210 protein-coding genes, 1 pseudogene and 1 riboswitch (2 of these 212 running past the window's edge) are annotated in these 221035 nt (G+C 67.6%); of the genes and pseudogenes, 97 read left to right on the plus strand and 114 right to left on the minus strand.

The genetic code is table 11. From position 1 onward, the window contains the following. The 12 genes from ACM0M4_RS04285 to ACM0M4_RS04340 form a co-directional block, all read left to right on the plus strand. A protein-coding gene (locus ACM0M4_RS04285; RefSeq protein ID WP_031636313.1) for a hypothetical protein crosses the window boundary here: on the plus strand, positions 1-231 show its final stretch. The gene continues 726 nt to the left of window position 1, outside the view; the window shows 231 of its 957 coding nt (coding positions 727-957); its start codon lies beyond the left edge, outside the window; its stop codon occupies positions 229-231. A gap of 2 nt (positions 232-233) precedes the next feature. Next, the gene (locus tag ACM0M4_RS04290) at positions 234-1157 is read left to right on the plus strand and encodes a hypothetical protein (protein WP_044059366.1); all 924 of its coding nucleotides are present in this window, start codon (positions 234-236) and stop codon (positions 1155-1157) included. 2 nt (positions 1158-1159) lie between these two features. After that, on the plus strand, positions 1160-2866 hold the full coding sequence (locus ACM0M4_RS04295) for a hypothetical protein (protein WP_015975405.1): 1707 nt from the start codon (positions 1160-1162) through the stop codon (positions 2864-2866). Then, entirely contained in the window at positions 2853-3671 is an 819-nt protein-coding gene (locus ACM0M4_RS04300) for a phage BR0599 family protein (RefSeq protein WP_003156591.1), read from the plus strand. Before ACM0M4_RS04295 ends, ACM0M4_RS04300 begins: the two co-directional genes overlap by 14 nt. A 9-nt stretch (positions 3672-3680) precedes the next feature. Continuing rightward, positions 3681-3911, plus strand: a complete 231-nt coding sequence (locus ACM0M4_RS04305) for a hypothetical protein (protein WP_003094285.1) — start codon at positions 3681-3683, stop codon at positions 3909-3911. Then, entirely contained in the window at positions 3908-4138 is a 231-nt protein-coding gene (locus tag ACM0M4_RS04310) for a hypothetical protein (protein WP_078452072.1), read from the plus strand. The genes ACM0M4_RS04305 and ACM0M4_RS04310 overlap by 4 nt, the downstream gene beginning before the upstream one ends. Continuing rightward, positions 4125-6335 (plus strand): bacteriophage protein, encoded by a 2211-nt coding sequence (locus ACM0M4_RS04315; protein ID WP_033961512.1) that lies wholly within the window; start codon positions 4125-4127, stop codon positions 6333-6335. Before ACM0M4_RS04310 ends, ACM0M4_RS04315 begins: the two co-directional genes overlap by 14 nt. After that, entirely contained in the window at positions 6332-7480 is a 1149-nt protein-coding gene (locus ACM0M4_RS04320) for a DUF2793 domain-containing protein (protein ID WP_221345497.1), read from the plus strand. The genes ACM0M4_RS04315 and ACM0M4_RS04320 overlap by 4 nt, the downstream gene beginning before the upstream one ends. Further along, a complete protein-coding gene (locus ACM0M4_RS04325; protein WP_023465148.1) occupies positions 7477-7767 on the plus strand; it encodes a hypothetical protein in 291 nt (96 codons plus the stop codon). Before ACM0M4_RS04320 ends, ACM0M4_RS04325 begins: the two co-directional genes overlap by 4 nt. Positions 7768-7845: 78 nt before the next feature. After that, a complete protein-coding gene (locus ACM0M4_RS04330; protein ID WP_010791890.1) occupies positions 7846-8070 on the plus strand; it encodes a DUF7364 domain-containing protein in 225 nt (74 codons plus the stop codon). Positions 8071-8120: 50 nt separating this feature from the next. After that, positions 8121-9089 (plus strand): GlxA family transcriptional regulator, encoded by a 969-nt coding sequence (locus tag ACM0M4_RS04335; RefSeq protein WP_221345498.1) that lies wholly within the window; start codon positions 8121-8123, stop codon positions 9087-9089. A gap of 25 nt (positions 9090-9114) precedes the next feature. Beyond that, positions 9115-9582: a VOC family protein gene (locus tag ACM0M4_RS04340; protein ID WP_003118992.1), complete on the plus strand. Its 468-nt coding sequence runs from the start codon at positions 9115-9117 to the stop codon at positions 9580-9582. 3 nt (positions 9583-9585) lie between these two features. Here the strand turns inward: ACM0M4_RS04340 and ACM0M4_RS04345 are convergent, their stop codons facing one another. Both ACM0M4_RS04345 and ACM0M4_RS04350 read right to left on the minus strand, forming a co-directional pair. Further along, a complete protein-coding gene (locus ACM0M4_RS04345; protein WP_003101360.1) occupies positions 9586-10224 on the minus strand; it encodes an FMN-binding negative transcriptional regulator in 639 nt (212 codons plus the stop codon). 27 nt (positions 10225-10251) lie between these two features. Continuing rightward, positions 10252-10971: a B3/B4 domain-containing protein gene (locus ACM0M4_RS04350; protein WP_016562283.1), complete on the minus strand. Its 720-nt coding sequence runs from the start codon at positions 10969-10971 to the stop codon at positions 10252-10254. A 300-nt stretch (positions 10972-11271) separates the two neighbouring features. Here ACM0M4_RS04350 and ACM0M4_RS04355 point away from each other — a divergent pair, with 300 nt between their 5' ends. Continuing rightward, on the plus strand, positions 11272-12915 hold the full coding sequence (locus tag ACM0M4_RS04355; RefSeq protein ID WP_283903186.1) for an acetolactate synthase large subunit: 1644 nt from the start codon (positions 11272-11274) through the stop codon (positions 12913-12915). Positions 12916-12957: 42 nt separating this feature from the next. Here ACM0M4_RS04355 and ACM0M4_RS04360 read toward each other — a convergent pair whose 3' ends face one another. The 3 genes from ACM0M4_RS04360 to ACM0M4_RS04370 all read right to left on the minus strand — a co-directional run bounded on the left by ACM0M4_RS04360 (position 12958) and on the right by ACM0M4_RS04370 (position 15734). Then, on the minus strand, positions 12958-14253 hold the full coding sequence (locus tag ACM0M4_RS04360; RefSeq protein ID WP_003101355.1) for an OprD family porin: 1296 nt from the start codon (positions 14251-14253) through the stop codon (positions 12958-12960). A gap of 236 nt (positions 14254-14489) precedes the next feature. Then, positions 14490-15233, minus strand: a complete 744-nt coding sequence (gene eftM, locus ACM0M4_RS04365) for a class I SAM-dependent methyltransferase EftM (protein ID WP_003101353.1) — start codon at positions 15231-15233, stop codon at positions 14490-14492. A 99-nt stretch (positions 15234-15332) separates the two neighbouring features. Next, positions 15333-15734, minus strand: coding sequence for a GFA family protein (locus tag ACM0M4_RS04370; protein WP_003101352.1), 402 nt, complete (start codon positions 15732-15734; stop codon positions 15333-15335). 142 nt (positions 15735-15876) lie between these two features. Between ACM0M4_RS04370 and ACM0M4_RS04375 the strand changes: the two genes are divergently transcribed. Further along, positions 15877-16158, plus strand: coding sequence for a peptidylprolyl isomerase (locus ACM0M4_RS04375; protein ID WP_003101349.1), 282 nt, complete (start codon positions 15877-15879; stop codon positions 16156-16158). A 218-nt stretch (positions 16159-16376) separates the two neighbouring features. Here ACM0M4_RS04375 and piv read toward each other — a convergent pair whose 3' ends face one another. Further along, complete coding sequence (gene piv, locus ACM0M4_RS04380) at positions 16377-17765, minus strand: protease IV (RefSeq protein WP_003101348.1); 1389 nt, start codon at positions 17763-17765, stop codon at positions 16377-16379. Between the two features lie 534 nt (positions 17766-18299). Then, a complete protein-coding gene (locus ACM0M4_RS04385; RefSeq protein WP_003101343.1) occupies positions 18300-19223 on the minus strand; it encodes a LysR family transcriptional regulator in 924 nt (307 codons plus the stop codon). Between the two features lie 140 nt (positions 19224-19363). Between ACM0M4_RS04385 and ACM0M4_RS04390 the strand changes: the two genes are divergently transcribed. Further along, on the plus strand, positions 19364-19762 hold the full coding sequence (locus ACM0M4_RS04390; protein WP_033941621.1) for a RidA family protein: 399 nt from the start codon (positions 19364-19366) through the stop codon (positions 19760-19762). Positions 19763-19793: 31 nt separating this feature from the next. Here the strand turns inward: ACM0M4_RS04390 and xth are convergent, their stop codons facing one another. The 3 genes from xth to ACM0M4_RS04405 all read right to left on the minus strand — a co-directional run bounded on the left by xth (position 19794) and on the right by ACM0M4_RS04405 (position 22248). After that, on the minus strand, positions 19794-20594 hold the full coding sequence (gene xth, locus ACM0M4_RS04395; protein WP_003101332.1) for an exodeoxyribonuclease III: 801 nt from the start codon (positions 20592-20594) through the stop codon (positions 19794-19796). Between the two features lie 22 nt (positions 20595-20616). Next, a complete protein-coding gene (locus tag ACM0M4_RS04400; protein ID WP_054375915.1) occupies positions 20617-21180 on the minus strand; it encodes a type 1 glutamine amidotransferase in 564 nt (187 codons plus the stop codon). Positions 21181-21315: 135 nt separating this feature from the next. Beyond that, positions 21316-22248, minus strand: a complete 933-nt coding sequence (locus tag ACM0M4_RS04405; RefSeq protein ID WP_079387836.1) for an NAD(P)/FAD-dependent oxidoreductase — start codon at positions 22246-22248, stop codon at positions 21316-21318. An 83-nt stretch (positions 22249-22331) separates the two neighbouring features. Between ACM0M4_RS04405 and ACM0M4_RS04410 the strand changes: the two genes are divergently transcribed. Then, positions 22332-22760, plus strand: a complete 429-nt coding sequence (locus tag ACM0M4_RS04410) for an Rrf2 family transcriptional regulator (protein WP_115288961.1) — start codon at positions 22332-22334, stop codon at positions 22758-22760. Positions 22761-22824: 64 nt separating this feature from the next. Here ACM0M4_RS04410 and ACM0M4_RS04415 read toward each other — a convergent pair whose 3' ends face one another. Then, a complete protein-coding gene (locus ACM0M4_RS04415) occupies positions 22825-25233 on the minus strand; it encodes a TonB-dependent siderophore receptor (protein WP_012613556.1) in 2409 nt (802 codons plus the stop codon). A 342-nt stretch (positions 25234-25575) separates the two neighbouring features. Here ACM0M4_RS04415 and dkgB point away from each other — a divergent pair, with 342 nt between their 5' ends. After that, on the plus strand, positions 25576-26394 hold the full coding sequence (dkgB, locus tag ACM0M4_RS04420; protein ID WP_003101322.1) for a 2,5-didehydrogluconate reductase DkgB: 819 nt from the start codon (positions 25576-25578) through the stop codon (positions 26392-26394). A 66-nt stretch (positions 26395-26460) separates the two neighbouring features. Here dkgB and ACM0M4_RS04425 read toward each other — a convergent pair whose 3' ends face one another. Beyond that, complete coding sequence (locus tag ACM0M4_RS04425; protein WP_003101319.1) at positions 26461-26919, minus strand: GNAT family N-acetyltransferase; 459 nt, start codon at positions 26917-26919, stop codon at positions 26461-26463. A 131-nt stretch (positions 26920-27050) separates the two neighbouring features. On the opposite strand from ACM0M4_RS04425, the gene ACM0M4_RS04430 reads away from it, so the two are divergent. Then, complete coding sequence (locus ACM0M4_RS04430; protein WP_003101316.1) at positions 27051-28541, plus strand: PLP-dependent aminotransferase family protein; 1491 nt, start codon at positions 27051-27053, stop codon at positions 28539-28541. Positions 28542-28556: 15 nt separating this feature from the next. On the opposite strand, the gene ACM0M4_RS04435 is transcribed toward ACM0M4_RS04430, so the two are convergent. Further along, the gene (locus ACM0M4_RS04435; RefSeq protein ID WP_003093540.1) at positions 28557-28883 is read right to left on the minus strand and encodes a gamma-glutamylcyclotransferase family protein; all 327 of its coding nucleotides are present in this window, start codon (positions 28881-28883) and stop codon (positions 28557-28559) included. A 61-nt stretch (positions 28884-28944) separates the two neighbouring features. Then, complete coding sequence (locus tag ACM0M4_RS04440; RefSeq protein WP_003101313.1) at positions 28945-30654, minus strand: amidase; 1710 nt, start codon at positions 30652-30654, stop codon at positions 28945-28947. Between the two features lie 304 nt (positions 30655-30958). Between ACM0M4_RS04440 and ACM0M4_RS04445 the strand changes: the two genes are divergently transcribed. Then, entirely contained in the window at positions 30959-31675 is a 717-nt protein-coding gene (locus ACM0M4_RS04445) for an SDR family oxidoreductase (protein WP_003101310.1), read from the plus strand. A 9-nt stretch (positions 31676-31684) separates the two neighbouring features. Here the strand turns inward: ACM0M4_RS04445 and ACM0M4_RS04450 are convergent, their stop codons facing one another. Genes ACM0M4_RS04450 through fepB form a run of 3 tightly spaced genes read right to left on the minus strand, consistent with a single transcriptional unit; the run spans position 31685 to position 34671 of the window. Continuing rightward, the gene (locus ACM0M4_RS04450) at positions 31685-32716 is read right to left on the minus strand and encodes a FecCD family ABC transporter permease (RefSeq protein ID WP_003119001.1); all 1032 of its coding nucleotides are present in this window, start codon (positions 32714-32716) and stop codon (positions 31685-31687) included. Then, positions 32713-33735, minus strand: coding sequence for a FecCD family ABC transporter permease (locus tag ACM0M4_RS04455; RefSeq protein WP_003118181.1), 1023 nt, complete (start codon positions 33733-33735; stop codon positions 32713-32715). The genes ACM0M4_RS04450 and ACM0M4_RS04455 overlap by 4 nt, the downstream gene beginning before the upstream one ends. A 30-nt stretch (positions 33736-33765) precedes the next feature. After that, a complete protein-coding gene (fepB, locus tag ACM0M4_RS04460) occupies positions 33766-34671 on the minus strand; it encodes a Fe2+-enterobactin ABC transporter substrate-binding protein (RefSeq protein ID WP_054375914.1) in 906 nt (301 codons plus the stop codon). 126 nt (positions 34672-34797) lie between these two features. Between fepB and ACM0M4_RS04465 the strand changes: the two genes are divergently transcribed. Further along, positions 34798-35595 (plus strand): ABC transporter ATP-binding protein, encoded by a 798-nt coding sequence (locus ACM0M4_RS04465; RefSeq protein ID WP_003093530.1) that lies wholly within the window; start codon positions 34798-34800, stop codon positions 35593-35595. Positions 35596-35601: 6 nt separating this feature from the next. Here ACM0M4_RS04465 and ACM0M4_RS04470 read toward each other — a convergent pair whose 3' ends face one another. Then, positions 35602-36390 carry an IclR family transcriptional regulator gene (locus ACM0M4_RS04470; RefSeq protein ID WP_003119004.1) on the minus strand — a complete coding sequence of 263 codons (789 nt, stop codon included), beginning with the start codon at positions 36388-36390 and terminating at the stop codon, positions 35602-35604. Positions 36391-36645: 255 nt separating this feature from the next. Here ACM0M4_RS04470 and ACM0M4_RS04475 point away from each other — a divergent pair, with 255 nt between their 5' ends. The 3 genes from ACM0M4_RS04475 (at position 36646) to ACM0M4_RS04485 (ending at position 41210) form a co-directional block, all read left to right on the plus strand. Then, complete coding sequence (locus tag ACM0M4_RS04475; protein ID WP_003118182.1) at positions 36646-38730, plus strand: TonB-dependent receptor; 2085 nt, start codon at positions 36646-36648, stop codon at positions 38728-38730. Positions 38731-38797: 67 nt separating this feature from the next. Next, positions 38798-40105: an NtaA/DmoA family FMN-dependent monooxygenase gene (locus tag ACM0M4_RS04480; protein WP_003118183.1), complete on the plus strand. Its 1308-nt coding sequence runs from the start codon at positions 38798-38800 to the stop codon at positions 40103-40105. Between the two features lie 436 nt (positions 40106-40541). Further along, entirely contained in the window at positions 40542-41210 is a 669-nt protein-coding gene (locus ACM0M4_RS04485; protein ID WP_003104779.1) for a TIGR04211 family SH3 domain-containing protein, read from the plus strand. 83 nt (positions 41211-41293) lie between these two features. On the opposite strand, the gene ACM0M4_RS04490 is transcribed toward ACM0M4_RS04485, so the two are convergent. From ACM0M4_RS04490 to ACM0M4_RS04515, 6 genes are read right to left on the minus strand one after another with little or no spacing between them, the layout of a single operon-like run. Then, positions 41294-42355, minus strand: coding sequence for a 2,3-butanediol dehydrogenase (locus ACM0M4_RS04490; protein ID WP_003104781.1), 1062 nt, complete (start codon positions 42353-42355; stop codon positions 41294-41296). Positions 42356-42398: 43 nt separating this feature from the next. Continuing rightward, positions 42399-43511: an acetoin dehydrogenase dihydrolipoyllysine-residue acetyltransferase subunit gene (locus ACM0M4_RS04495; protein WP_003093511.1), complete on the minus strand. Its 1113-nt coding sequence runs from the start codon at positions 43509-43511 to the stop codon at positions 42399-42401. Beyond that, the gene (locus tag ACM0M4_RS04500; RefSeq protein WP_003104786.1) at positions 43508-44527 is read right to left on the minus strand and encodes an alpha-ketoacid dehydrogenase subunit beta; all 1020 of its coding nucleotides are present in this window, start codon (positions 44525-44527) and stop codon (positions 43508-43510) included. Before ACM0M4_RS04500 ends, ACM0M4_RS04495 begins: the two co-directional genes overlap by 4 nt. A 32-nt stretch (positions 44528-44559) precedes the next feature. Beyond that, on the minus strand, positions 44560-45534 hold the full coding sequence (locus tag ACM0M4_RS04505) for a thiamine pyrophosphate-dependent dehydrogenase E1 component subunit alpha (protein WP_003093507.1): 975 nt from the start codon (positions 45532-45534) through the stop codon (positions 44560-44562). A 22-nt stretch (positions 45535-45556) separates the two neighbouring features. Further along, positions 45557-46597 carry an ATP-NAD kinase family protein gene (locus ACM0M4_RS04510; RefSeq protein WP_031756875.1) on the minus strand — a complete coding sequence of 347 codons (1041 nt, stop codon included), beginning with the start codon at positions 46595-46597 and terminating at the stop codon, positions 45557-45559. Then, a complete protein-coding gene (locus ACM0M4_RS04515) occupies positions 46594-47394 on the minus strand; it encodes an SDR family NAD(P)-dependent oxidoreductase (RefSeq protein WP_003104791.1) in 801 nt (266 codons plus the stop codon). The genes ACM0M4_RS04510 and ACM0M4_RS04515 overlap by 4 nt, the downstream gene beginning before the upstream one ends. A 331-nt stretch (positions 47395-47725) precedes the next feature. Between ACM0M4_RS04515 and ACM0M4_RS04520 the strand changes: the two genes are divergently transcribed. After that, a complete protein-coding gene (locus ACM0M4_RS04520; RefSeq protein WP_115288964.1) occupies positions 47726-49603 on the plus strand; it encodes a sigma-54-dependent Fis family transcriptional regulator in 1878 nt (625 codons plus the stop codon). A gap of 204 nt (positions 49604-49807) precedes the next feature. Continuing rightward, positions 49808-50419: a LysE family translocator gene (locus tag ACM0M4_RS04525; protein ID WP_003104796.1), complete on the plus strand. Its 612-nt coding sequence runs from the start codon at positions 49808-49810 to the stop codon at positions 50417-50419. On the opposite strand, the gene ACM0M4_RS04530 is transcribed toward ACM0M4_RS04525, so the two are convergent. From ACM0M4_RS04530 to ACM0M4_RS04560, 7 genes are all read right to left on the minus strand, one after another. Then, positions 50406-51296, minus strand: a complete 891-nt coding sequence (locus ACM0M4_RS04530) for a LysR family transcriptional regulator (protein WP_003093500.1) — start codon at positions 51294-51296, stop codon at positions 50406-50408. The genes ACM0M4_RS04525 and ACM0M4_RS04530 overlap by 14 nt on opposite strands. Before the next feature lie 95 nt (positions 51297-51391). Beyond that, positions 51392-52807, minus strand: a complete 1416-nt coding sequence (locus ACM0M4_RS04535; RefSeq protein ID WP_031756874.1) for a TolC family protein — start codon at positions 52805-52807, stop codon at positions 51392-51394. Next, entirely contained in the window at positions 52807-54966 is a 2160-nt protein-coding gene (locus ACM0M4_RS04540) for a peptidase domain-containing ABC transporter (RefSeq protein WP_023083974.1), read from the minus strand. The genes ACM0M4_RS04535 and ACM0M4_RS04540 overlap by 1 nt, the downstream gene beginning before the upstream one ends. Positions 54967-54975: 9 nt before the next feature. Continuing rightward, positions 54976-56232 carry an HlyD family secretion protein gene (locus ACM0M4_RS04545; protein WP_003093492.1) on the minus strand — a complete coding sequence of 419 codons (1257 nt, stop codon included), beginning with the start codon at positions 56230-56232 and terminating at the stop codon, positions 54976-54978. Between the two features lie 96 nt (positions 56233-56328). Continuing rightward, positions 56329-56628: a DUF5862 family protein gene (locus ACM0M4_RS04550; RefSeq protein WP_003093484.1), complete on the minus strand. Its 300-nt coding sequence runs from the start codon at positions 56626-56628 to the stop codon at positions 56329-56331. Between the two features lie 308 nt (positions 56629-56936). Continuing rightward, positions 56937-58730, minus strand: a complete 1794-nt coding sequence (locus ACM0M4_RS04555; protein ID WP_003113002.1) for a cholesterol oxidase substrate-binding domain-containing protein — start codon at positions 58728-58730, stop codon at positions 56937-56939. Positions 58731-58861: 131 nt separating this feature from the next. Beyond that, the gene (locus ACM0M4_RS04560) at positions 58862-59161 is read right to left on the minus strand and encodes a hypothetical protein (RefSeq protein WP_003093477.1); all 300 of its coding nucleotides are present in this window, start codon (positions 59159-59161) and stop codon (positions 58862-58864) included. A gap of 758 nt (positions 59162-59919) precedes the next feature. On the opposite strand from ACM0M4_RS04560, the gene tyrS reads away from it, so the two are divergent. After that, complete coding sequence (gene tyrS / locus ACM0M4_RS04565) at positions 59920-61158, plus strand: tyrosine--tRNA ligase (protein ID WP_009877078.1); 1239 nt, start codon at positions 59920-59922, stop codon at positions 61156-61158. Between the two features lie 28 nt (positions 61159-61186). On the opposite strand, the gene ACM0M4_RS04570 is transcribed toward tyrS, so the two are convergent. Continuing rightward, the gene (locus ACM0M4_RS04570) at positions 61187-62443 is read right to left on the minus strand and encodes an OprD family porin (protein ID WP_003105682.1); all 1257 of its coding nucleotides are present in this window, start codon (positions 62441-62443) and stop codon (positions 61187-61189) included. Between the two features lie 364 nt (positions 62444-62807). Between ACM0M4_RS04570 and ACM0M4_RS04575 the strand changes: the two genes are divergently transcribed. Both ACM0M4_RS04575 and hpaR read left to right on the plus strand, forming a co-directional pair. Next, on the plus strand, positions 62808-64016 hold the full coding sequence (locus ACM0M4_RS04575; protein WP_023085635.1) for a Bcr/CflA family multidrug efflux MFS transporter: 1209 nt from the start codon (positions 62808-62810) through the stop codon (positions 64014-64016). Positions 64017-64101: 85 nt separating this feature from the next. Next, positions 64102-64524 (plus strand): homoprotocatechuate degradation operon regulator HpaR, encoded by a 423-nt coding sequence (hpaR, locus tag ACM0M4_RS04580; protein WP_003093470.1) that lies wholly within the window; start codon positions 64102-64104, stop codon positions 64522-64524. A gap of 15 nt (positions 64525-64539) precedes the next feature. On the opposite strand, the gene ACM0M4_RS04585 is transcribed toward hpaR, so the two are convergent. The 4 genes from ACM0M4_RS04585 to ccoG all read right to left on the minus strand — a co-directional run bounded on the left by ACM0M4_RS04585 (position 64540) and on the right by ccoG (position 69791). After that, a complete protein-coding gene (locus ACM0M4_RS04585; RefSeq protein ID WP_003093468.1) occupies positions 64540-64782 on the minus strand; it encodes a hypothetical protein in 243 nt (80 codons plus the stop codon). Positions 64783-64865: 83 nt separating this feature from the next. Then, entirely contained in the window at positions 64866-66293 is a 1428-nt protein-coding gene (gene ccoN, locus ACM0M4_RS04590) for a cytochrome-c oxidase, cbb3-type subunit I (protein ID WP_003093467.1), read from the minus strand. 263 nt (positions 66294-66556) lie between these two features. Next, entirely contained in the window at positions 66557-67972 is a 1416-nt protein-coding gene (gene mapR / locus ACM0M4_RS04595) for a GntR family transcriptional regulator MpaR (RefSeq protein ID WP_003113004.1), read from the minus strand. Between the two features lie 97 nt (positions 67973-68069). Continuing rightward, the gene (ccoG, locus tag ACM0M4_RS04600; RefSeq protein ID WP_010895670.1) at positions 68070-69791 is read right to left on the minus strand and encodes a cytochrome c oxidase accessory protein CcoG; all 1722 of its coding nucleotides are present in this window, start codon (positions 69789-69791) and stop codon (positions 68070-68072) included. A 105-nt stretch (positions 69792-69896) separates the two neighbouring features. On the opposite strand from ccoG, the gene ACM0M4_RS04605 reads away from it, so the two are divergent. Beyond that, positions 69897-71570: a nitrite/sulfite reductase gene (locus tag ACM0M4_RS04605; RefSeq protein ID WP_003113006.1), complete on the plus strand. Its 1674-nt coding sequence runs from the start codon at positions 69897-69899 to the stop codon at positions 71568-71570. Continuing rightward, positions 71567-72055, plus strand: coding sequence for a DUF934 domain-containing protein (locus ACM0M4_RS04610; protein ID WP_003093457.1), 489 nt, complete (start codon positions 71567-71569; stop codon positions 72053-72055). The genes ACM0M4_RS04605 and ACM0M4_RS04610 overlap by 4 nt, the downstream gene beginning before the upstream one ends. Positions 72056-72136: 81 nt before the next feature. On the opposite strand, the gene hpaI is transcribed toward ACM0M4_RS04610, so the two are convergent. The 8 genes from hpaI to ACM0M4_RS04650 all read right to left on the minus strand — a co-directional run bounded on the left by hpaI (position 72137) and on the right by ACM0M4_RS04650 (position 79538). Continuing rightward, a complete protein-coding gene (gene hpaI / locus ACM0M4_RS04615; protein ID WP_003113007.1) occupies positions 72137-72943 on the minus strand; it encodes a 4-hydroxy-2-oxoheptanedioate aldolase in 807 nt (268 codons plus the stop codon). A gap of 12 nt (positions 72944-72955) precedes the next feature. Beyond that, on the minus strand, positions 72956-73759 hold the full coding sequence (hpaH, locus tag ACM0M4_RS04620) for a 2-oxo-hept-4-ene-1,7-dioate hydratase (protein ID WP_003101261.1): 804 nt from the start codon (positions 73757-73759) through the stop codon (positions 72956-72958). A gap of 17 nt (positions 73760-73776) precedes the next feature. Then, entirely contained in the window at positions 73777-75081 is a 1305-nt protein-coding gene (locus ACM0M4_RS04625) for an MFS transporter (RefSeq protein WP_003101263.1), read from the minus strand. A 92-nt stretch (positions 75082-75173) separates the two neighbouring features. Next, positions 75174-75566 (minus strand): 5-carboxymethyl-2-hydroxymuconate Delta-isomerase, encoded by a 393-nt coding sequence (locus ACM0M4_RS04630; protein ID WP_003093450.1) that lies wholly within the window; start codon positions 75564-75566, stop codon positions 75174-75176. A 10-nt stretch (positions 75567-75576) separates the two neighbouring features. Further along, positions 75577-76500 (minus strand): 3,4-dihydroxyphenylacetate 2,3-dioxygenase, encoded by a 924-nt coding sequence (hpaD, locus tag ACM0M4_RS04635; RefSeq protein WP_003093449.1) that lies wholly within the window; start codon positions 76498-76500, stop codon positions 75577-75579. 131 nt (positions 76501-76631) lie between these two features. Further along, a complete protein-coding gene (hpaE, locus tag ACM0M4_RS04640) occupies positions 76632-78092 on the minus strand; it encodes a 5-carboxymethyl-2-hydroxymuconate semialdehyde dehydrogenase (protein ID WP_003110130.1) in 1461 nt (486 codons plus the stop codon). After that, positions 78089-78868, minus strand: a complete 780-nt coding sequence (locus ACM0M4_RS04645) for a fumarylacetoacetate hydrolase family protein (RefSeq protein ID WP_016263086.1) — start codon at positions 78866-78868, stop codon at positions 78089-78091. The genes hpaE and ACM0M4_RS04645 overlap by 4 nt, the downstream gene beginning before the upstream one ends. 10 nt (positions 78869-78878) lie before the next feature. Then, on the minus strand, positions 78879-79538 hold the full coding sequence (locus tag ACM0M4_RS04650) for a fumarylacetoacetate hydrolase family protein (protein WP_003093446.1): 660 nt from the start codon (positions 79536-79538) through the stop codon (positions 78879-78881). Between the two features lie 219 nt (positions 79539-79757). On the opposite strand from ACM0M4_RS04650, the gene hpaA reads away from it, so the two are divergent. Both hpaA and ACM0M4_RS04660 read left to right on the plus strand, forming a co-directional pair. Next, positions 79758-80669 carry a 4-hydroxyphenylacetate catabolism regulatory protein HpaA gene (hpaA, locus tag ACM0M4_RS04655; RefSeq protein WP_023128581.1) on the plus strand — a complete coding sequence of 304 codons (912 nt, stop codon included), beginning with the start codon at positions 79758-79760 and terminating at the stop codon, positions 80667-80669. A gap of 51 nt (positions 80670-80720) precedes the next feature. Beyond that, the gene (locus ACM0M4_RS04660; protein ID WP_003113011.1) at positions 80721-81527 is read left to right on the plus strand and encodes an aminoglycoside O-phosphotransferase APH(3')-IIb; all 807 of its coding nucleotides are present in this window, start codon (positions 80721-80723) and stop codon (positions 81525-81527) included. A 110-nt stretch (positions 81528-81637) separates the two neighbouring features. Here ACM0M4_RS04660 and ACM0M4_RS04665 read toward each other — a convergent pair whose 3' ends face one another. The 4 genes from ACM0M4_RS04665 to ppnN form a co-directional block, all read right to left on the minus strand. Next, positions 81638-82207: a hypothetical protein gene (locus ACM0M4_RS04665; protein ID WP_054375912.1), complete on the minus strand. Its 570-nt coding sequence runs from the start codon at positions 82205-82207 to the stop codon at positions 81638-81640. 77 nt (positions 82208-82284) lie between these two features. Next, a complete protein-coding gene (bphP, locus tag ACM0M4_RS04670; protein ID WP_003121929.1) occupies positions 82285-84471 on the minus strand; it encodes a bacteriophytochrome BphP in 2187 nt (728 codons plus the stop codon). 27 nt (positions 84472-84498) lie between these two features. Then, on the minus strand, positions 84499-85086 hold the full coding sequence (locus tag ACM0M4_RS04675; RefSeq protein WP_003121930.1) for a biliverdin-producing heme oxygenase: 588 nt from the start codon (positions 85084-85086) through the stop codon (positions 84499-84501). Between the two features lie 117 nt (positions 85087-85203). Continuing rightward, complete coding sequence (gene ppnN / locus ACM0M4_RS04680; RefSeq protein WP_003093432.1) at positions 85204-86589, minus strand: nucleotide 5'-monophosphate nucleosidase PpnN; 1386 nt, start codon at positions 86587-86589, stop codon at positions 85204-85206. Positions 86590-87008: 419 nt separating this feature from the next. On the opposite strand from ppnN, the gene ACM0M4_RS04685 reads away from it, so the two are divergent. The 3 genes from ACM0M4_RS04685 (at position 87009) to ACM0M4_RS04695 (ending at position 93243) form a co-directional block, all read left to right on the plus strand. Further along, positions 87009-87518: a GNAT family N-acetyltransferase gene (locus ACM0M4_RS04685; RefSeq protein WP_003101282.1), complete on the plus strand. Its 510-nt coding sequence runs from the start codon at positions 87009-87011 to the stop codon at positions 87516-87518. 153 nt (positions 87519-87671) lie between these two features. Further along, positions 87672-88862 carry a sugar transporter gene (locus tag ACM0M4_RS04690; RefSeq protein WP_003119093.1) on the plus strand — a complete coding sequence of 397 codons (1191 nt, stop codon included), beginning with the start codon at positions 87672-87674 and terminating at the stop codon, positions 88860-88862. Positions 88863-88989: 127 nt separating this feature from the next. After that, positions 88990-93243, plus strand: coding sequence for a PAS domain-containing hybrid sensor histidine kinase/response regulator (locus ACM0M4_RS04695; RefSeq protein WP_004351703.1), 4254 nt, complete (start codon positions 88990-88992; stop codon positions 93241-93243). A gap of 163 nt (positions 93244-93406) precedes the next feature. Here ACM0M4_RS04695 and ACM0M4_RS04700 read toward each other — a convergent pair whose 3' ends face one another. Then, entirely contained in the window at positions 93407-93805 is a 399-nt protein-coding gene (locus ACM0M4_RS04700; protein ID WP_221345499.1) for a hypothetical protein, read from the minus strand. A 64-nt stretch (positions 93806-93869) separates the two neighbouring features. Next, positions 93870-95063 carry an extended-spectrum class C beta-lactamase PDC-3 gene (locus tag ACM0M4_RS04705; RefSeq protein WP_003121934.1) on the minus strand — a complete coding sequence of 398 codons (1194 nt, stop codon included), beginning with the start codon at positions 95061-95063 and terminating at the stop codon, positions 93870-93872. Between the two features lie 148 nt (positions 95064-95211). On the opposite strand from ACM0M4_RS04705, the gene ampR reads away from it, so the two are divergent. Next, on the plus strand, positions 95212-96102 hold the full coding sequence (ampR, locus tag ACM0M4_RS04710; protein WP_003132323.1) for a LysR family transcriptional regulator AmpR: 891 nt from the start codon (positions 95212-95214) through the stop codon (positions 96100-96102). A gap of 16 nt (positions 96103-96118) precedes the next feature. On the opposite strand, the gene ACM0M4_RS04715 is transcribed toward ampR, so the two are convergent. Further along, a complete protein-coding gene (locus ACM0M4_RS04715) occupies positions 96119-96340 on the minus strand; it encodes a hypothetical protein (protein WP_003093418.1) in 222 nt (73 codons plus the stop codon). A 320-nt stretch (positions 96341-96660) separates the two neighbouring features. Beyond that, the gene (locus ACM0M4_RS04720; RefSeq protein WP_003121935.1) at positions 96661-97905 is read right to left on the minus strand and encodes a cyclic di-GMP phosphodiesterase; all 1245 of its coding nucleotides are present in this window, start codon (positions 97903-97905) and stop codon (positions 96661-96663) included. 323 nt (positions 97906-98228) lie between these two features. Here ACM0M4_RS04720 and ACM0M4_RS04725 point away from each other — a divergent pair, with 323 nt between their 5' ends. The 3 genes from ACM0M4_RS04725 (at position 98229) to ACM0M4_RS04735 (ending at position 100349) form a co-directional block, all read left to right on the plus strand. Then, on the plus strand, positions 98229-98696 hold the full coding sequence (locus tag ACM0M4_RS04725; protein WP_003121936.1) for an HvfA family oxazolone/thioamide-modified RiPP metallophore: 468 nt from the start codon (positions 98229-98231) through the stop codon (positions 98694-98696). 74 nt (positions 98697-98770) lie between these two features. Beyond that, entirely contained in the window at positions 98771-99601 is an 831-nt protein-coding gene (locus ACM0M4_RS04730; RefSeq protein WP_003118206.1) for an HvfB family MNIO-type RiPP peptide maturase, read from the plus strand. Further along, a complete protein-coding gene (locus tag ACM0M4_RS04735; protein WP_003118207.1) occupies positions 99594-100349 on the plus strand; it encodes an HvfC family RiPP maturation protein in 756 nt (251 codons plus the stop codon). The genes ACM0M4_RS04730 and ACM0M4_RS04735 overlap by 8 nt, the downstream gene beginning before the upstream one ends. A 145-nt stretch (positions 100350-100494) precedes the next feature. Here ACM0M4_RS04735 and ACM0M4_RS04740 read toward each other — a convergent pair whose 3' ends face one another. The 4 genes from ACM0M4_RS04740 to bfmR all read right to left on the minus strand — a co-directional run bounded on the left by ACM0M4_RS04740 (position 100495) and on the right by bfmR (position 103836). After that, a complete protein-coding gene (locus tag ACM0M4_RS04740; protein ID WP_003113020.1) occupies positions 100495-101004 on the minus strand; it encodes an HvfX family Cu-binding RiPP maturation protein in 510 nt (169 codons plus the stop codon). Between the two features lie 31 nt (positions 101005-101035). After that, positions 101036-101665, minus strand: a complete 630-nt coding sequence (locus ACM0M4_RS04745) for a ferric reductase-like transmembrane domain-containing protein (RefSeq protein ID WP_003113021.1) — start codon at positions 101663-101665, stop codon at positions 101036-101038. Between the two features lie 129 nt (positions 101666-101794). After that, entirely contained in the window at positions 101795-103099 is a 1305-nt protein-coding gene (locus tag ACM0M4_RS04750; RefSeq protein ID WP_003113022.1) for a sensor histidine kinase, read from the minus strand. Further along, positions 103096-103836 carry a two-component system response regulator BfmR gene (bfmR, locus tag ACM0M4_RS04755; protein ID WP_003113023.1) on the minus strand — a complete coding sequence of 247 codons (741 nt, stop codon included), beginning with the start codon at positions 103834-103836 and terminating at the stop codon, positions 103096-103098. Before bfmR ends, ACM0M4_RS04750 begins: the two co-directional genes overlap by 4 nt. A gap of 356 nt (positions 103837-104192) precedes the next feature. On the opposite strand from bfmR, the gene ACM0M4_RS04760 reads away from it, so the two are divergent. After that, entirely contained in the window at positions 104193-104453 is a 261-nt protein-coding gene (locus ACM0M4_RS04760) for a DUF2790 domain-containing protein (protein ID WP_003113024.1), read from the plus strand. On the opposite strand, the gene ACM0M4_RS04765 is transcribed toward ACM0M4_RS04760, so the two are convergent. The 6 genes from ACM0M4_RS04765 to ACM0M4_RS04790 all read right to left on the minus strand — a co-directional run bounded on the left by ACM0M4_RS04765 (position 104454) and on the right by ACM0M4_RS04790 (position 111335). Beyond that, positions 104454-106133: a GMC family oxidoreductase gene (locus tag ACM0M4_RS04765; RefSeq protein WP_016562267.1), complete on the minus strand. Its 1680-nt coding sequence runs from the start codon at positions 106131-106133 to the stop codon at positions 104454-104456. It lies immediately after the preceding gene. A gap of 154 nt (positions 106134-106287) precedes the next feature. Further along, positions 106288-107592 carry a carbohydrate porin gene (locus ACM0M4_RS04770; protein WP_003093407.1) on the minus strand — a complete coding sequence of 435 codons (1305 nt, stop codon included), beginning with the start codon at positions 107590-107592 and terminating at the stop codon, positions 106288-106290. Between the two features lie 84 nt (positions 107593-107676). Next, positions 107677-108402 carry an SDR family NAD(P)-dependent oxidoreductase gene (locus ACM0M4_RS04775; RefSeq protein ID WP_003093405.1) on the minus strand — a complete coding sequence of 242 codons (726 nt, stop codon included), beginning with the start codon at positions 108400-108402 and terminating at the stop codon, positions 107677-107679. Between the two features lie 14 nt (positions 108403-108416). Continuing rightward, entirely contained in the window at positions 108417-109475 is a 1059-nt protein-coding gene (locus ACM0M4_RS04780) for a 2,3-butanediol dehydrogenase (protein WP_003118211.1), read from the minus strand. After that, positions 109472-110731, minus strand: coding sequence for an MFS transporter (locus ACM0M4_RS04785; RefSeq protein ID WP_003158816.1), 1260 nt, complete (start codon positions 110729-110731; stop codon positions 109472-109474). Before ACM0M4_RS04785 ends, ACM0M4_RS04780 begins: the two co-directional genes overlap by 4 nt. 70 nt (positions 110732-110801) lie before the next feature. Beyond that, the gene (locus ACM0M4_RS04790) at positions 110802-111335 is read right to left on the minus strand and encodes a 2,4'-dihydroxyacetophenone dioxygenase family protein (protein ID WP_003113028.1); all 534 of its coding nucleotides are present in this window, start codon (positions 111333-111335) and stop codon (positions 110802-110804) included. Between the two features lie 318 nt (positions 111336-111653). Here ACM0M4_RS04790 and ACM0M4_RS04795 point away from each other — a divergent pair, with 318 nt between their 5' ends. Further along, positions 111654-112613 carry a helix-turn-helix domain-containing protein gene (locus ACM0M4_RS04795; protein WP_003093398.1) on the plus strand — a complete coding sequence of 320 codons (960 nt, stop codon included), beginning with the start codon at positions 111654-111656 and terminating at the stop codon, positions 112611-112613. 47 nt (positions 112614-112660) lie between these two features. Next, positions 112661-113077, plus strand: coding sequence for a PaaI family thioesterase (locus ACM0M4_RS04800; protein WP_003104529.1), 417 nt, complete (start codon positions 112661-112663; stop codon positions 113075-113077). A 63-nt stretch (positions 113078-113140) separates the two neighbouring features. Here ACM0M4_RS04800 and hpaC read toward each other — a convergent pair whose 3' ends face one another. From hpaC to ACM0M4_RS04830, 6 genes are all read right to left on the minus strand, one after another. Then, positions 113141-113653 carry a 4-hydroxyphenylacetate 3-monooxygenase, reductase component gene (hpaC, locus tag ACM0M4_RS04805; protein ID WP_003104531.1) on the minus strand — a complete coding sequence of 171 codons (513 nt, stop codon included), beginning with the start codon at positions 113651-113653 and terminating at the stop codon, positions 113141-113143. Between the two features lie 29 nt (positions 113654-113682). Beyond that, a complete protein-coding gene (gene hpaB, locus ACM0M4_RS04810; protein ID WP_034086133.1) occupies positions 113683-115245 on the minus strand; it encodes a 4-hydroxyphenylacetate 3-monooxygenase, oxygenase component in 1563 nt (520 codons plus the stop codon). Positions 115246-115410: 165 nt separating this feature from the next. Continuing rightward, on the minus strand, positions 115411-115701 hold the full coding sequence (locus ACM0M4_RS04815; RefSeq protein WP_034045625.1) for a DUF2218 domain-containing protein: 291 nt from the start codon (positions 115699-115701) through the stop codon (positions 115411-115413). 212 nt (positions 115702-115913) lie between these two features. Then, positions 115914-116675 (minus strand): SDR family oxidoreductase, encoded by a 762-nt coding sequence (locus ACM0M4_RS04820; RefSeq protein WP_003104535.1) that lies wholly within the window; start codon positions 116673-116675, stop codon positions 115914-115916. After that, positions 116672-118057, minus strand: a complete 1386-nt coding sequence (locus tag ACM0M4_RS04825; RefSeq protein ID WP_029610141.1) for an aspartate aminotransferase family protein — start codon at positions 118055-118057, stop codon at positions 116672-116674. The genes ACM0M4_RS04820 and ACM0M4_RS04825 overlap by 4 nt, the downstream gene beginning before the upstream one ends. A gap of 8 nt (positions 118058-118065) precedes the next feature. Further along, complete coding sequence (locus ACM0M4_RS04830; protein WP_003113031.1) at positions 118066-118890, minus strand: molybdenum cofactor biosynthesis F family protein; 825 nt, start codon at positions 118888-118890, stop codon at positions 118066-118068. A gap of 471 nt (positions 118891-119361) precedes the next feature. Between ACM0M4_RS04830 and ACM0M4_RS04835 the strand changes: the two genes are divergently transcribed. The 7 genes from ACM0M4_RS04835 to ACM0M4_RS04865 all read left to right on the plus strand — a co-directional run bounded on the left by ACM0M4_RS04835 (position 119362) and on the right by ACM0M4_RS04865 (position 129979). Further along, entirely contained in the window at positions 119362-119931 is a 570-nt protein-coding gene (locus ACM0M4_RS04835; protein ID WP_003137599.1) for a fimbrial protein, read from the plus strand. A gap of 30 nt (positions 119932-119961) precedes the next feature. Further along, positions 119962-120708, plus strand: coding sequence for a molecular chaperone CupB2 (gene cupB2, locus ACM0M4_RS04840; protein WP_003093375.1), 747 nt, complete (start codon positions 119962-119964; stop codon positions 120706-120708). 387 nt (positions 120709-121095) lie between these two features. Continuing rightward, positions 121096-123564 carry a fimbrial biogenesis outer membrane usher protein CupB3 gene (cupB3, locus tag ACM0M4_RS04845; RefSeq protein ID WP_031633076.1) on the plus strand — a complete coding sequence of 823 codons (2469 nt, stop codon included), beginning with the start codon at positions 121096-121098 and terminating at the stop codon, positions 123562-123564. Continuing rightward, on the plus strand, positions 123561-124301 hold the full coding sequence (locus tag ACM0M4_RS04850; protein WP_012613602.1) for a fimbrial biogenesis chaperone: 741 nt from the start codon (positions 123561-123563) through the stop codon (positions 124299-124301). Before cupB3 ends, ACM0M4_RS04850 begins: the two co-directional genes overlap by 4 nt. A gap of 87 nt (positions 124302-124388) precedes the next feature. Further along, positions 124389-127445: a GLUG motif-containing protein gene (locus ACM0M4_RS04855; RefSeq protein ID WP_221345500.1), complete on the plus strand. Its 3057-nt coding sequence runs from the start codon at positions 124389-124391 to the stop codon at positions 127443-127445. Positions 127446-127544: 99 nt separating this feature from the next. Continuing rightward, positions 127545-128690 (plus strand): fimbrial protein, encoded by a 1146-nt coding sequence (locus ACM0M4_RS04860; RefSeq protein WP_031628849.1) that lies wholly within the window; start codon positions 127545-127547, stop codon positions 128688-128690. 644 nt (positions 128691-129334) lie between these two features. Next, positions 129335-129979 carry a response regulator transcription factor gene (locus tag ACM0M4_RS04865; protein WP_003118222.1) on the plus strand — a complete coding sequence of 215 codons (645 nt, stop codon included), beginning with the start codon at positions 129335-129337 and terminating at the stop codon, positions 129977-129979. Between the two features lie 14 nt (positions 129980-129993). On the opposite strand, the gene ACM0M4_RS04870 is transcribed toward ACM0M4_RS04865, so the two are convergent. The 4 genes from ACM0M4_RS04870 to ACM0M4_RS04885 form a co-directional block, all read right to left on the minus strand. Further along, on the minus strand, positions 129994-130683 hold the full coding sequence (locus ACM0M4_RS04870; protein WP_003113039.1) for an SDR family oxidoreductase: 690 nt from the start codon (positions 130681-130683) through the stop codon (positions 129994-129996). A gap of 72 nt (positions 130684-130755) precedes the next feature. Further along, on the minus strand, positions 130756-133731 hold the full coding sequence (locus ACM0M4_RS04875) for a non-ribosomal peptide synthetase (protein ID WP_012613605.1): 2976 nt from the start codon (positions 133729-133731) through the stop codon (positions 130756-130758). A 209-nt stretch (positions 133732-133940) separates the two neighbouring features. Continuing rightward, entirely contained in the window at positions 133941-134147 is a 207-nt protein-coding gene (locus ACM0M4_RS04880) for a helix-turn-helix transcriptional regulator (protein WP_003093358.1), read from the minus strand. Then, complete coding sequence (locus tag ACM0M4_RS04885; protein ID WP_003105252.1) at positions 134144-134518, minus strand: hypothetical protein; 375 nt, start codon at positions 134516-134518, stop codon at positions 134144-134146. Before ACM0M4_RS04885 ends, ACM0M4_RS04880 begins: the two co-directional genes overlap by 4 nt. Positions 134519-134650: 132 nt before the next feature. Here ACM0M4_RS04885 and ACM0M4_RS04890 point away from each other — a divergent pair. Beyond that, positions 134651-134947 (plus strand): annotated as a pseudogene (locus tag ACM0M4_RS04890) (hypothetical protein); the annotation flags it as partial. On the opposite strand, the gene ACM0M4_RS04895 reads toward ACM0M4_RS04890, so the two are convergent. Further along, entirely contained in the window at positions 134944-135612 is a 669-nt protein-coding gene (locus tag ACM0M4_RS04895; protein ID WP_003113042.1) for a helix-turn-helix transcriptional regulator, read from the minus strand. The pseudogene ACM0M4_RS04890 and the gene ACM0M4_RS04895 overlap by 4 nt on opposite strands. 228 nt (positions 135613-135840) lie before the next feature. On the opposite strand from ACM0M4_RS04895, the gene ACM0M4_RS04900 reads away from it, so the two are divergent. The 6 genes from ACM0M4_RS04900 to ACM0M4_RS04925 all read left to right on the plus strand — a co-directional run bounded on the left by ACM0M4_RS04900 (position 135841) and on the right by ACM0M4_RS04925 (position 142748). Continuing rightward, the gene (locus ACM0M4_RS04900) at positions 135841-137328 is read left to right on the plus strand and encodes an aldehyde dehydrogenase family protein (protein WP_009313342.1); all 1488 of its coding nucleotides are present in this window, start codon (positions 135841-135843) and stop codon (positions 137326-137328) included. 190 nt (positions 137329-137518) lie between these two features. Further along, on the plus strand, positions 137519-139009 hold the full coding sequence (locus tag ACM0M4_RS04905) for an APC family permease (RefSeq protein ID WP_054375907.1): 1491 nt from the start codon (positions 137519-137521) through the stop codon (positions 139007-139009). Next, on the plus strand, positions 138984-139562 hold the full coding sequence (locus ACM0M4_RS04910; protein WP_003105260.1) for a DUF3156 family protein: 579 nt from the start codon (positions 138984-138986) through the stop codon (positions 139560-139562). The genes ACM0M4_RS04905 and ACM0M4_RS04910 overlap by 26 nt, the downstream gene beginning before the upstream one ends. Positions 139563-139722: 160 nt before the next feature. Further along, positions 139723-140673: a transcriptional regulator FeaR gene (feaR, locus tag ACM0M4_RS04915; protein ID WP_003105262.1), complete on the plus strand. Its 951-nt coding sequence runs from the start codon at positions 139723-139725 to the stop codon at positions 140671-140673. A gap of 268 nt (positions 140674-140941) precedes the next feature. Continuing rightward, the gene (locus ACM0M4_RS04920) at positions 140942-141826 is read left to right on the plus strand and encodes a dTDP-4-dehydrorhamnose reductase (RefSeq protein WP_003113045.1); all 885 of its coding nucleotides are present in this window, start codon (positions 140942-140944) and stop codon (positions 141824-141826) included. After that, positions 141819-142748 carry an NAD-dependent epimerase/dehydratase family protein gene (locus ACM0M4_RS04925; protein ID WP_003093339.1) on the plus strand — a complete coding sequence of 310 codons (930 nt, stop codon included), beginning with the start codon at positions 141819-141821 and terminating at the stop codon, positions 142746-142748. Before ACM0M4_RS04920 ends, ACM0M4_RS04925 begins: the two co-directional genes overlap by 8 nt. Here the strand turns inward: ACM0M4_RS04925 and ACM0M4_RS04930 are convergent, their stop codons facing one another. The 6 genes from ACM0M4_RS04930 to ACM0M4_RS04955 all read right to left on the minus strand — a co-directional run bounded on the left by ACM0M4_RS04930 (position 142749) and on the right by ACM0M4_RS04955 (position 147204). Then, the gene (locus ACM0M4_RS04930; RefSeq protein ID WP_003093338.1) at positions 142749-143105 is read right to left on the minus strand and encodes a SirB2 family protein; all 357 of its coding nucleotides are present in this window, start codon (positions 143103-143105) and stop codon (positions 142749-142751) included. 83 nt (positions 143106-143188) lie between these two features. After that, positions 143189-143887, minus strand: coding sequence for an outer membrane protein OprG (gene oprG, locus ACM0M4_RS04935; RefSeq protein WP_003093337.1), 699 nt, complete (start codon positions 143885-143887; stop codon positions 143189-143191). A 147-nt stretch (positions 143888-144034) separates the two neighbouring features. Next, positions 144035-144553 carry a DUF3299 domain-containing protein gene (locus ACM0M4_RS04940; RefSeq protein WP_003105266.1) on the minus strand — a complete coding sequence of 173 codons (519 nt, stop codon included), beginning with the start codon at positions 144551-144553 and terminating at the stop codon, positions 144035-144037. A gap of 17 nt (positions 144554-144570) precedes the next feature. Next, the gene (locus ACM0M4_RS04945) at positions 144571-145836 is read right to left on the minus strand and encodes an ABC transporter permease (protein ID WP_003118230.1); all 1266 of its coding nucleotides are present in this window, start codon (positions 145834-145836) and stop codon (positions 144571-144573) included. A 2-nt stretch (positions 145837-145838) separates the two neighbouring features. Beyond that, positions 145839-146543 carry an ABC transporter ATP-binding protein gene (locus ACM0M4_RS04950; protein WP_003093325.1) on the minus strand — a complete coding sequence of 235 codons (705 nt, stop codon included), beginning with the start codon at positions 146541-146543 and terminating at the stop codon, positions 145839-145841. Between the two features lie 88 nt (positions 146544-146631). Then, the gene (locus tag ACM0M4_RS04955; protein WP_003105271.1) at positions 146632-147204 is read right to left on the minus strand and encodes a DUF2796 domain-containing protein; all 573 of its coding nucleotides are present in this window, start codon (positions 147202-147204) and stop codon (positions 146632-146634) included. Positions 147205-147336: 132 nt separating this feature from the next. On the opposite strand from ACM0M4_RS04955, the gene ACM0M4_RS04960 reads away from it, so the two are divergent. Next, positions 147337-147693 carry a hypothetical protein gene (locus tag ACM0M4_RS04960; protein ID WP_003105273.1) on the plus strand — a complete coding sequence of 119 codons (357 nt, stop codon included), beginning with the start codon at positions 147337-147339 and terminating at the stop codon, positions 147691-147693. Between the two features lie 24 nt (positions 147694-147717). Here the strand turns inward: ACM0M4_RS04960 and trxA are convergent, their stop codons facing one another. The 3 genes from trxA to ACM0M4_RS04975 all read right to left on the minus strand — a co-directional run bounded on the left by trxA (position 147718) and on the right by ACM0M4_RS04975 (position 149788). Continuing rightward, positions 147718-148587 (minus strand): thioredoxin, encoded by an 870-nt coding sequence (gene trxA, locus ACM0M4_RS04965; RefSeq protein WP_003105274.1) that lies wholly within the window; start codon positions 148585-148587, stop codon positions 147718-147720. Positions 148588-148658: 71 nt separating this feature from the next. After that, entirely contained in the window at positions 148659-149321 is a 663-nt protein-coding gene (locus ACM0M4_RS04970; protein WP_003113049.1) for a class I SAM-dependent methyltransferase, read from the minus strand. Continuing rightward, positions 149318-149788: a YbaY family lipoprotein gene (locus ACM0M4_RS04975; RefSeq protein WP_003113050.1), complete on the minus strand. Its 471-nt coding sequence runs from the start codon at positions 149786-149788 to the stop codon at positions 149318-149320. The genes ACM0M4_RS04970 and ACM0M4_RS04975 overlap by 4 nt, the downstream gene beginning before the upstream one ends. Positions 149789-149973: 185 nt before the next feature. Here ACM0M4_RS04975 and nrdR point away from each other — a divergent pair, with 185 nt between their 5' ends. From nrdR to ACM0M4_RS05040, 13 genes are all read left to right on the plus strand, one after another. Beyond that, on the plus strand, positions 149974-150438 hold the full coding sequence (gene nrdR, locus ACM0M4_RS04980; protein ID WP_003107181.1) for a transcriptional regulator NrdR: 465 nt from the start codon (positions 149974-149976) through the stop codon (positions 150436-150438). Continuing rightward, positions 150435-151556 carry a bifunctional diaminohydroxyphosphoribosylaminopyrimidine deaminase/5-amino-6-(5-phosphoribosylamino)uracil reductase RibD gene (gene ribD, locus ACM0M4_RS04985; RefSeq protein ID WP_115288967.1) on the plus strand — a complete coding sequence of 374 codons (1122 nt, stop codon included), beginning with the start codon at positions 150435-150437 and terminating at the stop codon, positions 151554-151556. Before nrdR ends, ribD begins: the two co-directional genes overlap by 4 nt. Positions 151557-151637: 81 nt before the next feature. Further along, a riboswitch (FMN riboswitch) is annotated at positions 151638-151800 on the plus strand. Positions 151801-151983: 183 nt separating this feature from the next. Beyond that, the gene (locus ACM0M4_RS04990) at positions 151984-152643 is read left to right on the plus strand and encodes a riboflavin synthase (protein ID WP_003093316.1); all 660 of its coding nucleotides are present in this window, start codon (positions 151984-151986) and stop codon (positions 152641-152643) included. A gap of 26 nt (positions 152644-152669) precedes the next feature. Next, positions 152670-153767, plus strand: coding sequence for a bifunctional 3,4-dihydroxy-2-butanone-4-phosphate synthase/GTP cyclohydrolase II (gene ribBA, locus ACM0M4_RS04995; protein WP_003093313.1), 1098 nt, complete (start codon positions 152670-152672; stop codon positions 153765-153767). A 117-nt stretch (positions 153768-153884) separates the two neighbouring features. Beyond that, positions 153885-154361, plus strand: coding sequence for a 6,7-dimethyl-8-ribityllumazine synthase (ribH, locus tag ACM0M4_RS05000; protein WP_003093311.1), 477 nt, complete (start codon positions 153885-153887; stop codon positions 154359-154361). After that, positions 154358-154837, plus strand: a complete 480-nt coding sequence (nusB, locus tag ACM0M4_RS05005; protein WP_003093308.1) for a transcription antitermination factor NusB — start codon at positions 154358-154360, stop codon at positions 154835-154837. The genes ribH and nusB overlap by 4 nt, the downstream gene beginning before the upstream one ends. Before the next feature lie 18 nt (positions 154838-154855). Beyond that, entirely contained in the window at positions 154856-155824 is a 969-nt protein-coding gene (gene thiL / locus ACM0M4_RS05010) for a thiamine-phosphate kinase (RefSeq protein WP_003113052.1), read from the plus strand. Beyond that, positions 155817-156332, plus strand: coding sequence for a phosphatidylglycerophosphatase A family protein (locus ACM0M4_RS05015; protein ID WP_003093304.1), 516 nt, complete (start codon positions 155817-155819; stop codon positions 156330-156332). The genes thiL and ACM0M4_RS05015 overlap by 8 nt, the downstream gene beginning before the upstream one ends. A gap of 8 nt (positions 156333-156340) precedes the next feature. Then, positions 156341-157087 (plus strand): substrate-binding periplasmic protein, encoded by a 747-nt coding sequence (locus tag ACM0M4_RS05020; RefSeq protein ID WP_003102821.1) that lies wholly within the window; start codon positions 156341-156343, stop codon positions 157085-157087. Between the two features lie 2 nt (positions 157088-157089). Beyond that, the gene (locus tag ACM0M4_RS05025) at positions 157090-157734 is read left to right on the plus strand and encodes a TIGR02281 family clan AA aspartic protease (RefSeq protein ID WP_003093301.1); all 645 of its coding nucleotides are present in this window, start codon (positions 157090-157092) and stop codon (positions 157732-157734) included. Positions 157735-157864: 130 nt separating this feature from the next. Then, complete coding sequence (gene ribA / locus ACM0M4_RS05030; protein ID WP_003110510.1) at positions 157865-158482, plus strand: GTP cyclohydrolase II; 618 nt, start codon at positions 157865-157867, stop codon at positions 158480-158482. Continuing rightward, positions 158479-158898, plus strand: coding sequence for a hypothetical protein (locus ACM0M4_RS05035; protein WP_003118238.1), 420 nt, complete (start codon positions 158479-158481; stop codon positions 158896-158898). The genes ribA and ACM0M4_RS05035 overlap by 4 nt, the downstream gene beginning before the upstream one ends. Next, positions 158898-159695 (plus strand): cobalamin-binding protein, encoded by a 798-nt coding sequence (locus ACM0M4_RS05040; RefSeq protein WP_004351643.1) that lies wholly within the window; start codon positions 158898-158900, stop codon positions 159693-159695. Before ACM0M4_RS05035 ends, ACM0M4_RS05040 begins: the two co-directional genes overlap by 1 nt. A 237-nt stretch (positions 159696-159932) precedes the next feature. Here ACM0M4_RS05040 and dxs read toward each other — a convergent pair whose 3' ends face one another. The 3 genes from dxs to ACM0M4_RS05055 form a co-directional block, all read right to left on the minus strand. Next, positions 159933-161816, minus strand: coding sequence for a 1-deoxy-D-xylulose-5-phosphate synthase (gene dxs, locus ACM0M4_RS05045; RefSeq protein WP_003102816.1), 1884 nt, complete (start codon positions 161814-161816; stop codon positions 159933-159935). Between the two features lie 108 nt (positions 161817-161924). Beyond that, the gene (locus ACM0M4_RS05050) at positions 161925-162812 is read right to left on the minus strand and encodes a polyprenyl synthetase family protein (RefSeq protein ID WP_003114915.1); all 888 of its coding nucleotides are present in this window, start codon (positions 162810-162812) and stop codon (positions 161925-161927) included. Continuing rightward, positions 162809-163051 (minus strand): exodeoxyribonuclease VII small subunit, encoded by a 243-nt coding sequence (locus ACM0M4_RS05055; RefSeq protein ID WP_003093283.1) that lies wholly within the window; start codon positions 163049-163051, stop codon positions 162809-162811. The genes ACM0M4_RS05050 and ACM0M4_RS05055 overlap by 4 nt, the downstream gene beginning before the upstream one ends. A 157-nt stretch (positions 163052-163208) precedes the next feature. Between ACM0M4_RS05055 and ACM0M4_RS05060 the strand changes: the two genes are divergently transcribed. Beyond that, positions 163209-164378, plus strand: a complete 1170-nt coding sequence (locus ACM0M4_RS05060) for a mandelate racemase/muconate lactonizing enzyme family protein (protein ID WP_003114914.1) — start codon at positions 163209-163211, stop codon at positions 164376-164378. 231 nt (positions 164379-164609) lie between these two features. Here ACM0M4_RS05060 and ACM0M4_RS05065 read toward each other — a convergent pair whose 3' ends face one another. The 8 genes from ACM0M4_RS05065 to mucE form a co-directional block, all read right to left on the minus strand. After that, on the minus strand, positions 164610-165617 hold the full coding sequence (locus ACM0M4_RS05065; RefSeq protein WP_003114913.1) for a DUF4340 domain-containing protein: 1008 nt from the start codon (positions 165615-165617) through the stop codon (positions 164610-164612). Between the two features lies 1 nt (position 165618). After that, entirely contained in the window at positions 165619-167421 is a 1803-nt protein-coding gene (locus ACM0M4_RS05070) for a GldG family protein (RefSeq protein WP_003114912.1), read from the minus strand. A gap of 9 nt (positions 167422-167430) precedes the next feature. Next, complete coding sequence (locus ACM0M4_RS05075; protein WP_003102804.1) at positions 167431-168165, minus strand: ABC transporter permease; 735 nt, start codon at positions 168163-168165, stop codon at positions 167431-167433. Next, positions 168162-169088: an ABC transporter ATP-binding protein gene (locus tag ACM0M4_RS05080; protein ID WP_003118243.1), complete on the minus strand. Its 927-nt coding sequence runs from the start codon at positions 169086-169088 to the stop codon at positions 168162-168164. Before ACM0M4_RS05080 ends, ACM0M4_RS05075 begins: the two co-directional genes overlap by 4 nt. Before the next feature lie 404 nt (positions 169089-169492). Beyond that, positions 169493-171793, minus strand: coding sequence for a CHASE2 domain-containing protein (locus ACM0M4_RS05085; RefSeq protein ID WP_003114910.1), 2301 nt, complete (start codon positions 171791-171793; stop codon positions 169493-169495). 18 nt (positions 171794-171811) lie between these two features. After that, positions 171812-172813, minus strand: coding sequence for a FecR family protein (locus tag ACM0M4_RS05090; RefSeq protein WP_003110517.1), 1002 nt, complete (start codon positions 172811-172813; stop codon positions 171812-171814). A 165-nt stretch (positions 172814-172978) separates the two neighbouring features. Then, positions 172979-173668, minus strand: coding sequence for an aquaporin Z (gene aqpZ / locus ACM0M4_RS05095; RefSeq protein ID WP_003102790.1), 690 nt, complete (start codon positions 173666-173668; stop codon positions 172979-172981). 346 nt (positions 173669-174014) lie between these two features. Beyond that, entirely contained in the window at positions 174015-174284 is a 270-nt protein-coding gene (mucE, locus tag ACM0M4_RS05100; RefSeq protein WP_003093256.1) for a mucoid induction factor MucE, read from the minus strand. Positions 174285-174478: 194 nt separating this feature from the next. Between mucE and ACM0M4_RS05105 the strand changes: the two genes are divergently transcribed. Next, positions 174479-175195: a response regulator transcription factor gene (locus tag ACM0M4_RS05105; RefSeq protein ID WP_003093250.1), complete on the plus strand. Its 717-nt coding sequence runs from the start codon at positions 174479-174481 to the stop codon at positions 175193-175195. A gap of 91 nt (positions 175196-175286) precedes the next feature. Here the strand turns inward: ACM0M4_RS05105 and ppa are convergent, their stop codons facing one another. From ppa to ACM0M4_RS05120, 3 genes are all read right to left on the minus strand, one after another. Beyond that, a complete protein-coding gene (ppa, locus tag ACM0M4_RS05110) occupies positions 175287-175814 on the minus strand; it encodes an inorganic diphosphatase (protein ID WP_003093248.1) in 528 nt (175 codons plus the stop codon). Positions 175815-175893: 79 nt separating this feature from the next. Further along, positions 175894-176724 carry a zinc-dependent peptidase gene (locus ACM0M4_RS05115; protein ID WP_003093244.1) on the minus strand — a complete coding sequence of 277 codons (831 nt, stop codon included), beginning with the start codon at positions 176722-176724 and terminating at the stop codon, positions 175894-175896. 2 nt (positions 176725-176726) lie between these two features. Continuing rightward, complete coding sequence (locus tag ACM0M4_RS05120) at positions 176727-177392, minus strand: DedA family protein (protein ID WP_003093241.1); 666 nt, start codon at positions 177390-177392, stop codon at positions 176727-176729. A 193-nt stretch (positions 177393-177585) separates the two neighbouring features. Between ACM0M4_RS05120 and ACM0M4_RS05125 the strand changes: the two genes are divergently transcribed. Further along, complete coding sequence (locus ACM0M4_RS05125) at positions 177586-179169, plus strand: protein kinase (RefSeq protein WP_034052820.1); 1584 nt, start codon at positions 177586-177588, stop codon at positions 179167-179169. On the opposite strand, the gene ACM0M4_RS05130 is transcribed toward ACM0M4_RS05125, so the two are convergent. The 6 genes from ACM0M4_RS05130 to exaC all read right to left on the minus strand — a co-directional run bounded on the left by ACM0M4_RS05130 (position 179062) and on the right by exaC (position 186092). Then, positions 179062-179955 carry a substrate-binding periplasmic protein gene (locus ACM0M4_RS05130; RefSeq protein ID WP_003102782.1) on the minus strand — a complete coding sequence of 298 codons (894 nt, stop codon included), beginning with the start codon at positions 179953-179955 and terminating at the stop codon, positions 179062-179064. The two genes, ACM0M4_RS05125 and ACM0M4_RS05130, sit on opposite strands and share 108 nt — an antisense overlap. Positions 179956-180004: 49 nt before the next feature. Further along, the gene (locus ACM0M4_RS05135; RefSeq protein WP_003093235.1) at positions 180005-180466 is read right to left on the minus strand and encodes a GNAT family N-acetyltransferase; all 462 of its coding nucleotides are present in this window, start codon (positions 180464-180466) and stop codon (positions 180005-180007) included. Positions 180467-180628: 162 nt separating this feature from the next. Beyond that, positions 180629-181450, minus strand: a complete 822-nt coding sequence (eutC, locus tag ACM0M4_RS05140; RefSeq protein ID WP_003114907.1) for an ethanolamine ammonia-lyase subunit EutC — start codon at positions 181448-181450, stop codon at positions 180629-180631. 10 nt (positions 181451-181460) lie between these two features. Then, positions 181461-182855 (minus strand): ethanolamine ammonia-lyase subunit EutB, encoded by a 1395-nt coding sequence (locus ACM0M4_RS05145; RefSeq protein ID WP_003093232.1) that lies wholly within the window; start codon positions 182853-182855, stop codon positions 181461-181463. A 58-nt stretch (positions 182856-182913) separates the two neighbouring features. After that, positions 182914-184362: an ethanolamine permease gene (gene eat, locus ACM0M4_RS05150; protein WP_003093230.1), complete on the minus strand. Its 1449-nt coding sequence runs from the start codon at positions 184360-184362 to the stop codon at positions 182914-182916. A 209-nt stretch (positions 184363-184571) separates the two neighbouring features. Continuing rightward, positions 184572-186092 carry an acetaldehyde dehydrogenase ExaC gene (gene exaC, locus ACM0M4_RS05155; RefSeq protein ID WP_003118247.1) on the minus strand — a complete coding sequence of 507 codons (1521 nt, stop codon included), beginning with the start codon at positions 186090-186092 and terminating at the stop codon, positions 184572-184574. A gap of 338 nt (positions 186093-186430) precedes the next feature. Between exaC and eatR the strand changes: the two genes are divergently transcribed. The 4 genes from eatR (at position 186431) to ACM0M4_RS05175 (ending at position 190790) form a co-directional block, all read left to right on the plus strand. Beyond that, positions 186431-188362 (plus strand): sigma-54-dependent transcriptional regulator EatR, encoded by a 1932-nt coding sequence (gene eatR, locus ACM0M4_RS05160; protein WP_003119186.1) that lies wholly within the window; start codon positions 186431-186433, stop codon positions 188360-188362. Between the two features lie 157 nt (positions 188363-188519). Beyond that, positions 188520-189875, plus strand: coding sequence for a UDP-N-acetylmuramate:L-alanyl-gamma-D-glutamyl-meso-diaminopimelate ligase (gene mpl / locus ACM0M4_RS05165; protein WP_003124067.1), 1356 nt, complete (start codon positions 188520-188522; stop codon positions 189873-189875). Positions 189876-189883: 8 nt separating this feature from the next. Further along, the gene (gene ubiX / locus ACM0M4_RS05170; protein ID WP_003093227.1) at positions 189884-190513 is read left to right on the plus strand and encodes a flavin prenyltransferase UbiX; all 630 of its coding nucleotides are present in this window, start codon (positions 189884-189886) and stop codon (positions 190511-190513) included. A 28-nt stretch (positions 190514-190541) separates the two neighbouring features. Next, positions 190542-190790, plus strand: a complete 249-nt coding sequence (locus tag ACM0M4_RS05175; RefSeq protein ID WP_044265406.1) for a YceK/YidQ family lipoprotein — start codon at positions 190542-190544, stop codon at positions 190788-190790. 19 nt (positions 190791-190809) lie between these two features. On the opposite strand, the gene ACM0M4_RS05180 is transcribed toward ACM0M4_RS05175, so the two are convergent. The 3 genes from ACM0M4_RS05180 to ACM0M4_RS05190 all read right to left on the minus strand — a co-directional run bounded on the left by ACM0M4_RS05180 (position 190810) and on the right by ACM0M4_RS05190 (position 193883). Next, complete coding sequence (locus ACM0M4_RS05180) at positions 190810-191451, minus strand: oxidoreductase (RefSeq protein WP_003100290.1); 642 nt, start codon at positions 191449-191451, stop codon at positions 190810-190812. Between the two features lie 46 nt (positions 191452-191497). Then, a complete protein-coding gene (locus ACM0M4_RS05185) occupies positions 191498-193237 on the minus strand; it encodes a C13 family peptidase (RefSeq protein ID WP_054375827.1) in 1740 nt (579 codons plus the stop codon). 190 nt (positions 193238-193427) lie between these two features. Then, complete coding sequence (locus ACM0M4_RS05190; RefSeq protein ID WP_003093220.1) at positions 193428-193883, minus strand: MaoC family dehydratase; 456 nt, start codon at positions 193881-193883, stop codon at positions 193428-193430. A gap of 193 nt (positions 193884-194076) precedes the next feature. Here ACM0M4_RS05190 and ACM0M4_RS05195 point away from each other — a divergent pair, with 193 nt between their 5' ends. The 3 genes from ACM0M4_RS05195 to ACM0M4_RS05205 are packed head-to-tail and all read left to right on the plus strand — an operon-like array spanning position 194077 to position 195762. Beyond that, the gene (locus ACM0M4_RS05195; RefSeq protein WP_003100294.1) at positions 194077-194439 is read left to right on the plus strand and encodes a CidA/LrgA family protein; all 363 of its coding nucleotides are present in this window, start codon (positions 194077-194079) and stop codon (positions 194437-194439) included. Further along, positions 194439-195149 carry an LrgB family protein gene (locus ACM0M4_RS05200; protein WP_003093214.1) on the plus strand — a complete coding sequence of 237 codons (711 nt, stop codon included), beginning with the start codon at positions 194439-194441 and terminating at the stop codon, positions 195147-195149. Before ACM0M4_RS05195 ends, ACM0M4_RS05200 begins: the two co-directional genes overlap by 1 nt. Before the next feature lie 19 nt (positions 195150-195168). Continuing rightward, positions 195169-195762 carry an LON peptidase substrate-binding domain-containing protein gene (locus ACM0M4_RS05205; protein WP_003093212.1) on the plus strand — a complete coding sequence of 198 codons (594 nt, stop codon included), beginning with the start codon at positions 195169-195171 and terminating at the stop codon, positions 195760-195762. A 10-nt stretch (positions 195763-195772) separates the two neighbouring features. Here ACM0M4_RS05205 and ACM0M4_RS05210 read toward each other — a convergent pair whose 3' ends face one another. Further along, the gene (locus tag ACM0M4_RS05210) at positions 195773-197086 is read right to left on the minus strand and encodes a bifunctional DedA family/phosphatase PAP2 family protein (RefSeq protein ID WP_003159335.1); all 1314 of its coding nucleotides are present in this window, start codon (positions 197084-197086) and stop codon (positions 195773-195775) included. Next, on the minus strand, positions 197083-197802 hold the full coding sequence (locus tag ACM0M4_RS05215) for a DNA-3-methyladenine glycosylase (RefSeq protein ID WP_003100299.1): 720 nt from the start codon (positions 197800-197802) through the stop codon (positions 197083-197085). The genes ACM0M4_RS05210 and ACM0M4_RS05215 overlap by 4 nt, the downstream gene beginning before the upstream one ends. 63 nt (positions 197803-197865) lie before the next feature. On the opposite strand from ACM0M4_RS05215, the gene ACM0M4_RS05220 reads away from it, so the two are divergent. Then, entirely contained in the window at positions 197866-198723 is an 858-nt protein-coding gene (locus ACM0M4_RS05220) for a class I SAM-dependent methyltransferase (RefSeq protein ID WP_003093206.1), read from the plus strand. A 7-nt stretch (positions 198724-198730) separates the two neighbouring features. On the opposite strand, the gene ACM0M4_RS05225 is transcribed toward ACM0M4_RS05220, so the two are convergent. Further along, positions 198731-199954 carry an alpha/beta fold hydrolase gene (locus ACM0M4_RS05225; protein ID WP_023115083.1) on the minus strand — a complete coding sequence of 408 codons (1224 nt, stop codon included), beginning with the start codon at positions 199952-199954 and terminating at the stop codon, positions 198731-198733. A gap of 297 nt (positions 199955-200251) precedes the next feature. On the opposite strand from ACM0M4_RS05225, the gene ACM0M4_RS05230 reads away from it, so the two are divergent. The 12 genes from ACM0M4_RS05230 (at position 200252) to lipA (ending at position 211370) form a co-directional block, all read left to right on the plus strand. Next, positions 200252-201517, plus strand: coding sequence for a glutamate-5-semialdehyde dehydrogenase (locus tag ACM0M4_RS05230; RefSeq protein ID WP_003100303.1), 1266 nt, complete (start codon positions 200252-200254; stop codon positions 201515-201517). Beyond that, on the plus strand, positions 201517-202161 hold the full coding sequence (gene nadD, locus ACM0M4_RS05235) for a nicotinate-nucleotide adenylyltransferase (protein WP_019681175.1): 645 nt from the start codon (positions 201517-201519) through the stop codon (positions 202159-202161). Before ACM0M4_RS05230 ends, nadD begins: the two co-directional genes overlap by 1 nt. 22 nt (positions 202162-202183) lie before the next feature. After that, complete coding sequence (gene rsfS / locus ACM0M4_RS05240; RefSeq protein WP_003100305.1) at positions 202184-202540, plus strand: ribosome silencing factor; 357 nt, start codon at positions 202184-202186, stop codon at positions 202538-202540. Positions 202541-202547: 7 nt separating this feature from the next. After that, positions 202548-203015, plus strand: coding sequence for a 23S rRNA (pseudouridine(1915)-N(3))-methyltransferase RlmH (gene rlmH, locus ACM0M4_RS05245; RefSeq protein ID WP_003093193.1), 468 nt, complete (start codon positions 202548-202550; stop codon positions 203013-203015). A gap of 12 nt (positions 203016-203027) precedes the next feature. Next, a complete protein-coding gene (gene mrdA / locus ACM0M4_RS05250) occupies positions 203028-204968 on the plus strand; it encodes a penicillin-binding protein 2 (protein ID WP_003093191.1) in 1941 nt (646 codons plus the stop codon). A gap of 31 nt (positions 204969-204999) precedes the next feature. Beyond that, a complete protein-coding gene (rodA, locus tag ACM0M4_RS05255; protein WP_003114090.1) occupies positions 205000-206103 on the plus strand; it encodes a rod shape-determining protein RodA in 1104 nt (367 codons plus the stop codon). Positions 206104-206111: 8 nt separating this feature from the next. After that, complete coding sequence (gene mltB / locus ACM0M4_RS05260) at positions 206112-207134, plus strand: lytic murein transglycosylase B (RefSeq protein ID WP_003119195.1); 1023 nt, start codon at positions 206112-206114, stop codon at positions 207132-207134. Next, positions 207131-208159 carry a septal ring lytic transglycosylase RlpA gene (gene rlpA, locus ACM0M4_RS05265; RefSeq protein ID WP_003100310.1) on the plus strand — a complete coding sequence of 343 codons (1029 nt, stop codon included), beginning with the start codon at positions 207131-207133 and terminating at the stop codon, positions 208157-208159. The genes mltB and rlpA overlap by 4 nt, the downstream gene beginning before the upstream one ends. A gap of 65 nt (positions 208160-208224) precedes the next feature. Next, complete coding sequence (locus ACM0M4_RS05270) at positions 208225-209385, plus strand: D-alanyl-D-alanine carboxypeptidase family protein (RefSeq protein WP_054375828.1); 1161 nt, start codon at positions 208225-208227, stop codon at positions 209383-209385. Between the two features lie 70 nt (positions 209386-209455). Continuing rightward, on the plus strand, positions 209456-209737 hold the full coding sequence (locus ACM0M4_RS05275) for a DUF493 domain-containing protein (RefSeq protein WP_003100311.1): 282 nt from the start codon (positions 209456-209458) through the stop codon (positions 209735-209737). Beyond that, a complete protein-coding gene (gene lipB, locus ACM0M4_RS05280; RefSeq protein WP_003093177.1) occupies positions 209737-210390 on the plus strand; it encodes a lipoyl(octanoyl) transferase LipB in 654 nt (217 codons plus the stop codon). Before ACM0M4_RS05275 ends, lipB begins: the two co-directional genes overlap by 1 nt. Continuing rightward, positions 210387-211370, plus strand: a complete 984-nt coding sequence (lipA, locus tag ACM0M4_RS05285) for a lipoyl synthase (RefSeq protein WP_003119196.1) — start codon at positions 210387-210389, stop codon at positions 211368-211370. Before lipB ends, lipA begins: the two co-directional genes overlap by 4 nt. A 145-nt stretch (positions 211371-211515) precedes the next feature. On the opposite strand, the gene ACM0M4_RS05290 is transcribed toward lipA, so the two are convergent. Next, complete coding sequence (locus tag ACM0M4_RS05290; RefSeq protein WP_003119197.1) at positions 211516-212409, minus strand: LysR family transcriptional regulator; 894 nt, start codon at positions 212407-212409, stop codon at positions 211516-211518. A 105-nt stretch (positions 212410-212514) separates the two neighbouring features. Between ACM0M4_RS05290 and ACM0M4_RS05295 the strand changes: the two genes are divergently transcribed. Continuing rightward, a complete protein-coding gene (locus tag ACM0M4_RS05295) occupies positions 212515-213405 on the plus strand; it encodes an alpha/beta fold hydrolase (RefSeq protein WP_003119198.1) in 891 nt (296 codons plus the stop codon). A 109-nt stretch (positions 213406-213514) separates the two neighbouring features. On the opposite strand, the gene ACM0M4_RS05300 is transcribed toward ACM0M4_RS05295, so the two are convergent. Further along, on the minus strand, positions 213515-214861 hold the full coding sequence (locus ACM0M4_RS05300) for a lytic murein transglycosylase (protein WP_003100318.1): 1347 nt from the start codon (positions 214859-214861) through the stop codon (positions 213515-213517). Positions 214862-214997: 136 nt separating this feature from the next. Here ACM0M4_RS05300 and ACM0M4_RS05305 point away from each other — a divergent pair, with 136 nt between their 5' ends. Further along, positions 214998-215207: a hypothetical protein gene (locus ACM0M4_RS05305; RefSeq protein WP_021205373.1), complete on the plus strand. Its 210-nt coding sequence runs from the start codon at positions 214998-215000 to the stop codon at positions 215205-215207. A 229-nt stretch (positions 215208-215436) separates the two neighbouring features. Here ACM0M4_RS05305 and arfA read toward each other — a convergent pair whose 3' ends face one another. From arfA to leuS, 4 genes are all read right to left on the minus strand, one after another. Then, a complete protein-coding gene (gene arfA / locus ACM0M4_RS05310) occupies positions 215437-215589 on the minus strand; it encodes an alternative ribosome-rescue factor A (protein WP_003093169.1) in 153 nt (50 codons plus the stop codon). 91 nt (positions 215590-215680) lie between these two features. Next, positions 215681-216718: a DNA polymerase III subunit delta gene (holA, locus tag ACM0M4_RS05315; RefSeq protein WP_003093168.1), complete on the minus strand. Its 1038-nt coding sequence runs from the start codon at positions 216716-216718 to the stop codon at positions 215681-215683. Between the two features lie 37 nt (positions 216719-216755). Then, complete coding sequence (gene lptE, locus ACM0M4_RS05320; RefSeq protein ID WP_003100322.1) at positions 216756-217379, minus strand: LPS assembly lipoprotein LptE; 624 nt, start codon at positions 217377-217379, stop codon at positions 216756-216758. A gap of 66 nt (positions 217380-217445) precedes the next feature. Continuing rightward, entirely contained in the window at positions 217446-220067 is a 2622-nt protein-coding gene (leuS, locus tag ACM0M4_RS05325) for a leucine--tRNA ligase (RefSeq protein ID WP_221345501.1), read from the minus strand. 170 nt (positions 220068-220237) lie between these two features. On the opposite strand from leuS, the gene ACM0M4_RS05330 reads away from it, so the two are divergent. Both ACM0M4_RS05330 and ACM0M4_RS05335 read left to right on the plus strand, forming a co-directional pair. Further along, on the plus strand, positions 220238-220669 hold the full coding sequence (locus ACM0M4_RS05330; protein WP_003114329.1) for a hypothetical protein: 432 nt from the start codon (positions 220238-220240) through the stop codon (positions 220667-220669). Positions 220670-220741: 72 nt separating this feature from the next. Then, positions 220742-221035, plus strand: the 5' portion of a protein-coding gene (locus tag ACM0M4_RS05335) for a YdcF family protein (RefSeq protein WP_003100328.1). 468 nt of this gene lie beyond the right edge of the window; 294 of the gene's 762 nt are visible here — the first part of the coding sequence; it begins with the start codon at positions 220742-220744; the stop codon falls past the right edge of the window.

Raw genomic sequence — 221035 nt, forward strand, 5'->3', positions numbered from 1 at the left:
GTCAATCAGCTGCGGGATTCGTTCGGGAAGTTCCCCCTCAAGGCGTTGAGCCTCGTGACCCGCGAAACTGAAGGCAGGAGGTACTTGGGCGACTTCGACGGCGCCTGGTACGTCCCGACGCTCAACTCCGGCGCCGAAGACGTCATCACCGAGAACGGAGTCGATCACGTTGTTTTCCAGACGGCGTGGCGGTCTGGCAATCCCTGGCTCTTTGCAATTAGGGCGGACTGAACATGGCCTACTTCACCGGAACAGCGAACAACCCGTCGGATCTGCTGGGCAAGCTCCGCACCCACGCTGAAACCCTCGGCTGGGTCACCGACCGCGCCTCGGCATCGGAATGGCTTTGTCACAACGCCGACGGCTACTGGTCATTCAACGCCGGTTCCAATCAATGGCAGCTCGCCGGCAATACGGGGTTCGATAACGGCCTGGCGTGGAACGCGCAGCCGGGCAGCTCGGTGCAGAACAACCCGTATTCGTCGAAAGAAGCAACCATAGCGCAGCTCAGCGCCGGGCCATTCACGCGCTATCACCTGTTCGCCACCGCTGCCTATCTGCACCTTCACGTCGAAATCGCTGCCGGTCAGTTCCGTCCAGTGATGATCGGCGCCCTGAACAAGCGTGGCGTCGCCTATACAGGCGGTCAGTATGTTTGCGGCTCGTTCATCTACAGCCCTGGCCAAGCGCTGACAAACAATTGGTCGTCGCACCCCTTCGATGGCTATCACATTCGGTACAGTGGCGGCGGCAGCGTGCTGCGGCTGGACAGCCTTGACGGCGGCCCTTCGCCGGAGTGGCTGCCGTTCGACTACACAACGAACGTCTCGCGACGCGTCGTTGGTCCGGGTCGCGGAAACTACAGCAGTCAGTATCACCCCGACGTTGGGCTGATCGACGCGAGCGCCAACGAGCTGAACAGCTCGACCAACGTTGTGCCGTGTGCAATTTATGCGTTCGGCGCTCAGCAGCGTTCGAGGTACATCGGCGAAGCGCCTGATTTCGGTCTGTGCCGGATGGACTTCCTCGCGCCTGGGGACTCGATCACGATCGGAACCGACACCTGGCGCGTCTTCCCTTTGCTGCAGCGCGGAACAGCAAACGATTTCGGCAACACCAGCGCGCTGGTCGGCTATGCATTCCGGGTGGTCGAGTAGAAATGGCGACCTTCCCCGGATTTCAAGTACCTCGGCCGGTCGAAGCGGTCGTTGCCGGCATCACCCCGAACATCTCCGCTCTGGGCTTGAACCAGGACATCACCCTGGGCTCGGCCAGCGCCTCGACCTTGGCTGGCAGCTATGCGGCACACCAGCCGGTTGACGTCATTCACTCGGCGTACTCGGCAGTTCACCAGTCCGACCTGGTCGAGAACTTCTACAACCGCATCTGGCTGATTCCTGGCCGATTGGATCTGGGGAACGTCGTGAGCGTGCAGGAACGTCCCGTCTCAGTTTGGAACGCCCACTTCACGCCCCGCACCCTGTCGCAGATCGATCGCGAGGACGCCGATGGCATCAGCCTGGCCGGCCAGCCGTCGCCGCCGTTGCCGTTCGCGGCGCTGCAGGAGCGCATCTGGACTGTGGCCGTGTCGACGGATGGACCGCCGGTAGTGGACGCGCGCATCGTCTGGCAACTGCAGGACGAACAGCCGTTGATCTTAGTCATTACCGGAAACCGGATCACCGCGTGGCCGTTTGCGCCGGACTGGGCTGATGGCGTGCAGGAGTCACTGGAGTGGTTGACCGAGCTGCTGACCAGCACGTCGGGAGTCGAGCAACGGCGATCGCTGCGCCTGTCACCCCGGCGTTCATTCGAAGCCGAGTTCTACGCAGAGGGGCGCGAGCGCGTGCTCCTCGACCTCAGCCTTGCAGGCTGGGGCGGGCGGATCTGGGCGCTGCCGGTGTGGCCGGACATCCAGCTGCTGGCAAGCGTCACCGCGGCCGGCGCACAAACGGTCGAGTGCGATACCCGCTGGCGGGATTTTCGTGCTGGGGGCCTTGCGCTGCTGCGCGGTGAGTCAGCGTTCGAATACGAGGTGGTCGAGATTCAGGATCTGACCGCGTCGGCGATTCAACTGGCGCGCCCGGTGCAGCGGCGCTGGCCGGCCGGCTCCCGCTTGTACCCCATTCGCACCGCCCAGTTGACGGAACAACCGGCGCTGACCCGTCTGACCGACACCCTCTACAGCGCGCAGGCGCGGTTCCTCGTGATGGACAGCAGCGATTGGCCGGAGGTCATGCCCTCGACAACATACCGGGGCTGGCCGGTGCTCGGGCAGCGGCCCGAGGAGTCCGAAGACTTGTCCCTGTCGTACCAGCGGCTGCTCGATGTCCTGGATAACGAAACCGGGCTGCCGCAATTTGCCGACCAGGCGGGGGTTGGCTTCCCGGTGCACGGCTTCCGTTGGCAGACCTCCGGCCGCGAGGAGCATGCGGCGCTGCGCAGCCTGCTGTACGCCCTGCGTGGCCGGCAGAAAGCGATCTGGATTCCGACCCATGCCGCCGACCTGGTGCTGGTCGACACAGTGGCTGCGACCAGCTCCGTCCTCGATGTCGAGCTGGTTGGGCTGGCGCGGTTCTTCAGGGCTGATGCTCCCGGCCGGCGCGATATCCGCATTGAGCTGTTCGGCGGGCAGGTCTTCCACCGCCGCATCCTCGACGTCAGCGAGCTGAACGTCGACGTCGAGCGCTTGGCGATCGACAGCGCGCTGGGCACCGTTGTCCGGCCGAGCGACGTCGCACGCATCTCATTCATGACACTTTGCCGGCAGGACAGCGACAGCGTGCAGATCACCCACGAAACCGACACCGACGGCATCAGCACAGCCAGCACGGTGTTCCGAGGAGTACGCGATGAGCTTCAGTGATCGCGAGCGGTCGGTCGCCGATGGCCAGGCGATTAGCTTGTACGACTTCCGCCTCGGCCCGATCCGCTGGACCTACACAACAGCGAATCGAGACATCGAGTTCAACAACATGACCTTTCGCGCGCGGCCGGTGAGCGACGATGGACGGCGCATGACCGGCCAGGCCAGTGCCGACATCATGACTGTTACTGGCCCGAGCGACCTGGAGGTTGCGCAGCTGTACCGTGGCGCTCGGCCGTCGAAGGCTCCAACACTGACCGTCTGGGACATCCACTGGAACGAGCCCCAGGGGCTTGTGGTGTGGATGGGCAGGATCGACGAGGTGAACTGGCCGGCCGACAGCCGGGTGCAGATCAAATGCCGGCTGCTCGGCACCGAACCACGCACATCGATCAGCCTCGCATGGGGACGTGAGTGCCCTTACACGGTGTTCGATAACAACTGCCGGGTAGACCGAGAACCGTACGGCGTACCGTTCACCGTCGAGTTGCGTGACGGCAACAGCGTGACAGGTGCAGGCAACGCGATTGGCGGATACCCCAACGCCTGGTTCCGCGGCGGCTACGTCGAATGGGACAGCGGTCAGGGAGTGATTGAGCAGCGCGGCATCGAGCAACACACGGGCAACCGCCTGGTCCTTGTGGGCGGCACCTCGCTGTTGGCTCCTGGTACTCGGGCTGTCGCGTTCCCCGGATGTGATCAGCTCATTCAGACCTGCAACGACAAGTTCGACAACACGCCGAACTGCGGTGCAGTGCCATTCCTTCCGGGCAAGTCGCCGTTCGACGGCGACCCTTGGTGGTAGGAGTCATCCATGTGGGTGCAAATCGCGATTCTGGTCGCGTCGTATCTGATCAGCAGCGCTACTTCTGCGAAAGCGCCGAAGCCGAAACCGGAGGCGCTGACTTCCGAAGATCTTCCGCAGACCGAGGACGGCACCGGCCACTACGTGATCTTCGGCGATGTGTGGATCGAGGACTGGATCGTCCTCGGGACCGGTCACGAGCGGATGCAGGCAGTCAAATCGAAGGGGTCGAAGAAGTGACGGATCTGATCATCACAACAGCGCATCTGCGCAGTGTACCGGGGCTGACCAGCCGGCCGGGTTACTGCGTATCCGGTGCGCGCGCCTGGTTCAATGCCCATGGCTTGGACTGGCACCGGTTCGTTGCCGAGGGAATGCCGGCATCGGTGCTTGAGGCTACCGGTGACGAGCTGGCCCTGCGCCTGGTCAGCCACGCACGTGCGGAGGCGAGCAATGGGCGGCCGTAGCAAAGCGCAAACTGTCGGCTTTCGCTACCTCATGGGTATTCTCATGGGTTTTGCCAGGGGGCCGTTGGATGAGCTGGTCGAGATCAAGGCAGGTGATCGCACTGCATGGAAAGGATCGGTCAAGAGCAACCAGACCATCCAGATCAATGCCGGCGAATTGTTCGGGGGAGACAAGGCCGAGGGCGGCATCGTTGGGCCGCTGGACGTCATGTTCGGCGCCCCGGACCAACCGGTGAATCCTCGACTGGCGGCGATGGTGGGCGGCCTGGTACCTGCGTTCCGCGGGGTCACCACTGCTTTCTTCGACGGGCAGCTCTGCGCGATGAACAAGTACCCGAAAGCCTGGATGAGCCGGTGGCGACGAGCGCTCAACGGATGGGACGGTGGAACCTGGTATCCCGAGAAAGCAGTGATCAGCCTGGCCGGCGACCAGGTGAAGGCGATGAACCCCGCTCACATCTTGTTCGAGTGCCAGACCAACCGCGACTGGGGCCGTGGCAAGGATCGCGGCCTGCTGGACCAGGCGTCATATCGCAAGGCCGCAGATACGTTGTTCGCCGAGGGCTTTGGTCTGTGCCTCAAGTTTCGCGTGGCAGACGAGTTGGACAACTTCGAGCAGACCGTCCTCGATCACATTGGCGCCACTCAGTTCCTTTCCCGCTCGACCGGACTCTGGACGCTGCGGCTGATCCGTGACGACTACGACGTCGCGACGCTGCCCGTATTCGATGAGGACAGCGGGCTGCTCGGGATCGACGAAGACAGCATCACATCGCTCGACGGCACGGCGAACCAGTTCGTTGTCGTCTGGCATGACCCCATCACAAACACCGACCGGCGTGCCCGTGCGAAGAATGCCGGCGCGATCCGCGCGGCCGGCGGCGTGATAACGACGACGAAGGAGTATCCGGGCCTACCGACCGGCGAGTTGGCCGGCAGGGTGGCGGCGCGCGACTGCAACGTGTCGACGTCGGCTATCCGCAAGCTCCAGGTGCGGCTCGATCGGCGCGCCTATGCGCTGAACCCTGGCGACGTGTTCTGCGTTCGCAGCCGGAAGCGCGGGATCGAACTGATCGTCCTACGCGCCGGAAAGATCGACTACGGCACCCTCACGAAGGGCACCATCGCAATCACCGCGCTGGAAGACGTGTTCGGACTGCCGGCAGCCGGGACGTCCGCAGTACAGCCGCCGAACTGGACCCCACCCGACCGCACCCCGCGGGTCATTGCGACCCGCCGGCTCATCGAGGCGCCGTACCGCGACCTCGCGGCGGCACTGAGCGATGCGGATCTGGCGCAGCTGCAGCCAGAGACAGGCATCCTCGCGGCGCTGGGCATGCGGCCGTCCGGCCTGCAGATGAACTACGCGCTGCTCAGCCGCGTGGGGTCTGCACCATTCGAAGAGCGGACGTCCGGCGACTTCTGCCCGGTCGCGACGATCTCAGCAGATATCGGCCGAGGCCTGACCAGCGTCAGCATCACGCTTGTCCAAGGGGTTGACCTTGACCTCGTCGAGGTGGGCTCAGCCGCGATGATCGATGACGAGATCTTCCGCGTCGACGCGATCAACGCCGCGGCCGGCACCGCGGTGCTCGCGCGGGGATGTGTCGATACGGTGCCAGCGCCGCATGATGCCGGCGCGTTGATCTGGTTCTATGAAGGCTGGGTGGCCGAGGACACGCGTGAGTACGTGACCGGCGAGACAGTGAACGTGAAGCTGCTGAGCCGTACCAGCTCGGCGACGCTCGCAGAGAACCTTGCGCCGGTCGACTCGCTGCGAATGAACCAGCGCCAGGCGCGACCCTATGCGCCTGGCCGCGTGCTTGTGTGCGGTGTTGCGTATCCGACGAAGACCTACGGTGTGCTGACCGTGTCTTGGGCGCACCGCAACCGGCTGCTGCAGGCCGACCAATTGGTGGACTCTTCTGCCAGCAGCATTTCGCTGGAAGCTGGCACGACCTACACGCTGAGCATCTACAGCGGTACCAGCCTGAAGAAGTCGTACACCGGCCTGACCGGCACGACCTGGACCTACCCGCTCGAGGACGACATGGCGCATGGGCTGCTGCCGGTGCTGCGCATCGTGCTGTTCAGCGTTCGCGACGGTCTGCAGAGCTGGCAGCAACACGACATCACAATCGAACGACACGGCCTTGGCTTCCGCCTCGGCGAGGAACTTGGAGGCGTAGCACAATGACTCTTTATATGGGACCGAATACCGGCCTGCTAATGAACGGGCTGCCCGGTGAAGGGCACTATGCCGAAGTGACGCGGATGTACCGGTGGGACGACTTTCTGCGGCAGCCTATCGCCAAGGGGCGCGTCGCCACATTACCGACCTCCGGCCTAGCAGAGGGCGACGTCTATATCGTCACCGGCTCGGGTGCCAGCCAGAACCGCCTTGCCAGATGGTGGGTGGTAGGCGCCACGGCTGGCACCTGGGAGTACCTCACTCCGAAGCTGGGCTGGCGGGTTCAGGTTGCGAACGAGGCCACGCCTGCTGGCCAGGTCAAGACGTATGAGTTCGGGGCCAGTGGCTGGACGGAACTGGTGGGCGGGATGGCCGACGCGCCGAGCGACGGAAAGGCATATGCCCGCGAAAGCGGCGCCTGGACGGAGCTGGGATCGGCAGCGAAATCGGCGCTCAACGTTCTGCCGTTCATGAACCTGATGCCCGACATGGGCCGCTTCGCGGGAACCGCAGCCAACCCTCTGGCTACGATGTTCACAACGTCATGGACTCCAAGCACCTTCATCAATGGCTGGAACGGCGCCACCCTCGCAGATGGGGGCAAGTTTGTGTTCGACAACAGCACGAACGGCGGGGCGGGGCCGGCGCTCAATGCGCGGGTGCAGGCGCTTCTCGCGGCAATGGGCCGGACGTGGACGTCAGTGTCCCGATACGGGGTCGAGTTCTTCATTACGGTGCTGACAGCGGGATCGCAGACAACTACCGGCTCGGCCGGCGCGGATGGGGTTACGCGGTATCTGTGCTGCTCCAACGGCAGTAAGACCGTTTTCAACGCGGGCGCGTGGGCGACGGTCGTCATGTGGTTGCGGGTCGAAAGCGGCTCGGCTCATATCTCGTCGGCGCCTTATACGACCCATCGCCTTTGGATCAATGGCGCTGTCGCTGCTCCTGGCGTGGTGCTGCCTGCGAACCAATGGGTGCATCTGCGGTTCTCGATGCAGTCATACAACGGCTATGACAACGCGTGTCCGTACATCTACGCATCCTCCGGGGCTCAGATCGCGTTTGCATGCCCGGCGTGGTTCGGTGGCCTCGTCGATCCGGGTATCCACGTTGCACCCATCCTGACAATCAACGGAGCAAGCGCATGACCATGAAACGAGTCCTACTGAAAGGCGAATTCTTCGCGGAATGGGATGGCACACTGGACGAGGCCGCTGCACTCGCTGGCGTCCCTGTCGGCGACTTGGCGTTCCACCCGGATGACGTGCTGGCCGAGGTCCAGGAGCTGCGCCGCCAGGCCTATCGCGCGGAGTCCGACCCGCTGCGCCTGGAGGCCGAGTTTGACGCCATCGCCGCTGGCACCGAGCCGGACCTGGCGGCATGGGTCGCAGCCGTCCAGGCGATCAAAGAGCGCTATCCGCTCCCCCAGTCCTAAGCGTTTTGATAATTGTGACCAACGTCGCCTTTTTGCTACGGTCCCTAGCTGATGTGCGGAGTAGATAGGGATGTTGGTATGGACGAGGTGCTTAGACGGAGGCTGCGGGCGGAGCTGCTGGAGGTGGGGTTTCTCAACCAGTGCTGCCTTGATCTGATGGAAGCGATGGAGGCCGAGTTCAGCCTCACCGAGGACCAGCGCGAATGCATCGAGCAGCTCGGCCGATTCCTGCGGGAGGGCATCGGCAAGCTGACCGCTCTGTCTGAGCGGGTAGCCGATGGCGATATCGTCGTGCTGTGCTGATCTTTTGAAATTCTTTTGCCGCTGGCGAAACGGTTAGGGCGCGTCATTTATTGCGCAAATCCGCGCCAAATTTCGCGCCGCGCTACAGCTTCCTGCTGCTCGAACACTTTTCCCTGCCGGCCTTCACCCAGGCGCTGGACACCCTGGTGACCGCCAACCTGATCCGCAGCGAGTCCTTCGCGGTGAGCAACTTCAGCCTGAGCGGCGAGCCGGTGACCAGCGACCTCGGGTTGCTGATCTGCCCGGACCTGGCGCTCGCCTCGGCGGCGTTGCAAGGACTCGACCTGCTGGTGGTCTGCGGCGGTTTACGCACGCCCCTGCGCTCGTCCGCCGCGCTGCGGGAAGCGTTGCAGGACGTGGCGTCGCGCGGCGTCGCCCTGGCCGGGCTGTGGAACGGTGCCTGGTTCCTCGGCGACGCCGGCCTGCTGGATGGCTACCGCTGCTGCATCCATCCCGAGCACCGCGCCGCCCTCGCCGAGATCGCCCGCAACAGCCAGGTGACCAGCGACAGCTATATGGTCGACCGCGACCGCCTGACCGCGGCCAGCCCCACCGGCGCCTTCAACCTGGCGCTGGAGTGGATCGCCCGGCGCCACGGGCGCGACCTGGTGGAGGCGGTGGTGGATATCCTCGCCTTCGAGGAGTCGCGCTACCGGCGGGTGCGCCCCGCCCTGCACGAGAAGATGAGCGAGCCGCTGCGCGAAGTGATCAACCTGATGGCGGCGAATATCGAGGAACCGCTCAGCCAGGAGCAGCTCGCCCACTACGTGGGGCGCTCGCGGCGGCAGATCGAGCGATTGTTCCAGCAGCAGCTCGGAACCACGCCGGTGCGCTACTACCTGGAGTTGCGGATCACCGAGTGCCGGCGCCTGCTGCAACATTCCGACCTGACCATGCTGGAGGTCCTGGTCGCCTGCGGCTTCGTCTCGCCCAGCCACTTCAGCAAGTGCTACACCGCCTTCTACGGCTACCCACCGTCGAAAGAAGTGCGCTACGGCAACGTCCGCTCGACGAAATGAGGGCGTTTCGCCGGACGCGGCCGGCATGCTAGAACGGACCTTTCGCCCTGGCCTGCGGAGGTCCTGCGCCATGTCCCAGCCTTTTCTCTGGCGTCGCGTCAACGACTCGTCCGGTTTCGCCGAGCCGCGGGTGTTCATCCGTGTCTACCTGGAACCGGGCAGCATCGATGCGGCCATCGCTTTCTACGAAGACCTGCAGGGCGTCGCCCACGACATGCGCTTCGACTTTCCCGAGAAACGCCTGACACTCGCCGCGGTCGGCGCCTTCCTCCTGCTGGAGGGCAGCGACGAGGCGCTGGCGCCGTTCCGCAGCACCACTGGCACCCTGCTGGTGGACGACATCGAGCCCTATCACCGGCGGTTGCTGGCTGCCGGCGCGCAGATCATCTTCGGGCCGGCGCGCGCGCCCACCGGCGCCTGCTTCAATGCGCTGCTGCCGGACGGCACGGTGGTCGAGTTCGTCCACCACCGGCCGCAGCCGGGCGAGGCCTGAACCTCAGCCGTCGCGCCGGGCGGCGCAATCGTCCATGGCCGCGCCGATCGCCTGTTCGCCGCGCGCCAGCAGCGCTGCGCTGGCGCCGCGGATATCGCGGGCTTCCTTGTTCTGGCTGAGCTTGAACTTGCCGACCAGGCGGGTGATCTCGATTTCGATGCCGACGATCAGCCGGAGCATCTCGTCGATGTAGTCGGCGGGGCCGTCGGTCATTTTCCAGGGCGTTTCCTGGGTCGCCTCGTGGGTGCGGGTCAGGCGCGCCACCAGTCCGCGCACATAGCGTTCGTCGTCGCGAATCCGCACCCGGCCGTGGGCGTGGACCACCCGGTAGTTCCAGGTCGGCACCTGGCGGTGGTGCTCCTGCTTGCTCGGGTACCACTGCGGCGAGATGTAGGCATCGCCGGCGCGGAACACCACCAGCACCTCGTCGCCGTCGCGCAGCTCGCTCCAAACCGGGTTGTTGCGCGCGACATGGGCTTCCAGGGTGCCTTGCGCGCCCTTCTCCGGGCTCAGCTCGAACGGCAGGTGGTTGGCGTCCAGGCCCGCTTCGCCGTGGCTGACCAGCAGGCCCAGCGGATAGTCCCGGATCAGCGCGTGCAGCGCCTGCGGGTCGGACTCTTCGAAATGCGAAGGCAGGTACATGTTCTGTTCTCCTCGGGGACTCGGCCCTTATACGCTGTCGGTGGGTTCCGTCGCCACGCACAGCAGGTGCGAGTCGGCGCGCATGCCGGGCATCATCAGGCGCAATTCGTCGAGCAGCAGGCCGCCCGCTTCGTGCAGGGCCGCCAGCGGCATTTCCGGCAGGCTCTCGAGGATGAACCACATGCGCTGGGCGCTGGCGTCCAGGCGGGTGCGCACGCCCTGGCGCCAGTTCCAGCGGCGGCAGGTGACGCCGAGGTCGTCGCGCCAGACCACCTCGCCGGGGTCGGGGGATTCGTCGACCGCCTCGCCGTTCTTCAGGGTGTCGAAGGTCTCGCTGCCGTCGGCGACCACCAGGCGCGGCGTGCCGGCATAGGCGGCGAGGTTCTCGCCGCCTACCGGAATGGCGAATTGCACGCTGATGGCGTTGTACAGGTCCACCACCGGGTCGATGCTCGGCAGCCCACCGTCGCGCAGCGCACGCTTGCGCAGGGCTTCGGCGGAGCAGGGGGTGCGCTGCGGCTTGGCGCCGAAGCGGCGGAACGCCTCGGCCCAGGCTGCCAGGTGCGCCTCGGCCCAGTCCGGTTCGCCACGCGCCAGCGCCTGGCAGGCGCGCTCTACGGCGCGGTCGGCGATTTCCGGACGAACGATCGGCGCCGCCTCGACGGTGAGGCTCAGGGCGCGGAAACCGGGGGCGAGGGCGGCCACCTCGGCGGCGATGACGGGGAGGATCGGGGCGTGCTCGGGCATGGTCGTCTTCAGGGTTCGGTGAGATGGAGGGGGCGGGGCATTCGGCTTGGCCGGCGCGTAAAGCGGTAGGTGGATTTTTACCATCCGGGCTCCGCCCTCACCATGAAATCAGCGAATGAATTATTAGCTGTGCTGATGATCGGGTGGTCGGGTTCAGCTGCGCTAATGGCGGGAGCGGCGTTCGCTTGCCGGCGAAGCCGGCGCCAGAGCCTTCCGCCGGCCGGGAGGGGCTGGACAGCGAGACGCGAGGGGCGCAGTGTTCGAGCGGTCAGAACCGCCACCACCCGAGGTAGAACGCAGATGGCCAAGGCAGCCGATGTGGTTGTGCAATGCCTGGAAAACGAGGGCGTGCAGTACGTCTTCGGAATTCCCGGCGAGGAGAATCTCGACCTGCTGGAGTCCCTGCGCAAGTCGCAGATCCGGCTGGTGCTCACCCGCCACGAACAATCGGCCGGCTTCATGGCCGCCACCTACGGGCGCCTCACCGGCAAGACCGGGGTCAGCCTGTCGACCCTCGGCCCGGGCGCCACCAACCTGGTCACCGCCGGCGCCTACGCCTACCTGGGCGGCATGCCGATGCTGATGATCACCGGGCAGAAGCCGATCAAGAAGTCCAAGCAGGGCCGCTTCCAGATCCTCGACGTGGTCGGCATGATGCAGCCGCTGACCAAGTACACCCACCAACTGGCCTCCGCCGACAACATTCCCTCGCGGGTCCGCGAGGCGTTCCGCCTGGCCGAGGAAGAGAAGCCCGGCGCGGTGCACCTGGAGCTGCCGGAGGACATCGCCGCCGAGCAGACCGACAGCCTGCCCATCCCGCCGAGCCTGAGCCGCCGGCCGCTGGCGGAATACAAGACGATCTGCGCCGCGGTGGAGAAGCTGCGCGCCGCGCGCAGCCCGATCCTGGTGATCGGCGCCGGGGCCAACCGCAAGATGACCGCCAAGGTCCTCAAGCAACTGATCGACAAGACCGGCATTCCCTTCGTCACCACCCAGATGGGCAAGGGCGTGGTCGACGAGCGTCACCCGCGCTTCCTCGGCAACGCAGCGCTATCCGCCGGCGACTTCGTGCATCGCGCGGTGGAGGCGGCCGACCTGATCGTCAACGTCGGCCACGACGTGATCGAGAAGCCGCCGTTCTTCATGGTTCGCGGCGGTACCGAGGTGATCCACGTGAACTTCCGTTCCGCCGAGGTGGACCCGGTGTATTTCCCGCAGATCGAAGTGGTGGGCGACATCGCCAACGCCATCTGGCAGATCGGCGAGGCGCTGGACGATACCGCGCACTGGGACTTCACCCGCCTGCTGGCGATCCGCGAGGCCAACGAGGCGCAGGTCGCCGAAGGCGCCGACGACCCGCGCTTCCCGCTCTATCCGCAGCGCCTGGTGGCCGACGTGCGCCGGGCGTTGCCGTCGCAGGGCATCGTCGCCCTGGACAACGGCATGTACAAGATCTGGTTCGCCCGCAACTACAAGGCACACATGCCCAACACCGTGCTGCTGGACAACGCCCTCGCCACCATGGGCGCCGGCCTGCCCTCGGCGATGGCCGCGCACCTGGTCTACCCGGACCGGCCGATCGTCGCGGTGTGCGGCGATGGCGGCTTCATGATGAACAGCCAGGAACTGGAAACCGCGGTGCGGCTGAAGATGAACCTGACGGTGATCATCCTGCGCGACAACGGCTACGGGATGATCCGCTGGAAGCAATCGAACATGGGCTTCGCCGACTTCGGGCTGGACTACGGCAACCCGGACTTCGTGCACTACGCCGAGGCCTACGGCGCCCACGGCCACCGGGTCGACAGTGCCGAGGGCTTCCTGCCGCTGCTGGAGCGCTGCCTGGGCACGCCTGGGGTGCATGTGATCGATTGCCCGGTGGATTACTCGGAGAACGACCGCATCCTCAACGTCGAGCTGCGCGAACGCGCCCTGGCGGTCTGAACCGCCGGAGCGTCGCGCCGGCGTGCGTTCCGGCGCGACGGCTCAGAACAGCGACAGGTTGTAGCTGGCGATCAGGCGCACCTCGTCCACGTCGCGCGCCGAGCGCTCGAAGTCGGTGCGGTAGGTGGCGTTGCGCAGGCGCAGGCTGAGGTCCTTGAAGCGGCCGCTCTGCACGATGTACTTCAGCTCGATGTCGCGCTCCCATTCCTTGCCCTCGTCGCCGTTGGCCAGGCGGATATGGTCGCCGTTGACGTAGCGGGTCATGAAGCTCAGGCCGGGCACGCCGACGCTGCGCAGGTCGAAGTCGTAGCGCAGTTGCCAGGAGCGTTCCTCGGGGTTGGCGAAGTCGTTCACCTGCAGGTAGTTGGCCAGGTACGGATTGCTGCCGTCGAGGTAGGGCATCGAGCTGGCGCCGTTCATCCGCTGCCAGCCGGCGCTGAGCGTGTGGCCGCCCTGGGCGTAGGCGAGCAGCAGGCTGAGGGCGCGGTTGTCGATCTTGCCGGCGCGGGCCGCGCCGGCGTCCTCGCTGTCGAACCAGCGCAGGTCGGCGCTCAGCTTGCCGGCGCCGACCTGCCGCTTGCCCACGGCACCGAGGTAGCGCTGGCGATAGACGTTGCGCAGGCCGCCCTGGGCGTATTGCAGCAGCAGGCCGTCGTTGACCTGGTAGTCGAGTTGGTAGGCGTCGAAGCGGTTGCCGGTGGTGTCGCAGGCGTAGCGTTTGTTCTTGCAGTGCAGGCGGATGTCCTGGGCGTCGCTGGAGTCCCGCGCGGTGTAGCGCTCCAGGCGGGTGGCGGAGAACCTGAGCCCGGCGATCTCCTCGCTGGTCAGCTGGGCGCCGTGGAACAGGGTCGGCAGCAGGCGTCCGTCGTTGTATTTCAGCAACGGCATGTCCGGCAGCATCGCCCCGTACCTGAACTGTGTCTGCGAGAAGCGCATCTTGCCGGCAACGCCGGCCTTGGCGTACTGGTCGACCGAGCGACGCGGATCGTGGCCGCTGGAAGGCAGCAGGCCGCTGTTGCTGTCCGCGGGGCTGGAGTCGAGCTTGATCCCGAGCATCGCCAGGGTATCCACGCCGAAGCCCAGCGCGCCCTCGGTATAGCCCGAGCGCAGGTCGAGGATGAAGCCCTGCGCGGCTTCCTCGCGCTTGGAGGCGCCCTGCGGGTTGGCCGAGCTGCCGTCGCGGAAGTCGCGGTTGAAGTAGACGGTGCGCGCTTCCAGGCGCGCGCTGCCGTCCTCGAGGAAGGCGGCAGGGGCCGGGGCGACGAATCCGCCGCACAGGGCGAGGGCGCCCAGGCCGCGAAGGGTGCGGGGCGAACGGGGGGAAAACGGGGAGGACATGCGGTGACTCTCGACAGCGGGGGTAAAAAAGCGCGCGAAGGTGTCACAGATGGCCGGCGGGGTCTTTGCGACCTTGGTCTAGCCGAGAAGGCGCGCACGGATCGTCGGCCAGGCAGGCCTCTAGCGGGTCGGACGCAGCGTGCCGAAAGCGACGAAGAATCCTCCGCAGCCCCCTGTGAAACGCTGCCCCGCCCGTGCCAGCCTGATCGTCACGTTTGCGCCAGGATATCCGGAGGCTAGCGCTTCACGCAGACGAACAGGGCATTCCCGGAGCTGCCGGCCCAGGGCGTGATCCGTTCGTAGTCGTGTTCGAAGACCTGCACCTCGAAATGCGTCTGCAACAGGTGCTGCAGCTCGGCGAAGCCGAGGGCGACCATGGGGTGTTCGTCCTCCCAGGTCTGGGTCGTTCCGTCCGTGGTTTTCTCGATACCGAGGCGCAGCGCCTGGCGCTCGCCCTCGCCGCTGTAGTACCAGCCGGAACCGAAGGTGAAGCGGCTGCCTCGATGCTCCACGGAATGGCGGACGAACGCGCGATTGTCGATCTGCCCCTTGTCCACCGTGTTGAAACAGAACACGCCGCCATCCGCCAGTGCGCCATGCACGCTGGCCAGGCATGCGCGCAAGCGCTCCAGCCCTGCGTTGTAGTGGATCGAATAGAGGAAACAGGTGATCAGGTCCAGCGGCTCGTCCACCTGGAAGCCGGCCATGTCCTGCCGGCTGAAGTGCGCTTCGGGACAGCGCTGTCGGGCGAGGTCGAGCATCGGCTGGTTGATGTCCAGGCCGGCGCTGCGATAGCCGAAATCGAGGAAGTGCCGCACGTGAGGGCCGGTACCGCAGGCCAGGTCCAGGTGCCGCCGGCCCTGGTTGCCGAACAACTGGTGCAGGCGACGCACGCAGTGGCTCTGCGCCTGGTAGTCGATGTCGGCGCACATCAGGTCGTAATAGTGGGACAGGTCGGTGTACAGCGCGGTGGCGGACATGGGCGGCAAGGACCGGCGGCGAAGGGCGCGGCATGGTACCCCAGGCCCGGGCCTTGCCGGCGAAAAAACAGGCACCGGCCGGCGGATCGCGGGCGGACTTCAGTCGAAACGCGGCCAGTCGTCGGCGATCCTGCACCAGCAGGCCATCGATGCGACCTGGACATGCTTCTGTTTCGCCGCCGGGAAGGGCGTGTCCAGGCTGCCGAGGGCGACCGATACCCAGTCGGCGAACTCGCCTTCGCTCCTCGACCAGAACAGCGGCGAGCCGCAGCGCGAGCAGAAGCGCCGGAGCACGGCGGGTGAGGAGCGGAACGCGGCGAGCAGGTCGGCGCCGCGGTCGATGTGCAGGTCCGCGACGGGGACGCTGCCATAGCTGGCGAATGCCGCGCCATGGGCCTTGCGACACTGGCCGCAGTGGCAGTGAGAGAGTGCGCGCGGGGGCGAGGACAGTCGGTAGTGCAGCGCGCCGCACAGGCAACTGCCGTGGAAGGTCTGGCTCATCGGAGGGCGTTCCCGGATTCGCAAAGGCGGCGAGTCAAGCAGCCCTCGCCACGCTTGTCGAGCGCCTCCTCCGGTCGCGGGCTGTCGGTGCGGGCGTCGATGTCTGCTAGGCTCTGCCGTTTCACCCTAGGAGTATTTCCCCATGGCCCGAGCCACTGCCCGCCACATCCTGGTTTCCAGCGAAGCCAAGTGCAACGAACTGAAGACCGCCATCGAAGGCGGTGCCGACTTCGCCGAAGTCGCCCGCGAGCATTCCTCCTGCCCCTCCGGCCGCGACGGCGGCAACCTGGGCTCGTTCGGCCCCGGCCAGATGGTCCGCGAGTTCGACCAGGTGGTCTTCAGTGCGCCGCTGAACGTGGTCCAGGGGCCGGTGAAGACCCAGTTCGGCTACCACCTGCTGGAAGTCACCAGCCGCCAGGACTGAACGTACGGCGGCGCATAACGCCCCTCTTCCACGCGCCGATCCAGGCGTGGGGCGAATAACCGCTGCGCGGGATAGACGGCGGATAACGCCGTTGGCGTTATGCGCCCTACCTGTCCCGGACGACGAAAGAAGCCGCACTTCCAGGTGCCAATCCGGACGTAGGGCGAATAACCGCTGCGCGGTTATCCGCCGGTGCGCGATCGATAGCCTGGCTGGCCTCAGGGCGCGAAGTAGCGGGAGATCTGCGAATAGACGCCGCTGAAATCGGAGAAGTAGTCATTGCGCTGTGAGGTGGGCGCGCCGCAGTACGAGGGGCCGCCGTACAGGCCACCGCGCAGCTGGTAGGAGCCGTCGCCGGCGACGGTCAGCAGGCCCGAGCCGGACGAGCCGCCTTCGACCACCGCCGACGGCCAGTCGACGCGGGTCAGGGCGGTATGCCCGTCGTAGGTGACGCCCACTGCCGATACGTTGCCCTGCGAGTACTTCTTGGCGTCGCCGCGCGGATGGTGGATGTCATGGCCGAGCGAGCCGTTGGCGATCGGCGTGGCGCTCCAGCCCTGGTAGAACACGCCGGCCGGCGGAGTGCGCTTGAGTTCCAGCAGCAGGGTGTCGCGCTTTGCGTCGCGGTGCAGGATATTCGCCCCGCCGGTCAGCACGGTGACGCTCTGGTTGATGGTCGAGGCGTCGCCGTAGCACTGGGTGGTGTTGTAGAACCAGATGGTCTGCAGCGTCGCGGCGGTGGCCTGGTCCTCGATGCAGTGCGCGGCCGACCAGAACAACTGGCGCTTGGGCGAGTTGCCGTTGTTCAGCAGGGTGCCGGTGCAGATGTAGCTGCCGCCGTCCGCCGAGCTGGTGAAGACCATCTTCGCCACCGCTGCGGTGGCGTTGTCGTAGGCCCGTGTGCCGCTCTGGGTCGCGCAGACCGCATCCACCTCGCAGCTGCCGCTGGCGCCGAAGCCGTCGCGGTAGCCGGCCTTGTACAGGGAGTCGGCGAAATACGATACCTGGGGTACCGACAGGCGCAGGTCGCCCGGTTGCAGGTTGGCCGGCAGCACCAGTTCGACGGTCAGGGTATCGCCCTCGATGACCGGGCTCCAGTAGGGACGGTTGACCGAGAGGTCCTTGCCGCTGGCCTCGAATATTTCCTTGCCGGCGCCGGCGAAGTGCAGCAGCACGTCGTCGGGCAGCGAGCCGCTGCGGGTTTCCAGGCGAATCGCGGCGCGCAGGCTGGCGGCACCCGCAGCGCTGATCGGGAAGCGCGCGGTGTGGCGCCCGTCCGGAGTGTCGATCCATTCGAGGGTTGTCAGGTCGATTTCCGGAGTCGCCGTTTTCAGGCCCACGCCCACTTGCAGCGGCGTACCCGGTTTCGGCGCCAGCGGCGCGGCGCGGGCCACGCGGCGGGCGGGGGGCGCGGCGAAGTGGATGCCGGCCGCCGAGATCGCCGCGTTGGGGTTGGCGAAGCGGGCGTGACCGGTGCTCGCCGGGGAGGCCTGGAGCACGGCGACGTCGCCAGCCATCTCGCTCGCACCGGGCGCCGCCAAGGCCTGGCTCGCGCCGGCAGCCAACGCCAGAACCAGGCATGCATTCAGGTACGTTCTCTTATGCATGAATCGACTCCTTCAGTTTTTTGGGAGGGCAACTTCCTCAATCGTTCGCGTGGCGAAAGATATGCAGGTGTGACGGAGTCGTTCAAATATTTTTTATATTCGTTTCTGCTAGCTATTAAATATGAAGAAGCGTTTGTGGATAGCAGAATAGATAGCTATTTCCTTCACTTGCCATTGATGTTGGATTGCTCTCTCTACCAACTAAAGTTTGGTCTGGAGTGGCTCTGCAGAGCCTTCGGTTTGCTTCAGAGAGGTGCAGGATGTAGTGCATGAGTGCTTTACTGGTGCAGCTGTCGATGTGATCGGGTTAACGAAATCCTGATTTTCAAGTTATCCGGTTTGACCACTGCCGAATATAAGGCTGGGTGAATCTTCCATTCACCGCTCGGAAACCGTTCCGATGTTGGCTTGGTTGAATTCCAGGATATCCGGCTTATGGTCGTATAAGTCATCTCTATAATCGCGGGGCATATATAGAGCCCTGGCCGCTTACCATTACTCCAGGGTTTTCCAGGATACGCCGCCGCCCTTGTTTCAGAGCGGCGGATGCAACGGCGGCGCATGCCGCGCGATCAGTTCGGCGACCCACTCGATGAACACCCGCAGCTTGCCGCTGACGTGGCGGTTCGGCGGGAACGCCAGGTACAGCGGCATCGGCTCCAGGCTCCAGTCCTCGAACAGCGGCAGCAGCTCGCCGCGGGCGAGGGGCTCGCGCGCCATGTAGTGCGGCAGCCAGAGGATGCCCAGGCCGGCCAGCCCGGCCGCCAGGTAGGCGTTGCCGTCGTCCACCGCCAGCACATGACGGCCCGCCACCCGCAGGCATTCCTCGCCCCTGCGCATGGCGTAGGGCAGGGCCTTGCCGGTGCGCGCCCAGAGGAAGCCGACGATACGCTGGTGGCTGTCCTCCAGTTCGCGCGGGTGGCTCGGCACGCCGGCGCGCTGCAAGTAGGCCGGTGCCGCGTAGACCCCCAGTTGCAGGTCGCCGACCCGCCGCGCCATCAGCGACTGGTCGCGCAGTTCGCCGCCGCGGATGACGCAATCGACGTTCTCGTCGATCAGGTCGACGAGCCGATCGCTCACGCCCAGGTCGATCTGGATCTCCGGATAGCGCGCATGGAACTCGGGCAACGCCGGGATCAGCAGCAGCCGCGCCAGCGGGCTCGGTACGTCGATCCGGAGACGCCCGCGGGGCGCCAGGGCGGCGCTGGAGAGGCTGGTCTCGGCATCGTCCAGTTCCGCCAGCAGACGTACCACCCGCTCGTAGTAGGCGGCGCCGTCGGCGGTCAGGTTGAGCTTGCGCGTGGTGCGGTTGAGCAGGCGTACCCGCAGCCGCGCTTCCAGTTGCTGGACCAACTGGGTGACGCTGGTGCGGCTCATGTGCAGCGTCTCCGCCGCCTTGGTGAAGCTGCCGGTATCCACCACACGGGCAAAGGCCTGCATCGCATCGAAACGGTCCATCGGGACTCCGGGTCGTCGGGGATTGTTTGGATTCTACAAACAGTCATGGCCAGGGTTGCGCGTTTATCCACGGCGCGCACGACCTTACCGTTCTTCCATCGACGATGACGGGGCCGGGAGCCCCAGGATGGAGGTATCGCATGACTGTACGCGACGTGGTTTTCCCCGCCGGCCGCCAGGCCCTCTACGAGCGCAACCGCTATTCCCCGGCGGTCCGCAGCGACGGCCTGCTGTTCGTCTCCGGCCAGGTCGGCAGCCGCGACGACGGCTCTCCCGAACCCGAGCTGGGGATCCAGGTCCGCCGCGCCTTCGACAATCTGAATGCGGTGCTCGCCGCGGCCGGTTGCGGGTTCGACGATGTGCTCGACGTCACCGTGTTCATGGTCGACGCCGAGGCCAACTTCGAGCGCATCTGGAAGATCGTCCCGGAGTACTGGGGCGAGGCGCCGTACCCCACGCTGACGGCGGTGGGGGTGAACTGGCTGTATGGCTTCAGCTTCGAGATCAAGGTGGTGGCGAGGTTGCCGGAGGGGCGGTGAGAGCCGATGCGCAGTGCCGGGGCCAGCTCGGCTAGCGCCGGGGCTCTGAGGGACGCCGCAGGCTTACCCAGGCCGGCGCGTGGTCGCTGGCGTGCTCCTCGCCGCGCACCCAGCGATCCACCCCGGCGTCTTCCAGGTGGTCCGCCAGGCTGGCGCTGAGCAGCAGGTGGTCGATGCGCAGCCCGGCGTCGCGTTGCCAGTGCTGGCGGAAGTAGTCCCAGAAGGTATAGAGGCGCCGGTCGGGGAAACGCTGGCGTAGCGCGTCCACCCAGCCCTGCCGCAGGAGGCGCTCGAAGCACTCGCGGGACTCCGGCTGGAGCAGGGCGTCCTTTTTCCAGGAGCGGGTGTCGTAGATATCGAAGTCGCTGGGCACCACGTTGAAGTCGCCGGCCAGCACCACCGGATGGCCGCTCTCCATCAGCTCGGCGGCGTGTCGGATGAGGTGCTCGAACCAGGCCAGCTTGTAGTCGAACTTCGGTCCCGGCTGGGGATTGCCATTGGGCAGGTACAGGCTGGCCACCAGCAGGCCGTCGACGGCCGCTTCGAGGTAGCGGCTGTGGGGATCGCTGGCGTTGCCCGGCAGGCCGCGGCGTACCTCCAGCGGCTGGCTGTCGCGGGCGAGGATGGCGACGCCGTTCCACGCCGACTGGCCCTGCCAGATCGCGCCGTATCCGGCCTTCTCCAGCGCCGCGGCGGGGAAGCGCGCGTCGGGCGTCTTCAGTTCCTGCAGGCAGACGATGTCCGGCGCTTCCCGCTCCAGCCAGGCCAGCAGCGCGGCCAGCCGGGTCTGGATGCCGTTGACGTTGAAGGTGGCGATCTTCAGGGTGTCCACCGGTCGCCTCCGCGAATGACGATCAGGCGGCCGCCTGCAGGGCTTCGCCGATGGCTTCGTTGAACGCCTGCAAGTCACCCGGGTTGCGCGAGGTGATCAGGGTCCAGCCGTTCGCCGGGCAGACTTTCACCCGCGTGTCGACCCAGTCCGCGCCGGCGTTGGTCAGGTCGATACGCACGCTGGAATAGGAGGTCAGGGTCTTGCCGCGGGCGACACCGGCGTCGATCAGCAGCCAGGGGCCGTGGCAGATGGCGGCGACCGTCTTGCCTGCGTCGCTGAATTCCCTGACCAGGCGCCGGGCCTCGCTGTCCTGGCGTAGGGTGTCGGCATTCACCGTGCCGCCGGGGACCAGCAGCAAGTCGTAGCCCTCGGCGCGCAGGCCTTGCAGCCTGGCGTCGGAATTGACGATCAGGTCCTTCTCGCTGTCGTGCACCCAGGTCTGCGCTTCGCCGCCCTCGATGGTCGCGTGGGTGACCGTGGCGCCCTGTTGCTTCAGGGTCTTCAGCGGTTCGAGCAGCTCGTCGCGCTCGATGCCGGTGTTGGCGGTGATGACCAGGACGTTCTTGCCTTGCAGCTTCGCGCTCATGGTTTTCTCCTCTGCTGGGGCGCCCGTGGCGGGCGCCGTGGCGTGACATGCAGGAGAGTGGAAAGCTGGAGCGCCGGGGAGTTCGAAAGATTTGCCGGGCGGTGGGCCGGATCCTTGGCCTGTCAGCCTCCGGCGTCAGCGGAACAGCAGCGAATGATGCGCCGCGCCACCGGTGCGCGCGCCGTCGCCCACCGCGATGGCGACGTTGCCGGCCACCAGCGCCGCGTCGCCGCAGGCGAAGACGCCGGGAACGCTGGTTTCGCGCATGCCGTCGGTCCTGATGAACGGCCCGCTCGGGCCGTCCTCGAACTCGCAGCCGAGCAACGCCGCCAGCGGGCTGGCCATGCGCGTACGCGGCTGGGTGAACAACCCCGCGAGCGTAATCGTGCGGCCACTGGCCAGGGTCACGTCGGCGCGCGCGCCGCCCAGCGCGACCACGGCTTCGCGCTCGATCGTCACGCCGCGCCGGTCCAGCCTGGACATTTGCTCGGCATCCGGTTCGAAGACGCCGTTGAGGAAAAAGGTGGTCGCTCCCCAGTCGGGCAACATCAGGGCGTGGTGGATGGCCAGCGGTGAGGCCGCCAGTACGCCAATCGGCCCGCCGTCCAGTTCGTAGCCGTGGCAATACGGGCAATGGAACACGTGCCGTCCCCAGCGCTCGGCAAGACCGGGGATCTCCGGCAGCTCGTCGGCGACCCCGCTGGCGAGGATCAGCCGGTGCGCGGTGAAGCGTTCTCCGTTGGCGGCCTTCACCACGAAACCGTCAGCCTCCTTCTTCGCCGCGACGGCGGCTTCGGACAGCCACTCGACGCTGGGATAGGCCAGCAACTGGGCGCGGGCGTCATCGACGATGGCCGCCGGGTCGCGGCCGTCCTGGCCGAGAAAGCCGTGGGAGGCCCGGGCGAAGCGGTTGCGCCGCAGTCCCGTGTCCATCACCAGCACCCTGCGCCGCGCCCGCGCCAGTTGCATGCCCGCGGAGATGCCGGCGTAGCTGCCGCCCACGATGATCACGTCGAAAGTCATGGCGTATCTCCCATTCGGATATTCACGCAACAACGTAAGTTTCATGATGGGCGCTTGTCAACGCTCTCGTAACTTTTTCTGTAGCGAGAGATACTCATGGCTTTTCCGTCTCCACGAGTCCGCCGTCCATGAGAAACGACACCCGCCTCTCGCGCATGCTCCATGTGCTGATCCATATGGCCCGCCACGAAGGGCCGGCGACTTCCGAAGCCATCGGGCAGATGCTCGGCACCAACCCGGTGGTGGTGCGGCGGACCATGGCGCTGCTGAAGAACGAAGGCTACGTGAGTTCGGAGAAGGGCCATCGCGGCGGTTGGCGGCTGGCCAAGCCGTTGGCGGACATCACCTTGCTGGATATCCACCAGGCGCTGGGAGCGTCCTCGATCTTCGCCATCGGCCTGTCTACCGATCATCCGGAATGCCTGGTCGAGCAGGCGGTCAACGAAGCGCTCGGCGAGGCGTTCGAGGCGGCGCAGGCGTTGCTCCTGGAGCGCCTGGGGAGCGTCACGCTGGAGCAGTTGGCGAGCGAGTTCGAGCGCCGCTATCGGTCCTGCTGAGGCGCCTGGAAGGGCCGTTCGGACACCGCCGCCGCGCCTGCGGAGGCACGCCGGCGGTCCGGGATCAGAGCGAGTACTTCACCGTGAACATCAGGTTGCGCGGCTCGCCGTAGTTGAGGTTGCCGAAGTCGATGCCGCTGTAATAGTACTTGTCGAACAGGTTGTTGAAGTTCAGCCGCGTGTCGATCCGTTCGTTGACCTTGTAGCCGAGCATGGCGTTGACCACGGTGTAGCCGCCCTGCTGGAAACCGGTGCTGCTGTCCTCGGTCTTGCTCTGGGTGGCCAGGTCGCCGCCGACGCGCCATTTGTGCAGTTCGCCGGGTAGCGTGTAGCTGGTGGCGAGCTTGAACAGGTGGCGTGGCTTGGCCGCGTCGAATGGCTTGCCCTCGTTGGCCTTGTTGCTGTCGTGCTTGTACTTGGCGTCGACGTAGGTATAGCCGGCCATCATCTGCCAGTCGTCGCTCAGCGCACCGCTCAGCTCCAGGTCGACGCCCTGGCTGCGGACCTTGCCCGAAGCGCGCGAGCAATAGCGCGAGGTGGGGCTGAAGGGGCATGGCGAGGGGCCGCCGACGTCCTCGGTGGCGCGGTTTTCCTGGTCGATCTGGAACAGCGCGATCTGCGAATTGAGCGCGCCGCCGAAGTGTTCGCCCTTCAGGCCGATCTCGTAGTTCTTGCCGGTGATCGGGTCGAGCAGGCCGCCGCCGGCGTCGAAGTTGCTCTGCGGCTTGAAGATGTCGGTATAGCTGGCGTAGACCGAGTAGGTCTGGTTCAGGTCGTAGATCACCCCGGCATAGCGGGTGACGTTGCGGGTGACCTTGTAGCTGTCGGTATCGGCGTCGGCCTTGTACCAGTCCAGGCGCCCGCCGAGGATCACTTTCAGCGGGTCGGCGAGGTTCAACCGGGTGGTGAGGTAGGCGCCTTTCTGTTCCTGGTCGAGCTTCATGCCCCACAGGCTGGTGTTCAGCCTCGGCTTGAGAGTCGAGCTCGGGTCCCACTGGGTCGGGTCCATCGGCCCGGTGAGGGTGCCGTCCTTGTTGAACAGGCTGCCCCAGCCGCCGTGGCCGTCGAAGCGTTCCTGGCGATAGCTGGCGCCGACCACCAGCTCGTGCTCGCGGCCGAGCAACTGGAAGGGACCGTTGGCATAGGCGTCATAGCTGTCGTGGTCGTCGGTGTAGCTGTAGTCGCCGGGGTTCTGGGTCATGCTGGCGCAGCCGGTGGTCGAGTAGTAGCAGTCGTTGTACAGCCCGAGCATGTTGATTCGCGCCCACAGCTTGTCGGCGGCCAGCTTCATCTGCCAACCGTTGGCGAAGCGGTGGGTCAGGTCGCTGAACAGGTGGGTGGTGTCGGTATCCCAGTAGGACCAGTCGGCGCCGTAATAGGACGAGCGCTTGAGGTCCAGGTGGCGGCCGCCCAGCGGGCTGGGCAGGCCTACCCAGTTGTCGTTGCGGTTGTCGTTCTGGTTCGAGGCGCCGATGGCGAAGGTGGTGTCCGGGCTCAGGTCGGCTTCGGCGATCCCGTAGAACACGCCGCGTTCGCTGCTGACGTGGTCCTGGAAGCTGTTGCCTTTCTGGTAGGCGACCACCGCGCGGCCGCGCAGGGTTCCTTCGCTGTTCAGCGGGCCGGAAACGTCGGCCTCGCTGCGATAGCGGTCCCAGGTGCCGACGCTGCCTTGCAGGGAGGCGCGGAAGTCCTGGGTCGGACGCTTGCGCACCATGTTGATCGCCGCCGCCGGGTTGCCTGCGCCCTGCATCAGTCCGGTGGCGCCGCGCACCACTTCGACGCGGTCGAACATGGCCAGGTCGGCGGCGGAAATGACGTCCTGGGTATAGGTGGAAATGCTCGTCGGCAGGCCGTCGTACATGATGTTGTCGACGTCGAAGCCGCGCGCCGCGTACTTCACCCGGGCCGGCCCGTACTGTTGCACGGTGAGGCCGGTGACGCCCTTCACCGCGTCGTTGAGGTCGCGCATGCCCTGGTCGTCCATGCGCTGGCGGGTGACCACGCTGACCGACTGAGGGGTCTCGCGGATCGACATCGCCAGCTTGGTCGAGGTGCGCATCGCCCGCGTGGTGTAGGAGCCGCTGTCTTCGGTGATGGCGGCGGTGGCCGGGTCCTGGGTGGCGACCACGCTGAGCGCGCCGAGGTCGACGCTGTCGCCGGGGGCGATGCCGGCACCTGTCGCCGCGGCCTCGACCCAGGCGTCGCCGCCCCGTACCTCCCCGCTCAGTCCGGAACCTGCGAGCAGACGCTGCAGTGCCTCGCTTGGCTCCAGCGTGCCGCGTAGGGCCGGTGCGCGCCGGTCGGCCACGGCCGCGCGGTCGAAACGGATGCGCAGGCCGCTGGCGCCCTGCAATTGCTCGAGGGATGCGGCCAGGGGCTGGGCGGGAAGGTCAAGGGCGATGGGAGCGGCCTGGGCGGCCAGGGAAAGCGAGGAGAGACCGAGCAATAACGCACTGGAAACGACGTGTTTCATCTGCAGTGTCCTGGATGGCGGCGCAGGCAGGCCGTTGGCGCGACCGGCTGCGTTTCTTGTTTATGTGGGAAACCGGCGTAGGAATTCGCGGCGGGGCAAGTGTATGTAAATGTAAAAATGGAGTAAATGATAGAGATTATCGTTATCAGCAGTATTCGCAGGAATCCGATGAACTGCGTCCTGCCAGCGGCTGACGGGGATTTCCGCTGGATACCTCCCGTGAAGGCCGTCTGGATTCGTGATTCCAGCGCAAATGAATTTGCTCGATTCTGGTCTTAATCGAAGAGATGTAAGCCGCCACACTGCGCTTCATTCGAGCCATCCCGCCCACGGAGCGCAGCCATGTCGTCCACCATCCACCCCCTCCCGTCCTTCGGTCTCGGCACCTTCCGCCTTACCGGCCAGGTCGTCGTCGACTCGGTGCGCAGCGCCCTCGAACTGGGCTATCGCGCCATCGATACCGCGCAGATCTACGGCAACGAGGCGGATATCGGCCGCGCGATCGCCGAGAGCGGCGTACCGCGTTCCGAGCTGTTCCTCACCACCAAGGTCTGGGTCGACAACTACGCCCGCGAAAAGCTGCTCGCCAGCCTGCGCGAGAGTCTGGAGAAACTGCGCACCGACCGGTTGGACCTGGTCCTGATCCATTGGCCGGCACCCGGCAACGGCGTCGAGCTGGCGGAGTACATGGCGGCGCTGGCGGAAGCCAAGTCCCTGGGCCTGACCCGGCGGATCGGCGTCTCCAACTTCAACATCGAACTGACCCGCCAGGCCATCGCCGCGGTCGGTGCGGGCGAGATATCCACCAACCAGATCGAACTCAGCCCTTACTTGCAGAACCGCGAGCTGACCGCCTACCTCGAGGAGCAGGGCATCGCGGTCACCTCGTACATGACCCTGGCCTACGGCAAGGTGCTGAAGGACCCGACGCTGGCCGGGATTGCCGCCAGGCACCGGGCCACGGTCGCCCAGGTGGCGCTGGCCTGGGCGATGCAACTGGGCTACGCGGTGATTCCGTCCTCGACCCGCCGCGAGAACCTCGCCAGCAACCTGCTGGCGCGCGACCTGCGCCTGGACGCCGAGGACATGGCGCGCATCGCCGGCCTCGAGCGTAACGGCCGCGAGGTCAGTCCGCAGGGCCTGGCGCCGGCCTGGGACTGAGAACCGCGTCGAAGGTCCGCCGCGGTGCATGAGCGGGGCGGCCGAGGCTCCGGTCGCGCGGCCGGTTCAGAGCTCGATGCGGTATTCGATCACACCCGGCTTGTCCGCTACCCAGTCGTACAGGCGCTGTGCCCTGTGGTTGCTTTCCTGGGTATGCCAGTAGAGCCGCGCGCAGCGACGTTCCTCGGCCTGCCGGCGGACGTACTCGATCAACTGCTTGCCGATCTGCTGGCCGCGCACGTCGGGCGAGACATAGAGGTCTTCCAGGTAGCAGACGTCCTGTGCCGCCCAGGTCGAGCGGTGGTAGAGGAAGTTGACGATGCCATGCAGGCGGCTACCGTCGCTGGCCACGGCGCAGTGCATCGGTTCGCCCTCGTCGAAGAAGCGCCGCCAGGTGGCCTCGGTGGCCTGTGCCGAGAGTTCGACTTCATAGAACGCCTGGTAGGCCTTCCAGTATTCGAGCCACTGCTCGAAGTCCTCGTGTGCCACGGGGCGTACCGATACCAGTGTGTGCAGGGATTGCATCCAGTGCTTCCTTCTTTGGCTTGATGGGGCGATCCGGCGGAGGCCGGGACCGAGGGTCTTGACCCGGCTGTTTTTATAGCCGCCTAATGGCTTGCCATACCCCACCAATTAGATAATCGAGGGCAGACCATTTGTTCAGGCAGTCACTGCTCGAGTCGGTCAAGGCGCGCCTCCTCCATCCACAGCTCCAGGCCCTGCCGCTGCATGCGCGAATCCAGCGCGCGATCCGCCAACTGATCCTCGACGGTGCGCTGGCGCCGGGCAATCCGTTGCCGGCCTCGCGGGCGCTGGCGCAGTCGTTGGGGGTATCCCGCGACACCGTCGAAGCGGCCTATTCGCACCTGCATGCCGAGGGTTTCATCGAGCGTCGGGTCGGCAGCGGCAGCGTGGTCGCCGCGGCTACCCGGCTGTCCCCCGGCCGGCGCGGCGCGGGCGCTCCACGACGGGGCGGCGGCGCGCCGCGACTGAGCCGGCGTGGCGAGGCGATGCAGGCTGGCGGCGGGGTTCGCGAGCAGCTCGTCCCGCGCCCCTTCGCTCCCGGCGTGCCGGAGACCCGCACCTTTCCCCTGGCGACCTGGGAGCGCCTGCAGCGCCAGGTCCTCAAGGAATACGGCGCGCGCGCCCTGACCCATGGCGACCCGCAGGGTGCCGAACCGCTGCGCCAGGCGATCGCCGACTACGTCAACCTGGAGCGTGGCGCACGGGCCACGGCCGACCGGGTACTGGTGCTGACCAGTTCGCAACAGGCGCTGGGTCTTTGCGCCAGCGTGCTGCTCGACGCCGGCGAGCGGATATTCGTCGAGGACCCGGCCTACTACGGCGCGCGCAAGGCCTTCGAGGCCGCAGGCCTGGAGTGCCTGCCGGTCCCGGTCGACGAACAGGGCCTGCGGCCCGAGCCGATCCTCGCCCAGCCGCAGGCGGCGCGGGCGCTGTGCCTGACCCCGTCGCACCATTACCCGACCGGCGTGACCCTGTCGCTGGAGCGCCGCCTGGCGCTGATCGAATGGGCGCAGCGGCAGCAGGCATGGATCATCGAGGACGACTACGACAGCGAGTTCCACTACGCCGGCCGGCCCACCGCCTGCGTGCAAGGCCTGGACGCCCACGAGCGGACGCTCTACATCGGCACGTTCACCAAGTCGCTGTTTCCCGGCCTGCGCATCGGCTACATGGTCCTGCCGCCGGCGCTGGTGGCGCCGATGACCGTCGCCCGCTCCCTGCAGGACGGGCACAACGCCTCGCTGGCGCAACTGACCCTGGCGCGCTTCATCGCCGGCGGCCATTTCGGCGCCTATGTGCGCGGCATGCGCAATCTCTACGGCGAGCGCCTGGGATTCCTCGCGGAGCGGGTGGGCAAGCGTCTGGGCGGCCTGGTCGAGCCGCGCGTGCCGGCCGGCGGGCTACAGATGCCCGGGCTGCTTTGCGCGGGAATCGACGAAACGCGCGCCATCGCGGCGGCATACCGCGCCGGTGTCGAGCTGGTCGGGCTCAGCGCCCTGCATCTCGCCGCGCCACCGCGAGCGGGTTTCCTGATGGGCTTCGCCGCCTACACCACGGACGAGCTGGAGGCGGCGGTCGGGGTCCTCGCGAAGACCCTGCGCGGTTTGCGTGCGAATCCCTAGGCCGCCGGCAAGCGCTCAGTCGCGCAGGGCGTAGACGTAGGCATCGACCTGGGCGCCGTCGGCCAGCGTTACCCGGGTCGCCACGCGCCGGTATTCGGTGCCTTCGAATTCATCCAGCGCGGGCCAGTGCTCGGCGAGGCGGTCGGAGACGAACACATGGCCGTGGATTTCCTCGCCGTCGGCGTCGATCGCCAGGCCCGGAAAGCCCATCCCGGCACCCCAGCCCTTTTCCAGCAGGCGACCGCGGAGGCTGGCCGCCTGCCATTGCCCGCCGATCTTCTGCATCAGGTGTTCGTTGGGACGGCCGGGGCCGAGGCTGCCGTAGACGAAGAGTCGCTGCATCGATAACTCCCTTGAACGGAAGAGCGTGGGCGCAAGACGCGAAGCCTTCCGTCCGCGCCTTTCACTTGCTTGCCAGCGGTGGAGTACGCGGCGGCACGATACGCCGCGAGCCGGTCGACTCGAAGGCCGCGGCGAAGCGCAGCAGCGCCGAGTCGTCGTAGGCGCGGCCGGCGAAGGTCAGGCCCACCGGCATGCCGATGTCGGCCATCACCCCCATCGGTACGGTGACCGTCGGCACGCCGAGGTGGCGGATGGCGAGGTTGCCGTTGGCGACCCAGACACCGTTGCTCCAGGCGATGTCGGCCGAGGCCGGGTTGACGTCGGCGTCCGCCGGGCCGACGTCGGCGACGGTGGGGAAGAGCACGGCGTCCAGGCGCAGGCGTCGCATCCACTCCTCGAGGTCGATCCGCCGGGTTTCCTCGAGGCCGCGCAGGCCATCGGGGAGGGTCGCGATCCGGTCCCAGGGCTTGATGCCGCGCTCGGCCATCCGCACGTATTCGTCCATGCCGGCGGCCAGGTCGCCCTCGCGGTTGGGCAGGGTGCCGGGGTCGTGGGGGAAGATCTGCGGGCCGTCGACATCCGCCAGGCGGTTCAGCTTCGGATCGCCATTGGCGCGCAGGAAGTCGTCGAAGCCCCAGGCCGAGAGTTCCCACAGCTCGTCGTGGAGGAATTCCTTCGACACCAGGCCGCGGTTGAACACGGTGGGCGCGCCGGGTCGGTCGCCCTCGCAGTTCGACACCAGCGGGAAGTCCACCTCGATCACTTCGGCGCCGGCGGCTTCCAGGGCCTTGCGCGCCTGTTCCCAGAGGGCGATGACCGAGGGCCGGGTATGGATGCGCTGGCCGGTCGGGCCGCCGATCCCGGGGGACTCGCTGGTGCCCGCATCGGGGTCGGCGTTGATGAACATGCGCGGCACGCCGAAGCGCTTGCCGGCCAGGGCCTCGGCGCCTGCGGCCAGGGCCGGGTAGCTCGCCGGGCGTACCTCGGAGGCCTTGGGGATCGGCACCCAGGGCTGCATGCGCCAGAGGTCGCCGCGGGTATCGGGATCGTCGGCGACCACTACGTCGAGGATTTCCAGCAGGTCGGCCATGCTCCGCGCATAGGGCACCACCACGTCCATGGTCGGCGTCAGCGGCCAGTTGCCGCGCACCGAGATCACCCCGCGCGAAGGGGTGTAGGCGCACAGGCCGTTGTTCGACGCCGGGCCGCGCCCGCTCGACCAGGTTTCCTCGGCCAGGCCGAAGGCGGCGAAGCTGGCCGCGGTGGCGGTGCCGGCGCCATTGGAGGACCCCGAGGCGAAGGGCGCGGTGAGGTAGGCGGCATTGTACGGGCTCTCCGCGCGGCCGTAGACGCCGCGCTGCATGCCGCCGTTGGCCATGGGCGGCATGTTGGTCTTGCCCAGGCAGATCGCCCCGGCGGCGCGCAGGCGCTCGACGGTGAAGGCATCGCGCTGGGCCACCAGGTCCTTGAACGCCGGGCTGCCGGAAGCCGCGGTGAGGCCCTTGACCAGGTAGCTGTCCTTGGCAGTGTAGGGAATGCCGTCCAGCGGACCGAGGGGCTCGCCACGCGCCCGGCGGGCGTCGGAGGCCTGCGCTTCGGCCAGCGCATCGGGATTGCGCACCACCACCGCGTTCAGCGCGGTGGGCGTGCCGGGTGCATCGTAGGCGTCGATCCGCGCCAGGTAGGCCTGGACCAGTTCGACCGCCGTGGTACGACCGGACTCGAGCGCGTCACGCAGCTCGGCGATGGAAACCTCGGTGACCTCGATCATGCTGTCACCGCCTGGCGAATGGAGACGGGGAGACCGTTAGCGACGCTCATCATCGTTCCTCTTGTTCTCTGCTTGCTGCGACGGGGGCCGCGAGGCGGCCGGGTCGATACAGGGGATGCAGTGTACATCCTGGCCGGCGCTCGCGGCTTCCCTGGCGGGGCGCGGCAACGGCCTCGCAGGTCCTGGCCAGTGTCTGGGGTTGCCGCCGAAGCGCGGCGTCGGAGAAAGTCCGCGGGCTGTCGCCGGCCGCCGGCGAGGCGTAAGGTGCGGCGTCGGGGGGACCATTTCACACAGGGGAATCGTCATGACGAATCATCGTACCGCGCTGGTCACCGGCGCCACCCGTGGCATCGGCCTGGCCCTGGCCAGGCGCTTGGCGGCCTCCGGCTGGAGTGTAGTGGGCATCGCCCGCCATGCGAGCGACGACTTTCCTGGACGTCTGCTGTGCTGCGACCTGGCCGATCCTGCGCAAACCGCCGAGACGCTGCGCGGATTGCTCTCGGAAAGCGCCGTGGATGCCTTGGTCAACAACGCCGGGATCGCCTTGCCGCAAAGCCTGGAGAACCTCGACCTGGCCGCTCTGCAACAGGTCTTCGACCTCAACGTGCGGGTCGCCGTGCAGCTTGCCCAGGCCTGCCTGCCGGGGCTCAAGCGTTCGCCGGCGGGCCGCATCGTCAACCTGTGCAGCCGGGCGATCCACGGCGCCCGCGAACGCACCGCCTACGCCGCGGCGAAGAGCGCGCTGGTCGGGGTGACTCGCACCTGGGCGCTGGAGCTGGCGCCGCTGGGCATCACGGTCAACGCGGTGGCGCCCGGGCCGATCGAGACCGAGCTGTTCCGCCAGACCCGCCCGGTCGGCGGCGAGGAGGAACGGCGGATTCTCTCGACCATCCCCATGCAGCGGCTCGGGCGGCCGGACGAAGTGGCCGCGCTGATCGAGTTCCTGCTCAGCGAGGGCGCTTCGTTCGTCACCGGCCAGGTGATCGGTGTCGACGGCGGCGGCAGCCTGGGCGGTCGTTGAGGCCGGGGCTCAGATCCGGCGGCTGCGCAGCAGTAGCCAGAGCAGGTAGAAACCGCCGAGCAGGCCGGTCATCAGGCCGATCGGCAGGTTGGCGACGTATGCCAGGCGCTGGCCGAGCAGGTCGGCGGCCAGCAGCAGGACCGCGCCCATCAATGCGCCGGACAGCAACGGCACCCCGGCCGAGCGGGTCAGGCGCCGGGCCAGTTGCGGGCCGGCCAGGGCGATGAAGGCGATGGGGCCGGCCGCGGCGGTGGCGATGGCGGTCATGCCGACGGCGACCAGGACCATCTGCAAGCGCACGCGCTCCACCGCCACGCCGAGCTGGGCGGCGCTGGCATCGCCCAGCTCCAGCACTTCCAGGCGACGACCGTGGTACAGCGCCAGCGGCACGCTGGCGAGCAGGCCCAGCGCTGCCGGGACGACGTGCGACCAGGTCCGGGTGTTCAGCGAGCCGGCCAGCCAGAGCTGGGCATACATCGCCTGGTCGAGGTTGCCGGTGACCAGCAGCAGGCTGTTCAGGCCCGACAGGCTGGCGCCGACACCGATGCCCACCAGCACCAGGCGGTAGCCGCCGGCGGTGGCGCCCCGGCGCGCCAGCAGCACCACCGCCAGCGCCGTGCAGAGGCCGGCGGCCAGCGCCGCCAGCGAGGTGGCCAGCGGGCCGGCATCGAACAGGATGATCTGCACGATGGCGCCGCTGGCGGCGCCGGTGGTGAAACCGATGACGTCGGGCGAGCCCAGCGGATTGCGCGAGATCGACTGGAAGATCGCCCCGGCCATGCCCAGCGCGGCGCCGACCAGGCAGGCGGTGAGCACCCGTGGCAGGCGCACGCGCTGGACGATGCGCTGGGCGGTGGGGTCCTGGCCCTGGCCGAGCAGGCTGGCGAACACCTCTGCCGGACCCAGCGCCAGGCTGCCGGTCCCCAGCAGCGCCGCCGCCAGCGCCAGTCCGACCCCCGCGAGGACCAGGCAGGCCAGCGCCGCCCGTGGCCGCCAACGCAGCGACAGGGAGCCCAGGCGCAGGGCGTGGAGACCGTTCACAGGCGGCTCAGGCGGAAGCGCCTGACCAGGACGATGAAGGCCGGTCCGCCGAGCAGCAAAGCGACGATTCCGGCGGCGATCTCCGCCGGCGCCGCCAGCAGCCGCCCGAGGATGTCGGCGCCGAGCAGCAGGCCGGCGGCGATCAGCGCCGAGAAAGGCAGGATCCAGCGCTGGTCCGGTCCGGCCAGCAGTCGCGCGAGGTGCGGGGCGACCAGGCCGACGAAGGCGATCGGCCCGGCCAGGGCGGTCGCCGCGCCGGCCAGCAGCATCACCGCCAGGCAGGCGAGCAGCCAGGTCAGGCGCAGGTCGACGCCGAGCGCCCGGCCGATCTCCTGGCCCAGGGCCAGGGCATTGAGCCTGGCGGCGAGGGCGAAGGCGGCGGCCAGCCCGGCGCCGATGGCCAGGCCCGGCCATCCGAGCAGGGCGAAGCCGCTGCCGGAAAGCGAGCCGGCGGCCCAGTGGCGGAAGCGGTCGAAGACTTCCGGCGGGGCGTTCAGCACGATGATCCCGGTCAGCGAGGCGAGCATCACTGACAAGCCGGCACCCGCCAGCACCAGGCGCACCGGGTTGGTGCCGGTCTCGCGGGCCTGGCCGAGAAGGAATACGGCGATGCCGGCCAGGCCGGCGCCGAGGAAGGCGCAACCGAGGTACTGGCCCATGCTCGCCAGGTCGAACAGCGCGACCCCGACGATCACCGCCAGCGCCGCGCCGGCGTTGATCCCCAGCAGGCCGGGTTCGGCCAGCGGATTGCGCGTCAGCGCTTGCATCAGCGCGCCGGCCACTCCCAGCGCCGCGCCGGCCAGCAGCGCCACCAGGGTGCGTGGCAGGCGCAGTTCGCGTACCACCAGGTGGCGATCATCGTGCGGATCGACGGCTTGCAGGGCGTCCAGTGTGACCGCCAGGGGCACCGGCCGCGAGCCCAGCGCCAGGCTGGCCAGGGCCGCCAGCGCGAGCAGCAGCGCGCCGGCGAGCAGGCCCCAGGCGCGCAGGCGCCGGCGGCGCATCGGGGACGCCTGCATGAGCGGACTTCCGGCGAACGGGCGCATGGCTCAGCGGAAATGGCGGGCGACGTTGTCGATCATCTGCCGTCCCGAGTAGTAGTCGATGCGGAAGGAACTGGGGCCCAGGGCGTACACGCGCTTTTCGCGGACCGCCGACAGGTTGGCCAGTACCGGGTCGGCGAGGAACGCCTGCACGTCGTCGTCGCTGGCGCCGAGCAGGAACACGCTGTCGCCGGCGATGGCGGCGGGCAGGTTTTCCCGCGAGATGAACTGGAAGTCCGAGGCGCGCGTCACCTTGCCCGCCAGCGCCTCCGGCAGTTCCGCCACCTGGAAGCCGAGGGCCTCGAGCAGGCGTGCCTGGGGGCTGGCCTGGCGGCCGATGGAATAGCTGCCGGCGATGTTGTAGCCGACCACGCTGACCGGGCCCTGCTGCGGCGCGATGGCCGCGGCGACTTCGGCGGTGTAGGCGTCGAAGCGCTGGATGGCGGCCTGCGCCTGGCGTTCCAGGCCGGTGTGCCGGCCCAGCTCGGTAGCCAGTTCCTGCCAGCTGTGTTTCGAGTAGTCGACCACCAGCGTCGGTACGCCCTGCGCCTCCAGCTCCGCACGGTATGGCGCGGCGCTGTCGGCGCCGGTGGCGGAGGCGACCAGCAGGTCCGGATCCTGGGCGATCACCGCTTCGATGTCGAAGCGCAGGTTGCGGTAGAGCACCTCGACGCCACGTTGGTCGGCGACCTTCGCCCATTGCGAGAAGAAGCCCTTGGCGTCGGTCAGGCGACTTGGCGTGGTGGCGGCGCTGGCCACCAGCGGTGCGTCCATCGCCAGCAGGATGCCGGTGACGCTCGGGGTGGTGGAGACGATCCGCGCCGGCTTCGGCTCCCCGGCCGCGGCGAGGGTGGCGAACAGGCTCAGGGCGAGGGCGAGTAACGGCAGGGCGGAGCGGCGGCGGGTCGGCATGAAGGCTGTTTTCGCTGTAGGGGACGCCGGGCGGACGGATTCATATGATAATGCTTCTCATACAGTCTATTCCATAATGTAGAATCGATTCCACATATTCGAGCCATTCTTATCCAGGAACCTCCCATGACCCATCGCCTGCACGCGGACGCCGTGACCTTGCGCCGCGACGCGCGGACCGTTTCGCGGAATCTCTCGCTGGCCATCCCCGAGGGTTCGTTCAGTGTGATCGTCGGGCCCAACGCCTGCGGCAAGTCGACCCTGCTGGCGGCATTGTCGCGCCTGTTGGCGCCGGCCGAGGGCCGGGTGGTGCTGGACGGCAGGGATATCCACAGCCTGCCGGGACGGGAAGTGGCGCGGCGTCTCGGCCTGCTGCCGCAGAGCGCGCTGGCGCCGGATGGCATCACGGTGGCCGAGCTGGTGGCGCGCGGGCGCTATCCGCACCAGTCGTTCCTGCGCCAGTGGTCGCCGGCGGATGAGCGCGCGGTAGCGGCGGCGTTACGCGCCACGCGGGTCGACGGCCTGGCCGAGCGACCGCTCGATGCGCTCTCCGGCGGCCAGCGGCAACGCGTGTGGATCGCCATGGTGCTGGCGCAGGAAACCCCGTTGCTGCTGCTCGACGAGCCAACCACCTACCTGGATATCGTCCACCAGATCGAATTGCTCGAACTGCTCGCCGAGCTGAATCGCCAGGGGCGCACCATCGTCGCCGTGCTGCACGACCTCAACCAGGCCTGCCGCTACGCCTCGCACCTGATCGCCATGCGTGACGGCGCGATCCTCGCCGAGGGCGCGCCGGCGCATATCTTCACCGAGCGTCTGGTGGAGGAGGTGTTCGGCTTGCGCTCGTTGATCATCGCCGACCCGGTCAGCGGCACGCCGCTGCTGGTGCCGCGCGGGATCGCCGCCGACGCGCCGGGCTGAGGTGGCTCAGCGCGGCGGCGGCCGCATGCCGGGGTGGAGTACCAGGCCACCGGTGGACTGGTTGACCTGCAGCGCCTCGTGGAACAGCGCGTCGCGGTCTTCCGCCGACTGCAACTGGCCGAGATCGGTCACCGTGGTCATGGCGCAGACGATCTCCTGCTGGGCGTCGAACACCGGCGCCGCCTGGCCGGTGACATTCGACAGCAGGTGGCTGGTCAGTTCGGCCCAGCAGCGCTCACGCACCTCGTCGAGCAGCGCGCGGCTCGGCGGGCTGCCGCGGAAGTGCGCCGGTTGCTGCTTGCGCGCGGCGTCGACCACGGCCTTCGGCAGGAAGGCCTGGAACACCAGGCCGCAAGCGGTATTGTCGATGGGCAGGATATCGCCCAGGGCCAGCGGGTTGATCGAGAAATAGGCGCTGCGGTACCAGCGCACCAGGGTCGGGCCGCGCTCGGTCCAGATCGCCACCCCGCCGCTGGCGGCATGCCGTTGGGCCAGGGCCTTCATGTGGCGGGCGGCGATATCCACCGCGTCGATCCGCTTCAGCGCGCCTATGCCGATGCTCAGCGCCGCCGGCCCGAGGTCGTAGAGACCGCTGAGCGGGTCCTGGCGGGCCAGGCCTTCCTTCACCAGGCTCTGCAGGTAGCGGTGCGCGGTGGAGCCGCCGGTGCCGGTGCGCCGGGCCACTTCGCCGAGGGCCAGCTCGCCTTCGGCGTTGGCCAGGGTCTTCAGGAAGCGCGCGGCGATGGACACCGACTGGATGGTGCCGGAGCGCTTTTCGCCCGGGGCGTCCGGCATCTCGTCCGCCGGGGGCTGCGAAGTATTCAACGGCTCGGTCTCCTCACCACGGTTGATCCATAGGCTTCGGTCCGCGCTGCGGTGGCGCGGGCGGCGCCCATGATACCGATTCCCCGGGGCGGTGGGGCGCCGCGGAAGGGACGGGTGTAGGAGATTTCATATTTCGCAATGAGGAATCTATTCCCCATTGAGGAATGTTCTGGTGGCGTGATAGCCTGAATGTAAAAGAGAGTCATTCCCATTTGGAGAAGATCCTTGAACGCCCGCACGCACCGCACGCTCAACCGGGGAATCGGCGTCGTCACGCTGTCCACCCTGCTCGCCTCGCCATCGGCACTGGCCCGGGAAAACCCGCCCGCCGAGGACGAACCCGCCGCCCTCGAGGCGCTGGTCGTGACCGGCGAGAAACGTGAACGCTCGCTGAAGGACACGGCGTCCTCGGTATCGCTCACCAGCGCCCGCGACATCGACCGCAAGCAGACCGGCAACGCCTCGGTCGCCGAGGTGATCAATGGCAGTCCCAACGTGGTCTACACCGACTCGGTGGGCGCGCCGATCATCCGCGGCCAGGACACCCAGGGCCCGAACAACGGGCAGAACGTGTTCTGGGGCGGCACAGTGCCGCGGGCGACGATCAACCTCGATGGCCACTACCTGAACTACAACGAGATGTTCTTCGGCGCGACCTCGGTCTGGGACGTCGACAGCATCGAGGTGTTCCGCGGCCCGCAGACCACCTCCCAGGGCGCCAACGCCATCGCCGGGGCGATCATCGTCAACACCAAGGACCCGACCTTCAGCCCCGAGGCTGCCTACCAGGCGGAGATCGGCAGCTACCATTCGCGGCGCAGCTCGATCGCAGTGTCCGGCCCGCTGGCGCAGGACTTCGCCGGGCGCCTGGCGGTGGACTACGCGGGCCGCGACACCTTCATCGACTACGACAACCCGAAGTTCCAGGACAGCGGCACCGACCAGGACTTCCGCGCCCTCAACGCGCGCGCCAAGCTGCTCTGGCTGCCCAGCGGAATTCCGGGCCTGGAGAGCAAGTTCACCTTCTCCCACAACGACAGCAACCGTCCGACCCAGGAAGCGGCGACCCGCCCGTTCGACAAGCTCGACCATCGCTCGACCACCATGCCCAGCTGGGAGCAGGACACCAACACCAGCATCCTCGACGTCGCCTATGACCTCGACAACGGCATCCGCCTGTTCAACCAGGCGCAGTACTCGCTGTCCTCGGTGCACCGCACCACCGGCGCGGGCGGCGAGGGCGACGCCGACATCCGCCAGAAGAACGCCTCCAACGAATCGCGGGTCAGCTTCGGCGAGCAGGAGGACCGGATCAGTGGCATGGGCGGGGTCTACTACGCCCGCACCCGCACCGACGAGACACTGCACCTGCGCGGGCTGTCGGCCTTCGACGACACGAAGAAGAACCTCGGTGTGTTCGGCGAGCTGAACTACCGCCTGAGCGACCGCTGGACCCTGACCACCGGCCTGCGCTACCAGGAGGATCGCATCGAGCGCAGCGGCAACTCGGTGCTGGCGCCGCGTCCGCTGGACTACCAGAAGACCTTCTCGGCCTTCCTGCCGAAAGTCTCCCTGGCCTTCGCCGCGACCCCGGACTGGACCGTCGGCGGCCTGGTCAGCCGCGGCTACAACCCCGGCGGCGTGTCGCTCAACCTGACCACCCGCAACTGGGCCTACTTCAAGGAAGAAACCATCTGGAACTACGAACTGTTCACCCGCGCCAGCCTGCTCGACGGCCGCCTGGTGCTGAACGGCAACCTGTTCTTCATGGATTTCAAGGACGCCCAGTACAACATCCCGGTGGTGGTTTCGCCGGGGGTGGCGCAGTCGTACACCATCAACGCCGAGAAGGCCCACGCCTACGGCATGGAGCTGGACCTCGACTATCGCCTGCGCGACGACCTGCGGCTGAAGGCCAGCGCCGGCGTGCTACGCACCCGGATCGACGAGATGTCCGGCAATACCGGCTACGAGCACAACGAGTTCGCCCGCTCGCCGGGCTATACCCTCAGCTTCGGACCGAGCTGGGACGTCACCGAGCGCCTCAACCTGAACGCCCAGGTGCGCTACCTGGACGGCTACTACTCGGACACCGCCAACACCAAGGCCTACTCGATCAAGGCCTACACCCTCACCGACGCCCGCGCCAGCTACCGCTTCAACGACCAGGTGCAGCTCTATGGCTACGTGAAGAACGTGTTCGACGACCGCTCGCCCACCTACATGCAGGAAAACCGGGGGATCGGCGGCATCGAGGCGAGCATGACGCAGCCGCGGACCCTCGGCATCGGCATCAAGGGCACCTTCTAGGCGCCCCGAGAAGCCGGCCCCGCGCAGGGCCGGCCCAGCCCCAGAGCCCATACAGGAGATTGGCACGATGAGTACCCCGAAACGCCTGCACATCGGCATGTCGCTGGCCCCCACCTGGCTCAGCGGCGATGCCTGGCGGCGCCCCGACAGCAATATCGAAGGCATCTTCGGCAGCGATTTCGCCGTCGACATCGCCAGGCGCTCCGAAGCCGCCCACCTCGACTTCGTGTTTCGCCCGGACGTCAGCAGCCTGCCACTGGACGTGCTGGAGACCGGCTCCGGCTTCGCCAGCCTGGATCCCACCGTACTGCTTGCCGCGGTCGCCCGCGAAACCTCGCGGATCGGCCTGGTGTCGACGGTCTCCACCACGTTCTATCCGCCCTACGTGGTGGCCCGGCAGCTGCAATCGCTGCACTGGATCAGCAACGGCCGCGCCGGCTGGAACATCGTCACCGCGCTGCAGGGCCACGAGAACTTCGGCCTGGACGCGATGCCCGATGCGGAGCAGCGCTACGCGCGCGCCGCCGAGTTCACCCGGCTGGTGCACGACCTGTGGGACAGCTTCCCCCGCGAGGCACTCCTGGTCGACCGCGAGAGCGGCCGCTACGCCGACGTTTCCCGGGTGCACCCGGTCGACCACGACGGCGAATTCCTCAAGGTCAAGGGACCGCTCAACCTGCCGGCCTTCGGCGAGGCGCGGATTCCCCTGGTGCAGGCCGGCGCCTCCGAGAGCGGGCGCGACTTCGCCGCCTCGGTGGCCGACCTGGTGTTCGCGCCGACCCCGGACAAGGAGGCTGCCCTGGAACTGCGCCGCGACCTTTCCCGCCGCGCCGAACGCCACGGTCGCTCGCCGCGCGACGTGCGCCTGCTGCCGGGCTTCAGCCTGTACCTGGCGGAGAGCCGCGAGGAGGCGCGGGAAATCTTCATGCAGACCCACGCGCGCCTGGACCGCACGCGCAAGTTCGCCACGATCAGGCAGATGCTCGGCCTCGACCTCAGCGACTGGCCGCTGGACCGGCCGATTTCCGCGGCCGACCTGCCGCCGCCGGTGGCCAACCCCGGCAGCCGCACCCACACTGACCTGCTGCGGCGCCTGATCGAGCGCGAGACGTTACGCCTGGACCAGTTGCTGCTGCGCCCCGAGGTGGTTTCCGCGGCGCACTGGCAGGTCATCGGTACGGTGGACGATGCCGTCGAGCAGATCGTCGACTGGGCCGCCGCCGGCGCCATGGACGGTTTCATCGCCGCGCCGGGAGGCTCGGTCGGCTCGCTGCGGCTGTTCCTCGAACAGGTGGTGCCGCGCCTGGTGGAGAAGGGGCTGTTCCGCGAGCGCTACAGCGCCACTACCTTCGCCGGGCACCTGGCAGAGGAATGATGGAAAGGGCCGGCGACGGCCGCGTCCTGGCGGCGATGGCGAGCGAGTGACCGCCTGCGGTTGGCCGCCTGACGGGCCCGCTGTATCGCAGCACGCCATCCGACCGGTGGGGCGTGGTACAGGCGAGGGAGCCTCTGCCTTGGCGTAGATACCGTCGTACCCCGGGGATCATCCGGACAGGTCGCAGCCTGGGCAGCGCTGGCCGTCGGCAGGCCTGGCATTCTGCTGTTACAACCATCCATCCATTCCTGCGGAAACGAGTGAACTCAATCGCCCCGAGCGCTGTCTGTCAGCCGTCGGCCCAACCGGGCCGGGCGCATGGCCCTTGGCCATGCGGTAGCCCCGCCCCGGTCGCGCGCTTGTCCATAACAATTCGACTGGCCGGCTTTTTCGCTCCCCTTTGCGGGTTTCGTTCTCTCGCCATGTGAAGATTGCCATGTCCCTATCCCGTCGCATCCCCGCCGCTCTTTCCCCGTTCCAGAACCGCGTCATCGGAGCCTGCCTGCTCGGCGGCCTGCTGGCGGCCGGCGCCCCGGCGCAGGCCGAGGAGGCGACCGGCAACGCGCGCTGGGTGAGCGACAGCCTGACCACTTTCGTGCGCAGCGGCCCCACCGATGGCTATCGCATCGTCGGCACCCTCACCTCCGGGCAGAAGGTCGAGCTGCTTGGCACCCAGGGCAACTACAGCCAGGTGCGCGGCGAGAACGGCAGCACCGTGTGGATTCCCAGCCGCGACTTGCAGGAGGTTCCCGGCCAGGCCGAGCGCCTGCCGCAACTGGAACAGAAGGTGGCCGCCCTGACCGCCGAGCTGGACGGCATCAACGACACCTGGAAGACCCGCGTGCAGGGCATGCAGGAAACCCTCGACACGCGCAAGAAGTTGATCGACGAATTGCAGGCGGCGCGCAGCAACCTGGACGCCGAGCTCGGCAAGGCCCGCTCCGACCTGCGTGCGGTGCAGGCGCAACTGGGCGACGAGAACAAGCAGGTGCTGATGCGCTACATGGTCTACGGCGGCAGCATCGCCGGCGCCGGCCTGTTCGCCGGGCTGATCCTGCCGTCGCTGCTGAGGGTGCGGCGCAAGCGCAACGACAAGTGGTTCTGAGCCTCCGCCCGCGTCTCTGCGTTTCGTAAAGCAAGCCCCGCCGGCCGCGGGGCTGTGTCGCAAGCGCGACAAGGGCTGAAGCGTCAGCCGCCCGGCGAGACGATGATCTTCACGTTGTGCTCCTTGTTGTTCACCAACTCTTCGAAACCGCGCTCGACGATTTCTTCCAGGCCGATGCGACCGGTCACCAGCGGTGCGATGTCGAGGCGGCCGTCGGCTATGAAGGCGATCACGTCGGCGAACTCGCCGTTGTAGGCGAGGGCCCCGAGCAACTGCTTCTCGGTGGAAACCAGCTCGAAGAAATTGAATTCACTGGGCTCCTCGAAGATTCCCACAAGCACGCATTTGCCGGCCTTGCGGATGGCATCGATGGCCAGCTTGGCGGTGTGCTTGTTGCCGATGCATTCGAAGCTGACGTCGGCGCCAAGCCCGCCGGTGAGGGCGCGGATTTCGCCTAGGGCGTCGCACCGCGAGGGGTCGAGCACCTGGCTGGCGCCGACCTCCAGGGCCTTGGCCTTGCGCGCCGAGGACATCTCCAGGGCGATCACCTGTGCCGCGCCGGCGGCGCGCGCGCACATGATGGTGCTCAGGCCGATGGTGCCGGCGCCGACCACTACCACGTTCTGCCCGAGCAGGCTGCCGGCCTTCTTCACCGCGTGCATGCCCACCGCCAGCGGCTCGATCAGCGCGCCGGCCTCGCTGGGAAATCCGGCCGGCAGGGCGTAGAGCAGGTTGGCCGGTACGTTGACGTATTCGGCGAAGGCGCCGTTGTTCATCAGCCCGGTGAAGGCCAGGTTCTCGCAGATGTTGTACAGCCCATGCCGGCAGTAGTAGCAGGTGCCGCAATGCTGGCAGGCGTCTGCGGCGACCGCCTGGCCGACGGCGAAGCCGGTCACGCCGTTGCCGAGGCGGACGATTTCGCCGCTGAACTCGTGGCCGAGGATGCATTGATCCTTGAGGCCGGTGAGCGGGTGCGGCGCCTCCACGGGGATGAATACCGGGCCGGCCAGGTATTCGTGCAGGTCGGAGCCGCAGATGCCGCACCAGTGCACGCGGATCTGCACCCAGCCGGGCGGCGGCTCGGCCGGGAGCGGCACGTCTTCCACGCGGATATCGTGGCGGCCGTGCCAGACGGCGGCGCGCATCGCCGCGTTGGCTTGCGGGGAACTGTTCATGTCGGTCGTCTCCTCAATGCTGGCGGAGGAAGTCGAGCAGCAGGCGGTTGACCTGCTCGGCGGCTTCCATCTGCACCATGTGCGCCTGTCCGGGAATGATCTCCACCTGGGCTGGCAGGCCCTCGGCATGCCGCGCCGGGATGATCGCGTCATCGCTGCCCCAGATCGCCAGGACCGGCTGGCGGCCCTCGCTCGCCACGGCACGCAGGTCGTTGCGCTGGCGACCGTCGGCGAACAGGTTGTCCAGCAACTGGCGCAGGGCCGCATCGACGCCTTCCAGGCGCTTGTAGCGGAGCATGTCCTCGAGCATCTGCCGGGTGACCAGCGCGGGGTCGGAGAACAACTGCACCAGTTGCGGCTTCAACGCGTTGCGGTTGGCCGCCTCGACGAAGCCGCGCAGGTAGTCGCCGTTGATCTCCTCGCCGAGGCCGGCGCTGCCGATCAGGCTCAGCGACAGCACCCGCTGCGGCGCCAGGCGCGCGCAGTTCAGCGCCACCGCTCCCCCCATGGAGTGACCGGCCAGGTGTACCTGTTCCAGGTCGAGGTGGTCGAGCAGGGCCAGCACGCTGCCGCTGAGTTCATCGAGGTCGCCGCGCACCAGGGCCTTGCCGGACTCGCCGTGGCCCGGCAGGTCTAGAGCGATCACCCGCCGCTCGGCGGCCAGCGCCTCGTGGTTGAACAACCAGTTGTTCAGGTCGCCACCGAAACCGTGGATCAGCAGTAGCGCCGGATCGCCCTCGCCGCGGTCGAAATAGCGCAGGAGGCGCCCGTCCAGCTCGACTTTCCGCGGTGCCGGTCCGCTATCCCCAGCGTCCTCGTCGGCGGGTACGAATTCGGCCTGGAAGCGTTGCACCAGTGCGTCGATCTCCTCGTCGCTCGCCTCGCCCTCGACCACCACGCCGAGCAGCGCGCCGACCGCCAGGGTCTCGTCCTCGCGCGCCACCTTGCGCCGCAGCACGCCCGAGAAGGGCGCCTCGACGCTGCTGGAGATCTTGTCGGTCTCCACGTCGAGCACCTCGTCGCCTTTCTCGATATGCGCGCCCTCTTCCTTGAGCCAGGCGTCCACCCGACCCTCGGTCATCGACAGGCCCCACTTGGGCATGGTCAGTGTATGGATCCGGCTCATGCCGCGTCCCTCCCTTCCAGGGCCTGGCGCACGGCTGCCTCGATCTTCGCCGCGTCGGGGATGTAGAGGTCTTCCAGGGCGTCGGAGAAAGGCACCGGCGTATGGGGCGCGGTGACCCGGCGGATCGGCGCGCGCAGCGCGGAGAAGGCCCGTTCGGCGACCAGCGCGGCGATGTCGGTGGCCATCGAGCAGCGTGGGTTGGCTTCGTCGACCACCACCAGGCGGCCGGTCTTTTCCACGCTTTCGAGAATGCTGTCCTCGTCCAGCGGGCTGGTGCTGCGCAGGTCCAGTACTTCGCAGGAGATGCCCTGGCGCGCCAGGCTGGCGGCGGCGTCCAGCGCCAGGTGGACCATGCGGCCGTAGGTCACCAGGGTGACGTCGTCGCCGTCGCGGAGGAAGTTCGCCTCGCCGAAGGGTACGCTGTACAGCTCCTCGGGTACCTCGCCCTGCATCGAATAGAGCAGCTTGTGCTCGCAGAAGATCACCGGGTCGTTGTCGCGGATCGCCTGGACCAGCAGGCCCTTGGCGTCGTAGGGCGACGACGGGCAGACCACCTTGAGGCCGGGGATGTGGGTCCATAGCGAAGTGAGCATCTGCGAATGCTGGGCGGCGGCGCGCAGGCCGGCGCCGACCATGGTACGGATCACCAGCGGGGTGACCGCCTTGCCGCCGAACATGTAGCGGAACTTGGCGGCCTGGTTGAGGATCTGGTCCAGGCAGCAACCGGCGAAGTCGACGAACATCAGTTCGCACACCGGGCGCATGCCGCGGGTGGCGGCGCCGACCGCGGCGCCGACATAGCCGATCTCTGACAACGGGGTATCCAGCACGCGGCCGGGGAACTGGTGGTAGAGGCCCTTGGTGACCCCCAGCACGCCGCCCCAGGCGTCGTCCTCGCCGGGCGCGCCGGCGCCGCCGGCATTGTCTTCGCCCATGATGAAGACGCTCGGGTCGCGGCGCATTTCCTGGGCCAGCGCCTCGTTGATGGCCTGCTGGTAGCTGATCTTTCTCGCCATGATGGTTCTCCTCGTTCTTGTTTTCGGGCGGCTCAGGGATAGGACACGTAGACGTCGCGCAGCAGGTCGTCCGGCTCCGGCTTGGGATCGTTCTTCGCGCGCTGCACGGCATCCTCGATGCGCGCCTCGACCTCGGCGTCGATGGCGTCCAGGTCGCTGGCGGAGAGCAGGCCGGCGTGGCAGGTGCGTTCGCGGAACTGCTTGAGGCAGTCGCGGGTTTCCCGGTAGTGCTTTACTTCGTCGGGATCGCGGTAGGTCTGTGCGTCGCCCTCGAAGTGTCCGTAGTAGCGGGTCAGCTTGACTTCGATCAGCGACGGCCCCTCGCCGGCGCGGGCGCGCTCGATGGCGGCGCCGGCAGCCTCGTGGACGGCGAAGAAGTCGAAGCCGTCGACGGTCACCCCGGGCATGCCGAAACCGGCGGCGCGGTCGGCGATGTGGTCGCAGGCCACCGACCAGTTGGCCGCGGTGGCCTCGGCATAGCCGTTGTTCTCGGCGACGAACAGGCACGGCAGGTTCCACACCGCGGCCAGGTTCATCGCCTCGAACACCGCGCCTTCGTTGGAGCCGCCATCGCCGAAGAAGGCCACCGCCACCGCATCGCTGCCTTTCAGCTTGGCCGCCAGCGCGGCGCCGGCGGCCAGCGGCGCGCCGGCGCCGACGATTCCGTTGGCGCCGAGCATGCCTTTCTCCAGGTCGGCGATATGCATGGAGCCGCCCTTGCCCTGGCAGACCCCGGTCTTCTTGCCATAGATTTCCGCCATCATGCCGTGCACGTCTACGCCCTTGGCGATGCAGTGGCCGTGGCCGCGATGGGTGGAGGCGATGCAGTCGTCGTCGCGCAGGTGCGCCATCACGCCGGCGGCGGAGGCTTCCTCGCCGGCGTAGAGGTGGACGAAGCCGGGTATCTCGCCCGTGGCGAACTCGACGTGCAGGCGTTCCTCGAAGGCGCGGATGGTGCGCATCACGCGGTAGGCATGGAGCAGTTGGTCGGTGCTCAGAGTGGACATCTTGTTGTTCTCCAGGTTGTCTTCACGGGGTCATCGGGGTTCGCTGGCCGGCCAGCAGGCGATGGCGGGCGGCGTAGGCGAGGGTGGCCGGCACATCGACGCTGAACGGGCCGGAAGGGTCGAGGGTGATGCTCGGGCGGTCGGTGACGCTGAACTCGATCTCGCGCTCTCCGTCCAGCGCCAGGGTCCCGCTGGACAGGCTCGGTGCGTGGGCCACGCCGGGTTGCAGGTAGCCGGCGGCAGAGACCCCGCAGCCCACCAGCAGGCCCGGCGCCAGCGGCACCAGCAGGCTCTCGCGGGCGTCCGGATGCAGGCGCATCCAGGCGCCGTGGGGCTCCTCGCGGCTCACCGGCGACCACAGTCCGCAAAGCGCCGAAAGGCCGATGGCGTGGGGTTCGGCGAAGCTGACGAAGACTTCGGCGAGGTCTTCGGCGCGACTGATGGCGCGGGCGCCGATGAACGGCTGCGGCGACACCGCGACGTCCACCAGCGCCCACTCGCAGAGCCCGCGGCGCGGCTCGCGCACCAGCAGGCGCTTGTTGCGTCGCAGGCCGATCTCCGGCGGCACCCGGTTGCTGGCGCAGAGGCCGCCGGCGAGCCCCGCGCCGGTGGCTTCGCGCAGCTCCGGGAAGGCGTTGTTGGTCCCGGTGGACAGCGCCAGCAGGGGGACGTCGCCGACCTCGGCGGCCACTGCCTTGTGCGTGCCGTCGCCGCCGAGCACGGCGATCAGCGCCACGCCGCGCTCGACCATGCGCCGCGCCGCCAGGCGGGTATCCTCGACGCTCTGGCGCAGCGGCATGTCGAGGAACTCCAGGAACGGCCAGTGGCCGTCGCGGGCCTGGCGGGTCTGGCTGGCCCGGAGCACGGCGGCGGCGATGCCGGTCATGTCCGGCGGCAGCAACGCATGGCGGATGCCGGTGGCGCCGAAGGCGGCGAGCAGGCGTTGCACCACCGATGCCTTGTCGGTGCTGGAGTGCAGCCCGGCATGGGCGGTGAGGCGACGCAGGTCGCGACCGGAGGCCGGGTTGGCGATGATGCCGACGATCGGCGAGGGCGGGGTCATAGCGAGAATCCGCCGTCGACGGCGATGGCCTGGCCGGTGACGTGCGGCGCGCAGGCCAGGTAGACGACGAGCTGGCCCATGTCTTCGACGGTCTGCGCCTCGCCCTGGGGCAGCAGGCTGGCCTGGTGGCGTTCCCAGGACTGCGCCTCGCTTTCGCCGGCCTGCCGCCAGCGGCCCGACAAGCCGTCCTCGCCGCGCCACATTCCGGTGCCGACGATTCCCGGGCAGAGCGCGTTGACCGTCACCCCGTCGCGCGCGACCTCCTTGGCCAGGGCATTGCTGAAACCGATCACGGCAAACTTCGAGGCACAGTAGTGGGCGAGGTCGGGGAGACCGACCTTGCCGGCGATCGATGACAGGTTGACGATCCGCCCCCAGCGCTGCGCCTGCATCAGCGGCAGTTCGGCCTGGCAGCAGAGGAACACGCCGCGGGCGTTGACGTTCATCACCCGGTCCCAGTCGGCGAGGCTGAGTTCGGCGACCTTGCGGATGCTGATCACCCCGGCATTGTTCACCGCCACGTCGAGCCGGCCGAACTCCGTGGCGACCCGCTCGACCATCGCCCGGACGCTGTCGCCGTCGCTGACGTCGACCCCAAGGGCCAGGCTGCGGCGACCGAGGCTGCGGATCGCGGCGGCGGTTTCCTCGGCGACCTGCGGATCGAGGTCGGCCACCGCCACGTCGGCGCCGGCGCGCGCCAGGGCGAGGGCGATGCCCCGGCCGATGCCGCGTCCGGCGCCGGTCACCAGCGCGACCCGGGAAGACAGGGAGAAATCGTCGGACGACGTAGCGTGCATGCTTCACCTCTGATTGTTCTTGTAGGTGTATGCGGCAGGGCGTTGGGAGGAGCGGACAGTCCGCCCTGCCGTCGCCGTGGCTGGAGCAAGGCCGATGCCAGGTTGCGGCGTGGCGGCCGGAAGTCCCGTCGTAGAGCGCCGGCATGGGAAGGCCGGCGACCGCCGGGGCGACGTCCGGCGAGACAACCCATGTCATCGCGCACGGGTTCCCGGCGAGACGCTGAGACGCTCCGTCTCAGTCGTCGGCTGTGGCGGCCCGGCGCTTGTCGAGGGTCGCCGATGGGCGCTTAATGGGCGGCACAACAACAAGATGCCGAGCAACGGAGGCCCCATGCTTTCCGCACACTCGAAGGACCATGTGGACTGTGTCAGCCGTGTCCTGAGGAACGCCGCGCGCCTGCCGCAGGCGCCGGTGCCGACGCCGATCCTCGACTCCTGGCGCCGCTCCATGGAGCAGCACCGTCTCGACCCGGGGTCCCTGCAAGGGCCGCGGATTCTCTCGCAGACCCTCCTCGACGAATGTCGCGAGCGTTCCGAACTGTTCCTGCGCATCGCCAGCGAAGAGGTGGCGCGACTGCATGGACGGGTGCGCGATGCCGACTACTGCGTACTGCTCACCGATGCCCAGGGGCGGACCATCGACTACCGTGTCGAGTCGACCATCCGCAACGACTGCCGCAAGGCCGGGCTGTACCTCGGCACCTGCTGGTCGGAAGGCGAGGAGGGTACCTGCGGGGTGGCCGCCGTACTCACCGACAGGACTGCGGTGACGGTGCACAAGCGCGATCACTTCCGCGCCGCCTTCATCGACCTGACCTGTTCCGCGGCGCCGGTCTTCGATCCGCAGGGCGAGTTGCTCGGTGTGCTCGACGTTTCCGCCGTGCAATCGCCGGACGACCGCCGTAGCCAGCATCTGATCCGGCAGATGGTGGCGCAGAGCGCGCGGGAGATCGAGAACGCCTTCTTCATGCACAGCGCCCAGGGCCATTGGGTGCTGCGCGCGCACCGTGCGCCGGGCTACGTCGACAGCCAGCCGGACTACCTGTTCGCCTGGGACGCCGATGGGCGCCTGCTGGCGTTGAACCCGGCGGCGCGGCACTACCTGCGGCAGCGCCTGGGGCAGGTGCCGAGCCACATCGGCGAGGTGTTCGACCTCGACGCCCTGCACGCCGCCGCCGACCAGGCGCCGTGCCTGCTGCGCGGCCAGGCCGGCGAGCTGCACGTGCGTCTCAGCGCGCCGCGGGCCAAGGCGCGGCGGCTGGAGCGCGAGGTGCCCGACGACGCTGCGCTCGACCCGCGCATCGCCGAAAGCCTGTGCCTGGCGGTGCGGGTCAAGGACCGCAACCTGCCGGTGCTGATCCAGGGCGAGACCGGCGCCGGCAAGGAGGTTTTCGCCCGCCAGTTGCACCAGGCCAGCGCCCGTCGCGACAAACCCTTCGTCGCGCTCAACTGCGCGGCGATTCCCGAAAGCCTGATCGAGAGCGAGCTGTTCGGCTACGTTGGCGGAGCCTTTACCGGCGCGGCGGCGAAAGGGATGCGCGGCCTGCTCCAGCAGGCCGATGGCGGTACCCTGTTCCTCGACGAGATCGGTGACATGCCGCTGGGCCTGCAGACCCGCCTGCTGCGCGTGCTGGCCGAGGGCGAGGTGGCGCCGCTGGGGGCTGCGCGCCGGCAGGCTGTGGATATCCAGGTGATCTGCGCCACCCACCGCGACCTGGCGGCGCTGGTGGCGGCCGGCGGCTTCCGCGAGGATCTCTACTTCCGCCTCGGCGGCGCCCGCTTCGAACTGCCGCCGCTACGCGAACGCAGCGACCGGCTGGCGCTGATCCGGCGCATCCTCGACGAGGAAACCGCGCACTGCGGCGTACGCATCGAACTCGGCGAGGCAGCCCTGGAATGCCTGCTCGGCTATCGCTGGCCGGGCAATGTCCGCCAGTTGCGGCATGTGTTGCGCTACGCCTGCGCGCTGTGCGGCGGCGCCACCCTGCAACTCGCCGACCTTCCGGCAGAGCTGCGTGGCGAAGGCCGGACACCGGCCAGTGCGTGCGAGAGCGGCGGCGGTCCGGAGCGCGACGCCCTGCTCGACGCCCTCGTGCGGCATCGCTGGAAACCCATGGCCGCGGCGCGGGAACTGGGTATCTCGCGAGCGACCCTGTATCGGCGGGTGCGCCGGCATGGCATCCGCATGCCGGGCCAGGCGGACGACTGAGGTGCGCCGGCGGCCGGCGCAGTCGTCAAGCGCGGAAAATCAAAACCAGCCTTGAGCCTTGCCCCGTTAATGCCGGTGGGCTTTCCCTGTAGCGTTCCGGGCAGCGGCGCAACCCGTTCGGTCGCGCCCCGCCAGGAGCCTACGGAGGAAACCCATGCCCGCCCCGCACCAGCCAGCCCGCAATCCGACCGGGGAGTTCGACCCATGCCGCTAGCCCTGCTGCTCGCCATGGGCGCGTTCTCCCTGAGCCTGTCGATTTCCCCCGGTCCGGTGAACCTGACCATCGTCGCTTCCGGCGCCAACCATGGTTTCCGCCGGACCCTGCCGTTCGTCACCGGCGCCACCCTCGGCTTCGTCCTGCTGCTGGCCTTCGTCGGCTTCTGGTTCGTCCGCGCGATCGAGGCCTACCCGCGCTTCTTCGACTACCTGGGGATGGCCGGCGCGGCGTTCATCGCTCATGTGGGCTACCGCATCGCCACCGCGGATCCACGCCTGGCCCTGGAGGAAAACGGGGTCCCCGGGTTCTTCCAGGGCGTGCTCCTGCAATGGCTCAATCCCAAGGCCTGGATCGCCTGCGCTTCCGGCGTGGCCTTGTTCGCCAGCCCGAGCACGCACGCGCCGCTGCTGGTCTTCATGGCCATCTACCTGGTGGTCTGCTACCTCTCGCTGGCCGCCTGGGCACTGCTCGGTGACCGCGTGGCGCTGCTGCTCGACAGCCCCCGGCGGGTGCGCCTGTTCAATCGGGCGATGGGCGGCACCCTGGTGCTGACCGCTGGCTACATGCTCTACCTGCAGCTCGCCGCTAGCCCGGATTGAAGGCCTCGTAGAGGCGATTGATGAGGGTATAGGCGATGCTGCTGGCGGGTACGTTGGGCGGCCACACCGCATACACCTTCAACGGCTCCAGGCGCCATTCCGGCAGCACCGCGCGCAACTCGCCGCGGCGGATCGGCTCGTCGCTCAGGTAGGTCGGCGGCGCGGCCAGGCCGACGCCGAGGCGGGCCAGGCGGCAGGAGGCTTCGACGCTGTCGACGCGCACCCGCGGGGTGTAGTCGACGCGTACCTCCTCGTCGTCCCGCGCATGACGGAATAGCCGGCTGTCGGGGCGCATGCCGAGCCCGATCCATTCCAGCCGCTGCAGGTCGCGCGGGTGTTCCAGCGGCGCGTGCCGGGCCAGGAATGCCGGTGCCGCCACTACCTGGCGCGGCAGCAGGAACAGGTGACGGGCCTTCAGCGAGCTGTCCGGCAGGTCGCCGATGCGGAAGGCGATGTCGATGCCGTCGCCGATGATGTCGTGGCGGCTGTCGTCGCAGGCGATGCCGAGGTCGAGGTCGGGATGCTCCTCGATGAAGGCTGCCAGGTGACGGGTGAAGTCGCCGTTGACGAACACCGCGGGCATCGAGATGCGCAGGCTGTTGCGGGTCGAGACGGCGCGCTGGCGGAACTCGATGAAGCCCTTCTCGTAGAGTTCCAGCATGGAGCGGGCGGTGTCCAGCAACTGCGTGCCGTCCTGGGTCAGCGACAGCTTGCGGCTGTTGCGGTAGAGCAGCGCACGGCCCAGGTTCCGTTCCAGCCTGGACAGGTGCAGGCTGGCGGTCGCGGCGCTCAGGCCCAGCGCCTCGGCGCCGCCGGAGACGGAGCCGGTCTCGGCGATCTTGGCGAATACGATCAGGTAGCGGATGTCGTCGATCATGCGGTCTCTCGTCGCGGGGGCTGGGTGCATCCTGCGCGATGGCGGCCAGCCGGACAAGCGCGAGAGGTAGAGAGCGGCGGCGCTTCCCGGGCTTTTCAGCGCAGGCTCCAGAAACCCAGGCGACCGAGGCTCGCCGCCAGTCGCAGACGCGACGTCTGCCAGTTGCCGAGGGCGCGGATGTGCTGGTCCTCGGCGCTGGCGTAGGCGGTCAGGGCGTTGAGCAGCTCGATCATGCTGCCGACCCCTGAGCGGTAGCGGCCCTGCACCACCTCCAGGCTTTGCCGCGACTGTTCGACCAGTTCGCGGGTGCGCGCCAGGCTGCGGGTCTCGACGCTGAGCGACTGGTAGTTGTTCCACACCTCCAGCGAAACCTGCTGCTCGGTGTCGGCCAGCTCCGCTTCGCTGGCTTCGCGGCGGGCCAGGGCGTTGCGGACCTGGTAGGTGCGTTCGAAGCCTTCGAACAACGGGATGTTCAGTTGCAGGCCGATGCTGCGGTCGCGTTCGCGGGTATCGCCGTTGAACGCCATCGCCTGGTCGCTATGGCTGCGTGCCAGGTTGGCGCTCAGCGCCAGGCTCGGCCGGCCGGCGGCGCGGCTTTCCTCCACCGAGGCGGCGGCGGCTTTCAGCCGCGCCTGGGCGGCGAGCAGCGCCGGATGCTCGCGGCGGGCTTCGGCGAGCATCTCGTCGATGGCCTTGACGAAGCCGGTGTCGGGTTGCGCCTCCAGCTCGCCGGAGAGGCGCAGCGGGGTATCCGGCGCCAGGCCCATGCGCAGGGCGATGACGCCGAGGGCGTTGCTCAGGGCGCCTTCGTCGCGGACCTGGGCGAGGCTCGCCTGGGACAGCGCGGTCTGCGCCTGCAGACGATCGGAAAGGGCGGCGGCGCCGGCCCGGTACTTGGCGTCGGCGGCTTCCAGGTTCTGCGCCGCCAGCTCCGCGACCTGCCGCGAGGCGGCCAGGCTGCGCTGGGCGGCGAGGGCGTCGTAGTAGGCCTGGGCGGCGAGGGCGAAGGTGTTCTGCAGGGTCGCGTCCTGGCTGGCGTTGGCCGCCAGCAGCAACTGCTGGGCGTTGCGCAGGGCGGCGCTGCGGCGGCCGAAGTCGAACAGCACCCAGCTCAATTGGAGGCTGGCGCCACGCCGGTGGCGATGGCCGTCGCCGGAGAGGTAGGGGGCATCGCGATAATCCATGTCGCTGTAGCCGCGACTGGCGTCGAGACGGCCGTCCAGGCGCGGCAGGTAGGCGGACTTGCCGATCCCGACCTGGGCCGCCTGGGCCTTGGCATTGGCCCAGGCGAGGCGGGTCTGTGGGTCGTGGCAGAGGATTCGCTCGATGGCTTCCTCCAGGCTCAGCTCGGTCGGTGGCGGCCCGCCGCGGCAGGGCAAACCGCTGCCGCCGAGGTCGTAGACCGCCTGGCCGGCGACCTGGCGGGCGGTGCCGAACACGTCCGGCTCGTAGGCGGCGGCGCCGGGAACCAGGCCGAGCAGGCCGCACAACAGGCCGGCGAGGGCACGCATCAGGCCTGCTCCCGCGCCGCGGCGGCCTGGCGTTCGGCCAGGCGCGCGGTGCTTTCGTCGAGGCTTACCTTGCCCTGGCCGAGGACTATCACGCGGTCCGCCGAGGCGATGGTCTCGGGCCGATGGGCGACCATGATGCGGGTGATGCGCAGCGCGCGAATGGCGGCGTTGACCCGCTGTTCGCAGTGTACGTCGAGGTGGCTGGTGGCTTCGTCGAGGAACAGGATGCGCGGCTTCTTGTACAGCGCCCGGGCCAGCATCACCCGTTGCTTCTGGCCGCCGGAGAGCACCGTGCCCATGTCGCCGACCAGGGTGTTGTAGCCCATCGGCATGGCCTGGATGTCATCGTGGATGGCAGCCATCTGCGCGCACTGCAGCAGCCAGGGCATGTCCGGTTGCGGGTCGAAGAAACTGATGTTGTCGCTGAGCGAACCGGCGAACAGCACGTCGTCCTGCAGCACCGTGCCGACCAGTTCGCGCAGGCCGTCCAGGCCCAGTTGCGCAAGGTCCAGGCCGGCCATGCGGATCTGTCCCTCCACTGGCGGGAGGATGCCCAGCAGGACGTTGAACAGGGTGCTCTTGCCGCAGCCCGAGGGGCCGACGATGGCCACCGACTCGCCGCCGGCGATGCGCAGGTCGAGGCCGTCGAGGACCCAGGGCTCCTGTTCCGCGTAGCGGTAGCGCAGGCCCTGGATCTCGATGCTCGCCTCGCGCTCGCGGAGGTTCTCCGGGAGGATGTCGCCGTGGCTGACCTCCGGGGCCTGGAGCACGATGTCGGCCAGGCGCTCGCCCTGCAACTGGAGCATGCGCAGCTCGAAGAACTTGTCGATCAGGCTGCCGACGCGGCTGTCGAACTGCGACTTGTAGGCGTTGAAGGCCATCAGGATGCCGACGCTGAACTGGCCGTCCATCACCATGGTCGCGCCGAGCCAGATCACCAGCAGGTTCTCCACGCCGAACAGCAGGCCGTTGAGCTGCTGGTAGAACAGTTGCAGCTTCTGCGTACGCAGGCCGGCGTTGATCTGTTCCACCAGCAGGCCGAGCCATACCGAGCGGCGCTCGTCCTGGCGCTGGAACAGCTTCAACGGGCGGATGCCGCGCACCGTCTCGAGGAAGTGGCTCTGCTGGCGCGCGGCGTGGACGATCTGCTCCTCGGTGGCGTTGCGCAACGGCCGGTACCAGATCCAGCGGCCGAGGGTGTAGAGGCTCATGGCGGCGATGGCGATGGCCGCCAGTGGCGGACTGTAGAGCAGCATCATGCCGAGGGTGGCGACGGTCATCAGGCCGTCCAGCACCGCCGAGAGGAAGGCCGCGGTGAGGGTCTGCTGGATGCTGTTCACCGCGCCGAAGCGCGACACCACGTCGCCCAGGTGGCGCTTCTCGAAATACTGCGCGGGCAGCCGCAGCAGGTGGCTGAAGACGTTGGCCTGCCACTGCACGCCGAGCAGGGTGCTCATGTGCATCATCACCCAGGCGCGCACCCCGCTGACCGCCTGCTGCATCAGCAGCAACAGGCCGAAGCCGATGGCCAGGGTGCTGAGCAGGTCACGGTCTTCGCTGACGATGACGTTGTCGATGGTCCATTGCAGGAAGAACGGACTGATCAGCGAGAACACTTCCAGCGCGCCGGCGAGCAGCAGCACCTGGGCCAGCGAGCGGTACAGCCCGGTGACCTTGCCGAGCATGCCCAGCAGCTTGATCCGCGGCGGCGCCTCCTGTTTCTCGAAGCCGCTCTCCGGCCAGAGTTCCAGGGCTACCCCGGTGAAGCTCCGCGAGACTTCCTCCAGGCCCAGCCGGCGCTGGCCGTGGGCGGGGTCGTGGAGCACCGCGCCGCGCCCGTCGACCGCCTTGAGCACGACGAAGTGGTTGAAGTTCCAGTGCAGCACGCAGGGCAGCTTGAGCTTGCCGAGGTCGCCGAGGTCGAGCTTCACCGCGCGGGTGCCCAGGCCGAGGCGGTGGGCGGTCTGGATCAGTTGCTTGAGGGAGATGCCCTTGAGCGATACGGAGAAGCGCCGGCGCAGTTCCATCAGGCCGGTGTGGTGGCCGTGGTAGCCGGCGATCATCGCCAGGCAGGCCAGGCCGCATTCGGTGGCTTCGGTCTGCAGCACCAGCGGCAGGCGGCGGCCCAGGCGCAGGGCGAGAGCGTCGAGAAAGGCCATGGGTCGTTCCTAGAGTTTGCCGGTCAGGCTGTAGAGCGGTTCCAGCACCCATTCGTAGAGGCGCCGGGTGTCCTGGAGGATGTCGGCGTCCAGCAGCATGCCGCTCTGCAGCGGACGCGGCTGGCCGTAGGCGGTCACCGCCTGGTCGTCGAGGGTTACCCGCAGCCGGTACAGCTGCTCGCCATCCTGGCCGAGCCCCGGTACGCCGCCGACCATGCTGGAAAGCTCGGCATAGGAGACGCTGGCGCGGGAGATCGACTGCACCTTGCCGTGGTACTGGCCGAACTTCTGGTACGGATAGGCCTGGTAGCGGATCAGCACCGCGTCGCCCGGCCGGATGAAACCGATGGACTTGCTCGGCGCGTAGAGTTCGGCCTGCAACGGGGTGTCGGCGGGAACGATGCTCAGCAGCGGACGCGAGCTGTCGACGGTCTGCCCGGCTTCGGCGAGCACGGCGGTGGCGATGCCGCTCTCCGGCGCGGTGACCAGCAAGGTGCGCTTGGCTTCGCTTTCGGCCAGGTCCTGCTCCACCGCGCTGAGCTGGCGGCGGGTTTCCGCGAGCTGGTTGGCCTGGCGCGCGGAAAGCCCGGCGAGTTCGTTGCGGCGCTCGGTCAACTGCTGCCGCAGCGACGTGCGTTCGCGCTCCAGGCCTTGCAGGGTCTGGCGCTGGCCGAGCAGCTCGGCCTGGCGCTGCTGCAACTGGTCCATGGAGATGTAGCCCTTGTCCATCAGCCCCTGGTAGCGCGCGGCGGCGTCGCTGGCCAGCGCCAGCAGGCGTTGCTGGCTGTCGGTCTGGGCGGCGAGGGTGGTGAGTTCGCGCTGCAGGCTGGCGACCTTGCTGGTCAGGCTGTCGCGCTCGTCGTCTTGCAGGCGGCGAAGCTTTTCCAGTTCGTCGCGCAGGGAGTCGCGGCGTTGTTCCAGGCGCCTGCTGATACCGGCCTGCACCGGGCCGGCATCGCTGCCGTAGCGTTCGCTGGAAAGCACCATCAGGCGCTCGCCGCGTCGTACCGCCTGGCCTTCCTGGACGAACTTGCGCAGCACGATGCCGGCCTGCGGCGCGTGCACCTTGACCTGGCCGCTGGCGGGCACCAATTGGCCGCTGACGGTGCTGCGCTTGGTGTAGCTGCCGAACAGGAAGAAGCCCACCACCAGCAGCGCCATCGCCGCGGCCAGCAGGGTGAGAAAAGTGAAGGAGACCGGGCGGATCAGCACGATCTCGCCCAGGCCGCCGGCATGCTGGGCGTCGAGGGCTTCCTGGCGAAACATGGTGGCTGGATCCTGGATTCGAATAATACTTGCATGACACTCCGACACCCTTGCGAAAGTTCAAACGCATGAAGTGCCGGAGTGCGACTTTTCTAATTAGATGGTGGTGCGGCCTACATCACCGGGACCGAAGTTTTCCCGGTATTGGCCCAAGTAACCGACAGCCGTCTCTGCATTGGTGAAGAGACCGACCGTGCCCCCGGCAATAGCACCCATGGCGGTTGGCACGATCAGGCCGACCAACTGGGAAAGAGCGCCGAAGCCGAAGCCGCCGGCACCGCCCCATTTCCCGCCGATTGCCATGCCCGTCGCGGCGCCGTCGACGGCGCCTACGATCATGCCGGAAAGAGTTCCACCCGAAACGCAGGTGACTTCAATGTCATTGAGTTCTTTCATTTCATATATCTCCTTTAGGCTTTCCGTGAGTCTGGAAAGCCATTCGATGGTACTAATCCGAAAGAGTGGGATGAACTGCCAGGATTAGCGGTTTTTCATGGGATCGATAATTCGTTTGACAATGAGTTTCAATATTCGGCGGATGAAGGTTTGCCACTCCGGGTAAACTTTGCGAATGATTAAGGCCGGTTCGTGCGACACCTCGATAAGACCTGTTGAACAAGTCAACGCCGTATCGAGGGCTCATTCATATCGGCTCCGGCCAACCGCTCTTCGTCCGAGTCAGTACGGCCTCGCATAGCGGCATTTCATGGCATCAGCCGGTCGAGCAGCGGCGAGCTGAACAGCCGATGCGGATCGGCTTCGTTCAACTGGCGCACCGCGCTGTCCCAATCGTTGTCTGCGACCAGGCCCTGGCGTAGCGACTGCGCCACCAACTGGTCGACCACCGTCGGCTCGTCCCAGGCGGCGGCGGGGCTGTAGCCCCAGCCCTTGCTCCACTCCACCCGCAGCGAGGCGTAGTCGCCGCTGAAGTGGTCGAACAGCCAGGCCTCGAACTCGTGGTAGAAGGCATTGGCCTGCGGGGTACCGGGCAGGCTGAGGATGTCCAGCCAGATCGCCGTGTCCCACTCCGGTTGGTCGGGGCGCGGACGGATCGCCGACAGGCTGGGCACCTGGGCGCCGGGAACGATCGACTCGCCGGGCTGGTCGAGCCCGCTGACGCGAATCTCCACCGGGCCGTTCATGGGGTAGTGGCCGTTGGCGCGGTAGGCGGCGACCATCGTCTGGTACTGCAGGTAGAACTCGTTGATCACCCGCTGCACGTCGCGACGCCGGGTCAGCACCGCGTAGCCGTTGGCGGTGACGCGCAGCGTGCTGGGCTTGATGTACAGCAGCAGGTCCTTGCTCCAGCCCCACAGGTCGTAGCCCAGGGTCAGCGCCATGCCGCCCACTACCAGGTCGTACTGCAGCTTGCCGAGCAGCGGGGTGAGTTCCGGGTGGCCGGTGTTGATCGCCGCCAGCAGGTCGGACAGCGCCTTGGGAATGTTGTCGGAGAAGGGGTAGTTGAACGGGCCGTTGACCGCGCGGGCTCCGAACGGGCAGCGCGGGGTCGGCGTCCAGACCTTCAGCCAGGGCTTGTCGGTGAAGGGGAACCAGATGGCCTCGGCGCGTCCGCTTTTCTGCAGGAAGCTGTCGAAGGTCCTTCCGCCGCTGCCGGCCGCGGCGAACATCTCGCTCGCCGGGATGTTCACGTAGCTCTGGCAGCGCATGCGCTTGTTGACCCCGGCCTGGAGGGTCGCCTCGACGATGAAGGCGCGTCCGAGGTGGACGAGGAACGGCGCGCAGGCCGGATCGTCGCGGCGGAAGGTCTTCAGCACGTATTGTCCGGCGGCGCCGTCCCAGACCACCGCGGTCAGCGCCACGATGCTGTTGCTCAGGGAGCCGTAGCTCTGCCCCGGCAGGCGGCTTTCGCCCTGCGCCGGGATGCCGGTGCCGTGGCCGTCGATGGCGAGCACCCCGCCGAGGGTCAGGTCACCCGGCGCCGGCGTGGCGACGAAGCCGAGCTTGACCCGCTCCAGTTGTTTCAGCAGGGCTTCCATGGTGACGCCGGTCTGCGCGCTGAACAGGCCGAACTCGCCCTGGGCGTCGATCCGTACGCGGGTCAGGTAACGGCTGGTTTCCACCAGCACGATGCGGCTCTCGCAGTTCTCGCCGCCTTTCAGCAGCAGCGGGGACCAGTTGTGACCCATGCCGCGCGGGCGCACCTTGAAGCCGTTCTGCCAGGCCCAGTTGACCACCGCGAGAACCTCTTCGTTGGTGCGCGGGGCGCAGCTCCAGAGGTCGTCGGCGGCGATTTCCCCCGACCAGTTGCGGAACGCCCGCCGATAAAGTTCGAGGCCGGCCGGAAAGCCTGCCGGCGCCGGACAACTGCTGGCGGCGGCTTCGGCGGGCTGGATGACGAAGGCCGGGGTCCAGCCGGCCACCAGGCCGACCGCGCCGAGCGTGGCACTCTTGCCGAGGAAGCTGCGGCGCGACAGGCCGCCGGATTCCTGGTCGGGATCGCCGACGAAGGCGTCGGCGTGCTGGATGAGGTCGTGCATGGCGGTTCTCCTGATCGGGGCGCTGGTCGCCCCTTCCCGGTTGCCGGGTCCTAGGTCGCCGCCGGGGGCGTCCGGGTCTCCGGCGACGGTGGAGGCCCGCTCCGCGACGGGAGCGGGCCGAGGTCCTGGGATCAGGTCCACTCGGTGTCGTAGTGGTAATCGATGCGGCTGGTGTCGCCGCCGAGCAGGCCGCCGACCGCGGCGACGCCCTTGAACACGCCGTAGCCGAGGGTGTCGGCCAGTTGATGGATGGGGGTCAGGCCGACGGCGTTGAACACCTTGCCGACCGAAGAGATGACCGACGTGTTGAGCAGGTCGTTGGACACCTTGACCACATCGACGATGGCATCGCCGACGAAGCTGAAGAGTCCGGCGCCCGATACTTGGTCGATTTCATCGAAGCTCAGTTCCTGAAGTGTGGCGAGTTGCATGGCGCTATTCCTTCATCAATCAAGTTTTGAGCGATAGCCGGCCCTCTCGCATAAACATCGGTTTGCGAAGATAGAGTGACTATCGGTTGCCAGCCGCTCTGGAAAAGTACTTTGCCGGCTGGTCGCTGAAAATTACTGATCTGCCGGCGAGAGTGTCAATCTGGGAAGTTGATAGGGTGAACCTGGAATATCCATGCTAGGCAAATGACGCCGATATTCTGTCAGTGGAATTGGTCGATGTTTTTTCGAATGCCGCGATAAGCATCTGGATATTGCTGATCCATTGATATTCGTGGGTACTGGGAAGCGGTTCGCTATTTTTACGAGATGATGCGCCAATCCAGAAAAGTATCGAATTATTGCTTTCGGAAAAAATTCAACTGCCTTGCTGATAGGTTTCTTCCGGTCGAGTTATTGAAGTCCATGTCCGGTCTTGCGTTGTTTTTCAAAGTAGAGAAACCGGCGTCATAAATTTGTGCGGATAACTGGCGGGCAAACTTTCCCAGGCTGCGCTTCTGTTGCGGGGAAGTGCTTCGGTTCGTGTCGAGGTGCTTTCCAGTCTTGACAGCCCGGCACAGGCGCGTAGAGTGCCGCGCATGAATCGTGCAGCCCTGACCTTCAAGCGCTATTACGCCTATCTGCTCCCTCATTGAGGCGGTAGATGCGTCGCTGCATTCCCGAACCGCCCGAGGCGGCGGTCCGGTGAACTCCCTCCCAACCTGTCTCCTCGGGCATCCACCGTGCCAAAGGAGATACCTGTGTCCGTCCCGACCCATCAGCAAGACCTGATCGCCCTGCTCGAAGAGCGTGGCTTCGTCCACCAGTGCACCGACCGCGACGGCCTCGCCGCGCACCTGGCCGCCGGTCCGGCAACCGCCTACCTGGGCTTCGACGCCACCGCCGACAGCCTGCACGTCGGCCACCTGCAGGGCCTGATGCTGATGCGCTGGCTACAGAAGGCCGGGCACCGCCCGTTGCTGCTGATCGGTGGCGCGACCACCCGGATCGGCGATCCGAGCTTCCGCGATTCGAGCCGGCCGATCCTCACCGAGGCGCAGATCCAGGCCAATATCGACGGCATCGCCCGGGTTTTCTCGCGCTACGTCGAACTGCACGACGACAGCCTGGTGAACAACGCCGAATGGCTGGACGGCGTCGGCTACCTGGAGTTCCTCGACCGGGTCGGCCGGCACTTCTCGATCAACCGCCTGCTGACCTTCGACGCCATCAGGCAGCGCCTGGACCGCGAGCATTCGCTGTCGTTCCTCGAGTTCGGCTACACCCTGCTGCAGGCCTACGATTTCGTCGAACTGTCGCGCCGGCGCGGCTGCACCCTGCAACTCGGCGGCGCCGACCAGTGGGCGAACATCATCAACGGCGTGGAGCTGTCGCGACGCCAGGGCGGCGCCCAGCTGTTCGGCCTGACCATGCCGCTGCTGGCCACCAGTGACGGGCGCAAGATGGGCAAGTCGGCGCAGGGTGCGGTATGGCTCAACGCCGAGCGCCTGGCGCCGTTCGACTTCTGGCAGTTCTGGCGCAACTGCGATGATCGCGACGTCGGTCGCTTCCTCGCCCTGTTCAGCGAACTGCCGATGGATGAGGTGCGCCGCCTGGGCGCCTTGCAGGGCGCCGAGCTGAACGAAGCGAAGGTGGTCCTGGCCAATGCCGCCACCGCCCTGGCGCACGGCGAGCACGCCGCGCGATCCGCCGCCGATGCCGCGCGCGGGGTGTTCGCCGACGGTACGCGGGACAGCGGCCTGCCGGTGATGAAGCTATCCCGCGCGCGCCTGGCGCAGGGACTGTCGCTGACCGACCTGCTGCTGGAACACGCGATCCAGCCCTCCCGCAGCGCGGTCCGCCGCCTCGCCGCCGGCGGCGGCCTGCGCCTGGACGGCACGCCGGTCAGCGATCCGGACGCGCCGCTGGCGGGTGAGGTCGACGGGCTGCGCCTGAGCCTGGGCAAGAAGCAGCATTTGCAACTGCGACTCGAGGATTGAGGTGCCTGCGGCCCCAAGGGGCCGCGCTTCACCAGAGCTTTAGCGTGTAATTGACGATGAAGCGGTTCTCGTCCAGGTCCGCACCGTAGCGGCTGCGGTAGGTGATGTTGCGCCATTTCAAGGCGACGCTCTTCAGCGGTCCGCTCTGGATCACGTAGGACAGGTCGGTGTTGCGCTCCCATTCGCTGTCGTCGGCACGGCCGGCGCCGCGGTCGATGTCGCGGCCCTGTACATAGCGGGTCATGAGGTTCAGGCCGGGCAGGCCGAGGCCGGCGAAGTCGTAGTCGTAGCGCAGTTGCCAGGATTTCTCCTGCGGTCGGGTGAAGGTCTGGTAGGCCATGAGGTTGGCCACGTAGGGCGTGGTGTAGCCGTTGAGCACCGGAAAGGCGTCGTTGCCGATCATCTTCTGGACACCGATGCCGAAGGCGTGGGCGCCGGCGCGCAGGGTGAGCATGGCGTTGAGGTTGCGATTGTCCACCGGCCCGGAGATCGCCGCGCCGTCTTCGCCGCTGTCGAAGTAGCGCAGGTCGCTGCGCAGCGACAGCCCTTCGCCCAGCGGCAGGGTGTGCAGCAGGCCGAGATAGTGCTGCCGGTAGATGTCCTTGAGCTGGCCGTAGTAATAGCTGGCGCTGAGCCGAGGGGTGAAGGCGTAGGTCGCGCCGGCGAGATTGAACTCGTCGCTGGCGTGGGCCTTGTCGCGGCCCATGATGTACATGTCGTCGCTGCCGGCCGACTCGCGAGTGCGCGACTTCCACAATTGCCCCGCGGTGAGGGTGAGACCCTCGATCTCGCTGGAGGTCAGCAGCGCGCCGTCGAAGGTCTGCGGCAACAGGCGCACGTCGTCGCGGAACGCCACCGGCAGTTGCGGCATGAGGATGCCGACCTGTAGCTGGGTCTGCGAATAGCGCAGCTTGGCGGTCAGGCCGAGGTGACTGTAGTCGTCCACCGGCTCCTTCGAATTCGCTCCGAACGGCAGCGTGCCATCGTTGCTACGCCCGCGTCCCGAGTCGAGCTTGACGCCGAGCAGCCCGGTAGCGTCCAGGCCGAAGCCGAGCGGGCCGCCGGTGAAACCGGATTGCAGGCGCAGGACGAAGCCCTGCGACCAGTTGCCGGCCTGCGATTGGGGCGCATCGTGCTGGCGGTAGTCGCGCAACTGGTAGAAGTTGCGGAGGTCGAGGTGGGCGCTGCTGTCCGCGAGGAATTCCGCTTGCGCGGCGAGGGGCAGGAGGCCGAGGCCAAGCGCATAGCTGCGCCAGGCGCACGGGCGGGGGCATGCCGTGATCATCGATTCTTCCCTTGGTTGTTGTTCTTGTAGGTATGGGTGACGCCGATTGCACGGTGAGTTTTAGCATATTGTTAACTTGTTAATGAAGTGTTGGCGATCCTCCCGGAAGCTTCGCTAGCCTCTGCCCCTTTCCATGCTCATCGAGCATTGACGGTAAGGCGCTGGAGAGCGAAGCCAGCCTGGAATCTTTCGCCTTCTGCGCATTTGGTTAATCTGTTAACGTTGTCGGCCCGCGAAAGGAGCCAGGCCCGCGCGCTGCCAGGGTGAACGAGGTCGCGGCGCGAGGATTTCCCGGACGGCGAACTTGCATCCGCGTGCACGGCGGTGTCGTCTGGACCGAAAGGCGAAGAAGAGGAGGGCGAGCGTGCCTGCGAGTGCATCGAAGATTCAGGTCGGAAGCGGCGAACGACGCCTGTTGCTGCTGTTGTCGGCGCTGGTGGCGTTCGGCCCGCTGTCGATCGACATGTACCTGCCGAGCCTGCCGGCGATCGCCGCCGATCTCGGCGCCAGCGATGCCCAGGTGCAGCGGAGCATCAGCGGCTTCCTGGTCGGCTTCTGCGTCGGCATGCTGTTCTACGGCCCCTTGTCCGACCGTTTCGGCCGGCGCCCGGTGCTGCTGGCCGGTATCGCCTTGTACCTGTTCAGCAGTCTGGCCTGCGCGCTGGCCGACAGCGCGGGGCAACTGGTCCTGCTGAGGGTGCTCCAGGCCCTCGGCGGCGGCGCCGCGTCGGTGCTGGCGCGGGCCATGGTGCGCGACCTCTATCCGTTGGGCGAGGCCGCCCGGATGCTGGCATTGATGCACATGGTGACCATGCTGGCACCGCTGGCCGCGCCGCTGCTCGGCGGCTACCTGATGCTCTGGGCCGGCTGGCGCGCGTTGTTCGTGGTCCTGGCGCTGTTCGCCGGGCTCTGCCTGCTGGCGGTCTGGCGGGTCGCCGAAAGCCACCCGCCGGAGCGCCGCGGCGGCAGCCTGGCCCAGGCCTTTCTCGCCTATGGGCGGCTGCTCGGCGACCGTCGCGCGCTGGGCTACGTGCTGTGCATGGGGCTGGCGTTCGCCGGGATGTTCGCCTACATCAGCGCCGCGCCCTTCGTGTTCATCGAGCATTTCGGCGTGCGCGCGGAGCGCTTCGGCTGGTTCTTCGGCCTGAACATCCTCGGCGTGATGCTCGCCACCTGGTGCAGCGCGCGCCTGGTGCGCCGCCACGGTCCGCGGCCGCTGCTGCGGGCCGGCAGCCTGCTGGCCTGCGTGTCCGGGCTGTTCCTCCTCGGCTATGCGGCGCTCGGCGAGCGGGGCGGGTTGTGGGCGCTGGTGCCCGGGCTGCTGTGCTTCGTCAGCGTCACCGGCCTGCTCGGCGCCAACTGCATCGCCAGCCTGCTGGCGTTGTATCCCGGACAGGCCGGGGCGGCTTCGGCGGTGGCGGTGTCCGGGCAGTTCGGCCTCGGCTGCCTGGCCAGCCTGGCGGTCGGCTGGCTGGCGCTGCCCGGCGTGCTGCCGATGGCGCTGGTGATGGCCGTCTGCGGCGTCGGCAGCCTGCTCGCGCTGGGCTTGGCCCTGCACGGCGGAAACCGTTGATTTCCTTCTGCATACCCGCATGCAGCCTGTGTTTTTTCCGCTACTCTTCTGCACTTTCGAAACCAGTCATCCAAGCTCGGACCCTATGTCAACGCCAAGACCCTCCCTGACCCTGACCCTGTTGCAGGCTCGCGAAGCCGCGATGAGTTTCTTCCGCCCCTCCCTCAACCAGCACGGCCTCACCGAGCAGCAGTGGCGGGTGATCCGCATCCTGCGCCAGCAGGGCGAGATGGAGAGCTACCAGTTGGCCAACCAGGCCTGCATCCTGCGCCCGAGCATGACCGGCGTGCTGGCGCGCCTGGAGCGCGACGGCATCGTCCGGCGCTGGAAGGCGCCCAAGGACCAGCGGCGGGTCTACGTGAACCTGACGGAAAAGGGCCAGCAGTGCTTCGTCTCCATGAGCGGCGACATGGAGAAGAACTACCAGCGCATCCAGGAGCGGTTCGGCGAGGAAAAGCTCGCGCAGTTGCTGGAACTGCTCAACGAGCTGAAGAAGATAAAGCCCTGAAGCGACTGGCCGGCGTCATGCCGGCCAATTCTTGTCCCAGTGCCGGCAGTCGCCCTGGCAGCGACCGGGACAGCCGCAGCCGGTGCGGCTCCTGCCGGTTTCCCGCTCGACCCGGCGGGCCACCTCCTCGTCGTCGGCGAACGGCAGCATGCTCGCCTGGTCCAGGGTCTTGGCGTGGCGCAGGCTCCAATGCACGCCGAAGAACAGCACGGCGACCGCCAGCAGCTCCAGCAGGATCTCGCTCCAGCTGAATTCCATGATGATTCTCCTCGTCGGCTGTCGAGCCTTGCCCGCAGCGTGGCGGGCGAGGCTCGGGAAGGGAAGGGACGCGCTGTCGCGGCTCAGGCCATGCGGGCCGCCGCGAGGATTCCTTCCGGGCGCGCCTGGCGTACCGTGCGCCAGGTGTTGTAGCTCATCAGCAGCATGCCGGTGAGGAAGAACCCGCCACCGACCAGGCGCACGATGAAGCCCGGATGGCTGGCCACCAGCGACTCGACGAAGGAGTAGGTCAGCGTGCCGTCCTCGTTGACCGCGCGCCACATCAGGCCCTGGGTAATGCCGTTGACCCACAGCGAGGCGATGTACAGCACGGTGCCGATGGTGGCCAGCCAGAAGTGCGCATTGATCAGGCCGACGCTGTGCATCTTCTCGACCCCGTAGACCTTGGGAATCAGGTGGTAGAGCGAGCCGATGGTGATCATCGCGACCCAGCCGAGGGCGCCGGCGTGGACGTGGCCGATGGTCCAGTCGGTGTAGTGGGAGAGGGCGTTGACGGTCTTGATCGCCATCATCGGGCCTTCGAAGGTGGACATGCCGTAGAACGCCAGGGACACCACCAGGAAGCGCAGTATCGGGTCGTCGCGCAGCTTATGCCAGGCGCCGGAGAGGGTCATCATGCCGTTGATCATGCCGCCCCAGCTCGGTGCCAGGAGGATCAGCGACATCACCATGCCCAGCGACTGCGCCCAGTCCGGCAGCGCGGTGTAGTGCAGGTGGTGCGGGCCGGCCCAGATGTACAGGGTGATCAGCGCCCAGAAGTGGACGATGGACAGCCGGTAGGAGTAGACCGGGCGCCCGGCTTGCTTGGGCACGAAGTAGTACATCATGCCGAGGAAGCCGGTGGTCAGGAAGAAGCCTACGGCGTTGTGCCCGTACCACCACTGGACCATGGCATCGGTGGCGCCGGAGTACATCGAGTAGGACTTGAACCAGCTCACCGGCAGCGACATGTGGTTGACGATGTGCAGCATCGCGGTGGTCAGGATGAACGAGCCGAAGAACCAGTTGCCGACATAGATGTGCTTGACCTTGCGCTTGATCAGGGTGCCGAAGAACACCACCGCGTAGGCGACCCAGACGATCGCCAGCCAGATCGCGCCGGTGAACTCGATCTCGGCGTATTCCTTGGTGGTGGTGTTGCCCAGCGGCAGGCTGACCAGCAGGATCACCGCCACCGCCTGCCAGCCCCAGAAGGTGAAGGCGGCCAGGGTGTCGGAGAACAGTCGCACCTGGCAGGTACGCTGCACCGTGTAGTAGCTGGTGGCGAACAGCGCGCAGCCGCCGAAGGCGAAGATCACCAGGTTGGTATGCAGCGGCCGCAGGCGGCCGAAGCTGGTCCAGGGCAGGTCGAAGTTCATCTGGGGCCAGACCAGTTGCGAGGCGATCAGTACGCCCAACCCCATGCCGATCACGCCCCATACCACGGTCATGATGGCGAACTGGCGAACCACCTTGTAGTTGTAGGCAGGTTCCGTCGTTGCTTTGTTCATCTGTACAGTCCCGAAAGAAATGAACAGCCGGCGACCGCCGTCGAGGGGGGAGACGGGGCGCCGGCCGGAGCCTGCAATCTAAGGGCTGGGGCGGGGGTAAAACAGCTTCAGGTCGATATGGAATTTGGGTATCAGATGGGGCGGGGGAAGGCGTTCGTGCAGGGCGGCGGCGCATACCGGGATGGGGGACGCGAGCCGATCATGGCGGATGACCGCGCGCGGTTATCCGCCCTACGCCGGGGTGGCTTTCCGTCTGCGGGGCGTCATCCCGCCAGCGACTGGGTGATCCGCCCGAGTGTCTCCATCGCCTTCTCCTGCCGCGCGCTCCACGGGTGCCCGTAGTTGAGCCGGGCGCAATGGGCGAAGCGGCGGGTGGCGGAGAAGATCGGCCCCGGGGCGAGGCTGATGCCCTGGGCCAGGGCCAGTTGGAACAGGCGCAGCGAGTCGACCGCCTCGGGCAACTCCAGCCAGAGGAAGTAGCCGCCGCTGGGACGGCTGACCCGGGTCTGCTCGGGGAAGTAACGCGCCACCGCCGCGAGCATGGCGTTCTGCTGGGTCTCCAGGGCGTAGCGCAGCTTGCGCAGGTGGCGGTCGTAGCCGCCGTGCTGGAGATAGTCGGCGATGGCCGCCTGGGCCGGGATCGACGCCGACAGGCTGGTCATCAGCTTCAGTCGCTCGATCTGCTCGGCGTAGCGTCCGCCGGCCACCCAGCCGACCCGGTAGCCCGGCGCCAGGCTCTTGGAGAAGGAACTGCAGTGCATCACCAGGCCTTCCTGGTCGTAGGCCTTGACCGGTTTCGGCGCCTGCTGGCCGAAGTACAGCTCGGCGTAGACGTCATCCTCGATCATCGGCACCTGGTGGCGCGCCAGCAGCTCGGCGAGGGCGCGTTTCTTCTCGTCGTCCATGCTCGCGCCCATCGGGTTCTGGAAGTTGCTCATGAACCAGCAGGCCTTGATCGGCAGGCGCTCCAGGCTGTCGGCGAGCACTTCCAGGTCGATGCCTTCGCGCGGATGCACGGGGATTTCCACCGCCTTCAGCTTCAACCGTTCCAGCACCTGCAGGGTGGCGTAGAACGCCGGCGCCTCGATGGCCACCAGGTCGCCGGGACGGGTGACCACCTGCAGGCAGAGGTTGAGTGCCTCCAGCGCGCCGTTGCTGATGACCAGTTCTTCCACCGGCAGCAGCAGGCCGCCGACCATGTAGCGCAGGGCGATCTGCCGGCGCAGGCCATGGTTGCCCGGCGTCATGTCGGCGACCACCGATTGCGGGTCCATGTCGCGCACCGCGTGGGCCATCGAGCGCGCCAGGCGCGGCAGGGGAAACAGTTGCGGACTGGGGAACGCCGAGCCGAAGGGTACGGTGTCCGGGTCCTTGATCGAACTGAGTACGGAGAACACCAACTCGCTGACGTCGACCTCGGTGGCGTCGGCCTGGCGCGGGCTGATCTCCGGTTCCGGCAGCGGCCGCTGCACGTGCTGGCAGACGAAGTAGCCGGAGCGTGCGCGGGCCATGATCAGCCCACGGCTTTCCAGCAGGTAGTAGGCCTGGAACACGGTGGAAGCGCTGACCCCGTAGGTACGGCTGGCGTGCCGTACCGAGGGCACCTTCTGCCCGGGGGCGAGGACGCCGGTGCGGATCAGCTCGGCAATCTCGTCGGCGAATTTCTCGTAGCGCTTCATCTTGTCCTGGCCGCTGTCCTGGCTGGCCGTGGGCACGGCCGCTGGCGCCCACTCTATGCGCGCCGGGACCGTGTTGTCATGCCTCATCGCGGCCTCCTCAGCGCGCCGGCGAAACGAAGGTGCTGGTGCTGCCGACCGCCAGGCTCGGGTCGTCGATGCCGCGCAGGCTGAACGCCAGCGGTTGCGAGCCGGCCCTGGCGCGTTCGGCGGTAGAGGCCACCGACACCGGGAAGTCGAGGATCTCGCCGGGCTTCAGGCTCAGGGTGTGCTCGCCCTGCAGGCGGAACTCCGGCGCGTCGTCGAGTTGCAGGCGATAGCGCTGCGGCTGCTGGGTCTTGTTGATGACCTTGAGGGTGTAGATGTTCTCGATCTGCCCGGCGGCGTTCTCGCGGAACAGCCCACGGTCGCGGGTCACGTCCAGCGAGGCCAGCGGGCGGGCATCCAGGGCGACGACGAAGGCGCCGATCATCGCCAGCATCACCGCCGCGTAGCCGACCAGGCGTGGACGCAGGAAGCGGGTCTGGCCACCTTCCAGGGCGCGTTCCGAGGTGTAGCGCACCAGGCCGCGTTCATAGCCCATCTTGTCCATGATCGAGTCGCAGGCGTCGACGCAGGCGGCGCAGCCGATGCAGGCGATCTGCAGGCCGTCGCGGATGTCGATGCCGGTGGGGCAGACCTGCACGCACTGCTGGCAGTCGATGCAGTCGCCGAGCCCCTGGGCGCGCGGATCGCTGCCTTTCTTGCGGGCGCCGCGGGACTCGCCGCGGGCGGCGTCGTAGGACACGATCAGGGTGTCCTTGTCGAACATCACGCTCTGGAAGCGCGAGTAGGGGCACATGTGGATGCACACCTGCTCGCGCAGCCAGCCGGCGTTGACATAGGTGGCGGCGGTGAAGAACAGCACCCAGAACAGGCTTTCCAGGTCCAGCTGGAAGCTGAACAGGTCGGCCACCAGCGGCCGCACCGGAGTGAAGTAGCCGATGAAGGTGATCGCCGTGACCAGGCTCACACCCAGCCACAGCGCGTGCTTGGCCGTTTTGCGCAAGAGCTTGGCGGCGCTCGCCGGACCCTGGTCGAGCTTGATCCGCGCATTGCGGTCGCCCTCGGTGACCTTTTCGCACCACATGAACACCCAGGTCCACACGCTCTGCGGGCAGGTATAGCCGCACCAGACGCGGCCGGCGAACACGGTGATGAAGAACAGGCCGAAGGCGGCGATGATCAGCAGCGCCGAGAGCAGGATGAAGTCCTGCGGCCAGAAGGTCGCGCCGAAAATGTAGAACTTGCGCTCGGGCAGGTCCCAGAGCACCGCCTGGCGGCCGTTCCAGTTCAGCCACAGGGTGCCGAAGAACAGCAGGAACAGCAGGCCGCCGCCGAGGCGGCGGAAGTTGCGGAACAGACCGGTGAAGCTGCGGGTGTAGATCGGGCCGTTCACCGCCGACGGCAGCTTGCCGGGCGCGGGCGGCTGTTTCGACGGAGCGGCCGGTACGGCGGGCTCGACCTGGATCGCGGGAATTCTTTCGCTCATTTTTCGTAGGCCCATCAGGCTGGAGAGGCGGTTGCGACTATAGGAACCGGCTGATGGGCGAAACAGCGGCAGATCGAGCGGGAAAAACCGTATCAGATGCCTCCGGAAAGCAGCGGCCCAGCATTGCCGCGGGTTACCGGGCGACCTCCGGCAGTACAGATATGCGCCCCGTGGCAACCGGTCGCAGGCGGCGCGAATTCGCCGTCGTCGGCCATCTGATGTGTTTTTTTCGGCGGAATCTGCCGCTGTTTCGCTGTCTGTACGCGGGCGATAGTGGGTGCCAGTGAACACCGGCCCATCCTGTCGCCAGAAACAGGGGCGCAGCCGGTTCCCGGTTTCTTCGCCACCCACCCTGCCCGTCATCGGTGGAGAAACCCTGTCGATGAGGGCTTTGCGATGTACCAGTACGATGAATACGACCAGGCGCTGGTGAGCGAGCGGGTGGCGCAGTTCCGCGACCAGATCGCCCGCCGCCTCGACGGCGAACTGAGCGAGGAGGAGTTCCTCCCGCTGCGCCTGCAGAACGGCCTGTACCTGCAGAAGCACGCCTACATGCTGCGCGTGGCGATTCCCTACGGCACCCTGTCGGCGCCGCAACTGCGCGCCTTGGCGCACGTCGCCCGGCACTACGACCGCGGCTACGGGCACTTCACCACGCGGCAGAACATCCAGTTCAACTGGATCGAACTGGAGCAGGTCGGCGATATCCTCGAACACCTCGCTGGCGCGCAGATGCACGCGATCCAGACCTCCGGCAACTGCGTGCGCAACATCACCACCGAAGCCTTCGCCGGGGTCGCCGCGGACGAATGGACCGACCCCCGGCCGCTGGCCGAGATCCTGCGCCAGTGGTCGACGGTGAACCCGGAGTTCCTGTTCCTCCCGCGCAAGTTCAAGATCGCCCTCAGTTCGGCGGTGGAAGACCGCGCCGCGGTGCAGATGCACGACATCGGCCTGTACCTTTACCGCCACCCCGACGCCGGCGAGTTGCGCCTGCGGGTCCTGGTCGGCGGCGGCCTGGGACGCACGCCGATGCTCGGCCAGGTGATCCGCGACGACCTGCCCTGGCAGCACCTGTTGTCCTACGTCGAGGCGATCCTGCGGGTCTACAACCGCTACGGCCGGCGCGACAACAAGTACAAGGCGCGGATCAAGATCCTGGTCAAGGCGCTGGGCATCGAGGCTTTCGCCCGCGAGGTGGAGGAAGAGTGGCAGCACCTGCGCGACGGCCCGGCGCAACTGACTGCCGAGGAGTGCCAGCGGGTCGCCGAGCGCTTCGTATTGCCGCGCTACCTGCCGCCGGCCGACGGCGAGCTGGCCTACGGCAGCGCCCGTGCGGCCGATCCGGCCTTCGCCCGCTGGGCCTCGCGCAACGTCCAGGCGCACAAGGTGCCGGGCTACGCCTCGGTGGTGCTGTCGACCAAGCCCGGCGCCAGCGCGCCGCCGGGCGACGTCACCGCGGAGCAGATGGAACGCGTCGCCGACTGGGCCGAGCGCTACGGTTTCGGCGAGATCCGCGTGGCCCACGAACAGAACCTGGTGCTCCCCGACGTGCGCCTGGAGAACCTCCACGCGCTGTGGCGCGAGGCCTGCGCAGCCGGCCTCGGCACGCCTAACCAGGGCCTGCTCAGCGACATCATCGCTTGTCCCGGCGGCGACTACTGCGCGCTGGCCAACGCCAAGTCGATCCCCATCGCCCAGGGCATCCAGCAGCGCTTCGAGGACCTCGACCACCTGCACGACATCGGCGAGCTGAGCCTGAACATCTCCGGCTGCATGAACGCCTGCGGCCACCACCACATCGGCAACATCGGCATCCTCGGCGTCGACAAGAGCGGCAGCGAGTGGTACCAGGTCACCCTCGGCGGCGCCCAGGGCAAGGACAGCGCGCTGGGCAAGGTGATCGGGCCATCGTTCAGCGCCGCCGAGGTGCCGGCGGTGATCGAACGGATCGTCGAAACCTTCACCGACCTGCGGGTCGGCCCGGAACGTTTCATCGACACCTTCAACCGGGTCGGCCTGGAGCCGTTCAAGGCCCGGGTCTACGCCAGGATGGAGGAACCGGCATGAACAACCTGATCCGTTTGCGCGATGGCGTCGCCGAGGTCTGCCGCGACGATCCCTGGCAACTCCTGCGCGAGTTGCCCGACGCGCTGCCGCCGGGGCCGTTGCTGCTGCCTCTGGCGGCCTGGCTGGAGCGCCGCGGCGAGGCCGGAGCCGCCGCGCCCTGGCTGGCGCCGGACGATGAGGTGGAGGCCTTGCTGCCGCACTTCGCCGAGCTGCCGCTGATCGCCGTCGACTTCCCCAGCTTCCGCGACGGTCGTGGCTACAGCCTGGCCTACCTGCTGCGCGTGCGCCTGGGGTGGAGCGGCGAGTTGCGCGCAGTGGGCGACGTGTTGCGCGACCAGCTCAGCCATATGCGCCAGTGCGGCTTCGATGCCTTCGCGGTGCGCGAGGACAAGAACGTCGAGGATGCGCTCAAGGGGCTGGCGGGCTTGAGCGTGCTCTACGGCCGCTCGGCGATCGAGCCGCGACCGTTGTTCCGCCGACGCTAGGCATACGCCCCCGGACCGACGCCGATACCTGCCGCAACGCCGACCTGGCCCCTCTCCCGCAGCGGGAGCGGGGCGCACCCCTCAGCCGTAGACCGAGGAACTGGCGGACGGCGCCGGCGCGCCGCCCTTGAAGCGCCCCGCCAGCTCGCGCAGCGAACGCATCAGCAGGCTGGTGTCCACGCCCACCGCGACGAACGCGCAGCCCAGCTCCAGGTAGCGCCGCGCCAGTGTCTCGTCGGCGGAGAGGATGCCGGCGGCCTTGCCGGCCGTGCGGATGCGGTGGATGGCGTCCTCTATGGCCGCCTGCACCTCGGGATGGCCTGGATTGCCGCGATGGCCCATGGCTGCGCTGAGGTCGGCCGGACCGATGAACACGCCGTCGACGCCCTCGACGGCGGCGATCGCGTCGAGGTTGGCCAGGCCCTCCAGGTTTTCCACCTGGACCAGCAGGCACATCTGCTCGTCGGCGTGGTTCAGGTACTCCGCCACGCTGTTCCAGCGCGAGGCCCGGGCCAGCGCACTGCCGACCCCGCGTACGCCCGCCGGCGGATAGCGCACGGCGCGCACCAGCCCTTCGGCCTGGGCGGCGCTGTCGACCATCGGTACCAGCAGGGTCTGCGCGCCGATGTCGAGCAATTGCTTGATCAGCGCAGTGTCGCCCTGCACCGGGCGGATCACCGGCTGGCCGGGGTAGGGCGCCAGCGCCTGCAACTGGCCGAGCAGGCTGCGCAGGTCGTTGGGCGCGTGCTCGCCGTCCAGCAGCAGCCAGTCGAAGCCGGCGTTGGCGGCCAGCTCCGCGCAGTAGGGATCGGCCAGGCCGAGCCACAGGCCGATCTGCGCCTCGCCGCTGCGCAGGCGTTGCTTGAAGCGATTGACGGGCAGGTCCATGGAAATGCCTCCTCAGACGAAACGGCAGGAGATGCTGCCGAGCAGGTCGTAGTCGACGTGGAAGGTGTCCCCCGGCGCGGCCGCCACCGGGCGGGTGAAGGAGCCGCCGAGGATCACCTGGCCGGCCTCCAGGCAGACGCCGTAGGGCGCCAGCTTGTTGGCCAGCCAGGCGACGCCCTTGGCCGGGTGGTTGAGCACCGCGGCGGAGACGCCAGACTCCTCGATCACGCCATTGCGGTAGAGGATCGCCGGTACCCGCCGCAGGTCGATATCGCCTGGCCGTACGGCCCGGCCGCCCATCACCACGCCGGCGTTGGCGGCGTTGTCGGAGATGGTGTCGAAGACCTTGCGCGTGACTTTCGTTTGCGGGTCGACCTGCTGGATGCGCGCATCGATGATCTCCAGCGCCGGGATCACCCACTCGGTGGCCTCGAGCACGTCGAACAGGGTGCAGCCCGGTCCCTTCAGCGGCTTGCCGAGGATGAACGCCAGCTCCACCTCGACCCGCGGCACGATGAAGCGCTGGAAGGGGATGTCGCTGCCCTCCTCGAAGAACATGTCGTCGAGCAAGGCGCCGTAGTCCGGCTCGCTGATATTCGACGAGACCTGCATGGCGCGCGAGGTCAGGCCGATCTTGTGGCCCTTGAGCACGCGCCCGTCGGCGATCTTGCGCTCGACCCAGGCGCGCTGGATGGCGTAGGCGTCCTCGATGGCGATGTCCGGGTAGTCGAGGGAGAACTGCCTTACCTGCTGGCGCGAGCGTTCGGCGGCGTCGAGGCGGTTGGCGGCTTCCTGGATCAGACGGGGATCGAGCATGGTCGGGGTCTCTCGGTTCAGCGTGGGTTGACCACGGCGGCGGGGGTCCGCAGGACCAGGCCGGCGCCGAGGGCGATGAGGATGGCCAGCAGGTACAGGGCCAGGCTGGCGCTCTGGGTGGTGTCGCGCATCCAGCCGATCAGGTAGGGCGCGAGGAAGGCGGCGATGCTGCCGAAGGAACTGATCAGGGCGATTCCGGCGGCCAGGGTGGCGCTGGAAAGGAAGGCCGGCGGCAGTTGCCAGAACATCGGCAGGGCGGCGCTGGCGCCCATCCCGGCGATCACCAGGCCGCCCATCACCAGCCAGGCGCTGGTCGGTGCCAGGGCCGCCAGGCTGAGCCCGGCGGCGGCCATCAGCAACGGAATGCCCAGGTGCCAGCGGCGCTCGCGCAGGCGGTCGGAGGAACGGCCGATGAAGATCATGAAGGCGCAGCCGGCGAGATAGGGCACCGCGCTGAGCATGCCGATGCGGCTGTCCTGGGCGATGCCGGCGCCGTGGATCAGGCTCGGCATCCAGAACGCGATGGTGTTCACCGCCAGCATCACCGCGAAATAGATCGCCACCAGCAGCCACACCTGCGGATTGCTGAAGATGCCGGAGAAGGAGGTGATGGTCTTGCGCTGCTCCTCGCCGGCCAGTTCCTCGCGCAGCAGGTGCTTCTGTTCGTCGCTGAGCCACGTCACCCGTTCGAAGCTTTCCGGCAGCGAGCACCAGACCACCACGCCGAGCAACACAACCGGCAGGCCTTCGATCAGGAACATCCACTGCCAGCCGCGCAGTCCGAGGGCGTCATGGAAGCCTTCTAGGATCCAGCCCGAAAGCGGTCCGCCGATCACCCCGGCCATGGGCACGGCGATGGCGAACAGGGCGGTGATCTGCCCGCGTCGGCGCGCCGGGAACCAACGGTTCAGGTAGACCAGGATACCGGGGAAGAAGCCGGCCTCGGCGACCCCCAGGAGAAAGCGCAGCAGGTAGAAGCCGCGCGCGGTCTCCACCAGCAGCATGGCGGTGGAGAGACAGCCCCAGACCAGCATCAGGCAGGCGATCCAGCGGCGCGGGCCGATCCGTTCCAGCATCAGGTTGCTGGGCAGGCCGAACAGCGCATAGGCGATGAAGAACAGCCCGGCGCCGAGACCGTAGACGGTGTCGCTGAAGTGCAGGTCGGCGCTCATCTGCAATTTGGCGAAACCGATGTTGATGCGGTCCAGATGGGCGAAGACGTAGCACACCAGCAGCAGCGGCATCAGCCGCCAGGTGACGCGGTCGTGGGTGCTGTCGCTGAGAGGCAGGGTGGTGCTGTTCAGGGTGCTGGCTGTGCTCATGATCTTGTACTTTTTGTGAGCGCCCGGACGTCCCGGCGACCTGTCGGTGGCCGGGAGGCGAGCTGGGTGAGTGCAGCGTTATGGCGGGCCGGTCAGTCCGCCGGGTTGTTCAGGAATTCATGCACGTTGTTGCGCTTGTAGTTCAGCTCCGCGTCCAGTTCGGTGAGTTCGAAGGACAGCGCCAGCAGGCGTCGCGCCTGGAGCTCGGCGAAGTGCGCGGTGATCACCTCGAAAAGTGCCTCGGCGACTTGCCGGCGAGTCTCCAGGTCGCGACCGGCGCCGACTTTCAGGGTCATGTGGACGAAGGCGTAGTCGTGCTTGCCGTCGGCCATGCGCCAGGTGTCCAGGCGCACGCCGCGGCTGCGGATGCCGCCGAGCGGGAAAACGCCGCTGGCGCCAAGGCAGGCATGGACCTTCTCGAACAGGCCGGGCAGGTCGGCTTCGGCTTCGATGTTGTCGGTGTATTCGGCGATGAAGTGCGGCATGGTGGCGTCCTCAGAGGCGGCTGGCGCAACTGGCGCCGGCCGGGTTGCCGGCTTGGGCGGCGGGAATCGCCGAGCCGTCCTGGGCGGTGACCGGGAATACCGCGTTGATCTGCCCGGTGCCGGAGGAGCCGAAGTAGGGCGTCACCACCTCCGCCTTGCCGTCGTAGGCCGACCAGCCGAGGGCGCCGAGGAGCATCGCGGTATCGTGCATGAAGCCTTCGCCATGGCCCTTGGAGGCGTACTCCGGGAGCATCCCGCAGAATTCCGCCCAGCGGCCTTCCTGCCACATCTGCACGACTTCATGGTCGAGGACCTCGAGGAACGGGCTCCAGATGCGGTCGGAGAAGTCCGGCGCCTGGCCGTTCTGGGCGAAGCGGTGGGACAGTGAGCCGCTGGCGAGGAACGCCACCGTGCCGTCGTAGTGCTCTTCCACCGCCTTGCGCATGGCCCAGCCCAGGCGCGCGCTGTCGTTCAGGTAATGCACGGTGCACAGGGCGGAGACCGAGACCACCTTGAAGTGGCGGTCCTGGTTCATGTAGCGCATCGGTACCAGGGTGCCGTACTCCGGGCCGAGGGTAGTGGCGTCGTGGGCCAGGGTCTCCACGCCGAGCGCGTTGCAGCCTTCGGCGAGGATGCGGCCCAGCTCCGGGTTGCCGGGGAAGCCGTACTCCATGTTGGCGATGAAGTGCGGCAGCTCGTTGCTGGTGTAGAGCCCCTCGAAGTGCGGCGCGCAGTTGATGTGGTAGCCGGCGTTGACCAGCCAATGGGTGTCGAACACCACGATGGTGTCGACCCCCAGTTCGCGGCAGCGCCGGCCGATCTCGCGGTGCCCGTCGATCGCCGGCTGGCGGCAGCCGTGGCGCGGGCCGGGCAGCTCGGATAGGTACAGCGAGGGTACGTGGGTGATCTTGGCAGCCAGAGCGACTTTGCCCATGACGATTCTCCTGGTGGCCCGTTGGGCCTGGCAGCGGGCGCGGCCGCTGGCGGCTGGCCCGGATTCTTCTGATTGTGTCTGCACGCCGGCGCTGCTGGCGGCCTCGGGCGGCCGCTCTGCACGAGCGCGCCCTACACGCCCCAGCGGGGGATGTGATGGCTGCCCATGGATATACACACGTTCTTGATCTCGGCGAATACCTCGAAGCTGTATTCCCCGCCTTCGCGTCCGGTGCCCGAGGCCTTCACCCCGCCGAACGGCTGGCGCAGGTCACGCACGTTCTGGCTGTTGATGAAGACCATCCCGGCCTCGATGCCGCGTGCCAGGCGATGGGCCTTGCCGATGTCCTGGGTCCAGATGTAGGAGGCCAGGCCGTATTCCACGTCGTTGGCCAGGCGCAGCGCCTCGGCTTCGTCCTTGAACGGGATCAGGCAGACCACCGGGCCGAAGATCTCCTCCTGGGCGATGCGCATGCGGTTGTCCACGTCGGCGAACACCGTGGGCTGGATGAACTGCCCCTTGCTCAGGTGCGCCGGCAGGCCGGCCGGACGCTCCAGGCCGCCGGCCACCAGGGTGGCGCCTTCCTCGAGGCCGATGCGGATGTAGCCGGTGACCTTGTCGTAGTGGGCCTGGGTGATCATCGAGCCGACCTGGGTCTTCGGGTCCTGCGGATCGCCGACGATCAGGCGCCTGGCGCGCGCGGCGAACTCGGCGACGAACTGCGGGTAGACGCTTTCCTGGACGAAGATGCGACTGCCGGCGGTGCAGCGCTCGCCGTTCAGCGAGAAGATGGTGAACAGCGCGGCGTCCAGCGCCCGCTCGAGGTCGGCGTCTTCGAAGACCAGCACCGGCGACTTGCCGCCCAGTTCCATCGAGTACTTCTTGATCCCGGCCGCCTCCATGATTCGTCGCCCCGTGGCGGTGCCGCCGGTGAAGGACACCGCGCGCACGTCGCGGTGGCGGACCAGCGCGTCACCGGCGCTGGCGCCGTAGCCCTGGACCACGTTGAACACCCCCGGCGGAATGCCCGCCTCGTGCACCAGGCGGCCCAGCTCGTTGGCGGTCAGCGGCGACAGCTCGGACATCTTCAGCACCGCCGTGTTGCCCAGCGCCAGGCACGGCGCGGTCTTCCAGGTGGCGGTCATGAACGGTACGTTCCACGGCGAGACCAGGCCACAGACGCCCACCGGCTGGTACAGGGTGTAGTTGAGCATCTGGTCGTCGACCGGATAGCTGTGCCCGTTCATCCGCGTGCAGACTTCGGCGAAGAACTCGAAGTTGTGCGAGGCGCGCGGGATCAGCACGTTCTTCGTCTGGTGGATCGGCAGGCCGGTGTCGAGGGTCTCAAGTTCCGCCAGGTGCGGCACGTTCCGGTCGATCAGCTCGCCGAGCCGGCGCATCAGGCGCGCGCGCTCCTTGGCCGGGGTATTGGCCCATTTCGGGAAGGCTTCCCGGGCCGCCGCCACCGCCGCGTCGATTTCCGCCGCGCCGCCGCTGGCGACCTCGCCGATCAGCTCGCCGGTGGCCGGGTTGTAGTTCTCGAAGACGTCCTTGCTTTCGACCTCGCGGCCATTGATCCAGTGTTTGATCATTCTGCGTGCTCCTGTGCGCGGGCGCGGAAGAATTCGGCCTCGCTGACGATTCGGTTGACCAGGCGACCGACGCCTTCCACCTCCACCACCACTTCGTCGCCGGGTACCACGTCGGACAGGCCTTCCGGGGTGCCGGTGGCGATCATGTCGCCCGGCTGCAGGGTCATGAAGCTGGAGAAGTATTCGATCAGGTAGGGGATGTCGAAGATCATGTCCGCGGTGCTGCCTTCCTGGCGCAGCTCGCCGTTGACCCAGGTGCGCAGGGTCAGCCGGTTCGGCTCGGGAACCTCGGCCGCGTCGACGATCCACGGCCCCACCGGGGTGGTGGCGTCGCGGTTCTTCACCCGCAGGTTGGGCCGGTAGTAGTTCTCCAGGTAGTCGCGGATCGCGTAGTCGTTGCACACCGTGTAGCCGGCCAGGTAGCCGAGGGCGTCCTCGCGGCGGACGTTGCGCGCCGGCTTGCCGATCACCGCTACCAGTTCGCACTCGTAGTGCATGTAGTCGACGTTGTCCGGACGCCAGCTGACCTGGCAGTGGCCGGTGTAGGTGCCCGGCGACTTGATGAACGCCAGCGGTTCGCTGGGCGCCTTGAACGACAGTTCGGCGGCATGGTCGGCGTAGTTCAGGCCGAGGGCGAACATGCTCCCGGTGGCCGGCGGCAGCCACTCCACCCGGTCCTCGGCGAGCAGGGTGCCGTCGGCCAGGCGGACGGCGTTGGCGTCTTCCACGGTGACCTGGTGAACCCGGCCCTGGTAGCGGATGCGTGCGTGTTTCATGGTCGGTTCCTCATTCCGCGACGATGCTGTTGGCGAGGCGGCCGAGGCCGTCGATCTCGACCTCGACGCGGTCGCCGGGATGCACGTCGACGCGCCCTTCGGGGGTGCCGGTGATCAGCACGTCGCCGGCGTGCAGGGTCATGAACTCGCTGATCTCGGCGATCAGCCGCGGGATGTCGCGCACCAGGTTGGCGGTGTTGTTGCGTTGGCGCAGTTCGCCGTTGACGTACAGCTTCAGCTCCAGCGCATGGGGATCGGCGATCTCTTGCGCCGGCACCAGTTGCGGACCGAACGGGCAGAAGCCGTCGCGGCACTTGGCTTTCACCGCCGGACGGTAGTAGCTGTCTTCCGGCAGGCTGAACTCGTTGACGATCACGTAGCCGGCGACATGCGCCATGGCCTCTTCCTCCTTCACCCGGCTGGCGTCGCGAGCGATCACCACGCCCAGCGCCGGGCCCGGTTGCAGGCGCTCGACGCCGCGCGGGAAGAGCACCGGGGCGTCGTGCTCGTTGCGGGTATTCGGTGTCTTGATGAACAACACCGGCTTCACTGGCGGCTTCTGGTAGGGCGGCTGCTGGAACTCCGGCAGGCGGCTGTCGAGCAGGCCCTTGTAGTTCAGCGCGACGCCGAACAGGGTGCCGGCGGCGACGTCATTCAGTGCGCGGCTCATTGTGGTGGTGTCTCCTGGCGCGATAAGCGAACGGCGAGGGGGCCGTCCTGGCGAAAACTCGTTAATGTGTTAACGTTATATTTAACATGTTAATGATCGTCAACCCCGGTTGCTGCGCCATTCGTCCCGGGGAGGTGGCAAGAGGCGCCGTCTGCGGTATACGGATGCCCGCGACGGCTTGCGTGCGCAGCCGGGAAGAACAACAAAGAGAAGATCGCCATGCCAGAGCGCCAGCCGATCCCCAACATCAACATCGGGCAGGTCTACGACCAGCGCTATGCCGACGCCGAGGTGCACTACGATGCGCTGGGCAACCTGGCCGGATTCTTCGGCCGTAACATGCCGGCGCACCGGCACGACCGTTTCTTCCAGGTGCACTACGTGAAGAACGGCGCGGTGCGGGTCTATCTCGACGAGCGCCAGTACCTGGAGTCGGGGCCGATGTTCTTCCTCACCCCGCCGACCGTGCCGCACGCCTTCGTCACCGAGGCGGACGCCGATGGCCATGTGCTGACCGTGCGCCAGCAACTGGTGTGGAGCCTCACCGAGGCCGAGCCGGGCCTGGCGCCCGGCCCGCAGGTGGCGCCGGCCTGTGTGGCGCTGGGCAACCTGGAGGGCGGCGCGGCCGAGGAGGCGGCGCGCCTGGCGCTGCTCTTCGAGCAGTTGCGCAGCGAGTCGATGGCCAGCCGTCCTGGCCGCCAGCAGACGCTGCTGGCGCTGACCCGCCTGGTCATGATCAGCCTGCTGCGTCTCTCGGCCAATTCGGTGGCTGCGCGGCTGATGCGCCACGAAGACCTGCAGATCTTCCAGCGCTTCAACGCGCTGATCGAGGAGCGCTATGCCGAGCACTGGCCGCTGTCGCTCTACGCCAGCCGGATCGGCGTCACCGAGGCGCGCCTCAACGACGTCTGCCGGCGCATCGCCGACCTGCCGTCGAAGCGCCTGGTGTACGAACGGCTTATGCAGGAGTCCAAGCGCCTGCTGCTGTTCACCGGCGGCTCGGTGAACGAGATCTGCTACCAGCTCGGCTTCAAGGACCCGGCCTACTTCAGTCGTTTCTTCGTGCGTTACGCAGGGCTTACCCCCAGCGCTTACCGCCAGCGACAGGCCGACGGGGAGTCCCGTCGCTGAGCGGGTGGGCGGGTATACTCGCGCTCCCACTCGAACAGGAAGCGTTTCTCCATGCATGATGCAGCCACCTCCATGCCGCCGCAGGCTCCCTCCACCTGGGCCGACTACCTTGCCGGCTACCGCTGGCGAGGGCAGGGCGAAGGATGTTCCGCGGCCACGGTCCACCGCCTGGAGGCTGCGCGGCGGCCGACCCTGTTCGTCAAGCAGGAAGTGCTGTCCGCACATGCCGAGCTGCCCGCCGAAATCGCCCGCCTGCGCTGGCTGCACGGGGCCGGCATCGATTGCCCGCAGGTGCTGAACGAAACCCAGAGCGACGGCCGGCAATGGCTGCTGATGAGCGCAGTGCCGGGGGACACGCTGTCCGCGCTGGCGCAGCGCGGCGAGCTGGAGCCCGAGCGCCTGGTGCGCCTGGTGGCCGCCGCCCTGCGCCGGCTGCACGATCTCGATCCGGCTGCCTGTCCCTTCGACCATCGCCTGGAACGGCGCCTGGACACCGTGCGCCAGCGGGTCGAGGCCGGGCTGGTGGACGAGGCGGACTTCGACGACGACCATCGCGGTCGCAGCGCCACGGAGCTGTACCGCCTGCTGCTCGACCGGCGTCCGGCGGTCGAAGACCTGGTGGTCGCCCATGGCGACGCCTGCCTGCCAAATCTGCTGGCGGAGGGGCGGCGCTTCAGCGGCTTCATCGATTGCGGCCGGCTCGGCGTCGCCGACCGGCACCAGGACCTGGCCTTGGCCGCGCGGGACATCGAGGCCGAACTCGGCGCGGCCTGGGCCGAGGCCTTCCTCGTCGAATACGGCGGCGATATCGACGGCGAACGGCTGGCGTACTTCAGGCTATTGGACGAGTTCTTCTAGAGTAGGGCCGGTTCGGATCCGGTGCGGATTCGGCCTGTCTTTGCACGGAAACGGGGTACGACGGCACCCGCCATCGCGTCTTTTCTTGACGGCTCCGTAGAGTCGCCGGTTCAGTTCAGCCGGTACTGCGCCAGTTCCTTCGCCGAAAGCACGCGCATCCGTTTGGGATCGGTGCTTTGCATGGCCTGTACCAAGGTGTTGGGGATATCCATTTCGCGGAAGTAGGCGGCGGAGTCGTAGCGCATGCCGTTGGCCGAGCGCGAGTGCAGCGAGTCGCCGTGGGCGTAGTAGGGACGGTGCAGGCCGACGTAGCCGCGTACGGTCTTGCGCTTGCCGGCCGCCAGCAGGTAGACGCAGGTGCCCTGGCAGACGCTGCTCGACGGCACCAGCGCGTCGAAGCCGGATTCGCGCAGCAGGCGGCCCATGCGGATCGCCTCCGGCACGCTGCCGCCGATGCTGTTCAGCAGGAGCAGCTTACGCGAGTAGGTTCCCGGATTGTTGCGCAAACCCTTGAGCAGCGTCTCGTAGTCGCCCGGCGCGATCTCCTCCGAGACGCGGACCGTCAGCACCCGCCCCATGCTCTTGTGTTGCAGCGAATGCACTTCGACCCTGGCCAGTGCGGGAGTCGCGCAGAACACGGCGAGGCAGGCGAGGACGGTCCGGAGGCGGAGGCGGGGCATGGAACGGGGCGATCCTGTCAGACGGCGATGGCTGCCGAAGATACCTGCAAGCGTTGCATTGTGCACGGTCCTCGTCGTCAGGACGAGGAGCCGGTCTCCGCCTGGCGCACCGGCAGGCGCAGGCAGAAGGTGATGACGTCGTCGCGGCAGTCCACGTCGATACGCCCCTGGTGGGCCTGGGCGATGGCCTGGGAGATGTACAGGCCGATACCGAGGCCGTTGCGGTTGCGCTGGTTGTCCGCCGACTCGCGCTTGAACGGTTCGAACAGGTTGGCCAGTTGCGCTTCGGAGAGGCCGCTGGTTTCGTTGAGCACGCTCAGGCACACCTCGTCGCCCTGGCGGGTCAGGGTGACCAGCACCGGCCGGCCGGGCAGGCCGTGATGACGGGCGTTGCTCAGCAGGTTGGCGGCGACCTGGGCGTAGCGGTCCGGGTCGACCACGGCACGAACCTGCGGGTCGATGGCGATCTCGATCACCAGGCCGGGATAGGCGACGTCGGTTTCGCAGACGATCTGCCGCACCAGTTGCGAGACGTCGGTGTCGACCGGGTTCACGGTGAGGCCGATGCCCGATTGCAGGCGGCTCATGTCGAGGATCTGGCTGACCAGCCGTTCCATGCGGCTGCTGGACGCGGAAATGTGTTGGCGCAGTTCGGTGGTGCGGGTGTCGCTGGACGACAGCAGGGCCGCCGCCATGGAGATCGACTGCAACGGGTTGCGCAGGTCGTGGCCGAGCACCGCGATCAGGCGCTGGCGCATGCGGTCGACCTCGGCCGCATGGTTGAGACACAGTTCCATCAGGTCCAGGCGCAGCTTTTCGGCGATCGCCAGGTCGGTTTCGCTCCAGGGCGTGGAGTGGCCGCGGACCACCTCCTCCCAGGCCTCGAACGAGCCGCGCGGGGTCAGCCGCGGACCGGACGGGCCGATGGTCAACAGCTTTTCCGGCTTGCCGCCCCAGCGGATGCGGTGCACTTCCTCGTGGCGGAACCAGAAGATCCAGCCCGATTCCTGGCGGTGGAAACGGATCGCCAGCACACCGCAGCAGTCGCCGCCGTCCGGAGAGTCCACGCTGGGCTGCGGCCAGTTGTCGGTGTGGTAGATGTCCCGTTCCGGGTCGCGCTGCAGGCGTTGCAGGACATTCCCGGCCTGGCGCTCGAAGTCGCCGCGGATGCTCAGGGTGCGGCCGCCGAGCATGACCAGGGCGCCGTCGCAGGGAATCAGTGCGGCGATGCCATCGTCCGGGTGGGCCAGTGCGCCGAACAGGTCGTCGGCGTCCCGCGCGCGGCGAGCCAGGGCCAGCCTGCGCTCGGTGGACACGCGCAGCAGTTCGGCGATACGCCCCTGCTCCAGGCGCTCGACGATGGCGCTGCAGACCTGGGAGAAGATCTGGAACGACATGCGCACCGGGTAGGGAATCAGCTTGGGCGACATGTGATGGCAGGAGAACAGTCCCCAGAGCTTGCCGCCGACCACGATGGAGATGCTCATCGAGGCGCGCACGCCCATGTTGGTCAGGTATTCGCAGTGGATCGGCGAAACGCTGCGCAGCACGCTGTAGCTGAGATCGAACGATTCGTTGGTCTCCGGGTTCAGCGCGGGAAACACGCGCATCGGCGTATAGGCCACGTCGGCGATCAGCCTGATCGGGTTCTGGATGTACAGGCGACGCGCCTGGGCCGGGATGTCCGAGGCCGGGTAGCGTTGCCCCAGGTAGCTTTCGAGGTCTTCGCGACGGCTCTCGGCGACCACCTCGCCGGAGTCGTCATGGCGGAAACGGTAGGCCATCACCCGGTCGTAGCCGGTCATCCGGCGCAGTTCGTCGGTGACGTTGCTGAGCAGGCTGGCGGTGTCGTTGTGCAACTGGACCTGGGCGATGATGCGCTGGGCGTTGAGGGTGAAGGAGGTGATCGACAGCGTGTCCGCGGTGCGGATCTCGAACTCCAGGTAGAACACTTCCTTGTAGCTGTGGCCGATCACGTCGAACAGGTGTTCGCCGATCCGCGTCTCGACGCTGTTCGACCATGGGCCGTTGCCGGTCAGTCCCTCTTCGAGCATGCGCAGGACCTCCGGCCCCACCTGCTCCTGCGTCAGGTAGGAACCCGGCGAGGCGACGAAACCCAGTAGCGCCTGGATGTTCTCGCTTGCCGCGAGGACCATGCCGTCCGCGCGCAGGGCGATCAGCGCCCCGTGCGGCTGGATCGCGCCAGGCACGTGGATGGGTTCGTCCTCGCAGTTCGCCAGGGTAACCGGGGTGATGCTCGTCATCTATCGTCCAGCCTGGTCTCCAGGCAGTCAGGCTTCGTCGAGAACCCATCGACGAAACGAAAGGAATGTAGCCTGTGCCGCATCCTGCGCAAGGCCGATGGCTTCGGGGCTGTCGATCTGCCGGGCGAGCTGTTCGAGAAACTCCTGCCAGCGCACCCCGGTTGCCTGGCCGTAGCCCTGCAACCACTGTAGCGGCAGACCGGGCAGGCGTGGAGCTAGTCGTTTGTAGAGATACGCGCCGCCCAGCGTCGCGCCTTCCATCACGTAGGCCACCCCGAAGACCTCCGCGGCCCGTGTCGCATTCGGCAGGTCGGCGCAGCGCGGTAGCGCCTCCACCTGCGCGCGGCTCATGCCGCCGGCCAGCAGGTCGCTTTCCAGCCAGGCGCTCTTGACCAGCCGCGCTTCGGCCCGCAGCGCCGCCGGCCAGCCGCTGCGGTTGTCGCGCAGCGCGCGCTCCAGGGGTTCGAGCCAGCCAAGGATGCGTCCGGCATGGTCGAGGTAGGCGCGGTCGTCGAGATCGTCGTCGCCCAACGGCGAACGGCGGTCCAGTTCTGCGTGCAGGTCACGGGTGGCGTCGCGGAGTGCGGCGAGGGCTGGCGATGGAGATGGGGACATGAGGTCAGGGCCAGCGATTCGAGGCATGAACGGAAAAGAGTAGCAGGAAGCCGTACGCCCGGCTCGGAATAAATGGGCATCCCCGCGCGCGGCGCAGGGATGCCGGAGCGGGCGCGCTCAGGCCGCCTCGGTCTGCACCACCCGGTAGCAGGGGACGTAGGCCGCGCCGCCGGGCAGCTTCATCCGGTGCTGCTTGACGAAGGCCTGCAGCAGGCGGTCCAGCGGCAGCATCACCGCCGGGTCGCCGTGGATCTCGTAGGGCCCGTATTGCTCGATCATGCGGATGCCGTTGTCCTTGACGTTGCCGGCGACGATCCCGGAAAACGCGCGGCGCAGGTTGGCCGCCAGTTCGTGGGGCGGCAGGCTGCGGCTGAGCTGGAGGCTGGCCATGTTCTCGTGGGTCGGCTCGAACGGGCGCTGGAAGCTTTCATCGATCTTCAGCATCCAGTTGAAGTGGAAGGCGTCGTTGCGCTCGCGGCGGAACTGCTTCACTTCCTTCAGGCCCTGGGCCATCTGCTTGGCCACCTCGGCCGGGTCGTCGATGACGATCCGGTAGTGGCGCTGCGCCGCATGGCCGAGGGTCGCCCCGACGAATTCATGGAGCTGCTGCAGGTAGGCTTCGGCGCTGCGGGGACCGGTGAGGATGACCGGGAAGGGCAGGTCCTGGTTGTCCGGGTGCATGAGGATGCCCAGCAGGTAGAGGAACTCCTCCGCGGTCCCGGCGCCGCCGGGGAAGATGATGACCCCGTGGCCGACGCGGACGAAGGCTTCCAGGCGCTTCTCGATGTCCGGCAGGATCACCAGTTCGTTGACGATCGGGTTCGGCGCCTCGGCGGCGATGATCCCCGGCTCGGTCAGGCCCAGGTAGCGGCCGCCGACGATGCGCTGCTTGGCGTGGCTGATGGTGGCGCCCTTCATCGGCCCCTTCATCACCCCCGGTCCGCAGCCGGTGCAGACATCCAGGCTGCGCAGGCCGAGTTCGTGGCCGACCCTCTTGGTGTACTTGTATTCCTCGCTGCTGATCGAGTGGCCGCCCCAGCACACGACGATCTTCGGCTCGACGCCGGGGCGCAGCGTACGGGCGTTGCGCAGCAGCTGGAAGACGTAGTCGGTGAGGCCCTGGGAACTGTCCAGGTCGACGTGCTGGCTGTCCAGCCCGCTCTGGGTATAGACGATGTCGCGCAGGGCGCTGAACAGCATCTCGCGAGTACTGGCGATCATCTCGCCATCGACGAAGGCGTCGGCCGGCGCGTTGATCAGCTCCAGGCGCACGCCGCGGTCCTGCTGGTGGATACGCACCTCGAAGTCCTTGTAGGCGTCGAGGATGGTCTTGGCGTTGTCGCTGTGGGCGCCGGTATTGAGGATCGCCAGGGCGCACTGGCGGAACAGTTGGTAGGTCTTGCCGTTGGCGGTTTCGCTCAGTTGTTGCACTTCGCGTTGGGAGAGGGTTTCCAGCGTGCCTTTCGGACTGACCGAGGCGTTGATCACAGGGCGATGAGACATGTGCGATTCCATGCAGGGGATGCGGCGGCGTAGAAGAGCCGCGGCATCCGGATAAGGGAGCGCCGGGCAGGTTGCGTGCCGGGGGAGAGGGCGATCAGCCGTCGGAGTGGGGCGACGAGGCAACCGTGCGCTGGGGCTTGGCTCCAGGGTCTTGGTTAAATGTAATAGCGAGAACCTGACTGATCTGACAAGGAAAATCTCGAATTTATCTGTCGCCGGCCTGGCACCGGGGAAATCCTGCCACTAGCCGTGGACGAAAAGATCCGGCATCGGCTGGGATAATCGACTCTTCTCCTGATATCGTTGCGTTTCCGCCGGATGCTCGGCCAGTCGAAGGGAGGAACGAAGCATGTCGTATGAACAGTCCAGCAGCGTACCTAGCGACTTTCTTTCCTCCTTTTTCCAAGAGCCTGTCATCCATGATCGAACTCAGAACCATCACCCGCGACGATTGGGAAACCTGCATTGACCTGAAGGTCGCCCGCCACCAGGCGCACTTCGTCGCTTCCAACCTCTATTCGCTGGCCCAGAGCCGCTTCCTGCCGGGGTTCCGCGCGGTCGGCATCCACCACGGCGGGCGCATGGTCGGCTTCGCCCTCTACGGCCCCGACGCCGACGACGGCCACTACTGGCTCTACCGCCTGATGATCGACCGCCGCTACCAGGGCAAGGGGCATGGCCGCGCCGCCCTGCAACGGATCATCGCCAGCGTGCGCCGGACGAGGCGGCGCAGCGATCGCCTGATGGTCGCCTACGCCGTCGACAACGATGTGGCCCGCCAGCTTTATCGGGATGCCGGCTTCGTCGAACAGGGCCTCGCGCCCTGGGGCGAGACGATGGCCTGCCTGATGCTGCCGGAGCCGTCCCATCGCTCCGGGAAGGTCGCCGGAGCGCCGGGCGGGCGTGCAGCGCACGGCGTCCCGGCGTAGAATCGCGGGATTCGGCAGTTCCCTCCAATACCTATAACGACCATCCAACGCACATCGCCGCCCCGGACCCTTGCGTCCGGGGCGTTTTCCGTCGTGCGTGGCGAGGGTCGCGGGACCTGCCCGTCCGCCCCCTGCTCCGGAACCGAACGCCCCATGGACAGCACCTCCGAAACCCGCAGCGGCAGCTGGCTGAGCGTGATCGCCCTGGCCCTGGCCGCCTTCATCTTCAACACCACGGAGTTCGTCCCGGTCGGCCTGCTCAGCGACATCGGCCACAGCTTCGAGATGCCCACCTCGCAGGTCGGCCTGATGTTGACCATCTATGCCTGGGTGGTGTCGCTGGCCTCGTTGCCGATGATGCTGCTGACCCGCAATATCGAGCGGCGCAAGCTGCTGGTCGGGGTATTCCTGCTGTTCATCGCCAGCCACGTGCTGTCCGGGCTGGCCTGGAGCTTCCAGGTGCTGATGCTCAGCCGGATCGGCATTGCCTTCGCCCACGCGGTGTTCTGGGCCATCACCGCTTCGCTGGCGGTGCGCGTGGCGCCGCCGGGACAGCAGGCCAAGGCGCTAGGGCTGCTGGCCACCGGCACCACCCTGGCGATGGTCCTGGGCATCCCGCTGGGGCGGGTGGTCGGCGAGGCCCTGGGCTGGCGTACCACCTTCATGGCCATCGCCGGACTCTCGGTGCTGACCCTGCTCTACCTGGCGCGCTCCCTGCCGCTGCTGCCAAGCCAGAACTCCGGTTCCCTGCGCAGCCTGCCGATGCTGTTCCGACGCCCGGCGCTGGTCTGCCTGTACGTGCTGACCGTGGTGGTGATCAGCGCCCAGTTCACCGCCTACAGCTACATCGAGCCCTTCGCCAAGCAGGTGGCGCGGATGAGCGGCGAGGCGACCACCCTGCTGCTGCTGTTGTTCGGCGGCGCCGGGATCTTCGGTTCGATCCTCTTCAGCCGCTACAGCGAGGCTTTCCCGCGAGGCTTCCTGCTGGCCGCGATCCTCGTCTTGGGCAGCAGCCTGGCGCTGCTGTTGCCGCTGTCCGCGCAGCCGACCTGGCTGATGGCGCTCAGCCTGCTCTGGGGCATGTCGATCATGTGCTTCGGCCTGGCCCAGCAGTCCCGCGTCCTGCGCCTCGCCTCGGACGCCACCGACGTGGCCATGGCGCTGTTCTCCGGCCTGTACAACGTCGGAATCGGCGCCGGCGCGCTGCTCGGCAGCGTGGTCAGCGAACGCATGGGCCTGGCCTCGATCGGCAACGTCGGCGCCGTGCTGGCGCTGGCCGGCCTGCTGCTCGCCCTGTTCGCCGCACTGCGCTACGCGGAGGCGCTGAAAAGCACGTCGTTGTGAGCGGTCATACCTGGGGTCGGATGATTCGGCGGAGGAATCCGCCCGCTTGATCTAGTCTTCTGGGACGAAAAGGCGCAGGGAGTGCGGGATTGCCCCGCGCCGGGCCGGCGCAGGGACGGAATATCGGGTGAACGTACAACAGAGCAAGTTCAGGCTGAGCCGCTGGGCGGGCGCGACACTGGCGCTCGGACTGCTGCTGTCCGGGCTGGGCGCCTGGGGGTTGGCGCTGGTCAACGAGCAACAGGCGCGGATGGCGCTGGAACGCGAGGCGGAACTGCTGGCCGAGGCGGTGACCCGCCGCGTGGAACTCTACCAGTATGGCTTGCGCGGGGTGCGCGGTGCCTTGCTGACGGCGGGCGAGGCGCACATCGACCGCGAACTGTTCCGCCGCTACAGCCTGACCCGCGACATCGACCGCGAGTTTCCCGGCGCCCGCGGCTTCGGCTTCATCCGCCGGGTGGCGGCCGCCGACGAGGCCGGGTTCCTGCGCCAGGCGCGGGCCGACGGCCAGCCGGAGTTCCGCATCCAGCAACTGACTCCGCACGATGGCGAGCGCTACGTCATCCAGTACATCGAGCCGGTGGCGCGCAACGGCCAGGCGTTGGGCCTGGACATCGCCTCGGAAGCCAATCGCCGGGAGGCCGCCCGCGCCGCCCTGGAGACCGGGCAGGTGCGCCTGACGGGGCCGATCACCCTGGTCCAGGCCAGCGGCTTGCGCCAGCAATCGTTCCTCATCCTGATGCCGATCTACCGCAGCGGCATCACTCCACCGCCGGGGCCCCAGCGCGAACTCGAAGGCTTCGGCTGGAGCTATGCGCCGCTGCTGACCGGCGAGGTGCTGGCCGGGTTGCCCATCGACAACGCGGCGATCCACCTCGAACTCAGCGACGTCACCGGCGACGGCGCTGCCGTGCCCTTCTTCGTCAACGGCGCCGCGGCGCCGGCTCAACGCCTGTTCGGCCACATGCTGCGGCGGGAGATCTACGGTCGGCACTGGCAGATGGCGTTCAGCGCACTGCCGCTGTTCGTCCAGCGCCTGCACCAGCCTTCGCCGCGCATCCTGTTCCTGGCCGGCAGCCTGGTCAGCCTGTTGCTGGCGGCGCTGGTCAACGCCAGCGCCCTCGGCCGCCTGCGCCGGCGTCGGGAGGCGGCGACCCAGGCGCGGCTGGCGGCGATCGTCGGCAATTCGGCGGACGGCATCATCGGCGTCGGCCTCGACGGCGTCATCAGCGACTGGAATCGCGGGGCCGAGGCGTTGTTCGGCTACCGCGAGGAGCAGGCGGTCGGGCGGCGGGTGGTGGACCTGCTGGTGCCGCCATCCAAGGAGAACGAGGAACTCGACATCCTCGCCCGCATCGCCCGTAAAGAACAGGTGGTCAGCTTCGATACCGTGCGCCGGCACCAGGATGGCCACCTGCTCGACGTGGCGGTGACCGTCTCGCCGATCCTCGGTCCGGACGGCGGCGTGGTCGGCGCCTCGAAGACCGTACGCGACATCTCCGCGAAGAAGGCCGCCGAGGCCCGCATCCGCGAACTCAATACCGGCCTGGAGCACCAGATCGCCGAGCGTACCGCCGAACTGCGTCGGTTGAACGTACTGCTCGGCAGCGTGCTGCAGGCGGCGTCCGAGGTGTCGATCATCACCCTCGACCGCGATGGCATCATCAGCGGCTTCAATCTCGGTGCCGAGCGGATGCTCGGCTACCGCGCCGACGAGGTGGTCGGCAAGGCCTCGCCGACCCTGCTGCACAGCGAGCGGGAGTTGCTCGCCCGCGGCCAGGAGCTGGGCGAGGAGGGTTTCCGCGTGCTGGTGGCGCGGGCCGAACAGGAGGGCGCCGAGACCCGCGAATGGACCTATCTGCGCAAGGACGGCTCGCCGCTCAGCGTGACGCTTTCGGTTACCGTCCTGCGCGACGAGGCTGGGGCGATCAACGGCTACCTGGGCATCGCCGTCGATGTCACCGAATGGCGCAACGCCGAGCGCGAGATGGCCGCGGCGCGCGACCAGTTGCAAATGGCCGCCGACGTGGCGCGCCTGGGCATCTGGCGCTGGAACCTGGCCGACGACAGCCTGCAGTGGAACGAGCGCATGTGCGAGCTGTATGGCCAGCCGCTGGCGTTGCGCGACGGCGGCCTGGTCTACGAGCATTGGCGCAGCCGCCTGCATCCGGAAGACCTCGAGCGCACCGAGGCCAGCCTGCGCGCGGCGGTGGAGGGGCGCGGCAACTACGATGTGATCTTCCGCGTGGTGCTGCCCGACGGCGGCATCCGCTTCATCCAGGCCGGCGCGCAGGTCGAGCGCGACGCCGACGGCAACCCGCTGCAGGTCACCGGGATCAATATCGATATCACCAGCGACCAGCAACTGCAGGCGCGCCTGCGCGAGGCCAAGGAGCAGGCGGACGCCGCCAGCGCGGCGAAGTCGTCGTTCCTGGCGAACATGAGCCACGAGATCCGCACGCCGATGAATGCCGTGCTGGGCATGCTGCAACTGGCCCGGCAGACCGATCTCAACGAACGCCAGCGCGACTACCTGGACAAGGCCAGCTCGGCGGCAACCTCGTTGCTCGGCCTGCTCAACGACATCCTCGACTACTCGAAGATCGAGGCCGGCAAACTGGTCCTGGAAATGCTTCCCTTCGAGCTGGAGCCGCTGATGCAGGACCTGGCCGTGGTGCTCTCCGGCAACCAGGGCGACAAGGACGTCGAGGTGATCTTCGACATCGATCCCGAGCTGCCCAGCGCGGTGGTCGGCGACCGCCTGCGCCTGCAGCAGATCCTCATCAACCTGGCCGGCAACGCACTGAAGTTCACCGCCCGCGGGCACGTCCTGGTGAGCTTGCGGCGGCTGGCGCACGACGCCCACCTGGTGCGCCTGCGGGTGCTGGTGGCGGACACCGGCATCGGCATCAGCGCGGAACAGCAGCAGCGCATCTTCGAAGGTTTCACCCAGGCCGAGGCGTCCACCTCGCGACGCTTCGGCGGCACCGGCCTCGGCCTGTTCATCTGCAAGCGCCTGGTCGACCTGATGGGCGGCGAGTTGCGGGTCGAGAGCGCGCCGGGCAGCGGTAGCCGGTTCTGGTTCGACCTGGACCTCGACGTCGCCCACGACCAACCGCTGCGTGCGGCCTGCCCCGGGGCCGGCGAACCGCTGCGGCTGCTGGTGGCGGACGACAACCTGGTGGCCGGCGAGCTGCTCGAACGCACGGTCGGCGCCCTCGGCTGGCGCGCCGACTGCGTCGGCAGCGGCAGCGAGGCGGTGGCACGGGTCCAGGCGGCGATGGCCGAAGGCCGTCGCTACGACGTGGTGCTGATGGATTGGCGCATGCCCGATCTCGACGGCCTCAGCGCGGCGCAACTGATCCGCCAGTTGCAGGGCGACCTGCCGCCGCCCATGGTGATCATGATCACCGCCTATGGCCGCGAGGTGCTGGCCGATGCGCGCGACCACAGCGCGCCGCCCTTCGTCGATTTTCTCACCAAGCCGGTCACGCCCAAGCAACTGGCCGACTCGGTGCTGCATGCCCTGCACGGTGAACAGGGCGCCCCGGCCAACCCGCCGCCGCGCCCGGTGGAGCGCACCCAGCGGTTGCGGGGCGTGCGTCTGCTGGTAGTGGAGGACAACGCGCTGAACCGCCAGGTCGCCGCCGAGCTGTTGAGCAGCGAGGGCGCCCGGGTGGCCCTCGCCGACGGTGGGCTGGCGGGCGTTCAGCAGGTGCTGGAGGCGAGCGTGCCGTTCGACGCGGTGCTGATGGACATGCAGATGCCGGATATCGATGGTCTCGAGGCGACCCGGCGAATCCGCGCCGACGGGCGCTTCGCCGGGCTGCCGATCCTGGCCATGACCGCCAACGCCTCGCTGGCCGACCGCGAAGCCTGCCTGGCGGCGGGCATGAACGACCATGTGGCGAAGCCGATCGACAAGGAGCGCCTGGTGCTTTGTCTGCTCGGTCATCTCGGCAGGAGCGGCGCCAGGGGCGCGCCGGCAACGGCAGCGGACGCGGGCGAACTGGTCGAGGCGCGGGGCGATATCGTCGGGCGTTTCGGCGGCAGCCTGGAGCTGATCGTCCAGGTGTTGCGGCGCTTCGTTCCGGACATGCAGGACCTCTTCGCCCAGCTCGAACGCCAGCTCGGCGAGGGCGATGTCCAGGGCAGCGCCGCGACCCTGCATACCATCAAGGGCAGCGCTTCCACCGTTGGCGCCAGCGCCCTGGCCGGCCGTGCCAGCGAGCTGGAGCAGGCCCTGCGCCGCGCCGATCCGCGGCGCGGCATGGAAATCCTCGCCGGCATCCGCCTCGACGAACTGCGCACCCTGTGCGATGCCTGCCTGCTCCGCCTGCAGGCGATGTTCGGCGACGTGCAGGCGGAGTCGGCGAGCTGAACCCCGGCGCGGTGGCCAGTCCCGCCAAGGATTCAGGCGGACCCGGGGCTCGCCTGCATCCGCTGCGGCCTGTAGGGCGAATAACGCCATGGGCGTTATCCGCCGATACTCCTGAAGCCCGCCCAGGTCTTGAGCGACATCCTCTTCCTGTCGTTCAGTGCCTTCAGGCGTCGCGCAGCAGGTCATGGGCGTTGAGCAGGGCGTAGGCGACTTCCGGGCGCTTCTCCAGGCCGCGGCGGATGGCGGCGGGAATCGCCTGGCGGGTCTTGCGGCAGAGCCCCGGCTGCTCCTCGAAGCGCATGCGGATGCCGCGCATGCTGCGCACCTCGCCGACGGCCGGGGCGATCCGCAGGCGGATGCCCAGTTGTTCCTCCATGCGCCGCAGCAGGTGTTCCAGGTCTTCCAGGATGCGCAGGGCTTCCAGGCGAGCGGCCAGGCGCTGCTCTTCCTGGCGGGTCAGGAGGAGGATGCGACGGTCCGCGCCGGGCGCCTCCAGGCGCTCGCGTTCGCAGACGCAGGCGCCGGGCGGGCAGGGCTGGCGGAGGGGCGGGGAAGCGCTCATGGCACCATCATAGCCAGGACCGGCGTCCCGCGCCGCTACGCTCCGTCGCCCTCGCGAGCGCGCTTCAGCGCTTCAGCGGCACCTTGCCCTGCTGCTCCAGGCCGCTGAGGATGGCGTAGGCGATCTTCACCCGCTCGGCATTGGGATAGTTGCGGTTGGCCAGGATCACCAGGCCCAGGTCGCGGCCCGGGACGAACGCCACGTAGGCGCCGAAGCCGTTGGTGGAGCCGGTCTTGTTCAGCAGGCGCTGGCCCTCCAGCGCCTGTGGCGCGGGCAGCCTGGCGATCCTGTGCGGTTGCAGCGCCATCGGCGTCGAGTTGCCGGCCTGCAGGCGCTTCAGGGAGATCGGCCAGTCGTAGGCTTCCCAGCCCAGGCCCTGGGTCATGTCGCCGACCTTGTAGTAACCGCGATGGGTGGCATCGAGCGCCTGCGCCCAGGGCCTGTCCAGGCGCTCCGGATGCAGGTTGGCATCGACGAAGCGCAGCAGGTCGGCCGCGCTGGTCTTCACCCCGTAGCCTTCGGCATCCAGCGGGCCGGGACCGACCCGTAGGGGGCGGTCGTCCTTGCCGTAGCCCTGGGCGTACTGCGCCAGCGCCGCCTCGGGCACGTCGAGGTGGGTCTGTTCGAGGCCCAGTGCCGGGAACACTTGCTGCTCCATGAGCCGTTCGAACGGCTGGCCCAGGCTGCGCGCGGCGAGATAGCCGAACAGGCCGATGCTCGGGTTGGAATAGAGGCGCTGGCTGCCCGGCGCGTAGGTCGGCTGCCACTGGCGGTAGTAGTCGCGGATCTGTGCCTGGTCCTTCTGCACCGAGTCGGGGAACTGCAGCGGCAAGCCGCCGGCGGTATAGGTCGCGAGGTCGAGCAGGCTGATGCCGTCGAAGCGGCTGCCCTGCAGTGCCGGCCAGTGCTGGCTGGCGCGGTCGTCGAGACGCATCTTGTCCTGGGCCAGGGCATAGCCGGCGAGGGTGGCGGTGAAGGTCTTGCTCACCGAGCCGATCTCGAACAGGGTCTCCGGCGTCACCCGGCGGCCGTCCTCTTTCGAGGCCAGCCCATAGCTGAAGTAATGCGGTTCTCCTTTCAGGCTGATGGCTACGGCCAGGCCCGGAATGTCATTGGCCTTCATCACCGGTTGTACGGCGGCGTCGACCAGTGCCTTCAGGCGATCCGCCGGGGCCTCGCCGGCAATGGCCGGGGTGGTGGCGAACAGCAGTGTGGAAGCGGCGATGCCGCACAGGCAGGGGAATCTGGTATCGCGCATGAGGATTGGTGTCCTTTGTCGTTGGCTGCATGAGAAACCGCCCCGGGAGCGCTCCTTGATCGGCGGGCGGGGAAAATCTAGGCTTGCGCAGGATTTGCGGCAAACGACGAATACTCGCGGCAGCCATTAGAAAAATTTGGAGCAGAGATTGGTTCGACCCCATTTGCCGCTGAACGCCCTGCGCGCCTTCGAAGCTTCGGCCCGGCACCTGAGCTTCACCCGCGCGGCCATCGAGCTGTGCGTGACCCAGGCGGCGGTCAGCCACCAGGTGAAGAGCCTCGAGGAGCGTCTCGGCGTGGCCCTGTTCAAGCGTCTGCCGCGCGGCCTCATGCTGACCCACGAGGGCGAGAGCCTGCTGCCGGTGCTGTGTGACTCCTTCGACCGCATCGCCGGCCTGCTGGAACGCTTCGAGGGTGGCCACTACCGGGACGTGCTCACCGTCGGCGCGGTCGGAACCTTCACGGTCGGCTGGCTGCTGCCGCGGCTGGAGGACTTCCAGGCGCGCCATCCCTTCATCGACCTGCGCCTGTCCACCCACAACAACCGCGTCGACATCGCCGCCGAGGGGCTCGACTACGCGATCCGCTTCGGCGGCGGCGCCTGGCACGGCACCGAGGCGCTGGCGTTGTTCGAGGCGCCGCTGACGGTGCTCTGCTGCCCGGAGGTCGCCGCCCAGTTGCACAGTCCCGCCGACCTGCTGCAGCACACCCTGCTGCGCTCCTACCGCGCCGACGAGTGGCCGCTGTGGTTCCAGGCGGCCGGACTGCCGGCGCACGCGCCACTGACCCGGAGCATCGTCTTCGACACCTCGCTGGCCATGCTCGAGGCGGCCCGCCAGGGTGTCGGCGTGGCCCTGGCGCCGGCGGCGATGTTTGCCCGGCAACTGGCCAGCGAGAGCATCCGGCGTCCGTTCGCCACCGAAGTGAGTACCGGCAGCTACTGGCTGACGCGCTTGCAGTCGCGGGGGGAGACCAGCGCGATGCTGGCGTTCAGGGAGTGGTTGCTGGAGAGGGCTGCCGTTGAGGCGCGGGGGAGATAACGGTTATGCAGGCGATTCAAGTGTCGATGAAGAAGTAATCACCTTCCTCGCGCCTTTCTTTATACGCTCGGGCTCTCCCAAGGTTGATACGGTTTGAGGCGTTAGGGTTGTGATTGGAATTGCTGACGGCGTGGTGGATATGGACCGGCTCGTCGGCGTTGCTGATCGCTCCGCTAAGCGTCACTCCCAGGCTGGCGGCATAGGCCCGGCGTGCCGCAACGATCTCGCTCTCGAGCATGCCTGCTTTCCCTGCTGCGGCAACGACGGCAAGTTCGCATAGGCGGCCAGCCTTCCTCGGGGAAACCCTCAGGTCGGCGCCTGCGGACCACAGGGCAAGCAGCGCTTTGGATGGAGCACAGCCATTTCTGCTGTGCTCTTCGATTGTCTCCAGGAGCGGACTCATATGGCCTCTTGAAAACTGTCGGCGGATTGCCAGCAGTATCGACGATGGTGCGCTTAAAGCAACGCGGAGCAGGCGGAGATTGCGGCGAAGCGGCGGATAACGCTTCGCGTTATGCGCCCTACGGGAGCGGTGCTCGGCTTGCCGGCGGAAGGCGTCTACGGATTTCCGGTTCCCGCGTCGAAATAAGAGCCCGTGGACTTGGCCAGTCCCGTCCACATCTCGTCGAGATTGCGGAAGTTCCAGGCTTCCGCCGGCTCGAAGCCGACGATTCGGTCGGTCTGTCCGGCCCTACCCAGGTCTAGCACCTGCTGCGGGATCGGCACCTTCGAGCGGGCCGAGAAGAATACCTTGACCCGTGGCGTCAGCAGCGAGCGGCCGTGTTGTTCGAGGACCACGCCGAGGCGCCCGCTTTCCAGCCTGACCAGCGCGCCGACCGGGTAGATGCCCACCGCCTTGACGAAGGCGCGGAACACCTGCGGGTCGAAGTGCCCGTTCCATTCGGCCATGCGTCGGATCGCCTCGGCGGCGTTCCAGCCCTTCTTGTAGGGACGGTCGGAGGTGATCGCGTCGTAGACGTCGCACACCGCGCCCATTCGCGCCAGCAGGCTGATCTGCTCCTGCGCCAGGCCGAAGGGGTAGCCGGTGCCGTCGATGCGCTCGTGGTGGTGCAGGCAGACATCCACCACCAGGGCGCTGACCTGGCGGCAATCGAGCAGCATCCGCGCGCCGTTCTGCGGATGCCGGCGAACCAGGCCGAACTCCTGGTCGGTGAGCTTGCCGGGCTTGTTCAGGATCGGATCGGGCACCGCCATCTTGCCGATGTCGTGCAGCAGTCCGGCCAGCCCCGCCTCGCGTACCAGCGGGTCGGGCAGTTCGAGCTGGCGGGCGAGGGCGATCATCAGCGCACAGACCGCCACCGAATGCATGTAGGTGTATTCATCCGAGGTCTTCAGCCGTACCAGGCTGAGTAGCGCGTTGGGATGGCGCAGCACCGAGGCGGAGATTTCGTCCACCAGCTCCGATGCATGCGCGGTATCGATGGCCTGGCCCATGCGCGCGTCGCGGAACATGCTGACCACGGCGGCCTTGGCACGGCTGCAGAGCAGGGCGGCGTGGCGGATTTCCTCCTCCAGGGCGACCCGCGCCGGCGAAGGGCCGGCCGGCATGGTGACCGGCAGGACCGCAGCGGCCGAGACCGCCGCTTCCTCCGGGAGGTCGAGGCCCTTGCTGGCATCGATCCAGACCTCCTTCACGGCGCTTTCGCGCAGGCGCTGCAGGTCGGCCTGGCTGTCGAGCAGGAAGCCACCTCTTTTCCAGAACGGGTGGTCCAGCCACGAGCCGCAAAGGCTCTGGACGAACATACCGAGGCGAAGCTGGGTTACCGGAATGCGTTTCAGCACGATGGGCTCGACCTCGAGACTGGGCCAGGTGGCTGTCTCCTAACGGTAGCCGAGATGGGCCGGCGGGAGTGAGAGATGCCCGGCACTTCGTCGGCATGCCCGCGCTCGATTGCGTATCGCTTTGTATCCATGCGCGGTTTCGATACCTCCGGCGTACAAATCCACGTGTCGGGCGATACACCCCCGATACATCTCCCAGGCGAAATGGCCACATCCGAACCGCGGCGCCCGGGACGACCCCAGAAGGTCCCGCCGCCCGGTTCGTACCGGCGCCCACCAGCGCCGCGCCTGCGGCCCGGCCGCGTTTACTGTGGAGAAGAAGCATGTCCGTTTTCGATTCGCGTCAAAAGACTTCCGCCAGCCTGCTCGGTGCCGTACTGGTGGGGGGAATGCTGCTCGGCGGTTCGGCGTTCGCCGTCGAGCCGCTGGGCCAGGGGCTGCAAGTGGCGGCGGCGAGCGCCGGCGAAGGCAAGTGCGGAGAAGGCAAGTGTGGTAGCGGCGGCTCCGCGAAGACCCCGGCCAAGGCCGGCGCCGAGGGCAAGTGCGGGGAGGGCAAGTGCGGCGACGCCTCCTTTGCCCGAACCGACACCGATCACGATGGCAAGGTCTCGCGCGCCGAGTTCCTCGCGGTGGCCAAGGACCGTGCCGGTGAGTTCGACAGCATCGATAGCGACCATGACGGCTTCATTTCCGAAGCCGAGGCCTACGAACACCTGCGCAAGACCTACGAGGCCAACGGCAAGCCGATGCCCGCCGGGCTGTTCAGCAAGCTGGAGCAAGGCCGGCACTGAGCCTTTCCACACCCTGGCGGCGCCCTCTCTTTCCCCTGGGAAAGCGGGGGCGTCGCCGTTTCCGGAGCTATCCCATGACCCTGATCGACAACGCCGCCGGCCTCGGCCTGAGGCGCGGCCTGCTTCCGCAACTGCTGGCGATGGCGCCCGGCGCGGTGGACTTCCTCGAATGCGCGCCGGACAACTGGATCGGCGTCGGCGGTGCCTTCGGTGCCGACCTGGAGCGCCTGGTGGAGCGCTTTCCACTGACCTGCCACGGTCTCTCGCTGTCCCTCGGCGGCTCCACACCGCTGGATGCCGCCTTCATCGAGCAGACCCGACGCTTCCTCGTCCGCCACCGGGTCGCGTTGTACAGCGAGCACCTCAGTTACTGTTCCGACGATGGCCATCTCTATGATCTGTTGCCGCTGCCGTTCACCGAGGCCGCGGTGCGTCACGTCGCGGCGCGCATCCGCGAGGCGCAGGAACGCCTGGAGCGGCGCATCGCGGTGGAGAACATTTCCTACTATGCAGCGCCGTACCGGGAGATGAGCGAGATCGAGTTCGTCAACGCGGTACTCGACGAGGCCGACTGCGACCTGTTGCTGGACGTCAACAACCTGTTCGTCAACGCCTGCAACCACGGCTACGACGCCCTCGACTTCCTCGCCCGGCTGCCGCCCGGGCGGGTCGCCGCCTACCATGTGGCGGGGCACTACGACGAGGCGCCGGACCTGAAGATCGACACCCATGGTGCCGCCGTGAAGCCCGGCGTCTGGGCCTTGCTCGGAGCCGCCTATCGTCGCTTCGGCGTGCGCCCGACCCTGCTCGAGCGGGACTTCAACTATCCGCCGCTGGGCGAACTGCTGCTGGAAGTGGAGCAGATCCGCCAATGGCAACGCGACGAGGGACGCCGTCATGGATGAGCGCCTGCGCCAACAGCAGTTCAGCCTCGCCCGGCACCTGCGCGACCCGCTTGGCAATGCGCCGCCGCCGGACATCGAAGAACGTCGCCTGCGGGTCTACCGCGAGCTGTTCTACAACGCCATCGAAGGCCTCCTTGCCAGCGGCTTCCCGCGCTTGCGCGGGCTGCTTGGCGAGCAGCAGTGGCATGGCCTGGTGCGCGAGTTCTATCGCGAGGAGAGAAGCCATACCCCCCTGTTCACCCGTATCGCCGGGGTCTTCGTCGACTACCTGCGGCAGCGGGGCGAGTATCGGCCGGCGTGGCAAGCCGAGTTGGCCCACTTCGAATGGAGCGAAACGCGCCTCTACCTGGCCGAGCCCGACGATCCGCCGTATCGGCGTGAAGGCGACCTGCTCGACGGGGTGCCGCTGCTGTCGAGCCTGGCGCTGCCGCTGGGCTATCGCTGGCCGGTGCATCGGCTCGAAGAGGACGTCGCGCTCGCCGAAGCGCCTGCGGAACCGACCCTGCTGTTGATGCACCGCGATTCCTCGCATCGCGTGCATACCGCGCGCCTGACTCCGCTGGCCTACCGCCTGCTGGAGTCGCTGGCGAGACGGCGCCTGAGCGGGCGCGAGCACCTGGCGGCGCTGGCGCTCGAGGCGCGGAGTGCGCCCGGAGCGCTCGACGCGGCGGGGCTGGAGTTGCTGGCAGCGTTGCGGACCCAGGGTGTCGTGCTCGGAACCCTGGAACGCGATTGGGCGGGCGGATGACGACGCAGCCCTTGTGGAGTCGATGCATCGGCGGATAGCGCCTTTGGCGCTATCCGCCCTACGTGGTGGGTGGGATGGTTCTGGCTTGCTGTGAAAAACCCCGGAGGCGATCGTGTTCCGGGGTTTTTCCGTGGCTGGCCGAATCCTAGCGGGACAGGCCCAGGCGCCGCCCGAGCCAGTGGTCCAGGCTCAGCTTCCCCGCTCCCGCCAACAGCAGCGGCAGCAGCGCCGCCAGGTAGATCGCCGGGAGCTTGAAATTGCCGAAGCCGTGGTCGGTGATCGAGTAGCCGCGGGCCAGTTCCGCCAGGCTCGACCACTCCGCTGGCCAGTGTACGGCGGCGGTCGCCACCAGGGTGACGACGATCAGCACCAGGGCGGTCAGGCGGGTACCGAGGCCGAGCAGGAGGAACAGCGCGCCGAGCAGTTCGGCCCACAGCGACAGTTCCCAGTTGAAGGCGGCGGGCAGGCGGTCGAAGGGAAAGGGGAAAGCCGACTGGATATCGCCGAACCAGTTCTCGCCGTTCCACTTTTCCCAACCGGACTCGAAGAACTCCCAGGCCAGGAACAGTCGCAGGGACAGGTCGGCGCTCCAGCCGCCGCAGCGGTCGAGCAGGGCGAAGGGTCGGCGCCAGGCGCGCAGGTCGGATGCTTGCATGATCGATGTCTCGTTGAGGGCGGTGGATGGGTCAGGCCGGCTGTACGTCGCGACGACGCAAGCGCACGGCGAGCTTGGCGGTGAGCTTGAGGACGATGGCGGAGAAGATCGTGGCGAACGCCAGTACGTACCAGCCGCCCATGGGGATGCGTTTGAAGAACGACAGGCAGAAGATGCCCGCCAGCACCCAGGTGCCGGTCGAGTGCAGGGCTTTCCAGGCGCGTGGGCCGAGCAGTCGGGCCGGGGTGCGGAAGGAGGTGAGGGTGAGCAGCAGGATGAACAGGTAGCCGATCGAGCCGGGGATGTTCGCCGCGACCGAGCGGCCGCTCCAGAATGTCTCGGGGAACAGCTTCCAGTAGGCCAGGATCAGCAAGGCGTGTACTGCGTGGGAGAAGGCAAAGGCCAGGCCCAGGTAGCGCCTTTCACGGAGCAGCGCGCGGGTCCCCGGGCCGGGCACCAGGGTCGCCAGCGAGGACGCGAGGAAAGCGGCGAGGAACAGCGCGAAGGAACTGCGCGCGGTGGCGCGGATGGCGCTGCGCAGGCCCTCCACCGGTTGCGCCTGGAGAGCCAGGACGAGGGCGGTCATGCACAGCACGGCGACGGCGAGGACGGCGAACAGTCGCCAGCCGTGCCAGGCGGATTGAGAGGTTGGGACGGTCATGGTGGGGCTCCTGGTTGCCGGGAGCGGCTCGGCGATGTGCCGCCGCTTCCCGTGGCCAGGAGTGTTGCAAGCGGGTTTATCCGCAGTGTGTCCGCCGAGGGCGGTTATGTATCGCTCTGTACGGGCGCCTCAGGGGTCCAGCTCGATGCGCGCGCAAAGCCCGCCGCCGGCGCGGTTGGCCAGGGTCAGGCGGCCGCCGAGGGCCAGGCTCAGCTGCTGCGCGATGGCCAGGCCGAGGCCGGTGCCACCGGTGTCGCGATTGCGCGAGTTTTCCACCCGGTAGAAGGGCTTGAGCACCTCGTCGAGTTCCTCGGCGGGAATCCCCGGGCCATTGTCCAGCACCTGGATTCGCGTGCCGCCATCGGTACGGCGTTCCACTTCCAGGCGCGCGGCGCCGGCGAACTTCAGCGCATTGTCGACCAGGTTCACCAGCACCCGGCGCAGGGCGTGCGGACGGGTGTCGATCACCGCGCCGGTACGGCCGTCGAGTTGTACCTGCTTGCCGCTGTCCTGGTAGTCGAAGACCAGGCTGTCGAGGAAGGCGTCGAGGTCCACCCGGCAACTGGTTTCGGTGCTGCCGTGCATGCTGCGGGCATAGGCCACGCCTTCGCGGACCAGGTGCTGCATCTCTTCGAGATCGTTCCACAGCTTGTCCCTGTCGCTGGAGGCGTCCATGAACTCGACGCGCAGCTTCATCCGCGTGATCGGCGTCTGCAGGTCGTGGGAAATCGCCGCGAGCAACTGCATGCGCTCCTTGAGGTAGTCGGCGATGCGCGCCTGCATGGCATTGAAGGCCGCCGCCGCATGCGCCACTTCGCGTGGGCCGGTTTCCGCGAGAGGCTGTGCCGGACGATTCGGATCGAGATGTTCCACGGCCTTCACCAGCCGGGTCAGCGGGCCGATGGCGGTGCGCACCGCGAGGCCGGTGCAGAGCAGCAGCAGGAGCAACTGCACCAGCAGTACCAGCGGCAGCCAGCCGGACAGCGGCACCGGGGCCGGCGTGACGTCGATGGTCAGCGGGCTGCCGTCGCGCAGGCGCAGGAGGACCTGGAAGTGCGGACGGCTGTCGGCCACCGTGCGCAGGGTCAGCGGGTATTGACCGTCGAGGGCGCGTTCGATGGAGTGCGCGGCAACCGGCGCGTCGGCCAGCGCCAGCGGCTGGCCGGGCTCGCCGGCGTCGAGGCGATAGCGGTAGGTGCGTCGTTCCAGGCGCGGCAGCCAGGCCTCGCGCTCGGCGGGCGTCAGGCGGTCGAGCATGGCTACCGAGATCGCCACGTCCTGTTCGAGGCTGTCGAGCATCATGTGCTTCGCGGTCTGGTAGCGCTCGTAGAACTGCGAGGCGAAGGACAGCCCGTAGGCCAGCACCAGCCCGGCGAAGAGGATCAGCGCCAGGCGCGCGGCGAGGCTGCGCGGGCGCGGCACGGCGAGCTTCATGGATGGGCCTCGACCAGTCGCACCGGCAGCGAGAACACATAGCCCTCGCTGCGCACGGTCTTGATGTACTCCGGTTCGCGGGCGTCGTCGCCGAGGCGTTGGCGCAGGCGGCTGACCAGCAGGTCGATGGAACGGTCGAAGATGTCCGCCTCGCGGCCCTGGGTCAGGTTGAGCAACTGGTCGCGACTGAGTACCCGTTGCGGATGATCGAGGAACACCCGCAGCAGGCGGTACTCGGCGCCGCTGAGGGCGACCACGGTGCCGGCGTCGTCGAGCAGGTGGCGGGCGCTGGTGTCCAGTTGCCACTGGCCGAAGCCGATCAGCCGGCTGCTCTCGCTCACGGTGAGGTTCGGCGGCAGCATCCGCGTACGCCGCAGCACGGCGTTGATCCGGGCAAGCAGTTCGCGGGCGGAGAAGGGCTTGGTCAGGTAGTCGTCGGCGCCCATCTCCAGGCCGATGATGCGGTCGGTCTCGTCGTTGCGCGCGGTGAGCATCAGCACCGGCGTGGCCTTGTGCTTGCCGACGCGCAGCTCGCGGCAGAGCAGCAGGCCGTCGTCGCCGGGCATCATGATGTCGAGGACGATCAGGTCCACCGTGTTGGCTTCGAGGAACGCGCGCATCTGCCGGCCATCGGCGACGATGGTGGTGCGCAGGCCGTTCTTCTTCAGGTAGTTGCCTACCAGCTCGCGAATCTCGCGGTCATCGTCGACGATCAGGATGTGATCGACATGCTCCATTGCCTGGCTCCCGTGGCGGTTGGTGTGCTTGCAAGCAGTGTATCCGCGCCCGCGGCGCTTGCCTGCCGGGGTTTGTATTGCACTGTATCCGGAGCCGGGGCGAATACCGGGGCGTGCAAAAAAGCCCGGTTGTCGCTGTCGCGAACGGGGGAGACGACGGATGGCGCCGGGCGCGATTCGTCCGGCGGGAGCGGGGCGGCGAATGTACGGCGATGTATCGGCCGGCAGCGGCGATACAGCGGCTGACGAATCGGGCATTCCAGCGACACATCCGGGACAACTCCGCGGCCTGGAATAGGCCTCGACGAAGGCATGTCGCCTTCCACCGACGCGGTCCTGCCGCCAGGAGATCCCCCATGACTCGCACCCTGCTCGCCACCACCCTGCTCGCCGCGCTTGCGCTTCCCGCGTTCGCCGCCCAGGCCGCCGCACCGGTACCGACCGAAAGCTACCGCTACGGCATGCCGCTGGATGTGCACAAGGTGGTGGCGACCCAGGAACAGGCGTCGACCACCTGCGAGATCGTCGATGCACGGATGGACTACCTAGACTCCGCCGGCAAGCTGCATTCGCTGGCCTACCGCAAGTACGCCAGCGCCTGCAGCCAGGGCGGCTAGTCAGGCGCCGGCCAGAGCCTGCACGGCCGGTTGTCGCGCGGGCGGTGCATGGGGCGCCGGCTTGCCGAGGATCAGGTCGGCGGCCTTCTCGCCGATCATGATCGCCGGGGCGTTGGTATTGCCGGTGATCAGCGTCGGCATGATCGACGCATCGGCCACCCGCAGGCCTTGCAGGCCGTGCACGCGCAACTGGTCGTCGACCACCGCGAGCTGGTCGTGGCCCATCTTGCAGGTGCCCACCGGATGGAACACGGTGCCCAGGTTGGCGCGGATCCAGGCCTCGATCTGGCCGCGGCTGGAAACCTGCGGGCCCGGTACCAGCTCGCCCTTGAGGTGACGGGCGAAGCTGCGGCTGGCGGCCAGTTTGCGGACCAGTTGGAAACCCCGGACCAGGGTATCGAGGTCGGCAGGGTGGCTGAGGAAGTTGGCTTCGATCAGCGGCCGGTCGTGCGGGTCCGGCGAGTTCAGGCGGACCCGCCCGCGGCTCTGCGGGTGCATCACCGCGACGTGCAGGCTGACCCCGTGGCCGAAGGGGACCAGGCGCTGCGGCTGGTTCTTCAGCGCGGGGGCGACGATCAGACCCAGCTCCAGGGTCTCTGCCTGCGGGTCGAGGCGGAGGAAGCCACCGGACTCGACGGTGTTCGAGGTCAGCGCCCCGCGCCGGCCGAACAGGTACTGCCAGGGCGAGCGCAGCAGCGGCAGCCAGCCCTTCGGCGAGAAGCCCAGGCCGTAGCCGAGCTTGGCCTCGGTGCGGTACATCAGCACGATGTCCTGGTGGTCCTGCAGGTTCTCGCCGACCCCAGGCAACTCATGGCGCTGGACGATGCCGTGGCGCGCCAGTTCCGCCGCCGGGCCGATGCCGGAGAGCAACAGGAGCTGCGGCGAGTTGATCGAGCCGGCGCTGAGGATCACTTCGCGGCGTGCCTGTAATTGCACGACCTCGCCAGCCTGGCTGATCTCCACGCCGGTGGCGCGGGTACCTTCCAGCAGCACGCGCAGGGTCAGCGCCGAGCTGAGCACGGTGAGGTTGGGCCGCGCCAGGGCCGGGTGCAGGAAGGCGCGCGCCGCGCTACAGCGTTCGCCGTTGACCTGGGTGACGTGGAACGGGCCGATGCCTTCCTGGCGCTCGCCGTTGAAGTCGGCGTTGTACGGCCAGCCCATTTCCTCGGCGGCCTGGAAGAACACCTGGTTGATCGGGCCCGGGCTGCGCTGCGCGGCGACGTTCAATTCGCCGCCGCGCCCGTGCCAGGGCGATTCGCCCGGCTCGAAATGTTCCGAGCGGCGAAAGTAGGGCAGCAGCTCGTCGTAGCTCCAGCCACGGTTGCCGAGGGATGCCCAGCGGTCGTAGTCGTGGCGGTCGCCGCGGATGTAGATCATCCCGTTGATCGCGCTGGAGCCGCCCCAGACCTTGCCGCGCGGGCAGGCGATCGGCTGGTTGGCGGTGCCGGGCTGGGCGGCGAAGCGATGCATCCAGTTCCACTTCGGGTTGGCGATCAGGCGGATGATCCCGGCCGGCGTGCGGATGTAGGCGGCGGGGAGCGGCGTGCGGTCGCTGGGGCCGGCCTCGACCAGACAGACCGAGACGGCGGGATCGGCGGAAAGACGGTTGGCCAGGACGCAACCGGCGGAGCCGGCGCCGACCACGATGTAGTCGAACGAACGGCGGGCAGTGGAAGTCATGTCGGCACCTTTCTGGGTGTGCTGCCGGGCCTCGCCCGGCGTTCTTTTTCGCCCCGCGCCCATGGGCGCGACGCTACTCCATTGGACGGGGAAGCGCGCCCGGCCGCTTGTCCCAGCCTGCCGGCGGGGTTGACCGAGGCTGCCAGGCGGCGCGCTAAAGCCCCAGCAGCGAGCCCATGTCGACCATCAGTTGCAGGCCGACGACGAAACCGTCTCCGCTCAGTTCGCGAGCGCCGGGGTTGTAGTAGTTGTCCGGGTTGAAGATGTACTGCACCGACGGCTCCAGCGCGATGTGCGGGGTCAGTGCGATGTGCGCATTGGTTTCCAGGGCGTACACGTCGCGCTGGCCGAGTTTCGCATCGCCGCCAGCGGCGATCCGCGCCTGGCGCTGGAACTCCAGCTGGTGATCGTTCAGGCGCAGGTAGCTGGCCTTGAGGTTGAGCTTGTCCCGCGTGCGGTCGAAGGGCGCATGGTAGGTCAGGCCCAGCTCGGCGAAATGACGGAACGGCTGCTTGTCGTCGGCCGATACCGACAGCGAGCCGAACAGCCCCAGCGCCCTCGGCGAATCGAGGCGGCCGCCGTCGGCGCGCCAGAACAGCTGCTGGAACTTGAAGAAGCCGCCGGCGCTGCCGTGGTCGCTGGCGCCGGTGAGCGGGTCGACCTGGTTGGCGGTGTTCAGGTAGGCGTTGAGTTCATAGTGCGAGCGGTAGGGATCGAGGCTTTCCTCGCGCTTGTCGCCGATCCCCAGCAGCAGGCTGGTGCCGCTGGCGTCGTCGGTGCCGAAATCGAGGCCATGGCGCTTCTTCAGGTAATCCACCGGGTTGGACTCGAAGGCCCCGGCGTGCAGGTACAGGGTCGGGGTCGCCCGGTACTTCAAGTAGCCGCCCCAGGCGCCGTAGGGCGGCGGCAGGATGCCGGTGGAGGCGTCGATGATCGGGTCGTTGCAGGTGACCACGGTCTCGCAGTTGTAGATCAGGAAATAGCGCCGCGCATTGGTCCGTCCGAGATGGCTGTCGAGGCGTCCGCCCAGCCACTGCTGCTGCCAGGTGAGCAGGCTCAGCTGGTTGGCGCCGATGTCGTTGTGCAGCGGCGCGCCGCCGAAGTAGCTGCCCACCGCGCCCTGCCAGCTCGGCCCGGTGGGCTGACCGGTGCCGCGGTCGAGGATGAACAGGGTTTCCTCGATGTGCAGCGAGGCGCCGTCCAGGCCGGCGAGGGTGGCGAGGTCGAGGTCGGCGCCGAGGAACAGGTCGCCGCTGTTGCCGAAGCTGTGCTGGCGCGGGCCGGTGTCGAGGTTCTTCAGCGACAGGCTCCAGAACTGCGCGTGGGTCTTCACGCCGTGGCGCTGGAGTCGTTCGCCGAACCCGGCCAGCGGGCCGCTGCGGCTGTCTTCGGCGGCCTGCGCGGAGAGACCGAGGAAACCGGCGCAGAGCAGCGCCGGCAAGGTGCGGAGGGTTTTCATGGCAAGGCACTCGTCTTGTTGTTGTTCTGTCGTGCGAATCGCTGTCCGCCCCAAGCGGACAGGTGCATCCGGAGCGAAGGCGGCTCAGGCGCAGAGATAGCCGCCGTCCACCGCCAGCACGGCGCCGGTGACGAAGCTGGCGCCTGGACCGCAGAGGAAGGCCGCGGCGCTGGCCACCTCGGGCGCCTCGCCCCAGCGCGCCAGCGGCGTGCGCTGCATGATCCGGCGGGTGGCCTCGACGTCGGCCTTGAGCCCGGCGCCCAGCGGCGTGTCGATCCAGCCGGGGGCGATGGCGTTGACCCGGATGCGCTCGGCGGCATACTCGCAGGCCAGGGAACGGGTGAGCTGGACGATGGCGCCCTTGCTGGCGCTGTAGGCCGGGCGGTCGGCGGAACCGAAGGTGCTGTACATCGAGGCGATGTTGAGGATGCTGCCGCCGCGCTGCGCCAGCAGCGGCCGGGCCAGTTGGCTGGCGAGCATGGCGGCGCTCAGGTTGAGGCGCAGCACCCGTTCGAAGGTAGCCAGGTCGTATTCCTCGCGGTCGCGGCTGATGCCGGCGTTGTTCACCAGCACATCCAGGCGCGGCAGCGCTTCGAACAGCCGTTGCAGGCGCTGGCTGTCGGTGATGTCCAGTTCTTCCCGGCGAATCCGCGGATGACGCGGTGCGTGCACGCCGTCGGCGTCCAGGCCGAGGGCGACGACTTCGGCGCCGAGTTCGGCGAACTGCATGGCGATGGCCGCGCCGATGCCGGAGCTGCCGCCAGTGACCAGCACCTGCTGGCCGGCGTAGATATCGTGTTGGAAAACCATCGGCGATCGTTCCTTCAGGCGTCGGCCAGGGCCGGGTTGGGATTGACCAGCACCTTGACCTGCGACTTGTCGCGCAGCAGGGCCTCGAAACCGTGCTCGACAGCCTGCTCCAGGGGCACGCTGCGGGTCACTGCGCGGGCCAGGTCGAGGCGGCCGTCGGCGAGCAGGGCGATCAGCTCCGGGTAGGCGTCGCGGTAGCCGACGCTGCCGAGCAGGCGCAGTTCGCGGTTGACCAGGTCGAAGGCGTCCAGCCGGACCTCGCCCATCAGGCTCACCAGCACCAGCTCGCCACCCTTGCGCAGGCTGGCCAGGGCGGCGTCGAGGCTGGCCTGGCTGCCGGCGGCCTCGAAGGCGCAGTCGAGCGCGCCGCCCTCGCGCAGGCGCGCCGCCGTGTCGCCGTCGCGGGCGTCGAGCGCCCGGCTGGCGCCGAACTCCCCGGCCAGGGCGAGGCGCTCGGGACTGACGTCGATCGCGACGATGTCCTCGATTCCGCGCAGGCGGGCGAGCATCACCAGCAGCAGGCCGATCGGGCCGAGCCCGAACACCGCGCAGCGCTGGCCCGGCGCCAGGCTGCTGCGGCGCAGCGCGTGCAGGGCCACGGCGGCCGGTTCGAGCACGGCGGCCTGGCGGAAGCCCACCGCGTCCGGCAGGCGGTGCAGCATGTAGGCCGGCACCCGCGCGCGCTCGGCGAAGCCGCCGTCGCCCATCAGGCCGATGAAGCCCATCGACTCGCAGAGGTTGTAGCGGCCTTCCCGGCAGTAGCGGCATTCGCCGCAGCGGTATTCCGGCTCCACCGCGACGCGGTCGCCGATGCGCAGTCCCTCCACGCCAGGGCCGAGCGCGGCGACCACGCCGCAGAACTCATGGCCGAGGGTCAGCGGCGCGCGGCAACCGGACAGCGGGTGCGCCTCGGCCTGGGGAATCGAGTGCGGGCCGCTCTGGTATTCGTGCAGGTCGCTGCCGCAGATGCCGCAGTAGGCGACTTCCAGTTCGACTTCGCCGGGCCGCGGCGCCTGGCGTTCCAGTTCGCTCAGGCGGAGGTCGCGGGCAGCGTGCCAGCGCAGTGCTTTCATGGTTGGTTTCCTTGCAGGACGGAGGTAGGCGCGCTGCGCTGGCGCGCCAGCACGGCGGGCGCGGTTTCGCGCAGGAACAGCGAGAGGAACGCGGCGAGCAGGGCGCCGCCGCAGGACATCCACATGACGATGGACAGGCCGAAGCGGTCGGCGGCGAAGCCGGCCACGGTCGGCGCGAGGAAACCGCCGACCAGTTCGCCGAGGCCCATGATCAGGCCGAGGGCGGTGGCGATGACGCCGCGCGAGACGGTCTCCGCCGGGATGGTCGCCATGAACAGGGTGAAGCAGCCGAGCCCGGTGTAGGTCAGCAGCAACAGCAGGCCGAGGCTGGTCGCGTTCGGCGCATAGAGCAGCGCCAGCGGGCAACACGCGGCGAGCAGGGAGAACGCCACCAGGGTCGGTCGACGGCCGATGCGATCGGATATCGCCGGTACGGCGAAGCCCCAGACCACCCAGGCGACGCCCAGGCAGCTCATCAGCCTGCCCATGGTCGCCGGGCTGAAGCCGCGGGCGTTGACCAGGAAGGTCGGGGTAAAGGAAATCAGCACGATGAACCAGGTGACGAATACGCAACTGATCAGGGTGCAGAGCAGGATGTTGCGGCTCTTCAGCAGTGCCAGGCGCTTGCCTTTCGCTTCTTCGGCGCGCGGCGCCGGGCGCTGCGCGCGGGGCGGGTCGGGACGCACATGGCGCCAGATCAACCAGGCGATCAGCAGGCCCGGCAGCAACGAGACGATGAAGGCGTGACGCCAGCCGAGGGTTTCGGCCAGGGCCACCAGCAGCGGCGGGCCGATCACCGCGCCGAGCAGGCCGGCCGCCGAGCCCTGTAGCAGACCCATGTTGAGGCCGCGGCGATGTGGCGAGGAGGCCTCGACCATCAGCGATTGCGAGAGCGGCAGGATCGGCCCCTCGGCCAGGCCCATGATGCCGCGGAACAGCAGCAGGCTGAGGAAGCCGCCGACCAGCCCGGACAGCGCCGAGCACAGCGAGAACAGGATCACCGCCACGATCAGCAGCGGCTTGCGCTGCCCGCGGCGGTCGGACCAGGCGCCGACCAGCGCGCCGGATACCGCCCAGGCCAGGGCCAGCACCGAGGAGAGCATGCCCAGGTGGCTGTTGCTCAGTTGCAGCTCCTGTTCCATGAAGGGAAACAGGAAGGACAGCGCCAGGCGGTCGAAGAAGACGAAGCCGAAGGTCAGGAACAGCACGCAGAGCAGGACGTTTTCGTAACTGGCGGAATTGTTGTTATGCGCCATGTCGGTCTCCAGGCCGGGCGGGCCGGCCGGCGGGGAGGCGCGCGTCCGCCAGGGCGGCGCGCGCCCGGGGTCAGCGGAACAGGGAGTCGATGTAGGCGGCGCCGACGCCGATCTTGTCGTAGTGCTCACGGCACATCGCGATGTAGTCGTGGACGTCGAAGATGCCGTCCGCGTTGCCCTTCTCGTCGAGCCAGACCAGCGGTCCCTTGACGATGAAGAATGCACGCATCGGCTGCTCGTGCTCGTAGGCCACCAGGGTGTGGCCCTCGCCGGGCGTCTCGTAGACGAAGTCGCCGGCGGTGGCGGTCCAGTCGTGCTCCAGGTAGCCCCACTTGCCGCTGATGGTGTAGGCGAACACCTCGTGCGGGTGGTAGTGGCGGTTGACCAGGCCGGCGCTCGTCGCCATCAGGATGTCGCACCAGCGGTTTTCGCTTGGCGAGATCCACAGCGGACGCGACTTCACGGTCTCGGTGAAGGGCACGTAGAGGCGCTCGTCCTCGGTCGGCGCGTTGCGCAGGTAGACCTCGGGCTTGGCGTCCGGCTTGAAGCAGTCGGGAATCGGTTGCAGGTCTTTCCAGAATTCACGGGTGGCGAGTTCGGGCATGGGGCGGCCTCTGTCGTTGTTATCGTCGAGCCGACTCTAGCCATGGGCGGGCCTCCGGGTTTGACCCTGGCGGCCAGGAAGCTTGCGCTTTTCGGACATGGCCTGGCGCGACCCGCGACGCGCCGCCAAGCTGGCCTGCCCAGCGTCGGAGCCGGCTGGAGGGCGATTGACGGAGGAAAGGATTCAGATGTTAATGACGGGGTGCCAGGCGCCTCGCCGACCGACCGCGACAGGTCGGCGGAGCGGCCCGGCGCCTGGCCCCGGAGGCCTCGCCTGAGGTCCGGGAGGTCCACGCAGCGTTCGACGAGAAGAATAAAAATGCCCGCACATGCCTTGCTCGAAACCCGGCGGGCCAGCACCCAGGACATTCCCCTGGAGCAGCGGCTGGCGTTCTGGGAGGACTACAACGCTTCCATCCTGGTTGGCCTGAAATGTTCGTCGTATTCCCAGGCCGGCTTCGCCGCGACCCAGGACAACCTCTGCCTCGAACGCCTGCGGCTGGCCCGCATCGGCGGCAACGAGCACGTGGTGGAGCGCGACCGCTCGATGATCCGCGCAGTGCCCAAGGAGTCGATCTTCGTCTCTCTGGTGCAGGGCAGCCAGTCGTTCTTCTACCAGGACAACGGCTGCAACCTCCTGCAACCGGGCGAGCTGGTTATCTACCGGACCGACAAGCCCTACCTGTTCGGTTTTTCCGGACCGATGCGGCAGTTCATCTTCGACATTCCCCAGGACGATTTCGCCGAGCGCTGCCTGCGCGACTTCAAGGGACCGCTGAAGATCGGCGCGGAAAGCCCGGTGCAGCGCCTGCTGGTGCGGACCCTCGGCGAGCGTACCCGGGATTTCCTCGACAGCCCCCATGGCGAGGATGCCGAGCGCTACCAGGAGGAAGCCTACGACCTGCTGGCGAGCATCATCAGCGACCATGCCGGCGAGCACCGTGCCAGCGCCCTGGGCGCGTCCTACCTGCTGGCGGCCAAGCAGTACATCCAGCAGCACCTCGACGAACCCGCCCTAAGCTGCGAGCGGGTGGCCGCCGCCACTGGCGTCTCCAGCCGGCACCTGGCGCGGCTGTTCGCCCAGGAAGGCAGCTCGCCCGGGCGCTACCTGCAGGAGCGGCGCCTGGAGCGGGCCCGCCAGTTGCTCGCTTCGCCCCAGGGCCGGCGCCTGGATGTCGCCGAGGTCGCCTATCGCCACGGCTTCTCCAGCCAGGCGCATTTCGCCCGGGCCTTCAAGGCGCGCTACGGGATGACGCCGAGCGAGGCGCGTGGCCGCTAGACCCGACTACCGTACCTTTCCTCCTCCTACTGCCAAGGACCCGTTCCGTGACCGACAAGAAAGAGCAGATCGCCCGTTTCATCCAGCGCGAATTTCCCCAGACCCGGGTCGTGGTCGAAGCCGTCGGCGAGCGTAGCGCCACGGTCTGGCAGGCGGTCGACGCCAGCGACCTGCGCCCCGGCGGCACGGTCTCCGGGCCGACCCTGATGGCCATCGCCGATGTCGCGCTGTACGTGGCGGTGCTGGGCGAGATCGGCATCGTCCCGCTGGCGGTGACCACCAGCCTGACCATCAACTTCCTGCGGCGTCCCGCGGCGGACCGCCGGGTGGTCGCCGAGTGCCGCCTGATGAAGGTCGGCAAGACCCTGGCGATGGGCGAGGTCTCGCTGTTCTCCGAAGGCGACGCGGAACCGGTCGCCCATGTGGTCGGCACTTACTCGATCCCGCCGGCGCACCGCCGCTGAGGGCCTGGCCGGGTTCTCGGCGGCGGCTTCGAAACGCTGGCGGAGGATTCCTGGAGGCGCCGTTCAGGCCGCCCGCCGGGGGCATTGCAGGCGATGGAAGCTGCGGCTGAAGTAGACCAGGCCGTCGCCCTGTTCGAGGACCTGGATGTCCTCCAGTTCCAGCAACAGCACCGAGTGGGTGCCGATCTCCTGGACCTCGGCGATGCGTCCCTGCAGGTTGGCCAGGGCGCCGTGCAGCACCGGCAACCCGGCGAGGCCCTCGCGCCAGTCGTGGAGGGCGAAGCGGCGTTCCATCGGGACCTCGGTCATGCCGGCGAAGTGGCGGGCCACCTCTTCGTGTTCGCCGCTGAGGACGTTCACGCAGAGTCGACCGTTGGCCTTGAACACCGTGTTCATCTCGCTGTTGCGGTTGATGCAGAGCATCAGCGTCGGCGGGCTGTCGGTGACCGAGCAGACCGCGGTGGCGGTGATCCCGCAGCGTCCGGCCGGGCCGTTGCTGGTGATCACGTTGACCGCCGCCGAAAGATGCGCCATGGCGTTGCGGAAGGCTTGCTGCCTGGGTTCGAGCTGGGACATGGGGATAACCTCCGGAGGCGACGCGGGCGTCATTGGCGGATGCGATCGAGCACGTTGATGTCGTCCGGGTTGTGCAGGTGCGGCACGGTCCAGCCGTTCTCGTCGTAGTCGCCCATGCACTGCTCGACCATGCCGAGCATGCCCTTCATCGCCCCGCTGCCGATCGCCTGGCGCAGGGCCTGCATGCGGATCTCGTCCTGGCTGCCGGCGTAGTTGATCTCGTACAGCTCGTGGCGGCCGCCGAACTCACTGCCGATGGCGTCCCAGAGCAGCTTGAGGATCTTGATCCGCTCCCGGTGGCCCATGCCGCCGGAGCCGCGGCAATAGGTGGAGAGGTACTTGTCGAGTTGCGGATTGTGCAGGTCGCGAACGCCGGAGGGCAGGTAGATCAGGCCGCTGGCGACCACCTGCTCGATGGTCTTCTTGATCTCCGGGTAGGTCTGCGGCGCCAGCACGCGGTAGGCCTGCAGGGCCTCGGCGCTGGGCAGGAAGGCGCCGCCGTGCCATTCGCTGGCGTTGCCGTACATGGCGTCGGTCAGCGACCAGAACAGGTTGCGCCAGGCCACCACTTCGCCGACCTGCGCCTGCACGCCGCGGAACTCCAGGGAGCCGGTGCATTGCAGGGCCTTGTAGAGGGCGCCGGTGATGAAGTCGAGCTTGACCGCCAGACGGGTGCAGCCCTGCATCGGGAACAGCCGGCCGAAGCCACCCTGGGGGAACCACTGCTTGCAGCGCTCGAAGTCGCGGTAGATCAGTACGTTCTCCCAGGGGATGAACACCTTGTCCATCACCAGGATCGCGTCGTTCTCGTCGAAACGGCTGGACAGCGGGTAGTCGAACGGCGATCCGGCGATACCCGCCACCAGTTCGTAGGAGGGGCGGCAGATCAGCTTCATGCCGGGGGTGTTCATCGGCGCGATGAACATCAGGGCGAAGTCGGTGTTGTCGCCGAGCAGTTGCGCCGAACCCTGGCCGACGAAGTTGTAGTGGGTCAGCGCGGAATTCGTGGCGACCACCTTGGCGCCGCTGACGACGATGCCGCCGTCGATTTCCTCGTCCACCGAGATGAACACGTCCTTGACCTGGTCCACCGGCTTGTCGCGGTCGATCGGCGGGTTGACGATGGCATGGTTGAGGTACAGGCAGGCTTCCTGGATGCGCTTGTACCAGGTTTTCGCGTTGTCCTCGAAACGCCCGTAGAAGCCCGGGTTGGCGCCGAGGGCGCTGCCGAAGGCGGCCTTGTAGTCCGGGGTGCGGCCCATCCAGCCGTAGGTCAGCCGCGACCACTCGGCGATGGCGTCGCGCTGCTGGCGCAGTTCGTCGGCGCTGCGCGCGTAGCGGAAGAACTTGTGGGTATAGCCGCCGTTGCCGGTATCGGTCTCCCAGCAGAGCTTTTCCTTGCTCTGCGGATCGTGCAGGGCGTCGTAGAGCCGGGCCATGGAGGCGGCCGCGTTGCGGAAGGCGGGGTGGCTGGTGACGTCCTTGACGCGGTCGCCGTAGATGTAGATCTCACGGTCGTCGCGCAGGCTGGCGAGGTACTCCTCGCCGGTGAACGGACGGGTGGCAGAGGCACGGAAATCTTCGGGTTTCATCATCGTCTCCAGTCATTGTTGTTATCTGCGCGAGAGCGCCTGGAGGGGATGATGGGACGGGGGCGGAGCGAGCTGAATGGCTTTTCCGGGGAATAAATTGCACTTTCCATGGCCCCGCGTGACGCCCGGCGCCCGGCCGCGAAGGGCGGCCGGGTGGCGGCGCGTTCAGCTTTCGGCGGGCTGCCAGGCAATCTCCAGGCTTTCGCTGTTGGCCATGCGTTGCAGGTGATCGGCGACCACGTTCTGCATGTGGGCGAGGCTGTCCTCGTCGGGGCTGTTGAGAATCATCAGGACATGGTCGGAGTGGGCGAGCAGCTCGCAGTTGGAGTCGCCGAAGTCGATGAAGCCGCGCTCGGGTGTGAGTTCGACTTCGAACTTGTGGCCCCAGTGCTTGCACAGGCGATTGACGTAGCGTGCCGCCGATTCGGTACGGACATGGGAGGTGGAGCGGAACATGAAGCGAATCCTCTCGGTTGGGGATTTCCGATACTAACCTGCTGAGAGTCATTCTTATTCATCCATTTTGCAGGGGCTTTCGATAATCGCCCGGCAAATGGTCGGCCCTTGTCCGTGGGACAGGGCGAGCGCCCTACCGGAGCCGGCGGAAGTGTTTGCCGGATACGTCGGAAAGCGCTCTCTCTGGAGGGAGAGGGCGAACGCCAGCGGCTTCAGGCCAGCCCGCCGTTTTCCGGCAGCAACGCGCCGCCATCCACAACCAGGGTCTGCCCGGTGATGTAGCTCGCCTCGTCGGAGGCGAGGAAGAGCATGGCGTGGGCGATGTCCAGCGGCTGGCCGACACGCCCGAGGGGGATGTGCGCGGCCAGCGCGGCGGCGTCGCCGAGGCTGCCCAGCGCCGGAGTCGCGACCAGGCCGGGCTCGACGCCGTTGACGGTGATGCCGTCGCCGGCCAGCTCCAGCGCGGCGGCGCGGATGAAACCGTTGACCCCGGCCTTGCTCGCCGCATAGTGCGAGAGCCCAGGGATCGCCGTGCGCGGGCCGGTCACCGAGGAGGTCACCAGGACGCGCCCGGCCACGCTGCGGCGCAGGGCGGGAAGGGCGGCCTGGGTCAGCCGGAAGCAGCTTTTCAGGTTCACCGCCAGGGTCCGTTCCAGGGTGCCTTCGTCCAGTTCCGCGAGGGCGCACTGGGGAAAGGCAGCGGCGTTGTGCAGGAGGATGTCCAACTGGCCGAAGCGCTCCAGGGTCGCGCTCACCGCTCGTCTCGCGGCGTCGTGCTCGCTCAGGTCGACGGCCAGCAGTTCGGCCGTGCCTCCGCCCAGGCGGATCGCCTCCAGGACGGCCTGGCCGCGGCTGGCGGTACGCGTCGCCAGCAGAACCCTGGCGCCTTCGGCGGCGAAGCATTCGGCGATGGCCCGGCCGATGCCCTGGCCGGCGCCGGTGACCAGTGCGACGCGGTTCTCCAAGCGCCTCACGATGGGCGCTCCAGCAGTTCGCCCAGGCAATCGCGGAGCAGGCGGTCGTGCAGTTCGACGTCCTCTGCGCGGGTCGCCGGGCAGGTCAGCGCCATGTTGTGGAATGGCGTCAAGAGCACGCCGCGGTTGAGCAGGTAGAGGTGCAGGCAGGCCTCGATCAGGCCGTTGCGTGCGTGGTGGGCCTCGCCGCCGTTGCGCGGGGCGTGGGTCATGAACAGGTACTCGACGCGCGCGCCGATGCGCGTCACGTGCCAGGGCAGGCGCAGTTCCTCGAGCGTCGCGCGGACGCCCGCCTCGAGCTGCGCGGCGAGCTGGAACATGTGCCGATAGGCGTCCTCCGTCATCACTTCGGCGAAGGTCGCGCGCATCGCCGCCAGTTGCAGCGCGTTGCCGGCCAGGGTGCCGCCAAAGCCGAAATGGTTGATCGCCTGCCCCGGTCGGAAGTGCGGCAGTACCGCCCAGATCCGCTCCGCCTGCGCCTGGCTGCATCCCCAGACGGCGCTGGGAATGCCGCCGGCGATGCATTTGCCGAGGACGAAGAAGTCCGGCTCGAGGCCATGCGCGCCGCTATAGCCGGCGGGACCGCAGGAGATCGTGTGGGTCTCGTCGATGATCAGCGCCACGTCGTGGCGGCGGGTCAGTTCGCGCAGGCCGGCGTGGAAGCCTTCGGCCGGCGGGACCATGCCGACGTTGGTCATGAAGGGTTCGGTGAGCACCGCGGCGACGTCGCCATGGGCGAGGGCGGCCTCCAGCGCGTCGAGGTCGTTGAACTCCACCAGGCGGGTGGTGGTGGCGTGGCGTACGCCATTGGGGTGAACGCCCGCGCGCGGAACCATGCGCCCGGCGGCGTCGAATTCCACCTGCGATTCGTCGACGCTGCCGTGGTAGTTGCAGTTGAACACCACCACCTTGTCGCGTCCGCTGAGCATCCGGCACAGGCGCAGGACGAAACGGTTGGCGTCGGTGGCCGAGGTGGTCACCTGCCAATAGGGCAGGCCGAAGCGCCGCGCCAGTTCGGCGCCGACCCACAGGCTGTCCTCGGTCGGCAGCATCAGGGTCGAGCCGCGCCACGCCTGGCGGGCGATGGCGTCGGCCACCGCCGGTTGGGCGTGGCCGAACATGGCGCCGCTATCGCCGAGGGCGAAGTCGACGTACTGCTGGCCATCGATGTCGGTGACGCGCGCGCCCTGGGCCTCCTTCACCAGCAGCGGGCAGTTGCCCGGCCACTGTTGCATCCAGTGCAGCGGTGCGCCGTATAGCCAGTGGCGGCGGTTTTCCCGGTAGGCCTGGGCGGAGCGCGGATGCAGTTCGTCGAAGCGTCGCAGCTCGCGCTTGAACAGCGTTTCGACGCGGGCCAGGTCGAGGCCGAAGGTGGTGTCCATGGGCGTCCTCACAGGTCGTGGCGGGTCTGGTTGAGCACCTGGGCCAGGGCGCCGACCGGGAAGTTCACCGGGGTGGCGAAGTCGTCGTCCTGGTAGCCGAAGATCTTGCCGTCGGTGCGCCCGGCTTCCAGGTCGATCAGCAGCACGCCGAGGGTCGGCACGATCTTCTCGCGCCAGACGAACAGGTACAGGCGTTCGGCCAGTCGGTAGCAGTGGCAGCGGTCGGTATCGGCCAGCCCTCGCTCGGCGCCGCGCAGGCATTGCCAGGTGTAGAAGGCGGGATTGAGGTAGATGTGTTCGTAGGCCTCGCTGGCGCTGTAGACGTAGCGGTTGCGCAGGCCGACCAACTCGTCGCTGGGGACGTGCGGGCAGGCGCCGGGCTGCCACGGGCGGTCGAGGCTGCCATGCAGGAACTCGGCCTCCACGCCGGTCAGTTCCCGGCCGGCCAGGGCCCGGGCGAACAGGCCCTGTTCGCAGGCCGCGCGGTCGGGCAGATGGCCGAGCACCGCGGTGAACGCCTGGTTGTCGAAGTCCAGCACCAGGCTGACCGAGACCGGCCGGCCGTTTTCCTGCTTGAGGAAATCCACCAGGTAAAGGTTTTCCCGCAGTGAACTGGCGCGGTAGTCCGACTCGCCGCTGGCACTGCCGTCGGCCAGGCGCCAGCGCAGGCGCTGCGAGTCGAAGGCATGTTCGATGACCCAGCCGTTGGCGAAGTGCAGGACCCGTTCGAGCCCGGCGAGATCGCCGCAGGCGGGAAGGACGTGGTTGTCCGGGGCGAAGCCGTCGGCCAGGGCGCCGACGGTGATCCATCCGGAATGCGAGTGGGCGGACATAGGGTTCTCCTCGTCGTGGGAAACCCATGCTGGCCTGTCTTCGAGTATCCCGATATCGACCGGATGGTTGATAGGTCGATATGCCACGGAAATAGCACGGAGCGGCGAAGGGAAAGTTATCGAAGGTGAAGTCTTAGATGAGTTTTCGTTTCTTCTTTTTTTGGTTTTTTAGTTAATGGGTTCCTGTTCTTCTATAAGCATTTTCTGAATTTATTCTTATGTGCTTATTGGCTGTTATCGGAAATGGACTACATATGTTTTCGTATGATTATTATTTTTAAATCCTGTCTTTCTTTCTAGTATTTGGGTCTGCGTTTATCAGGGCGCAATCTTCGGCTGTCGCGTAATGGTCGGAGGCGCTCTAGGCGGCCGTTCCGGTTGCGCGCAAAGGCTTGGCTACCTTGGCCGGTTCGTACTGCATCGGCTCTCCAGGGAGCAGCCAGGATGTTCCACAACTCCAAAGGAAATCAGATGAACAAGTTCAAACGTGCAATTCTTGCGCCCCTCGTTGCGTCGGGCACCCTTCTCGCGCTGATGTCCCCCGCGGCCCATGCGGTCGATGGGATCGTCAACTTCTCGGGCAACATCACTGACGTCGCGTGCGATATCAACGGCCAGGCGCCGGGTGCGGGCAACGTCACCAACGTCGACCTGGGTATCGTGGCGCCGACCCATTTCACCGCCGTCGGAACCAACTCCACTTTCCAGGAGTTCGATCTGGTCCTCTCCGGTGCCGGCTGCACCAATGACAAGAAGGTTTCCATCGCCTTCGATACGGTCACCAACGTCGACCGTATCAGCGGCAACCTGATGCTGATGGGGCCGTCGAAAGCCAAGGGCGTGCAGATCCAGATCTTCAACAATTCGGCGGCCAACACCACGAAGATCCCGCTGGGCTTGGTCGAGGCCGCCCCGCAGAAGGCAACCATCGACAAGAACACGGCGACCCTGAAGTACAAGGCCTCCTATGTGTCCACCGAGAAGACCGTGATCGCGGGTACCGGCCTGTCCCATATCCGCTACCTCCTGGCGTACGAGTAAGCGGCGGTCGACGGACGAAGAGGTGAGGCCATGGCGCCGCTAATGCATCGTTTTCATTCTTTCGTGGCGGCAAGCGCCGTGGCCATCGCCCTGTGCGCCGGAACGGCTCATGCCGGGCTGATCGCACAGGGCACTCGCGTCGTCTTTCCGGCCAGCGAGCGCGAGGTCACCTTGCGGGTCAGCAATACCTCCGGCACTCCCGTGCTGGCGCAAGCCTGGATCGACGATGGCCGGCAGGACGTTCCCCCCGAGGAACTGCAGGTTCCCTTCAGTGTCACGCCGGCCGTGACGCGAGTGGACCCCAATGGCGGCGCCGTATTGCGCATCGCCTACCTGAAGGCCCCGTTGCCGACGGATCGCGAATCGCTGTTCTGGCTGAATATCCTGGAAGTTCCGCCCAGGGACGAAGACGAAAACAATGCATTGCAGTTTTCCTTTCGTTCGCGCTTCAAACTCTTCTTTCGACCCAGCCAGTTGAAGAGTGTCGATTCGGCTGCCGGGAAACTTCAATGGAAGTTTCTGGAGTCAGGGGGAGCAGGAAAAAAGACCGTAGTACAGGTAAATAATCCGACGCCTTACTACGTTTCGTTCGCCAGCGTCGAATTGATTGTCGATGGCCGTGTCATGTCCGTGGGAAAGGGAATGGTCGCGCCATTCTCGACGAAGGAGTTCGACTGGCAGGGAAATCCGAAGAACATGGAAGCCGCTTCCGTCAGATACGAAGTCATCAACGATTACGGTGGCCGCAATACCCTCGATAGGGCACTCGGCAAATAACCCCTCCGTTTCCCCGCTTTTTACTTACGGCCCGACATATGAGTGGCGATTTTAAAATCGCTGCAGGGATTACATATGCCCAAAGTTTCTCTTCATAGGTGCTTGTCCGCTCCCGCTTACGGTGGGCAGGTCGCCCTGTTGCGAATGGCGATACAGGGAGGGATCGCCGTTCGTTCCCTGCGATTCGCCTGTCTGCTGGCACTGTTTCCTTCGCTGTCCTCCTGCCAGTCCTGGTCCTCCGTCGGCGCCGCCGGCGGAGCCGGGGCGAAAGCGAAGGAGGCCAGGGCGGGAGCACCGGCGAAACAGCCGCAGGCGCCCGCGGCGGCCGTTGCGTCACCGGCCGGTGGGTTGGACGCACCGTCGCGGCGGATCGTCTTCGACGCGCAGATGCTGGCCCTGGGGCCGGGCGGACGCTCGATCGATACGTCGCGTTTCGAGCGCGGCGACGTCATCGAGCCAGGCCGCTATCGCCTCGACCTGCTGCTCAACAGCCGGTGGCGTGGCGTCGAGGAAGTCGAGCTGCGCCGCCAGCCGGGGCGGGAAAGCGCGGTCTTCTGCTACGACCGGGGCCTGCTGGAGCGGGCGGGCATCGACCTGGAGAAGAGCGCGCGTGGCCAGGACCGTTCCTCGGCTCGCGATCCTCTGCCCGAAGGTTTGCACTGCGACCCGCTCGAGCGCTATGTGCCGGGGGCCCGGGTCAAGCTCGATATCGCCGAGCAGTCGGTCTATGTCTCGGTGCCCAGCTATTACCTGAGCCTGGATTCTTCGAAGACCTATGTCGATCCGGCGAGCTGGGACAGCGGCATTTCCGCCGCCTTGCTCAACTACAACAGCAATCTCCACGTCAGGGAAAACCACGGCAGGAGCGCCACCAGCGGCTATGCCGGGATGAACGCCGGCTTCAATTTCGGGCGGGCGCGCCTGCGCCACAACGGCACGGCCACCTGGTCGCGCCGCATGGGCAGCCATTACCAGCGTAGCGCAACCTATGTGCAGACCGACCTGCCGGCCTGGCGTGCGCAGTTATTGCTGGGAGAAAACTCCACCAGCAGCGAGTTCTTCGATGCGGTGTCCTTCCGTGGAGTGCAGCTTTCCAGCGATGACCGGATGCTGCCGGATTCGCTGCGCTACTACGCTCCGGTGGTCCGTGGGACCGCCAGTACCAATGCGCGGGTATCGGTCTACCAGCGCGGCTACCTCATCTACGAAACCACGGTGGCACCCGGGGCGTTCGCTCTCGACGAACTGCAGACCGCCAGCTATGGCGGGGACCTGGAAGTGCGGGTGACCGAAGCCAGCGGGGAAGTCCGCAGTTTCATCGTGCCGTTCGCCACCACCGTGCAACTGCTGCGCCCCGGAACCACGCGCTACAGCCTGACGGCCGGGCGGCTCAACGATCCCAGCCTGGAGCGTCGGCCGAACATGCTGCAGGGCGTCTACCAGCGCGGCCTGGGCAACGACGTCACCGCATACGCGGGCGGGGCCTTCACCGGCAGCTACATGTCCGGGTTGATGGGCGCGGCGCTGAACACGCCGGTGGGCGGATTCTCCGGTGACGTGACGCTGGCGCGTACCGAGGTTCCCGGCGACGACCGCCTTAGCGGCTCCAGCTACCGTCTCGCCTACAGCAAGAACCTGCCGAACACCGGCACCAACTTTTCGCTGCTCGCCTATCGTTACTCCACCGGTGGCTATCTCGGCCTGCGCGACGCGGCCTTCATGCAGGACCGGGTAGAGCGAGGCGAGCCGCTGGAGTCGTTCTCGCGCTTGCGCAACCGTCTCGACGCCAACATCAGCCAGCAACTGGGCAACGGCGGCAACCTGTACCTGAACGGCTCCTCGCAGCGCTACTGGAGCGGCGGCGGGCGGGCGGTCAACTTCTCCGTCGGCTACAGCAACCAGTGGCGCGACGTCAGTTACTCCATTTCCGCGCAACGCCTGCGCAGCCACTACGAAGGCTTTTCCAGCGGTGACAGGCGCGGCGAGACCAGCACGCTGTTCAGCCTGAACCTGTCCATTCCGCTGGGCGGCGCGGGACGCGGGTCGCCGACCCTGAGCAGCTACCTGACCCGCGACAGCAACAGCGGAACCCAGCTCACCAGCGGGGTTTCCGGCATGCTGGGCAAGCGTGGCGAGGCCTCCTACTCGCTGTCGGCCTCCCATGACCGCGACAGCCGGCAGACCTCGAAGAGCGCCAGCCTCGACTATCGACTGCCGCAGGTCGAACTCGGCTCCAGCCTCTCGCAGGGACCGGGCTATCGGCAGTTGTCGGTCAAGGCCGCGGGGGGCCTGGTCGCGCACAGCGGCGGGATCACCGCGGCACAAACCTTGGGCGAGACGATCGGCCTGGTCCACGCGCCAAACGCCAGGGGCGCGGCTGCCGGCTACTCGGGAAGCCGGATCGACCGCCACGGCTATGCGGTGATTCCCAACCTGCTGCCCTACCAGTTGAACAGCGTCGACCTCGACCCCAACGGCATGGCCGACGAGATCGAACTGAGGTCCAGTTCGCGCAACGTGGCGCCCACCGCCGGAGCGGTGGTGCGCCTCGACTATCCGACGCGGGTGGCAAGGCCCTTGCTGGTGGATAGCCGGATGCCCAGCGGCGAGCCCCTGCCGTTCGCCGCGGAAGTGCTCGATGCCCACAGCGGGCAGTCGGTGGGCGCCGTCGGCCAGGGCAGCCGCCTGGTGCTGCGGGTCGAGCAGGATCGCGGCTCGGTTCGGGTGCGCTGGGGCAACGAGCCGCAGCAGCAGTGCCTGGTCGACTATGCGCTGGGCCCGCGCGAGACGACGCCTCCCGTCCTGCAACTGGCATGTCGCCCGGCGTCGGCCGCCGACCGGGAGCGCACGCTGTGACCGGCGTCGGCCTGGGACGATGCGGCACGGCCTGGGTCCTGCTGGTGGCGCTGGTGGCCGATGCCTCCGCCTCGCTGTCCGTGATCGGGACCCGTTTCATCTATCCGGCGGGCGTTTCCGCGCTGACGATCCGCGTCGGTAACGTCGGGACGCGCCCGGCCCTGGTCCAGGCCTGGCTCGATCGCGGCGACGAGACGGCGGACCCGAGCGCTGTCACGGTGCCGTTCATCCTGTCGCCGCCGCTGTTGCGTATGGACCCGCAGGAGACCCAGGCGCTCCAGCTTCGCCATACCGGCGAGCCGCTGCCGGACGACCGGGAATCGCTGTTCTGGGTCAACCTGCTGGAGGTGCCGGGGCGGGAGGACGGCAGCGGCAACCTGCTGCTGGTGAGCTACCGCCTGCGGATGAAGCTCCTGTTCCGTCCGCAGGGTCTGGCCGGCGATCCGCGAGCCGCCGCGCGCCAGGTCGTCTGGCGTCTGCGTCCGGCGGTACGGCCGGGGCAGCGGGCGCTGCTGGAGGCGGACAACCGCAGTCCCTATCACGTTTCCCTGGTGCGCCTGGAGCTGGGCGAGGGCGACCTCGCCATGTCCCTCGGCAGCGTCACCCTGCCGCCTTTCGCCCTTACCCCGTTGAGTCTGCCGGCCGTGCCCGGCGAGGCGGCGCGGGTCCATTTCGATGCGGTGGGGGATGACGGCCAGATCGAGCGCGGCGACGCGCCGGCAGAGAGATACCCGTAGGAGTTCGGCAGGGCCCGGGGAGTTGGGCTCCTGCCGTAGCACGGCCCTGCGAATAGGTCGCGGGGTTTCACTGGAGGAAGGAAGCACATGAACAAATGCTATGCACTGGTCTGGAACGTATCCCAGGGCTGCTGGAACGTCGTCAGCGAAGGCAGTCGCAGGCGCGGCAAGCCCGCCGGCGCCAAGGTGGCGATCGCCTCCGCCCTGGCCCTGCTGGGCGCCACGGCCCTGGCTCCGGCCTATGCGCTGCCAAGCGGGGGAACGGTGGTCGGCGGGAGCGCGAACGGGGAGATACACCTGTCGGGCGGCAACAGCCTGTCGGTCAACCAGAAGGTCGACAAGCTCATCGCCAACTGGGATTCCTTCAGCGTTGCCGCCGGCGAGCGGGTGATCTTCAACCAGCCGAGCAGTAGCTCGATCGCCCTGAATCGGGTGATCGGCACCAAGGCCAGCGATATCCAGGGTCGGATCGATGCCAACGGCCAGGTCTTCCTGGTCAACCCCAACGGCGTGCTCTTCGGTCGCGGCGCCCAGGTCAATGTCGGCGGCCTGGTGGCTTCCACGCTGGACATCACGGATGCCGAGTTCAACGGCAACTCCTCCAGATACCGTTTCACGGGTCCCTCTACCAACGGTGTCCTCAACCACGGGGGCGCCATCACCGCGGCGGAAGGCGGCAGCATCGCCCTGCTGGGCGCGCAGGTCGACAACCGCGGGACGGTCCTGGCGCAGATGGGCGGTGTCGGGCTCGGCGCGGGCAGCGACCTGACGCTGAATTTCGACGGCAACAAGCTGCTCGACATCCGCGTCGACGCCGGGGTCGCCAATGCGCTGGCAAGCAACGGCGGCCTGCTCAAGGCCGACGGGGGGCGAGTCCTGATGGCGGCCAGGACCGCCAATGCGCTGCTCAACACGGTGGTGAACTCCCAGGGTGCCATCGAGGCCCGTTCGCTGCGCGGCAAGAACGGGCGGATCGTGCTCGATGGCGGCCCGGACGGCAAGGTCATGGTGGGAGGCGCCTTGTCCGCCAATGCGCTGAAAGGTCCGGGGCACGGCGGCACGGTCGAGGTCCGGAGGCAGGCGGTGGAAGTGGCCCTGGGCACCCAGGTGAACACGCTCGCCAGCAATGGCCTCAACGGCACCTGGAAGATTGCCGCCGACAAGATCGACGTGCGCCCGTCGGCGGTGTCGGATGGCGTCACCGTTCATGCCGACACCCTGTCGCGGAACCTGGCGAGCACCAATATCGAACTGGTTTCGACCAAGGGCGACCTGGACCTCGACGGCTCGGTGAGCTGGGCATCGGGCAACCGGCTGGGGCTGGGCTCCGCGGCCGACCTGACGCTGAATGGCAGGCTGAATGCCAGTGGCGCCAAGGCTGGGCTGGAGCTGAAGGCCGAAGGCGCTATCGATATCAATGACAAGATCGTTCTCGGCGGGGCTGGCAGCGCGCTGGCCATGGATGCCGGCGAAGGCCACCGGGTGAACGGCACGGCGTCGGTCTCCCTGGCCGGGGCCAACGCGACCTACGTCTCCGGTGGCTATTACTACACGGTGGTGCAGAACCTGGCGCAGTTGCAGGCGATCAACAAGAACCTGGACGGCCTGTACGTGCTCGGCGGCAATATCCTGGGCGGCAGCTATTACTGCACGGCGCTGCAATCCATCGGCGGGCCCGCCGGCGTCTTCAGCGGCACCCTGGACGGTCTCGGCAACAGCATCGGCAATCTCTCGATCAGCAACACCGGGCCGAATGTCGGGCTGTTCGCCCGCTCCTCGGGCACACTGAGCAACCTGAAGCTGAACAACCTGCGGGTATCCGATAACACCTACGGCTCCGGACCGTCTTCGCTCGGCGCCCTGGTCGGGATCAACAGCGGCCGCATCGCCAACGTCAGCGCCAGCGGGGTCTCGGTCGTCGGCAGCCGACTGCGCTCCAACGCACTGGGCGGCCTGGTCGGGCGCAATATCAGCGGGCAGATCGCGAACGCATCCGTCAGCGGCGGCGTCACCGGTTATGCGGCGAGCACGGCGGTCGGCGGTCTGGTGGGGGAGAACTTCACCACCGCCTGGGGGCCGGAGGCGGTCATCGAGAACGCCCACAGCAACGTCCATGTGGCTGCACAGTCCACCGAGCGCAACAGCCTGGGCGGCGTCGGCGGCCTGGTCGGACTGAATGCGAAGGCCACGATCAGGGCGTCCGGCAGCCAGGGGAAGGTCGAGACCTACCGGCCCGGCCTGAACGTCGGCGGCCTGGTCGGCTACAACATGTTCGGCCACGTCTCCGATAGTAGCGCCAGCGGCCAGGTGGAGGCCGGCGGCGCGGGGTATACCGGCGGGCTGGTCGGCCTGAGTTCCGGCGGCGAGATATTCCGCTCGCAGGCGAGCGGGTCGGTGTACAGCAAGGGCGGCCTGGCGACCGGAGGGTTGATCGGCAAGGCAGAAGGCAACGGCATGCTCGGAAACCTGAAAGCCAGCGGCAGCGTCATGGACCAGGGGGGCGCGGATCTGGGCGGGCTGGTCGGCAACAACAGCCAGGGTGCCATCGAGACCGCCGAGGCGACGGGCAAGGTCAGCGGCGGCAGCAACAGTCGCGTCGGCGGGCTGATTGGACACAACCTCGGCGGTTCCGTCGCCCATGCGATCTCGCGCGGCGACGTGAGCGGCGGCTTCAACAGCCTGGTGGGCGGGCTCGTCGGCCACAACGGCGGCGAACTGTTCAACGTGGATGCCAGCGGCAGGGTCAGCGCCGCTGCGAGTGCGTCGGTTGGCGGCCTGGTCGGCAGCAATGCCGGTTCGATCCTGTCGGCGCGCAGCAGCAGTACCGTCAGCGGCGGCGGGCGCAGCCGCATCGGCGGCCTGGTCGGCGAGAACCAGATCCAGGGACGCATCGTTTCGTCCATGTCGGAAGGCACCGTCAGTGGCGACTACTACGTCTCCATGGGCGGGCTGGCCGGCGTCAACCTGGGATCGATCAAGTACTCCGGCGTTAGCGGCAAGATCGACTTCAAGCCTCAGTCCCATTACGGCCAGATCTACGGTGCGCAGGTCGGCGAGAACCGTGGGGTCCTGGGCGGCAACTACGTGATCGGCGAGGCGGCGCTCCTGCCGCCTGCCGGTATCGACTACGGCAACATCTGGTAAGGCCGGCAGGGGAGGTCCCAGGCGGACCTCCCCTGCCGGCCGGGGCCGCTTTCGCCTGGAGTGCGGCCCTCTTCCGCAGGCGCAATCTTGGAGAGTTCCATGAGCATGAGGTTATTTCCTGGCCGCGTTTCCCTGCGCCGCCGGCCTGGCGCGCAGGCTCGGCAGGCGCTCGTTCTCGGTCTCTGCTGCCTGACCGGCGGCCAGGCCTGGGCCCTGAACGACATCGCCCTGAACTGCTCGTTCGGCAATGGCCAGGGCATGCCCTGGCGTGTGGTGAACGAGCTGACCAGCGGCACGGCGAAAGGCACGGTGCTGTTCGCCAGGCCGGTGAGCCTGTTCCTGAGCTACAAGCCCCAGGCTTCCCAGGAGGCGCATGAGCTGGTCCTCGGGGGGAACTGGTCCGGGGTGGGCTATCCGGGGCCCTACGGCACGGTGGCGTCCGACGTCAAAGGCATCGGCTATCGGATCTTGGTGGATGCCCAGGACGGCGTCAAGCGGGTGATTCCGGTCGACAACCAGCCCCATGCGCTGGACAAGCGAGTCACGAGCTTTTCCGGAAGCACGACCAGCGACTACCTACAGGAACTGGTCCTGACGGTCGACCCCGGCGAGTTGCCTGCCGGCGACCTGAAGGTAACCAGCGTATCCGGCAGCGCCACCCTGAATCTCTGGGCGGTGGACAGGCTGAAGGGCGAAGCGTCCATCGGCAGCGTCCTGGCGGTGCCTGCGGACAACTACCCCACCGGGGTTTGCCGAAAGCCCTATTCGCTGATCGGCCCGGCCTCCATCGCTATCGGCGGCGGTCCCCCGCCGCCGCCGATCCCGAAGAAATGCAAGGTCGAGGTGGGACGGGAAATCAACGTCAAACTGGGTAGCGTCGCGTTGAAGAATTTCCCGCGGGTCAACGACACCTCCACGGAGCGCTCCTTCGATATCTCTCTCAGCGAGTGTGCGGCGCTGGCCAAGCCGGAAATCGCTTTCCGCGACAAGTATGTCTCGGCGCAGCAAGCGGACCCGACGATCCTCAGCTTGAAGAGCGGCGGCGCGGCGGGGTTCGGCATCGTCGTGAAGAACGGCCTGGACCAGCAGCGGATACGTTTCGACGGCACGCCCTACCCGATGCGGCGTGTCGGCGACAGCGCCGACCTCCCGCTGAGTGCCGCCTACATCCGTATCGGCGCGGAGGGCGAATTGAAGGCCGGGGTCGCCGACGGCGCCGCCGAGTTCACGTTTACCTTCCCCTGAGCGGCGCCGCCGTTCTTTCCCCGGCGTTTCCCGCCCCGCCTCGGGAAGCGCCGTCGGCCGCTTTCGCGCCAGCCCTCGCGAAGGCTCGGCCCCTCACCTCCAGTGGTTGCAGATCGCCGAAGGCGCTCTGCATATCGCTCCGCTGCTCGTCCTGGGTCTCGTGCGCACATGCCATTCCCGCACGCGGAATACCGATATTGCGTATGGGCGAAGGCTTTCTGAGGGATATGCAAGTTTCCTCGGTAGGATTTCGCGCAAATAAAAGAACGCTATTTTCCAGGCGATAGTTTCAGCTTGTCACGGAACTCTTTTTTCAAATTTTTTGCTGCTCTGGCTTGTCCGTTTCGTATTTCATCGTTTTTCATAAGTGTCTACGTATACGTTTTTCGGGGACTGTTTCAAGTGTCTTTGTTGTTAGTTTGCGAGGCGAAAAAATAGTAGTTTTACTATATTAAATATCGTCGGTTTCACTAGAAAATACACATGTTCACTTTGAACCGGGGCAGTGGCGTCGGCGGATTCCGGACCGCGCTTTCCTCCTTGCCGGCCGAGCGGCGGCCGCCTGCCTGCGGCAGGCATGACCGAGACCACAGGTTTCCTGGTAACGCTTTCGCCTGCCGTGTACCGCTTAAGGAGACGCAAGGATGTCCCTACATCGCATTCGCGTAATGGTTGCGGATGATCATCCCGCCATTTCGCTGGGTATTTCCTACGAACTGAGTCAGTGCGGTTCTTTGGAGATGCTCGGTCAAGTTTCCAATTCTACCGAGTTGATCGGTCGGCTCAACGAAGGCGACTGCGATGTCGTTATCGTCGACTATACGATGCCGGGCGGGAAATATGGCGATGGACTGGCATTGTTGTCATTGCTGCGGCGACGTTATCCGCATCTGCAATTGGTTGTCTTTACCATGCTGAACAATCCGGGCCTTATCCGGGCCATTCTCAAGCAGGGTATCAATTGCATCCTCAGCAAGTCCGACTCGACCAGTCACCTGCTGGCGGCGGTGAGCGCGGCCTATTCGCGAAACCAGTATTTCTCGCCGTCGATCAGGGACATCTTCGTCAACCAGGTGCTTTCCTCGCACAACGAACGGCTGACGCCCCGGGAGGCGGAAATCGTCCGTCTGTTCGGCTCCGGACTGACCATCACCGAAATCGCCGAGCGCTCGCATCGCAGCGTGCAGACCATCAGTACGCAGAAGGTCAGTGCCATGAAGAAGCTCGGCATCAAGCGCGATGCCGACCTCATCAGGTATGCGGCCGAGGGCTATTGCCGGATGCCCTGACGGATCGGCCCGCTTCACCAGGGCAGCGGCTGGTTCCGATAATCGACGAAGCGACAGGCATTCACGCCCGCGGCATCCTCCACCGCCGCGACCAGTCCGGCGGCGCTTTCCTCGACGCTCAGCGGCGCGCTGTCGCCGCCCATTTCGGTACGCACCCAGCCGGGATGCAGGAGCAACAGGCTGAACGGCAACTCCTCGAACTCGCCCTCCCAACTGCGTACCAGGCTGTTCAGCGCCGCCTTGCTGGCGCCGTAGAGCGGCATCGTGGCCGACAGGCCCAGCGCCAGGCTGGCCATCTGCGAACTCATGAACGCCACCACGCCACCCCGGCTAACCCGTCCGGACAGTGCCCTGGCCAGGCGCAGCGGCGCGATGGCGTTGGTCAGGAATAGCTGGGCGGTCTGCTCGGCGTCGATTTCCGCCACATCCTGTTGCTGCGGGCCGTAGATGCCGGCGTTGACGATCAGGCGATCGATCCGCCGCTCGCCCAGCATCTCGCCAATGCGTTCGGCGCAATCGTGTTGGTTGAGGTCGCCGGTCACCGCTTGCAAGCGCTCCCCGGCCCGCTCCGCCAGTGCCTGTAGCCCGGGAGAGCCTTGCGGACGCCGGGCGACGGCGAATACCTGTGCGCCGCGTTGCAGGAAGGCATCCGCCAGTCCCAGGCCGATGCCGCGCGAGGCGCCGACGATCAGAACGTTGTGCATGAGGTTCTCCGGGCGATAAAGCGGACAGGATACCCAAGCGCGTCCCGCTGCGTAACCGCCGCGGCGACCTCGTTACCGCATGGCGCTGCCGCCCAGGCCGGCGAGGTACAGGTCGAGCAGGCGGTCGTCGAACTCCGGCTCGCGCACGGCGCTCCCGCGCAGGTGTTCCTCGACGTTGGTGCAGTCCCAGAGATAGGTGTCCTGGTACAACTCGACGGTGCTGCGGCCGGCGTACATGTTGTCGCGGAACATGCTCAGCAGGGGATAGAGCGGGGCGTCGCGATTGTCTTCCCAGAGACTTACCCAGTCGTCGAACGGCATCTGCCGAAGGGGACGCCCGGCGCGTCGCCCGAGACGGCCGAAGAACTCGTCCAGGGTCAGGCAGCGCGGAATGCTCGGCACCAGGTTGAATTTCTTGCCCAGCGCCGAAGGCTGGCGGGCGATGACGCTGATCGCCTCTACCATGTAGTCCACCGTGGTCAGGCCCTCGCGCAGCTCGCGCAGGAGCGGCACGGCCCGGTACTCCAGGCAGGTCCGCGCCAGCCGGCTCCACCACTGGTAGTCGGCGTAGGCGCCGGTACGGCTGTGGCAGGTGGCGTAGCCGAGGCGGAAGGTCATCAGCGGCAGGCCGCGTTCGGCGGCGAGGTCGGCGATCTTTTCCATCACCCATTTGCTGCGCACGTAGCCCATGTCGGTGACCACCGCCGGCAGGTTCTGGTCGATGTCGTCGTCCTCGCGCATCAGGCGCTTGCCGGTATGCAGGTGGCCCCAGCTGTACACCGAGATGCTCGACAGCAGCATCAGCGGCTTGCAGCGGCCGCTGGCGCAGAAGCGCAGGACCTGGCCGAGCCCCTCGACGTTGTCGCGCTTCATGTAGCTGTATGGCTGGATGAAGTTCACCGCGCTGGCGGAATGGAAGACCTGGTCGACGCTGCCGGCCAGCTCGCGATAGGTTTCCGCCGGTAGTCCGAAACCTGGTTCTGCGAGGTCGGCGGCGTAGGCCCTGACCCGTCGCCAGTCCGTCTCGGCGAGTTCGATGCGGTGCTGCCGGGCGGCCTGGCGCAGGCGTTCGAGGGCATGGGCGTCGTTTTGCGCACGGACCGGACAATGCAGGTCGGCCTCGCGGCTGGCCAGCAGCTCGGCGAGCAGGTGGGCGCCCATCAGCCCGCTGGCGCCGGTGAGCAGGATGTGCCGTGGCGCCAGCAATTGGGCGGTGTCCATGGGGCGGCTGAAATCCACGTCGGCGGGCAGGCGCACGTCCCGTTGCAGCTCCTGGGCCGGTTCGCTGTCCAGCGCCGGCGGCGCTTCGCCGGCGCGCCGCGCCAGGCTGGCCGCCAGTTGGCGCACGCTCGGGGTGCGGTAGATGTCGTGGATGTAGGCACGGTTGCCGAAGCGTCGGCTCAATTCGCGCACCAGGGCGGCGGCCAGCAGGGAATGGCCGCCGACCTCGAAGAAGCTGTCGTCCAGGCCGAAGTCGGTATGCCCCAGCACTTCCTGCCAGGACAGGGCCACTTGCAGTTCGCCGGGGGTGCCGAAGCGTTGCTCGTCGAGTCGTTCCTGGCATTGTTCGTCCAGGTGTCGACGCAGGGCCTGGCGGTCGATCTTGCCGTTGACCGTGGTCGGCAGGCTGTCCAGCGACAGGTAGCGGCTGGGCAGCATGTAGTCGGGCAGTTCCTGGCGCAGTGCGGTCTTGATGGCGGCGAGCACGGCCCTGGCATCGCCGTCCTGCTGGCGGGGGACCACGAAGGCGCTCAATTGCTGGCTACCGGAGCGTGGGTCGGCATGCGCCAGCACCACCGCGCCGTGGATAGCCGGCTGGCGCAACAGCGCGGCCTCGACGTCGCCGAGTTCGACGCGGTGGCCGCGGATCTTCACCTGGTCGTCCAGCCGACCGAGGAACTGCAGGCTGCCATCGGCCAACCAGCGGGCCTTGTCGCCGGTGCGGTAGAGCCGACGCCGCAGTGCCTGCGAGTAGTGGAAGCGCCTGGCGGTCATGTCCGGGTCGCGCAGGTATTCGCGCGCCAGGCAGACGCCCGCCAGGTTCAGTTCACCGGGTCGGTCGCCATGGCAAGGCCGGTCGTCGGCGTCGAGGATGAATGCCTCGCAGCCGTCGATGGGCGTGCCGATCGAGGCGGGTCGCCGATGTGCTTCGGCGTCGACGATGCGGCAGGTGGCGAAGACCGTGGCCTCGGTCGGGCCGTAGTAATCCACCACGGTATAGGGCAGCCCGCCGGTTGCGACCGGCGGCAGTTTTTCCCCGGCGCAGAACAGGTAGCGCAGCGCCAGCGACGGCGGGGCGGGCTGCTCCGCCAGCGCGGGCACCATCACGGTAGGCGCGAAGGCGTGGCTGATCCGCTGCTCGGCGAAGAATGCCAGCAGCGCCGCCGGGTCTGGGCGCACCTCGTCGGGCACCAGGTGGAGGCAGGCGCCTGCGCACAGGGTGGACCAGATTTCCCATTGGGAAACGTCGAAGCCGACGCCGGCCATCAGGGTGGTGCGGCTCCGTTGATCCATATTGAAGCGCCGGTTGTGCCAGCTCACGAGGTTGGCCAGGGAGCGACTCTCGATCACCACGCCCTTGGGTTCGCCGGTGGTGCCCGAGGTGAAGATCACATACAGCGCTTCGCTGCCGTCGAGCGCCGGTCTCGGCGCGGCACCCGCCGCACTCGTCGCGAGCGCCTGTGCGATGACCTCCACCGGTTGCCCCGGCAGGTCCTCGGCCTGGGTGGCGAGGGCCAAGGGGGCCTGGCACTGGCGGAGGATTTCCCGCTTGCGCCTGTCGGGTTGTCGACGGTCCACCGGTACGTAGGCCGCTGCGCACTTGGCGGCCGCCAGGATGGCGATGACCAGTTCGGCCGAGCGTTCGGCCAGCAGGGGCAGCAGCTCGCCCTGGGCGACGCCGCGCCTGGCCAGGTGGGCGGCCAGCCGGTCGCTGAGCCGGTCGAGTTCGCGGTAGCTGAACGAGCGCTCGCGATCGACGAGGGCGGGGCGTTCGGGATGGGTATCTGCGTGTTGCCTGAATAAGCCAAGAACAGAATCTTTCGACATGGCTGAGACTCCTGTCTTGCCGGTGGAAAAGACGTTATCCGTGGTTTTTCAGCGTATCGAGCGGGGACCAGGGGGAAGGCTGGCGATAGGCCTGGTCCAAGGCTAGCCCCGAGGGGAAATGCGGCAACTGCCATTTGGTACAGGGTAAGGGGGGCTTGCCGCCGGGGTCGCCAGGGGCGCCCCGGACGTTTTCGGAAGCGGGACCGGACTCAGTCCAACTGGCCTTCCCGGTCGTCGAAGATCGCTTCTATGGCCAGTCCGAACACCCGGGCGAGCTTGAACGCCAAGGGCAGGCTTGGATCGTAGCGGCCGGTTTCGATGGCGTTCACCGTCTGCCGCGATACCTCCAGCTTTCCGGCCAGCTCCGCCTGTGACCAACCGCGCTCCGCGCGCAACTCGCGAACGCGGTTCCTCATGCGTAGCGCCTCAGTCCCAGGACGCAGCCGATGACCCAGAACGCGCCCATCAGGGGCCAGACGAAGAACATCGAGAGTTTCGGAAAGCCGGTGGTTTCGAGGAAACCGTAGGTGAAGGTGAGCAGGGCGGTGCCGACGAAGGCCAGGGCGAGGGCTTCGAGATGGATGCGCCGGGCCATTTCGTCGAGGCGCCGCAGGTAACGGATCACCACCAGCGCCAGGGCGACCATCGGTGGCACCGGCAGCAGGGCGAGGAAGACCCGGCCGGCGCCCGGTTCCGTGCCCGCCAGCGACTGGCCGCTGATCAGAACGGCAGCGGCATAGCCGACCAGCGCGAGAAGCAGTTCGAGGAAGAAACGTTTGTGGGTCATGGTTGAATCGTCCGTGTAAAGGGTGCTTTACATTGGACGGGAGGCTGTTTTTTGTCAAGCAAGCTTTACATCTGCATGGACTTGCCTTGGCGGGTAGACTCGGGGATGGTAGCGGGCGGCCTCTGGGAGAATGGCGAAATGGCGCCGCCGCCGGAGGCACCGCACTGGAACCTGGGTTTCGCCCGCGCCCAACTGGAGGCCGCTGAGTTGCCGCCGGTGGCAGGCGGCGAAGGTTGGGAGGTGTTGCACTTCGCCGATGTCGGCGCCCTGGCCTGGTACCTGTTGAACCTGCCCTGGGTATTTCCCGGTTTTTCCTTCAGGCGCCACCGCAAGGGCCTGCGCGGCCTGCACGAGAGCGGCGAGCCGCTGGCGGTGCGGCAGTTCCTCTTCTGGCTGGAGGCGCGCAACCCCCAGGCCGCGCGCGGCTAGAGGAAGAGTCGCTTCACCAGCTCGGTGCGGCTGCGCGCACCGGTCTTGCGGAACAGGTTGAGCAGGTGGGTCTTCACCGTCGGCAGGCCGAGTCCGAGGCACTGCGCCAGGCATTTGTTGCTGACGCCGTCACGCAGCAGCAGGGCGATCTCCCGTTCCCTCGGTGTCAGGCCTTGCAGGCGCTCGGCGCTGGCCGTTGGCGTGGCGCATGCCTGCGCCGCCAGCTCCATCAGGCCATGCAGGGCGCGCAACTGTCGCAGCTCCTGGTCGGAGAAGGCCCCTAGGCGGGCGTCGCGCAGCAACGACAGGGCCGCGACCGGACGCTGATGCGCATGCGCCAGCACCTCGACCACGTCGCAGATCCCGTGGCGTCGCAGGAAGCCCTGGTACAGTGCGCTGTCCTCCGCGGGCTGGCGGGCGATGCCCTGGCGCAGCGGCACCACCGGCGAAGCGCTGGCCAGGCAGTGGCGCGGCTGCAGCGGATCGTAGTCGCGGTAGTGGCGCAGGTAGTCGCGGTGCATGCCGGCCGGCATCCGCAGGAGCTGGAAATCGTGTGCGCGGCAGTCCTCGTCGATGCGATAGAACACGCACAGGCTGGCCGGTACCACCTGGGTGAAGGCCTGCATGCAGCGCGGGCCGAGGTCGGGCGACAGGGTCGAAGGCATGGCGCGGGACTCCCGAGGGACGAGGCGGCGGGACGTCCACTGTCCCGCCTGCCGGGCAGAATGTCCATGCCCCGGCGCGCCGTCTTGTCTCTCTCTGCCTGGCTTGGCAGGCAGCGGCAAGAAACCCGGCAGGCTGGAGCAAGCGAGCGGGGGAGCGGCGGGTCCAGAGTATTCCCGGGTAGTAGGCGCATGCATGACGCAGCGCCGTCGCCAAGCCGAGGAGCACACATGAGTATTGCCATCGACCCGTCCGTCAGCGCCTTCTTGCGCAGTCCCCATGGCCTGCTGATCGACGGTGAGTCCGGGCCGGCGCGTTCCGGCGCCGACATGCCGCTGTACGACCCGGCGACCGGTGCCGAGCTGGCGCGCGTGGCCCGCGCCGGCGCCGAAGACGTCGATCGGGCGGTCGCCGCCGCGCGGCGTGCGTTCGAAGGCAACTGGGCAGGCCAGCGCCCGGCCGATCGCGAGCGCCTGCTGCTGCGACTGGCGGAACGGATCGAGGCGCATGGCGAGCAACTGGCGCAGTTGGAAACCCTGAACAACGGCAAGTCGATCAACCTGTCGCGGGCCCTGGAGGTCGGCGCCTCGGTGGAGTTCATCCGCTACATGGCCGGCTGGGCGACCAAGATCGAGGGTCGCAGCCTCGACCTGTCGATCGCCGCGGTCCCAGGCGCGCGCTACCGGGCCTACACGGTGCCGGAGCCGGTGGGCGTGGTCGGAGCCATCGTGCCGTGGAATTTCCCCCTGCTGATGGCGATCTGGAAGATCGTCCCGGCCCTGGCCTGCGGCTGCACCGTGGTCCTCAAGCCGGCCGACGAAACCCCGCTGACCGCCCTGCGCCTCGGCCAGTTGTGCCTGGAGGCGGGGATTCCGCCAGGAGTGGTGAACATCGTCACCGGCACGGGCGCCGAGGCCGGCGCGGCACTGGCGGCGCACCCGGGCATCGACAAGCTGGCGTTCACCGGCTCGACCCCGGTGGGCAAGCTGATCGGGCATGCGGCGGTGGAGAACATGACGCGTTTTTCCCTCGAACTCGGCGGCAAATCCCCGGTGATCATCCTCGATGACACCAGCCTGGACATGGCTGCCGCCGGTTCCGCCGGCGCGATCTTCTTCAACCAGGGGCAGGTCTGCACCGCTGGCTCGCGCCTCTATGTGCAGCGCAAGCGTTTCGACCAGGTGCTGGAGCGCCTGGCGGCCATCGCCGGCGACCTGAGCATCGGCCCCGGCCTGGATCCGACCACGCAGATCAACCCGCTGGTCTCGGCCAGGCAGCAGGAGCGGGTGCTGGGGATGATCGAAAGCGGGGTGGCCGAGGGCGCCAGCGTGGTCTGCGGCGGGGCGCGCCAGGGCGAGATGGGGTTCTACGTGCAGCCGACGATCCTTGCCGACGTCACCCCGGGGATGCAGGTGGTGCGCGAGGAAATCTTCGGGCCGGTGCTGGTGGCGACGCCCTTCGACGATCTCGACGAAGCGGTGCGTCTGGCCAACGACAGCATCTACGGGCTCGGTGCGAGCATCTGGTCCAACGACCTGCGCCAGGTCATGGACCTGGTGCCCAGGATCAAGGCCGGCACGGTATGGGTGAACGCCCACAACCTGCTCGACCCGTCGATGCCGTTCGGCGGCTTCAAGCAGTCCGGCATCGGTCGCGAGATGGGCCATGCGGCGATCGAGGCGTACACCGAGAACAAGTCGGTGTGCATCGCCTACTGATATCGATGAAATCGGGGTGAGCCGATTCGTTCGGCTCTTTCGCTGCCCTCCGCGGCAGCCTTTTGTTCGACACGCTTCGCCTGCCGGCGGAGCGTACGGGACGCCGGCGCGTCCCGCAGGGCGCCTGGCGCGCCCTGGCAGGGCCTGACGCAAGAACAACAACAGCAACGCTGCCGTCGAGGATACGTCGATGTCCAACTCCAGACTCACCCAGCACCTGCTCCACGGGCGGGTTGGTTTCCCCACCGCCCTGGCCAGTTCGGTCGGGTTGATCATGGCCAGCCCGGTGATCCTCACCGCCACCACCGGCTTCGGCCTTGGCGGCGGAACCTTCGCCGTGGCGATGCTGGTGGCGCTGCTGCTGATGCTGGCGCAGTCCACCACCTTCGCCGAGGCCGCCTGCCTGCTGCCGACCCGTGGCTCGGTCTACGACTACCTGTCGTGCGGCCTCGGGCGCTTCTTCGCGATCACCGGCACGCTGTCGGCCTACCTGATCGTCCATGTGTTCGCCGGCACCGCCGAAACCATGCTCAGCGGCACCATGGCGCTGGTCAACTTCGAGTCGCTGAATACCCTCACCGAGCCGGGCGGCGGCGCCTGGCTGGTGGGCGTCGGCATGGTGCTCTGCTTCGGCCTGCTGAATGCGCTGGGGATCACCGCCTTCGGTCGCGCCGAAGTGATCCTCACCTTCGGCATGTGGAGCACCCTGATGATCTTCGCCGTGGCCGGTCTGCTGCGCCTGCCCGCGGTGGAGTTGCAGGGCTGGTTCGGGGCCTCGATGGTCGGCGACGACCTGCCGACCCTGCTGTCGCTGGTGGGCATGGCGATGTTCATGTTCGTCGGTTGCGAATTCGTCACGCCGCTGGCGCCGGAGGTGCGCCACGCTTCGCGGACCCTGCCGCGGGCGATGGCCCTGGGGTTGGTCGGGGTGGCCTGCTGCATGTTCCTCTATGGCGCGGCGATGCGCCGGCAGGTGGAAAACCTCGACCTCGGCGGCGGCCTGCACCTGCTGGAGACGCCGATGGCGATCCCGCGATTCGCCGAGCAGGTGATGGGACCGTTCGGACGCATCTGGCTGGGCGTGGGCCTGCTGTTCGCCGGGGCCGCCACCATCAACACCCTGATGGCCGGCCTGCCGCGGATTCTCTACGGGATGGCGCTGGATGGCGCCTTGCCGAAGGCCTTCACCTACCTGCACCCGCGCTTCAAGACACCGTTGCTGTGCATCGCCGTGGCAGCGGCGATTCCCTGCCTGCACGCCTGGTGGCTGGGCGGCGACAGCGAAGGGATCATCCACCTGGTCCTGGCTGCGGTCTGCGCCTGGGGCACCGCCTACCTGCTGGTGACCCTCTCCGTGGTGCTGCTGCGCATCCGTCGCCCGGACCTGCCGCGCGCCTACCGCTCGCCGCTGTTCCCGTTGCCGCAGCTATTCTCCAGCGCCGGAATCCTGCTGGGGATGTTCTACATCACGCCGCCGGGGATGAACCCCGCCGACATCTACCTGCCGTTCGCCCTGATGCTCGGCCTGGCGGCCGCCTACGCCCTGTTCTGGACCCTGTGCGTACAGCGGGTGAATCCGTTCCGTCCGCTGGCGGTGGAAGAGGTGCTGGAGAAGGAATTCGCCGAAGAGGACCAGCAGCAGCGGGAGAGGGCGCATGTCCGCCTGGGCGCGCTGGTATGAGCGTCACTGGCGCGACTGGCGGCCAGCCGCCTATCGCCCCGGAGCCACCCTGGCCCTGGTGCGGCGCAACCTGGCTGCGTGCGACGGCGAGGCGCAGGACGGCAGGCTGTTGCTGCGTACGAAAGAGCTGAGCCTCGAGGTTCGCGAGCGGGTCCAGGCGCACCTGTTCATGCATATCGTCAGCACCGAGTTCAGCCTGTTCGTGGCGGCGCCCGGGGGGCCGCCGGCCAGCCTGGAGCTGCGTCACGCCGGTTGCTTGCGGCGTCGCGGCATCCTTTGCAAGGTACGCAGCGGGAGCGGGCTCGAGCCGTTGCGGGAGGCCTTGCAGGGGGGCGACCGGGTCTTGCTGGAGCAGCTCATGCCTCTGGACTTCCGGAGTTTGCGCCTCTGCCGCGACGACAGGGGCTGGACCGTGAGCCTGGAACACCTGGGGGCGTGCGAGGTGGTCAACCGCTTCCCCGCCTATCGCCGCTACATCCCTCTGGTCGCCGAGCAGCGCCTGGCCCTGCTGGGCGCCTTCGCCCAATTGCAGCGCCTGCTTTCTCCCGCCTGAACGGCCCTTGCCGGCTCTCCCGGATGCGTATCCGCCGGTCCATTTGCGCTAGCTTGTGGGTATATCGATAACATGTTAATCATATCGGCAGCGCTGCGTGGCTCGGTAATTGCCGCGCCATACAACAATAACGATGGCCGTTGCCGTCAGGAGGTGCCCGGTGCATACCCTGTCTTCCGCACACAACAGCTTCGAAGCCTGGAACCAGGCGTTGCGCCAGGTCTGCGGGCGCTTCGAGTCGCAGCCCGCGCTGAACCGGACGCTGTTCATCGGCGATATCTCGCGGCAGGACCTCGGCGGTCTGGAGTTGGCGCAGATCCGCACCAACGCAGGGCGCATCGCCCGCCAGGCCACCCATGCCGATCATGACGACGACCGCCACTGCTTCCTGGTCGTCCAGCGCAGCGGCCATGCGCAACTGCGCCAGGGTGGGGACAGCATAGAGCTGGCGCCAGGGGAAATGGCGCTGATGGACTCCGCGGGCGGCTGCGAGATCATTCCCCACGGACTCATCGAACACACCTCGTTCCATCTCTCCCGCGAAGAGGTATGCCGGCACCTGCCACCCAGCCAGCGGGCCTTCGGCAAACTCTCGCCGAACTGCGCCAGCGGTCGCCTGCTGAGCCTGCTGGTGCAGCAGGTGTGCGCCGGAGAACTGCAGCCGTGGGCGGTGGCGGACGAGGGCGGGGCGTTGCAGGAGGCGCTGATCGCCCTGCTCGGGCCGGCGCTACAGCACGCCGGCGAGGAATTGGAGGGACCGCTGGCCGGGCTCTATGGCTACAGTCTGCGCCGGCACGCGGAGCGTCTGATCGAGCAATCCCTGCAGGAGCCGCGCCTGAGTCCGGACATGCTCGCCGGCCGCCTGCGCATCTCGGTGCGCCAGTTGTACCGGTTGTTCGAGGAGCAGGGCGACAGCGTCTGCCGCTACATTCTCCGCCAGCGCCTCAGCCGCAGCGCCGCCGACCTCGGCAACCCACGGCTGCGCGGCGAATCGATCACCTCCATCGCCTTCAAGTGGGGTTTCAGCGACTCGGCGCATTTCAGCCGGGCGTTCAAGAAGCAGTTCGAGGTTTCGCCCAAGGACTATCGGGCCGGCGCGCTACCGGCCTGACGCCGCCGCGCGCTGCCATTCGTCCCGCCGATCCGCGCCGCAGGCGGAGCTGGCCCGGTGAATGCTTGACGCTTCACCGGAGGCACAGCAAGAATGCGGCGTGTCAGGTTGCATGAAAATAACGGCGGCGCTGTCCGGGGTACCTGCCGCGACAAGCAGCACCCGATGCCCGCACCTTTCATGTCGCCAGCGAGGCGCAGGATGTCATTGCCTTGGGGCGTGCGCCGCGTCGCTATTCACTATCAGATTTCGAGTGCCCCCCTACACCATGCGAATGCGCCTGATGCTTTTGGGCGGCGGTAATGCCCTTGGACAGGCGCTGATCCGCCTAGGGGCGGAGGAAGACATCGGTTTCCTCGCGCCCAGACCACCCGAGCAGGGCTGGGATGCCGCCAGCCTCACCACCCTGCTGGACGAAACGCGCCCCGACGCGGTGATCAACCTCGCCTTCTACCACGACTGGTTCCAGGCCGAGCAGGTCGAGGCGGAGCGCCTGGGCGCCCAGGAGCGCGCCGTCGAGCGCCTCGCGGAGCTCTGCCAGCACTACGAGATCCTGCTGGTCCAGCCGTCCAGCTACCGGGTCTTCGACGGCGCCCGCGCCACCGCCTACAGCGAGAAGGACGAGACCCTTCCGCTGGGCCTGCGTGGCCAGGCGCTCTGGCGCATGGAGCAGAGCGTGCGCGCGGCCTGCCCGCGACATGTGCTGATCCGCTTCGGCTGGCTGCTGGACGAAAGCCCGAACGGCTTGCTGGGACGTTTCCTCAGCCGCGCCGAACAACCGCAGCCGCTGTTCCTCGCCGACGACCGGCGCGGCAACCCGACGCCGGTGGACGACGCCGCGCGGGTGGTGCTCTCGGTGCTCAAGCAGCTCGACTGCCAGGCGCCGCTGTGGGGCACCTACCACTACGGCGGACTGGAAGCGACCACCACCCTGGCGCTGGGACAGGTGATCCTCAACGAGGCGCGTACCTATCGCTCCAACCTGATTCAGGAGCCTTCGGCGGAGGCCCATGCCGCGCGCCCGGACGCGCTCGACGAGCCGCAGCACGCGGTGATGGTCTGCAAGAAGATCCTCCACACCTTCGGCATCAAGCCGCGCGCCTGGCGCGCAGGTTTGCCGGCTCTATTGGACAGGTACTACAGGCATGTTTGAACGTCCCATCCTGATCACTGGCGGCGCCGGTTTCATCGGCTCCCACCTGACCGACGCGCTGCTGGCGCGCGGCTACCGCGTGCGTGTGCTGGACAACCTGTCCACCGGCAAGCGCGACAACCTGCCCCTGGACGACGAACGGGTAGAGCTGCTCGAAGGCGACGCCGCCGACGCGGCGACCCTGGCGGCCGCCCTGAAGGGCTGCGCGGCGGTCGCCCACCTGGCCGCGGTCGCCTCGGTACAGGCCTCGGTGGACGACCCGGTCGCCACCCACCAGAGCAATTTCATCGCCACCCTGAACCTCTGCGAAGCGATGCGCGAGCAGGGCGTGAAGCGCGTGGTGTTCGCTTCCAGCGCAGCGGTCTACGGGCAGAACGGCGAAGGCACGGCGATCGACGAAGACACCCCGAAGTCGCCGCTGACGCCCTACGCGTCGGACAAGCTGGCCAGCGAGTACTACCTCGATTTCTATCGCCGCCAGCATGGGCTGGAGCCGGCGATCTTCCGCTTCTTCAACGTCTACGGGCCGCGCCAGGACCCGTCCTCGCCCTATTCCGGGGTGATCAGCATATTCACCGAGCGCGCCCTGAAGGGGACGCCGATCACCGTGTTCGGCGACGGCGAGCAGACCCGCGACTTCATCTACGTCGCCGACCTGGTCGATTTCCTGGTCCAGGCGCTGGAGGCGACGGCGGTGGAACCCGGGGCGGTGAACGTCGGCCTGAATCGCAGCATCAGCCTGAAGCAGTTGCTGGCAGAGATCGGCCAGGTGCTCGGTGGCCTGCCGCCGGTGACCCACGCCGACGCGCGAGCCGGTGACATCAGGCATTCGCGGGCGAACAACGAGCGCCTGCTGCGGCGTTTCCGCTTCGACCAGCCGACGCCGATGGGCGTGGGCCTGGCGCGCCTGCTCGGCCGCTGATCACCACCAGGGCTTGTTCAGCGCCAGGTAGAAGATCCCGCCCAGCAGGGTGAGGCTGAGGACGCTGAGCAGGCCCTTGCCGGGGCCCCGCGCCATCCGCAGGGCGAACGCCGCGCAGACGATGTAGCCCAGCAACAGCCCCAGCTTCGCCAGCAGCCAGAGCGGCAGCGGCCAGGGCATCGCCAGGTGCACCAGGCCGAGCGCGCTGAGCAGCAGCAGGGTGTCCACCAGGTGCGGTCCCCAGCGGCGGATGCCGCTGGCCTTGCGCCCCGACCAGTTCCAGGCCAGGCGCCAGACGAACAGGGCGGCGCTGCTGAGGGCGAAGGTGATGTGCAGGGTCTTCAGCCAGAGGTACATGGGGTCCGTTTCCGCAGGATGAAAAAAGGCGCCCGAAGGCGCCTTTTTCCGTTGGGGGCGCAAGCCCCGCGACAGTCTACGACTCAGAACTTGTAGCCGAAACCGATCATGTAGACCCACGGATCGACGTCCACGTCGACCTTGGTCTTGTTCACGCCCAGGGCGCTCGGGCCGTTGATGCTGGCCTTGGTGTCGATGTCCATGTACCAGACGGCCATGTTGAACAGCGCGTGCTCGTTGAGCATGTAGTCGAAGCCCAGTTCGCCGGCCAGGCCCCAGGAGTCCTGCAGCTTCATGCTGCTGAAACCCTGCGCCTTGCGGTTGCTGGCGAGGTCTTCGTCGAAGAAGGTGGTGTAGTTCACGCCCAGGCCGCCGTAGGGCTGGAAGGCGCTGTTGGTACCGCCCATGGGGTAGTACTGGAGCAGCAGGGTCGGCGGCAGTTGCTTGATGTCGGCCAGCTTGCCGTCCAGGCCCGGGCCGAGGCCCTTGACGTCGACCTGGTGGTTGAACGGAGTGGCGGCGACCAGTTCCACGCCCCACTTGTCGGCGAACATGTAGGTGAAGGTCAGGCCGAGCTGGGTGTCGCTGTCGACAGTCGCCTTGGTACCGCGCTGCTTGGCGCCGTCCAGCTTGATGTCGGAACTGCTGTCGTCGGGATCGACGGTGGCGAAGCCGCCACGGATGATGAAGTCACCGGCCTTGTGTCCTTGAATATCCGCAGCGGCGAACGGGGAGGCGACGGTGAGGGCCAGCAGGGAAGCGGTAAGCCAGGACTTACGCATGATGAGCTCCATTCCTTGTATTAGAAAGTGTTGGTGCTGCTAATGGTCAGCCAGCTAACAGTTGCCTTCCTTGACACAGCTCAATCAATCCTAGGAGCAAATGTGACCGCCGCAACGTAAATGGCGCGGCGGATTGTCGCATGTCGTTCAGCCACCTTCGTATTCGTAGGGCGTCACCTTGCTCGCCTGCATGCGGTAGCCGGCCGCCGCCAGCTCGCTGCTGGCGTTCTCCACCTTGAAGGTGCCCTCGACCCAGAATGGCTGATACAACTCGTCCATCTGCACGCCCTTGGCGGTCTTCACGTAGACGATCTGGTTCGACGGCGGCGGCGGTACGTGGATGCAGGCGCCGTAGTAGGGGACCAGGAGGAACTCGGTGACCAGCCCGGCCTCGCTGATTTCCAGCGGCACGATGTAGCCCGGCAGCTTGGCCTCGATGCCGTCCAGTGCCTTCACCACCGGGGCGTTGGGGCTCTGCTGGCTGGCCGCCGGACCGGCTTCGCTGAGGGCGTTGGCGAGGTCGTGGATCGGCAGCGGCGCCGGGGCGGGCGGGGCGCCGGCCGGGATCAGTTGCGACCAGGTCAGTTCGCGCGGCGCGGCGCGCGCCACGGCACTGCCCAGGAGCAGGGCGAAAGCCAGCAGGAGGACGGTCAGGGAGCGCAGCATCGGGGAATATCTCCGGGTCATAGGCGGATCGACAGGCCATCGGCCAGGGACTGGCGGTAGGCGCGCCAGGCCGGCACGCAGCCGATCAGCACGGCGGCCGCCAGGATAGCCCCGAGCAGGCTCCACTCATAGTCGCTCGGCCAGGCCAGCGGCAGGTAGATGCCGTAGTTGGCCTGGACGTAGCCCTGGCTGGCGGCGATGCCGAGGTAGAGCAGGCCGAGGCCGAGGGCGACGCCGGCCAGCGCCAGGCTGAAGGCCTCGGCCAGCAGCAGGCCGAAGATGTGCCAGGGGCGCGCGCCCACCGAGCGCAGGATGGCCATCTCCCGGCGGCGCTCGTTGAGGCTGGTGAGGATCGCCGTGAGCATGCCGATCAGGCCGGTGAGGACGACGAACAGCGAGACCACGAACAGTGCCTTCTCGGCGGTGCCCATCAGGCCCCACAGTTCCTGCAGGGCGACACCGGGGAGGATCGCCATCAGCGGTTCGCCGGGATAGTCGTTGACCTCGCGTTGCAGGGCGAAGGTCGCCACCTTGCTCTTCAGGCCGACCAGGAACGCGGTGATCGCCTGTGGTTGCAGGTCCATGTGCCGCGCCTGCTCGGCACTGACGCGCCCGGCGCCCATCGCCGGCACCCCGTTGCGCCAGTCGACGTGCAGCGCCTCCATGCCGGCGAGGGATATGTGCAGGGTGCGGTCCACCGGGGTACCGGTGCGCTGGAGGATGCCGACCACGGTGAACGGCTTGTCGTCGTGCTTGACCAGGCTCACCGTGCTCACCCCATGGGCCAGCACGATCTTCTCGCCGAGCCTGTAGTGCAGGGCTTCGGCCACCTCGGCGCCGAGCACCACGTCGAACAGGTCCTGGCCGAAGGCGCGGCCCTCGGCCAGTTGCAGTTCCTGGCCGCGGCCGTAGCGGTAGTGCTCGAAATAGCCGGCATCGGTACCCATTACCCGGTAGCCGCGGTGCGAGTCGCCGAGGGAGATCGGGATCGCCCACTTCACCCGCGGGTTTTCGGCGAAGTGCCGGTAGCTGTCCCAGCGGATGTTGTTGGTCGCGTTGCCGATGCGGAATACCGAGTAGAGCAGCAGGTTCACCGAGCCGGAGCGCGCGCCGACGATCAGGTCGGTTCCGGAGATGGTACTGGCGAAGCTGGCCTTGGCCTCGGTGCGGACCCGCTCCACCGCCAGCAGCAGGCAGGCGGAGAGGGCGATGGCGAAGATCGTCAGCAGGGCGGTGAAGCGGCGGTTGGCCAGGCTGGCCAGTGCCAGTCGGAAGAGATACATGCTCAGAGTCCTGCCGGCCGGGCGGCGCGGTTGAGATCGGAAAGGGACAGGCTGCGGTCGAACAGCCCGGCCAGGCTCTGGTCGTGGCTGACGAACAGCAGGCTGGCGCCGGCCTCGCGGCATTCGGCGAAGAGCAACTGGAGAAACGCCTCGCGGCTGTCGGCGTCGAGCGCCGAGGTCGGCTCGTCGGCGATCACCAGCTCCGGCTGGCCGATCAGCGCGCGGGCGGCGGCGACCCGCTGCTGCTGGCCGATGGACAGGCTGTCGGCGCGGCGTTCGTGCAGTTCGCCGCCGAGGCCGAGCTGGCCGAGCAGATGGCTGGCGGCCTGCGCCGGGCTACCGTGGCGTTCGCGGGCGCGCTGACGGCGCAACGCGGAAAAGTGACAGGGCAGCTCGACGTTCTCGCGTACCGAGAGGAATGGCAGCAGGTTGAACTGCTGGAAGATGTAGCCGGTGTGGTCGACGCGGAAATGGTCGCGGCGCGCGGCGGACAGCTTTTCCAGGTCCTCGCCGAGCAGGCGGATGCTGCCGCGGCCGGGCTTCTGCACGCCGCCGAGGAGGCCGAGCAGGGTGGTCTTGCCGCTGCCGGAAGGCCCCTTGAGGAACAGGCTCTCGCCGCGTTCGAGATGGAAGCTGGGAATGTCCAGCAACTCCGCCTGGCCGGGCCAGGCGAAGCCGAGGTTGGTCAGGGTGATCAGTGCGCTCATGGGGGTAGGGGCGGAACGCTCCGCCGGAGCCTCGAGAATGGATGGAGGGGCGCCGCGCCGAATCCCTCGCGGCGCCTCCGGAACGATCCTACAGCTTCAGCTCGGCGCTGGCCGGAGCCAGGTCGGCGCCTTTCTGGCCGTCGGGACCGATCAGTTGTACCTGAATTTTCTGGGTGGCGGGGAAGCGCTTGAAGAACTCGGCGAGGGTCAGCAGCTTGAGCAGCTCGGGCTTCTCGCAACTGAGCTGGTAATGGGCGTGGATATCGGCATGACCGTGTTCGTGTTCGTGGCCTGCCTTCTCCTTGTGCGCGTGGGCCGGCGCCTTGTCGCCGAACAGCGGACTCCGCAGTTCCTGGCTGGCCACCGAGCAGCCGGCGGTGACCGGCAGGGCGAACAGCTCCAGCGGTTTTTCCAGCTGCGCGCGGGCCTTGGCCACGGCGGCCTTGTCCGCGTCGGTGCTGGCGGCGTGTTCGAAACCGACCAGGTTCATCGCCGGGCTGTCCAGCTCCAGTTCGAGGGTCTTGCCGTCCAGCGCCACGTTCAACTGGGCGACGCCGTGCTCGTGCTTGCCCAGGCTGCCGTGGGCGTGGTCATGGTCGTGGTCGTCATGGGCCTGGGCGGCGAACGGCAGCAAGACGAGGGCTAACAGCAGTGGGCGCATGAACGGGACTCCGGCAAGGAAGGAAAAGAGTTTGTTACGTTATAACGAATTTTTCCGCCTGCCTAGCCTGGCCGATTTGGCCCCTACGCGCCGACGTGGGAGCATGGCGCGATTCGCTTGTGGAGAAACGAGATGGTGCGGATTCGCGGAAGCATCGGCGACTGGCCGGTGGACCTGACCCTGGAACTGGACGCCGAGGATTGGCGCCAGCTGGCGCAACACGTGCCCCCGCCGCCGCTGGGCGAGCCGCAGGTCGCGGCGGCCAGGGCGCCGGCGCCGGCAGCGCCGGTGGATCGCCTATGGCAGACCGCCCAGGACCTGCTGCGCGGCAGCGGGCGGATCGAGGGGCCGCAGTTGCTGGCGGAGTTGGAGGGGTTCAGCGGCAATGCCGGCGCCGCCAAGCAACTGCTGGTGCGCCTGCGGCACGACGCCCGGGTCAAGGTCGAGGTGGTCGACGGCACCCAGGTGTTCGTCTGGCTGGAGGACTGAGCCCCGCGGACGGGGCTCGGCGACTCAGTAGAGCGCCTGGTACAGCTTGCGGCGGTAGGCGGTGACCAGCGGGTGGTCGTTGCCAAGCAGGTCGAAGACCTGCACCAGGGTCTTGCGCGGCAGGTCGTCCTGGTAGCCGCGGTTGCGCAGGAACAGCTTGAGCAGTCCGTCCAGGGCCGCCTCGTACTGCTGCCGGGCGAGCTGCTGGACGGCCAACTGGTAGGCTGCCTCGTCGTCGCCGGCATCGGCCGCCAGGCGGCTCTTCAGCTCTGCGCTGTCGGGCAGGTCGGCAGCCTGGCGCAGGAAGGTCAGCTGCGCGCGGGCGCCGGCCAGGGCCTGCTTGTGCTCGTCGCTCTTCACCGCGTCGAGGATGGCCTGCGCCTCTTCCAGTTCGCCGCGCTCGGCCAGGCAGCGGGCGTAGAGGATCAGCGCCGCGGCGTTCTCGTTGTTCTCCGCCAGCAGGGCTTTCAGGGTCGCTTCGGCGTCGCCGATGCGGCCTTCGGCGAACAGCGCCTGGGCCACTTCCAGCGGGTCTTCGTCGGGCAGCGCCGGTGCTTTCACATGGGGTTCGAGCAGGGCGCGGATCTGCGATTCGGGCTGGGCGCCGGCGAAACCGTCGACCGGCTGGCCATCCTTGAACAGGACCACGGTCGGCAGGCTGCGGATGCCGAAGCGCATCACGATGTCCTGCTCGACGTCGCAGTTGACCTTGGCCAGCAGCAATTCGCCCTGGTAGGACTCGGCGATCTGCGCCAGCAGTGGCATCAGCGCCTTGCACGGGGCGCACCAGTCGGCCCAGAAGTCCACCAGGACCGGCTTGTGGAACGAGTTCTCGATGACCAGCTGCTCGAAGTTGGCGCCGGTGACGTCGAAGATGTAGGGCGTATCGCTCATGTCGATTCTCGGAAACGCAAGGTGGTGACCACTATAAGTGGGGGCGCGCCGCGCGCAAACAAGCCCGTGCCTCAGGCTTGCCCGCGTTCGGCGTGATACAGGCTGACCAGGCGGAATTCGGCGGGCTCGGCGAGGTCCGGCCAGGTACAGGCTTCGAGCACGTCCAGGCGTCGGTACAGCGGATGACGGAAGTCACGGACCCGCGAGTCGGCGACCAGCGCCTGGCGGCCGCGGCTGAGGAACTGGTCGAGCAGCGGCAGGTTGGCGCGGTCGTAGAGCACGTCGGCCACCAGGATCAGGTCGAAGCGATCGTCCTCGGCGAAGAAGTCCGCCGAATAGCTCAGCTCCACTCCGTTCAGTTCGGCGTTCGCCCGGCTCGCTGCCAGCGCCAGGGGATCCAGGTCGCAAGCCACCACCTCGGCGGCGCCGGCGCGGGCCGCGGCGATCGCCGCCACCCCGGAGCCGCTGCCGAAGTCCAGCACGCGCTTGTCGCGGACCCACTGCGGGCGCGCCGCCAGCCAGCGCGCCAGGACCAGCCCGCTGGCCCAGCAGAAGCACCAGTACGGCGGCTCTTCGAGGATGCGGCGGGTTTCCTCCGGGCTGAACTGGCGGTCCATGTTCTGCGCGTCGATCAGCCACAGGCGCAGGTCGGTGCCGGGCAGCGCGGTGGCGCTGAGCCGGGCGTCGCCGAGCAGCTCGCCCAGCGCCTGGGTCAGGGCTTGCGGTGCCGTCACGGCGCGCGTACCAGGCGCAGTTCGCCGAGGGACTGGGTGGTCGGCTGGGCGATCCGCAACGGATGCAGGCGCCAGGCCAACTGGCCGGACTGGATCACCCGCGCGTGCAGTTCGACGCGCAGCGCGCCACCGGCCGGCGGGAAGGATTCGGGGTTGAACGGCAGGCGGAAGGGCATGAGTTCGCCGGTGGCCAGCACCGTCTCGCTGGCCAGCAGCCGCTGTGGACGGTCGCGCTCGTCGATCACCAGCAGTGCCATCTGCACCTCGCTGCCGCGTGGCAGGCTGCCCTGGATGCTGCTCAGCGTTCCGCTCAGCTCGCGCAGGTGGGCCGGTAGCACCGGCTCGACCATGGTCACGCTGCGCGAAGCTTGCGGCGTTGGCGCAGGCTTCGGCTTGTCGCTGGAACAAGCGGCGAGGAGAAGGACGGCCAGCAGGGCGATCGGGCGCAGGGTCATGGGCTGCTCCATAGCGGTGGAATCCGGGCGGCGCTTGTATAGCGCAAAGTGTGATTCTTGTCGCGCTTCGCGTAGGCCGCAACGTCCGATTCCTCTCGCCTTTCCCAGCGTGCCGGCGCCGGTCGATTCTGCGGGTGCTCGGTCGGGCGCGGATGCGCTACCATGCGGCTTCCTTCAGCTACGCCTGTATCAGCACCATGCATTGTCCCTTCTGCGGTGCCCATGACACCAAAGTGATTGACTCGCGACTGGTCGCCGAGGGCGATCAGGTGCGCCGGCGCCGCGAGTGCCTGGCCTGCGGCGAACGCTTCACCACCTTCGAGACCGCCGAGCTGGTCATGCCGCGCCTGATCAAGCAGGACGGCAGCCGCCAGCCGTTCGACGAGGACAAGCTGCGCGCCGGCATGCAGCGCGCCCTGGAGAAGCGTCCGGTCAGCGTCGAGCGGCTGGAAGCGGCCATCGGCCACATCAAGCACCAGTTGCGCGCCACCGGCGAGCGCGAGATCAAGTCGCGGGTGCTGGGCGAACTGGTGATGGCCGAGCTGCAGAAGCTCGACGAAGTCGCCTACATCCGTTTCGCCTCGGTCTACCGGCGCTTCCAGGACCTCAACGAATTCCGCGAGGAGATCGAACGCCTCGCCCGCGAGCCGGCCAAGGAATGAACGCCGCCGACCCGCTGTACATGGCCCGCGCCCTGGAACTGGCGCGCCAGGGGCTGTACTCCACCCATCCGAATCCGCGTGTCGGCTGCGTGCTGGTCAAGGACGGCCAGGTGGTCGGCGAGGGCTGGCACGTCCGCGCCGGCGAGCCGCACGCCGAGGTCCATGCCCTGCGCCAGGCCGGCGAGAATGCACGCGGCGCCACCGCCTACGTGACCCTCGAGCCCTGCAGCCACTTCGGCCGCACCCCGCCGTGCGCCGATGCGCTGGTGGGCGCCGGGGTGGCGCGGGTGGTCGCGGCGATGCAGGATCCCAACCCCGAGGTCGCCGGTCGCGGCCTGCTGCGTCTGATGCAGGCCGGCATCGCGGTGCAGAGCGGCGTCCTCGAAGCCGAGGCGCGGGAACTCAACATCGGTTTCATCAAGCGCATGGAACATGGCCTGCCGTTCGTCCGGGTCAAGCTGGCGATGAGCCTGGACGGGCGCACCGCCATGGCCAGCGGGGAAAGCCAGTGGATCACCGGGCCCTCCGCGCGTTCGGCGGTGCAGCGCTTGCGCGCTCGCTCCAGCGTGGTGTTGTCCGGCGCCGATACGCTGCTGGCGGACGATGCGCGGCTCAACGTACGCCCCTACGAACTGGGCCTGAACGCCGAGCTTACCGCGCTCGCCGCGGCTCGCCAGCCGTTGCGGGTGCTGGTCGACGGGCGCCTGCGGGTGCCGCTGGAGTCGGCGTTCTACCAGGCCGGTCCGGCGCTGGTGGCGACCTGCGCCGCCGCCTCGGCGCGCGAACGCTTCCAGGACGCCGGCCACGAACTGCTGGCGCTGCCCTCCGCCGAGGGCCACGTCGATTTGCACAAGCTGCTCCTGGAACTGGCGGCGCGCGGCGCCAACGAAGTGCTGGTGGAGGCCGGCCCGCGTCTGGCCGGCGCCTTCGCCCGGCTGGGGCTGGTGGATGAGTACCGGCTGTTCGTCGCGCCGAAGTTCCTCGGCTCCAGCGCCCGTCCTTTGCTCGACTGGCCGCTGGCGCGGATGGCCGATGCGGCGCAGTTGCGGATCGACGACATCCGCGCGGTGGGCGACGACTGGCTGGTCACCGCGCGGCCCCATCCGCGGGACGCCTGAACTTCGCTGCGCGGCGACGCGGCGGACGATGCACAAGCGGCGCAACTGTGGTAAAACGCCACACGGCCATCTCGGTGGCCGTAACGTTCTCAGGGCGGGGTGAAAGTCCCCACCGGCGGTAATGGCGCGCAAGGCGCCTAGCCCGCGAGCGCTTGCCGGACCGGCCACCGCCGGACGACAAGGTCAGCAGACCCGGTGCGATTCCGGGGCCGACGGTCATAGTCCGGATAAAGAGAGAACGGGATTGCCTGCCTGGGCGTACCCTGTGCGCCCGCAAGATCCCCTTCGATCCAAAAAGCCCTGTTTTTCACGAAACAGGAGTTCGTCATATGTCTTCATCTTGGAATACCCGCGCTATGGCACGCAGGCCGCTCGGCGTCGCGCCGGCCATGCTGCGCGCCTGTGCGGCGGAAAAACGGGAGGTCGCATGTTCACCGGCATAATCGAGTCGATCGGCAGCGTCCGCGCAATGACGCCCAAGGGCGGCGACCTGCGGGTCTACATCGCCACCGGCAAGCTCGACCTGGGCGACGTCAAGCTCGGCGACAGCATCGCGGTCAACGGCGTCTGCCTGACCGCGGTGGAACTGCCCGGCGATGGCTTCTGGGCCGACGTCAGCCGCGAGAGCCTGGCGCGCACCGCCTTCCAGCACCTGAAGGTGGGCAGCCGGGTGAACCTGGAAAAGGCCCTGACGCCGACCACCCGCCTCGGCGGACACCTGGTGAGCGGCCACGTCGACGGCGTCGGCGAGGTGCTCAAGCGCGAGGAGAACGCCCGCGCCATCCAGTTCACCGTGCGTGCCCCGCGCGAACTGGCCAGGTACATCGCGCACAAGGGCTCGATCACCGTCGACGGCACCAGCCTCACGGTGAACGCGGTGAACGGCGCGGAGTTCGAGCTGACCATCGTCCCGCATACGCTCAGCGAAACCATCATGGCCGAGTACCAGCCCGGACGCCGGGTCAACCTCGAGGTCGACCTGCTGGCCCGTTACCTGGAGCGCCTGCTGCTTGGCGACAAGGCCGCCGAGCCCAGCGCCTCCGGCATCAGCGAAGCGTTTCTCGCCGAGAACGGTTTTCTCAAGTAACCCACGAATTGCATAAGGGGGTGCCCATGGCACTCAACACGATCGACGAACTGATCGAAGACATCCGCCAAGGCAAGATGGTCATCCTGATGGATGACGAGGACCGCGAGAACGAAGGCGACCTGATCATGGCCGCCGAATGCGTCCGCACCGAAGACATCAACTTCATGGTCAAGCATGCCCGCGGCCTGGTCTGCATGCCGATGACCCGCGAGCGTTGCGAGCGCCTCGGCCTGCCGCTGATGGTGCAGCGCAACGGCTCCGGCTTCGGCACCAAGTTCACTGTCTCCATCGAGGCCGCCGAGGGCGTCACCACCGGCATCTCCGCCGCGGACCGCGCCCGCACCGTGCAGGCTGCGGCGGCGAAGAACGCCGTGGCCGCCGACATCGTCAGCCCCGGCCACATCTTCCCTCTGATGGCCCAGCCGGGCGGTACCCTGGCTCGCGCCGGGCACACCGAGGCGGCCTGCGACCTGGCGCGGATGGCCGGGTTCGAGCCGTCCGGGGTGATCTGCGAGGTGATGAACGACGACGGCAGCATGGCTCGCCGGCCCGAACTGGAGGCGTTCGCCGCCGAGCACGGGATCAAGATCGGCACCATCGCCGACCTGATCCACTACCGGCTGATCCACGAGCGCACCGTCGAGCGCATCGCCGAGCAGCCGCTCGACAGCGAACTGGGCCACTTCAACCTGATCACCTACCGCGACTCGGTGGAGGGCGACGTGCACCTGGCGCTGACCCTCGGCAAGGTCTGCGCGGAAGAGCCGACCCTGGTCCGCGTGCATAACATGGACCCGCTGCGCGACCTGCTGCAGGTCAACCAGCCGGGCCGCTGGAGCCTGCGCGCGGCGATGACCAAGGTCGCCGAGGCGGGCAGCGGCGTGGTGCTGCTGCTCGGTCACCAGATCGGCGGCGACGACCTGCTCGCCCATGTCCGCGAGATCGCTTCGGCGCCGGCTCCGGCGCCCAAGGCCACCACCACCTACAGCACCGTCGGTGCCGGTTCGCAGATCCTGCGCGACCTCGGCGTGCGCAAGATGCGCCTGCTGAGTGCGCCGATGCGCTTCAATGCGATATCCGGTTTCGACCTGGAAGTTGTAGAATACCTGCCCGCCGAATAAGGCCTGTCCCGCCCGCCGCGTGCAAGATCGCGGTGGGCGCTATGCTGGACGGACCTTTCGACCCTTTTCGCTCGGGGCGCAACGGCGTCCCGGCTCTTTAACAGATGAGACCTGCTCATGACCCTGAAGACCATCGAAGGTACCTTCATTGCCCCCAAAGGCCGCTACGCCCTGGTGGTCGGCCGCTTCAACAGCTTCGTCGTGGAAAGCCTGGTCAGCGGCGCCGTCGACGCCCTGGTCCGCCACGGCGTGGCTGAAAGCGAGATCACCATCATCCGCGCCCCGGGTGCCTTCGAGATCCCGCTGGTGACCCAGAAGGTCGCCCAGCAAGGCGGCTTCGACGCCATCATCGCCCTCGGCGCGGTGATCCGTGGCGGCACCCCGCACTTCGAATACGTGGCTGGCGAGTGCACCAAGGGCCTGGCCCAGGTGTCCCTGCAGTTCGGCATCCCGGTCGCCTTCGGCGTCCTCACCGTCGACTCCATCGAGCAGGCCATCGAGCGCTCCGGCACCAAGGCCGGCAACAAGGGCGCCGAAGCCGCGTTGTCGGCCCTGGAAATGGTCAGCCTGCTGGCGCAGTTGGAGGCCAAGTGAGCAATCAAGACAGCGGCAACCCGGCAGCCAAGCCGCCGAAAGGCAAGACCGCCGCTCGCCGCAAGGCCCGCAGCCTGGCCGTCCAGGCCCTGTACTCCTGGCAGATCGCCGGCCAGCCCCTGCACGAGATCGAGGCGCAGTTCCGCACCGACAACGACTTCTCCGAGGTCGACGGCGCCTACTTCCACGAGATCCTGCACGGCGTGCCGCGACAGAAGAGCGAGCTGGACTCCACCTTCGAGCCCTGCCTGGACCGCCCGCTGGCCGAGATCGACCCGGTCGAGCTGGCCATCCTGCGGCTGTCCACCTACGAACTGCGCAACCGCATCGACGTGCCCTACAAGGTAGTGATCAACGAGGGCATCGAGCTGGCCAAGACCTTCGGCGCCACCGACGGCCACAAGTTCGTCAACGGCGTGCTCGACAAGCTGGCGCCGCGCCTGCGCGCCGCCGAGCTGCGCGGCGGCAAGCGCTGATCCCGCGCCGGCGGCGTCATGGGTGAGTTCGAGCTGATCCGCCGCTTCTTCGCCGCGGCCGCCTGCGCGGCGCCGGCGGCGGACGTGGCCCTCGGCATCGGCGACGACTGCGCCCTGCTGGCGCCGCCAGCCGGCGAACAACTGGCGGTCTCCACCGATACCCTGGTGGAAGGCGTGCATTTTCCCGCCGGTTGCGACCCTTTCCTTCTTGCCCAGCGCGCCCTGGCGGTCTCCGCCAGCGACCTGGCGGCGATGGGCGCCGCGCCCCTGGCCTTCACCCTGGCCCTGACCTTGCCGCAGGCCGACGCCGAGTGGTTGCAGGGCTTCGCCCGCGGCCTCGACGCCATGGCCCGGCAGTGCGGCCTGGCGCTGGTCGGCGGCGACACCACGCGCGGCCCGCTGAGCATGACCCTGACCGTATTCGGCAGGGTGCCGGCCGGCCAGGCGCTGACCCGCGCCGGTGCGCGCCCGGGCGACCTGCTCTGCGTCGGGGGCCCGCTCGGCGAGGCTGGAGCGGCGCTGGAACTGGTGCTGGAGCGAAGATCGGCGCCCGCCGAGGTGGCCGAACCGCTGCTGGCGCGCTACTGGACGCCGGCCCCGCAATTCGGTCTGGGCCTCGCCCTGCGCGGCAAGGCCAGCGCCGCCCTGGACATCTCCGACGGGCTGCTCGCCGACTGCGGGCATATCGCCCGCGCTTCCGGCGTTGCCCTGTTGGTCGAATGCCAGCGCTTGCAGGCAAGCGCCGCGTTGAGCGGCCTGCTCGCCGGCGAGGAAGCCTTGCGCCAGCAACTGGCCGCCGGCGACGACTACGTGCTGGTTTTCACCCTGCCGCCTGAGTACCTTGGCGAGATTCGCGCCGCGTGGCCGGCCATGGCCGTCATCGGCCGGGTCGAGGCGGGACAGGGGGTGCACCTGCTCGACGCCGACGGAAAGGAACTCATACCGGCCGCGGCCGGTTACCAACATTTCGGAACCCAACGTGACTGAGCATCCTGATCAGGCGCCGGCGCAGCCGGTGCCGCCGTCGGTCTGGCGCAATCCCTGGCATTTCCTCGCCTTCGGCTTCGGCTCCGGCACCCTGCCCAAGGCGCCGGGCACCTGGGGGTCGCTGGTGGCCATCCCGTTCATCCCGCTGTGGCAGATGCTGCCGGACTGGGGCTACTGGCTGATGCTGGGAGTGACCATGCTGTTCGGCTTCTGGCTGTGCGGCAAGGTCGCCGACGACCTGCGCGTGCACGACCACGAAGGCATCGTCTGGGACGAGATGGTCGGCATGTGGATAACCCTCTGGCTGGTGCCGGAGGGCTGGTGGTGGCTGCTGATCGGCTTCGTCGTGTTCCGCATCGTGGATATTCTCAAGCCCTGGCCGATCAGTTGGGTGGACCGCAACGTGCACGGCGGCGTCGGGATCATGCTCGACGACGTCCTGGCCGGGGTATTCGCCTGGCTGGTCATGCAGGGTCTAGTCTGGGGATGGGTACACTGGCTGGTCTGAGGCCTCCCATGCGTCTGCTCGTCCTGTTCTGCTGCCTGTGGCTGCTGCCCGGCGTCGCTTCCGCCGCCCCCTCCGTGGGCGAGATCCGCGTGGTCAGCGAAACCTGGACGCGCTACACCCAGGAGGACGGTCGCGGGGTGGCCTGGGACCTGTTGCGGGCCGTCTACGAGCCGGCCGGGGTACGCCTGCGGATCGCCAACGAGCCCTATACCCGGGCGGTCGGCCTGGTCCTGCGCGGCGAGGCCGACGCCTGGGTCGGCGCCTACCGCGGGGAAATCGACGAAGCGCTTTATCCTCGCTGGCCCTATGACGTCGATCCGATCGCCGTGCTTTCCCTGAAAGACAATCCGCCGCCGCCACTGGAGGGCCTGAGCCGGTTCCGCCTGTCATGGATGCGTGGCTACGCCTTCGCCCGCTATTTCCCTACCCTGACCCCGCACAGCGAGTTGCAGCGCCGCACCTCGGCGCTGCCGATGCTGCTCAACCACCGGGTCGACTATTTCATCGATTCGCGTCCGGAACTCGAGGAAATGCTCGCAGGGGCCGGAGCGCTGGCGGCTGAGTACCGCATCACCGACGTCACTCGGTTGCCGCTGTATCTTGGCTTCTCCGATTCCCCCAGGGGCCGTGAGCTGCTGGCGCTGTTCGACCGGCGCATGCGGCAGTTGCATGCCAGCGGCGAGCTGGAGCGGATCTTCGCCCGCTGGAACTGGCCCTATGCGCCGTTGAAGGCAATCCTGCCACCCAAGGAGTGATCATGCTGCGGCTGTGCGTCGCCCTGTTTTCCAGCGTTCTCGCGTTGTCCTCGCTGGCCGCGCCCCAGGTGTTCGTGGTCGGCCTGTTCCCCGGCGCGGCGGTACTCAACGTCGATGGCCAGCGCAAGCTGGTCAGGGTCGGCCAGACCGGCCCGCAGGGCGTCCAGGTGGTCAGCGCCGACAGCCGCAAGGCGGTGCTGCGGATCGACGGCGTCGAGCGCACCTACGAACTGAGCCGCGAATACAACGAGGCAGGCTATTCGGCGCCGCAGCGGCAAAGCTTCAGCATCGCCCGCGGTACGGGCGGGCACTATTGGGTGGCTGGCTCGGTGAACGGGCAGAACATGCAGTTCCTGGTGGATACCGGCGCCACCAGCATCGCCATGAACGAGAACGAGGCGCGCCGCCTGGGTATCGATTACCGGGTGGACGGCAAGCCGATGGTCGCCTCCACTGCCAGCGGAACCTCGCGCGGCTGGCGGGTGACCCTGGACCGGGTGAAGATCGGCGGTATCGAGTTGCTGGGTGTCGAGGCGGCGGTGATCGAGGGTGGCTATCCGACCGAAGCCCTGCTCGGCATGAGTTTCCTCAACCGGGTGCGTTGGCGCGAGGAACAGGGAATGCTGCTTATCGAGGCCAAGCATTGAATGTCGCTCGCTCATAACCCGGGGTTCTATTCATCGTCCATCTCGATAGGTATTTGCGGCATTTCGAGCTGACCGGGCGCCGGACGCTGCTGGTACAATGGCGGACTTCCGTTTCCCTAGGAGTTCCCCGGTGTCCGTCGTGTTCGTCGCCGCCTCCAAACTGCCGACTCCCTTCGGCGAATTCACCATGCATGGTTTCCTCGACGAGGAGAGCGGCAAGGAACATGTAGCCCTGAGCATGGGCGACATCGCCGATGGCGCGCCGGTGCTTGGTCGCCTGCATTCCGAATGCCTGACCGGCGACGCGCTGTTCAGCCTGCGCTGCGATTGCGGTTTCCAGCTGGAAGGCGCGCTTGCCGCCATCGCCGAGGAGGGCCGCGGCGTGCTCCTCTACCTGCGCCAGGAAGGTCGCGGCATCGGCCTGCTGAACAAGATCCGTGCCTATGAATTGCAGGATGGCGGTGCCGACACCGTCGAGGCGAACCTGCAACTGGGTTTTGGCGCCGACCAGCGCGACTACGCCATGTGCCAGCCGATGCTCGCGCACCTGGGCGTCTCCTCCCTGCGCCTGATGACCAACAATCCGCGCAAGGTCAAGGCGCTGGAAAGCTACGCCATCACCGTGGCGGAGCGCGTGCCGCTGCAAAAGGGCCTGAACAAGCACAACAGGCGCTACCTGGCGACCAAGGCCGGCAAGCTCGGGCACATGCTCGGCAGCCTGCACCAGGGCGAGGCGGAAACCACGTGAGTCGCCAGCAAGCCCGCGGCGCGCTGGGACGTGCCTGGTGGTTGCAACTGGCGTTGGCGCTGTTGCCGCTGATCCTGGTCGAGTTCTTCCTCGGCGAACTGCAACCCCTTCCCCATGGCCTGGCGATGCCGCTGTTCATCGCCGCGCTGCTGTCGATGTTCGTCAACCTGCCGCTGTTCGGTGCCTACAAGCGTGGTCTCATCGCCACCCAGAAAGCGCTGGATACGGCGGAGGAAGCCGCCGCCTGGGCCCGTCTGGCGCAGGTGCGCCGCAAGGCCCTGTTCGGCGCCAGCCTGCCGGCCTGGATCGGCGTGCCGGGTGTGTTCGCCGGGCTCAACGGCGTTGCGCTGATCCTGCTCGGGGTCACCAGCCTGGTGCTGTTCTGGCTCTACCGTATTCCGCGTCAACTCGGTTGATGCGCTCGTTCTGGCTGCTCGCCTGCCTGCTCCTCAGCCTTTCCGCCGGGGCGGCGCAGCGGGTGGTCAGCCTGGCGCCTTCGCTGACCGACAGCGTCCTCGAACTCGGCGCAGCGCGCCGCCTGGTCGGCGTGCTGGATGGCGGCGAGCGTCCGGCGGCGATTGGCGACCTGCCTTCCGTCGGCCGCTACGGCCAGGTCAATCTCGAACGCCTGCTGGAACTGCAGCCCGACCTGATCCTGGTCTGGCCCGGCAGCGTGCCCGAGGCGCAGTTGCAGCGCCTGCGGGACTTCGGCATCGCCCTCTTCATCGCCGAACCGCACAGCCTCGACGAACTGGCCCTGCAACTGGCTGCGCTGGGCGAGGCATTGGGCGAGGCCGAGGCCGGCCAGCGGTTGTCGGCCAGGTTCCGCGAAGGCATGCGGCGCCTGGCCGAGCGCTACCGGCGGGACAAGCCGCTGAAAGTGTTCTACCAGGTCTGGGACCGGCCGCTGTACACCATTGGCGGACGCCAGGTGATCAGCGATGCGCTGCGCGTCTGCGGCGCCGAGAACCTATTCGGCGACCTGCCGCAGCCGGCGCCGCAGGTCAGCGTCGAGGCGGTTCTGGCGCGCGATCCGGCGGCCATCGTCGCCGGCAGTCACGCCCAGCTCGAACTCTGGCGGCAATGGCCGGCGCTGGCGGCGACGCGGCGCGGACAGCTGTACCGGATCGAAGACAAGAACCTCGAGCGGCCGAGCTTCGCCATGCTGGCGGCGACCGAGAAACTCTGCCGCTCGCTCGCCGGGGCGCGCTGAATGCTTGCCGGTATCGCGCGCTGTATCGGCGGATAGCGCCGGCGGCGTTGTTCGCCCTACGGCAATTGGGGGGTAGGGCGAATAACCGCAACGCGGTTATCGCTGCCAGTCGGCGGGGTATGTCGGTATGGTGGTGTATCGGCGGATAACGCCGGTGGCGTTATTCGCCCTACGGCAATTGGGGGGTAGGGCGAATAACCGCAACGCGGTTATCCGCCGTTGTCGCTGGGTTTGGCGCTATTGCCGGTCGAGACGCTGGCGTACCGCCTTTTCGATGCCCGCGGCATCCAGGCCGCATTCGGCGAGCATCTCGCTGGGCTTGGCGTGTTCGACGTAGTAGTCGGGCAGGCCCAGTTGCAGCAGCGGGACTTCGAGGCCCTCGCTGGCGAGGAACTCGCCGACCGCCGAGCCGGCGCCGCCCATCACGGCGTTTTCCTCGATGGTCACCAGCAGTTCGTGGCTGCCCGCCAATTCGCGTACCAGGGCTTCGTCGAGGGGTTTGACGAAACGCATGTCGACGACCGTGGCGTCGAGGCTTTCGGCGACCTTCATCGCCTCCGCCAACTGCACGCCGAAGACCAGCAGTGCGACCCTGCCGCCGCGCCGACGGACCACGCCCTTGCCGATCTCCACCGGTTGCAGGTCCGGATCGATCGGATGGTTGGGGCCGCTGCCGCGCGGATAGCGCACCGCGGCCGGGCCATCGAACAGGTAGCCGGTGGTGAGCAGCTTGCGCAGCTCGTCCTCGTCGCTGGGGGTCATCACCAGCATGCCGGGGATGCAGCGCAGGTAGGAGATGTCGAAGCTACCGGCGTGGGTCGGGCCGTCCTCGCCGACCAGGCCGGCGCGGTCGATGGCGAACAGCACGTCGAGGTGCTGCACGGCGACGTCATGGATCAACTGGTCGTAGGCGCGCTGGAGGAAGGTCGAGTAGATCGCTACCACCGGCTTCATGCCCTCGCAGGCCATGCCGGCGGCTAGGGTCACGGCATGCTGTTCGGCGATGGCGACGTCGAAGTAGCGTTCCGGGTAGCGTTCGCTGAAGGCCACCAGGTCGGAACCTTCCTTCATCGCCGGGGTGATGCCGAGCAGGCGCGCGTCCTGGGCGGCCATGTCGCACAGCCACTGGCCGAAGACGCTGGAATACTTGGGTCCGCCGGTCTTCTTCGGCGCACTGCCGGGAGCTTCCAGCTTGGTGATCGCGTGGTAGCCGATCGGATCCAGTTCGGCCGGGGCGAAGCCCTTGCCTTTCTTGGTCACCACATGGAGGAACTGCGGGCCCTTCATGTCGCGCATGTTGCGCAGGGTAGCCACCAGGGTCGGCAGGTCGTGGCCGTCGATCGGGCCTATGTAGTTCCAGCCGAGCTCCTCGAACAGGGTGCCGGGGACCAGCATGCCCTTGGCGTATTCCTCGGTGCGCCGGGCGATCTCCCAGGCCCCGGGCAGGCGCGAGAGCACCTTCTTGCTGCCCTCGCGCATGCTGCTATAGGTGCGGCTGGAGAGGATCTTCGCCAGGTAGTTGGAGAGCCCGCCGACGTTGTGCGAGATCGACATGTCGTTGTCGTTGAGGATCACCAGCATGTCGGCGTCGACTTCCGAGGCATGGTTGAGTGCCTCGAAGGCCATGCCGGCGGTCAGCGCACCGTCGCCGATCACGGCCACCGACTTACGCTCCTTGCCTTGCAGGCGGGCGGCGATGGCCATGCCCAGGGCGGCGCTGATGGAGGTGCTGGAGTGGCCGACGCCGAAGGTGTCGTACTCGCTCTCTGCGCGGCGCGGGAAGGCCGCCAGGCCGTTCTTCTGGCGCAGGGTGCCCATCAGCTCGCGGCGCTCGGTGAGGATCTTGTGCGGATAGGCCTGGTGGCCGACGTCCCAGACCAGGCGGTCGTCCGGAGTGTCGAAGACGTAGTGCAGGGCAATGGTCAGCTCGACCACGCCGAGGCCGGCGCCGAAATGACCGCCGGTCTGGCCGACGGTATACAGCAGGTACTGGCGCAGCTCGTCGGCCAGGGTTTCCAGGTCCGCCTCGCCCAGCCGGCGCAGTTCGGCCGGCGAAGAGGCGCGGTCGAGCAGGGGCGTGGCGGGGCGCTCGCGGGGAATCTCATGGAGCGTCTTGGGCATCAGGCTGTCGTTATGCAATCCGGAGAGGCCAGCAGTTTACCTGATGCACCGGCCGCGCCCAAGCAAGGGAGCCCCTACCTTTGCCGGGGACTTCCGACGACCCGTCGGTCAGTTGCGTCGCTCGACGATGTAGCGGGCCAGTTGGCGCAGCGGGTCGGCGCTCGGCGGAAAACCGTCGAGGGCGGCCAGGGCCAGGTCGCGCAGCTCCAGGGCATAGCCTTTGGCGGCCTCCAGGCCGAGCAGGGCGGGATAGGTCGGCTTGTTGTGCGCCTGGTCCTTGCCCTGGGTCTTGCCGAGGGTGGCGGTGTCGCTTTCCACGTCGAGGATGTCGTCCTGCACCTGGAAGGCCAGGCCGATCGCTTCGGCGTAGCGCTCCAGGGCGGCCAGCGAGGCGGGCTCGGCGCGACCGCTGGCGAGGGCGCCGAGGCGCACGCTGGCTTCGATCAGCGCGCCGGTCTTGTGCCGGTGCATGACTTCCAGGGCCGCCTGGTCGAGGGCCACGCCGACCGAGCCGAGGTCGATCGCCTGGCCGCCGACCATGCCGGCGGAGCCTGCGGCGCGCGCCAGGCGGGTGAGCATTTCCAGACAGACGGCATGTTCCTGCGGATTGCGCCGGGTGTCGGCGAGCACTTCGAAGGCCAGCGCCTGCAAGCCGTCGGCGGCGAGGATCGCGGTGGCTTCGTCGAAGGCCCGGTGGGTGGTCGGCTGGCCACGGCGCAGGTCGTCGTCGTCCATCGCCGGCAGGTCGTCGTGGACCAGCGAGTAGGCATGGATCAGCTCCACCGCGCAGGCCGCGGCGTCGGCGCGCTGCGGCGCTCCGCCGAGGGCCTCGCAGGCGGCGTAGGCGAGCAGCGGGCGAACCCGCTTGCCACCGTTCATCACGCTGTAGCGCATGGCCTCGTAGAGGCGTTGCAGTTCTTCGCGGGGAGCGACGAACAGGGCGTCCAGGGCGGCATCGACGCGCGCCTGGCAGCGCGCCTGGTAGGCCGCGATCATGCCTCGTCGCCTTCCGCATCGAACGGCGCTTCGCTGAGCTCGCCGTCGCGTTCGAGGAGGATCTGTACCTTCTGTTCGGCCTGGCTCAGCGACGTCTGGCATTCGCGGGTCAGGCGGATGCCCTGCTCGAAGGCGCCCAGCGACTCTTCCAGCGACAGCTCGCCGCTTTCCAGGCGTTCCACCAGGGTTTGCAGCTCGGTGAGGGACTGTTCGAAATCGAGGGTTTTCTTGCGGGCCATCGGGGGAGTCTCGGCGAGGTGTACAAAACCCCGCGACACTAGCAGAGGGGCGGGGGCCGGGCAAATCGGCGGAAGGTCGCTACGACCGATCGGGACGACCATGGCGGCGGCCTTGGCTAAGGTGGAGAGAGGTCCAGCGAGGAGGAGCCGACAGGCGATGCGCATCCAGGAGGTCCGGGAACGCAGTATTCCCCTTTCCCGTTACGCCGGCGTGGCGGCTGCCACCGGTGGTTTGAGCACCAGCCTGGTGGCGGTGCTCACCGATATCGTGCGCGACGGTCGGCGTGTGGTCGGCTACGGCCACGCCTCGGTAGGGCGCTACGCCCAGGGCGGGCTGATCCGCGAGCGTTTCGCCCCGCGCCTGCTGGGGGCTCCGGCGGACAGCCTGGCGAGCGACGACGGCAGTGGCATCGATCCGTTGCGAGCCTGGGACCTGATGATGCGCGACGAGAAGCCCGGCGGCCACGGCGAACGCTGCGTCGCGGTGGGCGCCCTGGACATGGCGCTGTGGGATGCCGCGGCCAAGGCCGCCGGCCTGCCGCTGCATCGCTTCCTGGCGCGACGCCTGGGGCTGGCGGAAGACTATCCGCAGCGCGTACCGGTCTACGCCGGCGGCGGCTACCCCTATCCGCACGACGACCTGGGACGCCTGGAAGAGGAACTGCGGCGCTTCGTCGATCTCGGCTACACCCACGCCAAGATCAAGATCGGCGCGGCCGGGCTGGACCAGGACCGGCGCCGTATCGACAGGGCGCTGCGGGTTCTCGGCGACGCTTCGCGGCTGGCGGTCGACGCGATGAACCGCTACGACGCGGAGGGCGCGGTCGACGCAGCGAAAGCCCTGGCGCCGCTGGGGTTGTGGTGGTTCGAGGACATCTGCGACCCCCACGATTTCCCTACCCAGGCCGAAGTGGCGGATATCTATCCGGGGCCCATCGGTGCCGGCGAGGCCTTGTTCTCCCTGGCCGAGGCTCGCTTGCTGGATCTCTATGGCGGCGTGCGGCGGGAGCGCGACGTGCTGGTGTTCGACCCCGTGCATTGCTATGGCCTGCCGGGCTACCTGGCGATACTCGACCACCTGTGCGCCCGGGGTTGGCCGCGCGCGGCCTTCCGCCCGCACGCCGGCTACCTGTTCAGCCTGCACTTGGTGGCGGCCCTGCGCCTGGGTTGGGCCGAGGCTACGCCGTCGGCTTTCCGGCCATTCGACGATTTCGCCGGTGCCCTGCCGTTTTCCTCGGGATTGGCGGGATTGCCACAATCGCCTGGTATCGGCTTCGAGCGCCAGGCGACACTTGCCGGGCTGTTCCGCAAGCTTCTGGAGGCCTAGAGAACGGTGATTGGCTGGGGTTGTGCGGAGGCATTAAAAAAGCCGGCTTGTGGCCGGCTTTTCTGGGGTGGGGTTGGCTTACTTCTGATAAGCCGCGCCTGCCTTAGGAATTCTGCATCGACGAGCCGAGGGCTCGTGAAGGAAGCGCTACTCTAGCAAACTCGGCCAGTCCTGCCCAGCATCCCGCGGGGCTCTATTTCGCCGGCTGCGAGCGGCGCCTGACGAGAGCGCTCAGCACTTGGGCGACGAGGGCTTGGCCGGCTTGCTTTGCTTCACCGGCGATGCCTTGGGTGGCTGGGGCGCGGGAGCGGTATCCGGACTCAGACCCTCCACGCGGTAGCGCCAACCCTTGACGGCTGAGACCTGCCCGTCGGCGAAGCCCTTGCTGTCGGTCAGTTGCAACCAGTACTGGCGCTCCAGTTCCAGAAGCTGGCCCTGCAGCGTGCCGCCGGCGAAACTCTTGAGCGTGAAGGTCAGCAGCGGTTTTTGCCGCGAGGCCTTGGCCGGCGCGACCTCCAGCAGCCTGAGCGCAGCGAACAGGCGTGCGGCCTGCTCGGCTTCCGCCTCGCCCATCAACTGTGGCCTGGATGGGAACTGTCGCAGGCGGATGCCATCGTCCTTTTCACTGGCTCGGGAAATGTTCAGCCGTACGCCGTTGCCATAGGACAGGGTCAGTTCGCGCAACTGTTCGAATGGCAGGTCGGTCAACCGAGGGTCGAGCAGGGCCAGGTCGTTGACCGGCAGGCCGACCGTTCGGTCGATCAGCCAGGCCCCCTCATCGTCGGCCTGCCTGACCAACTGCCCGCCCTGCGAGGTGCGCTTGCCCAGCAACAGGACCAGCGGCGGCGCGTCGCCGCGCTCCAGGGTGATCCGGCTGGCCTGGCCCTTGCCCTGGTCGGAGAGTCCCATGCGTTCGCGGTTTTCCGGCGAGGCGCTCTTTTCCTCCAGCAGGCGCGCGTCGGCCAGGCTGCGCAACAGCTGCCGGATGGTTTCCCCCGAGGCGGGATAGCCGTCCTTGCTGGCGAGCATCCAGTCCTTGCCATCGCGCCTGGCGCGGATCGTCGGTTGGCCGGGGGTGGCGATGCACAGCGCGGTCACCTGGTGCGGTTTCAGCCCTGGCAGCCAGGCGCGGCTCGCAGGCGGTTGCGCGGGCGGTTGCTGCCGTTCGTGGAGCCAGCCCAAGATTCCGGCGAACAGCGCCAGGGCGAGAGCGAGTCCCGCTACGTTACGCAGGCGCATGTCAGCCCCTCCTCCGGCGCATGCTGCGCCAGCTCCAATGTAGCAGGAGGAACAGGGTGAGCAGTGCCGGCAGCAGGACCGTATTGGCCAGTTTCACCTGTTCCCCCAGGCGCTCGACATCGGCATTCAGCTGGAACTGCAATTGACGCAGTTGCTGGCGGATGCGCAATTTGTCATCGATGAAGCGGCGCAGCGTCGCTTCCATTTCCGGAGTCACCTCCTGGTCGCCGGCGTCCATCGATTGCTGCAAGGTGCGCAGGTTCCTGTCGGTGTCGTTGAGGCTTTGCTGCAGCGCGTTGAGCTGTTCCTGGGCGCGCAGCCCGGCCTCGCGGCGGAGCGCTTCCACGCGGGTGAACGGGCGCTTCGTATGGCCTCGCGAGCGTAGGTCGATCAGCGCGTCCGAACCGGAGAGGTAGTCGAGGGCATTGCCGACGAACAGGTCGTTGTCCGCCCATACCTGCGGCTCGTTGTGGCCGGGCTGTTCCTGGAGCCAGAGCGGATTGCTCAGCAGGTCCGTATCGGCGACCAACAGCACATGGATGTTCGCGCTGTCGCTCAGGCCTTCGCCTTGCTTCCCGCGGTCCGCAGGGAAGGCACTCGTCGCCGGCCCCTCGACCTTGGCGGCCAGCACGTAGCGTTCCCCGGTCGGGACCAGGGTGGCGTTGAGCTGCTCCGTCGAGGATTGGCGGAAGCGTTCCAGCGACAGCGGCATGCTGTGCGCCGAGCTGTGCAGCAACGGAATGAAGCGCGTCGAGGCTCCGCCGAGAGGTTCGAGCAGGCCGACGCTGGCGAGGTTGAGGCTTTCCAGGCCGGTGGTCAGCACGTTGTCGTGGGGGAACGTGTCGCCGGGGAGGTGTAGCCAGGTCGGATTGCGCTCCGGGCGACGTTCGGCGTTGGGCTTGATCATGGCGAACGAGGCATCCGCCAGCAGGGTATCCGGCCGCAACTGGACGCCCCAGGAGCGCAGCAACGGGGCCAGGTCGGAGCTTTTCCCGCCGTCTGCATCGGCGAGACTCAGAGGGTCGACGAAGGCCAGCAGCTTGCCGCCGCGCAGGACGAACTGGTCGATGGCGTATTGGGTCTGTTCGGACAATTGCCTGGGGTGCACCAGCATCAACACCGAGACTTCGGCGGGGATTTCCGTCGAAGCGAGCCCCAGGGTGCGGATGTCGAACTGTTGGTAGAGCTTGTCCATCATCGCCCAGGGCCTGCTGCCCGGCTGCCCGTCGGTGGGCGCCTGCCCGGTCATCGGCAGCGAGCTCATCAGGCCGACTACCGTGCGTTCCCGCTGTGCGAGTGCCTGGACCAGGCGGCTGAGATCGTATTCCAGAAGCGGCTCTTCTTCCGGCGAGAAGAACGGGATCACCTGGAGGCCGTCGGTCGGGTTGGTGGCCGCCAGGCCAAAGTAGATGGCTTCGCCATTCGGGCCGATGGGCGGCGCCTGCAGGCCGAAGCGCGCGGCACGGTCCTCGTCGTCGGAGAATGGCAGGGGATCGATCACGAACAATCGGACATTGCCATGGCTCCGCCGTGCATAGAGGTCCAGCACTTCCTCGACGCGGCGGGCGTAGTTGCGCAGGGCGGGCAGGTCACTGGCGCGGCTTTTCGAAAAGAACAGGTAGAGGTTGAGCGGTTCGTCGAGACTGTCGAGGACTTCCTGGGTGCCGGCGCTGAAGGTGTAGAGCTTCTGCTGGGTGAGGTCGAACTGCTGGTCGCGCAGCAGCAGGCTGGACAGCAGGTTGAAAGCGAGGAACAGCAGGCCGACCAGCAGCAGGCCGACGCCCGAGTACAGGGTTCGTTTCATGGATGTTTCCTACGCTGCCTTTTTCAGGTCGATGACGATGGTGGTGGCGACCAGCCAGGCGACGATCAGGCTGCAGAAGTAGGCCAGGTCGCGGACGTCGAGCACGCCCCGGCCGAGCGCCTCGAAACGGACCAGCACGCTCAGCGAGGCAATGCCGTCCAGCAGCCATTGCGGAAGCCAGCCGGAGAGCGCCTGTTGTACGTGGGGAGTGCCGGCGCCGACGAATAGCAGGCAGACGAGAACGGTCAGGGCAAAGGCGATGATCTGGTTCTTCGCCAGCGCCGACATGCAGGATCCGATGGCCAGGTAGCCGCCGGACAGCAGCCAGCCGGCCAGGTAGCCGGCGATGATCGCGCCGTTGTCGGGCGAGCCGAGGTAGTTCACCGTCAGCGGCATCGGGAAGGTCAGCAGCAACGCCAGCCCGGCGCAGAACCAGGCCGCGAGGAACTTGCCGGTGACCAGGGTGGCGCGGGAGACGGGCAGGGTCATCAGCATCTCGATGGAGCCGGACTTGCGCTCCTCGGCCCACAGGCGCATGGCCAGCGCGGGGATCAGCAGGAGGTAGAGCCAGGGCAGGCTGGAAAAGAACGGCGCCAGGTCGGCCTGGCCGCGCTCGAAGAAATCGCCCAGGTAGAAGGTGGCCACGCCGGAGAGGACGAGGAATACCAGGGTGAACACATAGGCGAGCGGCGTGGCGAAGTAGCTGCCCAGCTCGCGTCTGAAAATGGTGCCGATGGCGGTCATGCGGGGGTTTCTCGGGTCAGTTGGCGGAACACTTCTTCCAGTTGGCCGTGTTCGGTACGCACCCCGGATACCCGCCAGCCGCTGCCGTGGATCAGGCGGTTGAGCGCGGGAAGGATCTGCGCGCCGGGGCGGGCCAGAATGGTCAGGGTGCCGGCCCGGTCGGGGCGTCCTTCGATACCGGCGACGCCGGGGAGCATGGCGATGGCCAGCGGGTCTACCGGTGCTTCGATGCTGAGGCTGACGGCATGGTGGTAGCGGCTGCGGGTCCTGAGTTCGCCCGGGGTGTTGTCGGCCAGCAGGCGGCCGCCGTTGATCACCAGGGCGCGGCTGCACATGAACGAGACTTCCTCGAGGATGTGCGTGGAAATCACCACGATCTTGCTTTCCGAGAGGTTCTTCACCAGTTGCCGGACCTGGTGCTTCTGATTCGGGTCGAGGCCGTCGGTGGGCTCGTCGAGCAGGAGCAGCTCGGGATCGTGGAGGATCGCCTGGGCCAGCGCGACGCGGCGCTTGAAGCCCTTGGACAGGGTTTCGATGATGCTCCTGCGCTCATCCCGCAGCTCCATGCAGTCCATGGCGCTGTCGATGCGCCGACGTTTTTCCCGTCCGCTGTAGTCGCGGATGGACGCGACGAAGGCGAGAAAGCCCTCGACCGTCATTTCTCCGTAGCTGGGAGCGTTCTCCGGCAGGTAGCCGATCAGCTTCTGTGCCTGGCGCGCCTTGTCCTGCATGTCGAAGCCGAAGATGCGTACGCTGCCGGCGCTCGGCGCGAGGAAGCCGGAAAGCATCTTCAGGGTGGTCGACTTGCCCGCTCCGTTGGGGCCGAGGAGACCGACGATCTCTCCCCGGTCGATGCGGAAGCTCAAGTCGTTTACCACCGTCCGGCCGGAAAAGCGTTTGCTCAGTCTGTCTATGTCGATCATGGTTTCACTGGAAGTTGAGCCGTTTGCTGTTATGCGTAGGGGATCGCATGAGCGCGGTAGATTACCGGGAGTTATTGGCTGGTTTTTCCAGTGGGCTCTTTTTAAGATTAGTTACTTATATTGTTGGGAAACTTCCTACGAATTCTCGTTAAAAGATGGAAGTTATCGAGACTTCCAGGGCAGCCCTGTAGCTGGCGCAGCGCCTTGGTTCCGCTGTGGGAACGCGGCCATGTCGCGCTCGCTGGTGCCTATGTTGGGGACGCGTCGATTTCCCCTGCGGAGTTTCACGAGGGAAGGCAGTTGCCGTTTCGATAGACGGGAAGCGGAATAGCCCGGCCGCCTGGATCTTCCGAACTTCGAGACCAATGCAAGTTGGAGGAAGACCCGACTTCCGCCAGTAGCGGTTATTCCTCGCCTTTCAGCAGCGGAAGGCGAATCTCGAAAGTGGTGCCCTGGCCAACCTGGCTCTGGCAACCGATCCTGCCGCCGTGCCGGTCGATCACCGTCTTGACCATGGCCAGCCCCAGGCCCAGGCCGGCGCTGCCCTCGGCGGAAGCGAAGCGCTGGTACTGGCTGAACAGGCGCGGTAGTTCGGCGGCCGCGATACCTTTGCCCTGATCGACGATCCGGCAGCTCAGCCAGTCGCCTTCGAGGCGGATGCTCAGGCTGACGACGGTCCCCGCCGGGCTGTACTTGACCGCATTCTCCAGCAGGTTGAACAGCGCGCGCGTGAGCAGGCCGGGGTCGGCCCAGACCATCGGTTCCTGCTCGTCGTCCCAGTCGCGCCGCAGGTCGATGTCTTTCTGTTGCGCGAGGGGCCAGAGCTGGTCGGCGGCGTCCATCGCCAACATGGTGAACATGCACGCTTCGAAGCGGTAGGCGTCGGATTCGGCCTTGGCCAGTTGCACGAAGGCGTCGGTCAGGCCCAGGGCGCGACGGACCTGCTGCTCTATCTGTCGGTAGACCTGCTGGCCGGCTTCGTCCTCGGCGGGGCGGACGTCGAGCAGGGCGAGGATCGCCGAGTGCGGCGCGCGCAGGTCATGGGAGAGGAAGCGCAGGAGGGTGGCGCGCTGGCGCTCGGCATCGCGTTCGGCGCTCAGGTCGATCAGGCTCACCAGCCAGCCGATGGCGGTTTCGCTTTCGACCGGCAGCAGGCGCGCCAGGTCGAGGCGCAGGTCGCGTTCCCGGTGGTCGCGGAACTCGATGGCTTCCAGGGTTTCCAGCGTTGGGCGGGCGCCACCGGCGAGGCTCGGATGGCCGAGTTCGGCCAGGCGCTGGCGCAGTTCGGCGCCGCGCAGCTCGCCGCCGAACAGGTCGCGTGCCTTGCGGTTGGCCAGCAGGATCTGCCCCTGCGGGTCGCAGATCAGGGTCGCCACCGGCAGGCCTTCCAGGCCGTCGGCCATGAACCGCCGGCTGTCGCGGGTGCGGCTGACCGCCTGCTCCAGGGCGGCGATGCGGTTCTGCAATGGATCGTTGCCGGCGCGCGGGGGGCTGGCCCGCTCGGGCAGCACCTTGGGCTCGCGGTCGAGGCGCGCCAGTTCCCAGCCGAAGTAGGCGAGCACCGCGTTCAGCCGGCGCCAGCTCCAGATCAGGTAGGCCAGCAGCAGGCCGACCAGGCTGGCCAGCGGCGACCACCACCAGCCGTTGAGCAGCAGCGCCCAGGAAAGACCCAGGGCCAGGGCCGCGCAGGCCAGGGTGAGGAGCAAGGCGTGGCGCGAGCGGAACAGCATCAGGCCGAGCAGCAGCGCTACGCTGGCGGCGGAGAGCAGGGCGGCGAGCCAGGGTTGCAGGTCGACGGCGGTGCGCTGCTGCAACAGGCCGTTGAGAATGTTGGCCTGGATCTCCACCCCCGGCGTGGTGCCGAGGCTGGCCGACAGCGGGGTGACATAGCGGTCGCCGAGGCCCGGCGCGGTGGCGCCGACCAGGACCAGGCGGTCGCGCAGCAGGCTGTCTGGCACCTCGCCGCGCAACACGCTGACGTAGGGCACGCTGGGGAAGCCCGCGTCGGCACCGATGAAGGGAATGCGGATGGCGTGGTCACGCTGCCAGCCGGGCAGGTTGCGCATGTCGTCGAGGCCGGGCATGGGCATGGCGCCGGCATCGGCGAATGCTTGCCAGGCGAGCAGCGGGCGCGGCTGGCCGAGCGGTCCTTCGCGCAGGTAGACGCTGCGCACCGTGCCGTCGCTGTCCGCTTCGACGTTGATATGCCCGATGCCGGCGGCGCAGCCGGCCAGCGGCGCGGTCGGCGGTATCTCCCGTGGCGGTTCGCCGTAGCGCGGCACGCTTTCGCGCAGCAGTGGCAGGAGGACGTTGCCGGCCCGGCACAGCGATCTTGCCAACTGGCGGTCGCTGTCCGGATTGGAGGAGGGTTCGCTGAAGATCACGTCGAGCAGTACGCTGCGTGCGCCGGCGGCGGCCAGGCGATCCAGCAGCTCGGCGTGGACGCTGCGCGGCCAGGGCCAGCGACCGAGGCTTTCCAGGCTACGGTCGTCGATGGCGACGACGAGGATGCGCGGATCGACGGCCAGCGGGGCGAGGTTGCGCAGGCGGTCGTAGAGCAGGTTGTTCAGCGGCAGGCCGCTGCTCAGCGAAAGCAGGGCGGTGAGCGGAAGGAGCAGCAGGCTGACCAGCAGCCATTCGCGCACCAGGCCGCGGAACAGCCGCTGCGCCTGGCTGGGCTCGTCCTGGCGGTCGAGCGCCTTCATCGGCGAGGCCCCGGTGCCCTATCGGGCACTGCCGCCTCGCGGGTAGTAGAGAATGTCGTATACGCTGGTCTCGCCCTCCAGTCCGTCGTTGTCGAAGGCCGAGAGACGGACGTGGTAGAAGGCCGCCTTGAGTCCGCTGAAACTGACTTCCGGGGTGCTCGAGAAACGCTCCTGCTGGATGCGCAGGAAGTCCGGATCGCTGGCTACCTGGGCACGGTAGCGCTTGGCGCCGTGCAGCGGGGCAAGATAGAGCTTCCAAACCGGAGACTCGCCGTGCTCGCCGCCCTGGCCGCGCAATTGCGGGGCGGGTAGCAGGTCCACCGGCGTCAGCTTGCCCTGCGGCTTGACCTTCAGGCCGCGGCGGGCGTCGACCAGCACGTCCTCGTCCGGCTCGGCCTGCGCCGCCTTGCGGGCCGGGCGCCTGCCGTTGAGCGGCAGGTCGTCGCTGGTCAGCTCGCGGTTCACCGCGACGCGCCCGTCGAGCACTTCGGTCAGCGCCTGGCCGTCTTCGGTGCGGGCGCGGAAGTGGGTACCGCGCACGCCCAGTACGCCGACCGGGGTCAGCACCTGGAAGCGGTCGTGATCGCTCTTTCTCTTCAGGACATAGGACTCGACCTGCCCCGCGCGCAGGGCGATCTGCGGAATGCCGGTGTCCTCGTCGAGGTGCAGGGTGACTTCCGAGCTGGAGGGCAGGACGATGCGGCTGCCGTCGCCGAGCAGCAGGCTGACGAAGGCGGTCGGAGAGGTCTTGACGCCTTCCAGTTCGTCGATGTCCATGCCTTCTTCCAGGGGCGTCTGGTTGCCCTTGGCGTCGAGCTTCCAGGCGTCGCCGGCGAGATAGAGCACGCTGGCGGGGAGCGGCTGGGGCAGGCACGTTTCGCCCTGCTCGATGAACGGCGGCCGTTTTGTCTTGGCCGGCGCGGCCGCGACGGAGCCGGCGAGCAGCGTCAACAGTCCGCCCAGCGCCAGGGCGGCGCAAGCCGGAAAGAGGGATCGGGAAGTAAGGGCGAGGGCTGTCATAGGCTTCACTGGGCGGCGGGTCAGGTATCGCTGGCGGTCCGGTCAGGCTGCAATCTGCCTGATCGGGCGCCGGTTTCGCAATCCTTGCAACGACATCGGGAGCCCGCAGGCTCCCTTGTCGTTTCCTCGGCCGCAGCGCCTGGCGGTTGGGCCAGGCGCTTCGGTTCAGTCGTTCTTGTCGCCGATCAGGCGATAGGCCAGGGCGCCGAGTACCGCACCGAGAATCGGCGCGACCCAGAACAGCCACAGCTGGGAAACCGCCCAGTCGCCGACGTACAGGGCGACCGCGGTGCTGCGCGCCGGGTTCACCGAGGTGTTGGTGACCGGGATGCTGATCAGGTGGATCAGGGTCAGGGTCAGGCCGATGGCGATCGGCGCGAAGCCCTGCGGCGCGCGCTTGGAGGTGGCGCCGAGGATGATCAGCAGGAACATGCCGGTAAGTACCACTTCGCTGACCAGCGCGGCTTGCAACGAGTAGCCGCCCGGCGAGTGTTCGCCGTAGCCGTTGGAGGCGAAGCCGGCGGCCAGGTCGAAGCCGGCCTTGCCGCTGGCGATCAGGTACAGCACGCCGCCGGCGGCGAGGCCACCGAGGACCTGGGCGACGACATAGGGCAGCAGTTGGCTGGCCGGGAAGCGCCCGCCGACCCACAGGCCTACCGATACCGCGGGGTTCAGGTGGGCGCCGGAGATCGGGCCGATGGCATAGGCCATGGTCAGCACGCTGAGGCCGAACGCCAGGGCCACGCCGAGGTAGCCGATTCCCAGTTCCGGTACGCCGGCAGCGAGTACTGCGCTGCCGCAGCCGCCCAATACCAGCCAGAAGGTGCCGAAGAACTCTGCTCCGTATTGCTTCATGATGAGGTCCTTTTCAGATCCAGGATGGGACGCGGATCGAGGCGTCCGGATAGCGGGAGGGGATGATTCGAACAAGGAAGGGGAGATGACACATCCGTGTGTCGAAGCCAGCCCTGGGGGGATTGGCTCGGTTGCCTGGGGCGATCGTCCGTTACCGACCCCTGACTGTGGTTCGAGTGGTCTCGTTCCACGGCCCGCCGGAGCGGGTTTACACATCCCTGTGTCGGAGCAATCCATTTGCTCCTTGGCCTACTCAGCGGTTGGAAATCTACCAAGCGCGATTTGTCTGCTGTGAGATTTGCCATATTTCTTCAGATTCTTCCGCGCTATTTCAGATTCGTCGCGTTCAAAACACCCAGCGCAACTCGTCACGCACGCTGACGGCGCCGGACAGGCCGACGTTCCACATCTCGGCCCTGGCGCGGGCCGGGCCGTCGAGGCCGAGCGGAGTAGCGAAGGACGGGCTGGCGGTGCCCTGGCTGAACGACGGGGCCTGGACCGGGCCGGCCGGATGGCTTACCGATTCCAGGCCGAGGACCAGGGCAAGGCAGGAAAACTTGCCGAGGGCCTGCAGGTTGATGTCACGCAAACGTTGGCTAACTGGCCGGAAACCCATGGCTACGACTCCTTGATAGGTCAGGCTGGCGCTGGCTCGCGGGCTCTTCGTCCCGCTTAATGGCTATTTGGAATCAGGCTATCAAGGGCTGGTCGCGACCAGAGAGATTCGTCACAATTCTTCAGATTTGTACGTAATTCGCCGTTCCTGGAGCGAAAAAGGGGCGTTAGCCCGATTGAACAGGACCAGCTTTTATGCGTGTCGCGATACTGGACGACGAGTCGGCCGAACTGGACCGGGTCGAGCAGACCTTGCAGCAGATACCCGCGCAGGGCGAACAGGCCTGGACGGTGCACCGTTTCGCCCGTGGCGAGGACCTGCTCAAGCAGCTCAAGCGGGAAACCTTCGACCTGCTGATCCTCGACTGGCAGTTGCCGGACCTCAGCGGCCTGCAATTGCTGCGCTGGAGCCGCGAGCATCTGGATGCGCCGCCGCCGGCGATCATGCTGACCAGCCGTGACGCCGAACAGGACATCGTGCAGGCGTTGAACAGCGGCGCCGACGACTATGTCAGCAAGCCGTTCCGGCCCAACGAACTGAAGGCGCGGGTAGCCGCCGTGCTGCGTCGCCACGGGGGAACGCGTCCCGCGCAGCATGAGGTGCAGACTTTCAACGACCTCAGTTTCGACGATGCCGAGCTGACCGTGACCCGGGCCGGCGCGCCGATCAGCCTGACCGAGCGCGAATACCGCCTGGCCCGCTGCCTGTTCGCCAACCTGGGACGGCCGTTGTCGCGGGAATATCTCTACGAGCGCTTCTGGCCCCACGAGGAAGTGTTGTCCTCGCGGCCGCTGGATACCCACATCTATCGCCTGCGCAACAAGCTTGGCCTGACCGCCGAGCGCGGTTGGCAGTTGCTGACCATCTACGGCTACGGATATCGGTTGGAGAGCGTGGCGACGGTCGACTGAGCGGAGCGGGGTGGCGAGACCGACCTTGGCGGTCGGCGAGGGAGAATGAAAAAGCCCCGCGGCTGCGGGGCTTCTTTTCGGCGAGGCGCGCTTACTTCTGGAACGCGGCCACGGCCTTGGTGATCTCGGCGCGGGCGGCGTCGGCGTTGCCCCAGCCTTCGACCTTGACCCACTTGCCTTTCTCGAGATCCTTGTAGTTCTCGAAGAAGTGCTTGATCTGCTCCAGCAGCAGGGCCGGCAGGTCGGTGTATTCCTTCACGTCCTTGTACAGGACGCTCAGCTTGTCGTGCGGCACGGCGATCAGCTTGGCGTCGCCGCCTGCCTCGTCGGTCATGTGCAGGACGCCAACCGGGCGCGCGCGGATCACCGAACCGGGAGCGACCGGATAGGGGGTCACCACCAGCACGTCCAGCGGGTCGCCGTCGTCGGCCAGGGTGTTCGGGATGAAGCCGTAGTTGGCCGGGTAGAACATCGGGGTGGCCATGAAACGGTCGACGAACAGGCAGTCGGTGTCCTTGTCGATCTCGTACTTGATCGGCGCATGGTTGGCCGGAATCTCGATAGCGACGTAGATGTCGTTCGGCAGGTCCTTGCCGGCCGGGATCTTGCTGTAGCTCATGGGTGACTCCAGAGGTTTCTGGCCAAAAAAGAGGCCGCGATTATAGGCATATTCGGTTGTCGATGCCATGTACCGGCATTCAGCCGTTAGTCGTGTCGCCCGCCGCCTCGCGGTAGTCCGGATGCTCGGCCTGCAGGCGGCGCAGGCGTTGCAGTGGGTCCTGGCGGTAGAACAACTGGAGCTGCCGGTATACCGCCGGATAGGCCTCGTGGAGGAGATCCGGGGCGGTGAAGAAATACTCGCTGGTAACGGCGAAGAACTCCGCCGGATCTTCCGCCGCATAGGGATCGATGGCGGTCTGCGCGTCGGGGTCGCGGTCGAGCAGGGCGTTCATCTCGTCGTAGGCGGCCTGCATGGCGCTCGCCCAGTCGCCGATGCGCATGCCGGCGTGCAGCGGCGGCAGGCCGTTGGCGTCGCCGTTGAGCATGTCCAGCTTGTGCGCCAGTTCGTGGATCACCAGGTTGTAGGCATCCCAGCCACCCCCGCCGACGACGCCGGGCCAGGCCAGGACCACCGGCCCTTGCAGGGACGTCTCGCCGCTGCGTTCGTCGTCGAACTCATGGACTACGCCGCTGGCGTCGCGGTGTTTCTGCGGGCTGACGAAATCGTCGGGATACAGCACCAGTTCGTGGAAGCCCTGGTACCAGTTCAGCTCCGGCAGGTGCAACAGCGGCAGTTGCGCCTGCGCCGCCAGCAGCAGGCGGCCGAAGTCGTCGAGATCGACGCCGGCGAGTGCGGTCAGGTGCTTGTCGGCGAGAAACAGCACGGCCCGCTCGCGCAGGCGGCGGTCCTCGTCGGCGTCCAGGCCGTCGAGGATCGGCAGGTGCCGGCGTACCCGCTGCCAGAGCTCTTCGGCCACCGGGTGGCGTGCCAGCAGGCGCCGGCGCCGCCAGGCGCGGAACGACCACATGCTCAGTCGCTCTGGGCCTTGGCCTGTTTGGCGGCGCTCGCCTGCAGGCGATGGCGAATGAAGCCGAGGATCATCGGCAGCAGCGACAGCAGGATGATGCCGATCACCAGCAGCGACAGGTTCTTCTTGATGAACGGCACGTTGCCGAAGAAGTAGCCCAGGGTCACCAGGCCGCCGACCCAGGCCACGGTGCCCACCACGCTGAACATGACGAAGCGCGGGTAGTGCATCTTCGCCATGCCGGCGACGAAGGGCGCGAAGGTCCGCACGATGGGCAGGAAGCGCGCCAGGGTCACGGTCTTGCCGCCGTGGCGTTCGTAGAACTCATGGGTGCGGTCGAGGTAGTCGCGGCGGAATACCTTCGAGTCGGGGTTGCTGAACAGCCGCTTGCCGAGGGTCCGGCCGATCACGTAGTTGGTGCTGTCGCCGGTGATCGCCGCGACCATCAGCAGCCCGCCGAGCAGCCATGGGTCCATGCCGCCGGTGGCGCAGATGGCGCCGGCGATGAACAGCAGCGAGTCGCCGGGGAGGAACGGAGTCACCACCAGGCCGGTTTCACAGAAGATCACCAGGAACAGGATGGCGTAGATCCAGACGCCATAGTTGCTGACCAGCATGGCCAGGTAGGTATCCAGGTGGAGAATCAGATCGATTGGGTTGAAGTCCATTGAGCAACCTGCGGAGACAACGCGTTGAGCGGCAGAGGGCCGCCATTATAGGGGGGCGTCCGGATGGGTGGGGGGCTGTTTGTCGCGATCCCGGCAAAACCACTGATTGCAGGATGTTTCGGTAATTTTTCCGAAATTGGTCGGCATAAAGTCTGCAAGAACAGGAGAAATTTCTAGCAGGGAAGGGCGTGCGATGACACTCCAGCCTTTTGCCCAGCCACCGCTCAGTCTCGCCCTGGGCGCCGGGCGCGACCTCCCGGGGCAGGCCGCGCGGGTTCGCGCCGAATGGCTCGCGCCTCGCCCCGGACGGGCTCCGGCGTTTCTCCTGGCGCTGCTCTGGGGACGCGGTTGCGCCAACGTGGTGCAGGCCATCGAAGGCCATCTCGACGCCCTGTTCGCCGACTACGCCTGTACCCCCGAGGGTTGGCCGGAAGCGCAGGCGGCGCGGCAGGTCCTGGCTTCGCTGAACATGCAGCTCTATCGCCGGCGCCGCGAAGGCGAGCCGGGCGTGCTCGAGCTGGCGGCGGGGTTGCTGCTGGTCCATGCCGGAGGCGTGCACTTTCTCCAGTGCGGCGCCGTCGGCCTGCTGCGTTATCGCCAGGGCAGCCTGCAGCGCCTGGGAGGGAGCGGCCAGCCGCTGGGTAGCAGCGCGGAGCTGGCGCTGGTCCAGCACAACCTGACCCAGGTGGCCGGCGAGCCCTTGTTGCTGGCGCCCCAGCCGCTGCTCGAAGTGGCCGACCTGCGCGCCCTCGGAGAGCGTTGTGCGGGGCTGGCCACGGGGCGCCTGGAGGGCGTGCTGCAGCCGTTGCTGCATGCGCCGGGGGCGGTGGCGCTGGTCTTGCCGGGGGCGCTCGAGCGCGCCCCGGCGGCGCCACGGCATACCGGCTGGCCAGCGCTGGGCGCGGCGTGCCCCGGCGACTGCGTGGATGGCTGGACCTTGCAGGCAGCTTGCGCGTTCGGCCCGCCCGGGCGGCTATTCCGCGCCTGCGACGAGCAAGGATGCGAGGCGTTGCTGCTGCTCGCGGCGGTCGATGCCGACGAAGCGTTCTGGCAGCGCGAATGGGCATTGCGGCGCTGCCGTGCGGAGAGCCTGCCGCGAGTATTGTCGTCGCCCCGGTTGCGTCGTCATGCCTTCCAGTTGTTCGCTCCGCCGCGCTGGCCGATGCGCAGCCTGTTGGATTGGGCGCCAGCGCACCTGCCGCTGGAACCGCAATGCGCGCTGGTCCTCCTGGAGCAACTTATCGATGCGGTTCGCGCCTTGCAGCGGCGCGGCGTACAGGGCTTGTGGCTGGCGCCGCGGCAGATCCTGCTGGACGAGGGCGGGCGCCTGCTGTTCCTCCCCGAGGCGGCGGCGATCCTGCCGGGGGTGGCGCGCCAGGCGCTGCCTGCGGACAGCGTGCCGCTGGCGCCGGAGTTGCGTCGCGGCGAGGCGCTCGATGGCCGGGCCGACCAGTTCGCCCTGGCGGCGCTGTTCTATTGGCTGCTCTGTGGTCGCTGGCCGTCGATCGCCTGCCCGGAGAGCGACGGCGGATGCCGCTACGAGCCCCTGGGCGAGCGTCAGGCGGACCTGCCGGTCGGCTGGGATGGGGTATTGGCGCGGGCCCTGGCGCCGCGTCCGGAGGCGCGCTTCGAAGCGTTGTCGGAATTCTGGCTGGCCTTGCAGAAGCCGCTAGCGCATCCCCAGCGGGTCTTCGCGCCACGCCGGTTGCAACGGGGCGTGCTGGCCCTGGTCCTGCTCCTGGCCGGGGCTGCGCTGCTGGTCGGCCTGGCCGGTTAACGGATCGACGGCCAGCGTGCGGGTCTGCCCGCTGCGTTCGAGGTGCGCTTCGGCGATCAGTTGTTCCAGCCGGCCGCTGCGACGCATCAGGCGCAGGTTGCGGTCGAGGCTGGCGGCAAGGGCGGCGCCGCGGGCGTGTCTTTTCGGCACCAGTACATAGAGCGGCTTGACCTCCAGCGGCGGTTCGATGAACACCAGGCGATCCTTCAGCGCCGGCACGTTGCGCGCCAGCAGGTGGTAGCCGGTGTAGCGATCGACCACGGCCAGGTCGATACGCCCGCGCAGGAGCTTCTCGAGGTTCTGCCAGTCGTTGGTCACCGCGTCCTTGGTCAGGCTGCGGTCGGCGTCGAAATCCTCCCGGTTGACGTAGCCGCGGACCACGCCGATGCGGTACGGACGCAGGCTTTCCAGATGCGCGGGATTGACCGGCAGCAGGCGCTCGCGCTGGCGGAAGAAGCCCAGTTGCGAGTCGAGCAGGGGGATGGTGGCGTGGAACAGTTCGCGCCGCTCGGGCGACAGGTAGGCCGGCATGAGAGCGTCGAAGCGCCCCTCGGCGGCTTCTTTCAGGGCACGTTGCCAGGGCAGGAACACCAGTTCGGCGCGGTGCCCGTCGAGGGCCAGGGCTTCGTCGAGGATGCGGCTGGCGAGGCCCTTGCCCGGCAGGTCGGGGCCGACGTAGGGCGCCCAGTCGAGGGTCGCCACGCGCAGGGTGTCGGCCTGCGCGCCGGCCGTGGCGAGGAGCAGGCCGAGCAGGACGCCGGGCCAGTGCCAGGTGCGCGAACCCATGGATGCCTCTGCTCTGAGCGATCGGTTGGGAGGTGCCGTGCCTTTGTCTTCAGCTTAGTTCGTCGCTGATCGGCAGGGTGTAGTTCTTGAACTCCTGGTCTTCGCGGAAGCCGATCGACTCGTAGACTTTCTGCGCTACCTCGTTGTCGACGCTGGTGGAGACACGCATGCGCACCGCATGGGTTTCCCGGGCCATCTGCTTGGCGTGTTGCAGCAGGTGGTCGGCGACCAGTTGCCGGCGCGCCTCCTCGGCGACGTAGATGTCGTTGAGGATCCAGACGCGCTTGAGCGACAGCGAGGAGAAGCTCGGATAGAGCTGGCAGAAACCGAGCAGCCGGTCTTCTTCGTCGGCCAGCGCCAGGTAGATCACCGACTCCTTGCGGCGCAGGCGTTTCTCGAGGAATTTCCGCGAGGACTCGGGGTAGGAGAGCATGCCGTAGAATTCGCGGTACTTGACGAACAGCGGCGCCAGCAGGTCGAGGTGTTCGAGGGTGGCTTGCACGATTCGCATGACGGGCCTCGCATTGCGGGAAGGGGCTGCCGGGACGATGCAGGCTGCATGCCAGCAACGCTTCGATGCTGCCCAATCTCCCTGGAAAGCGCAATCCAAGCGAACGTTTGAATCGGCCGAAGGAGGGGCGACGCGCGCCGGCCCATCCTTCGGCCGGGAGGCTCAGTCCCTCGCCAGGAGGAAGTTGCCGGTGCGCGGAGCCTCGCCGTCCAGCGCCTGGACCTCCGCCTCGTCCTTCAGGTTGACCCCGGAAAGCTGCCGCCGGCAGGCCTCGCGCATCAGGTAGAGCAGGCGGTGCGCGGCCATGCCGTAGCTGAGGCCTTCCAGGCGGACGTTGGAGATGCAGTTGCGATAGGCGTCGGTGAGGCCGACCCGCGGGGCCCAGGTGAAGTACAGGCCGAGGCTGTCCGGCGAGCTGAGGCCGGGACGCTCGCCGATCAGGATCACGCTCATCTTCGCCCGCAGCAATTCACCGATCTCGTCGGCCACCGCCACCCGTCCCTGTTCCACCAGGACCACCGGCGACAGCGACCAGCCTTCGGCCAGCGCCTGTTCCTCCAGGCGTTCGAGGAAGGGCAGGGTGTGACGCTGCACGGCCAGCGCGGAGAGGCCGTCGGCGACCACGATGGCCAGGTCGATCTGCCCGTCGTAGCCGGCGGCGTGTTCGCGCAGGCGTTGCACCGAGGCCTCGTCGAGGCGCCGGCCGAGGTCCGGGCGTTGCAGGTAGACGTGGCGGTCGGCGGCGGCGCTGTGCAGCAGCAGGCTGTCGCGGCCGCGCTGGCGCAGGCCGTCGCTGATGGCCGCATGGTCGAAGGGCAGGTGCACGGCGTCGCGCGCCTGGGCGTGGGCGTACTGGAAGTCCAGTTGCGGGCGGGTCGGCAGGCTGGTGCCGGTGCGGCCCAGGGCGATCCGCGCGGGGGTCAGCTGGCGCAGCGGCAGCCAGGGGTTCTCGGCGCTGGCGTCGGGCAGGTGCTTGTCGTTCATCGGCATCTCCTCAGGCCAGTTGCGCCAGGGCCTGGCGGAACGCCGGCGGTAACTCGTCACCGAAGCGGATGCGCCCGTCGGCCTGGGTGAAGATTCCCATCCGCTGCAACCAGTCCTCGAATTCCGGCGCCGGCTTCAGGCCCAGCGTCTGGCGCGCATAGAGGGCGTCGTGGAAGGAGGTGGTCTGGTAGTTGAGCATCACGTCGTCGGAGCCGGGAATGCCCATGATGAAGTTGATCCCGGCGACGCCCAGCAGGGTCAGGAGCATGTCCATGTCGTCCTGGTCGGCCTCGGCATGGTTGGTGTAGCAGATGTCGCAACCCATCGGCACGCCGAGCAGCTTGCCGCAGAAGTGGTCTTCCAGGCCGGCGCGGATGATCTGCTTGCCGTTGTACAGGTACTCGGGACCGATGAAGCCGACCACGGTGTTCACCAGGAACGGCTTGAAGTGACGAGCCACCGCATAGGCGCGGGTCTCGCAGGTCTGCTGGTCGACGCCGTGGTGGGCGTTGGCCGAGAGCGCGCTGCCCTGGCCGGTCTCGAAGTACATCAGGTTGTTGCCTAGGGTGCCGCGCTTCTGGCTGAGCCCGGCCTCGTAGCCTTCCTGGAGGATCTTCAGGCTGATGCCGAAGCTGGCATTGGCCGCCTCGGTGCCGGCGATCGACTGGAACACCAGGTCCAGCGGCACGCCGCGGTTGATCGCCTCGATGGAGCTGGTGACGTGGGTCAGCACGCAGGCCTGGGTGGGAATCTCGTAGCGCTGGATGATCGCGTCGAGCATCTCCAGCAGGGCGCAGATCGAGGCCATGCTGTCGGTGGCAGGATTGATCCCGAGCATCGCGTCGCCATTGCCGAACAGCAGGCCGTCGAGGATGCTCGCGGCGATTCCGGCCGGGTCGTCGGTCGGGTGGTTCGGTTGCAGGCGGGTGGAGAGCCGGCCGCGAAGGCCGAGGGTGTTGCGGAAGCGGGTGACCACGCGGATCTTCTGCGCCACCAGGACCAGGTCCTGGACACGCATGATCTTCGATACCGCCGCTGCCATTTCCGGCGTCAGGCCCGGAGCCAGGGCGCGCAGGCTGGCCTCGTCGGCGGCGTCGCCGAGCAGCCAGTCGCGGAAGCCGCCGACGGTGAGATGGGACACCGGGGCGAAGGCGTCGCGCTGGTGGGTGTCGATGATCAGGCGGGTGACCTCGTCGTCCTCGTAGGGAATCAGCGCCTCGTCGAGGAAGTGTTTGAGCGGGATGTCGGCCAGGGCCATCTGCGCGGCGACCCGCTCGCCGTCGTTGCTCGCCGCGACGCCGGCGAGGAAATCGCCGGAGCGCGCGGGGCTGGCCTTGGCCATCACGTCCTTGAGGCTGTCGAAGCGGTAGGTTTCGCCGCCGACGCTATGGGTGAAACGTGCCATGTGTGTCTCCAGTGCCCGGCCTCGCCATGCGGCGGGCCGGGCTTTGTCGTTGTCGCTCTCAGCGCAGGTCCTGTTCCGCCGCCTGGATCGCGGCGAACTCTTCTTCCGGGGTGCCGGACACCAGGTGATGCCGACTGTACAGGGCGAAGTAGCCGATCAGTACAGCGTAGATCGCCACCGCGCCGACCACGACCCGCGGGTCGACCAGGAAGCCGGCGACCACCGCGACGCAGGCCAGCGCCAGGGCTACGCCGGAGGTGAGGATGCCGCCAGGGGTGCGGTAGGGGCGCTGCATGTCCGGGCGGCGGATGCGCAGGGTGATGTGCGCGGCCATCATCAGCACGTAGGAGATGGTCGCGCCGAACACCGCGACCAGGATCAGCAGGTCGCCCTGGCCGGTCAGCGACAGGCCGAAGCCGATCACCCCCGGCACCACCAGGGCCAGTACCGGCGCCTTCTTGCGGTTGGTCAGCGAGAGGCTGCGCGGCAGGTAGCCGGCGCGGGAGAGGGCGAAGATCTGCCGCGAGTAGGCATAGATGATCGAGAAGAAGCTGGCGATCAGCCCGGCCAGGCCGACCAGGTTGACGAACTGGCTCATCCAGGTCGAACCCTTGTAGGCCGACTCCAGCGCTTCCACCAGGGGATTGCCCGAGCCCATCAGCTCCTTGGCTCCGGCGGCCCCGGGACCGACGACCAGAATCAGTGCGGCGAAGGCGAGAAGCACCAACATGGCGCCGATCAGTCCGCGCGGCAGGTCGCGCTTGGGGTTCTTGGTTTCCTCGGCGGCCAGCGGCACGCCTTCGACGGCGAGGAAGAACCAGATCGCGTAGGGGATCGCCGCCCAGACCCCCACATAGCCGAACGGCAGGAAGCTGCTGGCGCCGGTCGCCGCGGTCTGCGGGATGTTGAACAGGTTGGCCGAGTCGAAGTGCGGAACCATCGCGACAATGAACACGCCGAGGGCGATGGCCGCCACCGCGGTGATGACGAACATCAGCTTCAGCGCCTCGCCGGCGCCGAGGATGTGGATGCCGATAAATACGATGTAGAACACCAGGTAGATCAGCCAGCCGCCGACGCCGAACAGCGACTCGCAGTAGGCGCCGATGAAGCAGGCGATGGCCGCCGGGGCGATGGCGTATTCGATGAGGATCGCGGTGCCGGTGAGGAAGCCGCCCCAGGGCCCGAAGGCGCTGCGGGCGAAGCCGTAGCCGCCGCCGGCGGTAGGGATCATCGAAGACAGCTCGGCGAGCGAGAAGCACATGCACAGGTACATGGTGGCCATCAGCAGGGTGGCGAGGAACATCCCGCCCCAGCCGCCCTGGGCCAGGCCGAAGTTCCAGCCGGCGTAGTCGCCGGAGATCACGTAGGCGACGCCGAGCCCGACCAGCAGGACCCAGCCGGCGGCGCCTTTCTTCAGTTGACGGTGTTGGAAGTAGTCGGCGTCGACGCTTTCGAAGTCGACCCCGGAAGTTGCGGGCGCATGGCCGGTTTGTTCGAGGGACATGGGTTTTTCACCTCAATCTTGTTGTTATCGACCCCGGTTTTCCCGGTGGTGTGCTGTACGTGGTGAACGCAGGCAATAGCTATGCCAGCCGCTCTGCAATCGGCCTGGCGAGGAGGTGGAAGGGGCGCCGCCGTCAGCCTCGGCGGCGTGTTTCACGAGCCGGCGCGACCGCTCCGGGAAAGAGCGGTCGCGGCCGGTCCGGGGTCCTACTAGAAGAAGCCCAGCGGGTTGATGTCGTAGCTCACCAGCAGGTTCTTGGTCTGCTGGTAGTGGTCGAGCATCATCTTGTGCGTCTCGCGACCGACGCCGGACTTCTTGTAGCCGCCGAACGCGGCGTGGGCCGGGTACAGGTGGTAGCAGTTGGTCCACACGCGACCGGCCTTGATCCCGCGGCCCATGCGGTAGGCGCGGTTGATGTCGCGGGTCCAGAGGCCGGCGCCGAGGCCGTACTCGGTGTCGTTGGCGATGGCCAGGGCCTCGGCTTCGTCCTTGAAGGTGGTGACGCCGACCACCGGGCCGAAGATTTCCTCCTGGAACACGCGCATGCCGTTGTGCCCCTTGAGCAGGGTCGGCTGGATGTAGTAGCCGCTGGCCAGGTTGCCTTCGAGCTTCTCGACGCTGCCGCCGGCGAGCAGCTCGGCGCCTTCCTGCTGGGCGATGTCGAGGTAGGAGAGGATCTTCTCGTACTGCTGCTGGGAAGCCTGGGCGCCGACCATGGTCTCGGTGTCCAGCGGGTCGCCGCGCTTGATCGCCCTGACCTTTTTCAGCACCTCCTCCATGAACGCCGGGTAGATCGACTCTTGGACCAGCGCGCGGGACGGGCAGGTGCACACCTCGCCCTGGTTGAAGAAGGCCAGCACCAGGCCCTCGGCGGCCTTCTCGATGAACGCCGGCTCGGCCTGCATGATGTCTTCGAAATAGATGTTCGGGCTCTTGCCGCCCAGCTCGACGGTGGAGGGAATGATGTTCTCCGCCGCGCACTTGAGGATGTGCGAGCCGACCGGGGTGGAACCGGTGAAGGCGATCTTGGCGATGCGCTTGCTGGTGGCCAGGGCCTCGCCGGCCTCCCTGCCGAAGCCCTGGACGACGTTGAGCACGCCCGGCGGCAGCAGGTCGCCGATGAGTTCCAGCAGCACGCAGATGCCCAGCGGGGTCTGCTCGGCCGGCTTGAGCACCACGCAGTTGCCGGCGGCCAGCGCCGGGGCCAGCTTCCAGGCGGCCATCAGCAGCGGGAAGTTCCACGGGATGATCTGCCCGACCACGCCCAGCGGCTCATGGATGTGGTAGGCCACGGTGCTGTCGTTGATCTCGGCAGCGGAGCCTTCCTGGGCGCGGATGCAGCCGGCGAAGTAGCGGAAGTGGTCGGCGGCCAGGGGGATGTCGGCGTTGAGGGTCTCGCGCACGGCCTTGCCGTTGTCCCAGGTCTCGGTGACGGCGAGCAGTTCCAGGTTCTGCTCGATGCGGTCGGCGATCTTCAGCAGGATGTTCGAGCGCTCCTGCACCGAGGTGCGGCCCCAGGCGTCGGCGGCGGCGTGGGCGGCGTCGAGGGCCTTGTCGATGTCCTCGGCGGTGGAACGGGGGAACTCGGCGATCGGCTGGCCGTTCACCGGCGAGGTGTTGGTGAAGTACTGGCCCTTGACCGGAGGCACGAACTCGCCGCCGATGTAGTTGCCGTAGCGGGCCTTGAAGGAAACGATGGCGCCTTCGCTACCGGGATGGGCGTAACGCATGATGGTATCTCCTGGCTCTTGTGCTTATTAGGGGAGGACGCGCTGTCGCGCTTGTCGTAAGCCTGGAGCAAGGGCCGGGCCAGAGTGGCGAAAGGCCCGGAGTAGAGCGTCCTGGAGGTTTCGCAGGGGAGCTTGCGAACGCTCCCTGTCACGCGGGCGGGACGCTCGTGAGTGACACTCTGTACCGTTTTCGGCGCAGCGCATGACTCATCGGTCAGTCCGTCGTTGCATTGCGCCCCGGCCTGTTGGATGCTGCACCGATAGCCGTCCGGAGAGTCGCGGACCGATCCACCGCGCCCAGGCAAGAGACGGCCCGTCCCTCGCGGAGAACCATAACAATGCCTGCCAGTTCCATGAGCCGCCACGCGCGGCAAGTGCTGACCGTCGCCCAGGGCAAGATCCCGCCGGGCGGCCCTGCGACCGATCCGTCCATCGCCCGCTCCTGGCTGCGCTGCCTGGAACAGCACCATCTCGATCCCGGCCAGCCGATGGCGCCGATGGTGCTGGAGCACGCGCGCATGCTCGAACGTCGCGAGCGCCTGCAACAGGTGCTGGAGATCGCCGATGGCGAGATGCACAGCCTCTACCAGCAGCTTTCCGGCAACGACCACGCGGTACTGCTCACCGATGCCCGCGGGGTGATCCTCAATTGCGTCAACGCCGACGCCCAGCGCCAGACCTTCGAACACGCCGGCCTCTGGCTCGGTGCCGACTGGAGCGAGCCCTGCGAAGGCACCAACGGCATCGGCACCTGCGTGGTCGAGCGGCAGGCCCTGACCATCCAGCAGGAAGAGCACTTCCGTAGCCGCCATACCGGCCTGACCTGCTCGGCGAGCCCGGTGTTCGATCCGCAGGGCGAGCTGATGGCGGTGCTCGACGTGTCTTCGGCGCGCCAGGAAGTCTCGCGGCAGAGCCAGTTCCACACCATGGCGCTGGTCAACCTGTCGGCGAAGATCATCGAGGGCTGCTATTTCCTCCGTCGCTTCGAGGGCTCCTGGCTGCTGCGCTTCCATGTCCAGGGCGACTATGTCGGCCTGTTCAGCGAAGGACTGCTGGCCTTCGAGGAAGACGGGCGGATCCGCGCGGTGAACCAGAGCGCGCTGAACCTGCTCGGTTGTCCGCGCCAGCGCCTGCTCGGCCAGCCGGTGGAGACCTTCTTCGATTGCCGTCTCGACGACCTGCTCGGTCGCGCCTCGCCGCAACCCAGCGCCAGCTGGCCGCTGCGCACCCGCGAGGGACGGACCCTGTACGCCATGCTGCGCGGCGCGCCGCGGGCGATACCCCAGGCCCTGGCGGTGCCCACGGCAGCGAAGCCGGCGCCTGCCGCGCCCGGCCTGTGCCTGGGCGACGCCGAGCTGGCCGCCGATTTCCGCCGGGCGCTGAAGGTCTACGCGCGCGACGTGCCGCTGCTGCTCAACGGCGAGACCGGTTCCGGCAAGGAGGCCTTCGCCAAGGCCGTGCACCTGGCCGGCCCGCGCGCGGAACAGGCGTTCGTCGCGCTGAACTGCGCGGCGATCCCGGAAACCCTGATCGAGAGCGAACTGTTCGGTTATCGCGGCGGCAGCTTCACCGGCGCGCGCAAGGAGGGCATGCGCGGCAAGTTGCAGCAGGCCGACGGCGGCACCCTGTTCCTCGACGAGATCGGCGACATGCCGCTGGCCTTGCAGACCCGCCTGCTGCGGGTGCTGGAAGAGCGCCGGGTAGTACCGCTGGGCGGCGAGCCGGAGGATGTCGACGTGCGCCTGATCAGCGCTACCCACCGCGACCTGGCCGGGCTGGTTGCCGATGGACGCTTCCGCGAGGATCTCTACTACCGCCTCAATGGCATGGTCGTGAGCCTGCCGCCGCTGCGCGAGCGCAGCGACCGCGAGGAGCTGCTGGACTACCTGCTGGCCGAGGAGGCCAGGGGCCAGCGCATCCAGCTCGACGGCGAGGTTCGCCAGGGCCTGCTGGCCTACCGCTGGCCGGGCAACGTCCGGCAGATGCGCACGGTGCTGCGGACCCTGGTGGCACTCTGCGAGGACGGCCGGGTCGGCCTGCGCGACCTGCCCGCGGATATCCGCCAGGCCCTGGCGGCGCTGCCGCCCGCCGCAGCGGCGCCCGCCCCGGCCGCGGGCAACAGCCTGGACGACGCCGAGCGAGCCGCGTTGCTGGCGGCGCTGGACGGCCAGCGCTGGCACGTGAGCCGGGTGGCCGAGCAACTGGGGATCAGCCGCAACACCCTGTATCGCAAGCTGCGCCGGCACGGCCTGGTGCGCGGCCAGGCCTGACGGGCGGGACGGCTCCAGGCGGGCCGCCGCGAGGCCGGCGGGAACCCCGCCGACGCCGCGTCGTCTGATGCCGCGACGTCGGGCGGCCGGCGCCTCCGCTGTGCTAATCTGCCGCCCATTCACAGCGCCTTCGACGGCTTGATCTGCAGGAGTCTGCATGCACATCCACGTACTCGGCATCTGCGGGACCTTCATGGGCTCGCTGGCCGTGCTGGCCAAGGAACTGGGCCACCGGGTGACCGGTTCCGACGCCAACGTCTACCCCCCCATGAGCACCCAGCTGCAAGCCCAGGGCATCGAGTTGATGCAGGGCTACGATCCGGCCCACCTGGAGCCGGCGCCGGACCTGGTAGTGATCGGCAACGCCCTGTCGCGCGGCAATCCGGCGGTGGAGCATGTCCTGAACAAGGGCCTGCCCTACGTTTCCGGCCCGCAGTGGCTGGCCGACCACGTGCTGCAAGGACGCTGGGTGCTGGCGGTGGCCGGTACCCACGGCAAGACCACCACCACCAGCATGCTCGCCTGGGTTCTGGAGCACGCCGGCATGAGCCCGGGCTTCCTGATCGGCGGGGTGCCGCAGAACTTCGGGGTTTCGGCGCGCCTGGGCGGTACGCCGTTCTTCGTGGTCGAGGCCGACGAGTACGACAGCGCCTTCTTCGACAAGCGCTCGAAGTTCGTCCATTACCGCCCGCGCACGGCGATCCTGAACAACCTGGAATTCGACCACGCGGACATCTTCCCCGACCTCGCGGCCATCGAGCGGCAGTTCCACCATCTGGTGCGCACCGTGCCGGGCGAGGGCCTGATCATTCGCCCGAGCGCCGAGAAAGCCCTGGAGCGCGTACTCGGGATGGGCTGCTGGACCCCGGTGCAGACCACCGGCGAAGGCGGCCAGTGGCAGGCGCGCCTGCTCGCCGAGGACGGCTCGCGCTTCGAGGTGCTGTTCGACGGCATCGTCCAGGGCGAGGTGGACTGGCCGCTGACCGGCCTGCACAACGTCGCCAACGCCCTCGCCAGCCTGGCGGCGGCGCGCCATGTCGGTGTGGTGCCCAGCCAGGGCGCGGCGGCGCTCAGCGAGTTCCGCAACGTCAAGCGGCGCATGGAGAAGGTCGCGGAGGTCCGGGGCGTGACCCTCTACGACGACTTCGCCCACCATCCGACCGCCATCGCCACCACCCTCGACGGCCTGCGCAAGCAGGTTGGCGCGGATACCCAGGTGATCGCCATCGTCGAGCCGCGTTCCAACTCGATGAAGCTCGGCGCTCATCGCGACGGCCTGCCGGACAGCGTGCGCCAGGCCGACCAGGTGCTCTGGTACGCGCCGCCGAACCTGGGCTGGGACCTGGCCGCCACCGCCGCGCAATGCGCGATACCGTCGCAGGTCTGCGATACCCTGGAGGCGATCATCGAGCAGGTGCGCCAGCAGGCCAGGCCCGGCGCGCAAGTGGTGATCATGAGCAACGGCGGCTTCGGCGGCTTGCACGGCAAGCTGGCCGCGGCGCTGGCCGAGTGAGGGGCGCGATGAGCGGTCCGGAACGCATTACCCTGGCGATGACCGGCGCCTCCGGCGCCCAGTACGGCCTGCGCTTGCTCGATTGCCTGGTGCAGGAAGAGCGCGAGGTGCACTTCCTGATCTCCAAGGCCGCGCAACTGGTGATGGCCACCGAGACCGACGTGGCCTTGCCGGCCAAGCCGCAGGCGATGCAGGCCTTCCTCACCGAATATTGCGGTGCCGCCGCCGGACAGATCCGCGTGTTCGGCCAGAACGACTGGATGGCGCCGCCGGCCTCCGGCTCCAGCGCGCCCAATGCCATGGTGATCTGCCCGTGTTCCACCGGCACCCTGTCGGCGGTCGCCACGGGGGCCTGCAACAACCTCATCGAGCGCGCCGCCGATGTCGCCCTGAAGGAGCGCCGGCCGCTGGTGCTGGTGCCGCGCGAGGCGCCGTTCTCCAGTATCCACCTGGAAAACATGCTCAAGCTGTCCAACCTCGGCGCGGTGATCCTGCCGGCGGCGCCGGGCTTCTACCACCAGCCGCAATCGGTGGAGGACCTGGTGGACTTCGTCGTCGCGCGAATCCTCAACACCCTGGGGATTCCCCAGGATATGCTGCCGCGCTGGGGGGAACAGCACCTTGTCAGCGACGAGTAGGGTGCTGCTGCTGGTCCTGGCGGTGCAGATGAGCGGTTGCGCCACCGTGCGCACCCTGGATGCGGCCAAGCCAGGGGCGCCGGTGGTCTACGCCGGCACCCGGCTGGATTGGTACAGCCTGCACGGCGGCTGCTGCCCGATGGAACGCTTCGGCGCGGAGGCGCCGGCCCATCCGGGGCTCGACCTGCCGGGCAGCGCGCTGCTGGACACCCTGTTGCTGCCGTTCTCGCTGGCCACCGCCATCGGCCTCAACCTCGGCGTCAGCGGCGGCATGTAGGGCGGGACCCGCCCCAGGCTCATTTCCCCAGCTTGCGCAGTTCGTCGGACTCGACGAAGCGCACGCCCTTGCCTTCCTCCAGCGCCAGGCGCCAGAGCGCGCGGGCCAGGTCGCAGGCCTCGATGCCGTGGTACTTGCCGGGAAGGATGCGGGCGATCGGCGCAGCGAGGATCTCGGCCAGGCGGAATTCCTCGCGCGGGCCGAACAGCAGCGATGGCCGGGCGATGGTCAGTTGTGGCCAGCCCTGTTCCTGCAGGGCCTGCTCCAGTTCGCCCTTGACCCGGTTGTAGAAGATCGACGACTTGGCGTCGGCGCCCAGGGCGCTGACCACCAGGTAATGCCGGGCGCCCATCTCCAGCGCGCGCTTGCCCACCGCCAGCGGCAGGTCGAAATCGACCGCGCGGAAGGCCTCCTCCGAGCCGGCTTCCTTGATCGTGGTGCCGAGGCAGCAGAAGGCGGTATCGATGCTGCCGTCGAGTTGCGGCAGCAGCTCGGCCAGCGGGCCGACCGGGTTGTCCAGCCGCGGATGCTCGGCCAGCGCCTTGCGGGCAGGGGCGATGACCTTGGCCAGGGTTGGCTCGCTCAATATCCGATCCAACAGGTGCTCGCCGGTAAGACCGGTCGCGCCGGCGAGCAGAACGCGCTTGGGCGTCGAGTGCATGTGTGTTTCTCCCCTTCCACACCAATGAGCGTAGTGCGCGGCGTATCTATTTGCCCGCCGCGCCCTCGCCGGTTTTTCCTTCCCGGAACGCGAGCGCGCGCTCGGCTTGCTGCCCCCGCAGCGTCCGCCAGTGCGCGAGCACGCGTTCCGGTAACCAGGCTTGCGGTTCCGAAGCTTCGAAACCTTCCTCCTTCTCCCTTTGACGCACTTCCTCTTTCGCCAGTTCGAACGCTTTGGACAGATCGTCGGTGCGGTTCAGCGCATTGGCCAGCAAGGCGCGGCCGAAATAGGTGAAGTCGGCGTCGTCGGAACAGCCGAACGAGACCCGGTCGGCACGCGCGGCGGTCAGGATCAGGGTACGTTCGTCTTTCAGCGGCGGGATGAAGCCCCCGCTGTAGCAGGCCGATACCACCAGCACCTTGTCGCGCTGGCGCAGCGGCGCGAGCAGTTCGGCCAGTTCCGCGGCCGGCAGGTCGCCGAGGTTCAGGCCGGGCATGTCCAGGGCCAACTGGTGGTCGCTGGAGCCGTGGCTGGTCAGGTAGATGAAGACCAGGTCTTCCGGCCCGCTGCGTTCGGCCAGGGTGCGCACGGCGCGGGACAGGCTTTCCCGGGTAGCCAGCGGGCGGTCGCCGAAGTGGTCGCGGTGGTTGACCAGGCGAATCACGCCACGAGCGGCGAAACGCTGGCCAAGCAGGTCGCCGGCGTAATCGGCCTCGCGCAGGAACACGCCCTGGCGGCCATCGCCGCCCAGGCTCAGGGCATAGAGTTCGCTGGCCGGCGTCGAGGCCGGGATCTTGCGCAGTTCTTCGTCGAGCAGGCGACCCTGGGCCAACAGGCCGATTTCCAGAGTGTCGGGCAGGGCCTTGCCGGCGGCGTCGCGGATGCGCTTGCCGTCGGCCCAGAGTCCCTGCTCACGGCTGCCGTCGGCGCGGTCCAGGGTGCCTTGGCCGGCATAGGCGCCGGCGGCGAAGCCGCCTTCGTAGCGGGTGCCGTCCAGTTGTTCGAGCAGGCCCTGGCCATGGAAGCGCCAGAGCTGGAAACCGCCGCGGTAGCGGCTGCCGTCGGCGCCGAGAAGCTCGCCGGGGCCGTTCAGCGCGCCTTCGCTGAAGCGGCCGATCCAGACATCGCCGCTGGCGCTTTCGTAGCGCCCCTGGCCATGGAACTGGTTGTCCTTGAACTGGCCGACGTAGCGGTCGCCATCGGGCCCGCTCCAGCGCCCCTTGCCGTTCAGTTGCCCGTCGCGGAAGGTACCGGCGTACTGGTTGCCCTGGCTGTCGCTGAAGCTGCCTTCGCCTTCCAGGCGGCCCTGGCGGAAGCTGCCCTGGTAGCGGCTGCCATCGCTGCCGTCCAGCGTGCCCTGGCCGCTGTACAGGCCCTTGCGGAAACCGCCGCGGTAGCGAGTGCCCTGTTGTTCCAGGCTGCCTTCGCCATCGAACAGGCCCTGGCGGAAACCGCCCTGGTAGACGCTGCCATCGGCCATCGCCAGGCGTCCCTGACCGTCGAACAGGCCGGCCGCGAAGCCACCGCTGTAGCGGCTGCCGTCGGCGCCCTGCCAGGTGCCATGGCCGTGCAGCAGGCCATGCTCGAAGCGGCCGGCGTACCAGGCGCCGTTGTCGTAGTCCAGCCGGCCCTGGCCTTCCAGGCGCCCGTCCACCAGCTCGCCGCGATAGCGCGCGCCGTCAGGCAGGCGCGCATCGGCCGGGAGCAGCGGTTCGCCCTCGCCACAGGCGGCGAGCAGGATGACCAGGGCGGAGCAGAGCGAGAGAGACCTGGCGGGGCGAAGCATGCGGCGTTCCCGATGAGTGGTTCGGTCCGAGGGTGGAGGGGAGACAGTGTGGCGGAAAAATCGTTGCCTGGCAGTAGGGTATTTCCCTGCCGGCCCAGAGCGCCCCCGCGAGCGGGGGCTTTTGGAAGGGGGGAGAGGGGCGCGAAGGCGCCTGGCCGTCAAGCGAACGGCAGCGCTCGCTGGGGCGGGCTCAGACGAAGCAGAGGCTGAGGGTCTCGGCGATGTAGGCGGGTTTCTCCTGGCCTTCGATCTCCAGGGTGGCGCGCGCCTTGATCAGCCACTGGCCGGGATTCTTCTCGTTGACGTCGAGCAGGGTCAGGCCCAGGCGGACCCGCGAGCCGACCCGCACCGGCTGGATGAAGCGCACCGTATCGAGGCCGTAGTTGACCGCCATCTTCAGTCCTTCGGGAAGCACCAGCAGGCCTTCCATCAGCTTCGGGATCAGCGACAGGGACAGGAAACCGTGGGCGATGGTGCCGCCGAAGGGCGTCTTCGCCGCCTTCTCCGGATCGACGTGGATGAACTGGTGGTCGCCGGTGCATTCGGCGAACTGGTCGACCCGCTCCTGGTCGATGGTGAGCCATTCGGAATGGCCGAGATCCTTGCCGACATAGTCCTTGAGCGCTGCTACGGGTACGAATGGCATAAGTCCTCCGGGAGGATGGCTGTTGTTCTCATGGTGCAGGAAGATCAGCACGCGTTGGCGACCGGGTCAAGAAACCATCGGCCTGGCGAATATCGCGTCATGCGGTGCCGCGACTGCGACTGATGGATAGGCGAGGAGCGTGCCAATGTCCCGGCGGGCTGGGCATAATGGTCGGCCCTTGCTGGAGGTGCCCATGTTGCTTCGTGGTCTGACCTGGCTGGTGCTGTTCCAGTTGCTCGGCACAGGTCTGAACGTTCTGTTGTTGCCCATGCTGCCCGGTCCGATCATCGGCCTGGTGCTGCTGTTCGGTTATTTCCTGGCGCGTGGCGAGGTCGGCAAGCCGGTCAACGAGGCGGCCGGCTCGTTGCTGCGCTACCTGCCGCTGCTGCTGGTGCCGGCGGCGGTCGGGGTGATGGCCTATGCGCGGGAGATCGCCGCTGACTTCTGGGCCATCGTCGGCGCGCTGGTACTGTCGCTGGTGCTGTCGTTCCTGTTCGCCGGCTGGATGATGCAGAAGCTCATCGATCGCCAGCAACGTCGCCGGGAGGAGTCCTGATGGCCTGGCAGGCCGCCCTCGAGGCGGTGATCCACCATCCGCTGTTCGGCGTCGGCGTGACCCTGGGCGCCTACCAGTTGGCCCTGGCCGCCTATGAACGGACCCGCTGGGTGTTCCTGCAGCCGGTGCTGGTATCGATGCTGGTGGTGATCGGCGTGCTGCTGCTTTGCGGCATCGACTACGACGAATACAGTGCCAGCGCCAAGGTCCTGACCATTCTCCTCGGCCCCGCCACGGTGGCCCTGGCGGTGCCGCTGTTCCTCAACCTGCGGCGTATCCGCCAATTGTTCTGGCCGACCCTGCTGACCCTGGTGGTCGCCGGTACGCTGGCGACGGTGCTGGGCATCGCATTCGGCTGGCTGTTCGGTGCCGAGCCGCGGATGCTGATGAGCATGGCGCCGAAGTCGGTGACCTCGCCGATCGCCATGCTGGTGGCCAGCCAGATCGGCGGCGTGGCGGCGCTGGCCGCCGTGTTCGTACTGATCACCGGGGTGCTCGGGGCGATCCTCGGGCCGGAGCTGCTGCGCGCCATCGGCGTCCGGCACCCCGCCGCGCAGGGCATGGCGCTGGGCATGACGGCCCACGCGGTGGGCACTTCGCGGGCCTTGCAGGAAGGCGAGGAGTGTGGTGCCTTCGCCGCCCTGGCGATGAGCCTGATGGGCGTTGCCACCGCAGTGCTGCTACCGTTGGCGGTAGCGCTGGTTGCCTGACGATGCCCGAGGAGTCGCGATGAAGTTGCCGTTGTTTCCCCTCAACGCCGTGCTGTTCCCCGGTTGCCGCCTGGACCTGCAGATCTTCGAGGCGCGCTACCTGGACATGATCAGCCGCTGCATGAAGCAGGGCACCGGTTTCGGCGTGGTGACCATCGGCGAAGGGCGGGAGGTCGGCGAAGCGCCGAGCCGCCTGGCGATGGTCGGCTGTGAGGCCTCGGTCCGCGACTGGCAGCAGCGCCCGAACGGCCTGCTGGGCATCCGCGTGGAGGGCGGACGGCGTTTCCAGGTGCTGTCGGTGGAGGTCCAGGCCGACCAGCTCAGCGTCGGCGAGATCGAGTGGTTCGAAGACCTGCCGGAGCAACCCCTGACCTACGAACACAACGATCTCGCCGCGTTGCTCAGCGTGCTGGCCGAGCATCCGATGGTGGCCGCGCTGGAGATGGGCGGCGAGCCCGGCGGCCAGCAGGACCTGGCCAACCAGTTGGCCTACCTGCTGCCGTTCGATACCGAACGCAAGCTCGAACTGCTCGCCCTGCCCGACGCGCAGATGCAACTGGCGCGGATCCAGGTGCTGCTGGAGCACCTGCAGGGCGAGTTGGGTATCGACTGAGCGCCAACCCTCACAGCGGCCGGTAGCGCGCAATGGCTTCCGGCAGGGCCCAGCCGGCGGCGATCGCCAGGGTCGCCACGCAGACCGGCAACAGCAGCCACCAGACCCGTTGCGGCAGCGCCGGCAGCGACTCGCGGCGCTGGTTCAGCCACAGGCTGGCGGCGCAGACCGTAGTGGCGAGCAGGGCGCCGGCGACGATGTCCGACGGCCAGTGCACGCCAAGGTAGACCCGCGACAGGGCGATGCTCAGCGACGGGATCACCGCCAGCAGTACCCAGGTCAGGCGCCAGCGCGGCGGTTGCTGGCGGCTGGCGAGGACGCCCAGGGTGAGGAAGAAGGCGAAGGACGCCGAGCTGTGTCCGCTGGGGAAGCTGAAGCTGCTCAGCGGTTCGGCCAGCACTTCCGGGCGGGCGCGGGCGAACAGGGTCTTCAGGGTCTGGTTGGCCAGCGCGGTACCCACCAGGGTGCCGATGGCGAAGATGGCCGGACGCCATTGCCGGGTCAGCAGGAGGATACCGCCGAGCAGCGCGCCGGCGATGAACTGGGTGCGGAAATCGCCGAGCCGGGTGACCACCACCATCACCGGGTTCAGGTCGGCGTTGCGATGCTCCTGGACCAGCGTCATCAGGCCCTGGTCGAGGTCCTGGAGGTACGGCCAGGCGACGGTCATCGCCAGCAGCAGGACCAGGCTCAGCGCGGCCGCCACAGCGGTTGCCCAGCGTTTGCGCCGCAGGCTGGCCTGGACTACCACGCCGACCAGCACCGCCAGGCAGGCCGCGACGATCCCGGCTTCGCTCCAGAAGCCTTCCGGCAACGGCAGGCGCAGGGCTGCGCCGGTGGCCCAGCCGGGCAACAGGTAGGCGACCGCCCAGCCGGCGGCGGCGATCAGCGAAACGCCGAGAAAACGGCCGAACGGCATGTCGAGCATGCCGGCGACCATCGGCAGCATCGGTCGCAGGGCGCCGATGAAGCGGCCGACCAGCAGGCTGGCGATACCGTAGCGTTCGAAGTACACCTCGGCGGCGGTGATCCACTGCGGATGGCTGCGCAGGCCGGGCAGGCGGCGGATGTTCTGGTGGAAGCGGCGGCCGATCCAGTACGAGCTGAGGTCGCCCAGCACCCCGCCGGCGTAGGCCAGCAGCAGGGTTTCGCCGAGGCCGAGGGCGCCGCTGCCGGCGATCACCGCGACGCCGAACAGCAGCACCACGCCGGGGAGGACGATACCGACGATGGCCGCGCATTCGAGGAAGGCGATGAGGAAGATGGCCAGCCCCAGCCACTCGGGGTTGGCGGCCATCCAGGCGTTGAAGCTGTCGAGACTCATTGCAGGTGCGGGTCCTGATGTCCGAGTAGATGATAGTCGCGCCCGGCGACCTGGCCGCGGCGCAGTGGGTTGCGGGTGCAGAAGGCGGCGAAGGTGGCATCGACGAAACGGTACGGCAGGTGTTCGTCGCGCCCCTTCGGAATGCCCAGCCGAGCGGCCTGGATCACCTGGCTGGGGCGCTCGCCGACATCGTCGACGAACAGTCGCTGCGGGTCGAAGCGCTGTGCGTCCCACTCCGGCACCTTCAGCCCCATGGCCTTGCACAGCAGGGTCTGGCCGGCGCACAGGCGGCCGATCTCGCGGGGCCGGCCCTGGCTGTCCGGGTTCAGGCTCTGCATCCGCTCCAGCGCCGTGTGGTCGCTGATGCGATCCAGCCAGGGATGGCCGGACTTGATCAGCACCGCATTGCCCGGCCCGCCGGCGCTGAAGTTCAGCGAGTCGCCGCCGCGCGCGTAATACATATAGATGTGCCCGCCGTCGAGGAACAGTGCCTTGCGCTTCTCGGTGTAGCCGAGCGAGGCATGGCTGCCTTTCTCCTCCAGGTAGTAGGCCTCGGTCTCGATGATTCGCGCCGCCAGCCAGAGATTGCCCTGGCGATGGCGGATCACCTTGCCCAGCAACTCGCGGGCGACCAGCAACGCATCGCGGTCGAAGAAGGTGTCGGGGAGCGGCCGGGCGTCGGGCCAGGGCAAACTAAGGATGGGATCGCGGGACATGGGATTGTCGCTGGGACCATGGCAGTCATAGGCTGGCGAATGATAACAACAAGAGCCTGAATCATGGTTGAACGAGAGCGTGTCGACAGTGCCCACATCACGCCCAGCGCCCATTACACCGGGTACGTCTGGTTCCGCCATCGACTCGCCGAACCGGCCTTCGCCACCGTCTTCGGCCGCTGGGTACACGGCTTCGTCGCGCCGATCAACTGGGGCGCGCAGCTCGGTTTCGGACTGAACATCGAGGATTTCCTGTTACAAAGACACCTCATGATCGACGCGCGCCTGACCCAGGCCGTCGAACGCGAGGGAGTGGTCCAGGTGGTGGAAATGGCCTGCGGGCTCTCGCCGCGTGGGCGACGCTTCCGGCAACGCTATCCACAGTTGCGCTACCTGGAGGCCGACCTGCCGCCGATGGCCGCGCGCAAGGCGGCGTTGCTCCGCGAGCAGGGGTGGCTGGGCCCGGAGCACGCGGTGGCGGCTGTGGATATCCTCGCCGAGGACGGCGAGCGCAGCCTTGCCGCGCTGTTCGCCGGGCTCGATCGCGAGCGCCCGCTGGTGGTGATCACCGAGGGGCTGGTGAACTATTTCCAGCGCCCGGTGATCGAGGCCTTCTGGAGTCGCCTGGCGACCGAACTTAAACGCTTCCCCCAGGGCACCTACCTGACCGACCTCTATCCCGATCTCCGCGAGCACCCGCGCTACCGGCAGATCCGCTGGGGAGTGGGGATCATCGGGCGGCTGACGCGGGGAAGCTATCCGTTGCATTACCGCAATGCCGCGGAAATCGAGGCGGCCTTCGCCCGCTGCGGCTTCGCCTCCACCCTGGTGCTCGACCCGCAGCGCGAAGGCGCCGCCCTGGGCTTGCCGCAGGGACGCCTGCCGAGCCTGGTGCGGGTGATCGAAAGCCGCACGGCATAGCCGCCTCTCAGGCGACCTCCGCTCGCTCCCAGGCGGCGAGGAGGTCGGCCAGTCCGGCGCTGGCCGCCGGATCGGAGTGCGGGAAGATGAAGGCGAAGCCGCCGGCGGTCGAGCGCAGGGGCAGGATGTCCAAGTCCGCCAGGCCGTCGCAGCACAACCGCCAGCCGCGTTGCGGGCGGGATTCGGGCAGCTCGGCGTGCAGCCGCCCGCCGAAATAGCCGAGTTCCATCAGTTCCGCCGCATAGACGCCGAACTGCGGATGTTCCAGCCGAGCGTGCCCCTGGGCTGGCCGATGTCGGACCTCGAAGCGTCGCTCCAGGCCGAGCAGGCGCGTGCGCGGGATCCGCGTGCTGCCCTCGGCGCGCTCCGGCAGTGCCTCGCCGCGCAGGAACGGGCCGTAGAGCCGGGCGCAGGCCTCGCGTCGTTCGAACTGGGCAAGATGGTCGGCGTCGTGGATCAGGGCGAACTCGGCGTTCCCGCAGGCATGGGCGAACACCGCATGTTCCCAGGGCTGGGTGAAATGGTCGTACTCGCCGGCGAGCACCAGGGTCGGGCAGGTCGGGTGCCGCTCGAAGCCGCCGAAGGCCAGCAGGCGCCGGCTATTCTGCCGGTAGCGTTCGATCTCCGCCGCGGTCAGGCGTTGCAACTGGCGCAGCATGGCCTTGCGAAATACCGGGGAGACGCCGGTACGTTCCAGCTGTAGCGGGTTGATCAGGCCGGTCAGTACGCCGTGGGCGAAGGCGCTCTGGTCGCCCTCGTCGAGCCGGGCCAGGGCTTCTTCCAGCAGCAGCCGCGCACCGGGGCGGCCGAATGCGGTGATGCCGGCCAGTAGCAGGCGCGCGCAGCGGCGCGGATGGCGGGCGGCGAACAGCGCGGCCAGGGCCGAGCCGTAGGACAGGCCGATGGGCATCAACGGCGGCAGGCCGAGCCGTTCGGCGAAGGCCGCGATCAGGTCGGCGAGGTCTTCCAGGCTCAGTTCCGCCGCCAGTTGCAGGTTGCCGCCCTGGCTCGGCAGGTCGAGCAGGATCACCGGGTGCTCGGCGAGCAGTTCGCTGACCTCGCCGGCGAACGAGCGGAAGCTCTGGAAGGCGCCGCCCAGCAGGAGCACCGGCGGGCACGGGTCGTCGGCACGGGCGGCGAAGGCCTGGTAGCGCAGTTGCCAGCCGTCGAGAAGGAGGATATCCGGTTCGCTGCTCAGCGACTGCGCGCTGTAGTCGGTACGGTAGCGCATGGCGAGGCCCCGCGGTGTGTGCGTCGTTATTGTTGTTCTGCCGAGCGGGTGCCGGTGGGTGGCAGCGGCCAGGCTCGCTTCGAAGGTAAACAGAGGTAGCAATTTTGTTTACCTATCCTTCGGCCGGCGCCTGCGCCCGGGTGTCACCGTCTCGCGCACAGGCCCAGGCGCAGCGGGGCCGCCGCGTTACCGCCGGGGGCCGCGGAACGCACTGTCTACCGACCGGCTGTTGCGGCTGGGCGCGCCGGGGCTGGCTCGCTATAATCGCGAATTTCCCTGACGCCAGATGCCGAGACCATGACCGAGTCCGTCCTCGACTATATGAGCCGCCTTGGCCGCGATGCCCGCGCCGCCTCGCGGTTGCTCGCGCGCGCCGCCACCGCGCAGAAGAACCGCGCCCTGCTGGCCGCGGCCGATGCGCTGGACGCCGCCCGCGCGGAGTTGTCCCACGCCAACGAGCAGGACCTCGCCGCCGGCCGCGCCAATGGCCTGGAGCCAGCGATGCTGGACCGCCTGGCGCTGACCCCGGCGCGCATCGACGACATGATCGAGGGCCTGCGCCAGGTCGCCACGCTGCCCGACCCGATCGGCGAGATCCGCGACATGCGCTATGTGCCCTCGGGCATCCAGATCGGCAAGATGCGCGTGCCGCTGGGCGTGGTCGGGATCATCTACGAATCGCGGCCGAACGTGACCATCGACGCCGCCAGCCTGTGCCTGAAGTCCGGCAACGCGACCATCCTGCGCGGCGGCTCCGAGGCGATCCACTCCAACCAGGCGATCGCCCGCTGCATCCAGCAGGGCCTGGCCGAGGCCGGCCTGCCGGCCGCCGCCGTGCAGGTGGTGGAAACCACCGACCGCGCCGCGGTCGGCGCGCTGATCAGCATGCCCGAATACGTCGACGTGATCGTCCCGCGCGGCGGCAAGGGCCTGATCGAGCGCATCAGCCGCGAGGCCAAGGTGCCGGTGATCAAGCACCTGGACGGCATCTGCCACGTCTACATCGATGTCGCCGCCGACCTGGACAAGGCGATTCGCGTCGCCGACAACGCCAAGACCCAGCGCTACGCGCCGTGCAACACCATGGAGACGCTGCTGGTGCATGCCGGTATCGCCGAGCGGGCGCTGCCGCCCCTGGCCACGATCTACCGCGAGAAGGGCGTGGAACTGCGCGGCGACGCCGCGACCCGCGCGCTGCTCGGCGCAGACGTGCTGGAGGCTACCGAGGAGGACTGGCGTACCGAGTACAACGCGCCGATCCTGTCGATCCGCATCGTCGACGGGCTGGACGCGGCGATCGAGCACATCAACACCTACGGCTCGCAGCACACCGACGCGATCATTACCGAGAACTTCAGCGATGCGCGGCGTTTCCTCGCCGAAGTGGATTCCGCTTCGGTGATGGTCAACGCCTCGACCCGCTTCGCCGACGGCTTCGAGTACGGCCTCGGCGCCGAGATCGGGATTTCCACCGACAAGCTGCACGCCCGCGGCCCGGTCGGCCTGGAAGGCCTGACCAGCGAGAAGTACGTCGTCTTCGGCGACGGTCACGTGCGCACCTGATGGGCAAACGTATCGGCCTGTTCGGCGGCACTTTCGACCCCGTGCATATCGGACATATGCGCAGCGCCGTGGAAATGGCCGAGCAGTTCGCCCTCGACGAACTGCGCCTGCTGCCCAATGCGCGGCCGCCGCACCGGGAAACCCCGCAGGTGTCGGCCGCGCAGCGGTTGGCGATGGTCGAGCGGGCGGTGGCGGGAGTCGAGCGATTGACGGTCGATCCCCGCGAACTGCAGCGCGACAAGCCGTCCTACACCATCGACACCCTGGAGTCGGTGCGGGCGGAACTGGCGCCCGACGACCAGTTGTTCATGCTGATCGGCTGGGATGCCTTCTGCGGCTTGCCGACGTGGCACCGCTGGGAGGCGTTGCTGGATCACTGCCACATCGTCGTGTTGCAGCGTCCGGATGCCGACAGCGAGCCGCCGGAGTCGCTGCGCGACCTGCTGGCGGCGCGGAGCGTGGCCGACCCGCAGGCCCTGAAAGGGCCGGGCGGACAGATCACCTTCGTCTGGCAGACGCCGCTGGCGGTGTCCGCCACCCAGATCCGCGCGCTGCTGGGTGCCGGGCGCTCCGTGCGTTTCCTGGTGCCGGACGCGGTATTGAACTACATCGAGGCGCACCACCTGTATCGTGCGCCACACTGATAAAGAAACAGAGACCGACTCAATGCAAACCGAACAACTCGTCCAAGTGGCCATCGATGCCCTGGAAGACCTCAAGGCCCAGGACATCGTGACCCTCGATGTGCGGGACAAGACCAGCGTCACCGACTACATGGTGATCGCCTGCGGCAGTTCCAGCCGCCAGGTCAAGTCGCTGGCCGACAACGTCCTGACCAAGGCCAAGGAAAACGGCGTCAAGCCCCTGGGCAGCGAAGGCCTGGAGTCCGGCGAATGGGCGCTGCTCGACCTGGGCGACGTGGTGGTCCACGTGATGCTCCCGGCGACCCGCCAGTTCTACGACCTGGAGCGCCTGTGGCAGGGCGCCGAGCAGAGCCGCGCCCAGCACCAGCCGGAAGAGTGACGCCGGCATGCGGTTGCGCCTGATCGCGGTTGGCTCGCGCATGCCTCGCTGGGTCGAGGAAGGCTGGCAGGAATACGTCAAGCGCCTGCCGGCCGAGCTGTCCCTCGAACTGGTGGAGATCCCGCTCAACACCCGCGGCAAGAACGCCGACGTGGCGCGCCTGATCCGTCAGGAAGGCGAGGCCATGCTGGCGCGCGTCCAGCCGGGGGAACGGGTGGTGACCCTGGAGGTCGAAGGTCGGCCCTGGAGCACCGAGCAACTGGCTCGCGAACTGGATCGCTGGCGTCTCGACGCACGCACCGTGAATCTCATGGTCGGCGGCCCGGAAGGGCTGGCGCCGGAGGTCTGCGCGCGCAGCGAGCAGCGCTGGTCGCTATCGCCGTTGACGCTGCCGCACCCGTTGGTGCGGATCCTGGTCGGCGAGCAGATCTACCGGGCCTGGACCGTATTGTCCGGGCACCCCTACCACAAATAGTCCCCAGTCCCGATGCCGCAGCCGATCCACCTGAAAGACCACGAGAAAGACGCCCGCCTGGTGCGTCGGCGCGTCATCGTCGGGGCGGTGGCGGTGGTCTTGCTGACCCTGGTGCTGGTGGCGCGCATGTACCACCTGCAGGTGACCCAGTACGAGTACCATTCGACGCTGTCGGAGAACAACCGGGTCCATGTGCAGCCGATCCCGCCGACCCGCGGGATCATCTTCGACCGCAACGGCGTGATCATCGCCGACAACCGGCCGAGCTTCAGCCTGACCATCACCCGCGAACGCACCGAGGACCTGCAGAAGACCCTCGACACGCTGGTGGAGATCCTCGGCCTGACCGAGGACGACCGGGCCATCTTCGAGAAGCGCATGAAGCAGGGGCGGCGTCCGTTCGAGCCGGTTCCCATCATGTTCGAACTCAACGAGGAACAGATCGCCCGCATCGCGGTGAACCAGTTCCGCCTGCCGGGCGTCGACGTGGCGACCCAGTTCGTCCGCCACTACCCGCTGAAGGAGCACTTCGCCCATTCGGTCGGGTACGTCGGGCGGATCAACGAGCAGGAACTGAAGAACCTCGACCCGATCAACTACAGCGGCACCCACCATATCGGCAAGACCGGCATCGAGCGCTTCTACGAGAGCGAGTTGCACGGCACGGTTGGCTACGAGGAAGTCGAGACCAACGCCCGCGGGCGGGTGCTGCGGGTGCTCAAGCGCACCGACCCGATTCCCGGCAAGGACATCGTCCTGAGCATCGACAGCCGCCTGCAGGAGGCCGCCGAGAACGCCCTGGCCGGGCGGCGGGGCGCCATCGTGGCGATCCAGCCGTCCACCGGCGACGTGCTGGCGATGGTCAGCCAGCCGAGCTACGACCCCAACCTGTTCGTCACCGGCATCAGCTTCAAGGCCTATGCCGAGCTGCGTGACTCCATCGACCGGCCGCTGTACAACCGCGTCCTGCGCGGGCTCTATCCGCCGGGCTCGACGGTGAAGCCGGCGGTGGCGCTGGCCGGCCTCGACGCCGGGGTGGTCACGCCGACCTCGCGGGTCTTCGACCCCGGCTACTACCAGTTGCCCAACTACGACCACAAGTACCGTAACTGGAACCGCTACGGCGATGGCTGGGTGAGCCTGGAGTCGGCGATCTACCGGTCCAACGACACCTATTTCTACGACCTCGCGCACAAGCTGGGGATCGACCGCCTGCACGCCTTCATGAGCCGCTTCGGCTTCGGCCAGAAAGTCGCCCTGGACATGTTCGGCGAAGCCGACGGGCTGATGCCCTCGCGCGAATGGAAGCGCAAGACCCGCCGCCAGGTCTGGTACCCGGGCGAGACCCTGATCCTCGGCATCGGCCAGGGCTACATGCAGGCGACGCCGATCCAACTGGCGCAGATGACCGCGCTGCTGGCCAACAAGGGCCACTGGATCCGCCCGCACCTGGCCAAGACCATCGACGGCCAGCCGCCGGTCGACCCCGACCCGATGCCCGACATCGTGCTGCGCGACCCGGCCAACTGGGACCGCGTCGACTACGGCATGCAGCAGGTGGTGCATGGCGCCCGCGGCACGGCGCGCAAGGTCGGCGCCACCTCGGCCTACCTGATCGCCGGCAAGAGCGGTACCGCCCAGGTGGTGGCGATCAAGCAGAACGAGCGCTACGACCGCTCCAAGCTGCTCGAGCGGCACCGCGACCACGCCCTGTTCGTCGGCTTCGCGCCGGCCAACAACCCGCAGATCGCGGTGGCGGTGATGGTGGAGAACGGCGAGTCCGGCTCCGGCGTCGCCGCCCCGGTGGTCAAGCAGGTGATGGACGCCTGGCTGCTCGACGAGCACGGCAAGCTCAAGGCCGAATACGCGGAACCCGTCGCGCCGCTCGCGGCGGCGGTGGCCAAGCCCGAACCCACGGCAGCCGAGCCGGAGGCGCCCGCCCTTGAACAGTAACTTCGACCGCACCCTGTCCAACGAAGACGTGATGCGCCGGCGCGCCAGCCTGTTGCAGCGCCTGCACATCGACGGGATTCTCCTGCTGCTGTTGCTGATCCTCGGCGCCACCGGCCTGTTCGTCCTCTATTCGGCGAGCGGCAAGAGCTGGGACATGCTGATGAAGCAGGCCACCTCGTTCGGCCTGGGACTGGGCATGATGGTGGTCATCGCCCAGATCGAGCCGCGCTTCATGGCCCGCTGGGTGCCGCTGGGCTACCTGGTGGGGGTCGCGCTGCTGGTGGTGGTCGACGTGATCGGCCACGACGCCAAGGGGGCGACGCGCTGGATCAACATCCCCGGGGTGATCCGCTTCCAGCCCTCGGAGTTCATGAAGCTGCTGATGCCGATGACGGTGGCCTGGTACCTGTCCAAGCGCAACCTGCCGCCGGGGCTCAAGCACATGGTGATCAGCCTGGCGATCATCATCACCCCGTTCGTGCTGATCCTGAAACAACCCGACCTCGGCACCGCCATGCTGATCCTCGCTTCCGGCGGCTTCGTGCTGTTCGTCGGCGGCCTGCGCTGGCGCTGGATCGTCGGCGCGGTGTCGGCGGCGGTGCCGATCGCCGTGGCGATGTGGTTCTTCATCATGCACGACTACCAGAAACAGCGGGTGCTGACCTTCCTCGACCCGGAAAGCGACCCGCTGGGCACCGGCTGGAACATCATCCAGTCTAAGGCGGCCATCGGTTCCGGCGGGGTATTCGGCAAGGGCTGGCTGCTGGGCACCCAGTCGCACCTGGATTTTTTGCCGGAAAGCCACACCGACTTTATCATTGCGGTCCTCGGCGAGGAGTTCGGCCTGGTCGGCGTCTGCCTGCTGCTGGTGCTCTACCTGCTGCTGATCAGTCGTGGCCTGGTGATCACCGCCCAGGCGCAGACGCTCTACGGCAAACTGCTGGCCGGTGGCATCACCATGACGTTTTTCGTTTATGTCTTCGTGAATATCGGTATGGTGAGCGGGTTGTTGCCGGTGGTGGGGGTACCGCTGCCTTTCATTAGTTATGGCGGAACTTCGCTGGTTACCCTGTTGTCAGGGTTCGGGGTTCTGATGTCGATCCATACCCATCGGAAGTGGATCGCCCAGGTTTGAGACCAAGAGTGAAGAACGCAATGCAAGTACTGCGTACATGGGCGGCCAGGGGCGTCCAATGGGTCGGCGTAGCCGGCGTCATTGGCCTGTCCGGGGCGGCCCAGGCGGGGGACTACGACGGCTCGCCGCAAGTGGCCGAGTTCGTCAGCGAAATGACCCGCGACTACGGCTTCGCCGGAGAGCAGCTGATGGGGCTGTTCCGCGACGTGAACCGCAAGCAGTCGATCCTCGATGCGATCTCGCGCCCGGCCGAGCGGGTCAAGCAGTGGAAGGAATACCGGCCGATCTTCATCAGCGACGCGCGCATCAGTCGTGGCGTCGACTTCTGGAACAAGCATGCCGAAGACCTGGTGCGGGCGGAGAAGGAATACGGCGTGCCGGCCGAGATCATCGTCTCGATCATCGGCGTGGAAACCTTCTTCGGCCGCAACACCGGCAGTTACCGGGTGATGGACGCGCTGTCCACCCTCGGCTTCGACTACCCGCCGCGGGCCGACTTCTTCCGCAAGGAGTTGCGCGAGTTCCTCCTGCTCGCCCGCGAACAGCAGGTCGACCCGCTCAGCCTGACCGGCTCCTACGCCGGCGCCATGGGCCTGCCACAATTCATGCCGAGCAGCTTCCGCGCCTACGCGGTGGACTTCGACGGCGATGGCCACATCAATATCTGGAGCGACCCGACCGACGCCATCGGTAGCGTCGCCAGCTACTTCAAGCAGCACGGCTGGGTCACCGGCGAGCCGGTGGTCTCGGTGGCCGAGATCAACGACGAGAGCGCCGAGAGCGCGGTGACCAGGGGCGTCGACCCGACCATGAGCCTGGGCGAGCTGCGTGCCCGCGGCTGGCGCACCCACGATGCGCTGCGCGACGACCAGAAGGTCACGGCGATGCGTTTCGTCGGCGACAAGGGCATCGAGTATTGGGTCGGTTTGCCGAACTTCTACGTGATCACCCGCTATAATCGCAGCGCCATGTATGCCATGGCGGTTTATCAGCTGGCGGGCGAGATTGCCCGCGCGCGAGGTGCCCATTGAGCAAGCGTGTCCGCTCCTCCCTGATCCTGCCCGCCGTCTGCGGCCTCGGGCTGGCGGCCGTGCTGTTGAGCAGTTGCTCCAGCAAGGCGCCCCAGCAGCCGGCCAGGCAGGCGGGCATTTCCGGGCCGGGCGACTATTCCCGTCCGCATCGCGACGGCGCCCCCTGGTGGGACGTCGACGTGTCGCGGATCCCCGATGCGGTACCGATGCCGCACAACGGTTCGGTGAAGGCCAACCCCTACACCGTGCTGGGCAAGACCTACTACCCGATGAACGATGCGCGGGCCTACCGGATGGTCGGCACCGCGTCCTGGTACGGCACCAAGTTCCACGGCCAGGCCACCGCCAACGGCGAGACCTACGACCTCTACGGCATGACCGCCGCGCACAAGACCCTGCCGTTGCCGAGCTATGTGCGGGTGACCAACCTGGACAACGGCAAGAGCGTGATCGTCCGCGTCAACGACCGCGGCCCGTTCTATTCCGACCGGGTCATCGACCTGTCCTTCGCCGCGGCGAAGAAGCTCGGTTATGCCGAGACCGGCACCGCGCGGGTCAAGGTCGAAGGCATCGACCCGGTGCAGTGGTGGGCCCAGCGCGGCCGGCCGGCACCGATGGTCCTGGCGCAGCCCAAGCAGGCGGTGGCCCAGGCCGCTCCCGCCGCGGCGCAGACGCAGGCGGTGGCGATGGCCCAGCCGATCGAGACCTACACTCCGCCGCCGGCGCAGCATGCGGCCGCCGTGCTGCCGGTGCAGATCGACTCAAAAAAAAACGCTTCATTACCAGCCGATGGCCTGTATCTCCAGGTGGGCGCCTTCGCCAACCCGGATGCGGCGGAGCTGCTGAAGGCCAAGCTGAGCGGCGTGACGGCTGCGCCGGTGTTTATCAGCTCGGTCGTGCGCAACCAGCAGATTCTGCACCGGGTGCGGCTGGGACCGATCGGTTCGGCGGACGAGGTTAGCCGCACCCAGGACAGCATCCGCGTGGCCAACCTTGGCCAGCCGACGCTGGTACGCCCCGACTGAGCGCCTACTCACGCAGGGAATTCCCGCAAGGGATTGTTTGACCATTGGTAGAACCAGAGAGACGGATGAACATCACCACTATCGCGAAACGCTTGTCACTGCTTGTCCTGTTCATCGCCCCTACGGCTGGCTGGGCTGCTGAAACCATGGTTCCGGCGCCGCCGCAACTGGCCGCCAAGTCGTACGTCCTGATGGACGGCGAGAGCGGCCAGGTTCTGGTCGAGAACAACGGCGACCAGCGCCTGCCGCCGGCCAGCCTGACCAAACTGATGACCGCCTACATCGCCACCAAGGAGATCGAGGCCGGCCGCATCGGCGAGAACGACCTGGTCACCGTCAGCGAACATGCCTGGCGCACCGGCGGTTCGCGGATGTTCATCAAGGTCGGCAGCCAGGTATCGGTGAGCGACCTGCTGCATGGCATCATCATCCAGTCCGGCAACGACGCCAGCGTCGCCCTGGCCGAGCATATCGCCGGCAGCGAAGACGCCTTCGCCGACATGATGAACACCACCGCGCAGAAGCTGGGCCTGACCAACTCCCACTTCATGGACGCCACCGGCCTGCCCAACCCGGACCACTATTCCTCCGCCCGCGACATGGCGGTGCTGGCCCGCGCGATCATCTACGGCGAGCCGAGCCACTACGCGATCTACGCGCAGAAGGAATTCCTCTGGAACAACATCAAGCAGCCGAACCGCAACCTGCTGCTGTGGCGCGACAAGACCGTCGACGGCCTGAAGACCGGCCACACCGACGAAGCCGGCTACTGCCTGGTGGCTTCCGCGGTACGCGACGGCCAGCGCATGATCGCCGTGGTGTTCGGCACCAACAGCGAGCAGGCCCGCGCCGCCGAGACCCAGAAGCTGCTGACCTATGGCTTCCGCTTCTTCGAAAGCCGCAACTTCTACAAGAAGGGCACCGAGCTGACCAAGGGCCTGGTCTGGAAGGGTTCCGAGCATGAAGTGAAAGCCGGCCTCGCCGAAGACCTGACCATGACCCTGCCGCGCGGCCAGATGCAGAAGCTGCAGGCCAGCATGGTCCTGGAGCCGCAGCTGATGGCGCCGATCCAGCAGGGCCAGGTGATCGGCAAGGTGGAAGTGAAGCTGGACGACAAGGTCATCCGCAGCGCCGACCTGGTCGCCCTCAACGCCGTCGAGGAGGGTGGTTTCTTCCGCCGCCTGTGGGATAGCATCCGCCTGTTCTTCTACGGTTTGTTCAACTGACCGACCGGCGCCCGCCCGCTCACGAGGCCAGCGGGCGCCCGTCCCCGCGGACCACGGGTCCGCCGCCGCCATGACCGATACCCCTGACGTTCAACCCCCGAAAATCGAATTCCCCTGCGAGCGCTATCCGATCAAGGTGATCGGCGACGCCGGCGAAGGTTTCTCCGACCTGGTCGTGGAAATCATCCAGCGCCACGCGCCGGATCTCGACGTCGAGACCCTGGTGGTCCGTGACAGCAGCAAGGGGCGATTCCTCTCGGTGCAGGTGCTGATCACCGCCACCGATGTCGACCAACTGCAAGCCATCCATAACGACCTGCGCGCGACCGGACGCGTGCACATGGTGCTCTGATGGGACTCGAGCTGGGCTTCCGTGAGCTCGGCGAGGTTCCCTACGAACCGACCTGGCATGCCATGCAGCGCTTCGTTGCCGAACGCGACAAATCGGTAATGGACGAAGCCTGGCTGTTGCAGCACCCTGCGGTCTTCACCCAGGGGCAGGCCGGCAAGGCGGAGCATGTGCTGTTCCCCGGCGACATCCCGGTGATCCAGGTGGATCGCGGCGGCCAGGTGACCTACCACGGCCCCGGCCAGTTGGTCACCTACCTGCTGCTCGATGTCCGCCGCCTGGGACTGGGCGTGCGCGAGCTGGTCAGCCGGATCGAGCAGAGCCTGATCGGCCTGCTGGCGTCCTATGACGTGCAGGCCGTGGCCAAGCCGGACGCGCCGGGTGTCTACGTCGACGGGGCGAAGATCGCCTCCCTCGGCCTGCGCATCCGTAACGGCTGTTCCTTCCATGGCCTGGCGCTGAACCTGGACATGGACCTGCGACCGTTCCAACGAATCAATCCCTGCGGCTACGCCGGGATGCCCATGACCCAACTGCGCGACCTGGTTGGGCCAGTGGATTTTGCCGAGGTGTGTACCCGATTGCGCGCTGAGCTCGTCTCACGCCTTGGCTACGCTGAACAGAAGACCCTTACGGGCGGGATCGAACTGACATGAGCACTGTTGTGGAGAAGTCCGGAGAAGCCAAGCCGGGCAAGGTGGAAGTCGGCGTGAAGCTGCGCGGCGCGGAAAAGGTCGCGCGGATTCCGGTGAAGATCATTCCCACCGAGGAACTGCCGAAGAAACCCGACTGGATCCGCGTGCGCATCCCGGTTTCCCCCGAGGTCGACCGCATCAAGCAACTGCTGCGCAAGCACAAGCTGCACAGCGTCTGCGAAGAGGCGTCCTGCCCGAACCTGGGCGAGTGCTTCTCCGGCGGCACCGCGACCTTCATGATCATGGGCGATATCTGCACCCGACGCTGCCCGTTCTGCGACGTCGGTCATGGCCGGCCGAAGCCGCTGGACGTCGACGAGCCGACCAACCTGGCCATCGCCATCGCCGACCTGCGGCTGAAGTACGTGGTGATCACCTCGGTGGACCGCGACGATCTGCGCGACGGCGGCGCCCAGCACTTCGCCGACTGCCTGCGCGAGATCCGCAAGCTGTCGCCGGGGATCCAGCTGGAAACCCTGGTGCCTGACTATCGCGGTCGCATGGACATCGCCCTGGAGATCACCGCCAACGAGCCGCCGGACGTGTTCAACCACAACCTGGAGACGGTGCCGCGCCTGTACCGCTCCTCGCGGCCGGGCTCGGACTTCGAGTGGTCGCTGGACCTGCTGCAGAAGTTCAAGCAGATGGTTCCGCACGTACCGACCAAGTCCGGGCTGATGCTCGGCCTGGGCGAGACCGACGACGAGGTCATCGAGGTCATGCAGCGGATGCGCGAGCACGACATCGACATGCTGACCCTCGGCCAGTACCTGCAGCCGTCGCGCAACCACCTGCCGGTGCAGCGTTTCGTGCATCCGGACACCTTCGCCTGGTTCGCCGAGGAAGGCGAGAAGATGGGCTTCAAGAACGTCGCGTCCGGCCCGCTGGTGCGTTCGTCCTACCATGCCGACCAGCAGGCGCACGGCAACAAGATCGGCTGATCTACGCCGCGCCAATGCCTTCCGACGCCGCGTCCCTGCACAGGGACGCGGCGTTTTTCATTGGGCAGCCACGAAGCCTCTTCGGACGTAGGACGAACAACCGCTTGCGGTTATCCGCCGGCGCGTAGGTGAGTACCGTTTGCTCTCATCCCTGTGCGGTAACGAAGCGACTGCGCTGGCCGAGCTGCCGCACCGCCTCGATCAGTGCATCGGCTGCCAGGCTGGGTTGGCGCGAGAAGGCGTAGAAACGCGCCTCCGGCAGCGTCGGAAAACCCTGTTCCGGGCCCAGTTCGCGTAGCCCCTCGCGCATCTGGCTGCGCGCCACCACCGTCACGGCGAAACCGGCCAGCGCGGCGGACAGGCAGCCGGCCATGCTGGCGCTCTCGAACACCAGGCGCCAGGGACGCGCAGCGGCGCCGAGGGCTGTAATCGCCGCTTCGCGGTAGACGCAGGGTTCGGGGAACAGCGCCAGCGGCAGCGGTTCGCCCGCGGGCAGCTCGATCGCGGTCGCCGCGGCCCAGACCAGCGGTTCCTCCCAGAGCAGTTCGCCGTCGTCTCCTACCCGCCGGCACTGCTTGCCGAACACCACGTCGGTGCGCCCCTGGGCCTGCTGGCGGAGCAGGTCGGTGGTGATACCGACCTTGAGTTCGATGGATGCTTCGGGGTGCCAGCGGCGAAAGCGTTGCAGGACGCGTGGCAGCCAGGCGCTGGCGAAGTCCTCCGAAGCGCCGATGCGCAGGCGGTCGCGGATCGGCGTGCCGTGCAGCCTGGCGCGGGCCTCGCGCTCCAGCTCGACGATGTTGCGGGCATAGGCGTAGAGCGTCTCGCCCGCCTGGGTCAGCTCCAGGCGGCGAGTGGTGCGGCTGAGCAGGCTGACGCCGGCTGTCTGTTCCAGGCGCTTGATATGCCCGCTGACTGCGGAGGGGGTGAGCGCGAGATTGTCCGCGGCGAGGGCGAAACCGCCGCTGTCGACCACTTCGAGAAAGGTACGCAACAACACGATATCCAGGGATTGGGAGGTGGGGACGGCAAGCTCCATGAGGTCTTCCATTCATCTCGTTTCATGAATAGTAGACGCTAACTATTCATGAATCACCCTTGGCAAGCGTCCTAGGATGTCCCTTCTTTCTCTTGGAGAGGTCCGATGAGCCGCTATGCCTTCGTTTCCGCCGATGTCCTGGATATCGCCTACCTGGAGTGGAATCCGCAGGGGGCGCGCAGCGCCGTCTTGTTGCACGGTTGGCCGGACAGCCCGCATACCTGGAAAGACCTGGCGGAGTCCCTGGCGGACGCCGGCTATCGGGTGCTGGCACCAGCCCTCCGGGGATTCGCCCCGACCCGCTTCCGCGATGCGTCTACTCCGCGCAGCGGGCAACTGGCGGCTCTGGCTTGCGATCTGCTGGCATTCGTCGACAGCCTGGCATTGCAACGTCCCCTGCTGGTCGGCCATGACTGGGGGGCTCGCGCGGTGGCTAGTGCCTGCGGACTGCGCGAGGGCGTAGCCTCGCACCTGGTGATGCTCTCGGTGGGGTACGCCAGCAACGATCCGCAGCAAGTTCTTTCCCTGCCGCAGGCCCGTAGCTTCTGGTACCAGTGGTTCATGGCTACGCCACGCGGAGAGCGCGCGCTGCGCGAGGAGGGCGAGGCATTCGCCCGGCAGATGTGGGACACCTGGTCGCCGCCGGGATGGTATGCCGAGCGCGATTTCCAGGAGGCCGCCCAGGCCTTCTCCGGGCCGGACTGGGTCGCCGTGGTGCTGCACTATTACCGGCATCGCTGGGGCTTCGTCGCGGGGGAGCCGCGCTACGGGGCGGCGGAACAGCGCTTGCTCCCGGCACCGCGCCTGGCGCTGCCGACCCTGGTGCTGCACGGCGGCGCGGATGCCTGCACCCACCCCGACGGCTCCCGCGGACGCGAGCACTACTTCAGCGGGCGCTACCAGCGGCTGGTGCTGGAGAGCGTCGGCCATTTTCCGCAGCGCGAGGCGGCCGCCCAGGTGGCGGACGCTATCCTGCGGTTCTGCGCGGATGACTAGGTCCTGGACACCGCAGCGGCGGATAACGCCCATGGCGTTATCCGCCCTACGAACCGGTGTGCCGCGAGCGGTCGCGGCGGACGTGGGGTCGTAAGCTCCGCCGGTGGCCCTATGGCGTCCGCAGGCGGTCGAGCAGCGCCGGGGTCGGATAGCCGTCCGCCGGCCAGCCGAACTCCTGCTGGCAGGCGCGGATCGCCTTGCGCGTATTGGCGCCGATGATGCCATCCACCGCGCCCGGATCGTGTCCGCGGGCGGCCAGTTGCCGTTGCAGCTCGATGCGCTGCGAGCGGCTCAGCGGAACATCCTCCAGCGGCCAGGCGCCGACTATCCGGCCGCCGCCCTTGAAGCTGTCGGCGAGCAGGCCGACGGCCAGGGCGTAGGCGCTGGAGTTGTTGTACTTGAGGATGGCGCGGAAGTTGTGCAGCACCAGGAAGGCCGGGCCGCGGTGCCCGGCCGGCAGCAGCAGCGAGGCCTGTTCGCCGGAGAGTCCGGAGGGCAGGGGGCCGCCGTTGACGCCTTGTACGCCCATCCCTTGCCATTCGCCCAGGGGCTTGCGGATGGTGAGTTCCGCCAGGGAATAGTCGAAGCCTGCCGGCAGGCGGACTTCGAAACCCCAGGGTTGTCCGGCGATCCAGCCGGAGGCTTTCAGGTAGTTGGCGGTGGAGGCCAGGGCGTCGCCGGGCGAGCCCCAGATGTCACGCTTGCCGTCGCCGTCGAAGTCCACGGCATACTGGTTGTAGGTGGTCGGGATGAACTGGGTCTGGCCCATGGCGCCGGCCCAGGAGCCGATCATGAAGGAGGCCGGAACGTCGCCGTGCTGGAGAATCTTCAGGGCGGCGAGCAACTGGGCGTGGGCGAATTCCGGGCGGCGTCCTTCATAGGCTAGGGTCGCCAGGGAGCGGATCACGTTCTTGTTGCCCATGTGCGAACCGTAGTTGCTCTCCATGCCCCAGATCGCCACCACCGCATCCGCATCCACCGCATAGCGCGCGTCGACTTCGCCGAGGATGCGCGCATGCTGCGCCAGGCGCGCCTGGCCCTGGCGAACGCGCAGCGGATCGAGGGCGCCTTCCAGGTACTTCCATACCGGTCGGGTGAATTCCGGCTGGCTGCGGTCTGCTTCGACCACGGCGGGATCGGGCTGGACGCCGGCGAAGGCGCGATCGAAGGTCTGCGCATCGATTCCACCGGCCAGCGCCTGTTGACGGAAGGCGTCGCGCCACTGTTCGAAGCTTTGCCCAGGCTGGGCCTCGTTCGGCGCGCCAGCGGGCACCGAGGCGGCCGGGCCGGCGCCGGAGAAGGGCGCCTTGGTCTGCTGGGGAGCGGCAGGCTGGTTGTATTCGACTGTCGGATTCTTCTGCGCGCACGCGCTGGAGAGGCCAAGCCCCATGGCGACGACGGTGCTGCCCAGCAGCCCGCTCACCTTCAGCAGGGCGGATCGTTCGGGGTTACGCATTGCTCTCCTCAGCAGGGTCCTCGGGACGGGCCACCTTAGCACGCCGGCCAGGACGCGTCTGCCGTCGTTGGACGCGCCGGCGGGGCCCCGGGTTCGTCAATGTGGTTCCATCGGCGCGGTGGATATCGTTCGCCATATGTTCGGTCACTGTCGGGCGGCCAATGGTTTCGTCCGTATCGCTCCGCCGCCTGTCGAAGCCTCGCGGCGCACCCGAGTCGGGATCGGCGACGGGGCGCGCGGCATGCTCGAGGCCTTCGACTTCTTCTTCCTGGCCTTCGTTCTGCGCGACATGGCTACCCGCTTCGGCGTCGGCATCGAACGCCCGAGCCTGGTTCGTGCGCTGTAATGGCCAGAGGGTTGCCAGTCGGCCGCGCGGGATGTCGAGGCCGCGGATCATGATGGAGGAACCATTGGCTTTTCGCCCAACCCGATGGGGCCAGGGCTTGCGCGCCGACGATAGTGTGCCCATGGGCGGCAGGCTGGCGGTGGGGTTGGTCTTGTCGACGGGCTTCGGGCGGGGTAGGCGGGGCGCGTGGGTGAGGAGGGCGTTGCGGGAGGATGGACCAGCGGCTGTTTCAGGCCGCCATAACGAAAGAAGCCTCCCAGTTACGGGAGGCTTCGCGGCGGTAGCTGCCTTTGCCTTTCTTCGCCTGTTCCTGGCGGCTGCGGAACAGTGGCTGGGCGACCAGGGATTTGGCCTTGTTCGGCCGCTTGCTTTTCTTTGCCATGGCATAGGTCCTCGAAGGTGATCGGGCTGGCGCTCGCCAGCGCGCGCATCATCTGCCTGTCGCCGCGGATTGTCCAGTGCCGGTTGCGCCTTCAGGCTGCGGGCAGGCCGAGGCGCTGGCCGGCGAGGCTCAGGGCGAGAAGCGAGAGACCGCTCCAGGGGCTGCCGGGTGCCTGTCCCTTGATCTGCGCGTCGATCAACTGGGCATCCCTCAGCATCTGGTTCCAGCGGCTGCTGGAGTGGCGTTGCAGGGCACGGGTCAGCAGCGGACGGCGCTTGTCCCAGACCGGCGGACGCGCCTGGGCGAAGGCTTTCTCCAGCGGGATGCCCTGGCCGTATTGCTGGGACAGGCCAGCCAGCAGGCGGATCTCGCGGGCCAGGCCCCAGAGGATCACCGGCGGCTCGATGCCTTCGCCGCGCAGTCCTTCCAGGATGCGCAGGGCGTGGGCCGCTTCACCGCCAAGGGCAGCGTCGATCAGGCCGAAGACATCGAAGCGTGCGCTGTCGGCGACCGCGGCCTGTACGGTGGCGGCGTCGATCTGGTTGCCCTCGGCGAGCAGCTTGAGCTTTTCGATTTCCTGGGCGGCGGCGAGCAGGTTGCCTTCCACGCGCGCGGCGATCAGCTCCAGAGCTTCGGGGCTGGCGGACAGGCCGGCCTGGGACAGGCGCTGGCGAATCCACTGCGGCAACTGGTGGACGTCGACCGGCCAGACCTGGATGAACTGCGCGGCGTTGCCATCGATCAGGGCCTTGGCCCACTTGGTCTTCTGCGTGCTGCCATCGAGCTTGGGCAGGCTGAGCAGGAGCACGGTGTCTTCCGGCGGCCGTTGCAGGTATTCCTGGAGAATCGCCGCGCCTTTGTCGCCGGGCTTGCCGGAGGGCAGGCGCAGTTCGATCAGGCGCTTCTCGGCGAACAGCGACAGGCTGGCGCCGGCCTCCAGCAGCAGGCCCCAATCGAAGTTGGCTTCGGCATTGAATACCTGGCGCTCGCCGAAGTCGCGCTCGCGGCAGGCCTGGCGAATGGCATCGCAGGCTTCCTGGCAGAGCAGCGGTTCATCGCCGCTGACGACATAGACGGGCGCCAGGGGGCCCTGGAGGTGCTTGGCGAGTTGCGCGGGAGTCAGCTTCATAGGAGAAGACGGGGCCGGCGAAGCCGGCCCCGGGGCATCACGGGGTGGGGAACTCGATCGGCGACTGCTGCGGCTCGGCGGCGCGGCGCTGGCGCTCCGCCTCGTCGGCGGCGCGCAGGGCTTCGGCTTCCGCCTTGGCCTTGGCTTCTGCCTGGCGCTGGGCTTCGTCGAGTTGCGCCGGGGTCAGCGCCTGGAGGCGCATGGACAACTGCTGGATCAGGTCGCGCCGCATCTCGCTGCGCAGCTGCGCGGCTTCCTGGTCGGAACCGATCAGGTTGTTTTCGTCGTGCACGTAGACCTTCTGCACCTGTACCTGGTTGCTCATCAGGACCAGGTCGTTGGCGCCGACGATCTCGTAGTTGATCGTGTTGGTCAGCTCGAACTCCGCGCCGCGCGCGGAACCGGTGTAGCTGACGGTGCGCTGCTGGTTGTCCTCGCGGACCAGCACCAGGTGGTAGGGCGCGTTGCTGGTGACCTTCACGCCGCTGTTTTCCAGGGTTTCCTTCAGTTCGCGCACGGTCGGGCCGTAGGCGTTGCGCGCGGACACGTCGATTTCCTTGAGCGCGAATTGCGCATCGCCCAGGCCGCGCAGTTGGAAGCCGCAGGCGGCCAGCAGGGTGGTCATACCGATCAGCGCGGCGCTGGTCAGGATACGTTTCATCAAGCTTCCCTCACTCCTGTTGATCAGCGCCCCCGGATGGCCGGGGGCGTCCAATGGAATCGCGTATCAGTTGGCGACGATGTTGACCAGTTTGCCCGGTACCACGATGACCTTGCGGATGCTCAGGCCTTCGGTGAAACGCAGCACGTTCTCGTTGGCGCGCGCGGCGGCCTCGACATCCTCGCGGCTGGCGCTGGCGGCCACGTCGATGTGTCCGCGCAGCTTGCCGTTGACCTGCACCACCAGTTGCAGGGTGTCCTGCACCAGTGCGCTCTCGTCGACGCTCGGCCAGCGCGCATCGATCACCGCTTCGGCATGGCCGAGCTGGCCCCAGAGCACGTGGCAGATGTGCGGAGTGATGGGCGCCAGCAGCAGGACCACGGTTTCCAGGCCTTCCTGGATCAGGGCGCGGTCCTGGGCGTCCTGGTTCGGCGCCTTCTCCAGCACGTTCATCAGGGTCATCACCGCGGCGATGGCGGTGTTGAACTTGTGGTGCTGGCCGACATCCTGGCTGGCCTGCCTGATCGCCAGGTGGATGGCGCGGCGGACCTGCTTCTGCGCGTCGCTCAGGGCGGCGACGTCCAGCGCGCCGGGGAGGCCGGCGCTGACGTGGGCGTGAGCCAGGCGCCAGACGCGGCGGAGGAAGCGGTTGGCGCCCTCGACGCCGGCGTCCGACCACTCCAGGCTCATGTCCGGCGGCGAGGCGAACATCATGAACAGGCGGCAGGTATCGGCACCGTACTGGTCGATCATCGATTGCGGGTCGACACCGTTGTTCTTCGACTTCGACATCTTCTCGGTGCCGCCGATCTCGACCGGCTGGCCGTCGCTCTTCAGCCGCGCGCCGACGACCTTGGCCTTGGCGTCACGCTCGACCTCGACGTCGGCCGGGTTGAACCAGTCCTTGCCGCCGTTGGCGGTGGTCCGGTAGTAGGTATCGGCGACCACCATGCCCTGGGTCAGCAGGTTCTTGAACGGTTCGTCGCTGCCGACCAGGCCTTCGTCGCGCATCAGCTTGTGGAAGAAGCGCGCATAGAGCAGGTGCAGGATGGCGTGCTCGATGCCGCCGATGTACTGGTCGACCGGCAGCCAGTAGTCGGCCGCCTTCCTGTCCAGCATGCCGCCTTCGAACTGCGGGCAGGCGTAGCGGGCGAAATACCAGGACGACTCGACGAAGGTGTCCATGGTGTCGGTTTCGCGCTTGGCCGGCTGGCCGCATTTCGGGCAGTTGCATTCGTAGAATTCCGGCATCTTCGCCAGCGGCGAACCGGAGCCGTCCGGTACCACGTCTTCCGGCAGCACCACCGGCAACTGGTCGGCCGGCACCGGGACGTCGCCGCAAGCCTCGCAGTGGATGATCGGGATCGGGCAGCCCCAGTAGCGCTGGCGGCTGATGCCCCAGTCGCGCAGGCGGAACTGGGTGCGCGCCTGGCCCAGGCCCTTGGCCTCGAGGTCGGCGCCGATGGCGTCGAAGGCGGCCTGGTAGCCGAGGTTGTCGTACTTGCCGGAGTTGACGGTGAGCACGGACTCGTCCTTGGCGCCGTACCACTCCTTCCAGACGCTGGACTCGAAGTCGTTGTCGCCCTCGACCTTGGCGATCACCTGGCGGGTCGGCAGGCCGTACTTGTTGGCGAACTCGAAGTCGCGCTCGTCATGGCCGGGCACCGCCATCACCGCGCCTTCGCCGTAGTTCATCAGCACGTAGTTGGCGACCCATACCGGCAGCTTGTCGCCGGTCAGCGGGTGTTCGACGAACAGGGAAGTGGCCATGCCTTTCTTCTCCTGGGTGGCGATGTCGGCCTCGGCGACGCCGCCGCGCTTGCATTCGTCGATGAACGCCTGCAACTGCGGGTCGTTCTGCGCTGCCTGGGTGGCCAGCGGGTGTTCGGCGGCGACGGCGACGTAGGTGGCACCCATCAGGGTGTCCGGACGGGTGGTGAACACCTTCAGTTGGCCGGCGTGGCCGATGGAGGCCTGGTCGTAGGGGAAGCCGATCTCCATCCCGCGCGACTTGCCGATCCAGTTGCGCTGCATGGTCTTCACCTGCTCCGGCCAGCCGGGCAGGTTGTCGAGACTCTCCAGCAGTTCCTCGGCGTAGGCGGTGATCTTGAAGTAGTACATCGGGATCTCGCGCTTCTCGATCAGCGCGCCGGAGCGCCAGCCGCGCCCGTCGATCACCTGCTCGTTGGCGAGTACGGTCTGGTCGACCGGATCCCAATTGACCGTGCCGTTCTTGCGGTAGATCACCCCTTTTTCGAACAGGCGGGTGAACAGCCACTGCTCCCAGCGGTAGTAGTCCGGCTTGCAGGTGGTGACCTCGCGGCTCCAGTCGATCGCCAGGCCGAGGCTGTCCAGCTGCGACTTCATGTAGGCGATGTTGTCGTAGGTCCAGGCCGCCGGGGCGACGTTGTTCTTCATCGCGGCGTTTTCCGCCGGCATGCCGAACGCGTCCCAGCCCATCGGCTGCAGCACGTTGCGGCCCTGCATGCGGTGGTAGCGGCTGATCACGTCGCCGATGGTGTAGTTGCGCACGTGGCCCATGTGCAACTTGCCGCTCGGATACGGGAACATCGACAGGCAGTAGAACTTCTCCTTGTCGGGTAGCTCCCTGACGAGGAAGGACTGGTGTTCTTTCCAGTAGTTCTGGGCCTGGGTTTCGATCTCGAGTGGCTGATATTGCTCGTGCATGGCGCTACTTAGACGTGACTGTTCGAAAGCCTCGTAGCATACATGACCCCCACTCCTGTCGATAGCCCGCGCCGTTTGTCGCCGGGGGCGGTTCAGCCGAACGGGAACGCTAAGCTTGCCCTATGGGCCGTCGATGGCTGGCTGCCCAGTGGTACCTTCAGAGGTGTTCGATGGCTGAGCTGCAACGCGCGAGTGTGACGGGAGGTGGGCTGTACGAGAGGCTGCTGCAGCGTCTCGCCCTGGCTCTGGATGAAGCGGATACGGCCGAGCGCCTGCGTGACGAGCATCCCACGGAGCTTGAGTTGCGTGGTTTGAGCGAAGCGGAGATGGGGCTGATACGCGCCTATCTCGACCAGGACCTGCACTGGTTGCGCGGCTGGCATGCGGCCGCCGAGGAGCTGGCGCTGCTCGAGCGCCAGCCCGGCAGGACACCTCGGCCGCCCCGGCCGCAACCGCCGGCGCCCCGTCGCCACGTCTCGTTGAAACAGCGGCAACTGCTCTGTGCGCTCTGCGGTGCGCCGGTGCAGTGGAGCAAGGGGCATGGTGTGTTGCCGTGCGGCCATTGCGGCTCGCAACTGTTCCGTTCGGGCAACGGCCGCTAGGGTCTCTTTCCGGGAAGTTTCGCCAGGCGTCGCGCAATCCTTTAGATTGCCTCTTCCGACAGGGAGGGGGCGATGCCGATCCGTTATTTCTTCAAGCAACTTCTGCTGCCGCCGGGTGGCCTGTTGCTGCTGCTGTTTTTCGCTTTCTGGTGGCGCACCAGCCGACCGAGGCTGGCGCGGCTGTGCGGTGTCTGCGGGTTCTTCGGTCTGTGGCTGATGAGCATGCCGCTCAGCGTGGAGTGGATGGCGCGCTGGCTCGAAAGCGAACCGGCCCTGCTGGCGGAGGATCTACCGGGCCTGGCGCAGCGCGCCGACGCCATCGTCATCCTCGGTGCCGGCCGGCAGACCAACGACCCGGCCTGGGGC

It is taken from the genome of Pseudomonas sp. 18-147, from assembly GCF_051048045.1.
Taxonomy (GTDB): Bacteria; Pseudomonadota; Gammaproteobacteria; order Pseudomonadales; family Pseudomonadaceae; genus Pseudomonas; species Pseudomonas aeruginosa.

What these genes read in the sequence shown, in the direction of transcription:
- ACM0M4_RS04660 (WP_003113011.1), top strand. Translation starts at nt 80,721, where the DNA reads ATGCATGATGCAGCCACCTCCATGCCGCCGCAGGCTCCCTCCACCTGG.
- lipB (WP_003093177.1), top strand. Translation starts at nt 209,737, where the DNA reads ATGGGACTCGAGCTGGGCTTCCGTGAGCTCGGCGAGGTTCCCTACGAA.
- rlmH (WP_003093193.1), top strand. Translation starts at nt 202,548, where the DNA reads ATGCGGTTGCGCCTGATCGCGGTTGGCTCGCGCATGCCTCGCTGGGTC.
- eftM (WP_003101353.1), bottom strand. Translation starts at nt 15,233, where the DNA reads ATGTCCGCCACCGCGCTGTACACCGACCTGTCCCACTATTACGACCTG.
- ACM0M4_RS04975 (WP_003113050.1), bottom strand. Translation starts at nt 149,788, where the DNA reads ATGGAGCAGCCCATGACCCTGCGCCCGATCGCCCTGCTGGCCGTCCTT.
- ACM0M4_RS05225 (WP_023115083.1), bottom strand. Translation starts at nt 199,954, where the DNA reads ATGCGCTACCGTACCGACTACAGCGCGCAGTCGCTGAGCAGCGAACCG.
- ACM0M4_RS05085 (WP_003114910.1), bottom strand. Translation starts at nt 171,793, where the DNA reads ATGAAGGCGCTCGACCGCCAGGACGAGCCCAGCCAGGCGCAGCGGCTG.
- ACM0M4_RS05090 (WP_003110517.1), bottom strand. Translation starts at nt 172,813, where the DNA reads ATGACAGCCCTCGCCCTTACTTCCCGATCCCTCTTTCCGGCTTGCGCC.
- ACM0M4_RS04315 (WP_033961512.1), top strand. Translation starts at nt 4,125, where the DNA reads ATGGGCGGCCGTAGCAAAGCGCAAACTGTCGGCTTTCGCTACCTCATG.
- ACM0M4_RS04855 (WP_221345500.1), top strand. Translation starts at nt 124,389, where the DNA reads ATGAACAAATGCTATGCACTGGTCTGGAACGTATCCCAGGGCTGCTGG.
- ACM0M4_RS05330 (WP_003114329.1), top strand. Translation starts at nt 220,238, where the DNA reads ATGGCTGAGCTGCAACGCGCGAGTGTGACGGGAGGTGGGCTGTACGAG.
- ACM0M4_RS04470 (WP_003119004.1), bottom strand. Translation starts at nt 36,390, where the DNA reads ATGCCGGACGCCCCGGGCGAAAAGCGCTCCGGCACCATCCAGTCGGTG.
- dxs (WP_003102816.1), bottom strand. Translation starts at nt 161,816, where the DNA reads ATGCCCAAGACGCTCCATGAGATTCCCCGCGAGCGCCCCGCCACGCCC.
- ACM0M4_RS05295 (WP_003119198.1), top strand. Translation starts at nt 212,515, where the DNA reads ATGAGCCGCTATGCCTTCGTTTCCGCCGATGTCCTGGATATCGCCTAC.
- ACM0M4_RS04490 (WP_003104781.1), bottom strand. Translation starts at nt 42,355, where the DNA reads ATGCGCGCCGCCGTCTGGCACGGCCGCCACGATATCCGCGTGGAAGAC.
- hpaC (WP_003104531.1), bottom strand. Translation starts at nt 113,653, where the DNA reads ATGTCCCAGCTCGAACCCAGGCAGCAAGCCTTCCGCAACGCCATGGCG.
- ACM0M4_RS04480 (WP_003118183.1), top strand. Translation starts at nt 38,798, where the DNA reads ATGAGTACCCCGAAACGCCTGCACATCGGCATGTCGCTGGCCCCCACC.
- ACM0M4_RS04920 (WP_003113045.1), top strand. Translation starts at nt 140,942, where the DNA reads ATGCGAATGCGCCTGATGCTTTTGGGCGGCGGTAATGCCCTTGGACAG.
- ACM0M4_RS04930 (WP_003093338.1), bottom strand. Translation starts at nt 143,105, where the DNA reads ATGTACCTCTGGCTGAAGACCCTGCACATCACCTTCGCCCTCAGCAGC.
- piv (WP_003101348.1), bottom strand. Translation starts at nt 17,765, where the DNA reads ATGCATAAGAGAACGTACCTGAATGCATGCCTGGTTCTGGCGTTGGCT.
- ACM0M4_RS05175 (WP_044265406.1), top strand. Translation starts at nt 190,542, where the DNA reads ATGAGCGGTTGCGCCACCGTGCGCACCCTGGATGCGGCCAAGCCAGGG.
- ACM0M4_RS04495 (WP_003093511.1), bottom strand. Translation starts at nt 43,511, where the DNA reads ATGAGCCGGATCCATACACTGACCATGCCCAAGTGGGGCCTGTCGATG.
- ACM0M4_RS04900 (WP_009313342.1), top strand. Translation starts at nt 135,841, where the DNA reads ATGAGTATTGCCATCGACCCGTCCGTCAGCGCCTTCTTGCGCAGTCCC.
- ACM0M4_RS04585 (WP_003093468.1), bottom strand. Translation starts at nt 64,782, where the DNA reads ATGGAATTCAGCTGGAGCGAGATCCTGCTGGAGCTGCTGGCGGTCGCC.
- ACM0M4_RS04690 (WP_003119093.1), top strand. Translation starts at nt 87,672, where the DNA reads ATGGACAGCACCTCCGAAACCCGCAGCGGCAGCTGGCTGAGCGTGATC.
- ACM0M4_RS04360 (WP_003101355.1), bottom strand. Translation starts at nt 14,253, where the DNA reads ATGTCCTCCCCGTTTTCCCCCCGTTCGCCCCGCACCCTTCGCGGCCTG.
- eat (WP_003093230.1), bottom strand. Translation starts at nt 184,362, where the DNA reads ATGTCCCTCGAACAAACCGGCCATGCGCCCGCAACTTCCGGGGTCGAC.
- ACM0M4_RS04610 (WP_003093457.1), top strand. Translation starts at nt 71,567, where the DNA reads ATGAACAACCTGATCCGTTTGCGCGATGGCGTCGCCGAGGTCTGCCGC.
- ACM0M4_RS05065 (WP_003114913.1), bottom strand. Translation starts at nt 165,617, where the DNA reads ATGCGCCTGCGTAACGTAGCGGGACTCGCTCTCGCCCTGGCGCTGTTC.
- ACM0M4_RS04785 (WP_003158816.1), bottom strand. Translation starts at nt 110,731, where the DNA reads ATGGCGCATAACAACAATTCCGCCAGTTACGAAAACGTCCTGCTCTGC.
- ACM0M4_RS05120 (WP_003093241.1), bottom strand. Translation starts at nt 177,392, where the DNA reads ATGGACTTCAACCCAATCGATCTGATTCTCCACCTGGATACCTACCTG.
- ACM0M4_RS04735 (WP_003118207.1), top strand. Translation starts at nt 99,594, where the DNA reads ATGGATGAGCGCCTGCGCCAACAGCAGTTCAGCCTCGCCCGGCACCTG.
- eutC (WP_003114907.1), bottom strand. Translation starts at nt 181,450, where the DNA reads ATGAACGACAAGCACCTGCCCGACGCCAGCGCCGAGAACCCCTGGCTG.
- ACM0M4_RS05300 (WP_003100318.1), bottom strand. Translation starts at nt 214,861, where the DNA reads ATGCGTAACCCCGAACGATCCGCCCTGCTGAAGGTGAGCGGGCTGCTG.
- ACM0M4_RS05275 (WP_003100311.1), top strand. Translation starts at nt 209,456, where the DNA reads ATGACCGATACCCCTGACGTTCAACCCCCGAAAATCGAATTCCCCTGC.
- ACM0M4_RS05195 (WP_003100294.1), top strand. Translation starts at nt 194,077, where the DNA reads ATGTTGCTTCGTGGTCTGACCTGGCTGGTGCTGTTCCAGTTGCTCGGC.
- ACM0M4_RS05215 (WP_003100299.1), bottom strand. Translation starts at nt 197,802, where the DNA reads ATGTCCCGCGATCCCATCCTTAGTTTGCCCTGGCCCGACGCCCGGCCG.
- ACM0M4_RS04815 (WP_034045625.1), bottom strand. Translation starts at nt 115,701, where the DNA reads ATGTTCCGCTCCACCTCCCATGTCCGTACCGAATCGGCGGCACGCTAC.
- hpaD (WP_003093449.1), bottom strand. Translation starts at nt 76,500, where the DNA reads ATGGGCAAAGTCGCTCTGGCTGCCAAGATCACCCACGTACCCTCGCTG.
- ACM0M4_RS05060 (WP_003114914.1), top strand. Translation starts at nt 163,209, where the DNA reads ATGCGCATCCAGGAGGTCCGGGAACGCAGTATTCCCCTTTCCCGTTAC.
- ACM0M4_RS05200 (WP_003093214.1), top strand. Translation starts at nt 194,439, where the DNA reads ATGGCCTGGCAGGCCGCCCTCGAGGCGGTGATCCACCATCCGCTGTTC.
- trxA (WP_003105274.1), bottom strand. Translation starts at nt 148,587, where the DNA reads ATGAGCGATACGCCCTACATCTTCGACGTCACCGGCGCCAACTTCGAG.
- ACM0M4_RS04455 (WP_003118181.1), bottom strand. Translation starts at nt 33,735, where the DNA reads ATGCAGGCGTCCCCGATGCGCCGCCGGCGCCTGCGCGCCTGGGGCCTG.
- ubiX (WP_003093227.1), top strand. Translation starts at nt 189,884, where the DNA reads ATGAGCGGTCCGGAACGCATTACCCTGGCGATGACCGGCGCCTCCGGC.
- ACM0M4_RS04740 (WP_003113020.1), bottom strand. Translation starts at nt 101,004, where the DNA reads ATGCAAGCATCCGACCTGCGCGCCTGGCGCCGACCCTTCGCCCTGCTC.
- leuS (WP_221345501.1), bottom strand. Translation starts at nt 220,067, where the DNA reads ATGCACGAGCAATATCAGCCACTCGAGATCGAAACCCAGGCCCAGAAC.
- ACM0M4_RS04990 (WP_003093316.1), top strand. Translation starts at nt 151,984, where the DNA reads ATGTTCACCGGCATAATCGAGTCGATCGGCAGCGTCCGCGCAATGACG.
- ACM0M4_RS04320 (WP_221345497.1), top strand. Translation starts at nt 6,332, where the DNA reads ATGACTCTTTATATGGGACCGAATACCGGCCTGCTAATGAACGGGCTG.
- ACM0M4_RS05180 (WP_003100290.1), bottom strand. Translation starts at nt 191,451, where the DNA reads ATGCACTCGACGCCCAAGCGCGTTCTGCTCGCCGGCGCGACCGGTCTT.
- ACM0M4_RS04560 (WP_003093477.1), bottom strand. Translation starts at nt 59,161, where the DNA reads ATGCAACTCGCCACACTTCAGGAACTGAGCTTCGATGAAATCGACCAA.
- ACM0M4_RS05125 (WP_034052820.1), top strand. Translation starts at nt 177,586, where the DNA reads ATGACACTCCAGCCTTTTGCCCAGCCACCGCTCAGTCTCGCCCTGGGC.
- ACM0M4_RS04790 (WP_003113028.1), bottom strand. Translation starts at nt 111,335, where the DNA reads ATGCCCGAACTCGCCACCCGTGAATTCTGGAAAGACCTGCAACCGATT.
- lptE (WP_003100322.1), bottom strand. Translation starts at nt 217,379, where the DNA reads ATGAAACGTATCCTGACCAGCGCCGCGCTGATCGGTATGACCACCCTG.
- mucE (WP_003093256.1), bottom strand. Translation starts at nt 174,284, where the DNA reads ATGGGTTTCCGGCCAGTTAGCCAACGTTTGCGTGACATCAACCTGCAG.
- ACM0M4_RS04350 (WP_016562283.1), bottom strand. Translation starts at nt 10,971, where the DNA reads ATGCCCGAGCACGCCCCGATCCTCCCCGTCATCGCCGCCGAGGTGGCC.
- ACM0M4_RS05050 (WP_003114915.1), bottom strand. Translation starts at nt 162,812, where the DNA reads ATGATCGCGGCCTACCAGGCGCGCTGCCAGGCGCGCGTCGATGCCGCC.
- ACM0M4_RS04905 (WP_054375907.1), top strand. Translation starts at nt 137,519, where the DNA reads ATGTCCAACTCCAGACTCACCCAGCACCTGCTCCACGGGCGGGTTGGT.
- nadD (WP_019681175.1), top strand. Translation starts at nt 201,517, where the DNA reads ATGGGCAAACGTATCGGCCTGTTCGGCGGCACTTTCGACCCCGTGCAT.
- ACM0M4_RS04730 (WP_003118206.1), top strand. Translation starts at nt 98,771, where the DNA reads ATGACCCTGATCGACAACGCCGCCGGCCTCGGCCTGAGGCGCGGCCTG.
- ACM0M4_RS04715 (WP_003093418.1), bottom strand. Translation starts at nt 96,340, where the DNA reads ATGCTCGAGAGCGAGATCGTTGCGGCACGCCGGGCCTATGCCGCCAGC.
- ACM0M4_RS04510 (WP_031756875.1), bottom strand. Translation starts at nt 46,597, where the DNA reads ATGACCCCGCCCTCGCCGATCGTCGGCATCATCGCCAACCCGGCCTCC.
- ACM0M4_RS04305 (WP_003094285.1), top strand. Translation starts at nt 3,681, where the DNA reads ATGTGGGTGCAAATCGCGATTCTGGTCGCGTCGTATCTGATCAGCAGC.
- ACM0M4_RS05270 (WP_054375828.1), top strand. Translation starts at nt 208,225, where the DNA reads ATGAACATCACCACTATCGCGAAACGCTTGTCACTGCTTGTCCTGTTC.
- ACM0M4_RS05190 (WP_003093220.1), bottom strand. Translation starts at nt 193,883, where the DNA reads ATGCCATTCGTACCCGTAGCAGCGCTCAAGGACTATGTCGGCAAGGAT.
- ACM0M4_RS05105 (WP_003093250.1), top strand. Translation starts at nt 174,479, where the DNA reads ATGCGTGTCGCGATACTGGACGACGAGTCGGCCGAACTGGACCGGGTC.
- ACM0M4_RS04870 (WP_003113039.1), bottom strand. Translation starts at nt 130,683, where the DNA reads ATGCACAACGTTCTGATCGTCGGCGCCTCGCGCGGCATCGGCCTGGGA.
- ACM0M4_RS05115 (WP_003093244.1), bottom strand. Translation starts at nt 176,724, where the DNA reads ATGTGGTCGTTCCGCGCCTGGCGGCGCCGGCGCCTGCTGGCACGCCAC.
- hpaI (WP_003113007.1), bottom strand. Translation starts at nt 72,943, where the DNA reads ATGGACCTGCCCGTCAATCGCTTCAAGCAACGCCTGCGCAGCGGCGAG.
- ACM0M4_RS04630 (WP_003093450.1), bottom strand. Translation starts at nt 75,566, where the DNA reads ATGCCGCACTTCATCGCCGAATACACCGACAACATCGAAGCCGAAGCC.
- ACM0M4_RS05080 (WP_003118243.1), bottom strand. Translation starts at nt 169,088, where the DNA reads ATGATCGACATAGACAGACTGAGCAAACGCTTTTCCGGCCGGACGGTG.
- ACM0M4_RS04885 (WP_003105252.1), bottom strand. Translation starts at nt 134,518, where the DNA reads ATGACCCACAAACGTTTCTTCCTCGAACTGCTTCTCGCGCTGGTCGGC.
- ACM0M4_RS04435 (WP_003093540.1), bottom strand. Translation starts at nt 28,883, where the DNA reads ATGCAGCGACTCTTCGTCTACGGCAGCCTCGGCCCCGGCCGTCCCAAC.
- ACM0M4_RS05220 (WP_003093206.1), top strand. Translation starts at nt 197,866, where the DNA reads ATGGTTGAACGAGAGCGTGTCGACAGTGCCCACATCACGCCCAGCGCC.
- ACM0M4_RS04325 (WP_023465148.1), top strand. Translation starts at nt 7,477, where the DNA reads ATGACCATGAAACGAGTCCTACTGAAAGGCGAATTCTTCGCGGAATGG.
- ACM0M4_RS04605 (WP_003113006.1), top strand. Translation starts at nt 69,897, where the DNA reads ATGTACCAGTACGATGAATACGACCAGGCGCTGGTGAGCGAGCGGGTG.
- ACM0M4_RS04375 (WP_003101349.1), top strand. Translation starts at nt 15,877, where the DNA reads ATGGCCCGAGCCACTGCCCGCCACATCCTGGTTTCCAGCGAAGCCAAG.
- ACM0M4_RS04795 (WP_003093398.1), top strand. Translation starts at nt 111,654, where the DNA reads ATGCCCGCACATGCCTTGCTCGAAACCCGGCGGGCCAGCACCCAGGAC.
- hpaR (WP_003093470.1), top strand. Translation starts at nt 64,102, where the DNA reads ATGTCAACGCCAAGACCCTCCCTGACCCTGACCCTGTTGCAGGCTCGC.
- ACM0M4_RS04625 (WP_003101263.1), bottom strand. Translation starts at nt 75,081, where the DNA reads ATGAGCACAGCCAGCACCCTGAACAGCACCACCCTGCCTCTCAGCGAC.
- ACM0M4_RS04910 (WP_003105260.1), top strand. Translation starts at nt 138,984, where the DNA reads ATGTCCGCCTGGGCGCGCTGGTATGAGCGTCACTGGCGCGACTGGCGG.
- bphP (WP_003121929.1), bottom strand. Translation starts at nt 84,471, where the DNA reads ATGACGAGCATCACCCCGGTTACCCTGGCGAACTGCGAGGACGAACCC.
- rodA (WP_003114090.1), top strand. Translation starts at nt 205,000, where the DNA reads ATGCGCCGGCGCGCCAGCCTGTTGCAGCGCCTGCACATCGACGGGATT.
- ACM0M4_RS05305 (WP_021205373.1), top strand. Translation starts at nt 214,998, where the DNA reads ATGTTCGGTCACTGTCGGGCGGCCAATGGTTTCGTCCGTATCGCTCCG.
- ACM0M4_RS04535 (WP_031756874.1), bottom strand. Translation starts at nt 52,807, where the DNA reads ATGCGTGCCCTCGCCGGCCTGTTGTGCGGCCTGCTCGGCCTGGTTCCC.
- thiL (WP_003113052.1), top strand. Translation starts at nt 154,856, where the DNA reads ATGGGTGAGTTCGAGCTGATCCGCCGCTTCTTCGCCGCGGCCGCCTGC.
- ACM0M4_RS04425 (WP_003101319.1), bottom strand. Translation starts at nt 26,919, where the DNA reads ATGCAATCCCTGCACACACTGGTATCGGTACGCCCCGTGGCACACGAG.
- ACM0M4_RS05135 (WP_003093235.1), bottom strand. Translation starts at nt 180,466, where the DNA reads ATGCGAATCGTGCAAGCCACCCTCGAACACCTCGACCTGCTGGCGCCG.
- ACM0M4_RS04645 (WP_016263086.1), bottom strand. Translation starts at nt 78,868, where the DNA reads ATGAAACACGCACGCATCCGCTACCAGGGCCGGGTTCACCAGGTCACC.
- ACM0M4_RS04765 (WP_016562267.1), bottom strand. Translation starts at nt 106,133, where the DNA reads ATGACTTCCACTGCCCGCCGTTCGTTCGACTACATCGTGGTCGGCGCC.
- ACM0M4_RS04355 (WP_283903186.1), top strand. Translation starts at nt 11,272, where the DNA reads ATGGCCAAGGCAGCCGATGTGGTTGTGCAATGCCTGGAAAACGAGGGC.
- ACM0M4_RS04485 (WP_003104779.1), top strand. Translation starts at nt 40,542, where the DNA reads ATGTCCCTATCCCGTCGCATCCCCGCCGCTCTTTCCCCGTTCCAGAAC.
- ACM0M4_RS04410 (WP_115288961.1), top strand. Translation starts at nt 22,332, where the DNA reads ATGAGAAACGACACCCGCCTCTCGCGCATGCTCCATGTGCTGATCCAT.
- hpaH (WP_003101261.1), bottom strand. Translation starts at nt 73,759, where the DNA reads ATGCTCGATCCCCGTCTGATCCAGGAAGCCGCCAACCGCCTCGACGCC.
- ACM0M4_RS04825 (WP_029610141.1), bottom strand. Translation starts at nt 118,057, where the DNA reads ATGGACACCACCTTCGGCCTCGACCTGGCCCGCGTCGAAACGCTGTTC.
- ACM0M4_RS04685 (WP_003101282.1), top strand. Translation starts at nt 87,009, where the DNA reads ATGATCGAACTCAGAACCATCACCCGCGACGATTGGGAAACCTGCATT.
- ACM0M4_RS04500 (WP_003104786.1), bottom strand. Translation starts at nt 44,527, where the DNA reads ATGGCGAGAAAGATCAGCTACCAGCAGGCCATCAACGAGGCGCTGGCC.
- ACM0M4_RS04540 (WP_023083974.1), bottom strand. Translation starts at nt 54,966, where the DNA reads ATGGCCTTTCTCGACGCTCTCGCCCTGCGCCTGGGCCGCCGCCTGCCG.
- ACM0M4_RS04525 (WP_003104796.1), top strand. Translation starts at nt 49,808, where the DNA reads ATGCCGCTAGCCCTGCTGCTCGCCATGGGCGCGTTCTCCCTGAGCCTG.
- ACM0M4_RS04665 (WP_054375912.1), bottom strand. Translation starts at nt 82,207, where the DNA reads ATGCCCCGCCTCCGCCTCCGGACCGTCCTCGCCTGCCTCGCCGTGTTC.
- ACM0M4_RS04440 (WP_003101313.1), bottom strand. Translation starts at nt 30,654, where the DNA reads ATGATCGAGGTCACCGAGGTTTCCATCGCCGAGCTGCGTGACGCGCTC.
- ACM0M4_RS05210 (WP_003159335.1), bottom strand. Translation starts at nt 197,086, where the DNA reads ATGAGTCTCGACAGCTTCAACGCCTGGATGGCCGCCAACCCCGAGTGG.
- ACM0M4_RS04760 (WP_003113024.1), top strand. Translation starts at nt 104,193, where the DNA reads ATGACTCGCACCCTGCTCGCCACCACCCTGCTCGCCGCGCTTGCGCTT.
- mapR (WP_003113004.1), bottom strand. Translation starts at nt 67,972, where the DNA reads ATGAAGCGCTACGAGAAATTCGCCGACGAGATTGCCGAGCTGATCCGC.
- ACM0M4_RS04400 (WP_054375915.1), bottom strand. Translation starts at nt 21,180, where the DNA reads ATGAGCGCGAAGCTGCAAGGCAAGAACGTCCTGGTCATCACCGCCAAC.
- hpaB (WP_034086133.1), bottom strand. Translation starts at nt 115,245, where the DNA reads ATGAAACCCGAAGATTTCCGTGCCTCTGCCACCCGTCCGTTCACCGGC.
- ACM0M4_RS04530 (WP_003093500.1), bottom strand. Translation starts at nt 51,296, where the DNA reads ATGATCGACGACATCCGCTACCTGATCGTATTCGCCAAGATCGCCGAG.
- ACM0M4_RS04505 (WP_003093507.1), bottom strand. Translation starts at nt 45,534, where the DNA reads ATGTCCACTCTGAGCACCGACCAACTGCTCCATGCCTACCGCGTGATG.
- ACM0M4_RS04875 (WP_012613605.1), bottom strand. Translation starts at nt 133,731, where the DNA reads ATGTCGAAAGATTCTGTTCTTGGCTTATTCAGGCAACACGCAGATACC.
- ACM0M4_RS04770 (WP_003093407.1), bottom strand. Translation starts at nt 107,592, where the DNA reads ATGAAAACCCTCCGCACCTTGCCGGCGCTGCTCTGCGCCGGTTTCCTC.
- eatR (WP_003119186.1), top strand. Translation starts at nt 186,431, where the DNA reads ATGCCTGCCAGTTCCATGAGCCGCCACGCGCGGCAAGTGCTGACCGTC.
- ACM0M4_RS04555 (WP_003113002.1), bottom strand. Translation starts at nt 58,730, where the DNA reads ATGCACGACCTCATCCAGCACGCCGACGCCTTCGTCGGCGATCCCGAC.
- ACM0M4_RS05025 (WP_003093301.1), top strand. Translation starts at nt 157,090, where the DNA reads ATGCTGCGGCTGTGCGTCGCCCTGTTTTCCAGCGTTCTCGCGTTGTCC.
- ACM0M4_RS04835 (WP_003137599.1), top strand. Translation starts at nt 119,362, where the DNA reads ATGAACAAGTTCAAACGTGCAATTCTTGCGCCCCTCGTTGCGTCGGGC.
- lipA (WP_003119196.1), top strand. Translation starts at nt 210,387, where the DNA reads ATGAGCACTGTTGTGGAGAAGTCCGGAGAAGCCAAGCCGGGCAAGGTG.
- ACM0M4_RS04570 (WP_003105682.1), bottom strand. Translation starts at nt 62,443, where the DNA reads ATGATCACGGCATGCCCCCGCCCGTGCGCCTGGCGCAGCTATGCGCTT.
- ACM0M4_RS04330 (WP_010791890.1), top strand. Translation starts at nt 7,846, where the DNA reads ATGGACGAGGTGCTTAGACGGAGGCTGCGGGCGGAGCTGCTGGAGGTG.
- ACM0M4_RS04370 (WP_003101352.1), bottom strand. Translation starts at nt 15,734, where the DNA reads ATGAGCCAGACCTTCCACGGCAGTTGCCTGTGCGGCGCGCTGCACTAC.
- ppnN (WP_003093432.1), bottom strand. Translation starts at nt 86,589, where the DNA reads ATGTCTCATCGCCCTGTGATCAACGCCTCGGTCAGTCCGAAAGGCACG.
- ACM0M4_RS04775 (WP_003093405.1), bottom strand. Translation starts at nt 108,402, where the DNA reads ATGGTTTTCCAACACGATATCTACGCCGGCCAGCAGGTGCTGGTCACT.
- ribD (WP_115288967.1), top strand. Translation starts at nt 150,435, where the DNA reads ATGAACGCCGCCGACCCGCTGTACATGGCCCGCGCCCTGGAACTGGCG.
- ACM0M4_RS05055 (WP_003093283.1), bottom strand. Translation starts at nt 163,051, where the DNA reads ATGGCCCGCAAGAAAACCCTCGATTTCGAACAGTCCCTCACCGAGCTG.
- ACM0M4_RS04960 (WP_003105273.1), top strand. Translation starts at nt 147,337, where the DNA reads ATGGTGCGGATTCGCGGAAGCATCGGCGACTGGCCGGTGGACCTGACC.
- bfmR (WP_003113023.1), bottom strand. Translation starts at nt 103,836, where the DNA reads ATGGAGCATGTCGATCACATCCTGATCGTCGACGATGACCGCGAGATT.
- ACM0M4_RS04445 (WP_003101310.1), top strand. Translation starts at nt 30,959, where the DNA reads ATGACGAATCATCGTACCGCGCTGGTCACCGGCGCCACCCGTGGCATC.
- ACM0M4_RS05205 (WP_003093212.1), top strand. Translation starts at nt 195,169, where the DNA reads ATGAAGTTGCCGTTGTTTCCCCTCAACGCCGTGCTGTTCCCCGGTTGC.
- ACM0M4_RS05070 (WP_003114912.1), bottom strand. Translation starts at nt 167,421, where the DNA reads ATGAAACGAACCCTGTACTCGGGCGTCGGCCTGCTGCTGGTCGGCCTG.
- ACM0M4_RS05145 (WP_003093232.1), bottom strand. Translation starts at nt 182,855, where the DNA reads ATGGCACGTTTCACCCATAGCGTCGGCGGCGAAACCTACCGCTTCGAC.
- ppa (WP_003093248.1), bottom strand. Translation starts at nt 175,814, where the DNA reads ATGAGCTACAGCAAGATCCCGGCCGGCAAGGACCTGCCGAACGACATC.
- mpl (WP_003124067.1), top strand. Translation starts at nt 188,520, where the DNA reads ATGCACATCCACGTACTCGGCATCTGCGGGACCTTCATGGGCTCGCTG.
- ACM0M4_RS04950 (WP_003093325.1), bottom strand. Translation starts at nt 146,543, where the DNA reads ATGAGCGCACTGATCACCCTGACCAACCTCGGCTTCGCCTGGCCCGGC.
- nrdR (WP_003107181.1), top strand. Translation starts at nt 149,974, where the DNA reads ATGCATTGTCCCTTCTGCGGTGCCCATGACACCAAAGTGATTGACTCG.
- ACM0M4_RS04780 (WP_003118211.1), bottom strand. Translation starts at nt 109,475, where the DNA reads ATGAAAGCACTGCGCTGGCACGCTGCCCGCGACCTCCGCCTGAGCGAA.
- ACM0M4_RS04830 (WP_003113031.1), bottom strand. Translation starts at nt 118,890, where the DNA reads ATGTCCGCCCACTCGCATTCCGGATGGATCACCGTCGGCGCCCTGGCC.
- ACM0M4_RS04415 (WP_012613556.1), bottom strand. Translation starts at nt 25,233, where the DNA reads ATGAAACACGTCGTTTCCAGTGCGTTATTGCTCGGTCTCTCCTCGCTT.
- ACM0M4_RS04750 (WP_003113022.1), bottom strand. Translation starts at nt 103,099, where the DNA reads ATGAAGCTCGCCGTGCCGCGCCCGCGCAGCCTCGCCGCGCGCCTGGCG.
- ACM0M4_RS05075 (WP_003102804.1), bottom strand. Translation starts at nt 168,165, where the DNA reads ATGACCGCCATCGGCACCATTTTCAGACGCGAGCTGGGCAGCTACTTC.
- mrdA (WP_003093191.1), top strand. Translation starts at nt 203,028, where the DNA reads ATGCCGCAGCCGATCCACCTGAAAGACCACGAGAAAGACGCCCGCCTG.
- ACM0M4_RS05230 (WP_003100303.1), top strand. Translation starts at nt 200,252, where the DNA reads ATGACCGAGTCCGTCCTCGACTATATGAGCCGCCTTGGCCGCGATGCC.
- ACM0M4_RS04390 (WP_033941621.1), top strand. Translation starts at nt 19,364, where the DNA reads ATGACTGTACGCGACGTGGTTTTCCCCGCCGGCCGCCAGGCCCTCTAC.
- ACM0M4_RS04745 (WP_003113021.1), bottom strand. Translation starts at nt 101,665, where the DNA reads ATGACCGTCCCAACCTCTCAATCCGCCTGGCACGGCTGGCGACTGTTC.
- ACM0M4_RS04925 (WP_003093339.1), top strand. Translation starts at nt 141,819, where the DNA reads ATGTTTGAACGTCCCATCCTGATCACTGGCGGCGCCGGTTTCATCGGC.
- ACM0M4_RS04385 (WP_003101343.1), bottom strand. Translation starts at nt 19,223, where the DNA reads ATGGACCGTTTCGATGCGATGCAGGCCTTTGCCCGTGTGGTGGATACC.
- ACM0M4_RS04290 (WP_044059366.1), top strand. Translation starts at nt 234, where the DNA reads ATGGCCTACTTCACCGGAACAGCGAACAACCCGTCGGATCTGCTGGGC.
- ACM0M4_RS04860 (WP_031628849.1), top strand. Translation starts at nt 127,545, where the DNA reads ATGAGCATGAGGTTATTTCCTGGCCGCGTTTCCCTGCGCCGCCGGCCT.
- ACM0M4_RS04340 (WP_003118992.1), top strand. Translation starts at nt 9,115, where the DNA reads ATGCTAGAACGGACCTTTCGCCCTGGCCTGCGGAGGTCCTGCGCCATG.
- fepB (WP_054375914.1), bottom strand. Translation starts at nt 34,671, where the DNA reads ATGCCGACCCGCCGCCGCTCCGCCCTGCCGTTACTCGCCCTCGCCCTG.
- ACM0M4_RS04675 (WP_003121930.1), bottom strand. Translation starts at nt 85,086, where the DNA reads ATGTCCCCATCTCCATCGCCAGCCCTCGCCGCACTCCGCGACGCCACC.
- holA (WP_003093168.1), bottom strand. Translation starts at nt 216,718, where the DNA reads ATGAAGCTGACTCCCGCGCAACTCGCCAAGCACCTCCAGGGCCCCCTG.
- ACM0M4_RS04945 (WP_003118230.1), bottom strand. Translation starts at nt 145,836, where the DNA reads ATGTATCTCTTCCGACTGGCACTGGCCAGCCTGGCCAACCGCCGCTTC.
- ACM0M4_RS04295 (WP_015975405.1), top strand. Translation starts at nt 1,160, where the DNA reads ATGGCGACCTTCCCCGGATTTCAAGTACCTCGGCCGGTCGAAGCGGTC.
- dkgB (WP_003101322.1), top strand. Translation starts at nt 25,576, where the DNA reads ATGTCGTCCACCATCCACCCCCTCCCGTCCTTCGGTCTCGGCACCTTC.
- ACM0M4_RS04940 (WP_003105266.1), bottom strand. Translation starts at nt 144,553, where the DNA reads ATGCTGCGCTCCCTGACCGTCCTCCTGCTGGCTTTCGCCCTGCTCCTG.
- ACM0M4_RS04550 (WP_003093484.1), bottom strand. Translation starts at nt 56,628, where the DNA reads ATGAAAGAACTCAATGACATTGAAGTCACCTGCGTTTCGGGTGGAACT.
- ACM0M4_RS04520 (WP_115288964.1), top strand. Translation starts at nt 47,726, where the DNA reads ATGCTTTCCGCACACTCGAAGGACCATGTGGACTGTGTCAGCCGTGTC.
- ACM0M4_RS04705 (WP_003121934.1), bottom strand. Translation starts at nt 95,063, where the DNA reads ATGCGCGATACCAGATTCCCCTGCCTGTGCGGCATCGCCGCTTCCACA.
- ACM0M4_RS04345 (WP_003101360.1), bottom strand. Translation starts at nt 10,224, where the DNA reads ATGTACCTGCCTTCGCATTTCGAAGAGTCCGACCCGCAGGCGCTGCAC.
- ACM0M4_RS04895 (WP_003113042.1), bottom strand. Translation starts at nt 135,612, where the DNA reads ATGCCTTCGACCCTGTCGCCCGACCTCGGCCCGCGCTGCATGCAGGCC.
- rsfS (WP_003100305.1), top strand. Translation starts at nt 202,184, where the DNA reads ATGCAAACCGAACAACTCGTCCAAGTGGCCATCGATGCCCTGGAAGAC.
- ACM0M4_RS04515 (WP_003104791.1), bottom strand. Translation starts at nt 47,394, where the DNA reads ATGCACGCTACGTCGTCCGACGATTTCTCCCTGTCTTCCCGGGTCGCG.
- ACM0M4_RS04300 (WP_003156591.1), top strand. Translation starts at nt 2,853, where the DNA reads ATGAGCTTCAGTGATCGCGAGCGGTCGGTCGCCGATGGCCAGGCGATT.
- ACM0M4_RS05290 (WP_003119197.1), bottom strand. Translation starts at nt 212,409, where the DNA reads ATGGAGCTTGCCGTCCCCACCTCCCAATCCCTGGATATCGTGTTGTTG.
- ACM0M4_RS04700 (WP_221345499.1), bottom strand. Translation starts at nt 93,805, where the DNA reads ATGAGCGCTTCCCCGCCCCTCCGCCAGCCCTGCCCGCCCGGCGCCTGC.
- ACM0M4_RS04725 (WP_003121936.1), top strand. Translation starts at nt 98,229, where the DNA reads ATGTCCGTTTTCGATTCGCGTCAAAAGACTTCCGCCAGCCTGCTCGGT.
- cupB2 (WP_003093375.1), top strand. Translation starts at nt 119,962, where the DNA reads ATGGCGCCGCTAATGCATCGTTTTCATTCTTTCGTGGCGGCAAGCGCC.
- ACM0M4_RS04955 (WP_003105271.1), bottom strand. Translation starts at nt 147,204, where the DNA reads ATGCGCCCACTGCTGTTAGCCCTCGTCTTGCTGCCGTTCGCCGCCCAG.
- ACM0M4_RS05020 (WP_003102821.1), top strand. Translation starts at nt 156,341, where the DNA reads ATGCGTCTGCTCGTCCTGTTCTGCTGCCTGTGGCTGCTGCCCGGCGTC.
- ribH (WP_003093311.1), top strand. Translation starts at nt 153,885, where the DNA reads ATGACCCTGAAGACCATCGAAGGTACCTTCATTGCCCCCAAAGGCCGC.
- ACM0M4_RS04405 (WP_079387836.1), bottom strand. Translation starts at nt 22,248, where the DNA reads ATGAAACTTACGTTGTTGCGTGAATATCCGAATGGGAGATACGCCATG.
- ccoN (WP_003093467.1), bottom strand. Translation starts at nt 66,293, where the DNA reads ATGAACAAAGCAACGACGGAACCTGCCTACAACTACAAGGTGGTTCGC.
- ACM0M4_RS04880 (WP_003093358.1), bottom strand. Translation starts at nt 134,147, where the DNA reads ATGAGGAACCGCGTTCGCGAGTTGCGCGCGGAGCGCGGTTGGTCACAG.
- ACM0M4_RS04465 (WP_003093530.1), top strand. Translation starts at nt 34,798, where the DNA reads ATGACCCATCGCCTGCACGCGGACGCCGTGACCTTGCGCCGCGACGCG.
- aqpZ (WP_003102790.1), bottom strand. Translation starts at nt 173,668, where the DNA reads ATGAAGCAATACGGAGCAGAGTTCTTCGGCACCTTCTGGCTGGTATTG.
- exaC (WP_003118247.1), bottom strand. Translation starts at nt 186,092, where the DNA reads ATGCGTTACGCCCATCCCGGTAGCGAAGGCGCCATCGTTTCCTTCAAG.
- hpaE (WP_003110130.1), bottom strand. Translation starts at nt 78,092, where the DNA reads ATGATCAAACACTGGATCAATGGCCGCGAGGTCGAAAGCAAGGACGTC.
- oprG (WP_003093337.1), bottom strand. Translation starts at nt 143,887, where the DNA reads ATGCGTAAGTCCTGGCTTACCGCTTCCCTGCTGGCCCTCACCGTCGCC.
- ACM0M4_RS04545 (WP_003093492.1), bottom strand. Translation starts at nt 56,232, where the DNA reads ATGTTTCGCCAGGAAGCCCTCGACGCCCAGCATGCCGGCGGCCTGGGC.
- ACM0M4_RS05040 (WP_004351643.1), top strand. Translation starts at nt 158,898, where the DNA reads ATGCGCTCGTTCTGGCTGCTCGCCTGCCTGCTCCTCAGCCTTTCCGCC.
- ACM0M4_RS04650 (WP_003093446.1), bottom strand. Translation starts at nt 79,538, where the DNA reads ATGAGCCGCGCACTGAATGACGTCGCCGCCGGCACCCTGTTCGGCGTC.
- ACM0M4_RS05185 (WP_054375827.1), bottom strand. Translation starts at nt 193,237, where the DNA reads ATGCTTCGCCCCGCCAGGTCTCTCTCGCTCTGCTCCGCCCTGGTCATC.
- hpaA (WP_023128581.1), top strand. Translation starts at nt 79,758, where the DNA reads ATGCCAGAGCGCCAGCCGATCCCCAACATCAACATCGGGCAGGTCTAC.
- arfA (WP_003093169.1), bottom strand. Translation starts at nt 215,589, where the DNA reads ATGGCAAAGAAAAGCAAGCGGCCGAACAAGGCCAAATCCCTGGTCGCC.
- ACM0M4_RS05130 (WP_003102782.1), bottom strand. Translation starts at nt 179,955, where the DNA reads ATGGGTTCGCGCACCTGGCACTGGCCCGGCGTCCTGCTCGGCCTGCTC.
- cupB3 (WP_031633076.1), top strand. Translation starts at nt 121,096, where the DNA reads ATGCTGGCCCTGGGGCCGGGCGGACGCTCGATCGATACGTCGCGTTTC.
- ribBA (WP_003093313.1), top strand. Translation starts at nt 152,670, where the DNA reads ATGGCACTCAACACGATCGACGAACTGATCGAAGACATCCGCCAAGGC.
- ACM0M4_RS04865 (WP_003118222.1), top strand. Translation starts at nt 129,335, where the DNA reads ATGTCCCTACATCGCATTCGCGTAATGGTTGCGGATGATCATCCCGCC.